The 207,773-nt window shown below is 72.2% G+C and carries 201 protein-coding genes, 1 pseudogene and 1 riboswitch; of the genes and pseudogenes, 94 read left to right on the forward strand and 108 right to left on the reverse strand.

The genetic code is table 11. The features are described 5' to 3' along the window. Positions 1-40: 40 nt before the first annotated feature. Positions 41-877, reverse strand: coding sequence for an undecaprenyl-diphosphate phosphatase (locus tag ABZ780_RS21035; protein ID WP_357001545.1), 837 nt, complete (start codon positions 875-877; stop codon positions 41-43). Continuing rightward, on the reverse strand, positions 874-1,926 hold the full coding sequence (locus ABZ780_RS21040; protein ID WP_357001548.1) for an LLM class F420-dependent oxidoreductase: 1,053 nt from the start codon (positions 1,924-1,926) through the stop codon (positions 874-876). Before ABZ780_RS21040 ends, ABZ780_RS21035 begins: the two co-directional genes overlap by 4 nt. Positions 1,927-2,114: 188 nt before the next feature. Between ABZ780_RS21040 and ABZ780_RS21045 the strand changes: the two genes are divergently transcribed. Beyond that, positions 2,115-3,086, forward strand: coding sequence for an aldo/keto reductase (locus tag ABZ780_RS21045; protein WP_357001550.1), 972 nt, complete (start codon positions 2,115-2,117; stop codon positions 3,084-3,086). Positions 3,087-3,174: 88 nt separating this feature from the next. Continuing rightward, entirely contained in the window at positions 3,175-3,366 is a 192-nt protein-coding gene (locus tag ABZ780_RS21050; RefSeq protein ID WP_053655860.1) for a DUF5703 family protein, read from the forward strand. 68 nt (positions 3,367-3,434) lie between these two features. On the opposite strand, the gene ABZ780_RS21055 is transcribed toward ABZ780_RS21050, so the two are convergent. Both ABZ780_RS21055 and ABZ780_RS21060 read right to left on the reverse strand, forming a co-directional pair. Then, entirely contained in the window at positions 3,435-4,097 is a 663-nt protein-coding gene (locus ABZ780_RS21055) for a hypothetical protein (protein ID WP_357001552.1), read from the reverse strand. A 58-nt stretch (positions 4,098-4,155) separates the two neighbouring features. Beyond that, positions 4,156-5,484: a M20/M25/M40 family metallo-hydrolase gene (locus ABZ780_RS21060; protein WP_357001555.1), complete on the reverse strand. Its 1,329-nt coding sequence runs from the start codon at positions 5,482-5,484 to the stop codon at positions 4,156-4,158. A gap of 209 nt (positions 5,485-5,693) precedes the next feature. On the opposite strand from ABZ780_RS21060, the gene ABZ780_RS21065 reads away from it, so the two are divergent. The 3 genes from ABZ780_RS21065 (at position 5,694) to ABZ780_RS21075 (ending at position 7,663) form a co-directional block, all read left to right on the forward strand. Beyond that, positions 5,694-6,302: a hemerythrin domain-containing protein gene (locus ABZ780_RS21065; RefSeq protein ID WP_357001558.1), complete on the forward strand. Its 609-nt coding sequence runs from the start codon at positions 5,694-5,696 to the stop codon at positions 6,300-6,302. Positions 6,303-6,377: 75 nt separating this feature from the next. After that, positions 6,378-7,349, forward strand: coding sequence for a LysR family transcriptional regulator (locus ABZ780_RS21070; RefSeq protein WP_357001561.1), 972 nt, complete (start codon positions 6,378-6,380; stop codon positions 7,347-7,349). Positions 7,350-7,417: 68 nt separating this feature from the next. Then, entirely contained in the window at positions 7,418-7,663 is a 246-nt protein-coding gene (locus ABZ780_RS21075) for a hypothetical protein (protein WP_357001564.1), read from the forward strand. A gap of 55 nt (positions 7,664-7,718) precedes the next feature. On the opposite strand, the gene ABZ780_RS21080 is transcribed toward ABZ780_RS21075, so the two are convergent. From ABZ780_RS21080 to ABZ780_RS21090, 3 genes are read right to left on the reverse strand one after another with little or no spacing between them, the layout of a single operon-like run. Beyond that, a complete protein-coding gene (locus tag ABZ780_RS21080; RefSeq protein ID WP_357001567.1) occupies positions 7,719-8,069 on the reverse strand; it encodes a DUF3140 domain-containing protein in 351 nt (116 codons plus the stop codon). Then, complete coding sequence (locus ABZ780_RS21085) at positions 8,069-8,272, reverse strand: hypothetical protein (RefSeq protein ID WP_357001569.1); 204 nt, start codon at positions 8,270-8,272, stop codon at positions 8,069-8,071. Before ABZ780_RS21085 ends, ABZ780_RS21080 begins: the two co-directional genes overlap by 1 nt. After that, complete coding sequence (locus tag ABZ780_RS21090; protein WP_357001571.1) at positions 8,269-10,824, reverse strand: ATP-dependent Clp protease ATP-binding subunit; 2,556 nt, start codon at positions 10,822-10,824, stop codon at positions 8,269-8,271. Before ABZ780_RS21090 ends, ABZ780_RS21085 begins: the two co-directional genes overlap by 4 nt. 140 nt (positions 10,825-10,964) lie before the next feature. Between ABZ780_RS21090 and ABZ780_RS21095 the strand changes: the two genes are divergently transcribed. From ABZ780_RS21095 to ABZ780_RS21125, 7 genes are all read left to right on the forward strand, one after another. Beyond that, on the forward strand, positions 10,965-11,357 hold the full coding sequence (locus tag ABZ780_RS21095; protein WP_357001573.1) for a hypothetical protein: 393 nt from the start codon (positions 10,965-10,967) through the stop codon (positions 11,355-11,357). A gap of 152 nt (positions 11,358-11,509) precedes the next feature. After that, positions 11,510-11,770 (forward strand): hypothetical protein, encoded by a 261-nt coding sequence (locus tag ABZ780_RS21100; RefSeq protein ID WP_130400840.1) that lies wholly within the window; start codon positions 11,510-11,512, stop codon positions 11,768-11,770. 6 nt (positions 11,771-11,776) lie between these two features. Then, the gene (locus tag ABZ780_RS21105) at positions 11,777-12,865 is read left to right on the forward strand and encodes a hypothetical protein (RefSeq protein ID WP_357001575.1); all 1,089 of its coding nucleotides are present in this window, start codon (positions 11,777-11,779) and stop codon (positions 12,863-12,865) included. Beyond that, positions 12,858-15,533 carry an FtsK/SpoIIIE domain-containing protein gene (locus tag ABZ780_RS21110; protein ID WP_357001577.1) on the forward strand — a complete coding sequence of 892 codons (2,676 nt, stop codon included), beginning with the start codon at positions 12,858-12,860 and terminating at the stop codon, positions 15,531-15,533. Before ABZ780_RS21105 ends, ABZ780_RS21110 begins: the two co-directional genes overlap by 8 nt. Next, on the forward strand, positions 15,530-16,192 hold the full coding sequence (locus ABZ780_RS21115; protein WP_357001579.1) for a hypothetical protein: 663 nt from the start codon (positions 15,530-15,532) through the stop codon (positions 16,190-16,192). The genes ABZ780_RS21110 and ABZ780_RS21115 overlap by 4 nt, the downstream gene beginning before the upstream one ends. 94 nt (positions 16,193-16,286) lie before the next feature. Further along, on the forward strand, positions 16,287-18,809 hold the full coding sequence (locus ABZ780_RS21120) for a CHAT domain-containing protein (RefSeq protein ID WP_357487104.1): 2,523 nt from the start codon (positions 16,287-16,289) through the stop codon (positions 18,807-18,809). A gap of 40 nt (positions 18,810-18,849) precedes the next feature. Then, on the forward strand, positions 18,850-19,359 hold the full coding sequence (locus ABZ780_RS21125; protein WP_357487105.1) for a trypco2 family protein: 510 nt from the start codon (positions 18,850-18,852) through the stop codon (positions 19,357-19,359). Between the two features lie 19 nt (positions 19,360-19,378). On the opposite strand, the gene ABZ780_RS21130 is transcribed toward ABZ780_RS21125, so the two are convergent. From ABZ780_RS21130 to ABZ780_RS21180, 11 genes are all read right to left on the reverse strand, one after another. Beyond that, entirely contained in the window at positions 19,379-20,653 is a 1,275-nt protein-coding gene (locus ABZ780_RS21130; protein ID WP_357487107.1) for a cupin domain-containing protein, read from the reverse strand. 10 nt (positions 20,654-20,663) lie between these two features. Then, complete coding sequence (locus ABZ780_RS21135; protein ID WP_357001589.1) at positions 20,664-20,969, reverse strand: hypothetical protein; 306 nt, start codon at positions 20,967-20,969, stop codon at positions 20,664-20,666. A gap of 187 nt (positions 20,970-21,156) precedes the next feature. Continuing rightward, on the reverse strand, positions 21,157-21,585 hold the full coding sequence (locus ABZ780_RS21140) for a DUF2267 domain-containing protein (protein WP_357001592.1): 429 nt from the start codon (positions 21,583-21,585) through the stop codon (positions 21,157-21,159). A 291-nt stretch (positions 21,586-21,876) separates the two neighbouring features. Further along, positions 21,877-22,749: a DUF72 domain-containing protein gene (locus tag ABZ780_RS21145; RefSeq protein ID WP_357001595.1), complete on the reverse strand. Its 873-nt coding sequence runs from the start codon at positions 22,747-22,749 to the stop codon at positions 21,877-21,879. A gap of 48 nt (positions 22,750-22,797) precedes the next feature. Further along, positions 22,798-23,196 carry a TraR/DksA C4-type zinc finger protein gene (locus ABZ780_RS21150; RefSeq protein ID WP_357001598.1) on the reverse strand — a complete coding sequence of 133 codons (399 nt, stop codon included), beginning with the start codon at positions 23,194-23,196 and terminating at the stop codon, positions 22,798-22,800. 164 nt (positions 23,197-23,360) lie between these two features. Further along, a complete protein-coding gene (locus ABZ780_RS21155) occupies positions 23,361-24,008 on the reverse strand; it encodes a uridine kinase (protein ID WP_357001601.1) in 648 nt (215 codons plus the stop codon). Positions 24,009-24,049: 41 nt separating this feature from the next. Further along, positions 24,050-24,655, reverse strand: coding sequence for a winged helix-turn-helix domain-containing protein (locus ABZ780_RS21160; RefSeq protein WP_357487109.1), 606 nt, complete (start codon positions 24,653-24,655; stop codon positions 24,050-24,052). 260 nt (positions 24,656-24,915) lie between these two features. Continuing rightward, positions 24,916-25,404, reverse strand: a complete 489-nt coding sequence (locus ABZ780_RS21165; protein WP_357002788.1) for a winged helix-turn-helix domain-containing protein — start codon at positions 25,402-25,404, stop codon at positions 24,916-24,918. 123 nt (positions 25,405-25,527) lie between these two features. After that, entirely contained in the window at positions 25,528-26,016 is a 489-nt protein-coding gene (locus tag ABZ780_RS21170) for a rhodanese-like domain-containing protein (protein WP_357001606.1), read from the reverse strand. A gap of 47 nt (positions 26,017-26,063) precedes the next feature. After that, on the reverse strand, positions 26,064-26,519 hold the full coding sequence (locus ABZ780_RS21175; protein ID WP_357001609.1) for a cysteine dioxygenase family protein: 456 nt from the start codon (positions 26,517-26,519) through the stop codon (positions 26,064-26,066). A gap of 113 nt (positions 26,520-26,632) precedes the next feature. After that, positions 26,633-27,010, reverse strand: coding sequence for a signal peptidase I (locus tag ABZ780_RS21180; protein WP_357001611.1), 378 nt, complete (start codon positions 27,008-27,010; stop codon positions 26,633-26,635). Between the two features lie 62 nt (positions 27,011-27,072). On the opposite strand from ABZ780_RS21180, the gene ABZ780_RS21185 reads away from it, so the two are divergent. Both ABZ780_RS21185 and ABZ780_RS21190 read left to right on the forward strand, forming a co-directional pair. After that, complete coding sequence (locus ABZ780_RS21185) at positions 27,073-27,465, forward strand: ankyrin repeat domain-containing protein (RefSeq protein ID WP_357001614.1); 393 nt, start codon at positions 27,073-27,075, stop codon at positions 27,463-27,465. Positions 27,466-27,497: 32 nt separating this feature from the next. Next, positions 27,498-28,448, forward strand: coding sequence for a DUF3500 domain-containing protein (locus ABZ780_RS21190; protein ID WP_357001616.1), 951 nt, complete (start codon positions 27,498-27,500; stop codon positions 28,446-28,448). Positions 28,449-28,869: 421 nt separating this feature from the next. On the opposite strand, the gene ABZ780_RS21195 is transcribed toward ABZ780_RS21190, so the two are convergent. The 7 genes from ABZ780_RS21195 to ABZ780_RS21225 all read right to left on the reverse strand — a co-directional run bounded on the left by ABZ780_RS21195 (position 28,870) and on the right by ABZ780_RS21225 (position 37,824). Further along, on the reverse strand, positions 28,870-29,628 hold the full coding sequence (locus ABZ780_RS21195) for a class I SAM-dependent methyltransferase (RefSeq protein ID WP_357001619.1): 759 nt from the start codon (positions 29,626-29,628) through the stop codon (positions 28,870-28,872). 269 nt (positions 29,629-29,897) lie between these two features. Then, positions 29,898-30,389, reverse strand: a complete 492-nt coding sequence (locus ABZ780_RS21200; RefSeq protein WP_357001622.1) for a DUF2231 domain-containing protein — start codon at positions 30,387-30,389, stop codon at positions 29,898-29,900. Positions 30,390-30,601: 212 nt separating this feature from the next. Further along, positions 30,602-31,342 (reverse strand): GAF and ANTAR domain-containing protein, encoded by a 741-nt coding sequence (locus ABZ780_RS21205; protein ID WP_357001624.1) that lies wholly within the window; start codon positions 31,340-31,342, stop codon positions 30,602-30,604. Between the two features lie 208 nt (positions 31,343-31,550). Then, positions 31,551-33,842, reverse strand: a complete 2,292-nt coding sequence (gene secA2 / locus ABZ780_RS21210) for an accessory Sec system translocase SecA2 (RefSeq protein WP_357001627.1) — start codon at positions 33,840-33,842, stop codon at positions 31,551-31,553. Between the two features lie 86 nt (positions 33,843-33,928). Further along, the gene (locus tag ABZ780_RS21215; protein ID WP_357487111.1) at positions 33,929-35,680 is read right to left on the reverse strand and encodes an ABC transporter ATP-binding protein; all 1,752 of its coding nucleotides are present in this window, start codon (positions 35,678-35,680) and stop codon (positions 33,929-33,931) included. 52 nt (positions 35,681-35,732) lie between these two features. Beyond that, complete coding sequence (locus tag ABZ780_RS21220; RefSeq protein WP_357487113.1) at positions 35,733-36,821, reverse strand: zinc-binding alcohol dehydrogenase; 1,089 nt, start codon at positions 36,819-36,821, stop codon at positions 35,733-35,735. Then, the gene (locus ABZ780_RS21225; protein WP_357487115.1) at positions 36,814-37,824 is read right to left on the reverse strand and encodes a Gfo/Idh/MocA family oxidoreductase; all 1,011 of its coding nucleotides are present in this window, start codon (positions 37,822-37,824) and stop codon (positions 36,814-36,816) included. The genes ABZ780_RS21220 and ABZ780_RS21225 overlap by 8 nt, the downstream gene beginning before the upstream one ends. A gap of 224 nt (positions 37,825-38,048) precedes the next feature. Here ABZ780_RS21225 and ABZ780_RS21230 point away from each other — a divergent pair, with 224 nt between their 5' ends. The 5 genes from ABZ780_RS21230 to ctaD all read left to right on the forward strand — a co-directional run bounded on the left by ABZ780_RS21230 (position 38,049) and on the right by ctaD (position 43,751). Further along, a complete protein-coding gene (locus ABZ780_RS21230) occupies positions 38,049-39,032 on the forward strand; it encodes a glucosyl-3-phosphoglycerate synthase (RefSeq protein WP_357487208.1) in 984 nt (327 codons plus the stop codon). A gap of 49 nt (positions 39,033-39,081) precedes the next feature. Next, positions 39,082-40,239 carry a glycosyltransferase gene (locus ABZ780_RS21235; RefSeq protein ID WP_357487117.1) on the forward strand — a complete coding sequence of 386 codons (1,158 nt, stop codon included), beginning with the start codon at positions 39,082-39,084 and terminating at the stop codon, positions 40,237-40,239. 95 nt (positions 40,240-40,334) lie between these two features. Further along, positions 40,335-40,781 carry a DUF4383 domain-containing protein gene (locus ABZ780_RS21240; RefSeq protein ID WP_357002792.1) on the forward strand — a complete coding sequence of 149 codons (447 nt, stop codon included), beginning with the start codon at positions 40,335-40,337 and terminating at the stop codon, positions 40,779-40,781. Between the two features lie 123 nt (positions 40,782-40,904). After that, entirely contained in the window at positions 40,905-41,633 is a 729-nt protein-coding gene (locus tag ABZ780_RS21245) for an ATP-binding protein (protein ID WP_357001641.1), read from the forward strand. A 126-nt stretch (positions 41,634-41,759) separates the two neighbouring features. Further along, positions 41,760-43,751, forward strand: coding sequence for a cytochrome c oxidase subunit I (gene ctaD, locus ABZ780_RS21250; RefSeq protein ID WP_357001644.1), 1,992 nt, complete (start codon positions 41,760-41,762; stop codon positions 43,749-43,751). A 140-nt stretch (positions 43,752-43,891) separates the two neighbouring features. On the opposite strand, the gene ABZ780_RS21255 is transcribed toward ctaD, so the two are convergent. Both ABZ780_RS21255 and ABZ780_RS21260 read right to left on the reverse strand, forming a co-directional pair. Further along, complete coding sequence (locus ABZ780_RS21255; protein ID WP_357001646.1) at positions 43,892-45,034, reverse strand: SigB/SigF/SigG family RNA polymerase sigma factor; 1,143 nt, start codon at positions 45,032-45,034, stop codon at positions 43,892-43,894. A gap of 221 nt (positions 45,035-45,255) precedes the next feature. After that, positions 45,256-46,659 (reverse strand): hypothetical protein, encoded by a 1,404-nt coding sequence (locus tag ABZ780_RS21260; protein WP_357002794.1) that lies wholly within the window; start codon positions 46,657-46,659, stop codon positions 45,256-45,258. 254 nt (positions 46,660-46,913) lie between these two features. Between ABZ780_RS21260 and ABZ780_RS21265 the strand changes: the two genes are divergently transcribed. After that, positions 46,914-47,144, forward strand: a complete 231-nt coding sequence (locus ABZ780_RS21265; RefSeq protein ID WP_357001649.1) for a CDGSH iron-sulfur domain-containing protein — start codon at positions 46,914-46,916, stop codon at positions 47,142-47,144. A 302-nt stretch (positions 47,145-47,446) separates the two neighbouring features. Here ABZ780_RS21265 and ABZ780_RS21270 read toward each other — a convergent pair whose 3' ends face one another. The 3 genes from ABZ780_RS21270 to ABZ780_RS21280 are packed head-to-tail and all read right to left on the reverse strand — an operon-like array spanning position 47,447 to position 51,614. Beyond that, positions 47,447-48,691: an iron-containing redox enzyme family protein gene (locus tag ABZ780_RS21270; protein WP_357487119.1), complete on the reverse strand. Its 1,245-nt coding sequence runs from the start codon at positions 48,689-48,691 to the stop codon at positions 47,447-47,449. A 51-nt stretch (positions 48,692-48,742) separates the two neighbouring features. Further along, positions 48,743-50,497 (reverse strand): thiamine pyrophosphate-binding protein, encoded by a 1,755-nt coding sequence (locus ABZ780_RS21275; RefSeq protein WP_357001655.1) that lies wholly within the window; start codon positions 50,495-50,497, stop codon positions 48,743-48,745. After that, positions 50,490-51,614, reverse strand: a complete 1,125-nt coding sequence (locus ABZ780_RS21280; RefSeq protein WP_357001658.1) for a Vms1/Ankzf1 family peptidyl-tRNA hydrolase — start codon at positions 51,612-51,614, stop codon at positions 50,490-50,492. Before ABZ780_RS21280 ends, ABZ780_RS21275 begins: the two co-directional genes overlap by 8 nt. Positions 51,615-51,756: 142 nt before the next feature. On the opposite strand from ABZ780_RS21280, the gene ABZ780_RS21285 reads away from it, so the two are divergent. Then, positions 51,757-52,305: a hypothetical protein gene (locus ABZ780_RS21285; RefSeq protein ID WP_357002796.1), complete on the forward strand. Its 549-nt coding sequence runs from the start codon at positions 51,757-51,759 to the stop codon at positions 52,303-52,305. Between the two features lie 52 nt (positions 52,306-52,357). Beyond that, a complete protein-coding gene (locus ABZ780_RS21290; protein WP_357001660.1) occupies positions 52,358-53,218 on the forward strand; it encodes an alpha/beta hydrolase in 861 nt (286 codons plus the stop codon). 22 nt (positions 53,219-53,240) lie between these two features. Here the strand turns inward: ABZ780_RS21290 and ABZ780_RS21295 are convergent, their stop codons facing one another. After that, positions 53,241-53,579, reverse strand: a complete 339-nt coding sequence (locus ABZ780_RS21295) for a DUF3817 domain-containing protein (protein WP_357002798.1) — start codon at positions 53,577-53,579, stop codon at positions 53,241-53,243. Between the two features lie 182 nt (positions 53,580-53,761). On the opposite strand from ABZ780_RS21295, the gene ABZ780_RS21300 reads away from it, so the two are divergent. After that, positions 53,762-55,240: a glutamate--cysteine ligase gene (locus ABZ780_RS21300; RefSeq protein ID WP_357001662.1), complete on the forward strand. Its 1,479-nt coding sequence runs from the start codon at positions 53,762-53,764 to the stop codon at positions 55,238-55,240. 907 nt (positions 55,241-56,147) lie between these two features. Here ABZ780_RS21300 and ABZ780_RS21305 read toward each other — a convergent pair. Both ABZ780_RS21305 and ABZ780_RS21310 read right to left on the reverse strand, forming a co-directional pair. Beyond that, a complete protein-coding gene (locus tag ABZ780_RS21305; protein ID WP_357001665.1) occupies positions 56,148-57,320 on the reverse strand; it encodes a zinc-dependent alcohol dehydrogenase in 1,173 nt (390 codons plus the stop codon). Between the two features lie 26 nt (positions 57,321-57,346). Continuing rightward, positions 57,347-58,300 carry an SRPBCC family protein gene (locus tag ABZ780_RS21310; protein WP_357001668.1) on the reverse strand — a complete coding sequence of 318 codons (954 nt, stop codon included), beginning with the start codon at positions 58,298-58,300 and terminating at the stop codon, positions 57,347-57,349. A gap of 266 nt (positions 58,301-58,566) precedes the next feature. On the opposite strand from ABZ780_RS21310, the gene ABZ780_RS21315 reads away from it, so the two are divergent. The 5 genes from ABZ780_RS21315 (at position 58,567) to ABZ780_RS21335 (ending at position 63,329) form a co-directional block, all read left to right on the forward strand. Further along, complete coding sequence (locus ABZ780_RS21315) at positions 58,567-58,746, forward strand: hypothetical protein (RefSeq protein ID WP_357001671.1); 180 nt, start codon at positions 58,567-58,569, stop codon at positions 58,744-58,746. A 285-nt stretch (positions 58,747-59,031) separates the two neighbouring features. Next, positions 59,032-59,577, forward strand: a complete 546-nt coding sequence (locus tag ABZ780_RS21320; protein WP_357001674.1) for a sigma-70 family RNA polymerase sigma factor — start codon at positions 59,032-59,034, stop codon at positions 59,575-59,577. Next, positions 59,564-60,772, forward strand: coding sequence for a hypothetical protein (locus ABZ780_RS21325; protein ID WP_357001676.1), 1,209 nt, complete (start codon positions 59,564-59,566; stop codon positions 60,770-60,772). The genes ABZ780_RS21320 and ABZ780_RS21325 overlap by 14 nt, the downstream gene beginning before the upstream one ends. 137 nt (positions 60,773-60,909) lie before the next feature. Then, positions 60,910-61,272, forward strand: a complete 363-nt coding sequence (locus ABZ780_RS21330) for an SCP2 sterol-binding domain-containing protein (protein WP_357001678.1) — start codon at positions 60,910-60,912, stop codon at positions 61,270-61,272. After that, a complete protein-coding gene (locus tag ABZ780_RS21335) occupies positions 61,269-63,329 on the forward strand; it encodes a glycogen debranching N-terminal domain-containing protein (protein ID WP_357001680.1) in 2,061 nt (686 codons plus the stop codon). The genes ABZ780_RS21330 and ABZ780_RS21335 overlap by 4 nt, the downstream gene beginning before the upstream one ends. On the opposite strand, the gene ABZ780_RS21340 is transcribed toward ABZ780_RS21335, so the two are convergent. After that, positions 63,321-64,271, reverse strand: a complete 951-nt coding sequence (locus ABZ780_RS21340) for a helix-turn-helix domain-containing protein (RefSeq protein ID WP_357487120.1) — start codon at positions 64,269-64,271, stop codon at positions 63,321-63,323. The two genes, ABZ780_RS21335 and ABZ780_RS21340, sit on opposite strands and share 9 nt — an antisense overlap. A gap of 95 nt (positions 64,272-64,366) precedes the next feature. Between ABZ780_RS21340 and ABZ780_RS21345 the strand changes: the two genes are divergently transcribed. Beyond that, the gene (locus tag ABZ780_RS21345; RefSeq protein ID WP_357487122.1) at positions 64,367-65,419 is read left to right on the forward strand and encodes a saccharopine dehydrogenase NADP-binding domain-containing protein; all 1,053 of its coding nucleotides are present in this window, start codon (positions 64,367-64,369) and stop codon (positions 65,417-65,419) included. A gap of 133 nt (positions 65,420-65,552) precedes the next feature. Here ABZ780_RS21345 and ABZ780_RS21350 read toward each other — a convergent pair whose 3' ends face one another. Continuing rightward, a complete protein-coding gene (locus tag ABZ780_RS21350; RefSeq protein WP_357487124.1) occupies positions 65,553-66,113 on the reverse strand; it encodes a helix-turn-helix domain-containing protein in 561 nt (186 codons plus the stop codon). A 103-nt stretch (positions 66,114-66,216) separates the two neighbouring features. On the opposite strand from ABZ780_RS21350, the gene ABZ780_RS21355 reads away from it, so the two are divergent. Then, positions 66,217-67,149, forward strand: coding sequence for an NmrA family NAD(P)-binding protein (locus ABZ780_RS21355; RefSeq protein ID WP_357487126.1), 933 nt, complete (start codon positions 66,217-66,219; stop codon positions 67,147-67,149). A gap of 414 nt (positions 67,150-67,563) precedes the next feature. Here the strand turns inward: ABZ780_RS21355 and ABZ780_RS21360 are convergent, their stop codons facing one another. The 4 genes from ABZ780_RS21360 to ABZ780_RS21375 form a co-directional block, all read right to left on the reverse strand. Next, complete coding sequence (locus tag ABZ780_RS21360; RefSeq protein ID WP_357001691.1) at positions 67,564-67,887, reverse strand: hypothetical protein; 324 nt, start codon at positions 67,885-67,887, stop codon at positions 67,564-67,566. A gap of 384 nt (positions 67,888-68,271) precedes the next feature. Further along, positions 68,272-68,895 carry a DUF6518 family protein gene (locus ABZ780_RS21365; protein ID WP_357487128.1) on the reverse strand — a complete coding sequence of 208 codons (624 nt, stop codon included), beginning with the start codon at positions 68,893-68,895 and terminating at the stop codon, positions 68,272-68,274. Between the two features lie 77 nt (positions 68,896-68,972). Continuing rightward, the gene (locus ABZ780_RS21370; protein WP_357487130.1) at positions 68,973-70,457 is read right to left on the reverse strand and encodes a hypothetical protein; all 1,485 of its coding nucleotides are present in this window, start codon (positions 70,455-70,457) and stop codon (positions 68,973-68,975) included. A gap of 226 nt (positions 70,458-70,683) precedes the next feature. Then, positions 70,684-71,682, reverse strand: a complete 999-nt coding sequence (locus ABZ780_RS21375) for an RNA polymerase subunit sigma-70 (protein WP_357001697.1) — start codon at positions 71,680-71,682, stop codon at positions 70,684-70,686. Positions 71,683-71,883: 201 nt separating this feature from the next. Here ABZ780_RS21375 and ABZ780_RS21380 point away from each other — a divergent pair, with 201 nt between their 5' ends. Both ABZ780_RS21380 and bla read left to right on the forward strand, forming a co-directional pair. After that, a complete protein-coding gene (locus ABZ780_RS21380; protein WP_357001699.1) occupies positions 71,884-72,555 on the forward strand; it encodes a hypothetical protein in 672 nt (223 codons plus the stop codon). Positions 72,556-72,661: 106 nt separating this feature from the next. Further along, on the forward strand, positions 72,662-73,576 hold the full coding sequence (gene bla / locus ABZ780_RS21385; protein ID WP_357001702.1) for a class A beta-lactamase: 915 nt from the start codon (positions 72,662-72,664) through the stop codon (positions 73,574-73,576). Positions 73,577-73,599: 23 nt separating this feature from the next. On the opposite strand, the gene ABZ780_RS21390 is transcribed toward bla, so the two are convergent. Continuing rightward, a complete protein-coding gene (locus tag ABZ780_RS21390) occupies positions 73,600-74,025 on the reverse strand; it encodes a helix-turn-helix domain-containing protein (protein WP_357001704.1) in 426 nt (141 codons plus the stop codon). A gap of 115 nt (positions 74,026-74,140) precedes the next feature. On the opposite strand from ABZ780_RS21390, the gene ABZ780_RS21395 reads away from it, so the two are divergent. Both ABZ780_RS21395 and ABZ780_RS21400 read left to right on the forward strand, forming a co-directional pair. After that, positions 74,141-74,860 (forward strand): DsbA family oxidoreductase, encoded by a 720-nt coding sequence (locus ABZ780_RS21395; protein WP_357001707.1) that lies wholly within the window; start codon positions 74,141-74,143, stop codon positions 74,858-74,860. Positions 74,861-75,014: 154 nt separating this feature from the next. Then, positions 75,015-75,254, forward strand: coding sequence for a zinc-binding dehydrogenase (locus ABZ780_RS21400; RefSeq protein ID WP_357487209.1), 240 nt, complete (start codon positions 75,015-75,017; stop codon positions 75,252-75,254). Between the two features lie 165 nt (positions 75,255-75,419). On the opposite strand, the gene ABZ780_RS21405 is transcribed toward ABZ780_RS21400, so the two are convergent. Next, the gene (locus ABZ780_RS21405; protein WP_357487132.1) at positions 75,420-75,773 is read right to left on the reverse strand and encodes a hypothetical protein; all 354 of its coding nucleotides are present in this window, start codon (positions 75,771-75,773) and stop codon (positions 75,420-75,422) included. 79 nt (positions 75,774-75,852) lie between these two features. On the opposite strand from ABZ780_RS21405, the gene ABZ780_RS21410 reads away from it, so the two are divergent. Continuing rightward, positions 75,853-76,314: an aldo/keto reductase gene (locus ABZ780_RS21410; RefSeq protein WP_357487134.1), complete on the forward strand. Its 462-nt coding sequence runs from the start codon at positions 75,853-75,855 to the stop codon at positions 76,312-76,314. A 208-nt stretch (positions 76,315-76,522) separates the two neighbouring features. Here ABZ780_RS21410 and ABZ780_RS21415 read toward each other — a convergent pair whose 3' ends face one another. Both ABZ780_RS21415 and ABZ780_RS21420 read right to left on the reverse strand, forming a co-directional pair. Beyond that, positions 76,523-77,260 (reverse strand): SMI1/KNR4 family protein, encoded by a 738-nt coding sequence (locus ABZ780_RS21415; protein ID WP_357487136.1) that lies wholly within the window; start codon positions 77,258-77,260, stop codon positions 76,523-76,525. Between the two features lie 137 nt (positions 77,261-77,397). Further along, positions 77,398-78,036: a hypothetical protein gene (locus ABZ780_RS21420; protein WP_357487137.1), complete on the reverse strand. Its 639-nt coding sequence runs from the start codon at positions 78,034-78,036 to the stop codon at positions 77,398-77,400. A gap of 504 nt (positions 78,037-78,540) precedes the next feature. Between ABZ780_RS21420 and ABZ780_RS21425 the strand changes: the two genes are divergently transcribed. Both ABZ780_RS21425 and ABZ780_RS21430 read left to right on the forward strand, forming a co-directional pair. After that, entirely contained in the window at positions 78,541-79,248 is a 708-nt protein-coding gene (locus tag ABZ780_RS21425) for a DUF4386 domain-containing protein (RefSeq protein ID WP_357001727.1), read from the forward strand. A 38-nt stretch (positions 79,249-79,286) separates the two neighbouring features. Beyond that, positions 79,287-79,913 (forward strand): VOC family protein, encoded by a 627-nt coding sequence (locus ABZ780_RS21430; protein ID WP_357001729.1) that lies wholly within the window; start codon positions 79,287-79,289, stop codon positions 79,911-79,913. Positions 79,914-80,001: 88 nt separating this feature from the next. Here the strand turns inward: ABZ780_RS21430 and ABZ780_RS21435 are convergent, their stop codons facing one another. The 3 genes from ABZ780_RS21435 to ABZ780_RS21445 all read right to left on the reverse strand — a co-directional run bounded on the left by ABZ780_RS21435 (position 80,002) and on the right by ABZ780_RS21445 (position 82,729). Continuing rightward, the gene (locus ABZ780_RS21435; RefSeq protein WP_357487139.1) at positions 80,002-81,264 is read right to left on the reverse strand and encodes a helix-turn-helix domain-containing protein; all 1,263 of its coding nucleotides are present in this window, start codon (positions 81,262-81,264) and stop codon (positions 80,002-80,004) included. Then, positions 81,251-81,412 carry a hypothetical protein gene (locus ABZ780_RS21440; protein WP_357487141.1) on the reverse strand — a complete coding sequence of 54 codons (162 nt, stop codon included), beginning with the start codon at positions 81,410-81,412 and terminating at the stop codon, positions 81,251-81,253. The genes ABZ780_RS21435 and ABZ780_RS21440 overlap by 14 nt, the downstream gene beginning before the upstream one ends. A gap of 126 nt (positions 81,413-81,538) precedes the next feature. Then, positions 81,539-82,729, reverse strand: coding sequence for a helix-turn-helix transcriptional regulator (locus tag ABZ780_RS21445; RefSeq protein WP_357487210.1), 1,191 nt, complete (start codon positions 82,727-82,729; stop codon positions 81,539-81,541). Between the two features lie 686 nt (positions 82,730-83,415). Here ABZ780_RS21445 and ABZ780_RS21450 point away from each other — a divergent pair. Together ABZ780_RS21450 and ABZ780_RS21455 are read left to right on the forward strand one after the other, a co-directional pair. Beyond that, the gene (locus ABZ780_RS21450; RefSeq protein WP_357487143.1) at positions 83,416-84,672 is read left to right on the forward strand and encodes a reverse transcriptase domain-containing protein; all 1,257 of its coding nucleotides are present in this window, start codon (positions 83,416-83,418) and stop codon (positions 84,670-84,672) included. Between the two features lie 13 nt (positions 84,673-84,685). Further along, positions 84,686-85,195: a hypothetical protein gene (locus ABZ780_RS21455; protein WP_357487145.1), complete on the forward strand. Its 510-nt coding sequence runs from the start codon at positions 84,686-84,688 to the stop codon at positions 85,193-85,195. A gap of 100 nt (positions 85,196-85,295) precedes the next feature. Here the strand turns inward: ABZ780_RS21455 and ABZ780_RS21460 are convergent, their stop codons facing one another. The 6 genes from ABZ780_RS21460 to glgX form a co-directional block, all read right to left on the reverse strand. Next, a complete protein-coding gene (locus ABZ780_RS21460; protein WP_357487147.1) occupies positions 85,296-87,041 on the reverse strand; it encodes a ThiF family adenylyltransferase in 1,746 nt (581 codons plus the stop codon). Between the two features lie 15 nt (positions 87,042-87,056). Further along, positions 87,057-88,085: a cyclic GMP-AMP synthase DncV-like nucleotidyltransferase gene (locus tag ABZ780_RS21465; RefSeq protein ID WP_357487149.1), complete on the reverse strand. Its 1,029-nt coding sequence runs from the start codon at positions 88,083-88,085 to the stop codon at positions 87,057-87,059. A gap of 88 nt (positions 88,086-88,173) precedes the next feature. Then, a complete protein-coding gene (locus ABZ780_RS21470; protein ID WP_357487151.1) occupies positions 88,174-89,340 on the reverse strand; it encodes an SAVED domain-containing protein in 1,167 nt (388 codons plus the stop codon). A 181-nt stretch (positions 89,341-89,521) separates the two neighbouring features. Continuing rightward, positions 89,522-91,246: a malto-oligosyltrehalose trehalohydrolase gene (gene treZ, locus ABZ780_RS21475; RefSeq protein ID WP_357487153.1), complete on the reverse strand. Its 1,725-nt coding sequence runs from the start codon at positions 91,244-91,246 to the stop codon at positions 89,522-89,524. After that, complete coding sequence (treY, locus tag ABZ780_RS21480) at positions 91,243-93,540, reverse strand: malto-oligosyltrehalose synthase (protein WP_357487154.1); 2,298 nt, start codon at positions 93,538-93,540, stop codon at positions 91,243-91,245. Before treY ends, treZ begins: the two co-directional genes overlap by 4 nt. 1 nt (position 93,541) lies before the next feature. Continuing rightward, entirely contained in the window at positions 93,542-95,659 is a 2,118-nt protein-coding gene (glgX, locus tag ABZ780_RS21485; RefSeq protein ID WP_357487156.1) for a glycogen debranching protein GlgX, read from the reverse strand. A gap of 336 nt (positions 95,660-95,995) precedes the next feature. Between glgX and ABZ780_RS21490 the strand changes: the two genes are divergently transcribed. The 4 genes from ABZ780_RS21490 to ABZ780_RS21505 all read left to right on the forward strand — a co-directional run bounded on the left by ABZ780_RS21490 (position 95,996) and on the right by ABZ780_RS21505 (position 99,399). Then, entirely contained in the window at positions 95,996-97,477 is a 1,482-nt protein-coding gene (locus ABZ780_RS21490; protein ID WP_357487158.1) for a glycosyltransferase family 4 protein, read from the forward strand. A gap of 635 nt (positions 97,478-98,112) precedes the next feature. Beyond that, a complete protein-coding gene (locus ABZ780_RS21495) occupies positions 98,113-98,460 on the forward strand; it encodes a metalloregulator ArsR/SmtB family transcription factor (protein ID WP_357001758.1) in 348 nt (115 codons plus the stop codon). A gap of 118 nt (positions 98,461-98,578) precedes the next feature. Further along, the gene (locus tag ABZ780_RS21500; RefSeq protein ID WP_357001761.1) at positions 98,579-99,046 is read left to right on the forward strand and encodes an SRPBCC domain-containing protein; all 468 of its coding nucleotides are present in this window, start codon (positions 98,579-98,581) and stop codon (positions 99,044-99,046) included. Then, positions 99,043-99,399 carry a nuclear transport factor 2 family protein gene (locus ABZ780_RS21505; RefSeq protein ID WP_357001763.1) on the forward strand — a complete coding sequence of 119 codons (357 nt, stop codon included), beginning with the start codon at positions 99,043-99,045 and terminating at the stop codon, positions 99,397-99,399. The genes ABZ780_RS21500 and ABZ780_RS21505 overlap by 4 nt, the downstream gene beginning before the upstream one ends. Positions 99,400-100,018: 619 nt before the next feature. On the opposite strand, the gene ABZ780_RS21510 is transcribed toward ABZ780_RS21505, so the two are convergent. The 9 genes from ABZ780_RS21510 to ABZ780_RS21550 form a co-directional block, all read right to left on the reverse strand. Further along, the gene (locus tag ABZ780_RS21510; protein WP_357001766.1) at positions 100,019-101,302 is read right to left on the reverse strand and encodes a citrate synthase; all 1,284 of its coding nucleotides are present in this window, start codon (positions 101,300-101,302) and stop codon (positions 100,019-100,021) included. A 194-nt stretch (positions 101,303-101,496) separates the two neighbouring features. Beyond that, positions 101,497-103,515, reverse strand: coding sequence for a sulfatase-like hydrolase/transferase (locus tag ABZ780_RS21515; RefSeq protein WP_357487212.1), 2,019 nt, complete (start codon positions 103,513-103,515; stop codon positions 101,497-101,499). A 97-nt stretch (positions 103,516-103,612) separates the two neighbouring features. Beyond that, complete coding sequence (locus tag ABZ780_RS21520) at positions 103,613-105,040, reverse strand: methyltransferase (RefSeq protein WP_357487160.1); 1,428 nt, start codon at positions 105,038-105,040, stop codon at positions 103,613-103,615. Between the two features lie 16 nt (positions 105,041-105,056). After that, positions 105,057-105,206: a hypothetical protein gene (locus ABZ780_RS21525; RefSeq protein WP_306271253.1), complete on the reverse strand. Its 150-nt coding sequence runs from the start codon at positions 105,204-105,206 to the stop codon at positions 105,057-105,059. A gap of 166 nt (positions 105,207-105,372) precedes the next feature. After that, positions 105,373-106,602, reverse strand: coding sequence for a glycosyltransferase (locus ABZ780_RS21530; RefSeq protein ID WP_357487162.1), 1,230 nt, complete (start codon positions 106,600-106,602; stop codon positions 105,373-105,375). After that, a complete protein-coding gene (locus ABZ780_RS21535) occupies positions 106,599-108,911 on the reverse strand; it encodes a glycosyltransferase family 39 protein (RefSeq protein WP_357487164.1) in 2,313 nt (770 codons plus the stop codon). Before ABZ780_RS21535 ends, ABZ780_RS21530 begins: the two co-directional genes overlap by 4 nt. 45 nt (positions 108,912-108,956) lie before the next feature. Continuing rightward, positions 108,957-110,462 (reverse strand): HAMP domain-containing sensor histidine kinase, encoded by a 1,506-nt coding sequence (locus ABZ780_RS21540; RefSeq protein WP_357487166.1) that lies wholly within the window; start codon positions 110,460-110,462, stop codon positions 108,957-108,959. Continuing rightward, entirely contained in the window at positions 110,440-111,186 is a 747-nt protein-coding gene (locus ABZ780_RS21545; protein ID WP_357001778.1) for a response regulator transcription factor, read from the reverse strand. Before ABZ780_RS21545 ends, ABZ780_RS21540 begins: the two co-directional genes overlap by 23 nt. A 103-nt stretch (positions 111,187-111,289) precedes the next feature. Further along, complete coding sequence (locus ABZ780_RS21550) at positions 111,290-111,520, reverse strand: hypothetical protein (RefSeq protein ID WP_357001780.1); 231 nt, start codon at positions 111,518-111,520, stop codon at positions 111,290-111,292. Between the two features lie 191 nt (positions 111,521-111,711). Between ABZ780_RS21550 and ABZ780_RS21555 the strand changes: the two genes are divergently transcribed. From ABZ780_RS21555 to ABZ780_RS21565, 3 genes are all read left to right on the forward strand, one after another. Further along, the gene (locus ABZ780_RS21555; protein ID WP_357487167.1) at positions 111,712-112,650 is read left to right on the forward strand and encodes a serine/threonine-protein kinase; all 939 of its coding nucleotides are present in this window, start codon (positions 111,712-111,714) and stop codon (positions 112,648-112,650) included. 70 nt (positions 112,651-112,720) lie between these two features. After that, on the forward strand, positions 112,721-113,146 hold the full coding sequence (locus tag ABZ780_RS21560) for an OsmC family protein (RefSeq protein WP_357001784.1): 426 nt from the start codon (positions 112,721-112,723) through the stop codon (positions 113,144-113,146). A 298-nt stretch (positions 113,147-113,444) separates the two neighbouring features. Next, entirely contained in the window at positions 113,445-114,293 is an 849-nt protein-coding gene (locus tag ABZ780_RS21565) for a hypothetical protein (RefSeq protein WP_357487168.1), read from the forward strand. A 22-nt stretch (positions 114,294-114,315) separates the two neighbouring features. Here ABZ780_RS21565 and ABZ780_RS21570 read toward each other — a convergent pair whose 3' ends face one another. The 5 genes from ABZ780_RS21570 to ABZ780_RS21590 all read right to left on the reverse strand — a co-directional run bounded on the left by ABZ780_RS21570 (position 114,316) and on the right by ABZ780_RS21590 (position 118,929). After that, positions 114,316-114,843 carry an ATPase gene (locus tag ABZ780_RS21570; protein WP_357487169.1) on the reverse strand — a complete coding sequence of 176 codons (528 nt, stop codon included), beginning with the start codon at positions 114,841-114,843 and terminating at the stop codon, positions 114,316-114,318. A gap of 264 nt (positions 114,844-115,107) precedes the next feature. Further along, positions 115,108-115,551, reverse strand: a complete 444-nt coding sequence (locus ABZ780_RS21575) for a response regulator (protein ID WP_357001791.1) — start codon at positions 115,549-115,551, stop codon at positions 115,108-115,110. A 69-nt stretch (positions 115,552-115,620) separates the two neighbouring features. After that, the gene (locus ABZ780_RS21580; protein ID WP_357001793.1) at positions 115,621-115,968 is read right to left on the reverse strand and encodes an STAS domain-containing protein; all 348 of its coding nucleotides are present in this window, start codon (positions 115,966-115,968) and stop codon (positions 115,621-115,623) included. 115 nt (positions 115,969-116,083) lie between these two features. Beyond that, positions 116,084-117,133 carry a cobalamin-dependent protein gene (locus tag ABZ780_RS21585; protein WP_357487170.1) on the reverse strand — a complete coding sequence of 350 codons (1,050 nt, stop codon included), beginning with the start codon at positions 117,131-117,133 and terminating at the stop codon, positions 116,084-116,086. Then, positions 117,130-118,929, reverse strand: a complete 1,800-nt coding sequence (locus ABZ780_RS21590; RefSeq protein WP_357487171.1) for a PP2C family protein-serine/threonine phosphatase — start codon at positions 118,927-118,929, stop codon at positions 117,130-117,132. The genes ABZ780_RS21585 and ABZ780_RS21590 overlap by 4 nt, the downstream gene beginning before the upstream one ends. A 253-nt stretch (positions 118,930-119,182) precedes the next feature. Here ABZ780_RS21590 and ABZ780_RS21595 point away from each other — a divergent pair, with 253 nt between their 5' ends. Both ABZ780_RS21595 and ABZ780_RS21600 read left to right on the forward strand, forming a co-directional pair. Next, complete coding sequence (locus ABZ780_RS21595) at positions 119,183-119,707, forward strand: STAS domain-containing protein (protein WP_357487213.1); 525 nt, start codon at positions 119,183-119,185, stop codon at positions 119,705-119,707. Beyond that, positions 119,689-120,036, forward strand: a complete 348-nt coding sequence (locus ABZ780_RS21600; RefSeq protein WP_357487173.1) for an STAS domain-containing protein — start codon at positions 119,689-119,691, stop codon at positions 120,034-120,036. The genes ABZ780_RS21595 and ABZ780_RS21600 overlap by 19 nt, the downstream gene beginning before the upstream one ends. 300 nt (positions 120,037-120,336) lie before the next feature. Here ABZ780_RS21600 and ABZ780_RS21605 read toward each other — a convergent pair whose 3' ends face one another. Beyond that, entirely contained in the window at positions 120,337-120,651 is a 315-nt protein-coding gene (locus ABZ780_RS21605) for a hypothetical protein (protein WP_357001805.1), read from the reverse strand. A gap of 199 nt (positions 120,652-120,850) precedes the next feature. On the opposite strand from ABZ780_RS21605, the gene ABZ780_RS21610 reads away from it, so the two are divergent. The 3 genes from ABZ780_RS21610 (at position 120,851) to ABZ780_RS21620 (ending at position 124,023) form a co-directional block, all read left to right on the forward strand. After that, positions 120,851-121,828, forward strand: a complete 978-nt coding sequence (locus ABZ780_RS21610) for a DUF2267 domain-containing protein (protein ID WP_357001808.1) — start codon at positions 120,851-120,853, stop codon at positions 121,826-121,828. A 99-nt stretch (positions 121,829-121,927) separates the two neighbouring features. After that, a complete protein-coding gene (locus ABZ780_RS21615; protein WP_357487175.1) occupies positions 121,928-122,752 on the forward strand; it encodes a fused MFS/spermidine synthase in 825 nt (274 codons plus the stop codon). A 131-nt stretch (positions 122,753-122,883) separates the two neighbouring features. Continuing rightward, positions 122,884-124,023 carry an AI-2E family transporter gene (locus ABZ780_RS21620; protein ID WP_357001814.1) on the forward strand — a complete coding sequence of 380 codons (1,140 nt, stop codon included), beginning with the start codon at positions 122,884-122,886 and terminating at the stop codon, positions 124,021-124,023. Positions 124,024-124,048: 25 nt separating this feature from the next. Here ABZ780_RS21620 and ABZ780_RS21625 read toward each other — a convergent pair whose 3' ends face one another. Then, on the reverse strand, positions 124,049-125,350 hold the full coding sequence (locus tag ABZ780_RS21625; RefSeq protein ID WP_357001817.1) for an NAD(P)/FAD-dependent oxidoreductase: 1,302 nt from the start codon (positions 125,348-125,350) through the stop codon (positions 124,049-124,051). A gap of 98 nt (positions 125,351-125,448) precedes the next feature. Further along, the gene (locus tag ABZ780_RS21630) at positions 125,449-125,589 is read right to left on the reverse strand and encodes a hypothetical protein (protein ID WP_357001820.1); all 141 of its coding nucleotides are present in this window, start codon (positions 125,587-125,589) and stop codon (positions 125,449-125,451) included. Positions 125,590-125,624: 35 nt separating this feature from the next. Here ABZ780_RS21630 and ABZ780_RS21635 point away from each other — a divergent pair, with 35 nt between their 5' ends. Continuing rightward, positions 125,625-126,782, forward strand: coding sequence for a M1 family metallopeptidase (locus tag ABZ780_RS21635; RefSeq protein WP_357001823.1), 1,158 nt, complete (start codon positions 125,625-125,627; stop codon positions 126,780-126,782). Positions 126,783-126,921: 139 nt separating this feature from the next. Here the strand turns inward: ABZ780_RS21635 and ABZ780_RS21640 are convergent, their stop codons facing one another. The 3 genes from ABZ780_RS21640 to ABZ780_RS21650 form a co-directional block, all read right to left on the reverse strand. Beyond that, on the reverse strand, positions 126,922-127,449 hold the full coding sequence (locus ABZ780_RS21640; protein WP_357001825.1) for a GNAT family protein: 528 nt from the start codon (positions 127,447-127,449) through the stop codon (positions 126,922-126,924). A 339-nt stretch (positions 127,450-127,788) separates the two neighbouring features. Next, entirely contained in the window at positions 127,789-128,517 is a 729-nt protein-coding gene (locus tag ABZ780_RS21645; RefSeq protein ID WP_357487176.1) for a VOC family protein, read from the reverse strand. Positions 128,518-128,738: 221 nt separating this feature from the next. Beyond that, positions 128,739-129,065 carry a hypothetical protein gene (locus tag ABZ780_RS21650; protein ID WP_357487177.1) on the reverse strand — a complete coding sequence of 109 codons (327 nt, stop codon included), beginning with the start codon at positions 129,063-129,065 and terminating at the stop codon, positions 128,739-128,741. Between the two features lie 94 nt (positions 129,066-129,159). Here ABZ780_RS21650 and ABZ780_RS21655 point away from each other — a divergent pair, with 94 nt between their 5' ends. The 3 genes from ABZ780_RS21655 to ABZ780_RS21665 all read left to right on the forward strand — a co-directional run bounded on the left by ABZ780_RS21655 (position 129,160) and on the right by ABZ780_RS21665 (position 131,388). Beyond that, complete coding sequence (locus ABZ780_RS21655; RefSeq protein ID WP_357001833.1) at positions 129,160-129,903, forward strand: DinB family protein; 744 nt, start codon at positions 129,160-129,162, stop codon at positions 129,901-129,903. 100 nt (positions 129,904-130,003) lie between these two features. Beyond that, positions 130,004-130,723, forward strand: coding sequence for a VOC family protein (locus ABZ780_RS21660; protein ID WP_357001836.1), 720 nt, complete (start codon positions 130,004-130,006; stop codon positions 130,721-130,723). A gap of 74 nt (positions 130,724-130,797) precedes the next feature. Further along, a complete protein-coding gene (locus ABZ780_RS21665; RefSeq protein ID WP_357487178.1) occupies positions 130,798-131,388 on the forward strand; it encodes a carboxymuconolactone decarboxylase family protein in 591 nt (196 codons plus the stop codon). Positions 131,389-131,420: 32 nt separating this feature from the next. On the opposite strand, the gene ABZ780_RS21670 is transcribed toward ABZ780_RS21665, so the two are convergent. The 5 genes from ABZ780_RS21670 to ABZ780_RS21690 form a co-directional block, all read right to left on the reverse strand. Next, positions 131,421-131,708 (reverse strand): DUF6510 family protein, encoded by a 288-nt coding sequence (locus ABZ780_RS21670; protein ID WP_357001840.1) that lies wholly within the window; start codon positions 131,706-131,708, stop codon positions 131,421-131,423. Positions 131,709-131,749: 41 nt separating this feature from the next. Then, positions 131,750-132,529: a ferredoxin reductase gene (locus ABZ780_RS21675; protein ID WP_357001843.1), complete on the reverse strand. Its 780-nt coding sequence runs from the start codon at positions 132,527-132,529 to the stop codon at positions 131,750-131,752. Continuing rightward, on the reverse strand, positions 132,522-133,121 hold the full coding sequence (locus ABZ780_RS21680; protein WP_357001845.1) for a sulfite oxidase-like oxidoreductase: 600 nt from the start codon (positions 133,119-133,121) through the stop codon (positions 132,522-132,524). The genes ABZ780_RS21675 and ABZ780_RS21680 overlap by 8 nt, the downstream gene beginning before the upstream one ends. Before the next feature lie 76 nt (positions 133,122-133,197). After that, positions 133,198-134,220, reverse strand: a complete 1,023-nt coding sequence (locus ABZ780_RS21685) for a TerC/Alx family metal homeostasis membrane protein (RefSeq protein ID WP_357001848.1) — start codon at positions 134,218-134,220, stop codon at positions 133,198-133,200. Between the two features lie 219 nt (positions 134,221-134,439). Then, positions 134,440-134,850 (reverse strand): DUF2267 domain-containing protein, encoded by a 411-nt coding sequence (locus ABZ780_RS21690; protein WP_357001851.1) that lies wholly within the window; start codon positions 134,848-134,850, stop codon positions 134,440-134,442. A 160-nt stretch (positions 134,851-135,010) separates the two neighbouring features. Here ABZ780_RS21690 and ABZ780_RS21695 point away from each other — a divergent pair, with 160 nt between their 5' ends. After that, complete coding sequence (locus tag ABZ780_RS21695; RefSeq protein WP_357001853.1) at positions 135,011-135,286, forward strand: DUF2795 domain-containing protein; 276 nt, start codon at positions 135,011-135,013, stop codon at positions 135,284-135,286. 33 nt (positions 135,287-135,319) lie between these two features. Then, positions 135,320-135,988, forward strand: coding sequence for a DUF1345 domain-containing protein (locus ABZ780_RS21700; protein WP_357001856.1), 669 nt, complete (start codon positions 135,320-135,322; stop codon positions 135,986-135,988). A gap of 254 nt (positions 135,989-136,242) precedes the next feature. Here ABZ780_RS21700 and ABZ780_RS21705 read toward each other — a convergent pair whose 3' ends face one another. The 5 genes from ABZ780_RS21705 to ABZ780_RS21725 form a co-directional block, all read right to left on the reverse strand. Continuing rightward, positions 136,243-136,911 carry a hypothetical protein gene (locus ABZ780_RS21705; protein WP_357001859.1) on the reverse strand — a complete coding sequence of 223 codons (669 nt, stop codon included), beginning with the start codon at positions 136,909-136,911 and terminating at the stop codon, positions 136,243-136,245. Positions 136,912-137,092: 181 nt separating this feature from the next. Continuing rightward, a complete protein-coding gene (locus ABZ780_RS21710; protein ID WP_357001861.1) occupies positions 137,093-138,067 on the reverse strand; it encodes a pirin family protein in 975 nt (324 codons plus the stop codon). 58 nt (positions 138,068-138,125) lie between these two features. Next, positions 138,126-139,076 (reverse strand): hypothetical protein, encoded by a 951-nt coding sequence (locus ABZ780_RS21715; RefSeq protein WP_357001864.1) that lies wholly within the window; start codon positions 139,074-139,076, stop codon positions 138,126-138,128. 691 nt (positions 139,077-139,767) lie between these two features. Then, the gene (locus tag ABZ780_RS21720) at positions 139,768-140,328 is read right to left on the reverse strand and encodes a hypothetical protein (protein WP_357001867.1); all 561 of its coding nucleotides are present in this window, start codon (positions 140,326-140,328) and stop codon (positions 139,768-139,770) included. A 668-nt stretch (positions 140,329-140,996) separates the two neighbouring features. After that, entirely contained in the window at positions 140,997-141,308 is a 312-nt protein-coding gene (locus ABZ780_RS21725) for a MazG-like family protein (protein ID WP_357001870.1), read from the reverse strand. 179 nt (positions 141,309-141,487) lie between these two features. Here ABZ780_RS21725 and ABZ780_RS21730 point away from each other — a divergent pair, with 179 nt between their 5' ends. Continuing rightward, positions 141,488-142,855, forward strand: a complete 1,368-nt coding sequence (locus ABZ780_RS21730) for a hypothetical protein (protein WP_357001873.1) — start codon at positions 141,488-141,490, stop codon at positions 142,853-142,855. Positions 142,856-142,924: 69 nt separating this feature from the next. Here the strand turns inward: ABZ780_RS21730 and ABZ780_RS21735 are convergent, their stop codons facing one another. The 3 genes from ABZ780_RS21735 to ABZ780_RS21745 all read right to left on the reverse strand — a co-directional run bounded on the left by ABZ780_RS21735 (position 142,925) and on the right by ABZ780_RS21745 (position 145,555). Beyond that, positions 142,925-143,638, reverse strand: a complete 714-nt coding sequence (locus ABZ780_RS21735; RefSeq protein WP_357001875.1) for a hypothetical protein — start codon at positions 143,636-143,638, stop codon at positions 142,925-142,927. Positions 143,639-143,988: 350 nt separating this feature from the next. Next, positions 143,989-145,101, reverse strand: coding sequence for a DUF3626 domain-containing protein (locus ABZ780_RS21740; RefSeq protein ID WP_357001877.1), 1,113 nt, complete (start codon positions 145,099-145,101; stop codon positions 143,989-143,991). Then, complete coding sequence (locus tag ABZ780_RS21745; RefSeq protein WP_357001880.1) at positions 145,088-145,555, reverse strand: VOC family protein; 468 nt, start codon at positions 145,553-145,555, stop codon at positions 145,088-145,090. Before ABZ780_RS21745 ends, ABZ780_RS21740 begins: the two co-directional genes overlap by 14 nt. A gap of 61 nt (positions 145,556-145,616) precedes the next feature. On the opposite strand from ABZ780_RS21745, the gene tsaA reads away from it, so the two are divergent. Continuing rightward, positions 145,617-146,039, forward strand: coding sequence for a tRNA (N6-threonylcarbamoyladenosine(37)-N6)-methyltransferase TrmO (gene tsaA, locus ABZ780_RS21750; RefSeq protein ID WP_357001883.1), 423 nt, complete (start codon positions 145,617-145,619; stop codon positions 146,037-146,039). 61 nt (positions 146,040-146,100) lie between these two features. On the opposite strand, the gene ABZ780_RS21755 is transcribed toward tsaA, so the two are convergent. Together ABZ780_RS21755 and ABZ780_RS21760 are read right to left on the reverse strand one after the other, a co-directional pair. Continuing rightward, a complete protein-coding gene (locus ABZ780_RS21755) occupies positions 146,101-146,730 on the reverse strand; it encodes an MBL fold metallo-hydrolase (protein ID WP_357001886.1) in 630 nt (209 codons plus the stop codon). Further along, positions 146,730-147,815 (reverse strand): S-(hydroxymethyl)mycothiol dehydrogenase, encoded by a 1,086-nt coding sequence (locus tag ABZ780_RS21760; RefSeq protein WP_357001888.1) that lies wholly within the window; start codon positions 147,813-147,815, stop codon positions 146,730-146,732. Before ABZ780_RS21760 ends, ABZ780_RS21755 begins: the two co-directional genes overlap by 1 nt. 185 nt (positions 147,816-148,000) lie before the next feature. On the opposite strand from ABZ780_RS21760, the gene ABZ780_RS21765 reads away from it, so the two are divergent. The 3 genes from ABZ780_RS21765 (at position 148,001) to ABZ780_RS21775 (ending at position 151,166) form a co-directional block, all read left to right on the forward strand. Further along, complete coding sequence (locus ABZ780_RS21765) at positions 148,001-148,420, forward strand: hypothetical protein (protein ID WP_357001890.1); 420 nt, start codon at positions 148,001-148,003, stop codon at positions 148,418-148,420. A 9-nt stretch (positions 148,421-148,429) separates the two neighbouring features. After that, positions 148,430-149,617 carry a low temperature requirement protein A gene (locus ABZ780_RS21770; protein ID WP_357001892.1) on the forward strand — a complete coding sequence of 396 codons (1,188 nt, stop codon included), beginning with the start codon at positions 148,430-148,432 and terminating at the stop codon, positions 149,615-149,617. Between the two features lie 88 nt (positions 149,618-149,705). After that, positions 149,706-151,166: a cryptochrome/photolyase family protein gene (locus tag ABZ780_RS21775; RefSeq protein ID WP_357487180.1), complete on the forward strand. Its 1,461-nt coding sequence runs from the start codon at positions 149,706-149,708 to the stop codon at positions 151,164-151,166. Between the two features lie 12 nt (positions 151,167-151,178). Here ABZ780_RS21775 and ABZ780_RS21780 read toward each other — a convergent pair whose 3' ends face one another. Together ABZ780_RS21780 and ABZ780_RS21785 are read right to left on the reverse strand one after the other, a co-directional pair. Next, complete coding sequence (locus ABZ780_RS21780) at positions 151,179-151,640, reverse strand: hypothetical protein (protein ID WP_357001898.1); 462 nt, start codon at positions 151,638-151,640, stop codon at positions 151,179-151,181. Further along, entirely contained in the window at positions 151,640-152,119 is a 480-nt protein-coding gene (locus tag ABZ780_RS21785) for a hypothetical protein (protein ID WP_357487182.1), read from the reverse strand. Before ABZ780_RS21785 ends, ABZ780_RS21780 begins: the two co-directional genes overlap by 1 nt. A gap of 44 nt (positions 152,120-152,163) precedes the next feature. On the opposite strand from ABZ780_RS21785, the gene ABZ780_RS21790 reads away from it, so the two are divergent. The 11 genes and pseudogenes from ABZ780_RS21790 to ABZ780_RS21840 all read left to right on the forward strand — a co-directional run bounded on the left by ABZ780_RS21790 (position 152,164) and on the right by ABZ780_RS21840 (position 163,946). Then, positions 152,164-153,156, forward strand: a complete 993-nt coding sequence (locus tag ABZ780_RS21790; protein ID WP_357001903.1) for a WYL domain-containing protein — start codon at positions 152,164-152,166, stop codon at positions 153,154-153,156. Positions 153,157-153,241: 85 nt separating this feature from the next. Beyond that, positions 153,242-153,874: an ATP-binding cassette domain-containing protein gene (locus ABZ780_RS21795; RefSeq protein WP_357487183.1), complete on the forward strand. Its 633-nt coding sequence runs from the start codon at positions 153,242-153,244 to the stop codon at positions 153,872-153,874. Continuing rightward, entirely contained in the window at positions 153,871-155,151 is a 1,281-nt protein-coding gene (locus tag ABZ780_RS21800; protein ID WP_357001909.1) for an extracellular solute-binding protein, read from the forward strand. Before ABZ780_RS21795 ends, ABZ780_RS21800 begins: the two co-directional genes overlap by 4 nt. Next, positions 155,148-156,914 carry a hypothetical protein gene (locus ABZ780_RS21805; protein WP_357487184.1) on the forward strand — a complete coding sequence of 589 codons (1,767 nt, stop codon included), beginning with the start codon at positions 155,148-155,150 and terminating at the stop codon, positions 156,912-156,914. Before ABZ780_RS21800 ends, ABZ780_RS21805 begins: the two co-directional genes overlap by 4 nt. Then, the gene (locus ABZ780_RS21810) at positions 156,911-159,286 is read left to right on the forward strand and encodes a tetratricopeptide repeat protein (RefSeq protein ID WP_357487185.1); all 2,376 of its coding nucleotides are present in this window, start codon (positions 156,911-156,913) and stop codon (positions 159,284-159,286) included. The genes ABZ780_RS21805 and ABZ780_RS21810 overlap by 4 nt, the downstream gene beginning before the upstream one ends. A gap of 73 nt (positions 159,287-159,359) precedes the next feature. After that, entirely contained in the window at positions 159,360-159,962 is a 603-nt protein-coding gene (locus ABZ780_RS21815; protein WP_357001918.1) for an ABC transporter ATP-binding protein, read from the forward strand. Positions 159,963-160,150: 188 nt separating this feature from the next. Beyond that, positions 160,151-160,612 (forward strand): annotated as a pseudogene (locus ABZ780_RS21820) (DUF6297 family protein); the annotation flags it as partial. A 37-nt stretch (positions 160,613-160,649) separates the two neighbouring features. Further along, positions 160,650-161,378 carry a DUF6297 family protein gene (locus tag ABZ780_RS21825; protein WP_357487214.1) on the forward strand — a complete coding sequence of 243 codons (729 nt, stop codon included), beginning with the start codon at positions 160,650-160,652 and terminating at the stop codon, positions 161,376-161,378. A gap of 194 nt (positions 161,379-161,572) precedes the next feature. Continuing rightward, complete coding sequence (locus ABZ780_RS21830) at positions 161,573-162,670, forward strand: DUF5919 domain-containing protein (protein WP_357487215.1); 1,098 nt, start codon at positions 161,573-161,575, stop codon at positions 162,668-162,670. Positions 162,671-162,755: 85 nt separating this feature from the next. Further along, positions 162,756-163,625: a pentapeptide repeat-containing protein gene (locus tag ABZ780_RS21835; protein ID WP_357002802.1), complete on the forward strand. Its 870-nt coding sequence runs from the start codon at positions 162,756-162,758 to the stop codon at positions 163,623-163,625. Positions 163,626-163,709: 84 nt separating this feature from the next. Beyond that, positions 163,710-163,946: a preprotein translocase YidC gene (locus ABZ780_RS21840; RefSeq protein ID WP_357001927.1), complete on the forward strand. Its 237-nt coding sequence runs from the start codon at positions 163,710-163,712 to the stop codon at positions 163,944-163,946. Positions 163,947-163,953: 7 nt separating this feature from the next. On the opposite strand, the gene rnhA is transcribed toward ABZ780_RS21840, so the two are convergent. Beyond that, entirely contained in the window at positions 163,954-164,430 is a 477-nt protein-coding gene (rnhA, locus tag ABZ780_RS21845; protein WP_357001930.1) for a ribonuclease HI, read from the reverse strand. A gap of 10 nt (positions 164,431-164,440) precedes the next feature. Next, positions 164,441-165,688, reverse strand: a complete 1,248-nt coding sequence (locus ABZ780_RS21850) for a lycopene cyclase family protein (protein WP_357487186.1) — start codon at positions 165,686-165,688, stop codon at positions 164,441-164,443. A 228-nt stretch (positions 165,689-165,916) separates the two neighbouring features. Between ABZ780_RS21850 and ABZ780_RS21855 the strand changes: the two genes are divergently transcribed. The 4 genes from ABZ780_RS21855 to ABZ780_RS21870 all read left to right on the forward strand — a co-directional run bounded on the left by ABZ780_RS21855 (position 165,917) and on the right by ABZ780_RS21870 (position 167,978). Next, positions 165,917-166,402 carry a hypothetical protein gene (locus ABZ780_RS21855; RefSeq protein ID WP_357001936.1) on the forward strand — a complete coding sequence of 162 codons (486 nt, stop codon included), beginning with the start codon at positions 165,917-165,919 and terminating at the stop codon, positions 166,400-166,402. 109 nt (positions 166,403-166,511) lie between these two features. Further along, positions 166,512-167,096, forward strand: coding sequence for a class F sortase (locus tag ABZ780_RS21860; RefSeq protein ID WP_357487187.1), 585 nt, complete (start codon positions 166,512-166,514; stop codon positions 167,094-167,096). 37 nt (positions 167,097-167,133) lie between these two features. After that, positions 167,134-167,553: a YchJ family protein gene (locus ABZ780_RS21865; RefSeq protein ID WP_357001941.1), complete on the forward strand. Its 420-nt coding sequence runs from the start codon at positions 167,134-167,136 to the stop codon at positions 167,551-167,553. A 38-nt stretch (positions 167,554-167,591) separates the two neighbouring features. Next, on the forward strand, positions 167,592-167,978 hold the full coding sequence (locus ABZ780_RS21870) for a VOC family protein (protein ID WP_357001943.1): 387 nt from the start codon (positions 167,592-167,594) through the stop codon (positions 167,976-167,978). A 19-nt stretch (positions 167,979-167,997) separates the two neighbouring features. Here ABZ780_RS21870 and ABZ780_RS21875 read toward each other — a convergent pair whose 3' ends face one another. Then, the gene (locus ABZ780_RS21875; RefSeq protein ID WP_357001946.1) at positions 167,998-169,275 is read right to left on the reverse strand and encodes an MFS transporter; all 1,278 of its coding nucleotides are present in this window, start codon (positions 169,273-169,275) and stop codon (positions 167,998-168,000) included. Positions 169,276-169,484: 209 nt separating this feature from the next. Continuing rightward, a complete protein-coding gene (locus ABZ780_RS21880; protein ID WP_357487188.1) occupies positions 169,485-170,516 on the reverse strand; it encodes a hypothetical protein in 1,032 nt (343 codons plus the stop codon). Positions 170,517-170,717: 201 nt separating this feature from the next. Here ABZ780_RS21880 and ABZ780_RS21885 point away from each other — a divergent pair, with 201 nt between their 5' ends. From ABZ780_RS21885 to ABZ780_RS21900, 4 genes are all read left to right on the forward strand, one after another. Continuing rightward, positions 170,718-171,848: an N-acetylmuramoyl-L-alanine amidase gene (locus ABZ780_RS21885; RefSeq protein ID WP_357487189.1), complete on the forward strand. Its 1,131-nt coding sequence runs from the start codon at positions 170,718-170,720 to the stop codon at positions 171,846-171,848. 130 nt (positions 171,849-171,978) lie between these two features. Then, complete coding sequence (locus ABZ780_RS21890; RefSeq protein WP_357001953.1) at positions 171,979-173,553, forward strand: FMN-binding glutamate synthase family protein; 1,575 nt, start codon at positions 171,979-171,981, stop codon at positions 173,551-173,553. Between the two features lie 424 nt (positions 173,554-173,977). Continuing rightward, positions 173,978-174,499, forward strand: coding sequence for an N-acetyltransferase (locus ABZ780_RS21895; RefSeq protein WP_357487190.1), 522 nt, complete (start codon positions 173,978-173,980; stop codon positions 174,497-174,499). Beyond that, positions 174,496-175,092 carry a GNAT family N-acetyltransferase gene (locus tag ABZ780_RS21900; RefSeq protein WP_357487191.1) on the forward strand — a complete coding sequence of 199 codons (597 nt, stop codon included), beginning with the start codon at positions 174,496-174,498 and terminating at the stop codon, positions 175,090-175,092. Before ABZ780_RS21895 ends, ABZ780_RS21900 begins: the two co-directional genes overlap by 4 nt. Here the strand turns inward: ABZ780_RS21900 and ABZ780_RS21905 are convergent. Continuing rightward, positions 174,984-175,961: a YafY family protein gene (locus ABZ780_RS21905; RefSeq protein ID WP_357487192.1), complete on the reverse strand. Its 978-nt coding sequence runs from the start codon at positions 175,959-175,961 to the stop codon at positions 174,984-174,986. The genes ABZ780_RS21900 and ABZ780_RS21905 overlap by 109 nt on opposite strands. Positions 175,962-176,055: 94 nt before the next feature. Between ABZ780_RS21905 and ABZ780_RS21910 the strand changes: the two genes are divergently transcribed. The 3 genes from ABZ780_RS21910 (at position 176,056) to ABZ780_RS21920 (ending at position 178,215) form a co-directional block, all read left to right on the forward strand. Then, complete coding sequence (locus ABZ780_RS21910; RefSeq protein WP_357002804.1) at positions 176,056-176,493, forward strand: VOC family protein; 438 nt, start codon at positions 176,056-176,058, stop codon at positions 176,491-176,493. Positions 176,494-176,550: 57 nt separating this feature from the next. Beyond that, complete coding sequence (gene dinB, locus ABZ780_RS21915; RefSeq protein ID WP_357487193.1) at positions 176,551-177,738, forward strand: DNA polymerase IV; 1,188 nt, start codon at positions 176,551-176,553, stop codon at positions 177,736-177,738. A 126-nt stretch (positions 177,739-177,864) separates the two neighbouring features. After that, positions 177,865-178,215: a hypothetical protein gene (locus tag ABZ780_RS21920; RefSeq protein ID WP_357487194.1), complete on the forward strand. Its 351-nt coding sequence runs from the start codon at positions 177,865-177,867 to the stop codon at positions 178,213-178,215. A gap of 89 nt (positions 178,216-178,304) precedes the next feature. On the opposite strand, the gene ABZ780_RS21925 is transcribed toward ABZ780_RS21920, so the two are convergent. Then, the gene (locus tag ABZ780_RS21925; RefSeq protein WP_357487195.1) at positions 178,305-178,967 is read right to left on the reverse strand and encodes a transglycosylase family protein; all 663 of its coding nucleotides are present in this window, start codon (positions 178,965-178,967) and stop codon (positions 178,305-178,307) included. 1 nt (position 178,968) lies between these two features. Further along, a riboswitch (cyclic di-AMP (ydaO/yuaA leader) is annotated at positions 178,969-179,141 on the reverse strand. A gap of 219 nt (positions 179,142-179,360) precedes the next feature. Then, positions 179,361-181,277 (reverse strand): molecular chaperone HtpG, encoded by a 1,917-nt coding sequence (gene htpG, locus ABZ780_RS21930; protein WP_357487196.1) that lies wholly within the window; start codon positions 181,275-181,277, stop codon positions 179,361-179,363. Positions 181,278-181,439: 162 nt separating this feature from the next. Here htpG and ABZ780_RS21935 point away from each other — a divergent pair, with 162 nt between their 5' ends. After that, on the forward strand, positions 181,440-182,138 hold the full coding sequence (locus ABZ780_RS21935; RefSeq protein WP_357487197.1) for an SDR family oxidoreductase: 699 nt from the start codon (positions 181,440-181,442) through the stop codon (positions 182,136-182,138). Positions 182,139-182,201: 63 nt separating this feature from the next. Here the strand turns inward: ABZ780_RS21935 and ABZ780_RS21940 are convergent, their stop codons facing one another. Beyond that, complete coding sequence (locus ABZ780_RS21940) at positions 182,202-183,956, reverse strand: M28 family peptidase (protein WP_357487198.1); 1,755 nt, start codon at positions 183,954-183,956, stop codon at positions 182,202-182,204. A gap of 302 nt (positions 183,957-184,258) precedes the next feature. Between ABZ780_RS21940 and ABZ780_RS21945 the strand changes: the two genes are divergently transcribed. Beyond that, positions 184,259-187,069 (forward strand): ATP-binding protein, encoded by a 2,811-nt coding sequence (locus ABZ780_RS21945; protein WP_357487199.1) that lies wholly within the window; start codon positions 184,259-184,261, stop codon positions 187,067-187,069. Between the two features lie 31 nt (positions 187,070-187,100). On the opposite strand, the gene ABZ780_RS21950 is transcribed toward ABZ780_RS21945, so the two are convergent. Together ABZ780_RS21950 and ABZ780_RS21955 are read right to left on the reverse strand one after the other, a co-directional pair. Next, a complete protein-coding gene (locus ABZ780_RS21950; protein ID WP_357002806.1) occupies positions 187,101-187,853 on the reverse strand; it encodes a hypothetical protein in 753 nt (250 codons plus the stop codon). Continuing rightward, positions 187,850-188,353 carry a SigE family RNA polymerase sigma factor gene (locus tag ABZ780_RS21955; protein ID WP_357001981.1) on the reverse strand — a complete coding sequence of 168 codons (504 nt, stop codon included), beginning with the start codon at positions 188,351-188,353 and terminating at the stop codon, positions 187,850-187,852. Before ABZ780_RS21955 ends, ABZ780_RS21950 begins: the two co-directional genes overlap by 4 nt. A gap of 139 nt (positions 188,354-188,492) precedes the next feature. On the opposite strand from ABZ780_RS21955, the gene ABZ780_RS21960 reads away from it, so the two are divergent. Next, entirely contained in the window at positions 188,493-189,329 is an 837-nt protein-coding gene (locus ABZ780_RS21960) for a DUF3152 domain-containing protein (protein ID WP_357001983.1), read from the forward strand. An 8-nt stretch (positions 189,330-189,337) separates the two neighbouring features. Here ABZ780_RS21960 and ABZ780_RS21965 read toward each other — a convergent pair whose 3' ends face one another. Together ABZ780_RS21965 and ABZ780_RS21970 are read right to left on the reverse strand one after the other, a co-directional pair. After that, positions 189,338-190,030 (reverse strand): hypothetical protein, encoded by a 693-nt coding sequence (locus ABZ780_RS21965; protein ID WP_357001985.1) that lies wholly within the window; start codon positions 190,028-190,030, stop codon positions 189,338-189,340. A 117-nt stretch (positions 190,031-190,147) separates the two neighbouring features. After that, the gene (locus ABZ780_RS21970; RefSeq protein ID WP_357001987.1) at positions 190,148-191,329 is read right to left on the reverse strand and encodes a snapalysin family zinc-dependent metalloprotease; all 1,182 of its coding nucleotides are present in this window, start codon (positions 191,327-191,329) and stop codon (positions 190,148-190,150) included. Positions 191,330-191,557: 228 nt separating this feature from the next. Here ABZ780_RS21970 and ABZ780_RS21975 point away from each other — a divergent pair, with 228 nt between their 5' ends. The 6 genes from ABZ780_RS21975 to ABZ780_RS22000 all read left to right on the forward strand — a co-directional run bounded on the left by ABZ780_RS21975 (position 191,558) and on the right by ABZ780_RS22000 (position 197,879). Further along, a complete protein-coding gene (locus ABZ780_RS21975; RefSeq protein WP_357001989.1) occupies positions 191,558-192,133 on the forward strand; it encodes a hypothetical protein in 576 nt (191 codons plus the stop codon). 101 nt (positions 192,134-192,234) lie between these two features. Next, positions 192,235-192,915 carry a response regulator transcription factor gene (locus tag ABZ780_RS21980; RefSeq protein ID WP_357001992.1) on the forward strand — a complete coding sequence of 227 codons (681 nt, stop codon included), beginning with the start codon at positions 192,235-192,237 and terminating at the stop codon, positions 192,913-192,915. Between the two features lie 15 nt (positions 192,916-192,930). Next, the gene (locus ABZ780_RS21985) at positions 192,931-194,388 is read left to right on the forward strand and encodes a HAMP domain-containing sensor histidine kinase (protein WP_357487200.1); all 1,458 of its coding nucleotides are present in this window, start codon (positions 192,931-192,933) and stop codon (positions 194,386-194,388) included. Continuing rightward, positions 194,385-195,287, forward strand: coding sequence for a Gmad2 immunoglobulin-like domain-containing protein (locus ABZ780_RS21990; protein ID WP_357487201.1), 903 nt, complete (start codon positions 194,385-194,387; stop codon positions 195,285-195,287). Before ABZ780_RS21985 ends, ABZ780_RS21990 begins: the two co-directional genes overlap by 4 nt. A gap of 227 nt (positions 195,288-195,514) precedes the next feature. Next, positions 195,515-197,017, forward strand: coding sequence for an MFS transporter (locus ABZ780_RS21995; protein ID WP_357487202.1), 1,503 nt, complete (start codon positions 195,515-195,517; stop codon positions 197,015-197,017). 70 nt (positions 197,018-197,087) lie between these two features. After that, a complete protein-coding gene (locus ABZ780_RS22000; protein WP_357002003.1) occupies positions 197,088-197,879 on the forward strand; it encodes a maleylpyruvate isomerase family mycothiol-dependent enzyme in 792 nt (263 codons plus the stop codon). Positions 197,880-197,920: 41 nt separating this feature from the next. Here ABZ780_RS22000 and ABZ780_RS22005 read toward each other — a convergent pair whose 3' ends face one another. From ABZ780_RS22005 to ABZ780_RS22020, 4 genes are all read right to left on the reverse strand, one after another. Further along, positions 197,921-199,120, reverse strand: a complete 1,200-nt coding sequence (locus ABZ780_RS22005; protein ID WP_357002006.1) for an RtcB family protein — start codon at positions 199,118-199,120, stop codon at positions 197,921-197,923. A gap of 385 nt (positions 199,121-199,505) precedes the next feature. Further along, the gene (locus ABZ780_RS22010) at positions 199,506-200,771 is read right to left on the reverse strand and encodes an RICIN domain-containing protein (RefSeq protein WP_357002009.1); all 1,266 of its coding nucleotides are present in this window, start codon (positions 200,769-200,771) and stop codon (positions 199,506-199,508) included. Positions 200,772-200,990: 219 nt separating this feature from the next. Next, on the reverse strand, positions 200,991-201,728 hold the full coding sequence (locus tag ABZ780_RS22015) for a M15 family metallopeptidase (RefSeq protein WP_357002808.1): 738 nt from the start codon (positions 201,726-201,728) through the stop codon (positions 200,991-200,993). 154 nt (positions 201,729-201,882) lie between these two features. Further along, positions 201,883-202,899 carry an acetylxylan esterase gene (locus tag ABZ780_RS22020; protein ID WP_357002810.1) on the reverse strand — a complete coding sequence of 339 codons (1,017 nt, stop codon included), beginning with the start codon at positions 202,897-202,899 and terminating at the stop codon, positions 201,883-201,885. A 262-nt stretch (positions 202,900-203,161) separates the two neighbouring features. On the opposite strand from ABZ780_RS22020, the gene ABZ780_RS22025 reads away from it, so the two are divergent. Next, on the forward strand, positions 203,162-204,199 hold the full coding sequence (locus ABZ780_RS22025; protein ID WP_357002011.1) for a LacI family DNA-binding transcriptional regulator: 1,038 nt from the start codon (positions 203,162-203,164) through the stop codon (positions 204,197-204,199). A 166-nt stretch (positions 204,200-204,365) separates the two neighbouring features. Here ABZ780_RS22025 and ABZ780_RS22030 read toward each other — a convergent pair whose 3' ends face one another. The 3 genes from ABZ780_RS22030 to ABZ780_RS22040 form a co-directional block, all read right to left on the reverse strand. Further along, a complete protein-coding gene (locus tag ABZ780_RS22030; protein ID WP_357487203.1) occupies positions 204,366-205,214 on the reverse strand; it encodes a peptidylprolyl isomerase in 849 nt (282 codons plus the stop codon). A 70-nt stretch (positions 205,215-205,284) separates the two neighbouring features. Beyond that, positions 205,285-206,643 (reverse strand): D-alanyl-D-alanine carboxypeptidase, encoded by a 1,359-nt coding sequence (locus ABZ780_RS22035; RefSeq protein ID WP_357487205.1) that lies wholly within the window; start codon positions 206,641-206,643, stop codon positions 205,285-205,287. Between the two features lie 185 nt (positions 206,644-206,828). Beyond that, positions 206,829-207,248, reverse strand: a complete 420-nt coding sequence (locus ABZ780_RS22040) for a protein-tyrosine phosphatase family protein (protein WP_357002019.1) — start codon at positions 207,246-207,248, stop codon at positions 206,829-206,831. Positions 207,249-207,773: the final 525 nt, after the last annotated feature.

The raw sequence follows: 207,773 nt of genomic DNA on the forward strand, positions 1-207,773 counted from the left end.
CCACAGCGCGGGGGTCGAGGGCCGGCGAGGCGCGGACGGATCAGGTGGCGCTGATCGTGCCGGTCAGCAGCAGCGCGAGGACCAGAGTGCCCAGCGCGACCCGGTACAGCACGAAGACGTACAGGGTGTGGTGGGCGACGTAGCGCAGCAGCCAGGCGATGGCCGCGTAGCCAATGCCGAAGGCGAGCACCGTCGCCACGATCATCTGCGCCACCGAGGGCGCCGACGTGCCCGGGGCGGACGGCTCGAAGACGTCCCCGAGGCTGAACACACCGGACATCACCACCGCCGGGATGGCCAGCAGGAACGAGTACCGCGCCGCCGCCTCTCGGGTCAGGTTGAGCAACAGACCGGCGGTGAGCGTGCCGCCGGAGCGGGACACCCCCGGGATCAGCGCCATGGCCTGGGCGAGACCCATCACCACGCCGTCCTTCATCCGGAAGTTCACCAACGTCCGGGTCTGCCGCCCCCAGTACTCGGCGAACGCCAGCACGAACGCGAACACGATCAGGGTGGTCGCCACCACCCACAGGTTGCGCCCGACCGTCTTGATCTGGTCCTTGAAGAGGAAACCGAACAGCCCGATCGGGATCGAGCCGACGATCACGTACCAGCCCATCCGGTAGTCGAGGCTGGAACGGACCGAGGAGTCCCTGATGCCGACCAGCCACGTCCGGGTGATCCGCCAGATGTCCTTGGCGAAATAGATCAGCACGGCCGCCTCGGTGCCGAGCTGGGTGACCGCGGTGAACGACGCCCCGGCGTCACGGTCGAAGAAGATCGCCGAGGTGATCCGCAGATGCCCCGACGAACTGACCGGCAGGAACTCGGTCAGCCCCTGGACGATGCCCAGGACGATGGCCTCGACCCAGGTCACTCGCCGACTCCCGAGAGGTCCAGTGCCTCGGCGACGGTCCGCAGGGTCTGCACGCCGCTGTCCCGGTCGGCCACGAACAGGGTCACCGACAGCGTGGTGACACCGGCCGCGGCGTAGTCGCGCATCCGCTCGGCGATGCGCTCCTTGGGGCCGAGCAGCGAGGTGCGGTCGATGAACTCCATCGGCACCGCGGCGGCCGCGTCCCGCTGTCGCTTGGCCAGGTACAGGTCCTGCACCTCGCGGGCGGCGTCGCCGTAGCCCATCCGGGTCGCGAGCTGGTTGTAGAAGTTCTGCTGGCGGCTGCCCATCCCGCCGACGTAGAGCGCGGCGTACCAGCGCACCAGCTCGGCGCAGGAGGCCACGTCGTCGCCGACCACCACCGGCACCGAGGGCACCACGTCGAAGCCGGCCAGCTCCTTGCCGACCTTGGCCCGCCCGGCGGCGACCGCGGTGAGGTGCTCGTCGGCGTACTCCGGGGCGTAGAACACGGCCAGCCAGCCGTCGGCGATCTCGCCGGCCAGCTCCAGGTTCTTCGGGCCGACCGCGGCCAGATAGATCGGGATGTGCTCGCGGGGCGGGTGGAAGCCCAGCCGCAACGCCTTGCCGGGGCCGTCGGGCAGCGGCAGCGTGTAGTGCTCGCCGTCGTATGCCACCTCCTTGCGGGCGATGGCCAGCTTGACGATGTCGACGAACTCGCGGGTCCGGCCCAGGGGCTTGGCGAAGCGCACGCCGTGCCAGCCCTCGGAGACCTGTGGGCCGGACACGCCGAGGCCGAGCCGGAACCGGCCGCCGGAGAGCGCGTCGATCGTGGCGGCGGTCATCGCGGTGGCCGCCGGCGTACGGGCCGGGATCTGCATCACCGCGGCGCCCACGTCGATCCGTTCGGTCTGACCGGCCATCCAGGCGAGCATGCTGGGCGAGTCGGAGCCGTAGGCCTCCGCCGCCCACACCACCGAGTAGCCGAGCCGGTCCGCTTCCTGGGCCAGTGCCAGGTGATCGGCCGGTGTGCTCCACGCTGTCTGGTATCCGAGGCTTAGCCCGAGTCGCACTGGTCCTCCCCCATCCGTGGCACAGGTCGCACCAGGTTACGCAATGCCGCTTACGGACCCGATCACCGGCTCACCGCCAAATGATCCCCCGCCGGTGGAGGCACCCGACGCAGGCGGAACCGACAGAACCGGCAGAGTTGACGGGAGCGAGGATATCCGTGGCGGCAGGTTCGAAATAAGGTTCACCCATGCAACAGAGACCGCTCGGCCGAAGCGGGCTGGCGGTTTCGCGGCTCGCGCTCGGCACCATGACCTGGGGTCGGGACACCGACGCCGACGATGCGGCCGCCCAACTGAAGAGTTACCTCGACGCGGGCGGCAACCTGATCGACACCGCCGACGTGTACGGCGACGGCGACGCCGAGTCGGTGATCGGGTCGCTGCTGGGCACCCTCGTGCCCCGCGACGATTTGTTGATCGCCACCAAGGCCGGGTTGCGCCCGGGCAGCGGGCGCCGCCGCGACGGCTCCCGAGGCCACCTGCTGCGCACCCTGGACGCGTCGCTGCGCCGGCTCGGCACCGACCACGTCGACCTGTTCCAGGTGCACGGGTACGACCCGGACACCCCCCTCGAGGAGACCCTGGCCGCGCTGGACCACGCGGTGGCCAGTGGCAAGGTCCGCTACGTCGGGGTGTCGAACTTCGCCGGCTGGCAGACCGCGCGGGCCGCCGCCTGGCAGACCGCCTGGCCGGGCCGCGCGCCGGTGGTCGCCGCCCAGGTGGAATATTCGCTGCTGGAGCGGGGCGTGGAGCGGGAGGTGCTGCCCGCGTGCGGCGCGCTCGGCCTCGGCGTCCTGCCCTGGTCACCGCTGGGTCGAGGGGTGCTCACCGGCAAGTACCGGCACGGCCGGCCGGCCGACTCCCGGGCCGCCTCGCCGCACTTCGAGCGGTTCGTCGCGACGTACCTGGAGCCGCGGTGCTCCAGCATCGTGGAGGCGGTGGCGACCGCGGCGGGCGGCCTGGGCGTGTCGCCGCTGGAGGTGGCGCTGGCCTGGATCCGGGACCGCCCCGGGGTGACCGCGCCGATCCTCGGCGCCCGGACGGTCGGGCAACTGCTGGGTGCCCTCCAGGTGGAGCGGATCACCCTTCCCGAGGAGATCACCACGGCGCTCGACGACGTCTCCGCCGTGCCGGTGGGCTACCCGGAGCGCGACGGCTGACCGGTCGAGCGCCGACGGGCCCGGGCAGCGGCGTCGGTCACCCCCGAGGGGGTGGCGAACAGCCGCTGGGCTGGGCAGCATGGGTGGCATGGACTACGAATACGCGCCGCTGCGGCTGCCGCCGAACGTCGACCGGTTGACCGCCGCGGCGCAGTTGGCGATCCAGGCGGAGTTCTCCGGATGGGAGTTGGCCCGGGTGCGGTTGTTCCGCGACGGGACGCGGCAGGTGGTGCTCCGCCGTCGGCGGGTCAACCAGCCGCAGCCCGGCCTGTCGTACTGACGCGGCCGGACGGGGCGACGGGGCACCGGGGTCCCACCGTGAGCGGTGAGACCCCGGGCAAGCGCGGTCTAGTGCTGGTGGCCGGCGTGGTCGTGGTCGTCGTCGAGCTCCAGGAACGGGTGCTCGTCGAGCCGGCCGACCAGCCGGTCGTCGGCGGCCGGCTGGAACGGGCCGATCGCGTCGTCGTCGTCGAACGACTCCAGGTCGACGGGGGTGCCCACCTCGCTGACCATGACCACCCCGTCGAGGGGCTCCAGCTCGGGCACGTCCAGCGCGCCGAGCGAGCCGTCGCCGCTCTGCAGCAGCTCCAGCACCGCCTCGCCGACACCCTCCACCGGCGCCGGCTCGTCGTCCTCCGGGGTGCCCTCGCGGCGGGCCGCCTCGGCAGCCCGCAGCAGCGCCGAGACGCTCGGCACCCGGTAGTCGCGGCGCTGGCGTACCGAGATCACCCGGGGGTGCGGGTCGCTGGCCTCGGCGCCCTCGCCGCCGCCGAAGCGCTCGTCGGCCTCGTCCGGGTCGATCGAGTCGACGTCCCACGGCGTCACCTCGCCGAACGCGTCGAGCAGCTGCTCGTCGTAGGCGAAGGACGCGTTGTTCAACGCCACGTACGCCTGCCAGACGTCGTCGTCGTCGACGCGGCCCTGCGCGGCGCGTACGGCGGCCAGGTGATGACGGGCCGCTTCGATCACCCGCTCGAGAGCGGCGTCCAGCTCACCGTGCTGGTCGGTCATGTGGGGCAGTCCCTTCACGATGGGGAGGTAACGCGCGGGGTGCGGTTACCGGACACGGCTAGCAGGTGCGCAGGAACCGGTCGAGAACCCGCACGCCGAACTGTAGTCCGTCGACCGGAACGCGCTCGTCGATGCCATGGAACAACGCGGAGAAGTTCAGGTCGGCGGGCAGCCGCAGCGGGGCGAACCCGAAGCAGCGGATGCCGAGCTGGGCGAACGCCTTGGCATCGGTGCCACCCGAGAGCATGTACGGCACCGGCCGGGCGCCCGGGTCCTCGGCGCGCAGCGCCGCCGACATGGCCTCGACCAGGTCGCCGTCGAAGGTGGTCTCCAACGCCGGCTGCCGCTGGATGTACTCGATCGCGATGTCCGGGCCGACCAACTCGCGCAGCTGCCGCTCCAGCAGCTCGGACTGGCCCGGCAGGCTGCGGCAGTCGATGGTGGCGGTGGCCCGGCCGGGGATGACGTTGTCCTTGTAGCCGGCGTCCAGCCGCGTCGGGTTCGCCGTGTTGCGGATGGTCGCGCCGATGATGTTGGCGATCGGGCCGAGCTTGGCGATGGCCGTCTCCGGGTCCTCCGGGTCCAGTTCGACGCCGAGCAGGTCGGAGACCTCCTCCAGGAACGCCCGCACGGTGTCGGTGACCACCACCGGGAAGCGGTGCTGGCCGATCCGGGCCACCGCCTCGGCCAGGGCGGTGACCGCGTTGTCGTCGTGCATCATCGAGCCGTGCCCGGGGCGGCCCTTGGCGTGCAGCCGCAGCCAGTCGATGCCCTTCTCGGCGGTCTCGATGAGGTAGAGCCGCTGGCTGTCGTTGACCGAGTAGGAGAAGCCGCCGACCTCGCCGATCGCCTCGGTGCAGCCGTCGAAGAGGCCCCGGTGGTTGTCCACCAGAAAGCGTGCGCCGTAGTCGCTGCCCGCCTCCTCGTCGGCCGTGTACGCCAGCACGATGTCGCGCGGGGGGCGTACGCCGGTGCGCTGCCAGTGCCGCACCACGGCGAGCACCATCGCGTCGAAGTCCTTCATGTCGATCGCGCCCCGGCCCCACAGGTAGCCGTCGCGCAGCTCACCGGAGAACGGGTCCACCGACCACTCGTCGGCGTCGGCGGGCACCACGTCCAGGTGGCCGTGCACCAGCAGCGCGCCCCGGCTCGGGTCGGTGCCGGGGATGCGGGCCACCACGTTGGCCCGGCCCGGAGCGGCCTCGTGCAGGACCGACTCGACGCCCACCTCGGCGAGCTTCTCCGCCACGTACTCGGCCGCGCGGCGCTCGCCGACGCTGGTGTCGTTGTCCCCCGTGTTGGTGGTGTCGATGCGCAGCAGGTCGCGGCAGAGGTCCACGACCTCTGCGGTGGGGTCCGGTCGTGCGGGGGCGGCGTCGCTCGTCATCGCCCCTTCATACCAGCCCGGGGCGGTCGGCGGGTCGGCGCACCGGCGCGGTGTGGCCCGGCATCCGGGCCGGCGCGGGGACGCGGTGGGGGCGGACATTCAGGTGGGCGGATCCGCGCGACGGTTTCGCGGCGCCCGCGTACGGGTACCGCCGCCCACGACCGCACATCCCCTGTCGGAGCTTCCGCCCGCCAGTCGAGGAGGGCACCATGTCCGCCGTCCCTCTCCCACCGTTGCCGCCCGCGCCCGCACCCGACGAGGGTTACCGGCCCGGTGGCCGCAGCATCGCCGACATCGTGGACCACGAGCACCGGCAACTGCTGGCGCTGCTGGACCAGCTGACCGGTCCCGACGTCACGCCGCAGGACGGGCTGGCGGTGCTCACCGCCGCGCTGTCACGGCACCTGTCGGCCGAGGAGCAGTACCTGCTGCCGGCGGTGCGGGCGGCGCTGCCGGCGCGGGCCGGGCGGGTGGACGCCGAGATCGACGGCGACGCCGGGCTGCTGGCCGCCCTCAAGGGCGTGACCGGCGAGACGCTGCCCGACATCGCCGAGCGGGTCCGCCGGCACGTCGACGGGGTGGGCGCACTCGTCACCGACCTGCGCGCGGTGGCCACCCCGGAGGAGCTGATCCGGCTGGGCAACCGGCTGGAGATCGCCGAGGAGGCGGCGCCGACCCGGCCGCACCCCGGCACCCCGGCCACGCCGCCGTGGAACCGCATCGTCGAGCCGGCGGTGGGCGTGGTGGACAAGGTCCGCGACGCGGTGACCCGCCGACCGACGTACCTGGCGGACCTGCCGGAGCCGCCGCGCGACTGACGTCGGTAGTGCATTCAATCTCACCGATTCGCCTGGACTCTTCCGCAGGCTGCGGCGTGGTCCTACCGTCACCGTATGAACCTGGAGTTGCGCCACCTGCGGGTGGTCTGCGCGATCGCGGAGACAGGGAGCGTGACCAAGGCGGCGTCGGCGCTGGGGCTCGCCCAGCCAGCGCTCACCGCCCAGCTCCAGCGGATCGAACGGACACTGGGCGGGCCGTTGTTCGACCGGGACCGGCGCGGCGCCCGACCCACCGCGCTCGGTGAGCTGGTGCTCGCCCGTGCCCGGGTGCTGCTGCCGGCGATGAAGGGCCTGCAGGACGAGGCGGCCCGCCTGGCCGGTGCCGGCGAGGCGCCACGCGGCTACCGGCTGGGTGGGGTGAACAGCCCGATCCTGGGCCGGTTGGTGCACCGGCTGGCCGCCGAGCAGCCGCCGGCCCAGATCACCACGTACGCGTCCTGGTCGGTGGACGAGCTGGCGCAGCTGGTGGCCGGTGGGCGGCTGGACTTCGCGCTCACCGGGGTGTGCGGTGACGCCACCCCGTCGGCCGAGTTCGGTTTGAGCTGGCGGGAGGTGGCCGTCGACCCGGTGCTGGTGCTGCTGCCCGAAACCCACCCGCTCGCCGAGCGCGACGAGGTGCGCCTGGCGGACCTGCGCCACGAGCAGTGGGTGGCCGCCCCCGGTGACGGCTGTTTCGCCGACTGCTTCGCGACGGCCTGCGCCCGCGCCGGCTTCACCCCCCGCAAGGTGTACGAGACCGACATCCGCGGCTGTGTCGACCTGGTGGACGCCGGTGTGGCGGTGGCCCTGTGTCAGGCGACGTTCCGTCCGGTGGCCGGTCTGGTGACCCGGCGGCTGGCCGGGGTTCCGCTGCGGTGGCGGCTGCTGCTGGGGTGGCACCCCGACTCGCTGGCCGCGCGGGACGCCGCGCTGCTGTTGGCGACGGCCAAGGCGGCGTACACCGACTCGCTGGCGTCGCACCCCACCTACCTGGACTGGCTGGTGCGCAATCCCGGGTTCGGTGTCCGGCAGCCCAGCGGGGTCTGATCCCCACCGGCCGGGTACTTGCTGGTCGGTGGCGGTGCGAACCGCCGCTGTCCGGGTATCTGGCGGGCATGACCGATCTCTACCCGCCCGCCGACGACCGGGAACTGCTCCGTCAGGCGGCCGCCGCGCACACCGCCGCCACCCGAGCGGTGGAGGCGTTCCTGCGCCGGTTGCCGGAGGTGCCCGACCCGGCCGACGTCACCGAGTACGCCAACCTGCTCACCCGGGAGGACCAGACCCGTGGCGAGCGGGACGCCGCCGCCGACGCGGCCGGTCTGACCATCGGCAGCCTGGAGTCCGACCAGGGTCAGTAGCTGGACGCGACGGTGCCGTCCCGGCTCGGGACGGCACCGTCGCGCGTGGCGTCGCTCAGCGTTCGACGAGCGGATCGTGGCCCAGGTCGAGCAGCGAGTGCCGCCACTCGTCGTCGGCGTTGCCGCGCTTGGGCTTGGCGTCCATCAGCTCGCGGATCCGCTCGACCGCCTCCCGCATCACCTCGATGTCCTCCGGGGTGAGGTCGACCTTGCGCTTGTTGAGCACCTTGAGGATCTCCCGGCCGGGTTGGGGCAGGTCTAGGGCCGGATTCGGCCCGAACGACTCCTCTCCGGACCCCCGGGTGAGCAGCCAGGTGCGCAGCTGCTCCGACGGGACGTTGACCTCGGCGTGGAAGTCCTCCCAGAGCACTTCCACCTCGGGGTCGAGCCGCGTGTCGCGTACCATCAGGTCTCCTCTCCGGGCGGCGGCCCGGACGTCTCCGGGTCGTCCTGGTCGGTCTTCGGGTGCAGACCCTCCGCCGGCACCCGCGTTCGGCGGGGGTTCGCGGTCGGCGACGCCAGGATCGGGTCGGGATGTTCCTCGTCGTCCGGAGACTCGGTGGGCGCGTGCGGCTCCTCGGGCTCCGGTCGTCGTTCCGCCGGGCTCATCGTGGATGGGAGGTCGTGGCGGCGGTGTAACCCCGCTCCCCCGCGCCCACGTCGAAGGTGAGCTGCCCGTCGCGGGCGTCCACGACGACCTTCTGGCCGGGCGAGATCGCCGACTCCAGCAGCATCCGGGACAGGTGGTTGTCGACCTCCCGCTGGATCACCCGGCGCAGCGGGCGGGCGCCGAACTCCGGCTGGTAGCCGTGCTCGGCGAGCCAGTCGATGCCGGCCGTGGCGAACTCCACCTGGATGTCCTGGGCGTGCAGCCGGCGGCGAGTGTCCTCCAGCAGCAGCCCGGTGATCTGGCGTAGCTGCTCGGCCTCCAGCCGGCGGAAGATGATGACCTCGTCGATGCGGTTGAGGAACTCCGGTCGGAAGTTCTCCTGGAGGCGGCGCATCAGCCGCTCCCGCAGCTCGTCGCTCTCCTGCTCGCTGCCGGGCGCGCCGGTGCCGAAGCCGACACTGCGCTGGCTGCCCGTGATCAGCTCGGATCCGAGGTTGCTGGTCATGATCAGTACGGTGTTCTTGAAGTTCACCGTCCGGCCCTGACTGTCGGTCAGCCGCCCGTCGTCGAGCACCTGGAGCAGGATGTTGAACACGTCCGGGTGGGCCTTCTCGATCTCGTCGAGCAGCACCACCGCGTACGGTCGGCGGCGCACCGCCTCGGTGAGCTGGCCGGCCTCCTCGTAGCCGACGTACCCGGGTGGGGCGCCGACGAGCCGGCTGACGGTGTGCCGCTCCTGGAACTCACTCATGTCCACCCGGACCATCCGGTCCGCCTCACCGAACAACGCCTCGGCCAGCGCGCGGGCCAGCTCGGTCTTGCCGACGCCGGTGGGGCCGAGGAACAGGAAACTGCCCATCGGCCGGTCCGGGTCGGCCAGCCCGGCGCGGGAGCGGCGAACCGCCTCGGCGACGGCCGTGACCGCGTCGTCCTGGCCGACCACCTTCTCGTGCAGGTGCCCCTCCAGGCGCAGCAGCCGGTCCCGCTCCTCCTCGGTGAGCTGGCTGACCGGGATGCCGGTGGCCCGGGAGACCACCTCGGCGATCTCCTGCGGCCCCACCTCGGGCACCTGCGACGAGATGCCGTCGTCGCCGTTGGCGCGGCGCATCTCCTGCTCCAGCTCGGCGATCCGGTCGCGCAACGACGAGGCCCGTTCGTACTGCTCGTCGGTGACGGCCTGTTCCTTGTCCCGGCGCACCTCGTCGAGTTCCCGTTCCAGCTCCCGCACGTCCGAGGCGGGGGTACGGGTGCGCAGCCGGACCCGGGCGCCGGCCTGGTCGATCAGGTCGATGGCCTTGTCCGGCAGGAACCGGTCGGTGACGTACCGGTCGGACAGTTCGGCGGCGGCGACGAGCGCCTCGTCGGTGAACCGCACCTGGTGGTGCGCCTCGTACCTGTCGCGCAGGCCGCGCAGGATGGCGATGGTGTCGTCCACGCCGGGTTCGGGCACCAGCACCGGCTGGAACCGGCGGGCCAGCGCGGCGTCCTTCTCGATGCTCTTGCGGTACTCGTCGAGGGTGGTCGCGCCGATCACCCGCAGCTCGCCACGGGCCAGCGCGGGCTTGAGCATGTTGGACGCGTCCATCCCGCCCTCGCTGCCGGCGCCGCCGGCCCCGACCAGGGTGTGGATCTCGTCCAGGAAGACGATCAGCTCGTCGCGGTGCGCCCGGATCTCGTCGATCACCTTCTTCAGGCGTTCCTCGAAGTCGCCCCGGTAGCGGGTGCCGGCCACGAGGCCGGCCAGGTCGAGCTGGACCACCCGCTTGCCGAGCAGGGTCTGCGGCACGTCGCCGTCGCAGATCCGCTCGGCCAGGCCCTCGACGATCGCGGTCTTGCCCACCCCGGCCTCGCCGATCAGGACGGGGTTGTTCTTGGTGCGCCGGGACAGGATCTCCACGGCCTGCTCGATCTCGTCGGCCCGCCCGATCACCGGGTCGATCTGGTCGGCGCGGGCCAGGTCGGTGAGATCCTGCCCGTACTGGTCCAGGGTGGGCGTGCCGCGATCCGGTTTCGGGCCGCTCATCGGCCCGCGCTCGGCGTTGGCGGCCTGCAACGACTCGGGCTGGATGCGACCGGCGGCCAGCATCCGCCCGGCTGGCGACTCCGGGTTGAGCGGCAGCGCCATCAGGATGTGCTCGGGGCCGATGTAGTTGGCGCCCATCGCCCGCGACAACTGGTGGGCGTCGAGCAGCGCCCGCTTGGCGGCTGGGGTCAACGACAGGTTGGGCGGCACCTCGCCGCGCGGCGCGCCGTCGCCCTTGCCACCGAGCGCGTTGAGCAGGGTGTCCGGGTCGGCGCCGGCGCGGCTCACCAGGTCCCGCAGGGGTTCGCGTTGCAGCGCCGCCCAGAGCAGGTGGTCGGTGTCCAGGTCGTTGCTCTGCCGTTGCGCGGCCCGCCGGGCCGCGTCGGCCAGCATCTCCCGCGCGTCGGCGGTCATCAGTCGGGTGATGTCGACCCGGTGCGGCGGCCGGCGCCCTCCCTCACCCCGGCCGAAGTACCGGGCCAGGAATTCGTCCCACGGGTCGGAGCCAGCGTCACCGGGTCCCATCATGTCTGTCCTCCGCAGTCGGGCGCGGCATGGTCGGCAGGGGCTACCCGGCACCCGGCCCGACAAACGCCCTCCGGCGGCGGCGCACCGGTGTTGTGGAGTGGCGTCGGTCCGACACCGGCCGGTGGTGGCAGGCTGGCGGCATGAATGAGAACCCGCTACTGATCGTGGACGGCGCCAACGTGGTGGGCTCCCGGCCGAACGGGTGGTGGCGGGACCGGGCCGGGGCCGCCGCCCGGCTGCGGGACTCGCTGGCACCGGTGGCCGCGACCGGCCTGCCCGCCCGGCTGACCGCACCGGTCGAGGTGGTGCTCGTGGTCGAGGGCGCCGCGCGGGACGTGCCCGGCATCGACGACGTCCGGGTGGTCTCGGCCCCGGGTTCGGGCGACGACGCCGTGGTCGAGCTGGTGCAGGCCGCGCCGCAGCGCCGCCGGCTGGTGGTCACCGCCGATCGGGAGCTGCGCGAGCGCGTCACCGCGCTGGGCGCCGAGGTGTACGGCCCACGGTGGCTGCGCGACGCCCCCGCCAACAGTTGAGAAATTCTCGCACTGGGACTCCCACAGAACGGACTCCCGGCACTTCAGGGCGGCAACCGGACAGCCGGGTAGGAACACCACCAGGGCGGAGGTTTTCCCACGATCGCCGATAGGCTCTAATGGAGACCTCCCCGCCCCCAGGAGGTTCCACCGTGGCGAGCGTCGCCGAGCTGAAGGCTGCCATCGATGTCGCCCTCCAACAGATCGGTGACGGGCAGACAGCCGTGCAGGCCGCCGGCGAGAAGCTGTCCGAGGCCCAGCAGACCCTCGCTGGCGCGCTGGAGGGCAGCGGGCACGAGACGGTGGAGGCCGCCCAGGCGTCGCTGACCCAGGCCAGCCAGGAGCTGGAGGAGTGTCTCGCCGCGACACTGGTCGCGGTGGAGCAGGCGCAGCTCTACGTCGCCACCCTGTAGGCCGCCATGTCCATCATCGAGGACGTCGGCGGGCAGGTCCGCGCCGCCAGCGAGGAGTTCCCGGTGGGGCTGCTCGGGCAGGCGCTGGAGAAGTTCGGCCTGGCCGCCGAGCGGCTGCGCTGGGTGCGTCAGGAGTCGGCCAACCCGATGGGAGTCCCCGAACTGTCCGCCGCCACCGAGCACGCCGAGAGCGCCAACTACGCGCTACGGGTGGCACAGGAGCAGCTCTCGGCGTACCTGGCCGCGATCGGGCTGGCCGCCGACGGCGCGCCGCCACCCCGCCCGGAGCAGCGCGCTCCGCGACACGACACGCCGCCGGAGGCCGGGCCGACCACTGTGGCGCCGGAGGCGGCCGAGCAGGTCCGGATGCGCCGCTGGTGGTCGGTGCGGGTGGCGGAGCTGACCGGCGGGCGCGACGGCGGGTCCGACGAGCCCGACGAACGACTGGACGACACCCAGGAGCTGCTGCGTCGGGTGGCGCGCGGCGTCCGCGCCGGTGACCGGGACCGGCTGCGCACCGAGCTGCGCCGGGCGCCCGCCGACGTGGGCCTGGGGATGGCCGCGCTGGCCCCGCCGCTGCTGCGCGAGCTGGCCGGTGAGCTGCTGGGGCATCCGCCGCGCGCCACCGACCTCGCGCGGCTGCGCGGTGAGCTGGACGGGCGCGTTCGCGACCTGCTTCCCGGGCTGCCACCGCCGGTGCTGGAGACACTGCTGACCCGGGTGTGCCGGATGCCTCCGCCGCGGTCGTCCGGGGAGCCCCCGCACGCCGCCGACTCCGCGGTGACCGCTGGTGTGGCCACCGGGCTGCTGCTCGCGCGGCTCGGCCGGGACCTGCCCGCCGGCCCGAAGCCGGCCACCGACGGCCCGCAGCGCGCCGCCGACCCGCAGCCCTACACCGATGGCAAGCAGCCCTACACCGCCGGCAGGCAGGCCGCCGCCGATCCACGGCCAGCGGGTGGCCACCGTCCGGGCGGTGCGCGGCAGGGTCCGGGCGCCTCCGCCGGCAGCGGAGGGCGCCAGCACGCCGCCGGGATGCCGCCGCGGGTCGGCAGCCCCTGGCGGGACGCGCCGGCCCGCCGGGGCTCCGATGGCTGACCGGCGCAGCCAGCTCGCCACCCGGGTCCGGGACACGCTGGCCGAGGCGCTGGGCGCCACCCGTACCCGGCTGTCCGCCGCGCAGGCCGACCTGACCGCCGGGCGGGAGCGGTTGGTCCGGGTCCGCCGGGCGGCCGCCGCCGTGCCGGAGCGGGTGGGCGGTCAGCGGGACCGCCGCCTCGCCGAGATCGACACCCGGTACGCCTCCCGGATCGCCGAGTTGGCCCGCCATGCCGACGACGCCGCCCGGCGGGAGGCCCCCGGCTGCGCGGGCGCCGACTGGCCGGGCTGGCAACCCACTCCCACCCGACGGGCCGAGGCGCCCGGTTCGCTGCGGATCGGCACCGTGCGGATCGACGACGTCGACCCGGTGCCGGCGCTGGTGCCGCTGCTCGACGCCGGGCACGTGCACCTCACCGGGGACGACCGCGCCGGCTGCGACGCGGTCGTGTCCGCGCTGCTGCTGCGGGCTGCCGGCCGCGCCGAGCCGGGCGCGGTCCGGCTGATCGGGTACGACCCGGAGCACCTCGGCGGTGGCCTGGCCGGGTTCGCACCCCTGGGCACGGCGGGGCTGCTCACCTTCGTCGGCCCCGGCGGGCTGGGCTCGCTGCTGGACGACCTGGTCGAGCAGATCCGCCGGATCAACGAGACGGTGCTGGCCGGTGAGCACGGCTCGCTGCGGGAGTTGGCCGCCGCGACCGGCCGCCGGCCCGAGCCGTGGCGGGTGGCGGTGCTGCTCGGCGGCGACGAGCTGAACCGGCACGAGCGCGGGCAACTCGACCGGGTGGTCCGCACCGGGGCCGCCTGCGGGGTGCACCTCGTGGTCCGCGGCGTGCCGCTGGCGGACGACCCGACGGTGAGCCGGGTGGTGGCCGACACGTCGGGCACCCGGATCGGTGGGTCGTCCGGCCTGCCGGTGCGGCTGGACCCGCCGCCACCGGCGGCGCTGGTCACCGAGACCTGCCGGGCGATCGCCGCCCAGGTCAACGCCGGGCCGCCGCCGGCCCCGTTCGACGACCTGCTGCCGCCGCCGGAGCTGATGTGGCGGGAGGACTCGGCGGGCGGCCTCACCGCGCCGATTGGTGCGGGGCCGCAGGGCCGGGCGGTCCGGCTGACGCTGGGTGACTATCCGCCGCACGCCCTCATCGGTGGGCCGTCCGGCACCGGCAAGACCAACCTGATCTTCGCGTGGATCGGCGCCCTCGCCGCCCGCTACTCCCCCGCCGAGCTGGAGTTCTATCTGCTGGACTTCAAGGAGGGGGTGTCCTTCGCCCGGTTCGCGCAGGGCCGGCGGGACCCGAGCTGGCTGCCGCACATGCGGCTGGTCGGGATCAACGTCAACACCGACCGGGAGTTCGGGCTGGCGCTGCTGCGCTTCCTCGCCGAGGAGCTGCGCCGGCGGGCCGACGCGGCCAAGAAGCACGAGGTCACCAAGCTGGCCGAGCTGCGCGAGGTCGACCCGACGGGGCACTGGCCCCGGATCGTCGCGGTGGTCGACGAGTTCCAGATGCTGCTGGCCGGCCGGGACGTGGTCGCCCGGGAGGCGGCCGACCTGCTGGAGGACCTGGCCCGGCGGGGCCGCTCCCAGGGCATCCACCTGGTGCTCGCTTCGCAGGACGTCCGGGGCATCGAGGCGCTGTGGGGCCGTCCGGCGCTGGTCGCCCAGTTCGCGCTGCGCATCGCGCTGCCCAAGGCGTTGCGGATCCTCGCCGAACGCAACGACGCGGCGCAGTCGCTGCCGCGCTGGCACGCCGTGGTCAACGCCGAGTCGGGCATGGTGGAGGGCAACGAGGTCGCCCGGATTCCGGCGGCCAGCGACTGGGACACGTGGAGCGCCCTGCAGCACCGCCTGTGGCGGATGCGCCCACCCGACGCGGCGCCGGCTCGGCTCTTCGACGGCGACGCGATCCCCCGGCTGGCCGAGGCCCCGGATTTCCGGGCGCTCGCCGGGTCACCGGACGGGGGCACGCCCCGCAACCCGGTGGCCCTGCTCGGCGAGATCATCGACGTGCAGGCCCGCTCGGCGGCGCTGCGGCTGCCACGCGCGCCGGGCCGCAACCTCGCGGTGCTGGGCACGCGGGTGGACGAGGCGTGCGCGGTGCTGGACGCGGCGGCCCGGTCACTGGCCCGCCAGCACCCGCCCGGCACCGCCCGGTTCTCCATCGCCTGCCTCGACCCGGACGCCGACCCCGTCGCCCGCGCGCTCTACGACGACCTGGCCGACGACGCCGCCTGGTACGACGAGGAGACCATCGGCGAGCTGATGGCCGAGACGGCCGACGGGCTCACCGGCCCCGGCAGCCCGCACTACCTGCTGCTGTTCGCGGTCGACGCGGCGGCCGGCGCGCTGGCGGCGCGGGCCGGTCGGCGCACCGGCCTGGAGCAGTTGCGCCGGATCCTGCACGACGGGCCGGAGCGGCGGACCCACGTGCTGGCCTGGTGGCGGGGAGTGGCCCGGATGCGCGTCGACCTGGGCGGCCCCGCGGCCCGCACCGACCAGATCGGCGCCTGGGTGGCGCTCGACGCGCACGGCGGCGAGTTGGGGTCGTCGCTCTATCCGGGCACCGGCGGCCCGGACTGGTATCCCCGCCCGTGGCGCGGCCTCTTCTTCGACCGGGCGGTGCACCGCACCGGACAGGTGATCATCCCTTATGGTCCGTCCCGATGAACCAACCGGTGACCAGTGAGACGTACGCGGCGCAGCTACGGCGGTTGGCGGAGCTGACCGCACGGGTACGCGAACAGCGCGCCGAGGCGCACACCTGGTACGAGCGGCAGTGCGCGGCGGCCGAACGCGCCGTCGCCGACGCCGAGGAGCAGGTGCGCCGCGCCGAGGAGGAGCTGGTCGCCGCCCGCGAGGAGCAGGAACGCGTCGACGCCGAGGTGGCGCACCTGTGGCAGCAGGTGCGGGTCCGGCTGGGCGCCCGCCGGCACGCCGGACCACCCGCGCCGGCCAACGGCAGCGGGGCCACCGACCCGGTGCTGCTGCTCCGCCGCGCCCGGGACCTGCTGGACCGGGCGGGTCAGCCGGGTGAGCTTCCCGGTTCGGTCAACCCGCTGCTGGCCCTCTGCGGCGTGGCCGGCGCCGTGCTGGCGTACGCGCTGGGCGCTGGCGCGCGGGCGCTCGGCGTCGGGTACGGCGGTGATCTGGCGGTCGGAATGCCGGTGTTGGCGCTGGTGGTGACCCTGTGCGGGCCGCTGATCGGCCTGGTGCCGGCGCGGGTGCTGGCCGATCGCCGGCACGCGGTGCTCGGGCCCCGCCCGATCATCGTGGTGCTCGGCGCCGGCCTGCTCACCACTGCGGTGCTGCTGGTGCTCGGCCGCTGACGACGATTCAGGCCGAGATCGTCCACATCGGGGTGTCGAATAGCCGACCGCCGCGAAGGCCAGCCGGGACCGGAACTCCGATACGGTACGGGCGATGGTCGGCTTCTTCCTCAGCTGTCACCGCGACGACGACAGCTTCGTGGCGCGGTTGATCGACGACGCGCTGACCGCCCGATTCGGCAGCGCGAGCGTCTTTCACCCCGAGGCCGAGGCCGAGGCCGACGCCGGCCGCTTGCGCCGCCTGGCGAAGTCCACGGCGATGATCGCCGTGATCGGATCGCGGTGGCGTGCCAGCGTGGACGGGCCGGCGGGTGATCCCTCGGACGCCGTCGGCCAGGAGGTGGAGACCGCCTTCGCGCTGGACGTCCCGGTCGTTGGCGTGCTGGTGGACGACGCGGAGCAGCCGACCGAGGCAGACCTGCCCCCCGCCCTGCGGCCACTCGGCGACGCGCGGTTCTGGCGGGTCCGCCTGCCGAGCGCCTATTCGGACAACCGTCGGCTCGTCGACGACCTCGCCACCATCTTGGTGACGGACACCGCCGCCGCCGGCCGGTCGGTGCCGGTGCTGCTCGACGATGCGCCGGTGCGGCTGGCCATGCCGCCGCCCGCACCCGGGGCGGCAGTCGTCTACTCGACCCGTACGGGCGATTTGGAGGTCGCCGAGGCTGCCACGCCGAGGCTGTGGTCACCCGGCGACGTCGCCAGGTATTCGACGCGGTACGAGGTGGACACCGACGAACACCGCGTCGTTCTCCACGTCCCGCTGCCGTCGAGGGACTTCGGGCGCCACTTCCGGGCGTCGATCGCCGCCGTGTTCCGGGTGACCGACCCGGCGCAGGTCGTCCGGCGTGCGGTGTCGGACGCGGTGCCCCCGGTCCGCGCCTTCCTGCTGGACACCTGCCGACCGATCACCCGGCAGTTCGGCGTCAGCGAGATCGGCGACGCCGCAGCCGCCGTCCGGGAACTGCTCGACTCCGACCTGCTCGCACCTGGCGGAATCACTCTCCGATCGGCGCGCACGCGGCTGGAGCCCGGCACCGGGGACACGGACAGGGGGGCCCGGTGGGAGCGAGCGAGTGTGGGCGCGTTCAGCCGGAGGGTGCATCGCTATCGCGGGCCGGGAGCCGGCCGGAGGCCCTCGACGGGCGCCTGGTCACGACCTGGGTCGGGTGTGGGCGTTCGGCCGCAGCCCACGCGGCTGCTGGTGGCACGCGCACCCAGTCAGGTGCCAGTGGGCCAGGACCTGAGTGTCGACGTCCGGCTCGTCACCAAGGGCCGGCGGGTGGGCCCGGGCGCCGTGACCGCCCAACTGACGAACCTCGTCGTCGCGGACGCCGGCACGCCGGTCACCGTGACCGTGCACGCGCCCGCCGGCCTGCACGCCGAAGGGCCGCTGCAACAGACCGTGCTGGTGCGGCCGGGCGAGGACCCGGCGCCGGTCCGGTTCGGCTTCGGCGCGCGTACCCCCGGGTTGCATCGCGTCGACGTGACGGCCTGGGCCGGCGGCACCTTCCTCGCCGAGGTGTCCGTCGAGGTCTCGGTAGCGACCGGCGGGCCGTTCCGGGACGGGCTGCCGAGGCGGGCGTCGTTGCCGGCCCCGCGGGCGCGGCCGGGCGAGGTCACCATGGAGGTACGGTTCGACGGCACCCGGTACACGTTCCAGCTGCGGTCCGACGCGGGGGCGCTGTTCGCCCCGGTCGTCGAGTCGGTCACGAACACGCCGAACGCGGCGGTGGAGAACGCCATCCGGGAGTTGCAGCAACTGGCCCGGGGTGGCTCCCGCTACAGCGCGGCGATGACCCGCCAGCTCATCCGGTCCGCCGGCATCCAACTGTGGTCGGAGCTGGTGCCCGGCGAGATCCAGGACCAGTTCTGGCAGGTCGGCGCCACCATGAGCGCCTTCACGATCGCCACCGACTACGACGTGGTGCCGTGGGAGTTGCTCTATCCGCTCAGCGCCGAACGGGACGCCGGTTTCCTCGTCGAGCAGGTCCCGGTGGTACGCCGCACCTATGGGCAGCACGCGACCTCGAAGATCGGCCTGGGCAACCCACGCTTCGTGGTCCCGGCGAAGGCTCCCACCGGGGCGCACGAGGAGGTCGCGGCCATCCGGGCGATCCTCGGCGCGGCTGACGGCGATCCGATCACCAGGGCGGACGAGCTGCTCGACCTGATCAATTCCGGGTCGCTGGGGGCGACCCACTTCGCCTGCCACAACACGTTCTCGGCGGACGGTTCGTCCATCGACCTGGACGGCGGGCCGTTCCGGCCGGCCCTGCTCGCCGAGGCGAGCATCCGCAAACCGCTGCGGGGCGCCGTTCCGCTGGTCTTCATCAACGCGTGCCGCAGTGCGGGCGTGGCACCGACGTACACCCGGATGCTCGGCTGGGCGCAGCAGTTCATGGCCTCCGGTGCCGGCGCGTTCGTCGGCACGCTCTGGGCGGTGCGCTCGGAGAGCTCGGCCCGCTTCGCGACCGCGTTCTACCAGTCCCTCGCCGAGGGCGCGACGCTCGGCGCGGCGGCCCTCGCCGCGCGGACCGAGCAGCAGGACGACCCCCTCGATCCGACGTGGCTGGCCTACGCCGTCTACGGCGACCCGTTCGCGACCGCCGCCTGACCGGCCGGCGACCCCACTCACGCAACAGGCAGGTGCGGCAATGGACGTGATCGACTACAGCGTGCCCGTCGAGGAACTGGTGTCGGCGGTGAAGAACGCGGTGAAACAGGCCGGCATCTCCACCACCGACGCGGACCGGGACCTGCGGGTCGCGTCGGTCCAACTGGTCCTGAGCGCCGTCGCCACCACGAAGCTGGGCGGTGGCCTGGACTTCCGCGTGCCGGTCATCGGCTGGAAGGTCAAGGTCGGCGGCAGCCGCTCCCGGCAGAGGACTCACACGATCGACATCACCCTCGTCGCCGAGGACCTCCACGGCCGGCACGAGCTGCGTGACACCACCGTCGAGGAGACCCTCGTCGAGGCGATCACCACGGTCCGTGCGGCGGTCACCGCCGGCACCGACGGTGACGACCCGCTGGTGCTCAAGACCGGCACGGTGGAACTCGTCTTCGGCGTCACCGACCAGGGCACGATCTCGGTCGGCGCGGAGGGCGAACTGACCGACGAGGTCACCAACACCCTGCGGATCGAGCTCGTCCCGGGGTCCTGACGCCGACGACTCCGCGTGCTCAGGCCGGGACCAGGACCGCCTCGCGGAGCAGCCGGCGCGCCAGGGTGACCCGGTCGGCGTCATCGGGCAGCCCCGGCAGGTCACCGACCCGGGTGACCGTTGCGGTGAGCAGGGCCCGTGCCGCCGGCTCGCAGTCGACGGGCAGCGTGATGGTGCGGTCGAACAGGCGAAGCGCCACGCTGTCCTGCCCGTGCGGCACGAGCTGCCAGCGCAGACCCGGGCGCGGGACGAGCCGGGAGTCGGCGTCCAGCGCGTCCAGCGCGGCGGCCTGAGCGAGCGGGCGGATCGGCGCCGGCCGGGCGGCCGGCCAGGCGCGCTGGCGGAGCCGCGCCGCGACGGCCCCGGGGTCAGCGCGTAGCAGCCAGTCGCGCAGCGCCTCCACCGTCTCGGTCAGCTCCGGCTCGATGGCTTCCGGGTCGGCGACGTCGGTGCCGAACGGCAGACTCGCCCGCAGCCGCTGGTCCTCGGCGGCCAGCGCGAGCAGCTCCTCGACCAGGGCGTAACGGGTGAGCGCGCGGACGCCCACGGTCAGGTGCAGCGAGCTGGCCTCCTGCGCCTGGGCGCTGTGCAGCCACCCGCGCGGCAGGTAGAGGGCGTCGCCGGGGGCGAGCACCACGTCCAGCGCGGCGGCGCCCTGCGCGGTGGCGCCGACCTCGTCGGCACGGCCACCCCAGGGCTGCTTCTCCAGCGGGTCGGTCAGCACCGGGGGGTGGATCCGCCAGTGCTTGCGGCCGTCGACCTGGAGCACGAACACGTCATGGGTGTCGTAGTGGGTGGCGAAACCCTGACTGCCCGCCGGCGTGAGGTAGGCGTTGATCTGTAGTGGCTGGTTCAGCGCGAGGCCCAGATCACGGGCGAAGTCGACGAGCGGCGGCCAGATCCGGTGCAGACCCTGCAACACCAGGGTGGCGCCGGAGGCGTACTGCTCAAGGACCCGCTCGTCGAGCACCTGGTCGCCGATCTCGGCGCCGGCGCCGCCGCCGCCGGTGAAGCGGGCCGCCGCGACGAGCTGGCCGTCCTTGGCGACGCGCAGGAAAGGGGCACGCAGACCGCGCCGGCTGAGCAGCTCGTCGGCGTCGGCGGGGCTGAGCAGGTCGGTGAAGCCCGCCGGGTCGGGCAGCTCGGCGGCGCGGGACAGCAGCGGAGTATGGCCCCAGTGGGCGGCGGCGAACTTCGCCGGCTCCACCGAGACGCAACGCGCCAGCGCCGCGGCGGCGCTGGCGGACGAAACCGCCGGGCGGCTGTGGCCGCCCGGCGGGTCGAGGTGTGTCACGACGGCACCGTTACCGGGCGCTGCCGTCAGCGCCACCGTCCTGCTGGCCAGGGGTCGCGCCACCGTCAGCGGGGCCCTCGGCGCTGCCGTCGGCCCCACCGTCGTGCTGACCGGGCGTCGCTCCACCGTCGGCCGGGCCCTCCGCGCTGCCGTCGGCGCCACCATCGTGCTGACCGGGCGTCGCTCCACCGTCAGCGGGGCCCTCGGCGCTGCCGTCGGCGCCACCATCGTGCTGACCGGGCGTCGCCCCACCGTCGGCCGGGCCCTCCGCGCCGCCGCCACCGGTGGTCTGCATGTCGTCATCGTTGAGTGCCATGGGAACTCCCTCGGATGTGCCGCCCCGCCATACGCCGGGGTTCGTCGTGCAGCGGGTGGTACCCCACACGCGATCTTCTCTAACCCACACCGTAGACGCCGAACCGGCACGACACGGGCGGTTCGGCGACGGTGGGGAGGCGGACACGGCTGAGTCCGCCCGACGGTCGTCGGGCGGACTCCCGGTGTCACGGCAGCATCATCGCGAGGTCCTTGGGCATGGTGTCCTTCACGTCCTGCCATTCGCCCTGGGTGACGTGCCGGCGCAGGGTGTCCAGCACCACCTGCGTCACCCGCTCGGCGCCGCCCTGGACGTCGTACGGGAAGCCCTGGCGGACCTCGTAGAGGAAGTCGTCCCGGTTGAGCTTGATCGGGACGTCCGACGGGTTCCAGCCGTCGAAGTAGATGCCCCGCACCAGCACCGGCAACTGCTGGGCGAACTCGACGCTCTCGTTCACCGGCAGCCGGTCCCGCAGCAGGTGCAGCACCGTGCGCAGCGCCGCGTACGACTGGTTGCGCCGCTCCTTGGGCCACCCGTAGGCGGACTCGATGTCCTTGAGGATCAGGTTCGTCTTGTCCAGCGAGGACTCGAACGCCGAGATCATCGTGTCAGCCATCGGTCGTCCCCCGTTCCGTAATGTCCCACCGTCGGTCGTCGGCGCGGCGCGGCGGCCCCGCCGGGCCACGGCGGGCCCGCACCGGGCTGCCCTGCGGGGCGCGCCGGGGTTTGTCGGCCGTGCCGACCACGTGCAGGACGGCGCCACGCCGTCGATCCGTCACCACTCGAACCGTCATCCCGTCACCTCCGTGTCGTCCGGCGTCGGCCGCCACCGGCGACCCCACGCACGCGTCCACCGTGCCGGTCGAGCGGGTGAGCCCGCCCCACCCGGATCGGGTGAGTTGGGCGCTCAGGCGGTGTCGAGGAGCCCGGCGAGGGTCTTCGCGTTGGTCTGCGCGTAGTCGCGGTAGCAGTTATTGAGGAGCACGTGGGTCTGCCCGGCCTCGTCGGCCAACTCCCGCAGCTTCGGCGCCCAGTCGGCCAACTCCCGTTTCGAGTAGTGGTAGCCGAACTTCTCGTGGATGTCCTTGCTGGTCCACTTGTCGCTGTGGCCGTGAAAGCGCATCACCGCGAGGTCACCGGTCACCGCCAGCACCGGGGGCACCGACGACCGGTGGCCCTGCGGCATGTCCACGCACACGTACGGCAGTCGGTGCTCACGCAGGAAGGCCAGCGTCTCGTCGGCGTTGTCGCCGTCGAACCAGGAGGCGTGCCGGAACTCGTAGACCGGCCGCAGCGGCGCGCAGCGCCTCGCCACCTCCAGCAGGTACTGCTTGTTGGCCCGCTTGATGGTGAACCAGGGCGGGAACTGGAACAGCAGCGCGCCCAGTTTGGCCGCCTCGACCAGCGGGTCCAGCGCGGACAGAAAGCGCGTCCACACCTCCTCGTACGACTGCGCGGGCAGGTCGTCGGGGTAGACGTTGCGCTTGTCGGTGTCCGGCCGCAGGTCCTTGTAGAGCGCGCTGACCCGGGTGGGGTGCCCGGTGAGCAGGCTGAACGCCTTGATGTTGAACGTGAAGCCGGCCGGGGTGCGCTCGGCCCACAGCCGCGCGGTCGCCTCGGCGGGCGGCGAGTAGTAGGTGGCGTCCACTTCGACCAGCGGGAACTGCCGGGCGTAGTAGACCAGCCGCTTCTCCGGGGTGTCCGCGGTCTGCGGGTACCAGCCGGAGTCCAGCAGGGTGCGGTCGGTCCAGGACGCGGTGCCCACGAGGATGTCACCCATGGGTTGAGTCCACCGCGTCGCGGACCGACCGGCAACCGCTGGCGTCGCTCAGGCCGCCCTCCGCTCGCGGGTCTGCTTGCACGTCACGCAGGTGGTGGCGGACGGGAAGATCTCCAGCCGTTCCACCGGGATCGCCGCCGAGCAGCCCTCACACCAGCCGTACGTGCCCTCGGCGAGTCGACCGAGCGCGTGCTCGTACTGGGCACGTCGGTCCAGGATGGTCCGCAGCAAGGACTGGGCGGTGTCCCGCTCGGCCGTCTTGGTGCCGCTGTCGGCCTGGTCGTCGCCAGCGGTGTCACCGACCTCCACCAGCCGCAGCACCTGACTCTGGAGCACGGCCTGCTCGTACTCCGCGGTCAGTTCGTCGTGGCGTGCCTGCAGGGAGAGCCGGATCTGGTCGATCTCCGTCTGGGAACGGCCCGTACCGACCGTGTCGTGGACGAGCATCGCTGCCTGCCTTTCCTGGGCCTGGTGGCTCAAGGTGAACCGGGTGCCGGCGGCGTCGGGCCCCGGTTACGGTCGCATCTGGTGCGCGGGTGGTCACCCGCGCGCTGTGAGCCGGGCGAGTACCCGCCTGACGTGTCGCGCAAACCGGCGAATTCGCGCCCTGTTCAGCCGTCGGTGCCGGAATCCACGAGGGCGGGGTGCCGGGGGTCGTCGGCCCGTACCACCACGTCGGCGAAGCTGGCGGGGACAACCTCCTCGGCGTACCGGTCGAAGGCCGGCAGGGTCCACTCCTGGGCCTGTTCGGTGCGTCGGCGCAGCGCCGCCGGCGACAGCTGAAGGTGGACGGTCACGTCGAAGGGCAGGCCACCACCGAGCAGCAGCGCGCCGCTGACCAGGACCACCCCGCCGGGCGGCAGGTCGACGTAGTGGGCGCGGCTGGCCCGGTCGGCGTCGGCGTCCCACAGCGACGGGAGCAGCCGACCGTCGCCGCCGGGGCCGGCCGGGTCGAGCACTTCCCGGCGCAGACCCGCCTCGTCGACCCAGCCTTCGTAGTAGGCGTCCGGGTTGGTCCGGCCGAGTTCGAATCGCAGCGAGGCAGGCCGGAGGAAGTCGGTGGCGCGGACGCGCAGCACCGGGCGACCCCGGGCGCGCAGCGGGTCCACGAGAGCGGCGGCCAGCTCGTCCGGCCCGGCGGCGGGTGCGCCGTCGACCGCCACGCGCAGCCGGGCGGGCTCGACGGCGGTCGCGGCGTCGGCGAGGCGGTCGGTCAGCTCGGTGACGAGCAGGTCGGGCGAGATGGGGCGGATGCGCACCGGACCATCCTGCCCCGCGCGGCGGGGGCGGGTGGCGGCGGTCAGCCGGCGCGGTCGATGGTGACCCGGGCGTCGTCGGCCAGCCGGTAGCCCACGCCGTAGACGGTGGTGACCAGGGGGACGTCCACGCCGACATTGCCGCGCAGCCGGCGAACGTGCACGTCGACGGTGCGGACGCCGGCGTGCTCGTAGCCCCAGACGGCGTTGAGCAGTTGCAGCCGGGTGAAGACCCGCCGGGGGTGGGCGACCAGGTGCAGCAGGAGGTCGAACTCGAGCCGGGTCAGCGGCAGTGGTTCGTCATCGCGCAGCACCGAGCGGGACGAGGCGAGGATGTGCAGGGCGGGCATGGTCGGGGTGAGCGCTCGGGCCGGCGCCCGGTTGGCGGGCACCGCGTCGGCGCGGCGCTCCGCCGGGACGGCGCCGATGATCACGCCCTCGCCCTGCTCCAGCATCTCGCGGGCCGCCTCGAGCAGTCGCCGGGCCGGTGGTGTCAGCGACTCCTCGCTGGCCAGCGGGATGGACAGCGTCACGGTGAGCATGGGCACGGCGGTGTTCGCCGGGCGGCGCTGGCCGCCGGGGGGTCGACCGGGCACCGCGGGTTGGGACGTATGCCATCCGGCGCGCGACGAGGCGGGGCTGACCGACATGGTCCTCCTTGGGCTGGTCCGGGTATCTCCCCACGGCCCGGGACGCCGCTTCATCGATGCTTCCCGGCGCCTGGGCGAGGGTCAAGAGGCGGCTGCGTTGCAGGAATGTGACAATTGACGAACACATCGCAGCCAGACGCTCGCTCTGCGTGCGAAGCACGATGATTACAGCAGAGCCACCGAGATGCCCCGATACGGGGGTCCCCGTCCTGTTCAGCGGGCCCTGTCAGCCGCCGTCCGGGAGACCGTCCGACCGCTGGTCAACGGCTGTGGTCCACGCTGATCCGCGCCTCGTCGGTCAGCCGGTAGCCCACCCCGTAGACGGTGGTGACCACCTCCGAGCCGTCCAGCTTGGCGCGCAGGCGGCGCACGTGCACGTCCACCGTCCGGACGACCGCGTGCTCGTAACCCCAGACGTTCGACAGCAACTGCAGGCGGGTGAAGACCCGGCGCGGGTGTTCGGCCAGGAACAGCAGCAGGTCGTACTCGATGCGGGTCAGCGCGACCATCCGGTCGCCGCGGCGGACCGCCCGCGAGCCGGCCAGGATGTACACGTGGTCCGCGTCGGTGGCAGCAGCGGCGGGCGGCTCGGCGACCGCGGGTCGCGGCCCCGGCACGACGACGGCCGCGGCGTCGTCGGCGGCGCTCAGCTGCCCCTCGCCGGACTCGGCCAGCTCACCGAGCAACTGCACCAGCCGGGCCAGCCGGGGGCTCAGCGGCCCGGGGGCGAGGTCGAGGGTGATGGTCAGGGTCGGGCCGGTGCGCTGGCGGCTCGGGCGGGCCACCGGGTGGGGACGCGTGGGGATGGCGACGACGGACATGGTGCCTCCTGAGATGGCGGTACGCCCGCCACGCCCGGTGCGGCGTGACGGTCAGCGGCGCGCCCAACCGGCGGTGACCGGGGACGCGAGGGGGGATGCGCGGTGCAGCGGGGTCGGGCCGAGGGCCGGCAGGCCGGCGATCCGCCAGGCGGCGAAGCCACCGTCGACGTCGGTGGCGCGGTGCAGGCCGATGTCCTGCAACGCGGCGGCGGCCAGCGACGAGGTGTAGCCCTCCTGACAGATGATCACCACGGGCACGTCGTAGTCGACGGCCTCGGGCAGTCGGGCCGGGCAGCGCGGGTCGAAGCGCCACTCCAGCACGTTGCGTTCAACCACGAGCGAGCCCGGCACGACGCCGTGCGCGGCCCGCTGGGCGGCCGGCCGGATGTCGACCAGCAGCGCGCCGGCCCGGTACGCCAGGTGCGCCCGCTCCGGGTCGAGCCGGTCGAGCCGGGCTCGCGCGGCGGCCAGGATCTCGTCGATGCCTCGGGAGCCCGCGGGCGGCACGGGTGCCGGACAGTGCTCGGCGATGACCTGCATTATCGGTTCCTTTCCGGTGACAGGGGTGATTCGCTGCGGACGGTCGCTCACCAGGACCGGCCGGCCTCGGCGACCTCGGCGGCCCGCAGGCGCCCGTCGCGGAGGTCGTAGCGGGTCATCCGGCGCAGCGCCGGCCGGTAGACGTGCACGCTGACCGCCGGCGTGGCACCCCGGTTGGTGACGACGTGCACGTGCCGGGGGCCGAAGCGGCGACCGGAGCCGGCGGGCAGCAGGCGGGGGCGCAGACGACCCCCGCTGACCGTCTCCTCGGTGAGCGCTCCGGCGACCACTCGGAACGCGCCCGCCGAGCCGCCGTGGTCGTGCAGGTCGGTGCCCTGGCCGGGCAGCCAGCTCAGCGCCCACACCTCGTGGTCGGCGCCGGTGGCCAGCCGGGCGTACCACCGCTCGGCGGCGTCGAACCGCAGTGCGACAGGCCAACTGGTCGGGTCGGCCCAGCCTGCGGCGACGGCGAGCAGGTCATTGTGCGTACGGTCGTGGATCATCGGTGTTTCCTCGCGGGTCGTTCGGCGGGGTGCCTCCGTACTCTAGCCGTCAAACCCTATAGGTTTAGTAGGTAATTCCAGATGCCGGGACGACCTCCCCGTTGGTCGACCGATCAGCGCAGGACCGGCGGGTCCACCCGGTAGCCGGGCACCGACGGCCACCGCACGGTCAGCACCGTCGAGGCCCGCTCGGCGTACCAGGAATGATCCACTCCCCGGCCCCACACCACGTAGTCACCCGGCGCGGCCAACCGCACCGTCCGGTCCGGCAACTCCACCCGAAAACACCCCTGCACGAGTACGAGCAGCGTGGTCCGGCGCTCGCCGGTCGCCCACCGCGAGCGGGCCTCCCCCGGCCGGTGCACGCCCCACTTCACCTCGACGTCGGTGCTGTGCCGGACCTCCCCCGGCGGCGCGAAGTGCCCCAGCAGCCAGCCCGCGTTGCCGGCGCCGTCGACACCCGCGTTGCCCACGTAGACCGTCTCACCCATCGGACCCTCCCCAGCGTGCCGGCCGAGCAACCTATCAGGACGCCGACGGATAGCCTGGACCGGTGACCGACGACCTTGACGCCGAGACGCTCGCGTTCGCGCACCGCATGTTCGACCTGGCCCGGGCCGGCTCCACCGACGAGCTGGCCGCCCAGGTCGACGCCGGCCTGCCGGTCAACCTGACCAACGACAAGGGCGACACCCTGCTGATCCTGGCCGCCTACCACGCCCACCCGGACACGGTGGCCGCCCTGCTGGCCCGGGGCGCGGACCACACCCGCACCAACGACCGGGGGCAGACCGCGCTGGCCGCCGCGGTCTTCCGCAGCAGCGCCGACGCGGTCCGCGCGCTGCTCGCCGCCGGGGCCGACCCGGCGCACGGCAACCCGTCGGCGGCCGAGACCGCACAGTTCTTCGACCTGCCGGAGATGGTGGAGCTGCTGCGAGCGGGCTGACGCCGACCCCGGTGGGCCGGTATACAAAAGCGGTGGAAGGACCCCTGCCCGAACAGATGCGCGCCGCCGGCACCTCGTTGCTGGCCGCGCTCGATCCCCCGGCCCGCGCCGCCGCCAGCTACCCGTTCGACGACGAGGATGCCCGTCGCTGGCTGGAGTACCGGCCACGCCCCCGCCCCGGCGTCAGCCTCGCCGACCTGGACATCGCCGGGCGCAAGGCCGCGCACCGGCTGCTGGCCACCGCGCTCAGCCCCTCGGCGTACGCGCAGGCGATGGCGATCATCGCGCTGGAGGAGGTCCTCGACCGGGCCGAAGGGTGGCGGCGCGGGCGGCACAGCGGCGACTACTGGGTGGCCGTCTTCGGTGATCCGGCCCGCGACGACCGGTGGGCGTGGCGACTGGAGGGGCACCACCTGTCGGTGACCATGACCCTCGTGGACGACCAGGTCTCCCCCGCCCCGATCTTCTTCGGCGCCAACCCGGCCACGGTCCGCTACGCCGGGCACCCCGTCTCCCGGCCGCTCGGCGTCGAGGAGGACCTGGCCCGCGCCCTGCTCGACGCGCTCGGGCCGGCCGGTCGGGCCGCCGCGATCATCGCCGACGAGGCTCCGGCCGACATCATCAGCGCCACCCGCGCCCGGGTCGACAGCCCGATCGAGCCACTCGGCGTACCGGCCGACCGGCTCGGCCCGACCGGCCGCGCGCTGCTCGACCAGGTGGTCGCCCTCTACCTGGACCGGCTGCCGCCCGAGCTGGCCGTCCAGGAGGCGGCCCGCCTCGACACCGGCCAACTGCACTTCGCCTGGGCCGGCCCGACCCGGCCGGGCCAGCGACACTACTACCGGGTGCAGGGCGACGACCTGCTGATCGAGTACGACAACACCAGCGACGACGGCAACCACGCGCACACCGTGCTCCGTCGCCCGGCCAGCGACTTCGGCACCGACGTCCTAGCCACCCACCACCAAACCCACCACCACTAACGCCCTCCCCACCCCGCCCCACCCCCACCCCGCCCCGCCCCGCCCCGCCGCGTCGATCATGGGGTTATGGTGGGCGAACTATCCCTGTACGCGACCTTTGCGGGGCACCACAACTCCATGATCGACGAACGCGCTGCCATGATCGACTCCGTCGCGTGGCGCTTTCCCGGCACTCGGTTGCGGCCTCTCACGTATCGGGACGGGAGTGACGATCGACTCGACATCGCCGATGTGGGGGTGTCCTGGTTGCGGGATACCACGACATCGCCGATCTCGTGTTGATCTCGGCTCGCCGGTGCTGCCGCTCGCTCCGGTGGCACCCCCATGAGGCGCTGTTCCGCCCCAGTTACCGGGCCGCGCCATGACTTCGGCGTCGGGGCGCCGTGGGCACCCGCAGCGGCGGTGTCTCCGCGCTCGGGAGTCAGGGGCGGGTGGCCTCGATGAGGAAGCGTTCGGCGTGGGCCACGAAGGGGCCCTCGGTGGTGATGCGGCGGTGCAGGGCCAGCAAATCGGGGCGGTAGCCCTCGACGGTGAAGTTGGGCACCGTCCAGATCACCTTGCGCAGGAACCAGACCACCGCACCGATGTCGGAGAAGACCGCGCGCAGCGTGGCCCGGCGCAGGTCGACCACCCGCAGCCCGGCTGCCTGGGCGCCGGCTACCGCCTGCTCGGGATGCCGCCACTTCGGCGGCGGCAGCGGCCCGAGGATCGCCTCGCTCAGCTCCCGCATCGTGCCCGGCCCGATCTGCTGGGACAGGTACGTCCCGCCCGGGCGCAGCACCCGGGCCGTCTCCGCCCAGTCCGTACGCACCGGGTGCCGGCTCACCACCAGGTCGAAGGATCCGTCGCGGAACGGCAGGGCCGACTCCGGGGCGACCGCCACCACCGTCGCGCCGACCCGGCGCAGGACCCGCCGGGCGACCTCGACATTCGGCGGCCAGCCCTCGGTGGCCACCAGCACCTTCGGCGGGTGCGGAACCTCGGCGAGCACCTCGCCGCCGCCGGTGTCCACGTCCAGCGCGGCGTCGGCGCGGGCCATCAGGTCGGCGACCAGCCGCGCATACCCCCAGGGTGGACGCTCCTCAGTAGCCCGGCCGGCGAGCCAGTCGAAACCCCAGCCGTCGACCGGCACGGCGGCCGCCTCGGCGATCAGCTCGTCGACGTCGCGTTCAGCGTTCATGACGGTCAGCGTCGCCGGCAGCCGCATCGCCCGCAAGCCATTTGCCGCCGACCCGGCGGCCTTGACGCGGCCGGGTCGGGGCCGCTGGCCCGGCCTTGCGCCGCCCTCGTCGGGCGGCCAGTCGGGCGGGCCACCCGTCGAACGAGTCGGGCGGCCAGTCGGGCGGGCCACCCGTCGAACGAGTCGGGCGGCCAGTCGGGCGGGCCACCCGTCGACCGGGTCGGGCCGACCGTCTGACCCGCGCGGGGAGCTTGTTCGCGGTGATCTGGTCAGGGGCGGGGGCGGACGATCTCGACGGTGGAGCCGGCGAGCGCGTCGAAGGTGCCGGCTTCGGCCCGGCCGGCCTCGAACTGCCGCATGAGTCGTGCGCCCAGGTGCACGCCGACCCCGCCGATGGCCAGCGCGACCAGTTCGGCGATCAGGATCGGGACGGACGCGCCGCGCTGTGGGGACTGCGCCCGGACCAGGCAGGCGACCAGGAACATGCCGGCCATCGCCGCGTTCGTCAGGTTGAAGGCGATCGCGGTCCGGCGGGTACGGTCACCCGGCACGTCCCACAGGTCGACCATGCCGGCCACCACGGTCAGCGCGGCGGCGAACAGGGCGGCGACGCCCGTCCAGTAGCCGACCTCGCCGAGGAACGCCGGCCCTCCGAGGACGTCGGTGAGGTCGAAGACGGTGGCGCTGACGAAGAGCCCCAGCGGGAACGTCACCAGCATCGGTTGGATGGGGTGCCCCTGCACCCGCAGCCGGCTCTGCATCGGTCCTCCCCAGGTTGGTGCAGCTCACGAGTTCAGAGTGCTACCCGGGTCCGCTCGGGGTGAAACGATTCCGCCCGACTCGCCGCCGACGGGGAGAACAGGCACGCCTGCCGACCGTCCAGAACGGACCGACTCGACTTCCTGGAAACCGGCGTGTCCGGGTGGCCCGGACACCCCGACGTCACGGAAGCCGAGTCGATCAAACGCGACGGTCAGCTCTCGCGGGGGCGGGAAACCGTCCGGACGAGACGTTCCGCCACCTGGCGCAGCGGGATGTCCAGCGACGAGGCGGCGGCGCGCAGCACGCCGAGCGCCTCGGCCGGCGGACAGCCGCGCTGCGTCATGATCACGCCGACGGCCTGCCCCACGACCCCGTCGACCAGGAGCGTGGCATCGCGCTCGTCGGCGAGCACCTGCCGCCGGCCCCGGTCGCGTACGGCGGCCAGCAGCAGGCCGGCGTGTTCGGCGAGCAGCATCGCGGTCAGTTGGTGCTGCGGGGTGAGCACGTCCGGCGTGCCCGCGTACAGGTTGATCGCCCCGATCACCTGCTCGTCGATGTCGACCGGCGCGGAGATCACGCCACGGACCCCGAGGTCGCGGGCACGCGCCGTCCAGACCGGCCAGCGTGGCTCGCCGGCCAGGTCGACGGCGAGGATCATCTCGCGGCGCTGGATGGCGCTCATCGCCGGCGAGTCGGGCCCGTGCCGCAGGTCGTCGAGGCCGGCCAGCCGTTCGTCGGAGGCGGCCACCCCGGCCGGTTCGCCCGCGCGCAGCGCGGTGAAACCACACCAGCGGACCCCGGACACCGCGTCCCGGGTGATCCGGACCAGCGCCAGCAACGCCTCATCGAAATCGGTCAGCGCGATCAGGCCGGCGGTCAACTCCCGCAGCAGTGCGGCAGTCTCCAACACACCGAGCCGTTCGACGACCGGTTCCCGCGTGTCCAGGTTCACCGGCGCGCTGCCCTCGTGCGCCCTCGCATGCGTCCCGCCGACGTCGTCACGTGTGCCATCGTCTGCTCTCTTCCGAGTTGACCGACCCGCCCTACTACCCTCGCAAACCGGGATCGAAACGGCGAACCGGGGGTCTCCGCGACACGCGAGCGCGTGGCGGAGGCCCCCGGAGGCCGTTGTCAGGGCGTGGCAGGGACCGACCGGCGCCTCAGCGAGAGGCGCCGCTGAGCCGCCGGCCGACCGAGGCGATCAGCCGGTCCAGCTCGGAGCCGAACGGGTTGTCGTGCACCAGGTACGTCCAGGTGGCGGTCGGCCGGACCAGGGTGCTCTCCTCGGGCTCCCAATCCTCGTCGAATTCGGTCTCGTCGAAGGTGGCGAGGGTGCGGGCCTCGATCTCCGGGACGAGGTTGTTGAACGCCGGCACCGCCGCCCGGTGGAACTCGTCGAGCGGGTCGAGCCGGCCCAGCGCACGCAGGTGCACGCCCTCGCGGACCTCGGACAGCTCGGCCAGGTGCTCGGCCCAGAGCCGGTCCAGGTGGTAGAGGGCGATCGACCGGGCCGCCCGGGCGAGCAGGTCCTCGTCCATCTCGCCGGCCTTCTCGGGCATCTTGTCTAGCAGCATCAGCGCGGCGACGTCGCTGGTGAGCAGCCGCTCCCGGCGCTCGGCGAGGGCAGTGCGCTGCTGCTCGATGACCACGCTGTAGCGCCAGGTGTTGCGGTGGATCTCGTGGTTGACGCCCTCGGCGACCCGCTGGGCGTGCTCGACTGCGTACTCCACCTGATCGTCGGTGACCAGGCCGTCCGCGTTCATGCGCGGCGACGCCGGCACCGAGTCGGCGGCGTGCCGGACGACCAGGTCGTCCTCCAGGCTCACGAAGAAGACCGAGCCGCCCGGGTCGCCCTGGCGGCCGGCGCGGCCACGCAGCTGGTCGTCGACGCGGCGGCTGTCGTGCCGGCCGCTGCCGATCACGTAGAGCCCGCCCAGCTCGGCCACCCGATCCTGGTCGGCCTGGTCGCTGCCGCCGAGCCGGATGTCGACGCCCCGGCCGGCCATCTGGGTCGAGACGGTCACCGCGCCGTACGCGCCGGCCTCGGCGATGATCGTCGCTTCCTCGTCGTCGTTCTTGGCGTTCAGCACCACGCAGGGCACCCCGGCCGCGTTGAGCCCGGCGGCCAGGCCCTCGGACTCCTTGACGTCCAGCGTGCCGACCAGCACCGGCCGCCCCTTGGCGTGCCAGCGCTGAATCTCGTCGATCAGCGCCTCGTCCTTCTCGGCCCGGGTGGCGTAGATCCGGTCCGGCTCGTCCTCCCGAACGCACGGGGTGTTCGACGGGATGACCGCGACCTCCAGGCCGAAGAACTCCCGCAGCTGGTCGCCGACCAGGACCGCGGTGGCGGTCATGCCGCACACCTTGGGGTAGAGCGCGATGTACGCCTGCACGGCGATCGTGCCGAGCACCTCGCCCTCGGCGGTGGCGTCCAGGCCCTCCTTGGCCTCGACCGCCGCCTGGAGCCCGTCGGGCCAGCGGCGGCGCTGGGCCACCCGGCCGCGCATCTCGTCGATCAGCTCGACCGAGCCGTCCCGGACGATGTAGTCCACGTCCCGGTGCAGCAGGGCGTACGCGTGCAGCGCCACGTTGACCGCGGAGAGCTGCGCGACGTGCTCCTCGTCGTACAGGTCGATGCCGAGCTTGGCCTCGACGGCGGCCAGGCCGGCGGTGGTGAACGCCACGCTGCGCCCGTCCTCGGCGACCGTGTAGTGCCGGTCCCTGCGCAGGCCACGCACCAGCGCGGCGGCGGCGTGCACCGGGTCCTGTTCGCCCGGCACCGCGCCGGCGAGGACCATCGGCACCCGGGCCTCGTCGATCAGGATCGAGTCGGCCTCGTCCACGATCGCGGTGGTCAGCTTCGGCTGCACCCGGTCGGCCACGTCGGTGACCAGCTGGTCGCGCAGGTAGTCGAAGCCGGCCTCGCTGACCGAGACGTAGGTGACGTCGCAGGAGTAGGCGTCGCGCCGCTCCTGCGGGGTGGACGCCTCGTTGACCCAGCCGACCGTCAGGCCGAGCAGGGTGTAGACGGGCTCCATCCACTGGGCGTCGCGGCGGGCCAGGTAGTCGTTGACGGTGAGCACGTGCACCGGCCCGTTGCCGAGCCGAACGTGCCCGTACGCGGCGATCGCGGCGGTCAGGGTCTTGCCCTCACCGGTGGCCATCTCGGCGACCTTGCCGGACAGCAGCGCCATCGCGCCGAGCAGCTGCACGTCGTACGGCCGCTGGTCGAGGCCCCGGCGGGCGGCCTCGCGGCCGACGGCGCAGATCTCCTCGTACCCGGCGGCGGCGCCGGCGGCCTCGGTCAGCTCGGCGTCGTCCAGCGCGGCGAGGTCGTCCTCGCGCGCTGTGATCGCCGGCAGCAGCTTCTCCAGCGGAGCAAGATCCACGGTGTGGCCGGGGCGCTGAAGGAACCGCCGGAACTTGCTCTTGAACCGTTGCGACACACCCATGAGCGGCAACGGTACGCGATTCGCGTCGCCTTCTGCGCCCGGCCGGTCGGACATCTGCCGGCATGTCGACGCCGAACGCCGGTGGATCAGCCGACCAGCAGCTGGTGGGCGGCCAACTCCCGGTAGAGCGGGTCGGTGGCGGTCAGCTCGTCGTGGGTGCCCACGGCCACCACCCGGCCGCCGTCGAGGACGACGATCTGGTCGGCGTCGACCACTGTGGCGAGCCGGTGCGCCACGATCAACAGGGTCCGGCGGACGGCCACCGCGTCGATGGCGCGGCGCAGCGCTGCCTCGTTGCGCGCGTCGAGGTTGCTGGTCGGCTCGTCGAGCAGCAGCACCGGCGGGCTGGCCAGCAGCGCCCGGCCGATGGCCAGCCGCTGTCGCTCGCCCCCGGAGAGCAGCACCCCGCCCTCGCCCACCTGCACGTCCAGGCCCTGCGGCGTGCGGTGGGCCAGGTGGCTCAGGTTGACCTCGTCGAGGACCTGGTGCAGCCGGTCGTCGGTGGCGTCCGGTGTGGTGATCAGCAGGTTCTCCCGCAGCGTGCCGGCGAGCACCGGGGCCTCCTGCTCGACGTAGCCGAGCCGGGCCCGCAGCACGTCGCGCGGCAGCTCCCGCACGTCGGTGCCGTCGATCCGGACGGCCCCGGCGCTCACCTCGTAGAAGCGCTCGACCAGGGCGAGCAGCGTCGACTTGCCGGCGCCGGAGGGGCCGACCAGGGCGGTACGGGTGCCGGCGGGCACCGCGAAGCTGACGTCGTGCAGCACCGCCTCGCCGCCCGGGTAGCCGAACCCCACCCGGTCGAACTCGATCATCGGGGCGGGTCGGCGCGGGGTCGCCGTGGCGCCTCCGGCCGCCGGCCGGTCCGCCGCGCCCTCCGCGGGCACGGCCAGGATCTCCTCGATCCGTTGCAGCGCGCCGAGGCCGCTCTGCAACTGGGTGTACGCGTTCAACACCTGGGCCAGCGGCAGGGCCAGGAAGAACAGGTACATGACGAAGGCGACCAGGTCCCCCACGGTGATCGCCCCGGCGGCCACCCGCGCCCCGCCGATGCCGAGCACCAGCAGGAACGCGCCCTGCACGGTGACCGTGCCGATCGGCCCGACCACCGCCTGCACCCGGGCCACCCGCAGCCCCGCCCCGTACGCCGCCCGGGCGCTGCCGGCGACGGTCTCCGTCTCCCGGGTCTCGGCCCGGCTGGCCCGGATCGTCCGGGCCGCCGAGATGGCCCGCTCCACCGCCGAGGTCATCTCGCCGACCCGTTCCTGGGCGGCACGGGCCAGCACCCGCACCCGGCGGGCGAAGGTGGCCGCGAAGCCCAGCCCCAGCCCCACCCCGAGCAGGGTGACGCCGAACAGCAGCGGGTCGAGCAGCACCATCGCGGTGCCGGCGCCGAGCACCATCACCGCCCCGGTGACCGTCTCGAACAGCCCGGAGGTGACCACCGCCCGCAACAGGGTCGTGTCCGAGCCGACCCGGGAGAGCAGGTCGCCGGTGCGCCGGCTGTCGTACTCGGTGATGGGCAGCCGCAGCAGATGCCCGGCCAGCCGTCGGCGGGTGCTCAGCACCAGCCCTTCGGCGGTGCGTTGCAGGAGGTAGTTGCGCAGCCCGCCGATCGCCGCGCTGAGCACCACCAGCACCACCAGCACCGCGACCAGCCGGGACACCCCCAGGCCGTCGGTGACCCGATCGAGCACCGACCGGGTGAGCAGCGGCTGGGCCAGTGACGCCGCCGCGCCGGCCAGCGACAGCGCGCCCACCACGACGAGGGTGCCGCGGTGTTCCCGCAGGTACGGCAGGAGGGCGGTCAGACCGACGGGCCGCTCCTTCGGGGTGCTCATGTCGGGAACGGTAGCCGGCCCGATCACCCGTTGAACGCGCTCCGGCGTCAGGTCACGCGGCCAGCACCACCTGTAGCTCCTGGCGGCGGCGCTCGGCCAGGTCGGTGAGCAGGGTGGGCGCCTCGTCGAACGGCACCACCGCCGAGACGAGGTGCTTACCGATCGCGTCCCCGTACGCCCGCAGCAAGTCGATGGTCTCGGCCGACAGCCGCTCCCGGTCCCAGGTGGGCGCGAGCCCGCGCGGGACCCGACCGATCTGGGCGCAGCGCAGCGCCAGCCCGTTGTGGTGGAACTCCTCGCCGAGCCGGACCGCGTCCGCGCCGCCCTGGTAGAAGGCGAGGTCGATCACGGTGCCCTGCGGGCGCAGCAGCCGCAGGGCGAGCTGCAACGCCCACGCCTGCCCCCGGCACTGGAACACCACGTCGGCGCCCCGGTCACCGGCGGTGTGCGCCCAGCGGGTCTTGAGCACCACCGCCGGGTCGTCCGCCTCCGGGTCGAGGGTTTCCAGGCCGAGCGCGTCGGCGACCTGGCGGCGCTGCCCGGTGGGGTCGAGCACCACCACCGAGGCGGCGCCGTGCCGCCGGGCCAGCAGGGCGGTGAGCAGGCCCACCACGCCGGCGCCGACCACGGCGACCCGCCGGCCGCGTACGCCGTCGCCGAGCGACCGGACGTCCGGGCCGTGCAGGTCGGAGGCGGCGTGCAGGAGGCCGTTGGCGCAGATCGGGCCCATGTGCGCGGCGTAGACGCCGAGCAGCGGGTCCAGGTCGTCGGGCAGCGCCACGAACCGTTCGGCGACCGGGTCGGCGAGCCAGCCGGTGCGGTGCCCGTACGTCATGGCACCGACCCGGCCCACCGCGACCGCCGGGGTGGCGGTCTCCACCACCCGGCCCACCTGCATGTAACCGAGCCGGGTCACCGGGTACGGGGTGCTCGGCTCGCCCGCCTGGAAGAGACCGAGGTCGGCGTTCCAGGTGACGTTGAGGTACGGGTTGGTGCCTTTGACGTAGCTCAACTCGGTGCCGGCGGAGACGCCGCTGAACAGCGTCTGGACGCGGAAGGTGCCCGGGCGCAGCGGCGGCGCCTCCTGCTCGACGATCTCCACCCGGCCGGGCGCGGTGACCGTGACGACCCGCTCACGCATCGACGGTCACCCCGCTGGTGAGCAGCGCCGGCGCGTCGGGCGCGGTGAGCCGCACCGTCGTGCCGGTACGCGCCGAGTCGGCCACCGCGAGGGCCAGCCGCTGGGTGCCCAGCGCCTCGGCGTACGGGACGCGGACGTCGTCGCCGACGCCGCGCACCGCGTCGACGAAGGCGCGGTCCACCGCCACCCGGGCGGCCTCCGGGTCGGCGGGCAGGTGCCGCTCGCCGTCGGCGTCCCGGATCGTCAGGCCGTCCTCGGTGAGCGAGAGGGCCAGCCCGTCGGCGAGGATCTCCAGCCCGGCCCGGTGCTTCCACCCCAGCACACAGGCGGCGCTGAGGGTGCCGACCGCGCCGTCGGCGAAGCGCAGCGCGGCGGTGGTCACCGAGTCGATGTCGGCGCCGTCGACCGGCGGCGGCGTGCCGTTGCCGTACGCGGTGACCTCGGTGACCTCGCCGGCCAGCACCCGGATCAGGTCCAGCACGTGCGCGGCCTGCTCGACGACCGGGCCCCCGGAGCGGTCCCGCACCGGCCACCAGGACACCGGCGGGACCTTGTCCAGCCAGACGCCGCTGACCATCCGCACCGGGCGGCCGGCGAGCAGCTCGCGGGCCTGGTCGAGCACGCCCAGGTAGCGCCAGTGGTGCCCGACGGCCGTGCGCAGCCCCCGCCGGGCGACGAGGGCCGCGATGCGCTCGGCGGTGACCAGGTCGACGGCGACGGGCTTCTCCACGAACATCGGCACCCCGGCGTCGATCACCGCCTCCTCGGCGGGGCCGTGGGCGAACGGTGGCACGCAGACGTACACCGCGTCGGGGTCGGCGGCCAGCAGCGCGGCGACGTCGGCGTGGACCCGCCCGCCGTACCGCGCGACCAGCGCCGAGGCGGCCTCCGGCGCCACGTCGGTCACCCCGACCAACTCGACGTCGTCGAACCCGGACAGCACCCGGGCATGGCGCTGCGCCACTCCCCCAGCGCCGATCAGACCCACCCGGCATTTCCGCATTCGACAAACCTCTTTCGAGAACGTTTCTCCTTCGATGGGAGCAGTCCCCTGGGGTGTGCGCAATCAAACGTTCATGCCCCGGGAACGCGACAATGTCACCGCTGTGATCAAGCTGTTGCTCCGGAAACGGTTAGCGCGTGGTGGCGAGTGGGAAGAAGCACTGTCGCTATTTCCACGCACGAACAGAGGGGGTGCCCGTGCGGGATACGACCGTGTCACCGGTGGTGGAGGCGTGGGCCACGTACCGGACCAGTTCGGCGGCGGACTGGCCGGCGCGCCGCCTGCTGCGCGCCAAGGGGGCGAGCCGGGTCAGTGTGGTGCTGCCGGCGCGCAACGAGGAGGCCACGGTCGGAGCGATCGTCTCGACCATCCGCGAGCACCTGATGGACCGGGTCGCCCTGGTCGACGAACTGATCGTGGTGGATTCGCGGTCGACCGACCGCACCGCGCAGGTGGCTCGGGCCGCCGGCGCGGAGGTCGTCAGTCAGGACGCGATGACCCGAGGGCTGCCCCGGCTCACCGGCAAGGGTGACGCGCTCTGGGCAGGGCTCGCCGCCGCCGAGGGGGACGTGGTGGCGTTCGTCGACGCCGACCTGCGGGAGTTCCGGCCGCACTTCGTGAGCGGACTGCTCGGCCCGCTGCTCACCGACCCGTCGGTCGACTTCGTCAAGGGCTTCTACCACCGGCCGCTGGTGGGCACCGCGAGCATCGAGCCCGACGGCGGCGGCCGGGTGACCGAGCTGATGGCCCGCCCGCTGCTCAACCTCTTCTGGCCCGAGCTGGCCGGCTTCGTGCAGCCGCTCGCCGGCGAGTACGCGGGCCGCCGCGACGTGCTGGCCCAGGTGCCCTTCGTCTCCGGGTACGGGGTGGAGACGGCCATGCTGATCGACCTGCTGGACATGGTCGGCCTGGACGCGTTGGCGCAGGTCGACCTGGGCGAGCGCAAGCACCGCCACCAGGACACGGCGGCCCTCGGCCGGATGTCCGCCCAGATCATGCTGACCGCCTGGTCCCGGTTGCAGCGGCGCGGCTGGGCGGCGCCCGGCACGTCGCCGGAGGCCCTGCTGACCCAGTTCCGGCGCGGCGGATCGGACACGCTGCCGAACCTCGACCGGGAGATCGTGGTCAGCGACGTGTCCATCGAGGAGCGTCCGCCGCTGGCCGAGCTACGCCACCGGGTGCCCCGCCGACGGGTGGCCGCCGCGTGAGCGCCACCGCGCGTCGTTCACGCGTCGCCATACCGAAGGGCGGAAACCGATGAGCCTCACCGTGCTGATGAACGCCGGCCCGTGGCTGTCGGTGCCCCCACCGGGCTACGGCGGCATCGAGAACGTGATCGCCACGCTGGTGCCCGAGCTGCGACGACTCGGCGTACGGGTGGTGCTCGCCTCGGTGCGGACCAGCACCCTGCCGGTGGACGAGCAGGTGTCGGTCTTCGACGACGGGCAGTTCGCGGCGCTGCAACGGCCGTACAACCAGGTCTGCGGGATCGCCCAGGCGCACCTGGCGGGGGTGGTCCGGGAGCTGCACTCCCGCGACGACATCGACCTGGTGCACGACCACGTGGAGGCGGTCGGGCTGGCCACGCTCGCCGCGATGGGGCCGTCCGGGCCGCCGACCCTGCACACCCTGCACTGGGACCTGGCCAAGCACCCCGACCTCTACGGGAGCCTGGATGGCGGTGACCGGCTCCGGGTCAACGGCGTCTCCGCCTCCCAGCTGGCCCGTGCCCCCCGGGCGCTGCGCGAGCACTCGGTGGGTCACGTGCACCTGTCCACCCCGCTCGCCGTGGACGCCGACCGCCGGCCCCGCCCCGTCAAGGGCGAGCACCTGCTCATCCTGGGCCGGATCAACCCGGGCAAGGGGCAGGACGTGGGCGCCCGGCTCGCGCAGCGGGTCGGCCTTCCGCTGGTGCTGGCGGGGCCGGTCGGCCCGTACCATCGCCCGGCCGACCTGGCCGCGGCCGGCGACGAGGCCCGGCAGAACCCGGACGTGCGGTTCTTCCTCGACGAGGTGGCGCCCCACGTCGACGGCGACCTGGTCCGCTGGGTCGGCACGGTGGCCGGTCAGGAGCGCGACGACCTGCTCGCCAGCGCCCGCGCGTCGCTGTTCCCGCTGCGCTGGGAGGAGCCGGGCGGCACGGCCGTGGTCGAGTCGCTCGCCCTGGGTACGCCGGTGGTGGCGATCTCCCGGGGCTGCCTGCCGGAGCTGATCGAGCACGGCCGTACCGGGCTGCTCACGGCCGACGAGGAGGATTTGGGTGACCTCGTCCTGGCCGCCGAACTGCTCGACCCAGACGAGTGCCGCCGGGTGGCCGCGCAGCGGTTCACGCCGACGGTGATGGCCCAGCGCTACGTCGAGCTGTACCGGCGGGTCCGCGAGCTGGCCAGCGCGCCGCGGTTGCAGCCCGTCTGAGCACCTCGCACCCGGCGCGTTTGCCGTGCGCGCCACCGGGTAGCCGGCAGCGCTCACGCCCGCCGCGCAGCGAGGAGCCGGTGATGGTCGGACCGATGGCGCACTCCCGGGCCCGGGCCAACCCGGCCGACGGCAAACCGCCGGTACGCCGCGCGGCCGGCACCGTGGCGGTGCTGTTCCTGCTGATCGCCGTGCTCGGTTTCGTCCCGGGGATCACCAGCGGCACCGCCGACCTGCGGTTCGCCGGGCACGGCTCGGACGCGTACCTGTTCGGCGTCTTCCAGGTGTCGGTGCTGCACAACCTGGTGCACCTGCTGTTCGGGCTGGCCGGCCTGACCCTGGCCCGCACGATCATCGGCGCGCGGGCGTTCCTCGTCGGCGGCGGCGCCGTCTACCTGGTGCTCTGGCTGTACGGGCTGGCGGTGGACCACGACACCGGCGCGAACGTGCTGCCGGTGAACGACGCCGACGACTGGCTGCACCTGGGTCTCGGCGTCGGCATGCTCGCACTGGGTGTGCTGGCCGGCCGCGCCCGGCGATGACCCCGGGCGAGCTGCCCGGCCGATATCGCCTCCCTCTGGTCGCGTACCCGTCGGCGCGGTTTGGTCCGCCTCGACGTCGGGTAGTTCGCAGATCCCGACACACCAGCCGAAGCGAGGGCCCCCATGTCCGACCGGATCACCTGCGAGGTGCGCGAGGCGGCACCGGTGGCGGTGGTCCGGCTCAGCGGCGCGCTGGATCTCGGCACCATGCGTACGGTGCACCAGGCGCTGGACGGCGCCCTGGCCGCCCAGCCGGACGCGCTGGTGATCGACCTCACCGACGTCGCCGTACGGGACAGGCTGGCGCTGTCGGTCTTCGCGGCGACGGCCCGGCGGGCCGAGGAGTGGCCGGCCGTGCCGGTGGTGCTCTGCGCCCCGCCACCGGTCGCCGCCCGCTGGCTGGCGGAGTCGACGACGTGCCGGGTGGTGCCGGTGTCCACGGACTGCGAGGAGGCCACCCGGTTCGCCGGCGCTGCCACGTCGTTGCGGGTCCGGGCCCGGTTCGAGCCGGTGGCCGAGGCCTGCCGACGGGCGAGGGAACTGGTCGTCGACGCGTGCGCGCGGTGGAACCTGCCCGACGCGGCCGGCCCCGCCGCCCTCGTGCTCAGCGAACTGGTCGGCAACGTCGTGCGGCACGCCGGCACGCCGATGCAGGTGACGGTGACCCTGCGCCGGCCGTACCTGCACCTGGCCGTGGTGGACGGCAGCGAGGCTCCCGCCCAGCCCGCCGGGGTCGACCTGCGGGCCGAGGGTGGTCGCGGGCTGATGCTGGTCCGGGAGCTGGCGCAGCGGTGGGGCAGCGTGCCGGCCGGGCAGGGCAAGGCCGTCTGGGCGATGCTGCCCGCGACCTGAGGGTTCGGGGCACTTCCCACCGGTACCAGCGATCTGACCGAAATTACCGCTCTCGCCTGGTTACATGGTGCGAGGGTCGGGTAGGTACGCCCGTCCCTTCTGCCGTCACGACGGGGTGAGAAAGCCATGCCCAAGCGGGTAACCACGGAACCCGGTCGCGATCGGGGTCCGGCGATCCTGGCACCGGCCCGCTTCGGGGGCTTCCCCGGAGCGGTGCGCGCACCGGTCCCCGGCAACTCCCTGATCAGGTTCCTCGCCACCACCGACCACAAGCAGATCGGCCTGCTGTACCTGCTGACCTCCTTCGGGTTCTTCCTGGTGGCCGGGCTGGAGGCGATGCTGATCCGGGCCGAGCTGGCCCGCCCGGGGATGCAGATCCTCTCCTCCGAGCAGTACAACCAGCTCTTCACCTCGCACGGTGCGGTGATGCTGCTGCTGTTCGCCACCCCGGCGGCCTTCGGGTTCGCCAACTACATCGTGCCGATCCAGATCGGCGCGCCCGACGTGTCGTTCCCCCGGCTCAACGCGTTGGCCTACTGGCTGTACCTGTTCGGCGGGCTGATGGTGATCGGCGGCTTCCTCACGCCGCAGGGCACGGCGGACTTCGGCTGGACGGCGTACACCCCACTCAGCGACGCCTCGAACAGCCCCGGCGTGGGCGCGAACATGTGGGTCCTCGGCCTGGTCGTCTCCGGCCTGGGCACCATCCTCGGCGCGGTCAACCTGATCACCACGATCCTTACCCTGCGCGCACCCGGGATGACGATGTTCCGGATGCCGATCTTCACCTGGAACATGCTGTTCACCAGCCTGCTGGTGATCCTGGTCTTCCCCCTGCTGGCCGCCGCGCTGCTGGCGCTCTCGGCCGACCGGCTGCTCAACGCGCACGTCTACGACGCGGCCACCGGCGGCCCGATGCTCTGGCAACACCTGTTCTGGTTCTTCGGCCATCCCGAGGTCTACATCATCGCGCTGCCGTTCTTCGGCATCATCACCGAGATCATCCCGGTGTTCTCGCGCAAGCCGATCTTCGGCTACACCGGGCTGGTGCTGGCGACCGCCGCGATCACCGTGCTGTCCATGACGGTGTGGGCGCACCACATGTTCGCCACCGGCCAGGTGCTGCTGCCGTTCTTCAGCATCCTCAGCTATCTGATCGCGGTGCCCACCGGCGTGAAGTTCTTCAACTGGATCGGCACCATGTGGAAGGGCCAGCTCACCTTCGAGACACCGATGCTGTTCGCCGTCGGCTTCCTGGTCACGTTCCTGCTCGGCGGGCTCACCGGGGTGCTGCTGGCCAGTCCGCCGGCCGACTGGCACACCCACGACAGCTACTTCGTGGTGGCGCACTTCCACTACGTGCTCTTCGGCACCGTGGTCTTCGCGCTGTTCGGCGGCTACTACTTCTGGTGGCCGAAGATGACCGGGCGGCTGCTCGACGATCGACTCGGCAAGGCGCACTTCTGGACCATGTTCATCGGCTTCCACGGCACCTTCCTGGTGCAGCACTGGCTGGGCAACGAGGGGATGCCCCGCCGCTACGCCGACTACCTGCCCACCGACGGCTTCACCACGCTCAACACGATCTCCAGCATCTTCGCCTTCATCCTCGGCCTGTCCACCCTGTTCTTCATCTACAACGCGTGGAAGTCCTGGCGCTACGGGGCGATCGTGACGGTGGACGACCCGTGGGGGTTCGGCAACTCCCTGGAGTGGGCCACCACCTGCCCGCCGCCGCTGCGCAACTTCGACCGGATGCCCCGGATCCGCTCCGAGCGTCCGGCGTTCGACCTGAAGTACGGCCCACTCGTCGCCGACCTGGGCCGCGACCTGCCCCAGCGCACCACCAAGCCGCCGCAGGACTTCGCCGACGAGTTGCGCATGGAGCACCACGTCCCGGAGTCGCCCGCCGCCGAAGGCGCGCACGGTGCCACCGACGCAGCCGAGTACCAGCCCGCGCCGGAGTCCGGTGCCCGGCCGGTGGATGTGCCGGAGCCCGAGGACGTCCGCCGCCCGAGCTTCGAGCAGAGCGACGCGCCGCAGGACGCCGACGAGGCGCCGAAGCCGCACGAGCGGTGGCGGCACCCGCACAGCGACGGCAAGACCGACGAACGCTGACCATCGGGAGTACGCGTCAGAGGGCCGACACCACCTGCGGTGTCGGCCCTCAACGTGTGCGTACGCGCTGCCGGTCAGTCCCGGACGGGCACCCCGCCGCCTGCCGGTCAGTCCCGGGCGGGCGCCATACCGGCGGCCAGTCAGTCCCGGACGGGCGCCATGCCGGCGGCGGTGAGCGAGCGGCGTACCGCCGGCTGCACCCGGGTCAGTCGCAGCGGCACACCGGTGCGCTCCGCCGCGTCCCGACCGGCCATCAGCGCGGCGATCCCGCCGGCGTCGAACCCACCCGCGCCGACCAGGTCGACGACGACCTCGCTCGGCTGGCCGGTGACCGCCTCCAGCATCGCCCGGCGCAGCTTGTCGGCGCCGTCCCGGTCGACCTCGCCGCCGACCTCGACGACCACCCGGTCGCCGTTCTGCTTCACCGAGATGCGGGTCTTGCCCGGGTCCGGCTCGGCGGCGCCGTTCTGCCACGGCGGCGGGGAGTCGGCGAGCATCGCCTGCCGAAGCCAGGTCAACGCCCGCGACAGCAGCCGGGAGACGTGCATCTGCGAGATGCCGAACCGGGCGGCGATCTCAGCCTGGGTCTGGTTGCCGTAGAAGCGCATCGCCAGGATGCGGCGCTCCCGCCAGGGCAGCCGGTGCAGCAGACCACTGACGGTCACCCGGTCGTCGACCGATTCCAGCGCGTTGTCCGACTCGCCGACCAGGTCACCGAACTCCGCGGAGCTCTCCCCGCCCACCGGCGCGTTGAGCGACGCCGGGCTGTAGCCGGCCGCGGACTCCAGCGCGGCGAGGATCTCCGCCTCCGGCGTCTCCAACCGGGCCGACAGTTCGGCCACCGACGGCGCCCGGGACAGTTCACTGGTCAGGGCGGCGGTGGCCTGCCCCACCTCCAGGATCAGGTCGCGCAACCGGCGGGGCACGTGCACGCCCCAGGTGCGGTCCCGGAAGTGCCGTTTGATCTCGCCGACGATGGTGATCGCCGCGTACGCGGTGAACGAGCCCCGTTCCGGGTCATACCGGTCGACGGCGTTGACCAGCCCCAGGCGGGCCACCTGCTCCAGGTCCTCCAGCGGCTCTCCCCGTCCCCGGTAGCGGCGGGCCAGCCGACCGGCGAACGGCAGCGCGAAGCGGACCAGGTCGTCCCGTGCCTCCTGCCGCCGCTCCGGCGGCAGCCCCTCGATCCGGGCCGCGTACGCCAGTGCCGCCGCGTCGAGATCCTCCAGACCACGCTCGGTGGGTGGTGGTGTGGTCGTGGTCGTGCTCGTCTGTCCGAACATCCGCGCCTCCCTCAGGAAGGTCCCCCGCCCGGATCGGGAAACCGGTCGTGCGCGTGGTCGAGCCACGCACCGGGCCGGAAAGTGGGTCAGTGACTGGGATGCCAGCGGGCGACAACGCCTCTGCACAGCGCAATCAGGCCGTCGCAGTCAGCGATGTTCCCGCTCCGTAGGTACTCAATCACGGGACCCCGGGTTCGCGAGGAAGTTTCGGCGTGCTCGCCTCAGGAGACGAGTAACCCCTGGTGACCCCCGCTGTCGCGGAGCACGGCGAGGGCCTCAGCGGCCCCCAGCGGGGGCGGAACGGGCAGGTCGTACGGCTGGGCGCGCAGGACCTCGGTCGCCCGGCGGGTGGGCACCGAGGTCACCGGGTACCCCCGGGCGGAGGTCCGGTCCAGCGCACGACGCCGCCGGCCGAAGCCGGCCACCGCCAGCCACTGCGGCAGCCCGGCCAGGGCGGGCGAGCGGACCCCGGGCGGCTCGGGCAGCACGTCCACCGAGCTGAACGCCTCGCTGCCGGCCAACCACCACTCGGCCTCGTCGACGGCGCGCCGGGTGGCGTTCTCGCACCAGTACGGCACCAGCCCCGCCCGCACCACCTGCCACGGATCGAGCAACCGGCCGCACTCCACCACCAGCCGGTCACCGGTCTTGCCGGCGCCGCGCAGCCACCGCCGGTACAGGTCGGCCACCGCCGCGCTGAGCGCTGCTGGCCGTGGCACCAGCACCCGGTGCAGCGGGTGCTGGCGGCGGGCGGCCCAGTCCCGGGCGGCCAGCTCGAAGCCCGAGTCCATGCCGTGCTCGGCGTCGCCGGACGGTACGGACACCTGCGGCGGCTCCCACCGGGCGGCATCGCCGCCCGCGGAGCGCAACACCTGCCGCAGGGCGTGACTGTCCGGGTGGAAGTCCACCGGGTCCAGGCCGCTGGCCGGGCAACCGACCTGGAAGCTGTGGCCGGGGCCGCGCTCCAGCACCGGCCAGCTCCGCGCGTCGCGCACCAGCAGCACCGGGGCTCCCGCGCTCAACCGGTCCGTCAGGAACTGCGCGTACGCCGCCGGCAGCGCCCGCCACCGTGCCGCCAGCGACACCGACACCCCGGTCAGCGACCCCCGGCTGGCTGGGCAGTGCACCTGGCGCAGGTGCAGGTCCGGGTTGCCGGCGACCAGCCGGGCGGCGAGCGCACCGCCGTGCTCCAGGGCCTCCCCCGGGCGGTCCACGGCGCCGTCGTTCCACTGCGCGGTCATCTCGAAGCCGGCTGGCAACCACGGCACACCGAGGGCCACCGCGAGGTGCGCCGCCGCGCCGTGTGGCGCGCCGATGAGCACCCCGGGGTACTGCCGCCGGGGGTACTGGTCGACGAACCAGCGCGCCACCCGCCCCCCGTCGACCTCGTCGACCTGGCCGGCGGTGAGCACGACCCGCCCGGCGGCCCGGTTGACCGCCGCGCGGCGTACCGGCTCGGGGGCGCCGGGGAATCGCGACATCGGCCCGGTGTGCCCGAGGTCGGCGCAGTCCACGCCGCGCAGCGCCCGGGCGGTGGCGGCGACCAGCACCCGGGCGGCGCTGCCCAGGGCCACGATCCGGTCGCCGGCCAGACCGGCGCCATCAGCCGTGAGCCCCTTGCGCACCTTGTGCACCGGCTCCACCTTGCCTCGTTCGCTCACCACGCAGCCCGGCTTCCCGTCCCGATGGGGTTCAAACGGCACATCCCTCACCCGGCGGCACCAATCCGCAGGTCGCCGGGGTGCGCCACTCATCTGCGGCGTTCGGCGACGATCACCCCTGCCCGGCGGGAGCGGGCCGGCGGGGTCCATCGGGCCCGAGGCGTCCGGTGGACGGCCGCACGGGTTTCGGCGCGGCCGGGGCGGGCACTTCCGGGCCCATGGGCACCGACGACGCCAACGAACCACCAGCCGCCACGATCACCCCGTACCAGGATGGACCGCTGCTGGTCCGCGGCGACTTCGCCCTGGTCACCCCGGACGGCGAGCGGATCGACGCGCGCCGGGGCACGGTGGCGCTGTGCCGGTGCGGCAATTCGGCGCTCAAGCCGTTCTGCGACGGCACCCACAAGATGATCAACTTCCGGGCGGGCACCGACCGGGAACACTGACCGTCCAACCGGCTCACCGTGGTGATCCACTCCAGATCACCGATATGGCGGTATCCGGCCCGGCAGGACCCCCCGACATCGCCGACCTTGCGTTGACCATGCCGAGCCCGAGTGCCGATCAAGCACTCTCGCCGCCGACCACCGGGGGCAACCTGCGCGTCCTTTGCTCTGCTTACACCCACGCAACACTCTCGCCCCCGCCCTGGTGCGTGGGTGTAAGCAGAGCAAAGGACGTTAAGGGGTGCGGCCGGCGACCCGCGACACGCCGTGCGCGACGCGAGCGGTGGGCACGATTCGACCTGTCAGGCGGCGGCGGGCTCGGCGGGCAGTGCCAGCGGGGCGACGTCCGCCGCGGCCAGCGGGATGGACGTCGGCGCGTCCGGCGCGTCCGGCGCGGTGGATGCCGGCGCGGCCAAAGCGCCCGGCGTCGGCGCGGCCAGCCCGCCGAGCGTCGGCGCGGCCAGCCCGCCGAGCGTCGGCGCGGCCAGCCCGCCGAGCGTCGGCGCGGCCAGCGCGGCGGGCGTCGGCGCGGGTGAGCGCAGCGAACTGCGGCCGGCGGCCCAACTGTCCAGCAGGTGCGCCGCGAACAGCCGGTCCACGGCGAGCGCCGCCGCAGCGCCGAAGAGCACATCGGGGGCCAGCGCCGGTTCGACCCGGACCAGACCGCCGCACAGGTCGTGCGCGGCGATCTGCTCGTGCACCGCGTCGGCCTCCACGTGTTCGTCGTAGAAGCGGGTGGCCACCTCGTCCAGGCCGAGGCGGCGCAGCCCGTTGCCGTACCGGCGGTTCGGCAGCGACGACGTCATCTCGAAAGCCGCCAGGTGCCCGAGCAGCGCGCCGCGCAGCCGTCGGTGCAGCCCGAACAGCGACATCAGGTTGTTCGTCGCCAGGGTCACGGCGGGCACCGCGTCCAGGTGCGCGCCGTAGCCGGTGTCCATGCCCAACCGGTCGAGGGTGCGCCGGAACAGCTCGGCGTGCATCCGGTCCAGCCGGCCGTTGCCGTACTCGTCGGTCTGGATCTCAACGAGTGCGGCCTTGGCCGGCCCGCCCAGGCGGGGCAGCGCCCAACTGTGCGGGTCCGCCTCGCGCAGGTGGTACACGGAGCGGTGGGCGGCGAACTCGCGGAACTGGGCCAGATCGGCGCGCCGCTGGAGGGTACGGGCCAACGGTGGTCCGTCGTCGGCCTCGACGATCTCGGCGAGCCCGGAGGCCACCCCGTCGGGCGGCACCGGCGGGGAACCGGCCAGCCGCCGCAGCGCCGCCTCGAAGGGACGCTCGGCCCGGGCCCGCAGAGCCAGCAGAGTCGGCTGCCACTCCCAGCCCTCGTCCACCCCACGCCAGCCCCGGTAATGCAGCTCGTAGCAGAGGAACAGGGTCAGTTGCAGGTCCTCGTCGGTCAGCGCGTCGACCGGGTCGAGGTCGTCACCGAGGCCGGGCGGCAGGTCGTGCGGCGGGCGCCGCAGCGCGGTGGTCACCGCGACGGAGAGCGGACCGCGCGGCTGCGGCAGGGGCGCGGGACCGTAGCGGCGGTCGACGGGCTCCGACATGGGGGCCTCCAACATCATCAGGACCGCTACTGATGCCCTGCCGGGGTGCGCCTAAACGACATCCTGCACGGCCACGGCCTGCTCCACCTGCTCCCGGATCCGCCGGGCCGGCTCCCCCTCGGCGTACAGGCCACGCAGGTCGGCGAAGGCCGGCTCCGGCGGAGCCAGCGACACGGTGGCGTCGACCACCGCCTCCAGCACGCAGGGGCGGTCCGCGGCCAGCGCCTCGTCCCAGGCCGCACCGACCAACTCCGGCCGGTCCACCCGGACACCGTGCAACCCCAACAACCGGGCCCAGCCGGCGTACGGCACGTCGGGGCGGCGGTCGGTCGGGTCGGGTGCCACCGGCCGACCGCCGCCCATGCCGGACTGGTCACGGTTGTTGAGCACCAGCACCACGAGCCGTGGGTCGGCCCACTTCTGCCAGTGGTGCGACACCGTGATCAGCTCGGCGAGGCCGTTGAGCTGCATGGCACCGTCGCCGACCAGCGCGATCACCGGCTGGTCCGGCGCGGCGAGTTTGGCGGCCACCGCGTACGGCAGGGCGCAGCCCATCGAGCCGAGCGTGCCACAGAGCTGCGCGTTCACCCCGGGCGGCAGGACGAGGTGCCGGGCGTACCAGAAGAGAACCGAGCCGACGTCGACCGCGACCGAACCGTCCTGCGGGAGCCGGGCAGACAGCTCCTGGAGCACCAACTGCGGGTTGATCGGTTCGGCGGGCGCGGCGGCCCGGTCGGCCGCGTCGGCCCGCCAGCGGTCGACCGCGCCCTCCACCGTCGCCCGCCACTGCTGGTTGGGCCGGGCCCGCACCCGGGCCAGCAACGCCCGCAACGTCTCGGCGGCGTCGCCGACCAGCGGCACGTCCGCCGGGTACCGGCTGCCGATCCGGGTGCCGTCGATGTCGATCTGCACCGCGCGGACCTGGTCGGGCATCGGGAAGTAGTCGGTCCACGGGTCGTTCGTCCCGACCAGCAGCAGCGTGTCGCAGCCACCCATCAGCTCCGCCGCGGCCGGGGTGCCGACCTCACCGAGCACCCCGGTGTGGAAGGGCAGCCGCTCGTCGAGGACCGGCTTTCCCAGCAGCGACGTGGCCACCCCGGCGCCCAGCCGGTCGGCCAGCTCGATGATCTCCTCGGCCGCACCCCGGCCGCCCTGACCCACCAGAATGGCGGTGCGCTGACCGTTGCCGAGCAGCTGCGCGGCGGCGTCGAGGTCCACCTCGTGCGGCAGCACCCGGGCCAGTGGCTCACCCGGCGTGGCGGTGATCACCCCTGCCGCGTGCGACTGCAGGTGGGGCACCACGGCCTCCTGCAGATGCCGGGGCAGCACCACACAGGTCGGGCTGCGGGTCGCCGCCGCCGTGCGGAACGCCTGGTCCAGCAGGGCCGCCACCGATTCCGGAGAGCGACCATACTGGACGAACTGGTTGCACACGTCACCGAAGAGCCGACTCAACCCGATCTGCTGGTGGGCGCCGCCCAGCGGTCCGGTGATGTCCTCGCCGACGATCGCCACGACCGGCTTGCTGTCCAGTTTGGCGTCGTAGAGGCCGTTGAGCAGCTGCACCGCGCTCGGCCCCTGGGTGGCCAGGCAGACCCCGATGCCGCCGGTGAACTTGGCGTGCCCGGTCGCCATGAACGAGGCCGTCTCCTCGTGTCGCGCCGGAATGAACGCCGGGTCGCCCCGAGCGCCGTCCAGCGCGTCGAGCAGCGGGGCGATCGCCGCACCGGGGTAGCCGAAGACACGCGGCACCCGCCAGGCGCGAAGGCGCTCCACCACGAGGTCGGCGACCCGACGCTCAGCCATTGCCACGCCCCGGCGTGCTCGCGTCGACGTAGCGCAACACCGCGCCGACACCGTCGGTGAGGTCGGGCGCCTCGTCCGGGCCGAGCACGGTCAGCGCCGCGTCGGTGCCGACCAGTGCCCGCACCAGCGCCGCGTCGGCGCGTACCCGTTGCGGGTCGTCCACCGACATGGCGGCGAGCTGGCCCGGGTCGACGGCGATCTCGGTCGGCTCCTGGCCGATCCACAGCTCACCGTTGGCCGACGGGTCGTCCACGATCAGCATCATGTCGACCTGGTTGCGTTGCAGCGCCGAGACGACCGCGTCGAGGCCAGCGCCCACATCCTCCTGGACGCCGAACTTGTCCAGCGCGGCGGTGATCCGCTGGTCGGCGACCTCCGCGATGGTCTGCACCGTGAGGTCGTCCAGCAGGGTCTGGTCCGCCCCGCCGGCCCGCGAGCCCGCGTCGGTACGCACCATGAGGTCCTGCCAGCGCTCGGGCATCTGGGCGGCGATCATCCCGGTTGCCCGGATGTCACCGGCGACGACCACCACCTCCGCGCCGACCTTCTCGGCGAGTTCCACGGTCGCCGCCGTGACGTCGCCCGCGTTGTGGTGCCACGCCTCCATGGCGGCCCGCTGGTAGTGCGACTGGGACCAACCACCCGGGTGCACCCGACGCAGCGGGAAGGAATCCCGCCCGGCGATCTGTGCCCGCCGGGGTACCCCGCCGGCGCTGATCGCGATCGCGTCCGCGCCGGTACGGTCGGCCAGCACCCGTACCCAGGCCACCTGTTCGCCCCGCTGGGCGAGCAGTGGCATCACGTGCGGCAACGGCCCGAAACTGGCCAGGTCGCGCAGCGGTGGCGCGGAGAGGTACTCGGAGAGCACCACCCGACCGTGGCTGGCGAAGACCGCCAGGCCGTAGTCCCCGGCCAGCGGGTCGTGACCCCGGATCACCCGGTCCAACGCGGCGATGCTCGCCTCGTCCGCCCCCTGTTCGGCCAGGCGGCTCTGCAGGGCACGCCAGCGCAGGTCCAGCGCCGGGTGGGCGTCCTCCGTGTCCGCGGAGGCGTCCAGGTACACCGAGCACCACGGCCCGGGTCGGTCGTAGAGCGGGCGCAGGAAGGACAGCTGCATGCTCGACCCCTTTCCAGCTCGACCCCCCGCTTACCCGGGTCGCCCGGGATGTCACCTCGCAGCCGTGAGCCCGTGACCAGGTTTCATTCACGTCGTTCAACCGAGGATGTCGATACGATCAGTGAACACACGCGGACTCTCGGTGGTGGAAATGGACAGCGGCCTCGATACCCGTCGGATCGTGCACCCAACGGAGCGAATCGTCACCGGGCGGTTGGTCCGCCTCCTCGACGGCTACACCCGTGAGGTACGCATCGGTCAACCGGTGCTGGTCGCGGTGCTCACGGCGGCGGCGTTCGCCCGGCTTCCCGCCCTGCTGCTGCGCTCGCTCTTCTCCTTCGGCGGTGGCGGCACCCGTCGCCGCTGGAAGCAGCTGAAGCAGGGCCCGGAATACCTGGTCACCCCGGTACGGCTACGCAACACCGCGGGCCAGCTCTGCGAGGTGGAGCTGCACGGGCACCTGCCGCAGAGCGCCCTGCACCCGGCCGACCAGGTCCAGCTCACCCTGCGCCCGCAACGCGACCCCGAGCTGCCACCCCGCATCGAGCGGATCGTGAACCTCACCACCGGGCAGTTGCTCACCCCACGTACCGCGACGCTCTGGTCGCACCTGGGCCCGCCGCTGCTGTTGCAGGCCGTGGTGGGCACGCTGCTGCTCGCCGGCGTGGTGGCCTGCTCCGCCCTGACCTGACCGACCAACCCCGACGGTTTCCGGAGAGGGCGCGGCGGGCACCGACGTCGGCATGTTTCCCGGATTCACCCTCGACGAGATCGACGTCGGCCCGGTACGCCTGCGGGTGCGCCACGGCGGCTCCGGCTCGCCCGTGGTGCTGTTGCACGGGCACCCCCGTACCCATGCGACCTGGCACCGGGTGGCACCACTGCTCGCCGAGCGGCACACGGTGATCTGCCCGGACCTGCGGGGCTACGGCGGTTCGACGAAGCCGGCCAAGACCTCCGACCACGCCGCGTACTCCAAGAGGGCGATGGCCCGCGACGTGGTCGCGCTGCTCGACGCGCTCGGCCACGAGCGCGCCGCCGTGGTCGGCCACGACCGCGGCTCGTACGCGGCCATGCGCACCGCCCTGGACCACCCGGACCGGGTCAGTCGCCTCGGCGTGCTGGACGGGGTGCCGATCGGCGAAGCTCTGCGCACCTGCGATGCCCGGTTCGCCGCCCGCTGGTGGCACTGGTTCTTCCTCGCCCAGACCGACAAGCCGGCGGAACGGGTGATTAACGCCGACCCGGACGCCTGGTACGGGGGTTCCCCCGCCGAGATGGGCGAGGAGGCGTACGCGGACTATCACCGGGCGATCCACGACCCGGCGACCGTGCACGCGATGTGCGAGGACTACCGGGCGGGCCTCGGGCCGGACCGCGCCGCCGACGACGCGGACCGGGCCGCCGGACGAAGGATCGGCTGCCCCGTGCTGTTCGTGTGGTCCGAGCGCGACGACATGGTGGAGTTGCACGGCGACCCGGCGGCGATCTGGCGGGAGTGGGCCGACGACGTGCGGGTCGCGTCGGTCGACTCGGGCCACCACATGGCCGAGGAGGCGCCGGAGGCCCTCGCCGCCCTGCTCGTCGACTTCCTGACGGACTGAGCGGCCGGCGGGTCGGCCCGGCTCAGCCGACCGGGGCGGGCTCGCGGGTCGGCCGGCTGGCGGTGTCGAGCATGCCCCGGCGGCGTGCCCACCGCTCGAAGATCAGGGTGGCGAACGGCGGCACCGCGCAGGCCAACGCGACGACGGTGGACAGCAGGCTCCAGCGGTGCAGGCGGGCCACGACGAGCACCAGCAGCCCGTACGCGACGAACAGGCCGCCATGCAGCGGGCCGAAGATCTTGACGCCCAGCTCGTTGTCCGGCGGACCGTACTTGACGGCCATCCCGATCAGCAGAGCCAACCAGGAACACGCCTCGGCGATCGCCGCCGCGACGAACAACCGGGTCACCTTTTCGCGCATCCCCACGCCACCACCTCTCGGGCGGCAATGCTAGCGGTGCGGGTTGGTCACTCCCTCACGGACCACGCGGACGCGACAGGGATCACCCGGCCCGCCACTGGGTACGAAAGGTGTGTCGGGTCTTCCCCCGCCCGCCGTAGCCGTGCGAGGTTAGGGGAACCAGCGGTGACAGGGTGGTGACCATGGGCGAAGATGTCGGCGTACGGACCTTCAGTCGTGAGGACCGGGCCCGCTATCGCGAAAAGGTCCGCAACTGCCTGGACGTGTTCGCCGAGATGCTGCGCGAGTCGCGGTTCGACATCGACCGGCCGATGACCGGGCTGGAGATCGAGCTGAACCTCGTCGACCAGGATTCGAACCCGGCGATGCGCAACGCCGACGTGCTGGCGGCCATCGCCGACCCGCACTTCCAGACGGAGCTGGGCCAGTTCAACATCGAGATCAACGTGCCGCCGCGCCGGCTCACCGGCACCGGCACCGCCGATTTCGAGGAGCACGTGCGGGCCAGCCTCAACGCCGCGGAGGAGAAGGCGCGGGCGATCGGCGCGCACATGGTCATGATCGGCATTCTGCCGACGTTGCGGCCCGAGCACCTGACCGCCGAGACGCTCTCGGCCAACCCCCGCTACAAGCTGCTCAACGAGCAGATCTTCGCCGCCCGGGGCGAGGACCTGCCGATCGCCATCAGCGGGGTGGAGCGGCTGGCGGTCACCGCCGACACGATCACCCCGGAGGCGGCCTGCACCAGCACCCAGTTCCACCTCCAGGTCAGCCCGGCGCAGTTCGCCGACTACTGGAACGCCGCGCAGGCCGTCGCCGGCATCCAGGTGGCGCTCGGCGCGAACGCGCCGCTGCTCTTCGGCCGGGAGCTGTGGCGCGAGACCCGCATCCCCCTGTTCCAGCAGGCCACCGACACCCGGCCGGAAGAGATCAAAGCCCAGGGGGTACGACCCCGAGTCTGGTTCGGCGAACGTTGGATCACCAACGTGTTCGACCTGTTCGAGGAGAACGTGCGCTACTTCCCGGCGCTGCTGCCGGTCTGCGACCCACAGGACCCGGCGCAGACCCTCGCTGCCGGCGAGGTGCCCAACCTCGCCGAGCTGCGGCTGCACAACGGCACGGTCTACCGGTGGAACCGCCCGGTGTACGACGTGTCGCGCGGCCGACCGCACCTGCGGGTGGAAAACCGGGTCCTGCCCGCCGGGCCGACCGTCCTCGACACCATCGCCAACGGCGCCTTCTACTTCGGGCTGGTCCGAGCCCTGGCCGAATCGGACCGGCCGCTGTGGTCACAGATGTCGTTCAGCGCCGCCGAGGAGAACTTCACCAGCTGCGCCCGGTACGGCATCGACGCGCAGGTCTTCTGGCCGGGTCTGGGCTACCTTCCGGTCACCGAGCTGGTGCTGCGCCGACTGCTGCCGATGGCGCACCACGGCCTGGACCGCTGGGGGCTCGACCCGGTCGAGCGCGACCGACTGCTGGGCATCATCGAGCAGCGCTGCCTGACCGGTCGCAACGGAGCGAGCTGGCAGGTGGAGACACTGCACCGGCTGGAGTCCGCCGACCACCTGGACCGACCCGAGGCGCTGCGCGAGGTGGTCCGGCACTACGTGACGCTGATGCACAGCAACCGCCCGGTCCACGAGTGGCCGATCCCCTAACCCGGCATCACTCCCCCGACAGCCCCAGGCGAGCCCGGCCCAGCACGCGCAAGCCCGGCGCAGCACGCGCAAGCCCGGCGCAGCACGCGCAAGCCCGGCGCAGCACGCGCAAGCCCGGCGCAGCACGCGCGAGCCCGGCGCAGCACGCGCGAGGGTCGCGCAGGCCCGGGCGAGGGTCGCGCAGGCCCGGGCGAGGGTCGCGCAGGCCCGGGCGACGCGCGGCCCGGGCAACGCGCGGCACAGACGACGCGCGGCACGGACGACGCACGGCACGCTGCGCCGGCGCGGGCGAGGCGCGGCGGGTGTGGGCTGCTCGGCCCCTTTGGAGCTGAATCGTTTGCGTCATCAGCACCCGGCGGCGGGCACACGTGGATGCGAGCAGCGGATGGGCGCCGCAACCTCCACTGCGCGGCTCCCGGCGGCGCTGGCCAGACCGGACCCCGGCCGGAGCGGACCCCGGCCGGAGCGGACCCCGGCCGAGGCGGGCGCTGGATGGTCTGTGCGACCACGGAACGACAGTCAGACAGCCGGGCTGAATCGCTGACGACATCAGCTCCAAAGGCAGCGCACCACACCTCCCCACCCCGCAGACCCGCCGACCCAGACGGCCCGCCACACCTCCCTACGCGGCAAACCCGCGGGCTCCAGCAAGCGCACCAGCCCTGCCCCCGCGACTGCCCGCCCGCCGGCTCCAGCCAACGCGCCACCCCTGCCCACGCGACTGACCCGACCGTCCGCGAACCCAGCACGGGCGACCCGCCGCCCGCCAGCTGAGATCCACACGGGATCGGCGATATCGCGGTGTCCCATCGACCCGGATACCGCGATGTCGCCGACATGGAGTCGATCATCGCTGGCGTCCCGACAGGCGGGAAGAATTGTCCGGATGCTGGGGGGCTGCACGCACTCAGACCTTGAGCAGCACCTTCGTACAGTCGTCCTGCTTCTTCTGGAAGATCTTGTAGCCCTTCGGGGCATCGCGCAGCGGCATCCGGTGGCTGACGACGAAACTCGGGTCGATCTCGCCGCGCCGGATGCGCTCCAGCAGGGGCCGGGTGTAGCGCTGGACGTGACACTGGCCCGTACGCATGGTCAGCGACCGGTTCATGAACGCGCCCATCGGGAACTTGTCGACGACGCCCCCGTACGCGCCGATGACCGACACCACCCCGCCGGAGCGGCAGGCGAGGATCGCCTCGCGCAGCGCGAACGGCCGTTCCGTCTCGGTCCGGGTGGCCTGCTTCGCCCGGTCGTACGCGTAGATGGCGGCGTTTCCGTGGTGGCCCTCCAGGCCGACGGCGTCGATGCACGCGTCGGGCCCTCGACCGGCGGTCATCTCGTTGAGGGTGTCCAGCACGTCGGCGTTCTCGTAGTTGATCGTCTCGGCGCCGGCGTGCTGCTCGGCGAGCCGCAGCCGGTACGGGAGCCGGTCGATGACGATCACCTGTTCGGCGCCGAGCAGCCGGGCGCTGGCCGCCGCGAGCAGCCCGACCGGCCCCGCGCCCCAGACCGCGATGACCTGCCCGGGTTTGATGTCGCACATCTCGGCGCCCATGTAGCCGGTCGGGAACACGTCGGCGAGCATGACCGCCTGGTCGTCGGGGACCTCGTCGGGCACCTTGAGTGGGCCGACGTCGGCGAACGGCACGCGGGCGTACTCGGCCTGGCCTCCCGCGTACCCGCCGAGTAGGTGGGAGTAGCCGAAGATGCCGGCCGGCGAGTGGCCCATGACCTTTTCGGCGACGCCGGCGTTGGGGTTGGAGTTCTCGCAGACCGAGTAGAGGCCGCGCTGGCAGGAGGAGCAGTGGCCGCAGGCGATCGGGAAGGGCACCACCACCCGGTCGCCGGGGACGAGGTTGCGAACCTGCGGACCGACCTCGACGACCTCGCCCATGAACTCGTGGCCGAGGATGTCGCCCTTGCGCATCGCGGGTATGTAGCCGTGGTAGAGGTGCAGGTCGGAGCCGCAGATCGCGGTGGTGCTGATCTTCACGATCGCGTCCCGCGCGTTCATGATCTTCGGTTCGGGTACGTCGACGACCTTGACGCGGTCGGTGCCCATCCAGGCGGTGGCCTTCATGCGGAGTCCTCTGTGGTGGGTCGCGATCAGCGGCGGGTGTCGGGCAGCGGTTGGGCCGGGCGCTGCATGACCTGCTGGCGCACGGAGATGCCGTTGGGGCTGCCATCGGAGCGGACCACCTCGCCCGCCTCCAGCATCTGCTTGAACCGGCGCAGGTCGTCGCGGACCTGCTGCTCGGGTTCCTCGCCGAAGAGCTTGGCCACGGCGCGGCCGAGCGATCCGGCGGGCGGCGCGTAGCCGAGCTGGACGCGTACCTCGGTGCCCCGGTCGCCCGGCGCGGGCAGGAAGCGGACGCGACCGGCGTTGGGCACTCGGGCGCCGGGCAGCGACCGCCAGGCGATGGACCGGTTCGGCTGGTCGTCGACGATCTCGGCGTCCCACTCGATGTGCCGGCCGGCGGGGCCGCGGGCGATCCAGTGCGAGCGGCGCAGGTCGTCGGCGCGCACCGACTCCAGGTGCGCCATGAACCGGGGCAGATTCTCCAGATCCCGCCAGAACCGGTACGCCTCGGCGGGCGAGCGGTTGACGGTGACGCCGAGACTGATCCGGATCATGCGGTCGCGGGCTCGGCGGGCGCGGGTCGCGGCGATGGCGACGGCCAGGTCGACGGCGGTGATGCCGGCGATCACGGCGGTGGTCAGCGCGAGCCGTCGGCGGCGCTCACCGCGCCGGTCTGCCAGTGCCCGACCGAGCAGCGTCAGGTCCATGGCGTCGCCGGCCACCCGGGTCCACACCCAGCCGCCGGGGTGACGGCCGGCGAGCAGGGCGGCGCCGTGCGACAGTTCCCGCGCGCCGACGCCCCGGACGACCGCCACCGCCGTTGGGGAGTCGTCGACCCCGATGAGCCGGGCCACCGGCGCGGGCTCGACCAGCGCGCCGACGCCGAGCGCGAGGCTCAGCCCGCCCAGCGCCCGCGGCAGCGCCTTACCCGGCTCCGCCCTCTCCAGTTCCGGCAGGCGCACCCCGTCGACACGGTCCATGTCCGGTCCCTTCCGCTCGGCGGACCGCCGTCGTCGCGGCGGCTCGGGCGGTGGATCCGCCACCGTGACGCTATGCCGTAGTCCCGCCTCCGGTGTCCGTTTCTGCCCAGAACGTCTCTCGGCCCTGGCGCGGAGACGCTCTGGGCACAAACGCGGCGCACGCCTCTCGACATCACCTTGGCGACACGATCCGCACCGATCGTGTTCGGGGCGCTACGGTCGGGCTGCCGCCCCGGGCCTGTGCCGCACTCGTTCCCGTCGACCGGGTGGCGCTGACCTCGGTCCTGCTCGGCGAGGAGCAGTCCGGTCGCCATGCCGGCTGCACCGACGAGCAGGGCAGCCTGAGCGTCAACGGGGTGACGCCCGGCCGCTACCGCCTCCTGGTCCGGCCGTCCGACACTGGCCACCTACGCCCAGGTGGTGGCCTTCAACACGGTCACCGGTGACCTGGTCGGCGTGGCGGACGCTGACGCGTACACGCTGCGTCTGCTTCCGGGGCAGCGGGTGAGCTGCGGTGCGACTGCTCGTACCGGCTGCCGGAGTGGCACCGCGACACCGCCAGCTTCGACGCCGCGACCCCCGTGCCTGTCGGACGGGCCCCCGTCGTGGTCGACTTCGACCTGGGCTGATCGGAAAGATCCGGCGGCCGAGCGCGCGTCGTCATATCCTGACCGGCCACTGGAACCTTCTTCCCAGCCCGTTGGTGGGAGTGGTGGAGAAGGGAGGTGACGGTGTCGGACGGCGATCTGATCTCCGAGCTTTACGCCGGCTGTTTCCGACGGCTGGTGGTCCAGTTGTACGCGGTGACCGGTGACCTGAACGAGGCGCAGGAGGCGGTCCAGGAAGCGTTCACCCGGGCACTGGTGTCGCCACGGCGGTTCGCCGGGCTGGAGAACCCGGAGGCGTGGCTGCGCAGGGTCGCGGTGAACTGGGCCCGCAGCCGGTACCGCCGCCGCCGCGTACTCGACGGCCTGCTGCGCCGCATTGGCCCGCCGCCGGCCGTCGCCGACCACTCCCCGGACCACCTCGCCCTGCTCGCCGCCCTGCGCGTACTGCCCGAGGGGCAGCGGCACGCCCTGGCGCTGCATTACCTGGTCGACCTGCCGGTGGACGAGGTCGCCGCCACGTTGGGCGTCTCGTCCGGAACGGTGAAGTCCCGGCTGTCCCGGGGACGGAACGCCCTGGCGGCGCTGCTCGCCGAACCCGAGAGAGCCGAACCCGAGAAAACTGCCGACACCGACACCACGGAAACCGGGAGGATCGATGTCCGGTCGTGAGTTCTCCGGATTCGACGTGGACGTTGTCGCCGAGGCCGTCCGGCAGCCGCCCGTCGAAGAGCTGCGATCCGCGGCCCGGTCCCGCCGACACCGGTCGATCGCGATGGTAGCGGTCGCCCTTGTCGCGCTGTCCGGTCTCGCTGTCGTACCGCTGGTGGGCGAGCCAGACCGGGCCGCCCCAGTCGACCCGGCGAAACCGTCGCCCGCGCAGTTCAGGGAACTCACACTGACCGGGCCCGATTCCGGGGTCGACGTGCGGCAGGACGGTTGCGTCCTGCACTTCACGTACACCGGCGACGCCGGCCGGAGCTGGTCGGACTGGGACGCGGCGCGCTTCGAGGGCACGAGATGTACGGCCGGTTCCACCACCCTGACGCCGGGCAGCAGCGTTGACTTCTCCGTACTCGGTGAGCGGTCCTACCTGGTCACGGACTCAGGGCTGCCCCGCCTCTCCACCGACTACGGCCGTACCTGGCGGGACGGAAACTCCGCGATCGTCGCCGTACCCGCGTTCCCGGCGACGGCCCGACCCGTCCTCTGCGGGTTCGACTGTGGACCGTTGGCGCAGCCGCTGGCGGTGGACCCGTCGAGTGGAACGGTGTATCGGCTCACCGCCAAGGCGCCCTCCTGGCGTCCACTGTTCAGCCTCTACCCGGCAGCGGACGGCAGCATCTGGGCGATCTACCGAATGGGAGGCGCCTCGGGATCGACGGTGGCCCGCAGCGTCGACCGGGGCGCTACCTGGACCACCTGGGAGGTGGGAGACGACGCGAGCGCTGTGTCGGTGGTCGGGCTCAATGACCGGGAGGGGTACCTGCTGGTCGCCCCGCGGGAGACGACCGGTGGGGTGAAGCTCCTGAGGACCACGGACGGTGCGAAGACGTGGACGGACACCGGCGCCGACCTGCCGGCGGAGACATACTACGACCTCACTGTCGGGTCGGACGGATCCCTACTGGTGCTCACCCCGGGCGGGGGTACCGAGCCTGAACGGCGCGCGAAGCTCCTGGTCAGCCGGGACAGCGGGCGGCATTTCACGGTCGCGCGGGAGTACGGCCGGTTCGTCGGCTCGGTCAGCGTCGCGCCCGGCTACGCCTGGCTTTTCGGGCGCGACGACGGGTCGACTGGAGAGCCTGACCACGCCCTGGTCACCACCGACGGGATCACTTGGTCGCGCGTCACGCTCGCGCCGTGAGCCGTGGGCGATGCGGCCACCGCCTCGACCTGGGTCACGGACACGGCCGGCGGAGTCTTCGTCGTGAATACCCCAGGTTAGCGGCCACGCACAGCGGGTAGCCGATCTGCTCTCCTACCAGCGCCTGCGGAGGTCGGATGACGGCGACCAGTGCCTTCTTCGAGCGGTTGACGGCGGGCGGCCCCGATCCTCGATTCAACAAGGTTCGGGGCAGTGTCCGGTTCGACATCCGGGATGGTGATCGGGTGGAGCAGTGGCTGCTGACCATCGACCACGGCGATCTGCGCGTGCGGCGGGCCGCCGATCCCGCCGGAACGGTCATCCGGGTGTCCGCGCAGGTCGCCGACGGTATGGCGCGGGGTGAGGTGAACGGTCTGGCGGCGATCACCCGCGGCGAGATCCTGGTCGACGGTGACCTCGCCCTGGCGTTGCGGGTCGGCCGGCTGTTCCCGTCGGCGTCCGACCCGGGTGGCCCGCCGACGACGAAGAACACCTCGTGAGAGACGTCCCGGGCACCGTGTCGTGCCTCGACGGCAACACCTTCATCGTGTCGGACGCCAGCGGTGACGTGGAGTCGTCGAGCAGCGCGCCGGTGGGGCTGTTCGCCGCCGACACACGTTTTCTGTCCCGCTGGGTGCTCACCATCAACGGGGAACGGTTGACCGCGCTGTCGGTGGACGACAGCAAGTACTACGAGGTCACGTTCTTCGTCGTGCCGGGCGGGGCGGTCGACTACGTGCAGGCCGACGTGTCGGCGATCCGGCGGCGACGGATCGGCCCGGACCTCACCGAGTCGCTGACGATCTTCAATTACGGTGACAAGGACCTCGACCTTGATGTACGGCTTGAGGTGGCAGCCGACTTCGCCGACATCTTCGAGATCAAGTTCGACCTCCACGACAAGGTCGGCTGTCACTACACCGAGATCGAGCCGACCGAGTTGCGCCTGGGCTACCGCCGCGGCACGTTCCGCCGCGAGGTTTCCGTGACGGCGAGTGAGCCGGCCACCTTCGGCCCGCAGGGCCTGCGGTTCGCGTTGCGGCTGCGGCCCGGGGAGCAGTGGTCGACTCGGTTGCACGTGGTCATGCGGGCACTGCGCCCGGACGATGTCGATCTCCGGTTGGCCCTGCGGGCGCAGCGGCCGAGCGACTCCACCCTGCCCGAGAGCGTGCGGGAGTGGGTCGCGCAGGCCCCGGAACTGGACACCGACAGCGTCCCGCTCCAGCAGGTGTACGAGCGCAGCCTGGTGGACCTGGCGGCGCTACGTTTCGCTCCGCTCTCGCTCGGCGGCGCCACCGTACCCGCGGCCGGGCTGCCCTGGTTCATGACCCTGTTCGGCCGCGACAGCCTGCTGACCTGCCTACAGACCCTGGCCGTCACACCGTCGCTGACCCCGCCGACGCTGCGGATCCTCGCCTCGCTCCAGGGCGCCCGCAGAGACGACGTGCTGGAGGAGGATCCCGGTCGGATCCTGCACGAGCTGCGCTACGGGGAGTCGGCGGCGTTCGAGGAGCAGCCACACTCCCCCTATTACGGCACGGTGGACGCCTCACCGCTGTTCGTGGTGCTGCTCGACGAGTACGAGCGGTGGAGCGGCGACACGGCGCTGGTGGTCGAGTTGGAGCAGGAGGCCCGCGCGGCCCTGGAGTGGATCGACAGGTACGCGGACCTGACGGGGACCGGCTACATCTGGTACGAGCGGCGCAACCGCGCCACCGGCCTGGAGAACCAGTGCTGGAAGGACTCCTGGGACAGCATCTCGTACGCCGACGGGAGGCTTCCGGGCTTCCCGAGGGCCACCTGCGAAACCCAGGGGTACGCCTACGACGCCAAGATCCGAGGAGCGCGCCTCGCCCGTACCGTCTGGGGTGACCCCGACTACGCCGACCGGTTGGAACGCGAGGCGGCGGCCCTGTACGACCGCTTCAACCGGGATTTCTGGCTCGACGACCGGGGCTACTACGCACTGGCGCTCGACGGCGACGGGACTCCCGTGGACAGCCTGTCCTCGAACATCGGGCACCTCCTGTGGAGTGGCATCGTGCCGCCGGAGCGAGCACCGAGGGTCGTCGAGCACCTGATGGGTCCGGCGCTGTTCTCCGGCTGGGGGGTACGCACCCTCGCCGAGAGGCAGGGCCGCTACAACCCGCTCGGCTACCACAACGGCACGGTGTGGCCGTTCGACAACTCGTTCATCGCGTGGGGCCTGCGCCGGTACGGGTTCAGCGCCGAGGCGGGTCGCATCGCGGAGGGGATCTTCTCCGCCGCCACCTACTTTCAGGGGCGGCTGCCGGAGGCGTTCGGTGGGTACGACCGCCACACCACCCGGTACCCGGTGCGGTACCCGACGGCCGGCAGCCCGCAGGCCTGGTCCAGTGGCGCATCCATGCTGCTCATCCGCACGATGCTCGGCATCTCGCCGCACGAGGACCACCTCGCCGTGGATCCGGCGTTGCCGTCCGCCTTCGGTCGGATCGCGCTGCTGGACATCCCGGGCCGCTGGGGGCGGGTGGACGCCTTCGCCCGCCAGCGCCCCGACACTCAACGGTCAGGCTGAGGGCCCGGCGCTGCGGAAGGTGCGGCGGTAGGCGTCCGGGGGCACGCCGACGGTGCGGTGGAAGTGTCGGCGCAGCGTGGTGGCGGTGCCCATGCCGGCCGCCTCGGCGATGACGTCGATGCTGTCGTCGGTCATCTCCAGCAACTCCTGGGCGCGGCGGATCCGCTGCGTCGACAACCACCGCAACGGGGTGGTGCCGGTGGCCGACCTGAAGTGGCGGGCCAGGTTGCGGGAGCTCATGTTCGCCTCGCGGGCCAGGTCCTCGACGGTCAACGGCCGGTTCAGGCGTCGCATCACCCAGGGCAGCAGGTCGCCGAGCGGGTGGTCGTCGCGGGCGGGCACCGGGGTGGTGACGTACTGGGCCTGGCCGCCGGCACGGTGCGGAGGCACGACCAGGCGGCGGGCGACCGCGTTGGCGACGGTCGAGCCGTGGTCGCGACGGATCAGGTGCAGACACAGGTCGATCGCGGCGGCTTTGCCCGCGGAGGCGAGCACGGTGCCGTTGTCGACGTAGAGCACGTCCGGGTCGACCCGCACGCGGGGGTAGCGGGCGGCCAGCGCGTCGGTGTGGGCCCAGTGGGTGGTGGCGCGCAGCCCGTCGAGCACCCCGGCGGCGGCCAGCACGAACGCGCCGGTGCACAGCGAGACCATCCGGGCGCCGGCCTGGTGGGCCGCGCGGACGGCGTCGAGCAGGTCGGGTGGCACGTCCGCGTCGATGTCCTCCACGGCAGGGATGATCACGGTGTCGGCGCGGGCGAGCCGGTCCAGGCCACCGTCCGGCTCCATCTGGAACCGGCCGACCCGCACTGTGCTCGGGCCGCAGACCGCGAGGTCGTACCACGGGTCGGCCAGGCCGGTCGGGTCGTGGACGAAGACCTCGCAGACCATGGCCAGCTCGAAGTGCAGCATCCCGTCGGTGGCGACGAGCGCGACAGTGGTCATGTCCGAAACTGTACGGGACATGGCGTTCCCGACACTGGTTGCTGCCGGCCGCTGTTGCGAGGCTTCCCGTAGTCGATCTGTCGAGGGAGCTTCAGATGAGTCAGAACGTGGCGGTGTTCGGGGCGTACGGGCACACCGGACGGTTCGTGGTGACGGAGTTGCGCGAACGCGGGTTCACGCCGCTGCTGCTCGGCCGTGACGAGGGCAAGCTCCAGGCGCTGGCGGCGTCGGGGTTCGACCATCGGGTGGCGTCGGTCGACGATCCGACCTCGCTCGACCGGGCGTTGACGGGCGCGGCGGCGGTCATCAACTGCGCCGGCCCGTTCGCCTTCACCGCAGCCCCGCTGATCGAGGCCGCCCTGCGCGCCGGAATCCCGTACGTGGATGTGGCGGCCGAGATCGAGGCCGTCGTCGACACGTACACCAGATTCAGTGCCCGCGCGCGGACCGCGGGCGTCGCGGTGGTCCCGGCGATGGCGTTCTTCGGCGGGTTCGGCGACCTTCTGGTCACCACGGCGATGGGCGACTGGACGCGGGCCGACGAGGCGCACGTCGCGTACGGCTTGAGCAGCTGGCACCCCACGGCCGGGACCGTCGCCTCCGGGGTGGTCTCCCGCGATCGGCGCGACGGCCGCCGGGTCCGCTTCACCGGCGGCCGGCTGGAGTACCACGTCGCCGACCGTGAACTGCCGAGGATCGACTGGGACTTTCCCGCTCCGCTGGGCCGCCGCAGCGTCCTCGACGGGTTCAGCATGGCGGATGTCGTCACCGTCCCCAGTCACCTGAGCATCCCCGAGGTCCGCAGCTACATGACCACCGACGCGGCCACCGACCTGGCCGCCGCGGGCACACCGGCACCGGTCGCGGTCGACGTGCTTGGCCGGTCCGCGCAGAGGTTCGTCGTCGACGCGGTCGTCTGCTCCGGCGACAGGCGACGACGTGTCGTCGTCAGCGGCCAGGACATCTACGCGATCAGCGCACCGTTGGCCGTCGAGGCGGTCCGGCGGATTCTTGCCGGTGAGACGAGGACGAGCGGCGTCGCCTCCGCCGGCGCGATCTTCGACGCGCCGGACTTCCTCGACGCGCTGTCCGCACACATCGTGGTCGAGGCGTGCCCCACCGACCGGATGATCAGTGGGGCACCCTGACGGCGCGGGGATGATCTGCTCGGTCCATCCCCAGCGGTGAGCCGGCTCCAAGGTTGGCCCATCGGAGAACCAGCCGGAGATCAGCGTCAGAAGTCCGTCCCCGACCCGCGAACTATGGCTGGGTTCAGGCCGATCACTCCCGCAGGGGGCTGACTCCCGCTACCGCCAGGTCGAGGAGCCGGTTCGCGTCGGCGGCGGGGTCCGGGTGGTGCTCCGTGGCCAGGGCGATGCCGGTGACCAGCGCGAGCAGGTCGGTGACGGTGACACCTGGTGCCACGGCACCGGCCCGCGCGGCCCGACGTACCAGTGGATCGCCGGCCTCGGTGAGCTGCATCGAGGCGCAGTGCTCGTGCGCCTCGACGGCGCAGTCGCGGGTCAGCGCGATGGCCAGTCCCTTGATGGTGGTGACGTACCCGTTGACGGCGGTCAGCCACTCCAGCAGCGCGGCCCGCGCGTCGGCCGCGTCGGACAGGTCGCGGGCACGGGCGCACAGCGTCTCGATCACTCCGCGGAAGACCGCGTCCAGCAGGGCGTGGCGGCTGGGAAAGTGCCGGCGCACGGTGGCCGAGCCGACTCCCGCGATGCGGGCGATCTGCTCCAGGGACGCGTCGGCGCCGTGTGCGGCGATCTCCTGCTCGGCCACGGCGAGCAGTCGCGCGTAGTTGCGCCGGGCGTCCGCTCGCTGGGTGGACATGGCGGCACCTCTCGGTTGCTAAGTGGCGGGGTCCGCCGTATCTTATCGGAAGCAGAAACGGCGGGCCCCGCCGTTTAATGCTGCTCGCGACAGGAGACTCCTCATGCCCACCGATTCCGCACCCGTCCTGGTCACCGGCGCCACCGGAAACCAGGGTGGTGCCACCGTCCGCGCCCTGCTCGCGGCCGGCGTACCCGTGCGGGCACTGGTCCGCGACCCGGCAACCGACCGGGCGCGGGCAGTCGAGGCGCTCGGCGCCGAGCTGGTCACCGGCGACCTCAATGATCGCGACTCGCTGGTCACTGCCGCGCGAGGAGCCCGCGCCGTCTTCTCGGTGCAGATGCCCGCGATGAACGGAAACACGATCGACTTCGACGGCGAGTTGGCCCAGGCCGTCAACCTGATCGAGGGTGCGCTGGCCGCGCAGGTGCCGCAGTTCGTTCACACATCCGTCACCGGCGCTGGGCAGCACACCGAAACCCCCGGCTGGGCCGAGGGCCGCTGGGCAGCCCTGGAGCCCTACTACCGCACCAAGGCCGGGATCCAGGATCGGGTACGCGAGGCGGGGTTCACGCACTGGACGCTCATCAAGCCGGGCACTTTCATGGAGAACTTCCTGCCGTCGGCGGCGTACCTCATCCCTCGTGGTGTTGCCAACGGCCTGGCGACTGTCCTGAAGCCCCAGACGTCGCTCTCCCTCGTCGCGGTCGACGACATCGGCCGGGCAGCCGCTGCGGCCATCGCCGAACCCGCTCGGTTCCACGGGGTCGAGCTGGAGTTGGCGAGCGACTACCTGACGATGGCGGAGATCGCCAAGGTCCTCTCCGACGCGCTCGGCACCGAACTGATGGCCCCTGACATGACCGAGCAGGAGGCGATCGCGGCGGGAATGCCGGCGTATGCCGGCACCGCGCACGCGCACATGGACGTGGCCGGGCAACCTGCCCGCCCGGAGTACGCGCGAGCCCTCGGCATTCCCCTCACGACGTTCGAGGAGTGGGCACGCGACGCTCTGCGCTCCCCGTCGCGGCGTTGAGCCGCCCGGCGCCCACGGGGTCCACTCTCCCGACCGGGGCGACGGCGATCCGGATCCACGCGGCGCGGCGCGGAGCGGTGGGGGGTGGTGGGGTGATGGGTGGTGGGTGGTGTGCCGGTCGCTGCCTTTGGAGCTGAATCGTTTGCGACATCACCGCTCGGGCGAGGACGGTGCGCCTCCCGGACCGGAAACCCCGCCAGCGCGGCTGAATCGTCTACGACATCAGCTCCAAAGGACGCCAACCCCTCAGTCCCCCGCCCCGCGCGCCACGCCGCGTCGGCGTCAGACCATCGGTCCCTGGCCGAGGCGGCACCGTGAAAGAGCGGCACCGTGAAGGACGGGACCAGCAACGACTGACGCCGGCCGGCGTGGCCAGGTGCGCCACGACGGCCGGCGTCAGTTGAGCCACGATGGTCAGAGAATCACGCTGACCCCGGCGGCCTTGCACGCGTCGGTGATGCCCTTTCCGGCCTTCTCGAAGGCCGGGTTGTCGGCAGCTTCCGCCGGGTCCGCCGCCGCTGCGGCCTTGGACGCCTCGGCGCCGAACTGCCGCAGGGCAGCGGCCAGCTTGCTGTCACCGCCGGCCGTGGCAACCGTGGTCACCTTCTGCTCCAACTCCAGGAGGATCTTCTTAAAATCGGCCGCCGACGGCTCACCAGCCGTGGCGACCTTCACCAGCTCCGCCTTCATCTCGTCGCTGGCCTTCTTCGCCGACTCGCAGAGGTCCTTGTCGCTCATGGAGGCGGCCGCGGGCGACGAAGCCGGCGCGGAGGCGGCTGCCGACGATGGCGCGGCGGACGTGGGGGCAGGTGTCGTGGAACCGGCGGTCGACGCCGCATCTCCGTCACCACAGGCGGCGAGAGCCGTCGCGACGGCAAGAATCAACAGGGCAGAGGCAAAACGAGTCGACTTCACGGACGCGCACGTTAGCCGATGTCCCGGAGGTGATCAATTCGTCTTCCGGGGCCTGGCCAGATGACTATTCGTTCCCGGGCCGAGCGCGGGTCGCGAGGCTCCGGCCGCACTCGCGCGCCTGGCCCTCGGCGTCGGCCCTGATGCGCTCGGCCAGGTCGGTGAACTGGTCGAGGGCGGGGTTGACGCCGACGAGGGTGAGGCACTGGTCTACGAGAGGGTCGCGCCGGCCACCGCGAAGCTCACCAGGATCGCGCCGGCCAGCGGCACGGCCACCGCGACGGCGAGCGCCCGCTGACGGTGTGACCTACCGGTCAGCAGCACGATCAACAGGCCCAGCGCGAGGTCGATGGCGACGTTCCACCACGCGCCGGAGGAGTAGTTGGGGTCGTTCGCCTTGCCGGCGAACCGGGCCGCCTCCTCGAAGAACACGGCTGCCGGCAGCGCGACCCCGACGACCTGCCGCCACCCGGCGCCCCGCGCCCAGGTCCCCGCGGTGCCGAAGACCACCCCGGCGAGCACCCCGAAGAACATCCAGACCAGCGACGTCGGCGACCAGAGCACCGCGAGGTCGTCGCCCTGCAGGAGGGCCGCCGCGAGGTAGTAGCTGGGCACCGCGACGACGAGCAGGACGGTGGCACCGAGTGCGGCCCGTAGCCGCCCGGACCGCACCCACCAGCCGAAGAAGAAGGCGGCAACCGCCCAGGTCGCGGTGGAGTTGCCGAGCTCGGCGACCGGGAACGGCAGCCACTTGATCCAGCAGAAGTCGAGGAAGCCGAGCAGGAAGCCGCCCACCACGGAGGCGAGCGCCACCGTCCGATCACCAGGTCGCATGACGGCAGAGCATACCGAGTATGCCCAAGTCCACCAGGGACGGCCCTCATCGCCCGGCATGTCGCTGACAGGGTTGGCTACGCAGCCTTCAGTGCCGCGGCGAGCGCGGCGCTGAGGATCTGCTCCACTCCGTCGGGAGACTCCGTGGTTGGCTTCCCCCTGAGGTGCCCCGGCCAGCCGTAGACCGTCATCGAGCCGCCGGCGATCCCCGGCAAGTCGTGGTCGATGCCGCCGGCATACGTCGACGGTTTGCGGAGCACCTCGTCGGTGGGCACGTACGCGGGCACCTCGTTGGCGTAGCCGGCGAACAGCAACTGGCTCGACGTGCCGTATCGCTCCCGGAAGTCGACGGCGTAGCCGGACACGATCTCGCCGCCGGCCAGCAGCACCCGGAGGTCGGGGCTGCCGGTGAATCTCCAGGACTGAACGGGCAGGGGGATCGACGTCGCGAACGTGCCGGTCTCTGCCTGGGTCATCATCTGTTGCGCGTGCCGACGGTAATTGCCACGTAGGCCAGCGTTGGTCAAGCGCGTGGTGTGGGCCACCGACATCTGCCGAAGGTTGTCCTCGGTCAGTGTCACGTCCAGCGGCAGGTCCACCTCGCGGTAGTGGGTCGCCGTCGGACCGACGACCGACCGGCCCGGTCGCGTCATCGCGTCCGTGACGGCCTGTGCGATTTCACCGCCCCGCCGGCTCCGCTGGTCCCAACTCCGCGCGCCGATGGGGTCCTGGTCGCCGGCCGGCCCGAGGAGGAACTGGGCGAACGCGCCGGTTGTCTCCTCGATCCGGGAGACCGCGTAGCCCGGGTAGTCCGGATCGAACATGGTCTGGGGCCCGGCCGTCACCGGATGGCAGCCGTAGCCGAACAGCACGGCCAGGGGCTCGCCGCCCGGAGTGCGGGCGGTCAGGATGGGGACGTCCGACTCCACGTGCGACAGCCCTTCCCGGTTGTAGGAGAAGTGCTGGGCGACGACCTGGTAGTCGAGGGTGCAGGTCACCCGCGGGCCACGGAGCGTGTCGCGGACCAGTCGCACGATCTGGGCGGCCAACCGGTCGCTGTAGGCATGCACCTGTGCCTGTTGGTCGGCGTCCATCCCGTAGGCGATGAACGGATCCGGCTTGTCGCTGAGCACGGGGCCGTTGTGCGTGTGGGTGGCGGTCAGCGCGAAGTTCTCCGAGGTCAGGCCGAGGCCGAGCACCTGGCTGCGGATCGACCTGTGCAGGCCGCGCGCGAAGCCGAGGACGTCGGCGCTGACGAGGACATGCGGCTCTCCCGCGTACCACCAGATGGTGCACCGTGCGAACAGCGCGGCGGCGGCCCCGGCCGACCGGCGTGGCGCGTCCGCGACGTAACCGGCCAGGTAGGTGCCGGCCGCCGGGGTGATGTCGACCTTCCCGACCGACAGTTCGGTGCCCGCCGCCGCCGGTGCGGAGCTGCTGACGAGGCCCTGGCCCAGCAGCGACGCGGCGACGAGGGAACCGCCGGTGAGGAGGCGACGACGACTGACGGCCGGTCGCCGACCTTTCGCATCACCCGGGTTGCCGGTGGGGGACATGATCATTCGGCAACGCTTCTCCCCCGTGAGGCGCCGACGCGCGACCGTCTACCGGACGTCAGCCAGTATGCCTGAGCGGTGGCCTCCTGCCGCGTCCGCTCGGTGGCGACGAGCGGACGCCGCCCACCAGCTCAACGTGCCGGACTCGTCGGTGAGGGTCCGCGACGACCCCGGTGTCATTGGTGCTGCTCATGTCGTTCCTCCATCGTCGAGTGACTGGCGTACACCGGGGCTACTCCGTGCCGTCCGCCGGCAGGCGCTCCGGGAGCCCGAGCCGCGCGAACTGGTCGTCGTGGAAGGTGGTGATCTCGGTGATCGCCCCGCCGGTGACGCGCAGGACGTCGATCGTCAGCGGCAGGTACGCGCCCTCCCCCTCCCGCCAGTGGTAGAAGGCGACGGCGGGCTGCCGGTTCACGGCGGTGGGGACACCGCGCAGGCCCGTCATGCCCTCGAAACCGCCCTCGATCCAGTCGTTCACGACCGTGTCACGCCCGACGTACACCCCGGGGGTGGGCGGCATCGAGGACCGGACGTCCTCGCGCAGCATCGCGGCGAGCGCCGGGACGTTCGTGGCCACGCTGGCCTCGGTGTAGCGGCGTACCAGCTCGCGTGTCCTGGTGTCCTCCTCGCCGCCGGTCCAGTCCTGCCGCTCGGCGGGCAGGTGCTCCCGCATGCCGGCGCGGGCCCGCTGCAACGCGCTGTTCACCGAGTTGACGGAGTCCCCGAGCAGCTCCGCGACGTCCTTCGCCGGCCAGCCGAGCACGTCCCGCAGGATCAACACGGCCCGGGGGCGCGGCGCGAGGTGCTGGACGGCGACCAGGTACGCCAGCTCGATCGTCTCCCGCGCGACGGCGACGGCCTCCGGCTCGTCCGCGTCGCCGGCCGGCAGTTCGTCGAGCAGCCGGTCCGGGTAGGGCTGCAACCACCGCACCTCGCCGCCGGTCGCGGGCTTCGGGCGGCGCTTGGCGAGCAGGTCCAGGCAGGCGTTGGTGGCGATCCGGTACAGCCAGGCCCGGAACGTCGACCGCCCCTCGAAGGTCTCGCGCCGCCGCCAGGCCCGCAGGAACGTCTCCTGCACGGTGTCCTCGGCGTCCTCGAAGGACCCGAGCATCCGGTAGCAGTGCACGTGCAGCTCCCGCCGGTGCCGATTCGCCAGCCCTGTGAACGCCGGCTCGTCGACCTCGCCCAGATCACTCACGCCCAGTTCCGTCAGCCGTGTGTCCGCACTCATCACGTCATCCTTCCGCCTCGTCGTGTCCTGTCGGAGGTGTGACGGGTGTGGGCGCGACAACTCATCACCACGCGACCCTGCCGCGCCCCCCTGCTGTCAGCGGGTACTGGGGTGTGCATGTCGGCAATCCGTCGTTGTCCGGGCGTCGGGCTACTCCGTAGCGTCGCGGCTACCTAGCGATGCCCAGCGGAAGGAGCCCTCGTGACCGAACTCGTCGCTCCGCAGCTCGTCGTGAACAGCAGAATGCTCTACTTCGGTTGGCTGCCGGCCGACCCCGACGCGGTGGCCGCCCTGGTGCCCGACGGGCTCACGCCGGCACCGAACCACCAGGTCTTCGTGAACCAGTACGTCGTCGACGACGCCGGGCAGACCTCCGGCTTCGGCGCGTACTCCCTGACGTACATCGGGCCGGACCTCTCCGGGGTCGACGCTCCCGACGGTGTCACGCCCGGTCGTTGGTGGACCCATTACTTCAATTCCAGTCCGGTCGTCCGGGCGTATGCCACCGCCCGGGGCGTGCCGGCGACCCCGGGAAGGACCACCATCGAGGTACGCGGGCGTCGGCTGATCGCGACCACCGAGGCGGACGGCGTACCCGTGATCAGGACGACGGCCCGCGTCGGGCGCACCGGCGACGCCGTCAACCAGGGCCAACTGCGCTACCTCACCCGGCTGGACGGCAGGCTGCACAGCGGCAACTACCCGTTCGTGGCGGAGCCGGTCGACCCGTTCGAGGTCGAGTCGCTGGAATTCCTCGAACCTGACCACCCGGTGCACGCCCTGCGTCCGGCCGATCCACTGAACATCGTCTGGGGCTTCTACTCACCGCGTGCGTCGTTCGCCTACCCGGGCGGCGAGTCGGTGCTCGACTGAGCCCATTACCCGCGAACGGCCCGCCCTGGTCCACAGGTCCGGGGTCAGGGCGGTCCCATCGGCGGGTCGGGTTACGGTGCGGGTCACGCCGACGAGGGGAAGACAGATGACTGTTTCCGCACGACGTCTGCTGACCGCGGTGGCCGCGACCTCGGCCCTGGTCTCGTTGGGAGCCTGCAGCGCCGGTGACACAGCCCGGGTGCCGACGACGCCGAGCCCGCAGGTCTCCCCCACCCCGTCGCCGGCCGACCCGCGGGAGTTGCAACGGCTGGAGGAGACGTTCGACGCGCGACTGGGAATCTATGCCGTCGACACGGGCACTGGCCGCACCGTGGAGCACCGGGCCGACGAGCGGTTCGCGTACGCCTCGACCTGGAAGGCGTTGGGTGCCGCCGAGGTGCTGGACGACACCACGGATGCCGAACTGGATCGTGTGGTGCGGTATTCGACGGACGACCTGGTGACGCACTCGCCGATCACCGAGAAGCACGTCACCGAGGGCATGAGCCTGCGTGCCCTCGCCGACGCCGCCGTGCGCTACAGCGACAACACGGCCGGCAACCTGCTGCTGAAGCACCTCGGAGGGCCGCAGGGGTTCGAGAAGCAGTTGCGGGAGATCGGTGACACGGTCACCGACTCCTCCCGTTACGAGACCGACCTCAACGAGGCGAAACCGGGCGACAGGCGGGACACCAGCAGCGCGCGGGCCCTGGCGGAGGACCTCAGGGCGTACACCGTGGGGGATGCTCTGGACCCGGCGGACCGTGACGTCCTGCGCGGCTGGCTGCGGGGCAACACCACCGGTGGGGCGCTGATCCGCGCCGGGGTGCCCGACGGCTGGGTCGTCGGGGACAAGACCGGAACCGGAGGGTACGGCACCCGCAACGACATCGCCGTGATCTGGCCGCCCGATCGTGCTCCGATCATCCTCGCCGTGCTGTCCAGCCGCGACGAGAAGGACGCCACCCACGACGACGCCTTCATCGCCCAGGCCACCAGGGTTGTCGTCGCCCAACTGTGAACGGAGCGGACGGCGACGCGAGCCTAGGTGGCGTTGTCGTACTCCGTCTGATGGCGGCGGATCTCGGCGTGGTGGTCGGCCGACCAGGCGGCCAGGGCCAGGACCGTGGAGAGCAGTGACGTGCCCAGGTCGGTGAGGGCGTACTCGACGCGGGGCGGGACCTCGGGGTAGGAGGTCCGGGTGACGAGGCCGGTGCGCCGCAGGTGCTTCAGGGTCAGCGTGAGCATGCGCTGAGAGATGCCGGGGATCGCGTCGCCCAGGTTCGAGTAGCGGACGGGGCCGTCGGCGAGCGTACCGATGATCAACACGCTCCACTTGTCGCCGACGAGGTCCAGGACCTCGCGGATGAAGTCGGCGTCCTCGTCGTTCCAGTGCGCGCAGGGGCCTGGCGCGGCCCGGACGTTCGCCCGGACGTTGGTCCGCCTCCGCCGAAGATCCTCTGCACTCATCCCGGCCCCCTCTCCGCCAGCCCTCCGCTACGCACATGAATGTACCTTTTGTGGCCCTCCAATTCTCATGCATGATGTTGCTACGAACAAGTAGTGAGAATCAAGGAGAGGTGCCATGAAGATCGAGTTTTGGTCGGACATCGTCTGCCCGTACTGCGGGCTGATGGATCACCGGCTCCACCAGGCCCTGGATCGACTCCCGTACGGCGACCAGGTGCGGGTGATCCACCGGTCGTTCCAGCTACACCCCGACCTGCCGCGCGAGGGTGTCAGTCAACGGGACTTGATCAAAATGGCCGGGGCTCCCGCGACGACCGTGGATCGGGTCCTGCGGCCGATCGAGCGGGCCGCCGAGGCGGAGGGCCTGACGCCCTACCGCGCGGTCGACCGCACCCTCGGCCCGACGGATTTCGCCCACGAACTACTCGCCTACGCGACCGACCAGGGCCGCGGCAACGAGATCTGGTCGGCGATGTTCCGCGCGCACTTCGGGCAGGCCCGCAAGCTCTGGACTGCCGGGGAGGTCCTCGACTTCGCCGCCGAGGTGGGCCTGGACCGCGCTGGCGCCGCCGAGGCTCTGCGTACCCGCCGCTACCGTGCCCGCGTAGCGGCTGACCAGCGCGAGGCACAGCGCCTCGGGGCACGCGGCGCGCCGTTCCTCGTGTTCGACGGCCGCGTCGCCGTACCCGGGGCGATCGGCCTCGACGACCTGCTCGCCGTCATCACCAAGGCCTGGGACGAGAGCCATCCCACGCCGCAGCCGCTGCCGGTGATCGCCGACGCCGAGGGCGTGTGCGCTCCGGACGGGTGCGCCGTACCCGACCGCACCACGTGAGTCGCCCAGAGCCCTTGCGGGTCGATCATGGAGTTGTGGTGGTGCACAAAAGCCGCGCCTCATCTCCTAGCGGGCACCATAACTCCATGATCGACGCGGGTCATCGGGTGCGGCCCTGACGTAAGCCAGCGGGGTCGGCGTCCTGGTTAGCTGGCTGACGAGAACAGTCCACCGGCCAGCAGGAAGCTCACCAGGATCGCGCCGGCCAGCGGCCGGTTACCAGGTCATCGAGCACTCGGGCGACACCAACGTCCTGGCCACGCTGGGCGATCATGTGGAGTCAGGGGTTCTGACACTCCGCGTCGCAGCCACCTTTGCCTTCGAGGAAGTCGCGCAGGCACATGCATTCATCGAGGCGGGAGGAGTCCGGGGCCGCCCCGTCACCGTCTTCTGACCGAGCATTCCGACTGTTTCTGCGTTCTTGATTGGCGTGGCGGGCATGGCCGATTCGGCGCGGATAACGAAGCACAATGGTTGCCCGCGACCATCCGAATCAGTCACGCCCGCCGCCAACACCTCAAGTAATACGATTCACGATCGGCTCTGCCGGGTCCTGAGGTCAGACGACCTTGAAACTGTGCAGGGGCGACTGGACGTTGTGGAGATCGCCGGTCGGGACGAGGTAGGAGACGCCCGTGCAGCCGGCGCCCGAGAACACCTTCAGGGTGTCGTCGGTGAGGTTCACCCAACCCAGGAAGCCGATTGGGGTGGTGACGCACTCGGTGCTGAGCGGCACCGTGTATTCCATCGTGGCGTCGTTGAACCACTTCGACACGTGCAGACACACGGCGCCGTCGGCGTAGGTGCAACTGTCGTTGGGCTCAGCCGCGACCGCGGGCGTGGCGGTCACCGCGAGTGCCGCGGCGCTGATGGTCGCGAGCACCGCGGCTCGGGCGGACGTTGATGGGCGCATGCAATCCTCCTGTGGATACAGGTGCCGGTAAGTTGGCGCTGAAGGAACTGTCGCCCCTCACAGCCAACTGACTAAACATTTGACGCCTCAACGAAGTGAATGTCAATGCGGCCGCCGCGATCATCGCCGATATGCCGCCGCCGGCATTTTCGGCCCCTATTACAAACGCACCCCGGCCCCGATCAGTTCACGTGAACTGAATCTTTTCGTCCATCAGCGCACCGCCGTCGTCGACGCCGTACTGGCGATTGCCGAGGACCTCGGTGTGAGCGCGGCCCAGGTCTCCCTGGCCTGGCTGCGTCGCCGGGCCGCACTGGCCACCACGGCCCTGGTCCCGATCGTCGGCCCGCGCACCCTGACCCAGTTGGACGAATACCTGAAGTCTCTCGACCTCGACCTCAGCGACCAGCACTACCAGCGCTTGGACGAGGTCAGCGCCCTCCGGCCCGGAGCCCCGCACGAGGACGTCGCGGCCGCACTGGATCAGGGCACCGACGGTGACCGCACCCTGCTCGACCTGCCCCCCGTTCCCGCCATCTGAAGACGCCGCCGGGAGTTCGCCGCGGCGCTCCGCCGCCTGCCGGCATAGCGTGTGGTGATCGGGTGAGGCCGACCAGCGTCGCCAGTTGCGCCACCCCGGCCGGCGCCGGCTGCGCGCGGGCAACGTCGGCGATGACGGTACGCGCCAACGGCCAGCACCGAACCTCACCCGGCGCGACATTGTCCGCGTCCACGCAGGGGTGCCGTCATCACGGGTATGGACTGCGAGCTTGAACGTTCTGCAGCCATGCCGGACGCACCCCCCAAGAGTCCGACGGCGTGCTGCCCCATTCGCACGCTGGCCCCGCGAAGCGATCGATCTCTAGAGGAGAGTTGTCAGGATCAGCGGCGAACAGTTCCAGATCCTCGGCGTAGCGGACAAGCAGTTGCGTCCAGGACGGAGCCAGCACGTCCCACGTGGCGCATTCGACATCAACCCGAACCACCTGTCCGGGCGTTCCCCCCGGTGCCGGATCAAAGTCGAGCAGCCACTGCACGTCGCCATTCATGTCGCCCACGACCACTGCGCCCGGCGAACCGATGATCGGTCGCACCGGTCCGTTCAGGCAGAGATGTTCGCCTTGGTCGACCAGGTATGCCCAGACCTGAGGATCGTCCCATTCCGGCTCCGGATGATAGTTGTCGCGCCACATCCGGGTCATCTCGATGATCTCGTTGGTGTCGTAGAGGTAATCCAGCGGTACCGGGCTGGGCTGGAGCTGACCCGAGTCGTACCCCCACTTGGTTCCGTTGTGGATGCGCAGGCTGGCGCGGAAATCCCGCGGCAGTGGCACGGCCAACGCGGCCTCCAACGCATCGACTGCCTGTACCGGGGCCGGTGCCTTGAGCTGCCGTACGGAAGCCGGCAGGACGCGACTCAGGCCAGCCTCGATCCGCGTCCACGCCTCGGTAACGCCCTTGTCGACGCCGGCTCCAGTGTCTGTCACGACGCAGACTCTAGACATCGCCACCGCAGGCGCACCTACCTCATCTGCCGCAGGCCGTGCATCGTGAGCGCAGCCGACTGGCGAGTGGCGACGCGCGCACGTGCCGACGAGCGTGCGCAAAGGGGACCGGAGGGTCTTCAAGCCGGATTGTCATTGCGGGACGCGTCGACGACTGATGGCGGTAGCCCGTAGATGCCGGTTGCGGTCACGGTGGCGTCGTCGATCGCGCTCGGGTCGACGCTCCAGCGACCGGCCATCGCCATCACATCGGACTCCGACGGCGTCGTGTCGTACCAGGCTGTCCACTCAGCGTCGGACCAGTGTTCGCACCCAGGCTCCGCACCGCGGAGACCGACGCCCAGAGCGATTTCGTCGGCTGTCGGGGCACCGACGAACAGCGGCACCTCGCCTCGCTCGCCGTTGAAGCAGTAGGCGCGTAGCAGCTCACCGTCCAGGGCCCGAGCCCAGGCATGGTAATCCGGGACCCGTTCGTTGGCGAAGAACTGCGCTTCACCCAGCTGCTGACTCAGCATCCTGAGCCAATCGGGAAAGGGCGGCTCGGTCGCGTCGAAACCCGGCGGCATATGCAGCCGGCCGTGGGCGAAGGTCCAGCCTGGCACCGGCGCAGTCACGTACACGCCGTGCTGGTAGGCCCGGTCGGTGCCGGTGGCCCAGTCGAGGACTTCCCGGTCGCATAGGCCAAGGGCATCGGCTACCTCGTCTGGGGTCCGGTTTGGGACAGCCAGCCACGACGTCTTGTAACTGAATCCGGCCACGCCTCGCATGATCCCAGGAGCCTTGTCGTAGCTGCCCAGAGGCATCCGGATCCGCCGCATTGCGCACGCCGGTGGTCAGGCCTGTCCAGGTTAAAGATTATTGACATCGTGTCAGGACTTCTTTACCTTCGGTATGTCAAGTTTTTCGTACATGGGGGCGGGACATGTCCTCTGAGGAGAAGCACACCTGGATCTCCGCCCTGGTCGGCGTCGCCGTCCCGGTCGCCTACCTGGCGGCCGTCCTGTCCAAGGTGCCGGGTACGGACGCGGCGAGGAGCGCCTACGTGGGGCCGATGCTCACCCGGACAGGACCGACGAGCGCGATCGCAGGTATTCCGTGTGCCGCTCGACGACGTCTTCGGATACCCCGACACCCACGAGTGGACCCCACAACTTGACACGGCGCGCGAGGCAACCGCCTCGCGGTCCGGTTCCACGCACCCGAAATCAAGGAGAGATCATGCAAACCCCTCAACGCCTCACCCGGATCGAGAAGGAGCCACGATGCACGCGCTGACACGTACCGCCCGCGTCACCGGGCTGTTCTACCTCGGCAATGTCATCACCGCCGTACCCGGGCTCCTTATTGTCCGCCCGCAGCTCTTCGCAGCCGACGATCCCAATGCGACGCTGGCCAACCTGGTTACGCACGAGTCGCTCGCCCGCGCTGGCGTTGCCTTGGCGCTGGGCATGGTCGTCACCCAGACCCTTGCCGCCGCCTGGTTCTATCGCCTGTTCCGCACCGTAGACTCCTTTGCCGCGAGCGGGATCGCCGCCTTCGGCCTGGTCAGCGCGATCGTGGGCCTCGTGAGCGCGGCAATGTTGGCCACGGCGGTCGAGGTATCGGTCGACCCGGTCGGCGACGCGGCGGCCAACGTCCAGGTTCTGTACCTGGTCAGCGACGACCTGTGGGGCGTGGGAGCACTGTTCTTCGGCCTGTGGCTTATCCCCATGGGCTGGTGCGTGCTGCGCTCAGGCTGGATGCCCCGCGTCCTGGGCTGGATCCTCGTCGGCGGCGGCGTCGCGTACGTGCTCAGCGCGTTCATCAGATACCTCGCCCCCGACGCACAAGTCGTGGCCGAGGCACTTACGTATCCCGCGTCCGTAGGCGAGCTCTGGATGGTCGGCTACCTGCTCGTTCGCGGCGTGCGCCGGCAGGCACTGGACGAAGCGCCGCCAACCGTTCCCACGCCGACGCGGGTGGCGAGCTGAAGCGCATGGGCACCGTTGTCGATGTTAGGTTCGCCGGCATGACAGTGCAGATCACCGCTGGGCGTTTCCATGCGGCTGACGGTGTCGAGGACTGGCGTTGTCTCTACCACCTAGTCTCGGCTTATTTCCCGACCGGCTCGCTGTCAGCGGGCATCGCACTCGTCGATGAGATGGGTCGGCTCGCCGTCGGCAACGAACGCGAGTATCTCAACGTGGACCTGCGCCATGCCGGCGTGACCGTGTCGTTGTCCCGGCGCGACATATCACTGGCCCGACGGATTTCAGCCGCTGCCCGAGCGCTTGGCATCCCCGCCGACCCCACGGCCGTACAGCTCATCAACATCACCCTGGACGCCCTGAGCACCGACGTGCTGCCTTTCTGGCAGGCACTGCTCGGCTATCAACTGATCGGTGACGACTATCTGGCCGACCCGGCGCGACGCGGCCCCGGGTTCGGGTTGCAATCCATGGAGGCGGCGCGACCACAACGCAATCGTATGCACCTTGATATCGCCGTCCCGCACGATCAGGCCGAGGACCGCATCGCAGCCGCCCTGGCCGCTGGGGGACGTGTCATTTCCGACGCGCACGCGCCGATGTGGTGGGTTCTGGCCGACGCCGAGGGCAACGAGGCATGCATCGCCACCTGGCTCGGACGCGAGTAGCGGCTTCGCTCACAACGCGCCTGCATACCTCGGCCGACATCGCCGTGCGGGCCCTAGCGCTGCACCCCTGACGCCGCCGCAGCGCCGGTCAGCGGGTCAGGCCGACCAGCGTCGCCAGTCGCGCCACACCGGCCGGCGCCGGCTGCGCGCGGGCAACATCGGCGATGACGGTACGCGCCAACGGCCGGCACCGAACCTCACCCGGCGCGACACTGTCCGCGTCCACCAGCGCCCGCGCCGCCCCGCGCAGGTCACCCACCTGGAGGTACGCCCGCGCGACATCGATCAGGTACGCGCCCCGATACTCGGCCGGCAACCGCCGCCACCCCTCCCGCCGAACCACGATCGCGTGCCGCCGCACTGCCTCGGCGGCATCACCCCGCGAGGCAACCACCAGCACCCGAGCCAGCTCGACGGCGACCGGCCCGAAGCTGGTGCGGTACGTGTCGTCGTACCTCCGAAGGTTTGCGGCGACGCCCGCGGCCCGGTCGGTCAGCTCATCAGCGCGGCGGTGCTCGCCGCAACCGGCGGCAGCAAGCGCGGCCTGCACCAGCAACGTCCCGCCCACCGCCCTCCCCCGGTGCTCGCCCTGACCTTCGTGATCGCCCTCGCTTCCGTGATCGCCCTCGCCCTCGTGATCAAGAGGTTTGCGGGCGGTTTGATCTCCAAAAGCGCCGCAAACCTCTTGATCACCGGAGCGGGATGGGGGTGGGAGGACGCGGTTGGCTGCGGGGAGCAGCGCGGCTAGGGCCAGGCGGTCGCGGTTTTGCGCGCGGAGGGCCTGGCCCACCGAGATGGTCGCTGTCGCCGCGAGCAGCGGATCGTCGCAGGCGGCGGACATCGCGCGGTCGGCGGCCAGCCAGGCGAGGTCGGCCTCGCCGAGCTTGACCAGCAGAGACGAGGTGATCCGGTACGCCTGCACCAGCAACTCCGCCGACCGCGCGCCCTGGGCGGCGTCGAGCAGACCCGGCAGCAGCCGCACCAACTGCCCGTAGTGCGCGTGCTGGTAGGTCAACCAGGCGTGCCCGACCTGCCTTCTCAGTTCGTCCGTCGGCGGTGGAGCCTGCGAAGTGTCGTAGCGGGCGAGAGCGGCCCGGATGTCGTCCACCCCGTCCGGCGTGCTCGCCGGGGTGCCCTGCGGCTGCCCGAGCAGCACCTCCGGGTCGACGCGCAGGACGTGGGCCAGCTCCTGGATCACCGAGTACCGGTCCAGGGTGCGGGCACCCCGCTCGATCTTGTCCACCCAGCTCTTCGACCTGCGCAGCCGGTCGGCAAGCATCTGCTGCGTCATCTGCCGCCGCACCCGCCAGCGGGCAACCCGGCGACCGATCGGGAGGTCATCGCTGGTCACGCTTCCACCGCCGGTCCGGGACCGCGCGGGTCGTGTCGTCCACGGGTACGCGGTCTGCCTCGGCCTGAGCGAGGAGGCGCTGCTTGGCAGCCTCCCGCTCGGCCGCCTCACCGTTGTTCTCCGGAGCGTTGTCGTCCTGACCGCTCATCCCCGCCTCATCCGGTAAGGGCGCAGCTGGGCTCGGGATCGACCACCGCCGCGCTAGGTCATCGGGACGCGCTCACGTCCCAAACCGGACACTAGGGCAGATTGGTAATGTCGTGATTACTGGCAGTTATGCGGCCAGGTTGATGCCGATGCGGCCGGCGAGCAGGCGCAGCTCGTCGGGGATCGCTCGGCGCTGGGTGCGCTGCGCCAGAGTCACCACGGCGTCGCGGGCGAGGGGGTTGATGGCGAACGGGATCGGTGCTGCCCGCTCGGCCTGAACAAATGCGGCTAGTGCCTCAACGTCACGGCGACCGCCGTCCGCCAGCGCACGGCCGAGGTCGAGCCAGTAGGACTGTTGGCGGATCGACGCTGCGAGGACCTGCGGTCGGACCGTCCGGGACAGCTCAATGACTCGGCCAGACTCACCCTGCTCGGCCGCAATGGACATCTCCCACAGCCCGACGTTGGTTGGTCCGAACCCACAGCCGTTGAAGCCTGCGCCGTCGGCCGGATCCCCGAGGGTCGCCGCCTCGCGGGTCGCCTCCGCGAGGTGGTCGCGGGTGACATCCAGACGACCGCTCACCGCCGAGGTCAGCGCAGCGGAGAGGTGGAGCTGGCCGAGCATTTGTCGCACACGCTCGTCGGCAGCGTCGGCTTGAAGCTCGGTCAGAGACCGGTCAGCAGCGCGGGCCGCGACGGTGGCGGACTCGATCGGCAGGCTCTGCGCGTAGGCGAAACGGGATGCCGCGATCCATGCTGGGTCCCCAGCGTGCTCGGCGACCGTCCCGGAGAGCCGGGCAGCGTTGAGGGCCAGGTGGCGGTATCCGAGGTTCCGCAGGCAGGTGGAGGCTTGGTAGGCCACCTGGACGAGCACGGTGCCGCCCACGGCGGCGGCTTCGAGCAGGAGGCTGGGGAGCAAACGCGCCATTGCAGGGTAGTTGCAGGAGGTGCGGAGCTGCTCGGCGCGGGCGATTTCGGCGGCCAGTTGGTCCTTGGTGTAGCTCGACAGGCGGCGCTCGCCGTCCTCGATCTCGATTAGGGCAGACCAGATCGCCGGCACGCACTCGGCGGCGCTCTCGCGGGCCGGATCGCCGGATTCGGTGCCCTGGCCGAGCAGGTCGGCCACCGTGACCTGGAGGGCAGCAGCAAGAGCGACCAGGGTGGACCGTCGGTCAATGGTCTTTCGCCCTGACTCGACCTGCGACACGTACGACTGGGTGACACCAGCGAGCCCCGCGAGGACGGCCTGAGTCATGCCGCCACGCCGCATCCGCCAGTATCGAATCCTGGCACCGATGGTGTCCGGCCTTGTCACCATGCCTTCGCCAACTCCCAGGTAGAGGACCGGAACAGCCGCCACGCTCAGCTATCTCCGCACGTCTGGACGGTACACCGACAGAGCGTCCAAGCGATGGCGCTCCGTGCCCGGGAAGCGTCGCCCCACGCAATCGCACATGGCGCCCCGAAGCGTCGGAGCTGATTGCGGTCGCATGATGACCTGGTCGAGCCGCATGGAGGGCCTGGATGCGGCGCCTGAACAGCTTCTGGATCTGCTGAGGAGAGTGGCTCTGCGGCAGGAGTAAGAGGAGGGGACAGCTCTACCGTAATCGAGGCGATCTTTAGGGAACCGCTGGGTGGGCCGGTGGCAAAGTCCAACTCCGTGCTTCGTCGGCGACCTCACACGGATCCCGCGCTCCGAGCATCCGCTAAATCCGCGCCCCACGACCCTCACTTCCTACACCATCGGGTTGTATGCTGATTTAACAATGTGTCTACCACTAGGTGGACTCGCGCGAGACGGGAGACGCCGTGCTGCAGTGGGGTTCTGATATCCTCGAGCGAATCCATTTATCGAGCACGATCGAAAATCCGTCGTCTTATCTGCTCGAACACTTTCCTCCACTGCTAACTGACGAATGCCTCCAAGGGCAAACGGAAGGAGTGGTCAAGCATGTTGAGGCATCCCTTCGGCGAGGCCACGTTCCGAGTCACGAAATAATTCCGATGCCCCGGGGTCTAGACGGTTACAGGCCTGTCGTGTATGCAGATACCACAACTCGCATAGCCTATGCAGCACTTGTCGAGGCCGCGCTGCCGGTTCTAGATCCCCCCTCGCGGTCCGAGGCGAACCGCTGGGAGTTTCGGAACCTCGGCACCGATGAGTCAAAGCCAGGCTATGTGATCCTCTCTGATATTGCATCGTGTTATGAGTACATAGCACCAGCAATTCTTTCAGACGAGCTATTCATGCGGTCGGATGATTTCGAACTCGTAAGGCACCTTCTCGACCTACTGCAACATTTGACCACTCTAGAACGCGGCATTCCCCAGATGCTTCAGCCTAGCGATCGGCTTGCCGATCTGTACTTGAGTAGGATCGACCGATCCCTTGAGAGATCCGGGCTGCGATGGATGCGAACGGCCGACGACTACAAGGTAGTCGTGCCTTCCTGGGACGAAACTGCTGGGGCGCTTGAGTTGCTCGATAGGGAGGTTCGCAATGTGGGGTTGATACTTTCCGCCGAGAAGACTCGCATCGTGCGGGCTGGAGTAAAGGCTAAAGCCCGATCGAGCAGTTCGCCGGAGACGGACGCGGAGGTAGAGGACGAAGACGAGGAAACATCTCCAATCGAAGCTCTCATGGAATGGCACGAGTATTGGCGTGAACGCACGCGCACCGGTGTCATGAACGTTCCTGATCCTCCTCCAACTCGGGAGATACGGCGCCTCAGTTCAGCCGAGGACGTCACAGCCGACCTGTTGGCAGACCTCGTTTTCGCCTACCCGCCCCATCTCGAGTATGTCGTAGGCATACTCGCTCGGCTGGTCTCTGCCTCTGACGAAAATGACGCCCTGGCAGGAGAGGCATTTAGCAAGATTCTGGAGCAGAGCCGTCCAACCTCTTGGAATATGCTGTGGCTACTGGAAGGTGCCAGCACCTTATTGCGGACGGGCAGAATGTCGAAAAGCGTAGACGCTAAAGCAGCAGCGATAAGAGGCCTGAAGGACGACAAAGAAGTGGTGCGCGCGCAGTCCGCATGGTTTCTTGCTCGATTCCACTCCCTTCGATTGGGCAATATTCAGGACCTGCACCTACATGCAAGCTATCTAACACTTCCAGCCGTTTCTGCTGCGGCAACTCTTGCGGCTATGCGAGCTGACGGGGACGAGAGCCGGAAGCTGAAGCAGCTAGCGTCCGCCATCATCGCTAAGCAACCCCTGAGCGAGATGGCGGCAGCTTGGGCGAAAACGCATGTCTAACTGGCCTGTTCGTGTGACTGATCGGCAAGAGAGGGCGCTAGGGCGATTATTGGCGATCCGTGATGCGCTAAGCCGCGGGACGGTCTCTCCCGAGTGGGTTGTGATCAGCGTTTGCACTACGCTGGAGACCTACTGCTCAGAGATGCTTGAAGAACTCATTAAGAATCATTTGGCTAGCGCCGACAAATTCGAAGCAGAGTTGATTACTGCCCAGAAATCGGACCTGAATAAATCATGGCACAGTCGCCTCAAGTGGCTATCCGTAGGATTTTCAATGCAGCTGGATGATTCATCCCATCAGGATCTGCTCGCGTTAATAGAGCTACGCAATGCAATTGCCCACAACGGCCACTCCTTCACTTCAAGGCAGACTGCCCGATATGAAGAGTTCCTGAGGCATAGGAAGGTGCTTGAAAGCAATTTTGGCGTACTTTTCCATGGCGCTGCGTTCAAAGTTGGTCCGACGAGTGGTGACATGGCAATTCGACTGGGACGCAAGATCGCGCTGGATTTTCTAAGGTAAACGCCCCACTCTCTCATGCCGCTTATCGCTCGTGCCGACGACGGCGCGCTCACAACCCCAGTATTACCTCCACTGATGGCCACGCCTGCCCAGCGCGGCATCACACCGCTGGAATGAAGCGGCGGAAGGGGCCTGCGGGTGAGTGCGGCAGTCCGATCAGGTGGGTGCCGGACACCGGCTCGATGCTGGCGAGGTGACTGCCGAGCAAAGAGGTCAGGCTGGCGGCGACAGCGGCGATGTCGGCGGCGGAGCCGTGGAAGGTGGGGACGGAGCAGCCTCGGGTTGGGATGAGTTCGTCTTGAGCGGACACGTCCTTCCAGAGGGTATGGAAGGGCTCCAGTCCGCCGTCTGCCGTGACGGTCTTGCCGGCCTGCTGGTCGATGGTGTTCGGCCCCGAGGGGTTGTTACTAGCACTGACGGTGAGCAGCCCGAGAGTACTGGTCCCTGCATCCGTTGCGGTCTGGGCGAGTAACGGGCGGCCTGCGGCTGTGGCAAGTTCGTCGAGTAGTTGGCCGATCGCGCGGGAGATGGTGGTGTCGATGATCAGGTCGGTGTCGCCCAGGAGCGTGGCCAGGTCGTCCGGGATGACGCTGGTGTGTGCCTCCACCACGATGTCGTCGCGGATGGCCGCGAGGCGCTGGCGCAGCGCTTCGGCCTTCGATTCGCCGATGTTGTCTTCGGTGAAGTCCTGACGAACGAGGAGTCCTCCGGTAACGGTGCCGGGGTCGCAGAGGATGAGGCGTCTGGCACCCGCGCGCGCAATGAACTCGGCGATCCAGGACCCGAGGCCACCACAGCCCCAGATGTGGATCGTCTTGCCTCGGTAGGCGTTGGTGGGACGGTTGGCATCGCGTCGGGTTGTGACGCTGTCCCGTTCGTCGGACACTGTGCACCACTCCACGGGTGTCTGCTTGTCGAGCGTCTCGACGTTGATGTTAATGATGGGGTCGCGTCGGCTTCGGACGCTTCGGCGGAGCTCATCGGCTGCCGCAGCGGGCACTCGGCCTGCGAGGAGATGTGGGGGCCCACCGGTGGGGTGCGGGATCTCGAGGATGAACGCTTGAGGTGTGCTCGCGGGGTTCCGGCTCGCGGCGGCTGCGAGTGCCGTGAGGAAGGCCGCTGCTTGAGGCAGGGGTGGCGTTGTGGCGAAAGCGCCGGGCGCGATCGTGGTGTCGAGCAGCATCAGCAGGTCATGCAGTCGGGTGCCCGCTCCGAGAGGCAGCGGGTCCGATACCTGGAAGACCACGGTCCGGCGTTGGTCGGGGTGACCACCGCCGTAGAGGAGGTCTTGGCGGTGAGCCGATCGCGCAGTGAGAAAGGCAGGCTGTGCCTTTACGTGCTTGCCGGACTCGCGAACAACGATGGTGGGGGTGCCGGGTGTGTGGTGGAGGATGCCGCCGACAGCATGGAACAGGGCCGTGTCGGGGTCGAACCGGGCCGCTGCGGCGTCTGCCAGCCACTCGTGTAGCCGGTCAATCGCACTGGCGAACCCTCGCTGCGGGTTCCACTCTCGTGCGGGATCGAGGTAGGTGCACAACCGCCGTCCTTGCAGCACGTGCGGGTAGCCGAGGAACCGGTCGTGATCGACTTCGACGAGTGGTGGCGACAGGCGGTTGGGGCCGATCCACAGCAGGAACTCCTCCTGCGGTTGCAGCGGGAGACCGTGGGGCGCGCGAGCCAGGTCGCTAGTCCGTAGCCGGATGCGCGCTTGAACGAGCCCGAGGCTTACGAGCCGGGGCCGGTCGAGGAGCTGGAAGTCGTCCGGTAGGGCGGATGCGACCGCGCGAAGTTCACGGACGGCGGTCTCCTGCCAGTCCGTGAAACGGTTGCGCTTCCGCTTGGTCACCGACGGTGCAACTCGTTATCCGGCTCGACCGGCGCGACCAGACGAGGAGGTGCCGGTCGGATCGTTCCCGCCGATGACCCCGCCCGCTGCTCCGGCATCCCCGAACTTAGTGCTTGACGACGAAACCTCCGGCGCCTGGAACTTGTCGCCGAAGAGTCCTTGCCACATCTTGATGCTCTTCACTTCGTCGCTCTCGTGGTAAGCGTCGTGGATCTGGGCCGCGTGGGCGTGGATTCGGTCGCGGAAGTAGGAGTAGGTTTCCTGGCTCCAGCGGTGGTCGAAGGTGACCGACGGGTTGGACGGGTCGGCGATGGACGGCTTGATCCAGTTCTGTTGGAGCCACTGGTCAAGGTCGCTGACCATGTGCAGCAGGGCGGTGGGCAGGTCACTGTAGTAGCCCGGGTCGCTGATCTTTTTCCACTCGGAGACCCGCTCGCCGAGGAGAGTGGTGATGAGGATCGACTTGGTTCCGGTGAACGAGTTCTTGTGATCGCGCAGAAACTTCAGCAAGCGGATCACCCTGCGCAGATTGCGGTTGGCGATCTTGTCCTTGTCCTTCATCCACTTGGTGAAGCCGGACGGGTTGGTCGTCTCGAACTGCTCGTCGTCGCGGTTGATGATCACCTGGCGGCCGTCGCCGAGAACGACGTACGGAACGATGTCGACGTGCATTTGATTGTTCGCGTACTCGACGTAGACGCAGCGGCACTTGCGGTTGTGCGGCATTTTGCCGTAGATCGAGTGGTGGTGGATGACCTTGTAGACGACGTTGATGTACTCCTGCACGTCCTCTGCCCAGTCGGGTTCCTCCTTCATCTGAAGAAGGAAGTCCGCGTCGAAGGGCTTGCCGTTCTGCGGGCTGATGATCGTCTCCTGTTGCCAGGAGCCCTGCGGGATCTTCCTGACGATCCGCGGACCGAGCTCTGGGTCCGCCTTAAGGGCCGCGTAGATCGCGTCAGCCCGGTCGGAGAGCACGTCCAGGTTGAACTGGCCGAGGTTGACCGTGTTCTTCAGGAAGTTGCTGAAGTAATCCGTGTGCTTCATCGGGCATCCCCATGGCGAACGTTGGTGAAGCGGCGACCGGCATGGCTGTTTCGGCCGGGTACGGGCGGTGAGTTCGAGGCGGTGACGGTCACGTGTTGACCTGGACGACGGGCGTGTAGGTGCCGTTCTGCCGGTCGTACACCACGGTGGGTGGCTGTGCGCCGCGCATGAAGGCACGCCCCATCTCGATAGCCGGAGTCAACGGTGCAGCGGCGACGAGATGCCACTTGGTTGCTCGGGGGCAGGTTTTCTCGACCTCGGCGAGCAGTGTTCGCCAGCGATCCGCGAAGTTCCGCAGCGTGTCCGAATGCGAGAAGAGGCTGGGACCGAAGCGATCAACATCGGGCCGGATCTCAAAATACGGCAGCCCTTCCAGTGTGTCTGGGAGGCTGGCCTGCTGGATTTCGGCAGTGAGTGAGGCGGCGAGCACGACCTCCATGGCGGGCGTGGCGCCGACGGTCGCCCTAGTGGAAAAGTCGTGGATTGAGGCGGTGGCGTCCCAGCGCCAGCCCTGGTCACCGTCGCGCTGTTTCTGGTAGAGCCGGGTGTCGGTCTTGTCGTCCAGGCGAGAGCCCAGATAGACGAGCAGCGGGATCGGGGCGATGGCGAAGATCGACAGGTGCTCGACCTCGCCGCTGGCGATCGACTGCTCGATGAGGCCGAGCGTGGCATCTATCTCTTCCTGGGCCGCAAGCCAGTAGGTCGAACGGTTCGGATCACCGGCGATCTTGCACAGGAAATCGCCCTGCCATCGGCTATCGACAAGGCCAAGGTATCCGTCGGCGAGGAGCGCGTCGGCCGTCTGCCGCTGCGAGGCCAGGGCCGTGGCTCCGCGAACCAAGCCGCCGACGCGCAGCGCGGCGGTACGCCGCATCCCGCCACTCGTTGCGACTACCCGAATGCGGCCCTCGTGCTCCTTCTTCAGCGTCTGAAGCCGCTCCGTCGTGAAGTACGGCGCGTGGTCTTCGTTGTCAATCAGCCGGTGGCAAGCGTGGCAAAGCAGCAGGAGGTTCTCTTCGGCTTCCCGATCCGCGATGTCCTCGACGAGGCCGCGCGGCGAGCCCGGAGTGGCGGTGGCGCCAACGTTGTGGGCTAATTCGCCTACGAGCACGCTGTGCAGGTAGGACCGGCTGCCAAGCAGCGTCGTGGAGCACATGACACAACAACCGGCGGCCCTCGCCCAGACGGCGAGTCGGACTGTGTCCTTGATGTCTCCCCGCTTGACCGAGGTGTTCCGGACCTGCTTCGACGCCACGAGCCCGATGGTACGGAGGGGGTCTGACAGAACTGAAGCGCGCAGTGAAGCCGGCGCGAACAGGCGAGTTGCGCGTGCGGGCGCGGATAACAGCCAGACCGGGTTGCCCCTCCAGGGTCACCGACGCACGTCACAGCTTAGCCAGAAACCGACCGCAGGCCTGTGCAACGCTGCCGTTTGGCTAGAGCGCCACGATCGCCGCAGTCTCAGCCGGCAACTCGATCCGGTCACGCATTACCGTGACCCCCTCCCCCGTGGCCAGCAGCACCCGCCGCGCCACCCCAGGCAGCGACACCCCCTGCCCCCGCCCAGCGAAGTTGGCGACAACAAGCGTCTCCCCCCGCCGCATCAGCAAAAACTGGTCCCCGTGCTGCACAGACACCGCGTGCATCCGAGGGTCCGACAGGTCAGGCACCGACCGACGCAACGCAATCAACCGCTGGTAAAAAGCCAACATCGAGGCATGCTCAGGCTTGTCCAGCTCCGCCCAGTCCAACCGCGACCGCACGAACGTTTCCGGGTCCTGCGGATCAGGCACGTCCCCCTCAGCCCACCCGTGCGACGCGAACTCCCGCCGCCGCCCAAGAGCCACCGCAGTAGCCAACTCCGGCTCCGGATGCGAGGTGAAGAACTGCCAAGGCGTGGAAGCCGCCCACTCCTCCCCCATGAACAGCATCGGCGTAAACGGCGCCGTCAGCAGCAACGTAGCCCCAACGCGGAGCAGCGAAGGCGACAGAGACGCAGAGATCCGATCCCCGGTAGCCCGGTTCCCAATCTGGTCGTGGTTCTGCAAGTAAGCGACCAGCCGATGACCAGGGACACGGGAATCCAGAGGCCGCCCATGGTGACGGTTGCGGAAGCTCGACCAGGTCCCCGCGTGGAAGAACCCGCCCGTCAGCACGTCCGACAGAGTCTCCAGCGACCCGAAGTCCCCGTAATACCCCTGCCGCTCCCCCGTCAGCAGCGTGTGCAGGGCATGGTGGGCGTCGTCGTTCCACTGGGCGTGCAGCCCGAGCCCACCCGCCTCCCTGGGCGTGATGAGCCGTGGATCGTTGAGGTCCGATTCGGCGATCAGCGACAACGGCCGCCCCAGGTGCGTCGACAGCGACTCGACGGAGACGGCCAGCTCCTCCAAGAGCGGCACAGCCCGCGAGTCGGGCAGCGCGTGCACGGCGTCCAGACGCAGCCCGTCGACGTGGTAGTCGCGCAGCCACATGAGCACGCTGTCGATGATGTAGCGGCGTACCTCGTCGGAGTGCGGGCCGTCCAGGTTGATCGAGCGGCCCCAACTGTTGCTCTGCTCGGCGAGGTAGGGCCCGAACCGCGGCGCGTAGGCCCCGGAGGGCCCGAAATGGTTGTAGACAACGTCGAGGATCACCCCCAACCCGCGAGCGTGGGCGGCGTCGACGAACCGTTTCAGGCCGTCGGGGCCGCCGTAGGGCTCGTGGGGGGCATACCAGCAGACGCCGTCGTACCCCCAGTTGTGTTCGCCGTTGAAGGCGTTGACCGGGAGCAGTTCGATCAGGTCGACACCGAGGTTCACCAGGTGGTCGAGGCGGTCGATGGCCGCGTCGAAGGTGCCCTCCGGGGTGAAGGTGCCGATGTGCAGCTCGTAGAGGATGCTGCCGGGCAGTTGCCGGCCCGTCCACGAGCCGTCGGACCACTCGAACGCGGAGTGGTCGTAGCGGCGGCTCGGCCCGTGCACACCCTCAGGCTGCCACGGAGAGCGGGGGTCGGGCAGTGGGGTTTCGTCGTCGTTCAGCAGAAAGGAGTAGTCGAGGCCGGCGTCGGGCACCTCGACCCGCCACCAGCCGTCGGCGGCGGCGCGCATCTCGCGGTCGGCGGCGCCGGGCAGGTGCAGCCGGACCCGGCTGGCGTCCGGTGCCCAGACGGAGAATTCGGTCATGAAGCAGCCTCCACGGAAGCGGTGGGAGGAGCCAGCAGTGCGACGGGATAGTCGGCCAGGAGGTTGTCCAGAGGCGTCTCTCCGCCACTGTAGACCCGCCCGGTGAACAGGTCCTTCACCTCGTGAACACCAAGCGACAGGGCTGTGTCACACCACCCACCGGCACGCGCCAGGCCGAGCGGCAGCCGGGTCGCCACGGCGATCACGCCGCCCCGGTCGAACGCCACCACGTGCCGGCCCACCGGCCCGTGCGCCGGCACCGGCCGGTAGCCGGTGAACAGCTCCGGGTGCGCCCGCCGCAGGCGCAGGGTCCGCGACACGACGAGCAGCTTCGCCGCGCCGTCGGTGTCGACCGGGGGACGCCAGCCGCCGTCGAGGCGTGCCAGCATCTCTCGGCGCACGTCGAAGTCGACCGGCCGGCGATTGTCCGGGTCGACGAGGGAGTTGTCCCACAGCTCGGTGCCCTGGTAGGTGTCGGGGACGCCGGGCATGGTGAGCTGGATGAGCTTCTGCCCCAGCGAGTTGCACCAGCCGGCCGGGGCGATCGCCGCCGCGAGTTCGGTCAGCTCGTCGTGGAGGCTCGGGTCGTCGTACATCATGTCGATCACCGCGTGCAGGGCCTGCTCGAACACCGGGTCGGGGTCCGCCCAACTGGTCGAGGCCGCGGCCTCCCGGGCGGCCTTCTCGGCGTACGCGTGCAGTCGCTCCCGCTCGATCGGCCACGCGCCGACGGCGGTCTGCCACAGCAGGTGGGCGAAGGCCGGGTCGGGCAGCGGGGCGTACTCCATCCAGGCACTGACCTGCTCGGCCCAGCGGCCCGGCAGCTCGCTGAGCACGGCGAGGCGGGCGCGGACGTCCTCGCCGCGTTTGGTGTCGTGCGTGGAGACGGTCGTCATGCTGGCTGGCCAGCGGACCTGGCGGGCGGCGGCGAAGCGGTGGAACTCCGCTGGCGGCACCCCGAAGTGGGCGGGGCTGCCGCCGACCTCGTTGAGCGCCACGAACCGGGTCCAGCGGTAGAACGCGGTGTCCTCGACGCCCTTGGCCATCACCGCGCCGGTGAACTGCGGGAACCGGCGGGCCAACTCGTCGTCGGGGTCGCGCAGTCGGCGGGTGACCGCGTCCAGGGCGCCGGCCAGGTCGGGGCGACGGCGGCCGGCCTCGGAGCGGGCGGCGGCGAGATGCCGGGCGCCGTGCGGCGGGTAGCCCCGGTAGACCGCGAACGCGGCGGCCAACTCGGCGAGCGCCGCGCGTGCCTGCTCGGCCGGCACGTCGGGGGCGAGCGCGGCCAGCCGGGTCAGCTCGGCGGCGAGCAGCCGGGTGGCGGCGGTCAGCTTCGTGTCGTGGGTCAGGTCCTCCCACGAGGTGTGGTGCCCGGTCAGTCGGGTGTCCAGCGCCGTGAAGTCACCCTCGGTGTCCGTGTCGACGAACAGGCCGTTGACGGCGGCAAGCGCGTCGTAGCCGGTGGTGCCGTCCACCGGCCAGTCCGGCAGCTCCTCGCCGTACTCCAGGATCTTCTCCACCACGAGCCAGGCGTCCGGCGCGGCCTCCCGCAGCCGGGTCAGGTAGCCGGCCGGGTCGCGCAGGCCGTCGGGGTGGTCGACGCGGATGCCGTCGACCTCGCCCGCCGCCGCCCAGCGCAGGATCAGCTCGTGGGTGGCGGCGAACACCGCCGGGTCCTCCACCCGCAGACCGGCCAGGCCGGAAACGGCGAAGAACCGGCGGTACGTCAGCTCGGCGTCGCCGCGACGCCAGGACACCAGCTCGTAGTGCTGCCGGTCGTGCACCTCCCGAGCGCTGCCGTCGCCGGTGCCGTCGGCCACTGGGAAGCGGTGCTCGTGGTAGCGCAACTCCCCCTCGACCAGCTTGAGATCGTCCAGGGCGGCCGGGTCGTCGGCCAGCACCGGCAGCAGCAGCCGGCCCCGGTCCCAGTCGATGTCGAACCAGTCGGCGTACGCCGAAGCGCGCCCCCGGCGCAGCACGTCCCACCAGGCTGGGTTGGCGGGCGGCACGGCCACCCCGGCGTGGTTGGGCACGATGTCGACGACCAGGCCGAGCTGCTTGTCACGCAGTGCGCGCAGCAGCCGCTGCCGAGCGGCCTCGCCGCCCAGCTCCGGGTTGACCGCCCGGTGGTCGACCACGTCGTAGCCGTGCGCCGAACCGGGGGTGGCGGTCAGCAGCGGGGCGCTGTAGAGGTGACTGACGCCCAGGTCGGCGAGGTAGTCGAGGATCGCGGCGGTGGCGTCCAGGTCGAAGCCGGGACGGACCTGGATTCGGTACGTGGACTGCACGGCCATGTCAGATCGTCCTCTCCAACACCACCAAAGAGCGGTCCGGCACCCGGATGGTGCCGCCCGCGCTGATCACCGTGACGTCGCCGGGCTCGGGGTCGGCGGTGCTGATGACCCGTTCCCACTTCTGCCCGTACTCGCTGCCGGGCATCGTGAAGTCCAGCGGCGCGTCGTGGGCGTTGAAGCAGAGCAGGAACGAGGCGTCGTGGTGGCGCTGGCCGTACTGGCCGCGCTCCCGGATGCCCTCCCCGTTGACGAACAGCGCCACCGAGCGGCCGAAGTCGTTGCCCCAGTCCTCGCCGGTCATCTCCCGCCCGTCCGGCGTGTACCAGGCCAGGTCGGGCAGCGGCTCGTCGCTGCCGCGCCCGCCCACCGGCAGGCCGGTGAAGAACCGGCGGCGGCGGAACACCTGGTGCCGTTTGCGGAAGTCGGTGAGCGTACGGACGAACTCCAGCAACTGCTCGTCGGCGTTGTCCCAGTCGACCCAGGCCAGCTCGCTGTCCTGGCAGTACGCGTTGTTGTTGCCCCGCTGGGTGCGACCCAACTCGTCGCCGTGGCCGATCATCGGCACGCCCTGCGACAGCATCAGCGTGGCCAGGAAGTTGCGCCGCTGCTTGGCCCGCAGGGCGAGCACGCCCTCGTCGTCGGTGTCGCCCTCCACACCGCAGTTCCAGGAGCGGTTGTGGCTCTCGCCGTCCCGGTTCTCCTCACCGTTGGCCTCGTTGTGCTTGTCGTTGTACGACACCAGGTCGTTGAGGGTGAACCCGTCGTGGACGGTGACGAAGTTGATGCTGTGGAACGGCCGCCGCCCGTCGTCCTGGTAGAGGTCGGCGGAGCCGGAGATCCGCGACGCGAACTCGGCGAGGGTGGCCGGCTCGCCGCGCCAGAAGTCCCGCACCGTGTCGCGGTACTTGCCGTTCCACTCCGTCCACAACGGCGGGAAGTTGCCCACCTGGTAGCCGCCGGGGCCGACGTCCCACGGTTCGGCGATCAGCTTGACCTGGCTGACCACCGGGTCCTGCTGCACCACCTCGAAGAAGGTGGAGAGCCGGTCCACCTCGTAGAACTCCCGGGCCAGCGTGGCCGCCAGGTCGAAGCGGAAACCGTCGACGTGCATCTCGGTCACCCAGTAGCGCAACGAATCCATGATCAGTTGCAGGGAGTGCGGGCTGCGCACGTTGAGGCTGTTGCCGGTGCCCGTGTAGTCGACGAAGTACCGGCGGTCCTCCTCACTGAGCCGGTAGTAGCTGGGCGCGTCCACGCCCTTGAAGCTCAGCGTCGGCCCGAGGTGGTTGCCCTCGGCCGTGTGGTTGTAGACCACGTCGAGGATGACCTCGATGCCGGCCGCGTGCAGCGCCTTGACCATGCCCCGGAACTCCTGCACCTGCTGACCGGTCCGGCCCAGCGCCGAATAGCCGTGGTGTGGGGCGAAGAAGCCGATCGTGTTGTAACCCCAGTAGTTACGCAGCCCCAGGTCGTTCAGGCGGTGGTCGTGGATGAACTGGTGCACCGGCATCAACTCGATCGCCGTCACCCCGAGCCGGGTCAGATAGTCGATCATCGGCGGGGAGGCGATGCCCGCGTACGTGCCGCGCAACTCCTCCGGGATGTCCGGGTGGCGCATGGTCAACCCACGTACGTGCGCCTCGTAGATCACCGAGTGGTGGTAAGGGGTGCGCGGCGGCTTGTCGTTGCCCCAGTCGAAGTACGGGTTGACCACCACCGACTTCGGCATGAACGGCGCCGAGTCGGTCTCCGACATCCGCTCCGGCTCCGCCATGTCGTAGTCGTAGACCGCCGGGTCCCACGTCACGTCACCGTCGATGGCCTTCGCGTACGGGTCGAGCAGCAGCTTGTGCGGGTTACAGCGCAGCCCGTTCGCCGGGTCGTACGGGCCGTACACCCGGTAGCCGTAACGCTGCCCCGGCTCGATGCCCGGCAGGTACGCGTGCCAGACGTAGGCGTCCACCTCGCGCAGCTCGACCCGGCGCTCGGCGCCGGTGTCCCACTCGTCGAAGAGGCACAGCTCGATCCGCTCGGCCACCTCGGAGAAGATGGCGAAGTTGGTGCCCATCCCGTCGTAGGTGGCGCCCAGGGGATACCGCTCGCCCGGCCAGACCTGCATGTCGCTCCTTCACACCATGGTCGTGTGCGCGCCGCGCCACGAGCGCGCCAGCGGAGACCCCGCCCGCGCGCACGCGGTAAGTGCCCCCCGCCCTGGCGCGCCAATCCATCCTTGCAGCCGGTGACCGGATTCCACCTGTCTGATGCGCGCTACACCCTCGGGTGTCCTCCATCACCATCACGCCTTTGAAGGTGCGGTATCGCGCTCGATGCCCTTTGCTTGTCCGGGGATATACGCCCGCGCGTACCCCCACTCGGCCCTACGCCACCCCTTACACCTCTCGCTCCGCCGCCACTGACGCCGGCGCGCACCACCATGCATGGACGGAGATTGACTGTGACGACCCTGCGGGTCGACGAGCAGCTCGCTACCACCGTGGACCGGACCCACCGGCCCACCCTGACCTCCCGGCCTCAGCTCCCGACCCAGCCCGGTCTTCCCCCGCAGCCCGGCCCCGCCGCGCAGGCAGGCCCTCCCGCGCAGCCCGGCGCCACCGTGCCAACGCAGCGCGGCTCGGGGGTGCCCCCGCAGACCCGCCGCATCCTGATGCTGTCCTGGGAGTACCCGCCGGTGCTCGTCGGCGGCCTCGGCCGCCACGTCCACGCCCTGTCGGTGGCACTGGCCGCCGCCGGCCACGACGTCACAGTCGTCACCCGCCACACCGAAGGCGCACCCCTTGAGGAGTACGCCGACGGCGTCCGCATCCTGCGCGCCCCCGAGGACCCGGTGACCTTCCCCCTGGCCACCGACTCCCTGCTGGCCTGGACGATGGCGTTCAACCACACCCTCACCCGCACCGCCCTGCGCGCCACCGAGGCTGGCACCTACGACGTCATCCACGCCCACGACTGGCTCGTCGCCCACACCGCGATGACGTTGCGCGACCACCTGGACATCCCGCTGGTCACCACCATCCACGCCACCGAAGCCGGTCGGCACCAGGGTTGGCTGCCCGACGAGATGAACCGCACCATCCACGGTGTCGAGCAGTGGCTCAGCAGCGAGTCCGGCCGGGTGATCGTCTGCTCCGCGTACATGCGGGACGAGGTGAACGCGCTCTTCGGCGTACCGGCCGGACGGGTCGACGTGGTCGCCAACGGCGTGGAGCCGCACCGCTGGAAGGTGCCGGCGCGCGCGGTGGCCGCCGCACGCGCCCGGTTCGCCGGGGACGGCCCGCTGGTCACCTTCGCCGGCCGACTCGTGTACGAGAAGGGCGTACAGCACCTGATCGCCGCGCTGCCCCGGCTGCGGGACCGCCACCCCGGGCTGCGAGCCGTGATCGCCGGCGACGGCCCGTACCGCGCCGAACTGGAGGCCGAGGTGCACCGCCGCGGCCTCGGTGGCATGGTCACGATGCCGGGCTTCCTCGGCGGCACCGACCTGCCGGCCCTGATGGCCGCGTCCGACTGCTTCGCGGTGCCCAGCATCTACGAGCCGTTCGGCATGGTGGCCCTGGAGGGCGCCGCCGCAGGAGCACCCCTGGCCGTCGCCGCCACCGGGGGCCTCGCCGAAATCGTCGAGCCGGGGGTGACCGGGATGACCTTCCGCCCGCACGACCCGGACGGCCTCGCCGACGCCGTGGACGCCCTGCTGTCGGACCGCGACCGTGCCCGCGCCATGGCCCGACGCGCCCGTCGGATGGTCCACGACCAGTACGGCTGGTCCGCCATCGCCCAGCGCACCGCCGCCAGCTACGCCGCCGCCATCGCCACCGACGCCGCGTGCACCGCCCAGCGCGCCGAGCAGCGCATGTCCCAGGGCCGCGCGCTCCCGGCGCTGCCCGAGGGCAACCTGCTCGCCGCCGCCGGACTGCGGTAACCCCAGCCCCGCAGCCGGCTCCCCTCGCAGTCCACCTCCACCGCACACCGCTGACCCAGGCCCCGCCCCGCCGCTGACCCGGGTCCGCCGCCTCGCACGCTGACCCGGGCTCCGTCGCGCCGCTGGCCCGGGTCCGTCGCGCCGCGCGTTGACCGGGTCCATCGCGCCGCGCGTTGACCGACTCCATATCGCCGACATGGCGGTGTCCCCGCGCCGGGATACCGCCATGTCGGCGACATTGCGTCGCACGCTGACCCAGGCTCCCTCGCACCGCGCCGCTGACCCCGTCCGTCGCACCGCGCCGCTGACCCCGGGTCCGTCGCGCCGCACCGCTGACCCCGGGTGCGCCGCGCCGCGCCGCTGATCGACTCCATATCGCCGACATGGCGGTATCCCCGCGCCGCGATACCGCCATATCGGCGACATCGCGCCACGCGCTGGCCCAGGCCCGTCACGCCGCTGAGCCGGTCCGTCGCACCGGGCACTGACCCGGGGTCCGTCGCGCCGCGCTGATCGACTCCAGGTCGCCGATATGGCGGTGTCCCCGCGCCGGGATACCGCCATATCGGCGTCATTGCGCCACGCCTTTGCAAACAGTGGCTTGCACAAAGGGTTGTTTGCATTAGGGTGGGGCCATGTCCACCTCACTCGCGGCACCCGGCCCCGATCTCGACTCGGCCTTCGCTGCCCTCGGCGACCCCGTCCGTCGCGCTCTGGTGACGCGTCTCGCCCGGGGCGACGCCACGGTGGGCGAGCTTGCCGAACCGTTCGACCTCACTCCACAGGCGATCTCCCACCACGTCGGAGTCCTCCGCCGGTGTGGCCTGGTCGAGCAGCGACGCGAGGGCACCAGACGCCCCTGCCGACTGAGGGCCGACCAACTGTCGCTGCTCGGCGGGTGGATCGACGAGCAGCGCCGCGCATGGGACGACCGACTCGATGCCCTTGAGCGGCACCTCGGCGACGAGGGAGCGGTCCGTTGACCGCCGCGCGGAGCTGCCGGGCCACGGAGCAGTCAGCGGCCGTCCGGGCTCACGTCGAAGGCGCCCAGCGAGAAGAGGTTGACCACCGGGCAGTGCTGCCAAGCGACGGGGTGGCCCGTTGACCGCCCGCGCGGAACTCCGGGACGACGAACTGATCGCCCGGCGTCATCTCCGGGCGGCGCCCGACCGTGTCTGGACCGCGTTCACCTCACCGGGCGGCATCGCCGCGTTCTGGGGCGGCTCGCACGCCACGGTGCCCCCGGAGTCCGTGACCGTGGACCTGCGCCCCGGCGGCGAGTTCGCGCTCGACACCCGTGCGCCCAACGGTGCGTCCCGCCGGCTCCGGTTCGTCTACGTGAGCATCACCGCCCCGCACGAGCTGGTGTTCGACGAGCCGGTCACCGGCCTCCGCACGACCGTCACCGTCCAGCCCGCCGCTGACGGCACCGATCTCACCGTCCACCAGCGACGGCTTCCCCCCGAGCTGCGCAGCACCCAGGCCGCCAACGGGCTCGCCTCGATCCTCGACGCCCTCGCCACTCACCTCGAGCACGACGAGCCCACACCAGGACGGAGCACGACATGACACAGACGACCCAACGTGACCTCGTCGCGGAATACTTCGCCGGCTTTCGGACCAGCGACCACCCGCGCATCCTCGCGACCCTCACCGACGACGTCGAGTGGGTCATCCACGGTCACCGCACCACCTGCGGCAAGGCGGAGTTCGACGGCGAGATCGAGAACCCGGGGTTCACCGGCAGCCCTCAGTTGGACGTTCATCGGGTCCACGAGGACGGCCCGGTCGTCGTCACCACCGGCGAGGGTCGCGGCGTCAGCGTGGACCACGGCGCGTTCCGGTTCGCCTTCAATGACCTTTTCACGTTCCGCGACGGGCTGATCGCCCGCGTCGACTCGTACGTCGTCCCGCTGCCCTGAGAAGTCGGCGGCCGGCCTGCTCCGTCGGGCCGGCGTCGACCGGATCCCCGCGGGGTAGGGCGCGAGGCCCGCACGGACTGCCGCGCCTGCCCGGATGTGCGGATGCGTCGCAACCCGGCACGGCCCGCACCGCTTGATCGACTCCATGTCGCCGACATCGCGGTATCCCCGCCAAGGGACACCCCCACATCGGCGACATGGAGTCGATCATCGCGGAACCCGCCTCCAGACGCGGGCAGGCGCTCGGACCGGAGCAGCCGCACGCACACAGACCGGGAAAGCCACAGGCACGCGGGCCGGGAAAGCCGCACGCGCGCGGGGCCAGACAGGCCGCAGGCAACACGGGCCGGAAAGACCGCCGCACGCGGACCGGACAGGCCACAGGCTCGCGGACCGGACCGGACCGGACCGGACCGGCCACAGGCTCGCAGGCCGGGAAGACCGCCGCTCGCGGACCGGACAGGCCACAGGCTCGCGGGCCAGACAGACCGCAGGCCCCCGGACCAGACAGGCCTCAGGCTCACGGACCGGACAGGCCGCAGGCCGCCGACCCGGATGGGGTCGACGGCCTGCCGATGGTGCAAAAAGTGGTGCAACAAGTGGTGCGAGAGGCGGAGGGTCAGCGCTCGGCGAAGGGTACGTAGTTCCGCTCGGGGGCGCCCACGTAGACCTGCCGCGGACGGCCGATCTTGGTCTCCGGGTCGTTGATCATCTCGCGCCACTGGGCGATCCAGCCGGGGAGCCGGCCGAGCGCGAAGAGCACCGTGAACATCTTGGTCGGGAAGCCCATGGCCTTGTAGATCAGGCCGGTGTAGAAGTCCACGTTCGGGTAGAGCCGACGGGAGACGAAGAAGTCGTCGTCGAGCGCGATCTCCTCCAGCTCCATGGCGATGTCCAGCAGCGGGTCCGGCTTGGCCATCCGGCCCAGCACGTCCTGCGCGGCCTTCTTGACGATCGCCGCCCGCGGGTCGTAGTTCTTGTAGACCCGGTGGCCGAAGCCCATCAGCTTGACGCCGTCCTCCTTGTCCTTGACCTTGCGGACGAAGGAACGGACGTCGCCACCATCAGCGTTGATCTTCTGGAGCATCTCCAGCACCGCCTGGTTGGCGCCGCCGTGCAGCGGGCCGAACAGCGCGTTCACGCCGGCCGAGACCGAGGCGAACAGGTTGGCGTTGCTGGAGCCGACCAGCCGAACGGTCGACGTGGAGCAGTTCTGCTCGTGGTCGGCGTGCAGGACGAAGAGCATGTCCAGCACCTTCGACATCACCGGGTCGACCTCGTACGGCTCCGCCGGCACGCCGAACGTCATCCGCAGCAGGTTGTCGACGTACCCCAGCGAGTTGTCCGGGTAGAGCAGCGGCTGCCCGATGGACTTCTTGTAGGCGTACGAGGCGATGGTGGGCACCTTCGCCATCAGCCGGACCGTCGAGATCTCCACGTGCTCGGAGTCGAACGGGTCCAGGCTGTCCTGGTAGAAGGTCGACAGGGCGCTCACCGCGGACGAGAGCACTGCCATCGGGTGGGCGTCCCGGGGGAAGCCGTCGAAGAAGCGGCGCATCTCCTCGTGCAGCAGCGAGTGCCGCCGAATCCACTCGGTGAACTCGGTCAGCTGCTGCTCGGTCGGCAGCTCGCCGTAGATGAGCAGGTACGAGACCTCCAGGAAGGAGGACTTCTCGGCCAGCTGCTCGATCGGGTATCCCCGGTAACGCAGGATGCCCGCGTCGCCGTCGATGTAGGTGATCGCGGATGAGGCAGCGGCGGTGTTCACGAAACCGGGGTCGTACGTTGTCATCCCGGTTTCTTTCAAAAGCTTGCTCACCCCGACACCGGCGGGGCCCTCGACCGCAGGGTGTACCGGCATCGACAGCTGCCCACCGGGGTGATCGAGCTTGACTTCCGTCATGTGGTTCCTCGCTTCGCCGGCAGATCTACGTTGAATTGCCTTCGCTTCTACCGTAATTGCGGTCGGGGTGACACTGCCCGCCGTGGTTCGGCGGTGAGGTATGCGTCACCCGATTCCCGACCCGCCAGCCGGGAAACCCGCCATCCCGCTGTCCGGGACGCCCAGGAACGACCCGAACTGGCCGTCGACCGGTGCTAGGACAGCGCGAGGCGTCGCAGCGTGCCGTCCGCCGCGACCTGGTAGACGTCGAGCTGGTTCGCCCCGGCCCGGAACAGCCGGTCGTCGGTGAGCAGCGCGGCGAATCGGCGCCCGCCGGGGTCGGCCGGCACCACCGGGACCACCGCCCCGACGCGGCCGTTGACCGCGACCGCGAGCTGCGTGCCGTCGGGGATCGCGTCCGGCACGTCACCCCAGACCAGCGCCGGTAGGGCGCCGGTGTCCGGATCGGTGGCCCGGAACGCGGCCAGGTCGGCCACCCGGGCGCTGCCTCCGGTCGGGCCGGCCTGGACCTCGGTGCCCACCAGCGGGTGCGGTGTCGGCAGCGGCGGCGGGGCGGGCACCCCGCCGGGGAAGGTGATCGGTTCACCGGGGCGGTCGTAGAAGTGTTTCGTGGCGTCCGGGCGCGGTGCCTGCCGGGCGGAGCGGCCGTCGACGCGTCCGGGCAGTCGGATGCCGGCCTCGTCGGCGACGGTGGGCAGCAGGTCGACGTGCTCCCAGTTGCGGTCGTCCACGCGGCCGGTCTGCTGCCGGGGTTCCTTCAGGAACATCGGCACCCAGGCGACCTCGCCGGCGGCGGCCTTGATGGCGTCCATGCCGCGGCCCTGCGCGCCCGGGCGGAAGCTCACCCCGTGGTCGGCGGTGACCACGACGAGGGCCTGGTCGTAGAGGCCGCTGGCGCGCAGCGTCCGCAGTGTCTCGCCGATCAGCCGGTCGGTGTAGCCGAGCTGGGCGAGGTGCCGCTGCCGGGCCAGGTCGACCCAGCCCGCGCCGTCGTTGGGCAGGTCCTCCGGGGCGTCGTAACGGGCGCCGGACGGCAGGTACGCCCACGGTGAGTGCGGCATCAGCAGGTGCAGGAAGTGCAGGGTGGGCCGGGGCTCGGGTTTCAGCCCGGCGAGGAAGCTGGTGAACCGGGCCGGCTGGTTGTCGTCGAGGCTGTCCCAGCGGAACTTCGGGTCGTCCGGCACCGGCTCGGCGGCGTCCAGGCCGGCCTCGGCCCGGGTCTGCTCCCGGTAGGAGTCCTCCGGGTCGACCCGGGCGGGCGTCGGCCCGGCGATCTGGCGAAGCAGCGTGCCGGTCTCGCGGACCAGCACGCCCAGCCCCTGTTCGGGGGTGACCGGCTGTTCGCAGCGGCTGGGTGGGCAGAGCCGGGTGATGCTCTCCTGGGCCTGGACGTCGTAGAGGCCGCCGAAGGCGGTGAAGATGTTGTCGGGGTACTGCGTGTAGTGCGGCGCGACGGCCCGCTCCGGGTAGCGGCCGGTCAGCATGGCGGGCAGCGCGTTGGGGGTCCAGCCGCTGACCCCGGTGGCGTTGCGGTACCAGGTCGAGTCGTCGGCCAACTCGGCGAAGTGCGGGAACCGCTGCGCGTCGATCCGGCCGTCGGCGCCGAGCAGGCTGACCAGCGGCAGCTCGTCGAGGATCAGCATGACCACCGGCGGGTGCACGGCCGCGCCCTGCGCGGTGCCGGCCGCGCCGCCGTCGCCGCGCGGCAGCACCACCGCCGAGGTGGGTGAGACGAGCAGGAACAGCACCACGAAGGCCGCCGGCCCGGCGGCGGCCAGTCGCAGCACCCGGCCCGGCGCCCGCCACCGTCGGTGCGCGGCCGCGCCGGCAGCGCCGGCCAGAGCGGCGACCAGCAGCAGGGGTACGCCCCGAAGCGGCGTCGTGTGCCGGCCCACCTGCACGGCGAGGGCGGCGAGCAGCAGCCCCACCAGCACGGTGTGGGTGAGCGCGCGGGCGGTCCGGCCGGCGAGTCGACTGAGCGCGCCGAGCGCCGCCACGGGCACGGTGGGCACGACCGCCACCAGGGCGACCAGCAGCATGATCTGGCCGGGGTCGGCGCGGTGGAAGAGGAAGAAGTCGGGGCTGCGGCCGAGCACGTCCAGCAGCGGCTGGGTGACGACCAGTCCGACCAGCGCGACCACCTCCAGCAGTCGGCCCAGCTCGCCGCGCCAGCCCTGGTCCCACCGTCCCAGCGCCGACGTCTGCGCGTCCAGGTCCGGCGGCTGCGCGTCCGACGGCAGCGGCTGCGCGTCCGGGTCCGGTAGCTGCGCGTCTGGGGCCGGCTCCGCCGGTGGGGTGGCGGCGGCCGGGTCAGCCACCCATCACCGTCCGGTAGAGCGTGCGGGAGCCCGAGGGCAGTTCCAGCCGTTCGGTGATGCGGCCCCGGGCGGCGAGGAGCCGTTCGAAGGTGTCGCGCCGGTAGTCCGGGAACAGGCCCTCGGGCTTGTTGGCCAGCAGTCGGCGGGCCATCGGGTCCTCCGGGTGGACGAACTCGACCACTACCGCGCCCCCGGGTGCGGTCAGCCCGGCCAGCCAGTCGACGACCTCGGGCAGCGGCACGTTGCGCCCGATCGCCAGGTGGTGCACCAGGGCCAGGGCGAGGACGACGCCCGCCGACGCCCGGTCGGCGAAACCGGCGCGCTCGACGCCCCTCCAGCCGCCGCCGGGCGACGGGTCGGCCAGGTCCACCACCAGCGGCAGGATCCGGCGTTGCCCCTCGGAGCGCAGCGCCCGGTACAACTCGTCGACCACGGCCGGGTCCTGCTCCACGGCGACCACGTAGTCGGCGTGCCCGGCGGCCAACCGGGAGTACCGGCCGTCGTTGGCGCCCAGGTCGAGCACGAGGCGCGGGCGGGTGGCGGCCACCGCGGCGACCACGAACTGTTCCTTGGCGACCCGGTCGGACGCGGAGTAGCCGCAGGTGCTCCGGTAGTCCGTCCAGTGGCTGCCCGACGGGCGGTGCTCCAGCCGGCGCACGAGCTTCTCGATGCCGCGTACGGTGGCCGCCTGTAGTTCGCGGGAGTAGCCGGCGGCCCGCAGTTGGGCGCGGACGTCGCTGGTGCTGGCGGCGGCGTTGCGCTGCTGCATGGCACCGTGCAGGTGCACGTGGGTCAGGACGCCGGGGCGCAGCCGACGGGCCCCGCCGAAGAGCGGACGGAGCTGGTCGGCCTCGATGCCGTCGACCTGGGCGCGCAGCCAGGGCTGGAAGTCCACGCCGAGGTGGGCGGTGAGCAGCAGCGGATAGAGCGCGGTCTGACAGAACTGCCGGTAACCGGCCCACGGTTCGCCGTCGCGGACCGGCTCGAAGGAGCCGATGTCGATGAAGACCGGCTTCGCGCCACGCCACTGGAGGTTGTACGCCGAGCCGTCCTTGGTGGTGAAGCCGTCGGCGAGGGCGGTGCGCAGGATCTCCAGGTGCAGCAGCGCGGCGTCGCGCAGCATGCCGAAGGACCACTCGTACGGGTGGGAGACGAACGGGATGCGCTCGTGGCGCAGCACCGCCGCCCACGGTTTCCCGGCCGCGGCGGGCACGAGGCTCGGCGGGGCGTCCTCGGTGGCGCAGAGCTTGCCGGCGGCGACCAGGGTGGGGAAGAACGGGCTGGCCGCCAGGGTCCGCCAGTGCTCGGCGGCCTGTGCGTCCAGCCCGCGCAGCACCTCGTCTCCGACGTGGAAGACCCGGTTGGCGGGGTCGCGGAAGGAGGCCGGTTCGGGGCGTACCCCGATGGGTGAGGTCGTCATCGTCTCCCCGACCGGTTCAGCGCTGGTCGGTGGGCTGCCGGCGGAACCGGCCGACCAGCCGCCGCCAGTAGAGCTTGGCGGCGACCGCGACGCCGGCCACCCCGCCCACGACGGCCTGCACGATCAGGCTGCCGGATCCCGCGTCCAGGTAGGCCAGATGGTTCACCGACCGCTCCTTCCCCTCGCCCGTCTCGACACCGGCGTCCCGGGCGTGCAGCGGCGAGGCTTTTTCACCCAGAAAGCCGGACTTGTCTGCCACCGTACGCCGCTCATCACCGTCGTATCGGCCACATCCAGCTACTCTCAGCCTCTCTACAGGATGAGATCGGGGATCAGGTCCGCCGGTGGTGCATGCCGAGACGCAGCAGCACGAAGCGCAACACGGTGGCGGCCAGGTTCGCGGCCACCAGCACGGCCAGCTCCACCGACCGGGCGGGTACGGCCACGGCCGTGTGCAGCACCGCCAGCGCGCCGCTGGTCAGCGCCAGGCCGAGCGCGAACGCCAGCAGCCCCTGCGCGTGGTGCCGGCCGGCGTGCCGCCGGCCGGTGATGCCGAACGTCAGCCGCCGGTTCGCGGCCGTGTTCGCCACCGCGGTCACCAGCAACGCCAGCAGGTTCGCCGGCTGCGCGCCGAGCGCGCCCCGGGTGGCGACGAACAGCAGCAGGTACGCCAGCGTGCTGGCCACTCCGACGGCGGCGAACCGGACCAACTGGCGGGGCAGCCCGACCGGCACCCGCGCCGGCGGCGCGGTCAGCGGAGCCCGACCGAGCTGCGCGCGTAGCTCGGCCAGCGGCAGCGCGCCGGTCAGCAGCGCCCGCCCCAGCCGACCAATCCCCCGCAGGTCGGCCATGGCGGTGGTGACGATGTCGACGCGGCTGTCCGGGTCGTCGACCCAGTCCACCGGCACCTCGTGGATGCGCAGCCCGGCCCGCTGGGCGAGCACCAGCAACTCGGTGTCGAAGAACCACCCGGTGTCGCGCACCAGCGGGAGCAGCTCGGCGGCCACATCCGCGCGGATCGCCTTGAACCCGCACTGCGCGTCGGAGAACCGCGCGAACAGCGCCCCGCGCAGCAGCAGGTTGTAGGCCCGCGAGATGATCTCCCGCTTGGCGCCACGGACCACCCGGGAGGTCCGTGCCAGCCGCGTGCCGATGGCCAGGTCCGAGTGGCCGGAGATGAGCGGCGCGACAAGCGGCAACAGCGCCGCCAGGTCGGTGGACAGGTCCACATCCATGTACGCCAGCACCGGCGCGGACGACGCCGACCAGGCGGTGGAGAGCGCCCGGCCCCGCCCCTTGGCGTCCAGGTGCAGCACCTCGACACCGGGCAGCTCACCAGCGAGACCGTGAGCGACCTTCAGGGTGTCGTCCACACTGGCGTTGTCGGCGATGGTGATCTGGAACGGGTACGGGAAGTGCTCGCTCAGGTGCGCGTGCAACCTCCGTACGCACGGCCCGAGGTCGGTCTCCTCGTTGTAGACCGGGATCACCACGTCCAACACCGCCGCACTGGTGCTCGACCGCGTCCGAACGGCGGCACGGGGGCCGCCGAGCGCGCTCACGACGCCGCCTTACCGCTGCTCAGGTCGTAGACGGTGACCCCGTCCACGGTCTGCGCCGAGAAGCTCTCCGCGACCCACGCGGCGATCTCCTGTGAGGCGGAGCTGCCGCCGTTGGCCCGGAAGCCACTGCCACCCACGAAGTAGTGGATCTTTCCGTCGGCGACGTACCGCTGGAACTGCGCCAGCGTCGGCGACGGGTCACTGCCGTTGAACCCGCCGATCGCCATCACCGGATCGCCGGTGGCCAACTGGTAGCCGGAGGCGTTGTTGGAGCCGATGGTGGCCGCCACCCAGGTGTACGACGCGCTGTCGCGCTCCAGCAGCTCGCGCAACGCGGCGCTGGGCTCGCGGGAGTCGAGCAGCCCGCCCATCCCGCCGCCGTCCCCGCGACCCTGCCCACCACCAGGCATCTGACCACCGTTGCGCCCACCGCCCGGGAAACCGGGTGCCTGACCACCGGGGGCCTGACCGCCGGGGGCCTGACCGCCGGGGGCCTGACCACCCGGAGCCTGACCACCGGGCGCACCCGGAGCCTGGCCGCCGGGCGTACCGCCACCGGGGAAGCTCGGCACCTGGCCGCCGTTCTGGTTTTGACCGCCGGGCATCTGACCGCCGTCGGGGCGCTGCATACCGCCCGGCGGTTGCCCGCCGGGGAAGCCGCCGCGACCGAAGCCGCCCGCCACGGACGGGCCGGCGCTCGGGATCGAGCCGGTGTGCGGGGTCGCGGCGGTCTGCGCCGCGTACGCCGCCGGGCCCGCCAGAGCCGCCGCCGCGCCGACGCCCAGCACCACCGGCACCAGCCAGCGGGGCAGCCGGGCAGCCAGCAGGATTCCGGCCGCGCCGGCCAGTCCGACGACCAGCAGGGCGGTACGCAGCCACGGGTACCAGTCGGGGCTGCGGCCGAGCAGCACCCACGCCCACCAGACGGTGACCGCGAGGGTGCCGGCGAGCGTGACCGTGGCGGCCAGGGGACGCCACCGCTGCCACCGCGCCCCGGCCGCCGGTTCGTCGTCGGGCGCGGACAGCGAGCCGGACGACGGCTGCCCGGTCGGGCCCGGCCGATCGTTGCCCGGCGCGGGCAGCGGGTGGCGCTGCCGCCAGAGCAGGGTGACGCCGATGCCGACCAGCGCGCCGACGGCCGGGGCGAGCGCCACGGTGTAGTACGCGTGGAAGATCCCGGACATGAAGCTGAAGATCAGGCCGGTGACCAGCAGCCACCCGCCCCAGAGCAGCAGCCCGGCCCGGGTGCGGTCAGTCCGCCCCGCCCGCCCGGCGACCAGCAGCCCGGCGACCAGCAGGATCAGCGCGGCCGGCAGCAGCCAGGAGATCTGACCGCCGATCTCGCTGTCGAACATCCGCAGCAGGCCGGTCTGACCCGAGAACGGGCCACCACCGCCGCCGCCCATCCGGCCGCCGCCGACGCTGCCCACCTCGTCGCCGGTGATCCGGCCGAGGCCGTTGTAGCCGAGGGTCAGCTCCAGGATGCTGTTGTTCTGCGACCCGCCTATGTAGGGCCGGGCGCTGGCCGGGGTCAGCTCGACGATCGCCACCCACCAGCCGGCGGAGACCACCACCGCGAGGCCGGCCAGCAGCAGTTGCCGGACCCGCCGCCACAGCCCGGTCGGCGCGGCCAGCAGGTACACCCCGGCGAAGACCGGCACGACCAGGAACGCCTGGAGCATCTTGGTCAGGAATCCGAAACCGACCAGCGCGCCGGCCAGCATGATCCACCGGGTGCTGGCCGTCTCCAGCGCGCGGACGGTGGCGTACGCGCCGCCGACCAGCAGCAGGACGAGCAGCGCGTCGGGGTTGTTGAACCGGAACATCAGCGCCGCCACCGGAGTGAGCGCGAGGACGGTGCCGGCGATCAGGCCGGCGACCGGCCCGTACCAGCGCTTCACTGTCGCGTGGAGCACGCCGACGGAGGCGACCCCGCAGAGCGCCTGCGGGATGAGCATCGCCCAACTGTTCAGCCCGAAGACCCGTACCGACAGGGCCATCAGCCACAGCGACGCGGGCGTCTTGTCCACGGTGATCGAATTGGCCGCGTCCGAGGAGCCGTAGAAGAACGCCTTCCAGCTCACCGAGCCGGCCTGCACGGCCGCCGCGTAGAACGAGTTGGCCCAGCCGGAGGCGCTCAGACCCCAGACGTAGAGCAGGCCGGTGGCCAGGAGCAGGATCACCAGCGCGGGCCGCGTCCAGGCCGCGGGACGGCCCTCCCGCGGCGGCGGGGCCTCGTCGGCGCGGGTGGCCGTCGGCGGCGGGCCCGGCTCGGCGGGCGTGGTCGGCATGGTGTCGGATCTGTCCATGCCCACCAGCGTTGAGCGCTGGCCTGGCGTGACCCCGTGCGCCGCCTATGCGCCGGCTGTGGGATTCGGCAGGCGGACGGTGAACACGGTCCGGCCGGGTCGACTCTCGACCGACACGGCGCCGTGGTGGGCCTCCACCACGGCCGCCACGATCGCCAGGCCGAGTCCGGTGCTGCCGTGCTCGCGGGACCGGGAGCTGTCGCCACGGGCGAACCGTTCGAACATCTCCGGTCGCAGCTCCGCCGGCACCCCCGGCCCGTCGTCGGCGACGGTGAGCACGGCGCTGTCCCCCTCGACGGTCAGCGTGGTGGTGACAGTCGTGCCGGGCGGGGTGTGCACGCGGGCGTTGGCCAGCAGGTTCGCCACCACCTGGTGCAGGCGGGCGGCGTCGCCGGGGACGGTGATCTCCACCTCCGGCAGGTCGAGCTGCCAGCGGTGCTCCGGACCGGCCACGTGCGCGTCGCTGACCGCGTCGACCACCAGGACGGACAGGTCGACCGGTCCGACCGCGAGCGGCCGACCGGTGTCGAGTCGGGCCAGCAGCAGCAGGTCGTCGACGAGGGTGGTCATCCGGGTGCTCTCCGACTCGACGCGGCGCAGGGCGTGCGCCACGTCGGCGGGGACCTGGTCGCGGCCACGCCGGGCCACCTCGGCGTACCCCCGGATCGCCGCGAGGGGGGTACGCAGCTCGTGGCTGGCGTCGGCGACGAACTGGCGTACCCGGGTCTCGCTGGCCTGCCGTGCGGCCAGCGCGTCGGCGACGTGGCCGAGCATCCGGTTGAGCGCCGCGCCGACCTGGCCGACCTCGGTGCGCGGGTCGGTGTCGCCGGCCGGGACCCGGACGGCGAGCGCGACCTCGCCGCGGTCCAGCGGCAGCTCGGTGACCCGGGTGGCGGTGGCGGCCACCCGGTTCAGCGGTCGCAGCGCGGCCCGCACGATCAACGCGCCGGCGGCACCGGCGATGAGCAGCCCGACGGCGGCCACTCCGGCCTGCGCGGCGACCATCCACCAGACGGTCTCCTGGACGCCGGAGAGCGGGATGGCGACGACGCGTACCCGGCCGTCGCGGAACTGCCGGGCCACGGCCCGGTAGTCGCCCCGCTCGCCGAGGTCGACGGTGCGCGGCGCGGCGCCGACCGGCAGGTCGGCCAGCACGGCGACCTGGTCGACCGCGACGGCCTGCTCGTTGGGAAAGGGCTGCTCGGTGGAGGGGCTGTTGGTCAGGGCCGACGCGCCCGTCACCCGACCGTCGCTGATCTCGGCGACCACCGAGCCGGGCGGCGAGCCGGGCGGGACGGCCGGTCCTCGCCCCGGGAAGGTGGGGCGGCCGGGGTGGTCGTCCCGCATGGCCGTGGCGGGGACCAGTTGGGCGTCGAGCCGCTCGATCAGGAAGTGCCGCAGCGCGATCGTGGTCAGGCCGCCGATGGCGACGCTGACCAGGGCGAAGAGCGCGAGCAGGGCGAGGACCAGCCGGGTCCGCAGCGACCGGCCGGCCAGCCAGCGGCGGACGGCCCGCAGGGGCCGGCGGTCACTCGGCGGGTTTGAGGACATAGCCCGCGCCGCGCAAGGTGTGGATCATCGGCGGACGCCCGGCGTCGATCTTCTTGCGCAGGTACGAGATGTACAGCTCCACCACGTTGGCCTGACCGCCGAAGTCGTAGTTCCACACCCGGTCGAGGATCTGCGCCTTGCTGAGCACCCGACGCGGGTTGCGCATCAGATAGCGCAGCAGCTCGAACTCGGTGGCGGTGAGGGTGATCAACTGGCCGTCGCGACGGACCTCGTGGCTGTCCTCGTCGAGGCTGAGGTCGCCGACGGTCAGCACCGCCTCCTCCCGGGCGGCGACCGCGAAGCCGGAGCGGCGCAGCAGCGCACGCAGCCGGGCGATCACCTCCTCCAGGCTGAACGGCTTGGTGACGTAGTCGTCGCCGCCCACGGTCAACCCGGCGATGCGTTCCTCGACCGCGTCACGGGCGGTCAGGAAGAGCACCGGGACGGTGGGGGCGTGCTCGCGCAGCCGGCGCAGCACCTGGAAGCCGTCCAGGTCGGGCAGCATCACGTCGAGCACCACGGCGTCCGGCTGGAACTGCCGCGCCGCGCTCAGCGCCGCCATGCCGTTGCCGGCCGTACGCACCTGCCAGCCCTCGTAGCGCAGCGCCATCGACAGCAGATCCGTCAGCGTCGCCTCGTCGTCGACCACCAGCACCCGCACCGGTTCGCCGTCGGGGCGGCGCAACTCGATCCGGGTCGGCGCGACCTGCCCGTCCATGACCATGCCCCCCATCGTGGGCATGTCGCCTGTGGCACGCCCATGCCTCAGCTGTGCGCCAGCTGTGCGGCCGTACCGAGGGTGGGCCGATACCGTCACCGGCGCGTGGTCACTCGGACACCCCGAACGCGTCGGTCCGCACGTACCGCATGCTCCAGCCGCCCAGGCCGTCCGGCCGGTCGCGCTCGTAGAGGTGGTCGGGGCCGGGCTGCGTCGGGCCGGTGCCGTCCGGGTGCCGCATGATCCACCGCTGCGGCGGAGCGCCGCCCGGGTCGGCGGGCAACTGCCGGACCAGGCCGTCCCCGGGCCCGCCGACGAAGCGTACGGTGACCTCACCCATCACGCCGCCCCTTGGTGACCATGCCGGCACGCTGGGTGACGCCGGCCCCTGGCTCGCAAGCTACCGCACCTACCCACGGCCCAGGGCGGGATCGGGCGCCCGCGACTCCGTCGACGGTTTGCCCAGCTCGGACCCCGGGTACCGCAACCGGAGGCACCCGCCGCCGGCGGGACGAGGGTGAGGAGTGGTCGATGCGCACGCTGGACGGGCGGTACCAGCTCGAACAGCGCATCGGGGTGGGCGGGATGTCCGAGGTGTGGCGGGCCCACGACCGCGTGCTGGACCGGCCGGTCGCGGTGAAGCTGATCTCCCCTGGTCCGGACGGCCAGCACGACACGGTGGACCGGATCCGCACCGAGGCCCGCAACGCCGCCCGACTGGTGCACCCGAACGTGGCGAGCGTGCACGACTTCGGCACCTGCTCGACGCTGCCCGGTCACCGGCTGCCCTACATCGTGATGGAGTTGGCCGAGGGTGAGACGCTCGCCGTGCACCTGCGGTCCGGCCCGCTGGACTGGCGCATCTCGGTACGCGTCTGCGCGGAGGTCGCCGCCGCGCTGGCCGCGGCCCACACCAGCGGCATCGTGCACCGCGACGTGAAGCCGGCCAACGTCATGCTCACCCCGGCCGGCGTGAAGGTGCTCGACTTCGGCATCGCCACACCGACCGGCGCGCGGGATCCGATGCCGGACGGGATGGTGGTGGGCACCCCGGCATACCTGGCACCGGAGCAGCTCGACGGTGCGCCGGCCACCCCCGCCGCCGACATGTACGCCCTCGGCGTGCTGCTCTACTACTGCCTCACCAGTCGGCTGCCGTACCGGGCAGGCAGCCCCGTCGAGCTGCTGGGCGCGCGTCGGTCCCGGCCACCGGAGCCGCTGCCCGAGATCGACGGGCTCCCGCCGGAGGTGGCCGAGCTGTGCCGCTCCTGCCTGGCCGACGACCCGGCACGCCGCCCGACCAGCCTGGTCGCCGCGCTGCTGCTGGCCGAGGCCGTGGACGCCCGGGTGTACGTGCCGATGGCGCTGCCCACGCCACGCCGACCCGCTCCGACGTCACCGTGGACCGAGCGGGCCGCCACGGACGCCACCGAGGCGATGTCGCTGGTCGACGGGCCGGGCGAGGGCTGACGGCGCAGGTCCACGGCGTTTCGCCGACCCACGGCCGGGTAGCCGGGCGGTGAGCAACGGGAGGAACGCCATGCCGGATCCGAGTTCCTGGCTGCATGAGGCCACCGCGACCGCCGAGGGCGGCCACGTACGCACCGACGATGGCGGGCTCTCCACCGCGCTGGCCTCGCCACTGGCGGCGCACTGCACCGGGCTGCGGCCGGAGCAGTTGTTGGCCGCCGCCTTCGCGTCCTGCCTGCACCACGCGGCGGTGGAGGCGGCCGGGGAGATCACCGACGAGGCGCACACGGTCCAGGTGCGGGCGGAGGCGAAGCTGGGGCGCGACGACGACGGCCGATACCGGGCTGACGTGCACGCCTCGATCTCGTCCGCCGGCCTGAGCCGGGCGCAACTGGCCGACCTGGTCGAGTACGCCGACCGGCTCTGGCCCTTCTCCAGCGGCGACAACAGTCGGCACCGGCTGACCGTCACCCCGGCGGAGAACGGCCGGCACTGAACCGTTCGGCGTCGCGGCGGGCCGTTCCGCCGAACGGTCGGCGTCTCCGCCGCCCGTTCGGGCCGCCTGGCACCCGGCGAACGGGTGACCAGAACCGGTGGATTCGCGCCGGTACGCCGACGCGCAGCCGTGACCAGCTCGTCCCGGCGAATCGGGAATACCGTTCTCGTCTGATCGGCGATGTTGCGCCGCTTTAATGGCTTGCCGCCCGCTCTGCCCCACGAGATCGGGGCAAATTGTGGCGCATGCCACCGTAGGGGCCGATCGCATCGCGCCGCCGACTCTCTAGCCTCGGCAGGTGCATCCCGACGACCCCTCCGACCAGAAGCTGACCGTCGCGCGCCCGACCACCCGCTCAGGCGACGCCACCTCAACCGAACGGACGATCGGCCGTCACCGGGCCCCCGACCCGCCCCGCCGCGCCCTGCTCGGCTCCACCCCGATCCGGGTCGCCCTGGCCACCGGCGTCACCTGCTGCCTCGGACTCGCCGCCGTCGCCACCGCCCGCGGCGTCGAGGACACCCCCCGCCCCGTGGAGCCGCTGGCCGAGGCGGTCGCCGACCGCGCCGCCATCGCCGACGGACGCGCCTCCCGGTCGCTGGACCGCGACGTCGCCCCGGCGCGGGTCGTCCCCACCCCGACGGCGTCGCCGACGCCCACCCCCACCGCCACCCGCAAGGCGCCCAAGAAGCCCGTCAAGCCCCGCCGACCCCGACCGGTCGCCGGGCTCGACCAGGCGCAGATGGACAACGCGAAAATCATCGTGGACGTCGGGCTGGAGCTGAAGATGCCGCGCCGCGCCCTGGTGGTGGCGCTGGCGACCGCCATGCAGGAGAGCAACCTCTACAACCTGGCCAGCGACGTGCTGCCGGAATCCACGCGCTATCCGCACCAGGGCAGCGGCTCCGACCACGACTCGGTCGGCCTCTTCCAGCAGCGGCCCAGCAGCGGCTGGGGCACGGTGGCTGAGCTGATGCGCCCGTCGTACGCCGCCCGGGCCTTCTACACCGCGCTCAACGAGATCCCGGGCTGGCAGGACATGAGCGTCACCAGCGCTGCCCAGGCCGTGCAGATCTCCGCCTACCCCGACGCGTACGCCCAGCACGAGGACCGCGCCAGCGTCGTCGCGGCGGCACTCACCGCCTGAGCACCGACACGCACGCCTGCCCTCACCGGGTCGCGCGGCCGGTCGGTGGCCCCGCGTCCCGGCCGCCGGCCGCCGCCCGGGTCGCCGGTACGCCCGTGCCCGCCGCAGCGGTCGCGGTGTCGGCGGGCACCGGCTCGACGGTCACCCCGCTGAGGACCTCGTCCACCAGCGCCTCGCGTCGCCGGCGCGCGTACAGGGCCGCCTCGAAGTCGCGCCGGGCCTGCACGGCGTCCGCGTACGCCTGCTCGCGTACCCGTCGAGCCTCCTCGCGGGCCTCGTCCAGCTCGAAACGGGCCTGGGCCAGGATCTCGGCCGCCTCCTGCCGCACGGCGTCACCAGCCCGGCGAGTGGTGCCGGCGTCGTCGAGGTCCAGCCGCTGGAGCAGGCCGCTGAGCCAGGCGGCCTCCTGGCGGATCTCGTCCCACTCCCGGGTCGCGCCGGCGGCACCCTCCGCGCGGGCCGCGAGCCGGGACAACCGGATCCCCAGCTCATCCAGGCAGGAATCCACCTGCCGCTGGTCGTAACCGGTCCTCACGACGGTGAACCTCATGCTGTCGCCCCCCCAGGCATCTGCTGTCACTTCCCCCACCTGGATCCTCGACCGCGAGGGCAGCGGCCGAGGGGGTTCGGGAAAATTGTTCAGCATGCGAGCGGCGGGGGTGGGTTGATCCACTCCACATCGCCGATCTGGGGTATCCCGGTGCCGTGGATACCCCCACGTCGACGATGTGGAGTGGATCATCACCTAAGCGTCCGGTCCGACCCGGCCGAGGCATGTCGATCTGGGCGACATGCCGTGGGTTGACCGGGCGGGTCAGCCGCGCTTGGGCAGCACGACGACCCGGCCGAAGAACTCGTCGATGCGGCGCACCACGTCGTTGAAGTCGTCCAGGTCGATGGGCTTGGTGACGTACGCGTTGGCCTGCAACGTGTAGCTGCCGACGATGTCGGTGTCCGCGTTGGAGGTGGTCAGCACAACGACCGGGATCGTCCGCAGATCCTCGTCCTGCTTGACCGCGCCGAGCACCTGACGCCCGTCCATCCGGGGCATGTTCAGATCCAGCAGGATGACGTCCGGTCGGCGGGCGTCGCTGTGCCGGCCCTCGGCCCGGAGGAACTCCATCGCCTCCTCGCCGTCGCTGACCACGTCGATGACCTTGTCAACGTCGGAGTCGGCCAACGCTTCCTCGATCATCAGCACGTCACCCGGGTCGTCGTCGACGACCAGGATGCGTACCGGCTTCGGGCTGTCGCCCATCACTACCTGCCTCGGGTCGGGCGGAACGGGACCAAAACGTTCAACACGTCGGCGGGGAAATCTAGCCCATCAGGACGCGCTGCGGGAGGCCGGGTCGATGCTGTCGGGCTGGTACCGCAGCACCTCGGCCAGACCCGTGACCCGCAGCACCCGGTCGACCCGGCCGACGGCGCCGGTGAGGCGCAGCCACCCCCCGTCCGCCGCGGCCCGGTTGTCACCTCGGACGAACACGGCCATCCCGGTGGAGTCGCAGAAGGTCAGGTCGGAGAGGTCGAGCACCATCCGGCGCTCACCGGCTGCGGTCAGCCGATCGATCGCCGCGGTCAACTCGGGGGCGGTGCTCATGTCCAGCTCACCGGCGAGCCGCAGGCAGACGCTACCGCCGTCACGCCCGGCGTAGCTGACGCTGAACGTCACCGTGCTCCCCCTCGCTCCACCGCTGGTGGGACGTTTGCAGTGCGGCAAGTATACGCAGAGGAGGGCAGCCCGCCGGACGGCGCGGTGATCAACCGGATTGCCGTCGGACGGGCGGTCAACGCGCGGCTCCGGGGCCGGCGCTGGGCAGCCCGGCGCGGCTCAGGGCCAACGTGTGCGCCGCCCGGGGAAAGTCGCGCAGCACGGTGGCGTAGTGCCCCAGGGTCAGGCCCACCGCGCTGGCGGGCACTCCCCGACTGGCCAGGATCCCCACCAGCCACTGGACGAACTCGGTGAACAGCGAGGCGTCGTCGACGTACAGCGCGGCGGCCAGGGAGTCCACGATGTGCCCCAGGTCGCTCACCGTCGCGTCGAGCTGGGCGGCCGTGTACGACCGTGCCGCCGGCACCCGCTCGCGCAGGTCGGTGAGCGCGCTGTCGATCAGCTCCCCCCGACGGCGGACCAGGCTCGCGTACTCGTCGTCGGCCAGGTGCGCCAACTGTGCCGCCGGGACCCGCCGCAGCGCCCGCTCGTCGCCGATCAACTCGGACGCCGAGGGCGCGTCGGGCGCCCAGGCCGCACCGAGCCGAGCCGCCCACCGGCCGTCCACGCCGAACCCTCGCCCACCGACCACCACCGGCACGTCCGACCGCCGACACGCCTCGATCATCCGATGCGCGTGCGGCAGCCGCATCGGCAGCGCGCAGGCCAGCGCCACCGCCTGCGCGTCGTGCCGGTGCAGATACGACACCAGGTGCGCCGCCGGCACGCTGGCACCCAGGAACGTCACCTGCCAGCCGCGCAGCCGCAGCACCTCGGCCACCAGCCGGGGCGGCAACGCGTGCCACTCGCCGTCCATGCAGGCCACCACGACCCGCCCACCGGTCGGACGGGCGTTGGCGTGCGCGGCCACCGCCGCCACGACCCGCTCGCTGATGTGGGTCGCCGCGTGCTCCTGGGCCACGCTCCACTCGTTGCGCGCCCACCGCTCACCCACCTCGGACTGAGCCGGCGCCACCAGATCGAGTAGCACCCGCTCGGGCGGCAGACCCGCGTCGAGCAGGCCGAGCGCAACGTCGATCGCGGCGTGCTCGTCGGCGTCGGCGAGGCAGCCCAGATAGCCCGGGTAGGCGTCGGTCGGGTCGGTGGTGGCGGCGGGGGCGGTCACGCAGGGCTCTCCCTCTGCTCGTCGGGCCCGGCGGGCTGCTCCTCGGCACCGGCGGGCTGCTCGTCGGGCGTCGGCACCGAGTGCAGGTGCCGTGCGGCGCGCGAACTCGGGCCGACCGCGCGCAGCGCCAGGACCGCGATGTCGTCGTGGTCGCCGTGCGCCAACCAGTCACAGGTGACCTGCTCGACGCGCTCGGCCAGGGCGGGCGCCGGCATCCGCTGGCACCCGGTCACGGCGGCGGTCAGCCGCTCCGTGCCGAACTGCTCGTCGCCTCGCCGGCCACCACGGGCCTCGGTCACCCCGTCGCTGTAGAGCAGGCACGTCTCGCCCGGCGCCAGCCGGACGGTCACCTCACCGACACGGGGATCGGGCACCACCCCGATCAACATGCCGCGCAGTGGCACCGACTCGACCTCGCCGGAGCCGCGCAGCACCAGCGGCGGCAGGTGCCCACCCCCCGCCATGGTGAGGGTGATGCTCCCGTCGCGCTGCGGACGCGCCACCCCCAGCACGATGGTGGCGAAACGGCCCTGGCCGTGGGCCTGGGTCGTCTCCAGCAGCGCGTCGTTGAGCAGCCGCAACAGCCGCCCCGGATGCGACTCCACCCGGTGCAGCGCCTGCAGGCACTGACGGAGCTGACCGGTGAAGACGGCCGCCTCGACACCCTTGCCGGACACGTCGCCGAGGAAGAACACCGAACCGCCGTCGGCGAGCCGGTGCGAACCATAGAAGTCGCCGCCGATGCGCAGCCCCGCCTGCGCCGGCCGGTAGGCGGTGCCCCACTGCACGCCGGCCGTCTCGGCTGGCTCCACGGGCAGCAGGCTGGCCTGCAGGGTGTCGGCCACCTCCGCCTGGTCGCGGTAGAGCAGCGCGGTGGTCAACGCCGCGCCGGAACGGGCCGCGAACGCGCGCAGCAGGTGGACATCGTCCTCGTCATACCAACGGCTGGCTCGGCGGGCGACCAGCAGCACCCCCGCCGGGGCGTCCCGGCCGGGCACCGGAACGACCCGGGCAGCGCTGGCCACACCCGCCAGACCGGGCAACCATCCGGCGTCGACGGCCTGCTCCACCAACCAGTCGACGGCGTGCGGCTCGACCCCGGTCAACCCGTCGGCGATGGCGGTCGGCAGGTCACTCTCGGCCAACACACCGCTGTCGACCATCGGCGCCTCGTCGTCGGCCCGGGAGGCCCGCCACCAGCGGGCTCGCCCGGCGCGCGGCGCCAACACCAGCACGGACACCTCGGCCAGGGTCGGCACGGCGAGTCGTACGACCGCGGCGGCGGCCCGATCGGGGTGCAGCGGATTGCCCAGTTTGTCGCCCACCACCGCCAGGAAGGCAGAGCGGGCACGCTCGGCGAGCAGGGCGTCGGCGCGGCTGACGCTCTCGGTGACGTCCTCGACGTACCAGCAGCACCGGCCGGCGGACAGTGGCACCTGTCGGGCGCTGAGCCGGCGACCGCGATGGTGGAAGCCCTCCGCGCCCTGCTCACCCAGACCGGGTATGGCGGCCGAGGCGAGCGGCTCGCCGGGCGTCACCTCGGGCAGCAGTCGTTCGGCGACCGGGCTGACATGACGTACGACACCATCGGCGTCGCAGACGACCAGGCCCTCGCGGAAGTGCTCGACGACCTCGGACCAGGCCGGTGTGCCCTGATCGCGGTCGGGGGCCAGCGCCGGCAGCGCGGCGGTGGACCAGGACTGGGCGTCGGCGGACCACGCCTGCGGCCGTGTGGTGCTCGGCGTGGAGATCCGTCCGTCGCCCGGGTCCCAGTCCCTGACGTCGGATGCAGTCACCAGCTGAGCCTCACTCCTTGTCGTCCACCCGAACCCGTCCCGGAACCGGCGTCTGTGGTCAAATCTGTTCGGCCAACCCTACGCCGATCCGCCACCTGCGGCACCTCACGGCAGCTCGCGGGCCTCCGGTCGCGTACCGGGCGGGGCCGGTCGACCGTTGTTACGATCCCCTTCAACCGGCCGGGCCGGAGGCATCCGGAAGGGCGTGATCGTGCTATCCCCAGGGCTGCGACCCGACGCGACACCACTGCGCGTGTTCGTCGACCAGAGCGACCCCGACGTTTCCCTGATCCGGGTCGGCGGTGAGTTGGCGTACGCGACCGCCGCGCCGCTGCGCGTCGAGGTCGACCGGGTGCTCGCCGACGCGCCGCACACCGTCGTACTGGACTTCGCCGACCTGCACTTCATCGACAGCACCGGGCTCGCCGTGATCGTGCACGCCTGGCGGGCGGGGCAGCAGGCAGGCAGGCACGACGCTGCGACTGCGGGCGGTCCCCCGCTTCCTGGCGGTCATCCTGGACATCACCGGCGTGGCCGGGCTGCTCGGTCGGCCCCTGCGGGCGACCCCCCGGACCGTGACAGCTGCCCGGCCTGCTCCGGGATGCTCACTCGACCACCACGAGCGACCCGCCGCCACCGCGTGAGGTCGGGGTCGACGAGCCCGTCGGGGAGGGACCGTCCCCGCCCACGGCGACCGCGCGCCGGGCAGGGTCGCCGCCCCGGGTTGGCGTTCCGCACAAGGGCTGAGACCATGGTGGAATGTCCCACCAGCTGTTGACCATTGAGGTGACCCGGCTCGACGGCGGGCACATCCGGTTGCGGCTGAGTGGCGAGCTCGACTACGACACCGCTCCCGAGCTGGTCACCGCGGTGGCCGAGCTGCCGGGCGAGGGCCACCAGCAGTTGACCATCGACCTGACCGGGGTCAGCCTCTGCGACTCCTCCGGGCTCAGTGCCCTGCTGATGGCACACCGCGCCGCCGGGTCGGTACGACTGACCGGGGTCAGTGCGCAGGTCCAGCAGATGCTAGACCGCACCGGTCTCACCGAGCTGCTCGCCGTGCAGACCAGCGCCGCCGACGGGGACAACCTCCGCGCCATCGGCTGACAGCCACGCGTCAAGGGCTATGCGGCCACGCCGCGCCAGCGACAACGCGACGCGACGGATCGCGACGCGCCACGCGCGGGATAGCGACGCGCGACGACCACCACAGCACGCGCGAGACTGCCGCGCGTGGCACTGCCGCGTCACGTCGCGGAGACTGCCGCGCGTGGCACTGCCGCGTCACGTCGCGGAGACTGCCGCGCGTGGCACTGCCGCGTCACGTCGCTCCGGCTGGCGACGACGAGCGGGAAAAGGGGGGTGGCCCCCGACCCTGGGACCTGGGGTCGGGGGCCGGAGGAAGGTCTAGGGCGCGGTCACCGGCTGGAGCCGGGGGCCGCTGTCGCGAAGCTCGCCGGTGGGCGGGGGTTCGACGTCCTCGGGTTGTCCCGAATCGGGCGTGTGATACAGATAGCGGACGAACTCCCCACCCATCTCGTTGTCGTCCCCACCGGGCCACTGGCCGATGCAGTCCATGCCGACCACTTCCCGGCCGGTGCCGTCGGCCTCCTCCAGCAGCGCCCACAGGCTCACCGGATAGCAGCGGGTGGCGTCGGGCGTGAGCTGCCAGCGGGCGTACCAGCCGGGTCGGGCGGGGACGATCTCGACGATCCGTTTCATGACGACCTTCCTTCCGCGTGCCTCGGAAGAACTGCGGTCCTGAGCTGATCCTGGCGGACGCGTGGGTGAGCACCCCTCACCCGCGCCGGATGAAGCCCGGCCGCGCCCGGTCCTACCCGGCCGGCGGCGTCCGTTTCGGCTCCCGGGGCGGCGGGAAGGCGACGGGCGCAGGATCGATCCCCAGCGGAAGGGGTGTCACATGCGCAAGCAGATGGAGGGCGACAACCAACGCCGCCGGGCACTGGCCCGGCAGGCCCGCGAGCAGGGCAGCCAGCCCAGTCAGTTCGGCGCCAGCCTGAGCGCCTCCAAGCAGCTCACCAGCCTTGACCAGGGTAAGCGAGCCGGCCCACAGCCGGCCGGACGGCACAAGTCGGACAGCACGCGCGGTGGACCGGCTCCGCCGCCCGTCGGTACCCCGGACAATCCACGTCCGCAACCGCCCCCAGGGTCCGGTGCGGCCGAGGTGACCAGTCTGGGCTACCACGACCTGGTCGACGACGTCCGGCGTCGGGCCGGCGTCGACTTCAAGACGGCCAAGGTGGGTGCCGAGGCGACCGTCCTGGTCCTGGCCTTCGCCCTGGGCGCCGCCGAACGGCAGCGGCTGCTCGCGGCGGTGCCGAACTCACTGCACGACGTCGTACCCGTCGACGGCATCGAGCGGCACCAGGACCTGCCCGGCTTCCTGGCCGAGGTGGGCCGGATCAGCGGGCGTACGCCCGAGCAGGCCCGCTATCAGGCGGAGGCGACGCTCGCCGCGCTCGCCGACCACGACGGCGACCTGGTCGAGTCGCTGCACGTACCCGATGGCCTGCGGGAACTGCTGAACGCGCCGGCTGCCGGCGGCGGCATCGTCGGCGCCTCCACGACCACGCCCACGCTGGACGACGCCCAACTGCGGGCGGCGCTGGACAACCTGCCCTACTGGGCGGGCGACAGCGACGGCCTGTACCGCGTGGTCGCGCTGCCGCCGGACAACCTGGACCGGGTGCTCGACCGGCTCGACCGACTGCGCCGGGAGACCGGGCGCGGCCCGAGCATCGGACGCCCCGGCGGCACGGCAGCCGTGCTGACCGTGCGTACCACCCAGGCCGGCGGGGTGACCGCCCTCGACGTGGACCTCGCCCACTCGATCGACGACGCGATCGACGAGGTGGGCGCCGGGATGGCCGGCGGTTGACCGGTAGCACCGGCGCACGCGGGCCGGCGGACGCGGGGTACGCCCCGCGCCGCCGGCCCGTCGGCCGTGTCCGGGGGTGGCTCGGTTAGCGTGCCGGACATGAATCGCGCTGCCGACCGGTTGGAGTTGGTCGCCGATCCGGTCCGCCGGACCGGACGTACGCTGCTCTCCGCCGGTGTCGAGCAGTCGTACGTGGACGTCGAGGATCCACTGCACCTGCATTTCGAGTACGTCCGGCGGATCGCCTCGGCGGTGGAGCTGGCCGCCCCGGCGGGCGTCCCGCTGGACGTGCTGCACCTCGGCGGCGGGGCGTTGACCCTGCCACGCTGGCTGGCCGCCACCCGGCCGGGCTCCCGACAGCGGGTCGTCGAACGCGACCGGGCGGTCGTCGACCTGGTCGCCCGGGAGCTGCCACCGCTGCCCGAGGAGGTGCGGGTGGAGGTCGCCGACGCCCGGGACGCGCTCACCGACACCCCGGCCGGCAGCTGCGACCTGGTGATCGCCGACATCTACCGGGCGGCTCAGATGCCCCGACACGTACGCACCGTGGAGTTCGCGGCCAAGGTGGCCCGGACCCTGCGCCCCGACGGCCTGTACCTGGTCAACGTCACCGACCTGCCGCCGCTGGTCGGCACCCGGGTCCAGGTGGCGACGCTGCGGGCGGTCTTCGGGGACGTCTGCGTGTTCGGCGACCGGCGGATGCTGCGCGGGCGGCGCTACGGCAACCTGGTGCTCGCCGCGACGGCCCGACCAGGCGGGTTACCGGTCGGCCGGCTGGCCGTCGCCGCCCTGCGCGACCCGGGTGCCCGGTGGGCTGCTGCACGCCGCCGCGCTCGACACGTTCGTCGCCGGCGCCCAGCCCCGCACCGACGACACCGCCGGCTGACCGCCGCACGCCACCCCGGCGCAGACAGGCGCCCGTGACCCGCCGCACGCCACCCCGGCGCCGACGCAACCGCCACCCGGCACCGGGCGAAGCGGCAGCTCGACCCGGAAGGGCCGGTCCCGGCCGGGATGCCGGGTTTCCGACGCCGAGCGCGGGGAAGGCGCGACGGGTGAGCAACGCCGACGATCGGGCGACCGCCCGCCGCGCCCTGATCGTGATCGGCCTGGTGCTGGCGACCGCACTCGCGCTGGCCTTCGTGTACGCGACCCACCGGGTGCTGATCTGGATCGTGGTGGCCGCCTTCTTCGCGATCGCGCTCAAACCGGCCGTGGACCGGCTGCAGAGCCGCTTCGTCCGGCGGCGAGCGGTCGCCACGCTGCTGGTGTTCCTCGCCGCGTTCGTGGTCCTGGCCGTCGTGGCCACGGTCATCCTGGTGCCGCTGCTGGACGACCTGGCCCGGTTCGCCGATCGGGCGCCGGAGATGCTGCGCGACGCCCGCGCCGGGCGCGGCCCACTGGGGCACCTGCTGGAACGCACCGGCGCCCGACGCTTCCTCGCCGACCACTCCGGGGAGCTGCGTGACGTCGGCACCGGGCTGCGGCAACCGGCTGTGGTCGTGCTGCGCGGCATCGTGGAGACGGTCGCGGGGCTGGTCACGGTCGTCGTGTTGGCGTACCTCATGGTGTTGGAAGCGCCACGGATCACCGCCAGCGTGCTCGCGGCGGCCGGGGACGGTCAGCGTGCGCGGTTACGCCGCGTGGGCCGGCAGGTGTCGCGGACCGTTACCGGTTACCTCACCGGCAACCTGTTGATCAGTGTGATCTGTGGGGCGTTGACCTTCGTGGTGCTGACCCTCACCGGGGTGCCGTTCGCCGGTGTCATCGCCCTGCTGGTGGCGGTGACCGACCTGATACCGCTGGTCGGCGCGACGCTCGGCGCGGTGATCGCCATCGGTGCCGGTTTCCTGCACTCCCCCACCGCCGGGGTGATCGTGATCGTCTTCTTCGTCGTCTACCAGCAGGTGGAGAACCATCTGCTCCAGCCGCTCATCCTGTCCCGCGCGGTCCGGCTCAACCCGCTGACCGTGCTGGTCAGCGTGCTGCTCGCGGTGCAGTTGGCCGGGCTGCTCGGCGCGTTGCTGGCCATCCCGGCGGCCGGCATCGTGCAGACCCTGCTGCGCGAGTACGGCCCGAGCCGGTTCCGCCCCGCTCCCCCCGCCGATCCGGCCGAGCCCAGCGAGCCGGCTGATTCCGCCGAGCCCTCCAAGGAGCCACGACGCGGACCGGCCGGTCCGGCCCCGCAGGGCTGAGACCGGCCGGGTCGTCGAGTCCGGCTCAGCGGCTGCGGGCCGCGACCTCGGGCGAGGTGCTCTCCAACGGCACCGCGTTCGCCGGGACCAGACCCAGCTGGACCGCCGGCCGGGTCAACGCGGCGTCCAACGCCCAGTCGGCCCCGACGCGCGTGCGGTTTCCCGGCATCGCCATCAGGTGGTACGCCCGGGTGACCGCCTTCGCCGGCAACCCCGCCAACGGCACCTGCAACGGGTTCGCCGCCGCGTCCTTGCCACCCAGGTCGACCACCCAACCCAGGTCGTGGTGCTTGTACGGCTTACGCCGGCCGAAGCCGTACGACGCGGCAATGTTGTGCGCCGCGAGCTTGCCCTGCCGCTGGGCGTGCTGGGCGGTCATCGTGCAGATCTCCCCCGGCCGGGCCAGGTCGGGCACGGCGGAGGCGTCGCCGCAGGCGTACACCTCGGGGTAGCCGGGGACGTTGAGGAACTCGTCGACCACCAGCCGGCCCCTCTCGGTGCGCAGGCCCAGCTCGCTGACGAACGGGTCGGGGCGCACCCCCACACACCAGACCAACGAGCAGGTGGGCACGTACTCGCCGTCGGTGAGCTTCACCCCGTCGGCGGTCGCCTCGGCCACCGAGGTGCCCATCCGGACGTCCACGCCACGCCGGTCGAGCACCCGGTGGGCGGTCTGCGACATCCGCTTGTCCAACTCGGGCAGCACCCGGGGCGCGACGTCGAGCAGCATCCACCGGGGGCGGACGGTGAGCCGGGGTCGCTGGGCGTGCAGCCGGTCGGTGAACAACTGCCCGTGCGCGGCGACCTCGGTGCCGGTGTAACCCGCGCCGACCACCACGAAGGTGGCCCTGGCCTGCTGCTCTGCCGGGTCCTCGGCCTGCTCGGCCAGCTCGATCTGTCGGACGACGTGATCGTGCAGGTACACGGCCTCGGGCAGGCCGCGGAAGCCGTGCGCGTACTCGGTGACACCCGGGATGGGCAGCAGCTTGTTGACGCTGCCCACGGCGAGAACCAGGCGGTCGTACGCCAGCCGGTTCTTGTCGCCCTCGGCCTGGGTGAAGCCGACCCAGCGGTTCTGCAGGTCGACGTGGTCCGCCTCGCCGATGACCACCCGGACGCCCTTGAGCGTCCCGGTCAGCGGCACCGCGATCCGCTTGGGCTCGACCACCCCGGCGGCCACCTCCGGCAGCAGCGGCAGGTAGAGGAAGTAGTCGGTGGAGTTCAGCACCACGATCTCGGCCCGGTCCCGGGCGATCCGGCTCAACGTCTTCGCCGCGTGGTAACCGGCGAACCCGGCCCCCACGATCACCACACGAGGTTTCGTCATTGCGGGCCGTTTCCCGTCGGAGCCCCGGACAAACGTGCAACCCGCACCCTGGAGGCGGGTGGGGTCGATGGGACGCGGGCGGGTGGAGTTCAGGGAATTCACAAGATCACCGTGCTCGCCGGTTGCACGGCCGGCCCACCGGCGGCGTCAGCGCCCTCGTCGGCCAGCCCTTCCGCGTCCACTCCCGCTGTCCCCACGCTGTCCGGCCAGTACGCGACGTGGAAGGCGGGACTCTCCACGCCGGTACCTGCGGCCCACCCGGGACGCGCCCTCGGTGAGCCTGGACTTCAAGCCGTACACCATCGACACGGTGACCGTCGACGGCCGGAAGGCCAAAGGCGCGGTGACCCGCGAGAAGCTGGTGGTAGACACCCCGGTCCGCGCGGACGTCCCGATCACGCTGGTCGTCGCCTACCACGGCAAGCCGTCGACGACCCCGATGCCGTCCAAGCGGGGTGACGCCCACCCGCTCGGGCTGACCGTGGACAGCGCCGGCGGCGTCTGGACGATGCAGGAGCCGTTCGGGGCCTTCACCTGGTACCCGGCCAACGACCACCCCTCCGACGAGGCCCTCTACGACATCGCCGTGACGGCGCCGAAGGGCTGGACGGGCGTCGCCAGCGGCACCCCGGTCGGGCAGAGCGGCAACACGTTCCGCTACCGCAGCACCGCGCCCGTGGCGTCGTACGCGACGACGCTCGCCGTCGGCAGGTACAAGAAGCTGACCGCCACCGGGCCGGGCGGTGTCCCGGTCACCACCTGGTACCGGGCCGAGGACGCGCGGTACCTGTCGACGCTCAAGCGGTCACCGCAGCTCCTGAGGTGGCTCGAGGAGCGGTTCGGCACGTACCCGTTCGACTCCGCCGGCCTCGTCATGGTCGAGTCGGGCTCGGCGATGGAGACCCAGCAGATGGTCACCCTCGGTGAGGCCCACCTGATGCGCGGCGACCAGATGTTCGACCTCACCACCCTGCACGAGTACGCCCACCAGTGGTTCGGCGACGCCGTCACGCTCACCGACTGGCGCGACATGTGGCTCAACGAAGGCTGGGCGCTGTACGCGCAGAAGCTCTACGAGAAGGACAAGTACGGGCTCAACACCGCCGAACTGATCCAGTCCAATCGGCAACGCGACGGGGGACTGCGCAAGGAGTACGGCCCGCCGAGCAAGCCGGACGCCGCCGAGTTCGGTGCCACGAACGTCTACACCTGCGCCGCCGGGATGCTCCGCCAACTGCACCAGGCCCTGGGCGACAAGCGCTTCTTCGACCTGGCGCGCGGTTGGGCGAAGGAGAACACGCACACCCAGCAGACCCGGGCGTCGTTCACCGCGTACGTCAACGCCAAGACCGGCCACGACTTCACCGCGCTGATCGACGCGTGGCTGGACTCGCCCACCACGCCCCCGGAGACCGGCCCGCTCCCCCAGTGATCCCGTAGCACCGGCTGCCAAGATCCGCGCAACGTCGGGGAAAGTGCTGCCTCACCCGCTCGTGAGGCAGCACTTTCCCCGATCTTGCGCGGATCTTGGGGGGCGTTACGCCTTGGGGGCGGCGCGGGCGGGCCGACGATCAGGCGGGGGTCGGCGCGGTGATCGCCCACCGCTCGTGGTCGCGCCACGCGCCGTCGATGAACAGGTAGTCCGGGGAGAAACCCTCCAGCCGGAAACCCAGCTTGCGGGCCACCCGCCGCGACGGCTCGTTGTCCGGCTGGATATTGGCCTCCAACCGGTGCAACCCGCCCGCGGTGAACGCGTGGTCGATCACCAGCGCGACGCCCGCCGAGGCGTGCCCGGTCCCGCTGTACGGCTGGAACGCCGCGTACCCCAGGTAGCCGCCGCGCAGCGCGCCCAGCACGATGCCGCTGATGGTGGCGTAGCCCGCGATGTCGCCATTGGCCCGGTCACAGATCAGGTAACCGGAGCCGTCCCGGCGGCGGATCTTGCGTAGGTACCGGTCGTACTCCTCGGGGCTGCTCGGCGCGACAAGCCACGGGTGGTGCAGGTCCCGACTACGCCGCGCGGCCGCCACGAACTCGTCGACGTCGGTGGGCCGGGGCCGCCGGATCGCGACAGGACCACCGGTACGCAGGTATCTCACGGCGGACCACTCTGACCGACCAGCACGCCCGTTGTCCAACCGCCCTCGGCGCACCCGGTCACGATCGCGTCGACCCGCCACCTGTTCGCAACCGCGTGCTCGATCGCGACCGCCTGCTTGCATGATCCCGCTCGTCTGCATCCTTGATCGTGCTCGATCAAGGATGCAGTGGTATCCGGCTGCTTGGGTGACCACTACATCCTTGATCGAGCACGATCATGCGGGGCGCGGGCGCGATCATGCGGGCACGGCGCACAGGCACGCGCGCACGGGCATGGGGCGCACGGCGCGGGCGTGGCACACGGCGCGTGGGCGTCGCGTGCGGGGCTGGCTGGCGTGTTACCGGGGTGTCAGCACGCAGAACTCGGTGCCGTCGGGGTCGGCCATCGTCACCCGGCCGGCCGCATCCTGGCTCGTGCTGATTCGCGTTGCGCCGAGGGACAGCAGGCGGTCGATCTCCGCCTGCTGATCACCGTCGGGGGTGAGGTCGTAACGCACCCGGTCCCGGCCGCCGTTCGGCGCCAGCGGTGGACCACCCCAGGTGATCTTCGGGCCACCGCGCGACGACTGGATCGCGGTCTCCTGGTCCTGGTCCCAGACCAAGGGCCACCCGAGCGCCTCGCTCCAGAAGTACCCGACGGCCTGTGTCCCATCGCAGGACACCGCGCCGACGAACCCGCAACCGGCGAGGAAGTTGTTGCCCGCCTCGACGACGCAGAACTCGTTGCCCTCGGGGTCGGCGAGCACCACATGGCCCTCTTCCGGGCGCTGGCCGACGTCGATGTGTCGCGCGCCGAGTGCCAACGCTCTGGCCACCGTCTCCTGCTGGGCCTCAGCGGATGCGCTCGTCAGATCGAAATGCATCCGATTCTGGACGACCTTCGGCTCGGACGTCGGAACAAATCGGAGTCGGAACCCGATGTCGTCATCGGGCAGGACCAGGACGCCGTCACGTGGATCGTCGACCATCTCCCGACCGAGGAGCGCGGACCAGAACTGTGCGACCCGAACGGGTTGGCTCGCGTCGAAGCACACCGCGAAGAATTGGCTGGTCATCGCACTACCCATCTCCGATCCGCTGACCGAGGGACTCCACCCCGAGGCGCCCGGTCTGCTCTTGGAGCGAAAGCCTAGGGGTGAGACGCATCTCCCGCAGCCGAGTATTCGGCGGCGGGCCGCCGGCCAGGAGGACTGGCCGGCGGCCCGGCCAGGCAAGCTGCCGGCCCGGCAGTCGGGAGCCACCAGCCAGGCAAGGCCACCAGCCAGGCAGGGCCACCGCGGCCGTACGGTCATGACACCGGCAAGGCGACTCTTCGTCCCATGCCGAACTCTGGTGCCGCCTCGTCGGTGACCATGGCGAACGCGCCGGTCGGCACCCCGTCGAGAGTCGCGACCCGGGACGCGGCGGCCAGCAGGCCGGCCTCGTCCGCACCGCTGATGAAGAAGATGTACGCGTCACCGTGTTCCTCGCCGTCGTCGTACACCTCGACCGCGCCCTCGTCCTCCAACTCGACGAGGAAATCCTCAACCCGGTCGATCCAGGGGTACGCGTAGGCGCCTGGCGCACCGTCCGGAGCCGCTGTCAGTGGAATGTGGATCTCGACGATGCCGGTCATGCCGCCATGATCTGCCAAACCCGCTGACGGCGTTGCCCTCGGACTGTCGGTCCGGGCCCCTAGCATCGGCCTGACAGTCAACGGGGAGGGCACGATGGCCGAGGACGACTACGCGACGTTCGTCGACAGGGACCTGCGGGGTGCGAGATTCAACAGGTCGACGTTGGCCGGGGCGGTGATGCGCGGCGTCGACGTACGAGGGCTCGACATCGACGCACCGTGGCTGGCTGACGGCGCACTCCTGGTCAACGGTGTCGATGTCGTGCCCCTCGTGGAGGCTGAGCTGAACCGGCGGTTCCCGGGGCGCGAGTTGAAGCAGGCGACGCAACCAGCCGCCCTACGCACGGCGTGGGCGGCGATCGAGCAGGCCTGGGCGGCGGCGACCGACCGGGTCACGTCCATGCCCGAGAGCGCTGTCCACGTGTCGATCGACGGCGAGTGGTCGTTCGCGCAGACGCTGCGGCACCTCGCCTTCGCCACCGACGCCTGGCTGGGCAGGGCGATCCTGCGCCTGCCGCAGCCGTTCCACCCGCTCGGCCAGCCACACGTCGAGTACGAAACCGACGGCTTCGACACGTCGGTGTTCGTCGCCGAGCAGCCAGCCTTCGCCGAGGTCCTCCAGTTGCGCGGCGAGCGGCAGGCCATGGTGCGGGACTTCCTCGCCACCGTCACGCCCGACCTGCTCGCCGAGCCTCGGCCCACCCCATGGTCACCCGACCATCAGGAACCGGTCCTGCACTGCCTTCACGTGATCTTCGACGAGGAGTGGGAGCATCTCCGCTTCGCGGTGCGTGACATCGACAAGCAGAGCGACGAGCCGATCTCCGCCCATCCGTGATCGACAGTGACGGCAACCGATCGGCCGATCGGATGGCCGGGGAGGGCTGATCGGCTGTTTCCATGTGCGGTGGGCGCTGCGCGACGCCTACAACTGAGGCATGGCCAACGAGGTGACTGTCCCCCTGCTCCCGTGCGCGTCCATCGACGACATCGTGTCGTTCTACGAGGTTCTCGGCTTCGGCACGACGTACAAGCAGCGCAAACCCAACCCGTATGTGGCATTGCAGCGAGAGGACCTGAATCTGCACTTCTTCGAGATCGCCGGGTTCGACCCGGAGCAGTCCTACGGCTCGTGCCTCGTCCTCACCTCGGACCTCGAGGGACTGCACCGGTCGTTCGCCGCCGGCATGCGCGCCGCCTACGGCAAGGTGCTGATCTCCGGTACGCCTCGGATGACCCGGCCCCGGGCTCGCAAGAACCAGGACGGGTTGGGTGGGTTCAGCGTCATCGACCCGGGCGGCAACTGGATCCGCGTCGTTCACAACGCCGCCGCCGCTCCCCTGCCAGCGACGGCGCCTGCCGGCCGACTGGCCAAGGCCCTGTCGAACGCGGTCGTGCAGGCCGATTCCAGGGGTGACATCCGACAGGCCGTGCGGATCCTCGACAGCGCATTGGCCCGCCCGGAGGCCGACGACGACCCGGTGGCGCAGGTGGAGGCCCTGGCCTACCGCGCCGAGTTGGCGATGGTGCTGCACGACCAGGAGACCGCAGCCGAGATGCTGGCCCGCGTCGACCGTGTCGTGCTGACCGGGGATGAGGCCGAGCGGGCGGCACCCGCGTTCGAGAACGCCGCCGACATCGCCGCCGCGCTGCGATGACCCCCAGCCGCCGCGCTGTCACAGGTCGACCCCCGCCGGTGTCTCAATGCCGAGACCACCGACGAGGAGGAGCCATGACCGGCGACACCAGGATTCCCCCGGCCGAGATCACCGGCCTCTACGGCGCCGTCCTGAAGAGGTTCAGCAGGAAGATGCTCGGCCGGGTGCCGGACGGGCTCGGCGTGATGTGGCACAACCGGCCGGTACTGAAGTTCAACCTCGGCCTCGGTCGCCGAGCCAGCAAGTGGAACGAGTGCGACAAGAACCTGAAGTCGTACGCCCACATGGCGGTGGCATCGCTGATCGGCTGTTCGTTCTGCCTGGACCTGGGCTACTTCCAGGCGCACAACGAGGGCCTCAACATCACCAAGGCCCGCGAGGTGCCACGCTGGCGCGAGTCGGACGTCTTCACGCCGCTGGAGCGCGACGTCCTGGAGTACGCCGAGGCGATGACGCAGACGCCGCCGACCGTCACCGACGAATTGTCCGCCCGGTTACTCACACAGCTCGGGGCGCCGGCGCTGGTGGAGCTGACCGCGTGGGTGGCCCTGACCAACCAGTTCGCGCGATTCAACGTCGCGTTCGGCATTGAGGCCGAGGGGCTCGCCGCGTCGTGTGGTCTGGCGCCGCTGGCGCAGCCGAGCGGCACAGCCGCGCGGGCGTAGCCGACGGACGCTTCGCCCGCACCGCTCGACGTTCACGCCGGGCGCGGCTGCTCCATCGGCATCGGGACCTGGAGGAAGGTGGTGCCGCGCATGTCCAGCCAGGCCCGGTCGGGCCCTCGGACCAGCCGCAGCATCACCTCCTCGCAGGACGGGCAGCGGGCGACCAGGCCCGGGGCGTTGGAGAAGACGTGCAGGCTGGCCATCGAGCCGGTCATCCCGCAGTTCTCGCAGCGGCCCGTCGTGGTGCTCAGGTCGACGGTGAACAGCTCGCGCAGCGGGCCGTCGAGCATGTTGCCGTCCAGGTACGACATCTCGGTCATCGGGTCTCCTCGACGATGCGGCGGGGCGGGAAAAGGGGCGGTCAACCGGTCGGGCCGAAGCGTTCGGTCTTGACCCGCCGCGCCGGGTGGCCCAACCCCACCAGCAGGTCGGCCACGGTCTCCACGAACCCGGTCGGGCCGCAGACGTAGGTGAGCGGTTCCAGATCCGGCGGCCAGCCGTGGGTGTTGACGTCGGCCAACCCGATCCGGTGTGGTTCGCCGCGCCATCCCTCGGGCGCTTCGCGGGTGTAGACGTACGCCACGTCGAGCCCGAAGTCGTCGCGGGCCCGGCGGCGCAGTTCGTCGCCGTAGATCAGATCCCCGGGTGTACGCACCGAGTACAGCAGCCGGAACGGCACCTTGCTGCCCGCCGCCCGCCGGGCGCGGATCATCGCCATCAACGGCACCACACCGGAGCCGCCGCCGAGCAACTGCACCGGCGCGGTCTCCTCCGGCCGCCAGATGAACCAGCCGCCGAGCGGTCCGCGCACCTCCACCGGGTCGCCCGTCCCAAAGACATCGATGAGGTACGGCGACACCTCGCCGTCGGGCACCCGCTGCACAGTCACCTCGATGCGCGGCCCGCCGGGGCCGTCCACCGGCGGCCCGGCGATCGAGTACGACCGGGCGGCCTGGTAGCCGTCCGGCGCGGTCAGCCGCAGGTCGACGTGCTGCCCGGGCAGGTGCCCCGGCCAGTCCGGCACCTCCAGCACCAGGGTCTGCGCGGTCCGCGTCTCCACCCGGCGCTCCACCAGCCGGCCGACCTGCCACCGGTTCGGCGCCGGGCGTTCGGTGCCCGTCGCGACCGCGCGCTCAGTCACCCTGGTACCGCTGTTCGCGCCAGGGGTCGCCGTAGTCGTGGTAGCCGGCGGTCTCCCAGAAGCCCGGCTGGTCCATGGTCTTGAGTCGGATGCCGCGCACCCACTTGGCGGACTTCCAGAAGTACAGGTGTGGCACCAGCAGCCGCGCCGGCCCGCCGTGCTCGGGTGGCAGCGGCGCGCCGTCGAAGGTGTGCGCCACCCAGGCCCGGCCGCCGCGCAGGTCGTCCAGCGGCAGGTTGGTGGTGTAGCCGCCGTACGAGTGTGCCAGCGCGAAGTGCGCGCCAGTGTCCACACCGTCGAGCAGGGTGTCCAGTGAGACGCCCTGCCAGGTGGTGCCGAGCTTCGACCAGCGGGTGACGCAGTGGATGTCCACCGTCGGCGTCTCCTGCGGCAGCGCCATCAACTCCTGCCACGACCACCGGCGCTCGGTGCCGTTCTCGGCGGAGATGACGAACTCCCAGGTGTCCAGTGACACCCGGGGCGTCGGGCCGGCGGAGAGCACCGGGAAGTCCTCGGTCAGGTACTGCCCAGGTGGCAGGGTCGGCTCCTGTGATCGGGGCCGACCCTGGAAGCCCGGTGAGACGATTCCCATTGCACAGTCGTACCACCCGCGTTGGCCGGGGCGGGAGCTTTCCCGCGTACCCCCTCGTCGCCCCGGCGTGCCGGGGTCAGTGCCGCTCGGAGACGACCTCGCGCCGGTCGGGTTGTTGGCCCCGGGTGGCGCGCAGGCTGGTCAGGGTGACCACCACCAACACACCGATGATCACGCCGAGCGAGGCCAGGGTGGGGATCTCCGGAACGCCGTCCCAGATGCCGTGCGCCCAGTGCAGGCCCAGCTTGAGACCGATGAACGCCAGGATGATCGCCAGGCCGTAGCTGAGGTGGACGAGCCGGCTCAACGCGGCGTGCAGGACGAAGTAGAGCGCCCGCAGGCCGAGCAGGGCGAAGGCGTTGGTGGCGAAGACCAGGTACGGGTCCTCGGTGATGCCGTAGACCGCCGGCACCGAGTCGACTGCGAAGACGATGTCGGTGGCCAGCACCGCCACCACCACCAGGGCGAATGGGGTGAGGGCCCGCCGCGCGCCCTGCCGGACGGTCATCTTGGTGCCGTGGTACTCCTTGACCACCGGCATGATCTTGCGCAGCAGCCTCACCGAGCGCATCTTGTTGATGTCGACTTCCTGCTGGTGCCCGGAGAGGGCGTCACGCAGCAGCTTCGCGGCGGTGGCGATGAGGATGATCGCGAAGAGCAGGAACGCGAAGTCGAGGGTCTGCAGCGCCGCCGCGCCCAGGGCGATGAAGACACCCCGCAGGACCAGCGCACCGGCGATGCCGTAGAGCAGCACCCGCTGGGCGAGCACGGACGGCACCGCGAACGCGGCCAGCAGCAACATGAAGACGAAGAGGTTGTCGACCGAGAGGGACTTCTCGACCAGGTAACCGGTCAGGTACTCCACGCCCTGCTGGGAGCCGTAGCGGGCCCAGACCCAGCCGCCGAACGCGAGCGGCAGCGCGATGTAGAACGCCGACCAGCCGATCGCCTCCCGCATGGACACCTCGTGCGGGCGGCGGGTCACCAGGAAGTCCAGGACGAGCAGCACCAGTACGCCGACGATCGTCACCGCCCAGAGGGTGGGCGTGCCCACCGACGACAGCGAACTCGCGGCGGACAGGGGTGACAATTCGGTCATGAGGTCTCCTCGAACACCGTGTCATGTTCGAGGTCTCCTTCACCCATCGGAGATGGGCAACCACCCGAGGCACGCCGGGCGCGCCGTACTGACCGGTATGGTTCGTAGGAAGTACTCCCCTCGCGCCACCAGGTTAGGCCAGCCTGAATCGTCGCGCCAAGCGGGACACCGATGGTTGCCCTGACCAACCGCTGTACATACATGGTCGCGGGGTCATTCTCAGGCGCGGCGCAACGTCGCGCCCGGGGCCATCGCCTGCTCAACGAGGTCGCGATAGTCACGGGGAAGCTGCGTCGCCACGTCGTCGAACTCTCCTCCGGTGATCGCCTCGCGCAGCGTGGTGAAAACCGCCCGGACGGCATCGCGGGCGGCTGGCTCCCGCACATCCGCACGCAACGCCACCCGGGCGACGAACTCGGCCGCCCCGAACCGGTCAGCCTGCTCGGTGTTCGGGCTCGGCTTCACCACCACCTGCAACGGCTTCGGCAACTGCGCGGCCAGATCCAGCACCTCGCCGCCGGTCAGCCGCTCGGCGAACGTCTCCAGCACCGCACGGGTCAGCTCGACCGCCTGCTCGGACGACGTCCGGGTGCGCTGGGAAACCTGGTCGATGAAGGTGTCGTAGTTCATCGCGTACCCCCTCGGGCTTGTCGACGGCGCGCCTGCGGGTACCCGCGGCGGCGCGATGGAAACGGCACCGGATTTTCCTTCGCCGACCCGGCGTGAGCGGGTGTCGGGCGGGTAACCGCCGCCGGTCGTGACCACATCGATGCCCCGAGGAGCCGCTGCCATGGCGAGCTACGCCGACGTCCTGCAGTACCTGTCGAGCCTGGACTACCCGGCCGAGAAGGACGACGTGGTCCGCGAGGCCGAGCGGGAGGGCGCACCGCCAGACGTGTTGAAGGCGCTGCGCGCCCTACCGCCGGCGGTGGACTACGCCAACGGCAACGAGGTGGCCCGTTCGGCCGGCATCGACGCCGCACCCGAGGTGGGCCCGGCACAGCGGGCCGCACAGGCCCGGGACAAGACGCACAACCGGGTGTCGCAACATCTGCGCGGCATCTGACCCGGCGGTGACAGATCCGGCCGGGCCGCGCGGATGACCGGCAGACATCCGCTGTCCCGCAGCCCGGACGGACACACCCCGGCCTCGGTGCAGCTCGTCGTGGTGGCCGTCGTCGGGATCGTCGCCGGCGGCGTCTTCGCCGTCGCGCTGTCGCCGTCGCTCGCCCCGCTGGCCGGCTGGGATGCCGCCGCGCTCAGCTGGTTGGTGGTGGTGTGGCGCAAGATCTGGCCGCTGGACGCCACCCGGACCGCCCGGCTCGCCGTCTACGAGGATCCCAACCGGGCCATCCGCGACGTGGTCCTGCTGATCGCCTGCCTGGCCAGTCTGCTCGCCGTGGGACTGGTCGTGGCCAGCGCGCACGCGGCGCCACCCGGCCTGGTCCGCGACCTGTACGGCGGGTTGGGCGTGCTCAGCGTGCTGCTCTCTTGGCTGGTCGTGCACACCGTGTTCGCCGCCCGCTACGCCCGGATCTACTACACCGGCCCGGACGGCGGGGTGAACTTCAACCAGGCCGAACCGCCCCGCTACTCGGACTTCGCGTACGTGGCGTTCACCATTGGGACGACGTTCCAGGTCTCCGACACCAACCTCACCAGCAACGAGATGCGTCGGACCGTGCTGCGGCACTCGATGCTGTCGTACCTGTTCGGCGCGTTCATCATCGCCGTCACGGTTAACCTGCTGGCCGGCCTGGCCCGGTGAGGATGCGGGGCGCTCGACCGAGCCCGCGTCACCGCGGGTCGGGAGCGCCGGGACAGGCGGGCGCCCCGAGGCCACGAACCGCGACCAGGGGCGCCACGCAAACCTGCCCAGGCGGTGAATCGCGCCCGAACCGGTTCGCGTCCACCCGGCGGTGGAGGCCTGCTCGAACCGAGCGGCCAGCACTGCCGGGTCCAACCATACGACAGACCATCCTCCGTACGGTCAGTTTTCGCCGAACTGTGGGCCAACGCACGTCAGGGACGGCCGGTCACCTCCGCGTACCGGTGCTCCAGATCAACCCGGGCCAGCGCCCCCACCAGCCACGCGAGCCGCTCCGACTCGCCGCTCGCCAGGCCGGCCAGGTCGTCCGTCGACCGGCCCAACCCGAGCCGGCGGGCCGCCGCCAAGGCCCGTCGGTCGGCCACCGGAGCCACCTCCCGCCACAACGCCTGCGCCTCGCGCAGAAACAAGTCGACCACCTGGTCGTCCACGCCGGGCAACTCCGCCAGGAGACGCCGCTCCCGGGTCGGGTCGTGGTGCGCGAGAGCACGCAACCGGCGCAGGTCACCCCTGTACCGGTCGACGACCGTGCGGGCCAGGTCACCGAGCACGTCGGCCAGCGCGTCGACGTCGCCACGCTGACCGCTGTCGCGCAGCACCCGCACCCGGTCCTCGTGCAGTGAACGGGCCAGCCGGGCCGCGCTGTCCCACCCCTCGTCGCGCAACGCCCGCGCGCCGTCCACCGCCCGACGGAAGTCACCACGCCGGGCCAGCAGCACCGCCAGGTAGAGCACCTGGAACAGGCTCGCCGGGTTGTTGGTGACCCGGAAGCCGTACTGCTCGGCGAAGCCCCGCCCACTGCCGGCGAGCCGGCGGGCCAGGCGCTTCCGGTCCTCCACGGGTGTGATCAGAGTGGTCGCCATGCCGGCGACTACCCGCGCCGTCGTCGGTCACACGCCGCGCCGCGGGCGCACGCCGTCGTCAGTCGCGCGCCGTCGTCAGTCGCACGCCGTCGTCAGTCGCACGCCGTTGTCCGGCGCCGGGCGTTTCGGCGTTCGGGCGTCGGGCCGTTGTCCGGTGCCGGGCGTCGGGCGTCCGGCCGGGTCAGCCGTGCAGGCTGCCGGTGCGGTCGCGGGCCTTGAGTCGGGTGGTGGGCAGGGCGGGCGCCGGCAGCGGCGGCGCCGGATCGTCGGCCACCACGCCGAAGCGCTGGTCCCCGGCCATCCAGGCCTCCCGAGCGGCGGCGACCTCCTCGTGCGAGCGGCCCACGAAGTTCCACCACATCACCAGCGGCTCCTCGAACGGCGCACCGCCCAGCAGCAGCAACCGCGCCCCCGACCCGCCGCGAACGGTCAGCTCCGCACGGCCCGTACCCAGGTAGAGCAGCGCCCCCGGCTCGAACCCGACCCCGGCCGCCTCGGCGGACCCGGACATCGCCAGCACGGCGTACTCGAAATCGGGCCGCAACGACAGCGTCGTCGGCGCCGTACCGCTCAGCTCCAGTTGCACGCCCACCAGCGGGGTGTGCACCACGGCCGGGGACTGCCGCCCGTCGAAGTCGCCGACCAGCAGGGTGAAGTCCACCTCGCCGTCGCGCCAGCGCGGCAGGTCCGCGTGGTGGGCGAAATCCGCGGCACCCGCCCGCGCCGGATCCGGCAGCGCCACCCACAACTGCACGCCGTGCATGACCGGCGGGTGCGTGACCGGCGACCGCTCGGAATGGGAGATGCCGTGCCCGGAGGTCATCACATTCAGCTGACCCGGCCGGATCGGCTGGACGTTACCGAGGCTGTCCCGGTGGATGATCTCGCCGTCGAGCAGCCAGGTCACCGTCTGCAGGCCGGTGTGCGGGTGCGGCGGCACCTCCATGCCGGGCCGCTGCTCCACGTCGTCCGGGCCGAAATGATCCACGAAACACCAGGCGCCGACCATCCGGCGGGGACGCTGCGGCAACAGCCGACGGACCGTCGTGTAACGGCCCAGCGGCACGTCGTGGCCAGGCAGCAACACACTGCCCGGATCGACGTCGGCCACGCCAGGCGGTCGGGTCTCTGCCAGCATCGATTCAGTACGCTCCACCGCCCGACTGTACGCTCCCACCTGACGCGCTTCCCCCGTCAACCGCGAGCCCGGACGGTCACCGCGCGGCGTTCACCGTGACGATGTTGGCGCCCGCCACCAGGTCCAGGAAGAGCCGCTCCGTCGACCGGTCCCACCCCGGCGTACTCAACAACGCTCCAGCGGCCACCCCGGCCCAGCGCTCGTCGAACACCGCGACGGAACCGGCACCTACTCTCGCCCGTACCCGCACCGGCGGCCCACCCGGCACCCGGACGTCGAGCTGACTGGTCCCACCGGTCAACCGCACGGTCATCGTGCCGCCGCGCACCGGCGGCAGGATGAGCTCGCTGCGAGCCGACCCGCCCTCGAGTTCCACGCCCAGCAGCCGGGCCCGGGCCAGATCCAGCACCTGCTCGCTCACCCCACCGACGAGGTGCAGACGCCAGGCGACCCGCTCGTTGAGCAGTACCCGCGCGGCCCGCTCCCCGGACGCGCCGCTATCCGCCAGGCCCAGCCGGACGGTCTCACCCTGCACCGCCGGCCGCACGGCGACACTCGACCCGGCCGGGCTGCTGATCCGGTAGAGGTCGTCACCCAGGTCAGCCACGCGCAGATCGAAAGAGGCCAGGCCGTCCACGAGCACGAAGGTTGCCTCCGTACGCCCCGCCACCGGCGCCGTCACCGCCTGCTCGGCAACCGCCGACGCGCCCTCGCCGCCCGGCCGAGTGCCGTCGGGGCGAGTGCCGTCGTTCTGGCCGCCGTCGTTCTGTCTGCCGTCGTTCTGTCTGCCGTCGTTCTGTCTGCCGTCGTTCTGGCTGCTGTCGGGCGTGCTGGAGTAGGTCATGCCGAGGTGATACGGATCAGCGATGATCACGACCACGGCGGCGGCCCCCAGGACCAGCACGACGGTCGTGGCCGCCAACAGCAGGCGAGCACCGACGGACCACCTCTGCCGCCGCCCGCCCTCACCCGGCGGCTCCGGATCCGACTCCACCTGACGGTCTGTTCCGTTCCCCACTGCGGTCATGTCTGCGTCCCTCCGCCGGTCCCCGGCAGTGGATACGTACCCACCGGCAGATCGGATCACTCCGCGCCGACCATGCCACTCCCCTCTGTCGCCGGCCGCCGCCTATCGGACAAGGTCGTTGGCCGACAGTCACTCGCCGCGCGACCGGCGCTCGGGTGACCGGACCCCAATCTCCGGGGCCAGGTGTTCCGCTGCCGGCACCAATGACGTCGGGGCTCCCGGTCAGCCGTTGGGCACACAGACAGCGCCGCCCCTGACCGGGTGGGTCGGGGGCGGCGCTGGTGTCGGTGTGCAGGTCGCCTCTCGGCGAGTGGCGCGACGCGGCTCCAGCCTGACGGTATTCCGCGACGGCGATATTAGGTGAGGCCCGGGGACACTGAGTCACACCGACACCGGTCACAACCAGCCAGCGCCCCACCTTGTTCCCCACCCCGCCTACCGCACCGTGCTGCTGCCCCTCATCGCCCAAGCCCCGCGTCGCCGCGTCGCCGCGTCGCCACGTCGCCACGTCGCCACGTCGCCACGTCGCCACGAGAGGCAAGGCCATCCACCTACCTCGCACCAGCCAGCGACGCGTCGCGCGCCAACCCGACCCACACCAAGCCGACGCCCTGGCCTCCAGACCCCGGACATGCCGCTGGCCGGCACCCCGTGGTGGGGGTGCCGGCCAGCGGTCGGTGTCATACGGGGGTCAGCTGTTCCAGTACTGGCCGACCAGATCAGCGGCCTGCTGCTCCCACTGGGCGTAGGCGTCCGGGTACGCCGAGACCTGCACGGTCTGCGCGGCGTCGGTCAACGGCATGTCCTGCCAACCATCAACCTGCTTGAGGCCCTTGAGGAAGGCGGTGGTGGAGTAGTCGGGGTCGGTGATCTGCTCCGGCGTACCCCAACCACTGGACGGGCGCTGCTGGAACAGGCCCAGCGAGTCGTGGTCGTTACGGTCACCGAGGTGGCCCAGGTTCTCCAGCTTCGACTCCTGCAGGCTCGTCGCGATCGAGATCACCGCGGCGCGCTCGGGCAGGCCGGCCTTCTTCGTCGCGGCGATGATCGCCTTCACGTTCGAGGTCTGCTCATCGTTCAGGGGAATCCGGGACTGCTCGCCCTGCGGCTTGACCGACTGCACGGCCACGGCGACAGGCTTGGCATCCACAGCCGGCGCGGCGGCGTGGGCGGCGATCGGACCGGCGAACACACCACCGGCGAACGCGAGACCAGCAACAGACAGCACACTCTTACGAATAATCGTGTTCATGAGGGTTAGCTCCTTCGGGGGTAAGGACACCCACCCACCAGGGGACGGTGGCGCGGGTGTGAGCACCTCGTCCGGCGCTGCACATACAAGGGGGAAAGTCTTGGGGTTCGGCGGCCTACGGGCGGGGGCTCGTGGCGCCGGGTCCATGTGTAACGACCGGCGGGCCGGGGTCATTCCGGGGGCGGCCCATCCACACGTCGAACCTCGATCGTGGGGGATGCAACGACCCGAGGGCCGAAGTCATTCCGGGGCCCGTCGAGCCAGTGCGGTCGGTCGTGGGGGTTGTAACGACCGGGCCGGGCCTGGCATTCCAACCCCGGGTGGGGGGCGGGCCGGCGGCCGGTGGTACTGCGATCGTCAGGATATGTAACCCGTCCGGGGCCGCCACCATTCCGGCCCCAGGATGCCGCCGGTCACACCCAGAAACCACCCACGAGCGACATTTCACCCAGGCTGGCATGGCTCGACCGACCAGACCGGCCGCTCGGAGATGATCCACTCGACATCGCCGATATCGGGGTATCAACGGCACTGGGATCCGCGATATCGGCGATGTCGAGTCGATCAACCCACCTTGCCGCCGCTGGCCGCCCCGGAGTCTCCATGAACCGCACAAAAGCCCCAAATGACCCGGGGCGGCCCGTACCCGTCGCCCATCCGGGCACGGGTTAGGCGGTTAGGCGGGAGCGGACCTTTGTGGCGCAGTTGTCCAGCACCGTCTGCGCGTCCAGGCCCAGGCTCTCGATGGCCACCAGGGCCGTGAAGGCGACGTCGGCCAGCTCCGCCGCCACGTCCTCGCGGGTGTGGGTGACGCCCTTGCGAGGGTTCTGCCCGAGAAGGCCGATCCAGGCGGCCGACGCCTCGCCCGCCTCCTCGGTCAGTTTGAGGATGCGACACGTCAGTTCCGTCTGACCGGTGCCGTTCGCCGCGTCCAACCATCTGCGCGAGGCGCGCGCCGCATCCCAGATCGACTCGTTCACGTCGACCAGTCAACCCGACCGCCCCCGCGGCCCTCGCGACCGGGCCGGTCCCTGATCGGGCGGTCAGTAGCGCCATTGACAGTGATCGAAGGCGGTTCTAGGTTCAGGGCGCTACCGGCCGGTAGGCAACCGTCCCGCCTGGTCGCCCCCGGGCGACATCCGTCCGATGGGGAGCATCGATGCTGTCCGTACCCGTTCGCACCCTGCGCCGTCTGCTCGCGGCCACCGCGGCGCTGACCCTGGCGGTCGGTCTCGCTGGCGCCGCGCCGGCCAGCGCCGCCGACCGCGACCCCCGGGGCGGCCAGCCGCTGCCGGGCTACACGGTCGAGAATCCTCCGCTGGCGCCGCTGGTGGTGGCCGGCAAACCGACGACGGTACGCCAGGGCGTGCACCGTCATGCCGCGTACATCATCGAGGTTCCCGCCCGGTGGAACGGTGACCTGGTGCTGTGGGCGCACGGCTACCGGGGCCAGGGCACGGTGCTGTCGCCGGAGCCGCCGAGCTACGACCTGCGTCAGCGGGTGCTGGCGCAGGGGTACGCGTGGGCGTCGTCGTCGTACGACCGCAACGGCTTCGACATCCGCTCCGGTGTGCTGAGCACGAAGGCTCTCGCCGACCACTTCGGACGGACGGTGCGCAAACCGCACCGCACCTACCTCGCCGGGGTGTCGATGGGCGGGTACGTCATCGGTCGCTCGCTGGAGCAGTACCCCGGCTTCTACGACGGCGGGCTGCCGATGTGCGGGGTGCTCGGCGACCAGACGCTGCTCGACTTCTTCCTCGACTACAACCTGGTCGCGCAGGCTCTCGCCGGGGTGCCGGCCTATCCCACGCCGGCCGACTACCTGACCAACGCCGTGCCCCGCATCCAGGTGGCGCTCGGCCTGGCGGGGCTCACCCCCACCGGGCCGGACACCACCAGTGAGCGGGGCAAGCAGTTGCGGGCCATCACGGTGAACCGCTCGGGCGGGCCACGCCCCGGCGCTGATGCCGCCTTCGCGGTCTGGAAGGACTTCCTCTTCTCGATCTCGGTGACCGAGGGCGGCACCTCCCCCGCCCAGCGGCCCGGTCAGATCTCCACCAACCTGCTGACCCGCTACAGCCCGAACAGTCCCGTCGACGTCAACTCGGCGGTGCGGCGGGTCGCCCCGGAGAACGTCGTGCAGCGGCTCCTGCCGACGTTGACCGAGGTGCCGCGGATCGCCGGCCGCCCGACCGCGCCGGTGGTCAGCCTGCACGGCCTGGGTGACCTGTTCGTGCCGTTCAGCATGGAGCAGGCGTACGCCACCGATGTGGCGCGGCACGGTCGCAGCCGGCTGGTGGTGCAGCGTGCCATCCGGACCACGCAGCACTGCGAGTTCAGCCCGGCCGAGGCCGGCGCCGCGTGGGACGACCTGGTGTCCTGGGTACGCACCGGCAAGCGACCGGCCGGCGACACGGTGGTCGACCCGGCGGTGGTGGCCCGCGCCGACTACGGCTGCCGGTTCAGTGACCGGGCTGCGTACGCCGCCGGTGTCGGCACCCGCCGCCTCTACCCCGCCTGCTGAGCGGTACGCGGACACGACGACGCCGGCCGGCCCCCGTATCGGGGCCGGCCGGCGTGTGCGTGCGGTGTGTTACGAGAGCTGCTGGACGAGGTCCGCCGCCTGCTCCTCCCACTGCGCGTACGCGTACGGGTAGGCGGAGACCTGGACGGTCTGCGCCGCGGTGGTCAGCGGCAGGTCCTGCCAGCCGCCCACGTTCTTCAGGGCGGTGAAGAACGCCGTGGCGGAGTACTCCGGGTCGGTGATCTGCTCGGGCGTGCCCCAACCCGACGACGGGCGCTGCTGGAACAGGCCCTGCGAGTCGTGGTCGTTGTACGCGCCGAGGTGGCCGAGGTTGTACAGCTTCGACTCCTGCAACGAGGTGGCGATGCCGATCACCGCGCCCCGGTCGCCGACGCCGGTCTTGTTGGCCACGTCGATGATCGCCCGCGCGTTGTCGATCTGCGCGTCGTCGAGCGGGACGCGCGACTGTGCGCCCTCGACGCCGTGCGGGATCAACTCGTCGCGGCTGGGCTTGCCGGCTGGCGGCTTGCTGGTCGGGGAGCCGGTGGTCAGCCCCGACTCGACGGGCTGGTCGTCCTGGCGCGCCGACGTGGCGGCCTTGCCGGTGGCGAGGTCGATGGCGGCGACCGCACCCTCGTGCGGCCCGGAGGTGACCGGGGCGGCGACGGCGGTCGGCCCGAATGCGAGGCCGCCCAGTGCGGCCACGCCGAGAACACTCAGCGCGGTCTTGCGGTACGAGTCCTTAGCGATGGCCGGGAGCCATCGAGTGAAGTCGGCCTTCACGATGGTTGCCCTTTCGATCGTGCGGAGCGCTCCGGGGTGAACACTCCTCGGGAGATGACCGCGGGACGGGTTTTAGCTCCGGCGGTACGGGGGACACAACCAGGCTGACCTGTCGGTCATTCCGGATATGCCGAGCCTGGGACGAGGTGCGGTCCCGGTCACCTCCGGGAATCGGACAGTCGACTCAGCCGCGCCCTCGGGTCGACGAGTTTCGCGGGCGGACGGGCGTGACCCACACCAGGCCGGCGATCTGGGGTGTCCCGGCATTCCGATGCCCCCATGTCGGGGATATGGAGTGGATCACGCCCGGCCCGTCGAGCCGGAACTGGACAATCGGCGGCAATCTGCCCTCAGGTGGCAGCTGGTGTGCCGTACCGGACGAGGACGTGCCAGAGCTGCTTGAGGTGCTGCAGGGTTTCCACGGCCGATCCCCGGTCCGCCCAGCGGGCCGGCTCGGTGACCACCGACACCGCGCCCCGACCGATCAGGGCGGCGTCCACCGGATCGCCCGGCCGGGCGAACTCCCGGTGCAGACGCTCCGCCAGCACCGGGATCGCTGGGCCGCGGAAATCCGGGTCGACCCGGTCGACGGCCAGCGTGAAGCCGGGGTGCCACCGCAGCGGGAGGCCGTAGCGCCGAGCGAGCGACACCAGCGTCGCGCCGGTCTCGGTGCCGGCGAAGGACGGGTCGGCCACCAGTTCCTCGACGTCCTGGGCCAGGTCGAGGACGCCGTGGATCTGGGCCTCCACGTAGTCGTCCAGCGCGCGACCGACGGTGGGCGCGGTGCTCGGCCCGTCGAGCAGTGTCCGGACCAGCGCCGCGACGTCCGTGCCGGTGCGGCCCAGGCACTCACCGGTGGCGGCGGTGCCGGTCACGAGCCCGGCGAGCACCGCCTCGAAGGCATCGGCGGTGCCCGCCGTACGCGGGCCAAGGTGGCTGTCGCCGAGGCAGAAGGTCGCCCGGGTCAGCACCGCCGGGCGTAGCCGCAGGTGGCAGGAGCCGAAGCGGGGGCAGGCGCCGTCCGCGTGGTCGAGCAGGTTGAGGCCGCCGTAGGTGGGCCGCTGCTCCGGGGTCACCCCGGGCCGGTGGTACGCGCCGTCGAACATCCGCCGCTCCCAGCGGTCCCGATCACCGCCGGGGTACGCGGTGAGCCCGCCGTTGGAGATCCCGGTGACGAACTGGCTGCGGTACACCCCGTCCTCGGCCAGTGCGGTGGCGACGGCCCGCCCGTCGGCGCACAGCCGATCCGGATGGAAGTTGACGGTGAGCCGGCCAACGGAGTCGACCGCGGCGAGCAGCCGCTGCGGCCCGTGCCCGATGCCGGCGGCGGCGAGATCCCGGGCGAGGGCGGCCAGCGCGGCGGGGCGCTCGGCGCCAGCGGTGCCGCGGACGTACGCCAGCGCCGCGGCCTGCGCCACGGTGAGCGTCCCGGCGGTGGGCCCGGCCGACTCAGTCGTCGTCACGTCCGGTCCCGAAGCCGTCCAGCCCGGCGCGCTCCTCCGGCGTACGCAGTTCCTCGAAGACGGTGATCTGCAGGTCGGCGGGCGCGTCGAGGCGGGAGTTCAGCGACTGCCACGGGGTGAGCGTGGGCGGCGCGATCTCGTTCGCCCCGGCGGCGACCAGTCGGGCGGTGGTCGTTCTGGCGTCGTCCACCTCGAAGGCCACCCGGATGCGGGGCGCGACCTGCCGGCCCACCTCGACCTCGTCGATCATGCGCTTCTGCGCCGGATTGGCGATCTCCAGCGTGGCCCGGCCGGCGTCCAGGATCACCACGCGGGCGTCCCCGTCGCCGCTGAACGCCGCCTCCTCCGGCAGGCCGAGCGCGTCCCGGAAGAACGCGACAGCGGCCTCGTGGTCCTCTGCCTCCACCACGAGGCGAAGCTGACGGACGACGGGCGTGGGCTGTTCGGCGGTCATGACCGCAGATCGTAACGTCGGTCAGCGGCGGTAGATTCGGGCAGTCCGGAAGGGGACGAGGATGGCCGACACAGACGACACGTACGCGCTGCGCCCGGTCGGCCGGGTCGTGTCACCGTTGACCGACGCGGCGAGCGCGCCCCGGCAGGGCGACGAGGGCGCGCCAGCAGCGTGGCTGGTCTTCGACCCACAGGTCGAGCGGGCCGTACGCGACCTGTCGGTCGGCGCGGAGCTGCTGGTGCTGACCTGGTTGGACCGCGCCCGGCGCGACGTGCTGGCGGTGCACCCGCGCGGCGACGAGACCCGACCGGAGACCGGCGTGTTCAGCACCCGCTCCCCGCACCGTCCCAACCCGATCGGCCTGCACCGCGTACGGGTGCTGGCCGTGGACGGGCTGCGCCTGCGGGTCGCCGACCTGGAGGCTCTGGACGGCACACCTGTGCTGGACGTCAAGCCGGTGTTGGGCGCGGCCGACGAGCGTTGAACCGCCGGACAGCCGGCGGCTCGCCGACCGGCCCACCCACCGGGCCGACGAACCAGCGATCTCAGTGGCCTCGGGCGATCCACTCCTGTAGGTGGGGTGTCTCCGCGCCGATGGTGGTGTCGTCGCCGTGCCCGGTGTGCACGATCGTCTCCGCCGGCAGGGTGAGCAGGCGGGTGCGGATCGACTGGACGATGGTGTCGAAGTCGCTGTAGGAGCGACCGGTGGCACCCGGCCCGCCGGCGAAGAGCGTGTCGCCGGTGAACACCGCACCCAGGTCCGGGGCGTGGAAGCTGCACGCGCCGGGGCTGTGCCCGGGGGTGTGCAGCACCCGCAGCGTGGTGCCGGCCACCTCGATGTCCTGCCCGTCGTGCAGTTCGCCGTGCGGCGGCAGGTGGGGGTGGACCAGGTCCCAGAGGACCCGGTCGGCGGCATGCAGCAGCACCGGAGCGCCGGTGGCCTCGGCCAGCTCGGGCGCCACCCGGACGTGGTCGTCGTGGGCGTGGGTGGCGAGGATCGCCCGGACCCGCCGGTCGCCGACCAGCGCGAGGATCGCCGGCACGTCGTGTGGCGCGTCGAGGATCACGCACTCGCTGTCGTCGCCGATGACCCAGACGTTGTTGTCGACGTCGAACGTCTGCCCGTCGAGGGAGAACGTGCCGGCGGTGATCGCGTGGTCGACCCGGGCGGTCATCAGAACACCACCACCGAACGGAGCACATCGCCGTGGTGCATCCGCTCGAACGCGTTCTCGACCTGGTCGAGCGCGATTTCCTCGGTGACGAAGGCGTCCAGGTCGAGGCGGCCCTGCAGGTACAGCTCGGTGAGCATCGGGAAGTCGCGGCTGGGCAGGCAGTCGCCGTACCAGCTGGACTTGAGGGCACCACCGCGCCCGAAGACGTCCAGCAGCGGCAGCTCGATCTGCATCTGCGGGGTCGGCACGCCGACCAGCACGACGGTGCCGGCCAGGTCCCGGGCGTAGAAGGCCTGCTTCCACGTCTCCGGACGGCCCACCGCGTCGATCACCACGTCGGCGCCGAACCCGCCGGTGGCGGCGCGGATCGCCTCGGTCGGGTCGGTCTCGGAGGCGTTCACGGTGTGCGTGGCGCCGAACTTGCGGGCCCAGTCCAGCTTGCGGGTGTCGGTGTCCACCGCGATGATCGTCGTCGCGCCGGCCAGCGCCGCGCCGGCCACCGCCGCGTCGCCGACGCCGCCGCAGCCGATCACCGCGACCGAGTCGCCCCGGGTGACGTTGCCGGTGTTCATGGCCGCGCCCAGCCCGGCCATCACCCCGCAGCCGAGCAGGCCCACCGCGGCGGGTCGGGCGGCCGGGTCGACCTTCGTGCACTGGCCGGCATGCACCAGCGTCTTCTCGGCGAACGCGCCGATGCCCAGCGCCGGGGCCAGTTCGGTGCCGTCGGTGAGGGTCATCCGCTGCGTGGCGTTGTGGGTGTTGAAGCAGTACCACGGCCGGCCCCGGCGACAGGCCCGGCAGTCCCCGCAGACCGCCCGCCAGTTGAGCACCACGAAGTCACCCGGAGCGACGTCGGTGACGCCCTCCCCCACCTGCTCGACGATGCCGGCGGCCTCGTGGCCGAGCAGGAACGGGTACTCGTCGTTGATGCCGCCCTCGCGGTAATGCAGGTCGGTGTGACAGACCCCGCAGGACTGGATCCGGACGATCGCCTCACCGGGGCCCGGATCGGGCACCACGATCGTGGTGACCTCGACCGGTGCTCCCTTGCTGCGGGAGATGACTCCCCGGACTTGCTGGCTCACTTCGCCTCCTGCTGGTGGTCTGCGGCGGGGACCGGATGCCGGCAGGTGTGAACCGGGCTCGGCGGTGGGCCCCTGCCGAACCTACCGCGCCCACCACGGCCGGCCCAGTCGGCCGGGCGGCGGGTTATCGCGGGTCACGTGGGGTACGCGGGCCACAATTCCGACCACGGCCACCAGGAGTGATCATGAAGCTCGCGCATCTGCCGCTGCGGGTCAGCATCGGCGCGTACGTCCTCAACTCTGGTCTGGGCAAGCGGAACCTGGAGGGCGGCGCCGCGGAGGCCATGCACGGGATGGCGGTGGCGGCGATGCCACAGGTCAAGCAGTTCGAGCCGGCGCGGTTCGCCAAGCTGCTGTCGTACTCGGAGATAGCGCTGGGGGCCGCGCTGCTCGCGCCGTTCGTCCCGGCGCCGCTGGCCGGGTTGGGCCTGACGGCGTTCGGCGCGGGTCTGGTGCAGCTGTACCTGAAGACACCGGGGATGCGGGAGCCAGGCAGCGTCCGGCCGACACAGCAGGGCACCGGGCTGGCCAAGGACGTCTGGTTGGTCGGCGCCGGGCTGACCCTGGTGTTGGAGGGGCTGACCCACGGGCGGCGGCGCCACTGACCTCGGGCGGTGACCCGTTCGCGTTCGGTGCGGCCGTTCTACCGACCGATGCGGCCCCACCGCCGCGACGAGCCCCACCGCGCGGCCACCCCGCTGGAACTCCTCTTCGACCTGTGTTTCGTGGTGGCCGTGGCACAGGCCGCCGGCAGCCTGCACCACGACGTCGCCGAAGGTCACCTCGGCCACGCGGTGACCAGCTACGCGATGGTGTTCTTCGCGATCTGGTGGTCGTGGATGAACTTCACCTGGTTCGCCTCGGCGTACGACACCGACGACGACGTCTACCGGATCACCACGCTCGTGCAGATCTCCGGCGCGTTGATCCTGGCCGCCGGGGTGCCCCGCGCCTTCGCCGACGGCGACTTCGCCGTCATCACCTACGGGTACGTGGTGATGCGGCTGGCCGCCGTCACGCAGTGGACCCGGGCCGCCGCCGGGGACCCGGCGCACCGTGCGGCGGCACGCCGGTACGCGATCGGCGTGACCGTGGTGCAGCTCGGCTGGTTGCTGCGGCTGGCGCTGCCCGACGAGTGGGGCATCGCGACGTTCGTGGTGTTGGGGCTGGCCGACCTGCTGGTGCCGGCGGTGGCCGAGCGTCCCGGCATGACACCGTGGCACCCCGGGCACATCAGCGAGCGGTACGGACTGTTCACCCTGATCGTGCTCGGCGAGGCGGTGCTGGCGATCTCGGTGGCGATCCAGACCGGCCTCGACGCCGGCCACCATGGGCTCTGGTCGCTCGCGGCGGCCGGAGCGGTCATCGTCTTCGCGCTCTGGTGGCTCTACTTCGACCGGCCGGTCGAGGCTCCGAGCCGGCTGCCGTACTCACTGATCTGGGGCTACGGCCACTATCTGATCTTCGCGGCGATCGCCGCCGTGGGGGCCGGGCTGGCCGTGGTGGTGGACCACGAGCGGCACCTCGCGCACGTCTCCGGCACCACCGCCGGCTACGCGGTGGCCATCCCGATCGCTGTCTTCCTGCTGACCGTGTGGGTGCTGCACGTCCGCCGCCAGCAGCACGGCGCGGTGGTCGTGGCCTACCCGGTCGTCGCCGGGCTGGCGCTGCTCGCGCCGCTGGGGCCGGCCCGGGTGCAGGTGCTCGCGCTGCTGCTGGTCACCCTGGCGGCGCTCACCGTCCTGCTGCGTCGGCGTGACGACGGTGCCGCGCCGACGCGAGCCGAGGCGGACCGGGCCTGACCTCCGCGCGGGCATAGTGCGGCGATAGGACCCGAATATGCGGCCCGCCGTTTGGGCGTGGCGGGCCGGAAGTCGGCAGAATTGCGGCATGCTTCGCCGCCGATGGCTGTTGGCCGACCAACTCGGGCCGCACTTCCTCGACGACCCCGACCAGCCGGTGCTGCTGGTGGAGATCCAGGAGTTGTTCCGCCGTCGACCGATGCATCGGCAGAAGGCACACCTGATCCTCTCGGCCGTGCGGCACCGCGCCGCCGAGTTGGGTGATCGGGCGCTGCTGCTGCGCACCGGCACGTTCCGCGAGGCGCTGGCACAGGTCGCCGAGCCGGTCGAGGTGAGCCATCCACACTCCTGGGCGGCCCTGCGCTTCGCCCGCTCGGTGCCCGGGTTGATGGTGCTGCCGGCACGCGGCTTCATCACCGACCAGGCCGACTTCGCCGCCTGGGCGGACCGCAGCCGGCGCGGCCCGCTGCGGATGGCCGACCACTACCGCCACATCCGCCGTCGGCACATCGTGCTGACCGGGCCGGTAAGCGCCGCCGGGCCGGCACGCCGACCGCGCGCGGAGGGCCAGACCGTGCCGGCGACACCACCGCCACCGCCGCCGATCGTCGAGGACGACATCGACGCGCAGGTCCGCCGCGACCTGGACCGGTGGGCGGCCGACGGGGTGCGGTTCGTCGGCCGGGACGGCCCCCGGCAGCACCCCGCCACGCACGCCGAGGCGCAGGCCCGGCTGGAGCACTTCCTGACCCATCGGCTGCCCGAGTACGGCCGCTATGCCGACGTGATGAGCGCCGACGACCCGCTGTTCGCGCACTCCGCGCTCTCGTCCTCCTTCAACCTCGGGCTGCTGCACCCGGAGCCGGCCGTGCGCGCCGCCGAGCAGGCGTGGCGGGCCGGCACGGCCCCGCGTACCGCGGTCGAGCCGTTCATCCGCGGGCTGCTCGGCTGGCGGGAGTTCCTCTGGCAGCTGTACTGGTATTTCGAGCCCCGGTTCCGGGGCACGAACTGGCTGGCCGCCACCGAACCGATCCCGGACTGGTTCGCCGACCTGGACGCCGACGCGGTGGAGGCGCGCTGCCTGGCGGACGTGCTCGCCGCCGTCCGGGACCGGGCGTGGACGCACCAGACGCCTCGGCTGCTGGTGCTGGGCAACTACGCGTTGCAGCGTGGCTGGCGTCCGGCCGAGGTGGCGGACTGGTTCGAGCGCTGCTTCGTCGACGGCACCGACTGGGTGATGAACGCGACGGTGATCGGCATGAGCCAGTACGCCGATCTGTCCAGGGTGGACACCCGCCCGTACGCGGTGGACGGCACCGACATCGACGAGATCAGCGACTACTGCGGCGGCTGCCGGTACGTGCCGGAGCGGGCGCTGGGCGATCTGGCCTGCCCGTACACCGGGGGTTTCGAGAGTTTCCTGCACCGCAACCGGGAGCGGCTGGTGACCGACCCGCGGCTCGCCGCGGAACTGGCCCGCCGCGACGAGCCGGAGCACCGCGAGGCGGTGGTGGCGCAGGAGGAGAAGCGGGGCGGCACCGCCCCGTGACGGGCCGCCCAGTCACCGGCCGGATGCCCGGCTGAAGGTCATGATCCAGTTGGTCTCCCAGGTGCGCTCGCCGTCGGTGGAGAACGCCTGCTCCCAGCGGGCCGTGGTCGCGCTGATGTCCGACCAGATGAACCGGCACCGGACCGGCCGTCCCTCGTGCTGGTCGTCGGCGTAGAAGCGACCCACCCCGTCGACGAAGCGGCCCACCATCGGCGGCTGCTCCAGCACACCGCCGCCGCTGCTCATCCAGTAGATCGACCACTGTTCGGTCGCCGGGTCGAAGATCCGCAGGGTCGCGCCGGAGGAACCCTTGGTCGGGAACGTGATCTCGTCGAAGTGGCCGCCGCCGGCGAAGAAGCCGTGCGCGACCGACACCCCGGGAAACTCCTCCCACTCGTCGGAGCCCACCAGCCGCTCGCGCAGCCGCCGGTTCACGACGTTCCAGGTGCCCACGAAGAAGTCGAAGTCGCCCATCAGCGGCCCACCGGCCCTTCCGCTCGCGTGTCCCGCAGGTAGCCGGTCAGGTCGGGGCTCGCTGGCGCGAGCATGTGCCGGACCCAGGCGGCCCGCTCGTGCTCCAGCACCGCCATCTCCCACACACAGCCCACGGCGGGGCGGCGCAGCTCGACGAAGCGTGCGGGGTCCTGGTCCGGGCAGTTCAGCGCGGGCTGCCCCGCCACCGCGACGCGAACCTCCAGCGCGTTGTCCCACACCCAGGTGTACGCCAGCAGGTAGGCGCCGGTGTCCGCGCCCCGGTGCAGCACCACCCACCCGGCGGCCGGAGTGCCGTCGCGGGGGACGTCGGCCAGGAGCGCCGGCAGCAGGTCGTAGGCGGCCTTCTCCACCTCCGGTTCGATCGGCCGCTCCGGCTGGTCGATGTGGTAGCGCTTGAGCTGGCGACCGTCCACCATGACCGGTCCCGGCGTTGTCAGATCCTTGTCGCGAAAAGCCATGCCGGGACGGTACGACCGCTCCCCTGACAGCTAGTGTCAGTGAAGTGCGGGCCAGTCGACTTCTCTCCGTCCTGCTGCTGCTCCAGTCGCACGGTCGGCTGACCGCGGCCCAGCTCGCCGAGCGGCTGGCCGTCTCCCCGCGCACCATCTACCGGGACGTGGAGTCGCTGCACGCCGCCGGCATCCCGCTGTACGGGGAGGCCGGGCACGCCGGCGGCTACCAACTCGTCGACGGTTGGCGCACCCGGCTGACCGGCCTGACCGCCGAGGAGGCCGACCGGCTCTTCCTGGCCGGGCTGCCCGGCCCCGCCGACGAGCTGGGTTACGGCGACGTGGTGGCCGCGCTGCAACTCAAGCTGCACGCCGCGCTGCCGGAGCCGCTGCGCGACCGGGCCGCCCAGCTCCAGCAGCGCTTCCACCTGGACACCCCCGGCTGGTACGCCGACGGCGACGCGTCCCCGGAGCTGGCCCGCACCGCCGAGGCGGTCTGGCGGCAGCACCGCGTCGAGGTGCGCTACCGCGGCTGGAAGGGCGAGGTGACCCGGGTGCTGGAGCCGTACGGGCTGGTGCTCAAGGGCGGCCGGTGGTACGTGGTGGCCACCCAGCCCGGCCGAGGTGAACCGGCGACCTACCGGGTCAACCAGATCCTCGCCCTGACCCCGCTGGCGCAGTCGTTCGAGCGGCCGGCCGACTTCGACCTGCCGACCTGGTGGCGGGCGCACGTGGTGGGGTTCCGGGCCCGGCTGCACCGCGACGAGGCCACCGTCCGGCTCTCCCCCGCCGGCCGGGAGCGGCTGCGGGAAATCGGCAGCGATCCGGTGGTGGCCGCCGTGGACGCCAGCGCCGGGCCACCCGACGCGCGGGGGTGGGTGACCGCCGTGCTGCCGATCGAGTCGCTCACCCACGCCCATGGTGACCTGCTGCGCCTCGGTGCCGACGTGGAGGTGCTGACCCCGCTCGCGCTGCGCGAACGCCTGGCCGCCACGGCGGCCGGACTGGCCGCCCTCTACGCCACCACCGACCAGTCGGCCCGATAGCCGCTCTTCCACAGTGGAGGGCCGGCGGGACATCGACTGTCGGCAGGATGTGCCACCCTGGGACGGTCACCAGCGGTCACCGGAGGTGAGAGCCACGCTACGGCTAGTCGCACTGGTCGCCGTCCCTGGCACCGGCCCGGTGACCCTCGACGTCCCCGCCGGCACGACAGCGGCCCTGGTGGTGCCGCCGGGGGTCGGCACGGCCGTGGCCCGGGTGCTGGTCGGGCTCGCCGCCCCGGTCACCGGGCGAATCATGGTCGGCGTTCGGGACGTCACGGCCCTGCCTCCCGCGCGTCGGCAGATCGGCTACGTGCCCGCCGGCGGCGCGCTGCTGCCACAACTCACCGTGCGCCGCAACATCGAGTACGGCCAGCGCAAACGCGAGCGGGTGCACGAGGTGGCCGACGACTGGACGTCCACGGTGGTGGACCGGCTGGAGTTGGCCCCGACGCTGGGTCTGCTGCCGCACCTGCTCTCCGACGCCCAACGGTTCCGGGTGGCGCTGGCCCGGGCGGCGGTCTGCCTGCCCGAGGTGCTCGTGGTCGACCTGCCCGCCGACCCGGCCGGCGGCAGCCGCCTCGCTGACCTGCTGCCCCGACTGTCCCCGCCGGCCGCGCCCGGGGTGGCCGTGCTGGTGTGCACCGCGGACCCGGCCACCCTGGCCGAAATCCCCCGCCGGCACGAGCTGGTCACCGAGCCCGACGGAGCGCTGCCGTGACGCCGGGTGGGCGGGCCACCCGACGTACCCTGCTGCGCGCCGCCGCGGCCGGCGCGGCGGCGACCGTCGCCGGCTGCACCGGCGGGAGCCGTTCGGTGCAGGTGGCGGTGGTGTGGAGCGGCAGCGAGTTGGACCGCTTCCGGCAGGTCGTGGCCGGCTACGGCCCTTCCGTGCACGTGGTCAGCGCCGGTAACGACATCGACGCGTTCCTGCGTGCCCGGCACCTCGCCGGCACCGCACCGGACGTGGCGATCCTGTCGCGTCCCAGCCTGGTCACCGAGTACGCCGCGCGGGGCTGGCTGAACCCGGTGCGCCCGTCCAGCGAGTACGCGGTGCCCACCGGGCTGAGCGACCTGCTGATGACCGGCGGGCAGCACTACGGCGTGTGGGTGAAGGCGGCGCACAAATCGCTCGTCTGGCACCTGCCCTCGGTGCTGCCCGAGCCGCCGGCCAGTTGGGACGAGCTGGTCACGCTGACCCGCCACCTCGGCGCGCTCGCCCGGCGCCGGGCCGGCCCGGCGCCACTGGCGATCGGCGCGGCGGACGGCTGGGTGCTCACCGACTGGTTCGAGAACGTGCTGGCCGACCTGGCGCCCGCCGCGTACGACGCCCTGGCCGGGCCGGACGCCGACTGGCAGAGCCGACCGGTGCGCGACACCCTGGACCGGCTCGCCGAGCTGTGGAGCATCGACGGCGCGTTCCCCGGCGGTGGCCGTCGCGCCCTGCTCACCCAGTACGAGGAGTCGGTGATCCAGGTGGTGCGCTCCCGACGGGCGGTGATGGTCTTCGAGGCCGACTTCACCGCCGAGGTGGTCGGCAGGTTCCGCAGTGGCACCGAGGCGCCGGTCACCTTCCGGTTCCCCAGCGCGGGCACGGGCGGCGGTCCGCTGATCGTCGGCGGGGACGCGGCGGTCGTGTTCGCCGACGCCCGGGGCGGTGTCGAGCTGGTCGAGTGGCTGACCAGGGCGGACTCGTTCCGGCCCTGGTTGCACGCCGGCGGCTACCTGTCCCCGAACACGACGATCCCGCTGACCGACTACGTCGACCCGGTCCGCCGCCGGCTGGCAGGCGAGATGCGCGGCCCGGGCACCACCCTGCGCTTCGACCTCTCCGACCAGTTGCCCGGGGCGTTCACCGGCTCCGACGGTGTGGGCATCTGGCGGATCATGCAGGACTTCTTCGCCGACGTCACCGGCGGTGTCTCCGCCGCCGAGGCGGTCCGCCGGGCCACCGGGCAACTCGCCGAGGCGGCCCGCAGCGCGGGCGGTGGCCGATGAGCGAAACCCGGGTGCTCGGCGAGTTGGCGGTGCTCGACGACGTCGGCCCGCCCCGCCGTGGCCGCGCCTACCCGGCGGCCGGGGCGACGTCCGCGCTGCTGCTGCCCGCCGCGGTGCTGCTCGGCGGGCTGGTGCTGTGGCCGGTGCTGCGTACCCTGCACGCCAGCGTCACCACCGACGGCCGCTGGGTCGGCGCGGAGCACTTCCGCACCGCCCTCGCCGCCCCGGGCACCGGCGCCGTGGTCGGCCGGACGGTGCTGTGGGCGCTGCTGGTGCCGGCGGTGGTGACGGCGCTGGGTTACCTGCTCGCCGTCGCGTCGCGCCGTTCCCAGGAGGGTGGTCTCGTCCGCCTGATCCTGCTGGTGCCCGTGGCGCTGCCGCTGGTCGTCACCGGCGTGACCTTCCGGCTGATGTACGACCCCGATCCGAGCCGTGGCCTGGCCACCCTGGTCGCGGCGCGACTGACCGGCCGGTCCGCCGAGGACGCCCCGCAGTTGCTCGGGCCGGGCCTGGTCACGGTGGCGCTGATGTCGGCGTTCGTCTGGGCGTGGGTGGGGTTGGCCGTGCTGGTCTTCCGGGCCGCGCTGGACCGGGTGCCGCCGAGCCTGGCCGACGCGGTACGCGCCTACGGCGGCGGTCGCCGGCACGTCCTGTGGGACGCGCAGTGGCGGCCGCTGCTGCTGCGTACCGTCGCGGTGGTCTTCGCGCTGGTGGCGCTCGGCACCAGCCGGACCTTCGACCTGATCCTGGTCATGACGCCCGGGTCGGTGCGCGACGACGCGGCGGTGCTGGCGCTGCGGGTCTGGCAGACCTCGGGCGGCACCACCACCGGGCCGGGTGCCGCGCTCGGTGTCGTCTGGCTGGTGGCGGTGGTCGCCGGCATGTTGGTGGCCGCGCTCTTCGTCCGCCAGGCGTGGCCGCCTCCGCGCGCCGAGGCCGGTTCGAAGCCCACCCCGCCGGCACCGCCACGACGCCTGTTCCGGCTGCTCGCCGCGGCTGCCGCGGTGGCCTGGCTGATACCGCTCGTGGTGCTCGTCGCCACGTCGGCGCACGGGCAGGTGGACGCGGCCGCACGCGGCTGGTGGTCCGCCCCGCCCGGGGCCGGCTCCTACCGGGCCCTGCTGACCGGCGGGGAGCTGTGGCGGGCGCTGGGCTTCACCCTCCTGCTGGCCACCGTGGTGACCGCCACGGTGCTCGTCATCGCGCTGCTGGCCGCGTACCCGCTGGCCTGGCTGACCGGGCCGGCCGCGCAGGCGACCGGCCTGCTGCTGATGGCCGCCACCATCGTCCCGGTGCAGGTGATCGCCGGGCCAGTCAACGAGGTGCTGGGCGTGGTGCTCTCCTCCGGCACCGCCCGAGGGCTGGCCCTGGTGCACGTGGCGCTGGGTGTGCCGTTCGCGGTGCTGGTGCTGCGCAACGCGTTCGCCGACCTGCCCGCCGAGCAGGTGCGCGGCGCGCGGCTGGGCGGGCGCCGCTGGTGGGGCACGCTGCGCCGGCTGGGCCGGCACAACCTGCCCGCCGTGGTCGCGGTCTCCGTGCTGGAGTTCGTCCAGGTGTGGAACGACCTGGTGGTGGGCCTGCTGTTCAGCGGGCCGGAGGCGACGCCGCTCGGGCTGTTCCTGGCCGGGCAGAGCCGGGGCTTCGTGTCCAACAGCGGGGTCCTGGCCGCCGGGTCGGTGCTCGCCTCGGTGCTACCGGTGGTGCTGATCGTGCTCGCCCGGCGGCAGCTCGTCGCCGGTCTGGTCGCCGGAGGTGTCCGGTGACCAGCCCCACCGGCACCGGCCGGGGGCCACGCTGGCCGGTGCTCATCGCGGTCGGCACGCTGGTCAGCGGGGTCCTCGGCAACCTGGCCAGCAACCTGCTCTCCGAGCTGGCGGCCAGTGTGCTCGGCCCGGCGAGCATCGCGCTGGCGGTCAGTGGCGCCATCGGCTTCGTGGTGTTCGAGATGCGCCGACGCCGGGCCGTCCGCGGGGCCGGCGCGGAGCCCACCGACGTCGTCACCACACCGGTCACCGACGTGCCGACGCTGCCGTACACCGCCGGGTTCACCGGTCGCGACGAGCACGTCCAGGCGGTGCTCGACCTGCTCGCTCGCGAGCACGCGGTGGCGGTGCTGGGTCGGCGGGCGGTGGGCACCTCCGCCTGCGCCGTCCACGTGGCGAACCTGTGCCGGGACGACTACCCGGACGGGCAGTACCATCTCGACCTGCGCCGAGGCGGTCGCCCCCGCTCCGCCCGGCAGGTGCTCACCGCCCTGGCAGGTGTCCTGGGCACCGCACCGCCCACCTCGGGCCGACCGGACGCCCTCGCGACCGCCGCCGCCGCGCTGCGCCGCAAGCTCGACGGCCGCAAGGTCCTGCTGGTGCTGGACAACGTCGACCGTCCCGAGCAGGTCCGGCCGCTGCTGCCGCCCACCGCCCGCACCTGCCGGCTTCTGTTGGCCGGGGGCCCCGCGCTCAGCGGGCTCAACGGGGTGGTGACGCACTGGATCTCCGAGCCCGGCCCCGACGAGGCGGTCGAACTGTTCGCGGCGGCGGGCGGCGCGGCACCCGCCGCCCGGGTCCGCCGCGCCGACCCTCGCACCGACCCGGCGGTACGCGAGATCGCCGACCTGTGCGGTCGGCAGCCCCGCACGGTCCGGGCGCTCGGCTACCGCACCGCCCAGCACGGCTGGCGGCACGCCGACGTGCTGGACGCGCTGCGCCGCGCCGTGCACACCCCACCGCACCAGCGCGTCGCCCTCTCGCCCGCGGCCCGGCTGGTCACCGAGCGGGACACCGCGTACCGGGCGTTGACCCGCGAGGCCCGCCGGCTCTACCGGCTGATGTCCCTGACCCCCGCACCGGTGGACCGGCCGACAATCGCCGCGCTGGCCGCGCGGCACCCCGAGCGGGTGACCGCGCTGCTCGACCAGCTGGCCGCCGCCGCGTTCGTGGTCGGCGCACCCGGCGACCGGTACGAGATCCGGCCGCTACTCGCCGCGAACGCCCGCCTGCACCTGCGCGACGCCGAGCCCGCCCGAACCCGGGTCGCCGCGCAGGCCCGGCTGACCCGGCACCTGGCCCGCCGCGCCGAACGGCACGCGACCAACCTGGCCGTGCTCGGCTCCCCACCGGACCGGGAGTGGTCGCTGCCGCTGGACGACGACCCGTACGGCTGGTTCGACCTGCACCAGGAGCTGCTGCTGGCGGTGGTCCGGGTGCCGGCCGGGGCGGCCGAGACGCTGCCCCGACGGGTACGCCGGTGGTGGTTCCGGCTGGCCGTGGCGCTGTGCGGGTGGCTCGCGCACGTGGAGCGGCTCGACGAGTGGGAGCAGGTCTGCCGCACCGTGCTGGCCACCCCGACCGCCGACGACCGGCCAGAGATCGCCGGGTGGGCGCACAACGAGCTGGGCGTGCTGCGCCGACGCCGACACGACCCGCAGGGCGCCGCCGCCGCGCTCACCCTCGCGGTGGCCGAACGCGGCCGGCGCGGCACCGCCCAGGCCCGGATGAACCTCGGCCTGGCCCTGCTCGACCTGGGGCAGCTCGACGACGCCGTGGAGCACCTGGAGCTGTCCCGCCGGCACCGCTCCGCGGCGGACCGGGCCGGGCTCGCCCTCACCGACCTGGGTCTCGGCGCGGCCCAGCTGGCCCGGGGTGAGCTGGACACCGCACACCATCACCTGGTGCGGGCGGCGAACACGTTCCGGTCGGTGGGTGACGCGCGCGGCTACGCGGCGGCGCTGACCAACCTGGTGCTGGTGCACGCCACCCTCGGCGAGCACCTCGACGCCGCGCAGGCGTGGCGGGCCGCGCTGCGCGAGTACGAGTCGGTCAACGACCCGACCAGCCGGGCGGCGGCGCTGCTCAACGCCGGCGCGACGCTGTTGACCAGCGCCCCGGGGCAGGCGCGAGCGGCCTACGAGCTGCTGGCCGAGAGCCGGCGGCTGCGCGAGGAGACCCGGGCCACCCCGGGGCTGGCCCGCACCCTGCTCTACCTGGGCGACGCCGCCGCCGCGCTGGGCGACCGGGCCGACGCGCGGCGGCACTGGGCGGACGCGGCGTCGGTGGCGGAGGAGGTCGACGACGCCCCGGTGCTGGCAGCCGCCGACGACCGGCTGGACGACTCCGCTGTGTCGCCGGGCGACAAGTGACCCGTACGCGACCGGCGGGCTGCCAACCGCTGGTGAGCGTCTGCGAGAGTGTGTGACCGTGGATGCGCTCTCGGTGCGGGGACTCAGTCGCAACTTCGGCAACCTGGTCGTGCTCGACGACGTGAGCTTCACGCTCGCGGCGGGCCGGATCGCGGTGGTGCTCGGCCCCAACGGCAGCGGCAAGACCACCCTGCTGCGCTGCGTAGTCGGCGCCGACCGGCCGGACGCGGGTGAGGTGTTCGTGCAGGGCCGCCGGGCCGACGAGACCGATCCCCAGGTACGGGCGCTGGTGGCCGCCGCCCTGGACGACATCGACTTCTTTCCCGACCTGTCCGTGGTCGAGCACCTGGAGCTGGTCGCGTACGCCCACGGGGGCACCGCCGACCCGGTCGAGGAGGTCCTCGCCGAGTTGGGCCTGGAGCCGGCCCGTGACCAACTGCCGGTGACCCTGTCCAGCGGTCAGCGCCGCAGGCTGGCGCTGGCGTCCTGCTTCGTACGCCCTCGCCGGGTGCTGATCCTGGACGAGCCGGAGCAGCGGCTGGATGTGCGTGGCCGGCAGTGGCTGGCCGACCGGCTGCGCCGGGAGCGGGACGCCGGCACCGCCGTGCTGCTGGCCTCGCACGACCCGGAGTTGATCGACGCGGTGGTCGACGAGCGGATCGAGATCGGCCGGTGACCGCCCCACCGGCCACGATCGCTGACGCGCCGGCCGGGCTGCCCACCGCCCGGCAGGTGCGGACGCGCCTGCGCCAGGCCCGCCGCCGCCACCACGAGCACTCCCTCGGAGACGTGCTGGGCGACGCGTACGTCATGGTCCTTTTCGTGGGCATGTACGGCTGGTTCGCGATCAGCGCCAGCCGCGACATGTTGGCCTCCCCGACCATCGGCCGCGCCGACCCGGGGGTGCGATGGTGGCTGGCGGTGGCGGCGCTGCTGGCCGGCGCCGGGCTCGCCTGGCGGGGCCTGCGGGCACTCGGCCCGTTGCTTGTCACCCCGGCCACGCAGAGCTGGGTGACCAGCGCGCCGGTCGACCGGCGGGCCTGGCTGGCGCCACGCCTCGGTGTCCTGCTGACGGGCGCGGCGGCCGGCACGGCGCTGCTCGGCGTGGCCGTGGCGGTGCTGGGCGGCGTCACCGACATGGGTGCCCTGGGCTGGGCGGCGGGCGCCGGCGCCGGGTGGGGCGCCGCCGCGCTGGCGCTGAGCGTCGTCGCGCAGGGCAGCCGGACGGGCCGGCGGTGGCCGACGCTGGTCGGTGCGGTGCCGATGGTGACGGCCGGCGTCGTCACGGCCGTGGTGGTGCTCGCCGGTCGACTCGGGGACGGGCTGCCCCGGCCGGCGGCGCTGCCGACGACCGCTGGTCGCCGTGGGGGTGCCGCTCGCGGTCGTCGGCACGGTCTTCGCGGTCCGCGCGCTGCCCCGGGTGGACCGGGCCACGCTGACCACCGGCGCGCAGTTCGCCAACGCGGCCGCCACGGCGACGATCCTGCTCGACCCGAGCCTGCTCACCAGCCTGGTGGAGAGCAGGCGGTGGCGCCGCATCGGCCGGGTCCGCAGCAGCCGGATCCTGCCCGGGCCGAACTGGTGGGCGCTGTTGCAGGCCGACGTACGCCGGCTGCGCCGCCACCCCAGCGCCCTGCTGATCTGGGCGGCGCTCATCGGTGTCCAGTACGCTGCCGCGCTCGCCCTGCCCGGGCTGGCGGGCGCCGCGCAGGTCGTGTTCGCCTACCTCGCCACCGACCGGCTCACCGGCGGCCTGCGGTCGATCAGCCGGTCACCGGGGTTGCGCCGGGCGCTCGGCGGCAGCGACAACCTGCTGCGCGGGATCCACGTGGTGGTGCCGGCGATCGGCGCGGGCCTGTGGTGGCTGCTGACCCTGCCCACCGTCGAGCTCGGGCCGCCCTGGCTGGCGCCGACGCTGGCGCTCGGGGTGGTGGCCGCCGCCTGGCGGGCCGGCACCCGTCCGCCGATCAACTACGGCGGCGCGACGGTCAACACACCGTTCGGGATGGTCCCGGTCGACCTGCTGCGCCAGGGCTCGCGCGGGCCCGCGCTGCTGGCCGTGCTGGTGCTCGTCCAACTGTTCCTGGGCTGACCGGGGTCGACCGCCCGGCTGCGGCGCAGCCCGCCCACCACAGAACACGCCGCCCGACACGCTCCGCAGTCGCCCGGGACCGTTACCGTCACCTCAGGAGGAAACCGACGGTCGCGAACGGGACAGCGAGCGGCAAAGCCGGCACGTATCCTCCGCATTCCGGTGATCGGTGGGCCACGACGGAGGGGGACCGGATGCCCGGCTGGGCGGAGCGGGGCGGCCGGCAACGACGTGCCTTCGTCGTCGGCGGGACGCTGCTGGGAATCGCCGCCGTGATGCTGCTCGCCGCCTGGCGCAGCACCGGCTTCCTCAGCGACCTGCTGCTCAACCTCGGCTCCAGTGTGGTGCTCGCGGCCATCTCGTACGTCATCTTCGACCCCCTGTTCGAAGAGGCCCGCAGGGCGCGGGTGCAGGAACACCTGAGCTTCGACCAGCGCGCGTTCGTGACGCGGCTGCACCGATCCGGCCGCCGGGTGCGGATCCTCGACACCTGGACGATCCTGCTGGAACGCACGCACCGCGAGGAGACCCTGGGGGCGGTCCGTGCCGCGCTCGGCAACGGCGCGCAGGTGCAGTTGCTGCTGCTCGACCCGGACTGCACCGCCGCGCAGCAGCGCTCCGAGGAGTTGGAGCGGCAGCGGGTGGACGTGCCACGGCAGATCCGCACCAACCTGCGCCACCTGACGGCCTTCCAGAACGCCCTCGACCCCGCGCTGCGGCACCGGCTTCAGGTCCGGCTCTACGACGCGTCGCCGTCGATCCAGCTCTACCAGTGGGACGGGCGTGCGCTGATCTCGTTCTTCCCGATCGGGAAGCTGTCGTTCAACGTGCCCCAACTCGAGGTGGACATGGACAGCCCGTGGGGTGGGTTCGTGCACGCCCGGTTCGAGGAGCTGTGGGAGCACGAGCAGGCCACCGTGAACCTGGAGCGCTACTGGTCGGTCACCGTCACGCTGCGCCACGACGACTCCGACGTGGTCGAGGTGCAGGTGCCCTACGTGACCGTGGAGGGGCAGCACTACGTCGACTGCCAGGGGTTCCGGGTGACCGGGCCGCTGACCGTGCGGGCCGTGCTGCCGCCCCGCGCGCCGGGCGCGGCCCCGGGGGTGTTCGGGCTGGCCGAGCCCACCGACACCGACCGTACGCCGGCCGCCACCGTGAAACGGCACTTCGACCAGAAGTACGGGCACGGCGACGGGCAGCGGGCGATCCGTCGGCTGGTGCCAACGCCGGGCGGCCCGCGTACCCCGGCACCCCGTTCCGCGGCGGCCGGCGACGCGCACGGACGGTGACCCCCGGCCGGTCCGGTGGGGCGAGGCGCGGGACAATGGTGGCCTCGGCGCGCCGCCGCACCCGATCACCCGGAGGGCCGTTCCCCTGTCGCCCGACCCCGCACCGCCGCCCGGCTCGGCGCAGTTGCGCGCCGACTGCGGGCGCTGCTTCGGGCTGTGCTGCGTGGTGCCCGCCTTCGCCGCGTCGGCGGACTTCGCGATCGACAAGCCGGCCGGGCGGCCCTGCCCCAACCTGCGCCCGGACCACCGCTGCGGGATCCATACGCAGCTCCGCGAGCGGGGGTTCCCGGGCTGCACGGTGTTCGACTGCTTCGGCGCCGGGCAGCAGGTCGCCCAGGTCGCCTTCGGCGGGCGGGACTGGCGGGACGCGCCGGAGACGCTGCCGGCGATGGCCGAGGCGTTCACCGTGCTGCGTCCCCTGCACGAGCTGCTCTGGTATCTCACCGAGGCGCTGGCGCTGCGCCCGCCGGCCGGGCTGCGCGCCGAGCTGGAGCGTGCCCGCGCCGACACGGCGGCGCTCACCGCGGCCGACCCGGCGCGGCTGCGCACGGTGGACGTCGCCGCGCACCGCGACCGCGTCAACCCGCTGCTGTCCCGGGCCGGCGACGCGGCGCGGTCTCCAGGGGGCGCCGATCATCGCGGTGCCCGGCTGCTCGGGGCGGACCTACGCCGGGTGGACCTGCGGCGGGCCAACCTGCGCGGGGCGCTGCTCATCGGCGCCGACCTGCGCGGCGTCGACCTGGGCCGGGCCGACGTCACCGGCGCGGACCTGCGCGGGGCCGACCTGCGCGGCGCGGACCTGCGCGGCACCCTCTTCCTGCACCAGGCCCAACTGGACGCCGCCCGGGGTGACGCGCGCACCGGACTGCCGGCGACGCTGACCCGGCCGGCGCACTGGACGGCCCTGCCGCTCACCCCGGTACCTGCCACCGCGCGTCGGGGTCGACGCCGCTGACGGTCGCGGCCGGCCCAGGTTTCGGCCGCGACGACCCGGGTAGCCAACCGCCGACGCGCAACGGCACCGACGGGGGGCAACGGCGTGGGTTTCCGAAAGCGTGACGGTGAGCTGCCGGGCGACCCGCAGCACAGCGAGGACGAGGCCGGTCAGGTGCCGTTGGTGCAGGTCGAGGCGGACACCGAGGTCCCACCCCCGGACGACACCGACGTACGCCCGGACATCGTGACCGAGGACAACAGCTCAGGCATGACGGGCGGGTCGTCCGGCAGCAGTGGCGGCGGGTCGAGCATGCCCGGCCATCCGGACGCGGCTCGCTGACGCCCGGTCAGCGGCTGGTCAGCGCGGCCTCCCGCGCCTCGGTCATGCCCTTGTTGGCGAGCCCGTCGGCCCGCTCGTTCTCCGGATGCCCGTTGTGCCCCTTGACCCACAGCCAGGTCACCTGGTGCCGCTCGCAGGCCGCCTCCAGCCGCTGCCACAGGTCGGCGTTCTTCACCGGCTGCTTCGCGGCGGTCAGCCAACCGTTGCGCTTCCACGACGCCAGCCAACTGGTGATGCCGTTGCGCACGTAGGTGCTGTCGGTGTGCAACTCCACGGTGACCGGCCGGTTCAGGCTCTCCAACGCCTGGATGGCGGCCATCAGCTCCATCCGGTTGTTGGTGGTCGGGGTGGCCTCGCCGCCGCAGAGCTCCCGCTCGTGGTCGCCGTAGCGCAGCAGCGCACCCCACCCGCCCGGCCCGGGGTTGCCACTGCACGCCCCGTCGGTCCAGATCTGCACGCCCCTGCCGGCCGCCGCGTCCACCATGCCCGGCAACCTACCCGGCGGCGACATCGTCCGGCGCGGCACCCACCACGGCCGCCGGGATGGACGGCGCGGGCCGGGCGGGCCGCAGCCGGTCTCGGACGCGCTGCGCCGCGTCGCCGACGGTGGCGGCGATCATCGGCAGCAACCGGGTGGAATTCATGATCGCGATCTCCTCGGCGGGAGTGGTCACGCCGTCGAGGAAGCGCAGCACCCGCTCGGCCGGGTTGCGGTCGAAGAGCCGGTCGAAGAAGTCGGGGCCGCCGACCCCGCCCCGATCCAGGGCCCGCAGCGCCACCGCGTCCATCCAGCGGTGCCGGCGGGGGTAGGCCGGGGCGGGCACCGGCGCACGGCCGGCGGCGAGCGCGCGGGCCACCTGGTCGGCCTGGCGGTACATAGCCGAGAAGGTGAAGCCGGTGGAGGGACGGGTGGCGCCGCCGGCCGTTCCGAGGCGTACGACGCGGCGTGTCGGTCGGGCCGGGAACGGCGCGTCGGTCATCGGGATCACCCCGTTCTCCACCTCGCGCACCCGCAGCCCGGCCGCGTCCAGCCCGAGCAGGTCCCGGTACGCGGCCAGCGCCGTGTCGTACCCGGTGTCGGTGAGCAGGTCCGGCGAGAACTCGGTGTACTCGACCAGGGCGTAGCGGTCGCTCACCGGCAGCACGTACCCGAAGGAGACGCCCCGGGGCGGCTGCGGGGTGCGGAAGTCCATGAGCACCGCCCGCCGCGGGTCGAACACCGGCCGGTCGGCCTCCAGCCACCAACCGCGGAAGTGCTGCAACCAGGTGGTCCGCCCGGGTCTCGCCGGTGGGCGGGGGCGGGAGTCGAGCACCCAGCCGGCGCGGACGGTCTGCCCGCCGCCGGTACGCACCAGCACACCCGTGCCGTCGTCGGTCACCGTCTCGGCGGGAGCGACGATCCGGGTGGCGTCCAGGCGGCGCTCGGCCTCGGCAGCGGCGTCGTAGACCGGGCCGGAGCGCAGCATCGCGTACCGCAGGGGGGCCAGGTCAAGGACGCGACGCCGCGCCGGGGTGGCGACCTCGACCTGCTGCCAGCTCGCGCTGAGCATCGGGTCCAGGTCGCTGTCGGGGTGACCCCAGAACGCCCAGGTGCGGTCCTGGCCGCGTCGGCGCACCGGGTCGACGATGGCGATCCGCAGGTCGCGCACGCCGTGCCGGTCCAGTGCGGCGAGCAGCAGGGACGCGGCGCCGCCGCCGCCGAGCAGGGCGAGGTCGACGTCGAGCGGCGCGGAATCGGTCACCGCCCCACGCTGCCACACCGTCCCGCCCGGTCGCGCGTCGCCATCCGGCGCTCAGGGCACCGGTGCGGGTGGTTTCGGGTGGACACGTGACGGCAACGAAGAATTCTCATTTTCACCGGATCGAGGACCCAACCCACCTAGGGTTGGGCACACCGGTGCTCGTCACGGAGTTGGCCACCCGAACGACGTCCCACGCAGTCAGCGGACGAAAAGTGAGGGAAGACGCGTATGAAGGTCTCAACAGCACTCTGTTCGGCGGCGCTCGGCGTGGGCCTCGGCACGCTTCTGCTGCCGGGCGCCGCACTGGCCGACACTGTCGTGTCACCGGCCACCACCCCGGTCGGGGGGACTGTCGTGCTCACCGCGACGACCTGCAACCCGAAGTCGGGTGACGCCATCTTCCGCGTCACCGGGCCCAACCGCGACCAGAACGTCCGATCCACCACGGCCGCCGCCGGCGGCGGGCTGAGCGCCGAACTCTTCACCGCCGGATTCACCCTGGGCACCTACACGGTGGCCGCGACCTGTGGCGACGGCAGCTCGGCGGGCAGCGCGACGTTCACCGTCACCCCGATCGGCGGCGCTCCGGCCGGCTCCGGCGGCGACAGCCGCGACACCGGCGCCCTGGCCGCCGGAGGCACGCTGCTCGGCGCCGCCGCTGGCGGGGCGCTGATCCTGTACCGCCGGCGCCGCCCGGTGCCCACTGTCGCCTGACCGGCGGCCCGCTCCATCCCTGAGACGGGTGCCCGTGCCGGTGACACCGGCACGGGCACCCCGACGATCCGGAGGTCAGCACGTGTGGTGGCGGCGGACCCTACCGGCTGTGGTCGCCGTGGTCGGCCTGTCCGGCGTGGGACTGGTCACCGTCGGTCTCACCGGCGGCCCGGCACGGCCACCGCGACCGTCGGCCGACGCGCCGAGGCGCACCCACCCCGCACCGGACCTGGCGCCACTGAACCGCGCCGCGCCGGTACGGGTGCGGATCCCCGCCATCGACGTCCAGGCCGAGATCGTCCCGGTCGGCGTGGACGCCGCCGGGGTGCTGGAGGTGCCGCCACTGGACCGGCCCACCGTCGCCGGCTGGTACCGGCACGGGGCCAGCCCCGGCGAGACCGGCAACGCCGTCCTGGTGGGACACGTCGACTCCCCGGCCGGTCCGGCGGTCTTCTTCGACCTCGGCCTGCTCCGCGCCGGCCAGGAGATCCAGGTCACCCGGGCCGACGCCCGGGTCACCACGTTCACCGTGGACGGCGTCCAGGCGTACCCCAAGGACCGCTTTCCCAGCGGCCTGGTCTACGGCCCGGCGGACGCCGCCGGGCTGCGCCTGATCACCTGCGGTGGCCGGTTCGATGCCACGACCGGCAACTATGTGGACAACGTCGTCGTCTTCGCCACCCGCACGGCCTGACCAGCGCCTGCGGTCGGAGGTGCGGCAGGATGGCGGTGTGGGCAAGGGTGCGGGGCGCCGCCGGGCGGGCGCGACAGTGGGACAGGGGTGTCCGTGCGGATCTGGCCGGGCGTACGCCGATTGTTGTTCGCCGGTGCACGGCGGCGGCGCGCAGGCGCCCACCGCCGAGGCGCTGATGCGCTCCCGGTTCAGCGCCTTCGCCCTCGGTGACAGCGGCTACCTGCTGCGCAGCTGGCACTCCTCGACCCGGCCGGCCCGGCTGGAACTGGACCCGGGGCAGCGGTGGACCCGGCTGGAGATCGTCGAGACCGAGCGGGGCGGCCTGCTCGACGCCACCGGCACGGTGACGTTCCACGCTCACTACCGGGCCGCCGGCCAGCCCGGCACGATGATCGAACGCAGCCGGTTCGTCCGCGAAGACGGCCGTTGGGTCTACCTCGACGGCGATCAGCCCTGACGCTGGAAGGCACCACTGGAGTCGAACGGAGACCACCGATGACCCTGACGTTCATCAACCTGCCGGTGCGCGAACTGACCACCGCCGCCGAGTTCTACCGGGCGCTCGGTTTCAGCAGCGACCAGGCCGGGCCGGAGGGGGACAGCATGGCGCTCACCGTCACCGACAGCACCCGGCTGATGCTGCACGTCCGGTCGGCCTTCGAGAGGTACACGGGGGTCGCGGCCACGGACACGGAGAGCAGCCGGGAGGTCGTCGTGGGGATCTCCGTCGCGAGCCGGGAACGGGTCGACGAACTGGTTGACCGGGCGGTGGTGGCCGGCGGCGAGCCGCTCGGCTCGGGGACGGACAGCGGGCCGATGTACATGCGCGGCTTCCGGGACCTCGACGGCCACCAGTGGTCGTTCCTGCACCTGGCGAGCTGAGCGAACGTCGCCCGACCGGTCAGTCCGGGCCGCGCGCCCCGGCCGCGACGACGCCGGTGGGCACGGCCGCTCGGCGGCGGCGGCGAACCAGCACCAGAGCCATCACGAGGTACGCCCCAGCCACCACCGCGAACGCCACCGCGTTACCGGCCGCCGTGGCGACGAGGCCGTAACCGGCGTACGTCACGATGATCAGCACGTCGGTGGCCATCCCGGCCAGCGAGGTGACCGTGGCCCGACTGCTGCCGGTGATGCTGGCCTGCAATCGCGCGTCGGCGAGCACGGTGGCCAGTTGCGCGGCCCCGAACGCCACCGCGAGCAGCACGAACCCGGCCGGGTGCCCGGTCAGGGCGCCGCCGGCCAACGTGACGCCGACCAGGCCGAGCAGCGCGGCGTAGCCCCGGACGCCCAGCCGCTCCCCCGCCGGGGCGAGCAGCCCGCCGATGGTCACCCCGGCCCAGAGCAGCAGGAGCAACAGCGGCACGGTCGGCGCCCCGACGCCGGTGTCCAGTGCCAGCAACGGGGTGTACTCGTCCAGCGCACCCCAGTCGGCGGCCACCACGGCGACCAGCAGCACGGCGGCCCGCACCGGTGGACGTGTGCGGACCTGCGTCACGCCCGCCCGCACCGTGCCCCACCAACCCAGGTCGCCCTCGTCGCAGTCCGGGGTGGACGGCGACAGGCCGGACGGCGACGGGCCGGACGGGTGCGGGCGGTGCTCGGGAAACCGTAGGGCGACCGCGCTGGCGAGCAGACAGGCGAGCACGCTGGCCGCGCCGACCGCCGGGTAGCCGCCAGCGGCGAGCACCGGGCCGGCGAGCACCCCGGTCACCACCACGCCCAGCACGCCGGCCGTCCGCGCCCGACCGAGCACCCGGGCGTACCGGCCGGCCGCGCCGAGCCGGTCCAACTCGGTGAAGACCAGCGCCTCCAGGGCGCCGGAGACCAGCGCCGCCCCGGCGCCCCAGAGCAGGAACCCGACCGCGAACGCCGGGTACGACGGGACCAGCACCCAGAGCGCGTACCCGGCGGCGGTGACCAGCGGGGCGAGACACAGCAGCAGCCGGCGGGACACCACGTCGGCCCAGGCGCCCGACGGCACCTCGAACACGATGCCGGCGGCCGACCAGATGACGAAGAGCGACGAGACCTGCCCCACCGACAGGCCGGTGTCGGCGAAGAGCACCACGTACAGCGGGTAGAGCAGGACGAGGTCACTGAGGAACGCGTACCCGTAGAGGGTGACCGTCAGGCGGCGGACCGCCGGGTCGGGCACGCGCGAGGCGAGGTGAGTCATGGGGCCTTCCCGTGGGAGTGGACACGGACACCGGACGTGCGGTGCCCGTGGCGGCCCACGGGATCGGCCTACGGCACTGGATCAATGTCGCCAGGTCATGTCGGCGATGCTAGACCGGCCGGGCCACGCCGGCCAGCGCTTTCGGCATGCCGGAGGCGACGAGAAGGGGCGGGATCCGCACGGATCCCGCCCCGCCGTCCGGCTGCCGGTCAGCGTCGCTTCGGGTCCACCGGCGGGAGAACCGTGGTGGTCTCGGCGTCGTCACTGGTGCGCTGCCCGGGCACCGCGCCGCTGACGACCTGGGTCGTGTCGCCGTCGGTGGACGGGCGCACCACCTGGGTCGTGTCGGCGTCCGTCGATGGGCGCACCACCTGTGTGGCGTCCGGGTCGGTCGGCCGGGCGACCACCTGGGTCGCTTCCGGGTCGGTCGGCCGGGTCACGATCTGGGTGGACTCCGGGTCGGCCGGGAGGGTCACCACCTGGGTGGACTCCGGGTCGGAGGCGGCGGCCCTCGGCCGTGCCAACTCGGCCTCGGCGTCACGGCGACCGGCCCGGTAGGCACGGGCGTGCGCGGCGATCTGCTGCGACTCCTGCTCGGCGCGGGTCAGCCAGGACTCCCAGCGGCCCTGCATCGGCCGGATCAGCCCACCGCCGACCCCGACGACGAGGATGCCGCCCACCGTGGCCAGCACGGCGATCAGTACGGGCGTGGTGACCGCGGTCGCCACACCGATCTGGTTCAGCGCGGCGATGACGCCCAGGCCGAGGATGAACACCGACGCGATGGTGGCCAGCACCCGACCGTACGACAGGCCGCCGAGCGCGCCGCCGATGAGATCCTTGACGGCGTTGGCGATGGCTGCCGCGACCACCACGATGACGATCGCGACGAATGCCCGGGGCAGCCAGGAGATGACGCCGGCGATCAGGTCGGAGACCGGGTTCGGTCCCCAGATGCCGAAGGCGATCTGGAGGGTGACCAGCAGCAGCCCGTAGTAGACGAGCTTGGCGACGAGGTCGCTGGCGTCGTACCGGGAGCGGCTCAGCGCCCGGCGGATGCCGCCGCGCTCGACGGCGCGGTCGAAGCCCACCCGCTCCAGGACCTTGTCCACGATCTTGCGCACGGCCTTGGCGATCAGCCATCCGGCCACCAGGATCGCCACGAAGGCGACGGCCTTGGGCAGGAAAAGCATCACCGAGCGCAGGGCGTCACCCACCGCATCGCTGACGTTGTCTCTCATCGGGTCTCCTCCACGCGTGGCAGCCGGACGGTCGGCCCCCGACCTACCCCCACCGTCACATTCGGAAACGCCACCACCCAGCGATGTGATCGAGGAGTGCGCGGGCTCTAGCGCACGGCCACGCCTTGGCAATATCCTCCGTGGCGAGTGCGGCCACTGGAGCTAGTTTTCATCCCCGCCGCAGCCGCAGGAGGAGATGTCATGCACGTCGACCATTCCGAAGTGGACCGCCGGACGCTACTGCGGGCCGGTCTCGGCGCCGCCACGGTCGCCGTGGTCGGGAGCGAACTCGCGTTCCCGAGCGCCGCGCAGGCCAGCCCCGGCGCCGACCTGGACTGGATCATCAGCTGCGACGAGTGGGACGCCCGCCCGCCGAAGGACCCGCTGTCGGTCAGCGCCATCGCCACCAACAAGATCATCGTGCACCACATGGCATTTCCGAATGTCACCGACTACTCCCGCGAGCAGGCCGTGAAGCTGGCACACGACTGCCAGGACCTGCACATGGACGGCAACGGATGGTCGGACACCGGCCAACACTTCACGGTCAGCCGGGGCGGTTACGTACTGGAGGGCCGCCGGGGCAGCCTGGAACGCCTCGAGGCCGGCGACCGGCAGATGATCTCGGCGCACTGCCCGGGCGAGAACGGTCGGGCTATCGGGATCGAGAACGAGGGCACCTACGTCACCGAGACTCCGCCGCAGGCCCTGACCGACTCACTGGTCAAGCTCTGCGTCGCCGTCTGCCGGCAGTACGGTCTGCACGCGCACGACATCTTCGGCCACTGGGACTTCCGCACCACCGAGTGCCCGGGAGCCGCCTTCTACCGGGAGTTCCCGGCGCTGCGCCGACGGGTGTTCGCCGCCCTCGGCACTCGGCTGGGGGACGTGCCGGCACGCCGCTGGCCGGACCTGTGGCGCTTCGTCAACTCCCCGTCGGTCCGCGTGGTGCAACACCTGCTCGCGTTCCGCGGCTACCCGGTGACGGTCAGCGGCACGTTCGACGCCGCGACCGTGGCCGCCGTGCAGGACTGGCAGGCCCGCAACGGCCTCCCGGTGGACGTCGACGCCACCCTCACCGCGCCCACCTGGGAGACCCTGGTGCCGGAGCTGGACCAGCACGCCGCCGGCCCGCCGGTCACCGCCGTGCAGGAAATCCTCGCCACCAAGGGGTACGCGGTCACCGTCACCGGGGCGTACGACCACGCCACCCGCCGTGCCGTGCAGGACCTCCAGGGGCTGCACGGGCTGCCCCGCAACGGCAAGCTCAGCACCAGCACGTGGTGCACGGTCGTCGGCGGGACGGTCCGCCAGTCGTTCCAGCACCGCTGATCCGCGCGAGGGCGGCGCGAACCCGCGCCGCCCTCGGCCTCGGCCTCGGCCGAGCGTGTCAGCGGCCTGAGCAGGGCGCTCTCGCCGTCGCGCCGGTTTGGCCGGAGGCGCAGACGGAAAGAGTGCCGGCATGAGATGGGCCCGTCGAGCCGTACCTGTCGTCACCGCCGCCGTCGCCGCGCTCGCCGCACGCGACCTGATCCAGCGCGACCACGCGCTGCTGCGCAACTTCCCGGTGCTCGGCCGCGCCCGGTACCTGCTGGAGGCGATCGGGCCGGAACTTCGGCAGTACATCGTGGCCGGCAACAACGAGGAGCGGCCGTTCACCCGCGACCAGCGCCGCTGGGTGTACGCGTCGGCGAAACAGCAGAACAACTACTTCGGCTTCGGCACGGACAACGACATCGAGTACACCCCCGGCTACCCGATCATCAAGCACCGCACGTTCGGCCGGGCCGTGCCACCGTCCACTCCCACCGCCGGGCACGACGTGCGGCTGCCCTGCGCCAAGGTGCTCGGCGCGGCCCGGGGACGCGCCCGCGCGTTCCGGCCGGAGTCGGTGGTCAACATCTCCGGGATGAGCTTCGGCTCGCTCTCCGGCAACGCCATCGCCGCGTTGAACAAGGGTGCGGCGCTCGCCGGATGCCTCCAGAACACCGGCGAGGGCGGCCTGTCGCCGTACCACCGCAACGGCGGCGACCTGGTCTTCCAGCTCGGCACGGCGTACTTCGGCTGCCGCGACGAGCACGGCCGCTTCAGCCTCGACCGGCTGAAGGACCTGGTCGTCGGCGCTCCGGTCAAGGCGTTGGAGATCAAGCTGAGCCAGGGCGCTAAGCCCAGCCTCGGCGGGCTGCTGCCTGGTGCGAAGGTGTCCGCCGAGATCGCCGCCACCCGGGGCATCCCGGCCAGGCAGGACTGCGTCAGCCCGTCCCGGCACGCCGAGTTCTCCGACTGCGACAGCCTGCTCGACTGGGTGGAACTGCTGGCCGCCGAGACGGGCCTGCCGGTCGGCATCAAGTCGGCGGTCGGCGACCTGGGCTTCTGGGAGCAACTGGCCACCCTGATGCGGGACACCGGCCGGGGCGTCGACTTCGTGACGATCGACGGCGGCGAGGGCGGCACCGGCGCCGCACCGCTGATCTTCACCGACTCGGTGTCGCTGCCGTTCCAGCAGGGCTTCTCCCGGGTCTACAAGGTCTTCGCCGAGCACGACCTGCACGAGCGGGTGGTGTTCGTCGGCGGCGGCAAGCTCGGCCTGCCGGACAACGCGATCGTGGCGTTCGCGCTCGGCTGCGACCTGGTCAACGTCGGCCGGGAGGCGATGCTGTCGATCGGCTGCATCCAGGCGCAGAAGTGCCACACCGACACCTGCCCCACCGGCGTAGCGACGCAGAACGCATGGCTGGCCCGGGGCCTGGACCCGGCGTCGAAGTCGCACCGGGCGGCCAACTACCTGCGGACGCTGCGCCGGGACCTGACGACGGTCGCCGAGGCGTGCGGTGTGGAACACCCCGGCCTGATCGGTACGGACGCCGTGGAGATCCTGGACGGCCGCACCGGCTCCACCCCACTGCACGAGGTGTACGGCTACCAGCCGGACTGGGGCCTGCCCTCCCCCGCCGATCAGGCGGAGATCATCCGGCTGATGGTCCCGGAGGCGCCCCAGGGCGGTAGTGCCCCGCCGTCAGCCACCGCCGTCGGCTGAGGTCCCGGGCTGGCCTCCCCTGGCGCAGCCCCAGCCTGACCTCACTCGATGCCCGGAGCCGAAGCCGTGGGCCTGGCCGTAGGCGCGGGCCTGGCGCGCGAAGTTTCTCCCACCCGGACCGGCCCCTCGTGGTGCTGATCGGCGACCGTGGGCGCGGGCGAAGCCGTGGCCGAGGGCGCGGCCGAAGGCGTAGGCGTGGCCGGGGCCGGGGCCGGGGGTGAGGCCGGGAGCGGGGGCGGGGTTCCCCCCGTGAGCTTGATGTCTCTGAGACATTTTGATGCCTCAGAGACATCAGCCGTTTTAGCGGTACCTCCCCCACCCAGCCGGGCTCGGCTCCAGGCAGCCGCCCGGGTGCACGGCCGCCCACACGATGACGCCCGATAAACACGTGGAGCCGTCGACACAGGGTGCCTATGGTGGCGCGGTGCTGATCAGACGCGAGACACCCGCCGACGTCGACGCCATTCGGGCGGTGCACTCCGCTGCCTTCGCCAAGGCCGACGGTGACGGGGTACCGGTCGAGGCGACGCTGGTCGACGCGCTGCGCGCCGACGAGGGCTGGCTGCCCGCGTACTCCCTGGTGGCGACCGATTCGGACGGCCAGGTGGTGGGGCACGTGGTGGCCACCCGGGGTCGGGTGGCCGGCCAGCCGGTGGCGCTCGGGCTGGGACCGGTCGGTGTGCTGCCCGGGTGGCAGCGGCGCGGGGTCGGTAGCGCGTTGATGCACGCGGTGCTCGGCGCGGCCGACGCGCGGGACGAGCCGCTGGTGGTGCTGCTCGGGCACCCCGACTACTACCCGCGTTTCGGGTTCCGACCCGCCGTCGAGTTGGGCGTCACCCCACCGCAGCCGTGGGGGCCGCAGTACTTCATGGCTCGACCGCTGCACGCGTGGAACGAGTCGATCCGGGGCGAGTTCCGTTACGCCAGCCCGTTCGACGACCTGTGAACCCACCGCGCATCCGGCGGCGGCGCGCCACCGACCTGGACGGCTGCGTCGCGGCGCTCGCCGAGGTTCACCGGGTCGACAGGTACCCGCTGAACTGGCCCGCCGACCCGCACCGCTGGCTCCGCGAGCCGCACCCGGCGCGGGCCTGGGTCGCCGTCGATGATGACGCTGCCGTCGTGGGCCACATCGCCGTGCATCGGGTGCCCGACCCGGCGGGCGGGCCGCTGGCCCAGCCGACGGCCGAGGTGGCTCGTCTCTTCGTAGTGCCAAAAGCCCGGGGGTTGGCGCTGGGCAGCGCGCTGCTGGACCGGGCCCGCCAGTGGGCGGACAAACGCGCAACGGACCTGGTGCTGGAGGTGGCCTCCGGTGACACCGCGGCCGCTGCGCTGTACGAGCGCGCAGGATGGCGGTGTGTCAGCACCAGCACGGCACCATGGACCGCTCCTGACGGCGGCCCGGTGTCGCTGCGCCACTACACGCTGCGTCACCGCGCGCCGGGCTCCGACGTCGGACTGGCCAGCGCCGCGAGGCGACGGGCGAGCAGCCCCGCGGCCTCGCGCAGCTCGGGAGGCTCCAGCACCTCGACCTCGTAGTTCAGGCGGGCGACGTGCGCGGCGATCCAGTCCAGGCTCTCCCCGCCGACGACCAGCACACACCACCCGTCGCGGTCGTCCTCGACGCGGCCCACCTGGGGCGGCACCAACTCCCGCACCCGGTCGGGCGGGGCGTGCACCCGGAGCCGGGCGAGATACCGGTACGGCGCCTCGGTCACCGACCGTTGCACGAAGGCGACCGGGTCCGGATGCTCGCCCGCCCGGAAGCGCCAGGTCGTCGCCACCGCGGTCCGCATCCGATCCAGGCGGAACGTGCGCCAGTCGTCGCGGTCGACGTCCCGGGCCATCAGGTACCAGCGGCGGCCGGTCGTGACCATCCGGATCGGCTCGACCGTGCGTTCCCGCTCCCCACCGGCCCGTCCGGCGTAGGTGAACCGCACCCGCACGGCGTCGCGACAGGCTCGCGCGAGCGTCACCAGCAGTTCCGCGTCGATCTCGGGCACCGGGCCGATGAGCGTCTCCGTGGAGTTGTGCACCGCCCGCACCTCGGCCCGCAGCCGCGACGGCATCACCTGGTCGAGCTTCGCCAGTGCCCGTAGGGCTGCCTCACCCGCCCCGGCCACCGTGCCGCCCGAGGCGAGCCGCAGGGAGACCGCCGTCGCGATCGCCTCCTCGTCGTCGAGGAGCAGCGGCGGCAGCCGGGTGCCCGCGCCGAGCTGATAGCCGCCGCCGACACCGGGGGCCGCGTGCACGGGATAGCCGAGCGCCCGCAGTCGCTGCACGTCGCGGCGTACGCAGCGGCCGGTGACCCCCAGCTCGGTGGCGAGCTCGGCGGCCGTCCAGGACAGCCGCCGCTGCAGCAGCCCCAGCAACCGCAGCACCCGCTCGGTCGTCCCCTCGACGGTCACCCGCCGATGGTTGCACACATTGCGGAACGATCCTGTCCGCGATCCGGGGGAGGCTGGGATCATGACCGACCAGACCAGGAAACAGGGAGCTGCCATGGCCCGCGACATGCAGATCACGTTCGACTGCGCCGACCCGGCCGGCTTGGCGACATTCTGGACCGAGGCGCTCGGCTACCAGGTGCAGGGCCCGCCCGGAGACTTCGCGTCATGGGAGCAGGCGCTGGAGGCGATGGGAGTGCCCCCGGAGAACCGTAACGACGCCTCGGCGGTGGTCGATCCCGACGGCTCGGGGCCGCGTCTGTTCTTCCAACGGGTTCCGGAGCACAAGCAGGTGAAGAACCGCGTCCACATCGACGTGCGGGCTGCTCCCGGGCTTGAGGGTGACGAGCGGATGGGGGCCCTGGAGGCGGAGGCCGAGCGACTCGTCTCGCACGGCGCCACACGGCTCAGTCGCCACGAACCCGCTCCCCCGCTGGGCGCCGGCCACATCATCATGGCCGACCCCGAGGGCAACGAATTCTGCCTCGACTGACCGGGCGTTCGCCCAGCTCACTGCCATGACGGCCGGACGCCATGCGAACATATGTACGTGTCACCCGGGGCCAGCATCCTGCACGCCGACCTGGACGCCTTCTACGCGTCCGTCGAGCAGCGTGACGACCCACGCCTGCGCGGGCGGCCGGTGATCGTCGGCGGCGGCGTGGTGCTCGCGGCCAGCTACGAGGCGAAGGCACGGGGCGTCCGCAGCGCGATGGGCGGCCAGCAGGCGCGTCGTCTGTGCCCGGACGCGATAGTGGTGCCGCCCCGGATGTCGGCGTACACGCGGGCCAGCCGGGCGGTGTTCGAGATCTTCCGGCAGACCACACCGCTGGTCGAGGGGCTCTCCATCGACGAGGCGTTCCTCGATGTGGGCGGCCTGCGCCGGCTGGCCGGGGCGCCGGCCGACATCGCCGAGCGGCTGCGCCGGGAGGTCCGCGACCAGGTCCACCTGCCGATCACGGTGGGTGTGGCCCGGACGAAGTTCCTGGCGAAGGTGGCCAGCGGGGTGGCGAAGCCGGACGGGCTGCTGGTCGTCGCGCCGGACGCCGAGTTGGCGTTCCTGCACCCGCTGCCGGTGGAACGGCTCTGGGGCGTCGGCCCGGTCACCGCCGCCAAGTTGCGCGAGCGGCGGATCCGTACCGTCGGGGAGGTGGCCCGCCTCGGCGAGGCGGCGCTGGTGTCCCTGCTCGGCGCGGGCGCCGGCCGGCACCTGCACGCCCTGGCCCACAATCGCGACCCGCGGGCGGTGCAGGTCGGCCGACGGCGCGGCTCGATGGGCGCGCAGCACGCGTTGAGTCGTACCCCGCACGCGCCCGCGGAGTTGGACGCCATCCTGGCGGGCCTGGTGGACCGGGTCACCCGGCGGATGCGGGCGGCCGGTCGATCCGGGCGCACGGTGATGCTGCGGCTGCGCTTCGGTGACTACACCCGGGCCACCCGCTCGCACACCCTGGGCAAGGCGACCGCGGACACGACACCCCTGCTGGCCGCCGCGCGGGCGCTGCTGCGGACGGCGCTGCCGGAGGTCGGCCGGCGGGGCGTCACGCTGATCGGCGTGTCGGTGGGCAACCTCGACGACAACCCTGTTCAACCGGAGCTGCCGTTCGACGCCACCCCCGGAGCCGACCTGGACGCCGCGGTCGACGCGGTCCGTGACCGGTTCGGGTCGACGGCGCTCACCCGCGCGGTGCTGCTCGGCCGGGACCCGGGCGTCGAGATGCCGCGGCTGCCAGATTGACCGGTCCGCGTGCTTTTCCACCTGCTCAAGCTGCGATCGGAGACACATCACAGCAGGTCGGCGGTTTAGCCAGCGGCTGACAGGTGACCCTTGGGGGGTACAGCCTGACAAGGGGGGACCCACACGATGTCCGACGACACCAGCAACCGACCGAGCCGTCGCACCGAACGCCCGCACGACGTGACCGACCCTCTGCTCTGGCAGTTGGCGGTGGATGTGCTCAGCGCCCACGAGCCGGACGACGAGGGTCTCTGCCGCAACCTCCAGTGCGCCGGGCAGTCCTGGCCGTGCGCGGCCCGCAACGGCGCCGAGCAGTCGCTGCGCCTGTCCCGTAGCAACCACGACTCGGCCGAGGCTCCCATCGACGGCGGCGCGGACCGTCCCGGGGAGACCGCCGTGCCCGCCCCCCGCTGGGGCTGGAACGCCGGCCCGGCGGCGTCGCAGCGAGGGCCGAAGGCGTCCGTCTCGGCGGCGTGACGGCGGCCCGCACGGGCATCCGGGCTGACAGCACGACACACACGAACGCTCGGCCGGTGACCCGGCCGAGCGTTCGTGTGTGTCAACCGTCAGAGGCTGAGCCGCTGACCCGGGAAGATCAGACCCGGGTCGGCACCGACCAGCTGCCGATTGCGCTCGTACAGGGCCTGCCAGCCGCCGGCCTGCCGGTGGCTCTGCGCGATCTCGGACAGCGTGTCGCCCGGCTTCACCACGTACGTGTCGCCACTGGCCGCCGGGGTGGTGCGCTCGTGGTTGCGGGTCGCCGGCTGCTCGCCGCGCGACGACCGCTCCTTTGGCTTGGTGGTCTTGTCGGACTTCGACGACTTCGAGGTGGACTTCGTCGACTTCGTGGCGGAGCCGCTCGACGAGCCGCCCTTCTTGCCGCAGGTCGGCCACGCGCCGATGCCCTGCCCCTTGAGCACCTTCTCGGCGATGGCGATCTGCTCGCCGCGGCTGGCCAGGTCGGCGCGGGCGGCGTACTTCTTGCCGCCGTAACCGGCCCAGGTGCTCTGCGCGAACTGCAGACCGCCGTAGTAGCCGTTACCGGTGTTGATCTTCCAGTTGCCACCGGACTCGCACTTGGCGATCGCGTCCCAGTTGACCGCGGCCTGCGCCGGGGCCGCCGGCCCGAAGAGCGCGACGGCGCCGGTGACCGCGCCGACGGCCAGGGTGCCGACGGCGAGGCGGCGGGTGGTGACCCGTCGATGACGGGGGGTGTAGACAGACGTCATGGTGAGCTTCCTCCACGCCGGCGAGGTGAGCTGTCGGGTTCGGGCCGAGGAGCCCGGCCGCGCGGTGGCGGCTTCACCCCGAGGTGACGATGCACCGAGGAACGTTGGGTCCCCCGCTCCTGCCCGGGTGACTGGGTTCCGACGACCGGGGGCAGGATTTGGCGTTGCCGGCCGTGGTGTCCGCTGTGGCGAACCCGACCGACGTTAGGCACGGTCGATGACGATCGCCCAACCGCTGTGAAGTTCTTCACCGGGCCACGCTGAGCGGCCCGCTCAGCGGTTGCGAACCCCGCTGACCTGTGAAGTGACCACGATGGACCGTTTCCGATCAGGTCGACTGAAGCGGCCGGCGGCGCCCGACTGTTCGGGCGGCCGCCGGCCGGGGAAAACGGTCTACAGGGTACGGGCCAGCCGATCGGCGAGCGTCCGGGTGAAGCGGGCCGGGTCGGCCAGGTCGCCGCCCTCGGCGAGCACCGCCAGGCCGTACAGCAGCTCGGCGGTTTCGGTGAGGGTTTCGGCGGAATCGCCCTGCTCGTGGGCCTTACGGAGCGCGGCGACCAGAGGATGACCGGGATTGATCTCCAGGATGCGCTTCGTCGATGGGATCTCGTGCCCCATCGCCCGGTACATCTTCTCCAGGGTCGGCGTGAGGTCGTGCGCGTCACCCACCACACAGGCCGGTGAGGTGGTGAGCCGCGACGACAGGCGGACCTCCCGGACGCTGTCGGCCAGGGTGGTGCCCAGCCAGTCCACCAGCGCCGCGAACTCCTGCCGCTGCTGCTCGCGCTCGGCCTCGGCCTGCTGCTTCTCCTCGTCGGTGTCCAGGTCGACCTCACCCTTGGCGATCGACCGCAACGGCCGGCCGTCGTACGCGCCGACCCGCTCGACCCACACCTCGTCGACCTGATCGGTGAGCAGCAGCACCTCGTGGCCCTTGGCCCGGAACGCCTCCAGGTGCGGGGAGTTCTCGATGGTGGCCCGGGAGTCGCCGGTGGCGTACCAGATGTCGCTCTGGCCGTCCTTCATCCGGGACACGTAACCGGCCAGGTCGGTGGGCTCCGCCGGGTCGTGGGTGGAGGCCACCGACAGGATGTCCAGCAGGGTGTCGCGGTTGTCGGTGTCGTCGATCAGGCCTTCCTTGACCACCGCGCCGAACTCGGTCCAGAAGGTCCGGTAGCGCTCGGCGTGGTTGGCCTTGAGGTCCTTGACCGCGGCGAGGACCTTCTTCACCAGGCGGCGGCGGACGATCTGGATCTGCCGGTCCTGCTGGAGGATCTCCCGGGAGATGTTCAGCGACAGGTCGTGCGCGTCGACCACACCCTTGACGAAGCGCAGGTAGGTCGGGACGAGCGCCTCGCAGTCGTCCATGATGAACACGCGCTTGACGTAGAGCTGGACGCCTCGGCGGCCCTGCGGGGAGAACAGGTCCAGTGGGGCGTGGCTGGGCAGGAACAGCAGCGCCTCGTACTCGAAGGTGCCCTCGCCCTTCATGTGCACGACCTCGAGCGGGTCGGCCCAGTCGTGGCTGACGTGCTTGTAGAACTCGTTGTACTCGGCGGCGTCGACCTCGTCGCGGGGCCGCGCCCAGAGCGCCTTCATCGAGTTGAGGGTCTGCACCTCGCTGGTGGCGTCCGCGCCGTCGGCGCCGGGGCGCTCGACGGTCATCCGGATCGGCCAGGCGATGAAGTCGGAGTATCGCTTGACGATCTCCCGGATGGTCCACTCGGCGGTGTAGTCGTGCAGGTTGTCCTCGGTGTCGGCCGGCTTGAGGTGCAGCGTCACCGTGGTGCCCTGCGGCGCCTCGTCGACCGTCTCGATCGAGTACGTCCCCTCGCCGGTGGACTCCCAGCGGGTGCCGCCGGTCTCGCCGGCCTTGCGGGTCAGCAGGGTGACCCGGTCGGCGACCATGAACGCGGCGTAGAAGCCGACGCCGAACTGCCCGATCAGGTCCTGCGAGGCGCGAGCGTCGGCGGACTCCCGCAGTTGGCGCAGCAACTCGGCGGTGCCGGACTTGGCGATCGTGCCGATCAGCTGGACGACCTCGTCGCGGGTCATCCCGATGCCGTTGTCCCGGACGGTCAGGGTGCGGGCGTCCCGGTCGACCTCGATGGTCACGTGCAGGTCGTCGGTGTCGGCGACGAGGTCCTTGTCGACCATCGTGGCCAGTCGCAGTTTGTCCAGTGCGTCGGACGCGTTCGAGATGAGTTCCCGCAGGAAGACGTCCTTGTTCGAATAGATCGAGTGGACCACCAACTGCAGGAGCTGACGCGCCTCGGCCTGGAACTCCAACGTCTCGGCCTGGTTGCTCACACCGTCTCCCTTCTCGGCTCGTGCGGAGGTTCGCGCACAGGATACGAGTCGTCACCGGTTGGGTCGTGCCCGCGTCCGGGTCATATTCCCGATCCAGGAGGGCGACTCTCGTGACCTACCTGACTTTGCCCAACAGAAGTCAGGTCGGCTAGCGTGACGCCCATGAAAATCGCTGGAAGCACCGCCCTCGTCACCGGCGCCAACCGCGGCTTCGGCCGGCACCTGGCCGCCGAACTCGTCGCCCGCGGCGCGACCGTCTACGCCGGCGCCCGCAACCCGGACACCGTCGACCTGCCCGGCGTGACGCCGGTGCGCCTCGACATCACCGACCCCGCCTCGGTCACCGCCGCCGCCCAGCTCGCCGGCGACGTGAACCTCCTGATCAACAACGCCGGCATCGACTCCGGAACCAACCTGCTCGACGGCGACCTGGACCTCGTCCGACTCGAACTGGAGACCCACTACCTGGGCACCCTGTCGATGATCCGGACGTTCGAGCCGGTCATCGTCGGCAACGGCGGCGGGACGATCCTCAACGTGCTCTCGGTGCTGTCCTGGGTGAATTTCCCAAGGCACGCGGCCTACGGCGCCGCGAAGTCGGCCGAGTGGGCGATGACCAACGCGCTGCGCGCCCAGCTCGCCGAGCGGGGCGTCCGGGTCGCCGGCCTGCACGTCGGTTACATGGACACCGACATGGCCGCCGCCGTCACCCAGCCGAAGTCCGACCCGGCGGTCATCGCCCGGATCGGGGTGGACGGCATCGAGTCCGACGCGTACGAGATCGTCGCCGACGACATCAGTCGGCAGGTCCAGGCCGGGCTCGCCGGCGGGGTGGGCGCGCTCTACCCGCAACTGCCCTGACCCGTGACGGCGACGGGCCGCCGCCGGGAACACCGGCGACGGCCCGTTTGACGGGGTACGCGGTCAGCTCGCCTGCAGCGTCACGTCGTCGATCACGAAGCTGGTCTGCAGGGACGAGTCCTCGGTGCCGGTGAACGTCAGCGTCACCGTCTGCCCAGCGTACGCGGCCACGTTGAGCGTGCGCTGGACGTAACTGCTGGAGGCGTTGAGGTTCGAGTACGTCGCCAGCGTGGTCGAGCCCATCCGCACGGTCAGCTTGTCGTACGCCGTGGAGCTGGTGGTCTCGGCGGTGTCGATGCGCGTCCAGAACGACAGCGTGTAGCTGGCGCACCCGGCCGGCACGGTCACCGACTGGGACAGGGTCTCGGTGCGGGTGCTGCCGTACCCGTTGAGCCACGCCTTGTACGACCCGGTCCGGGCCGGCTTGCTACTGGAGTTGGTGATCACCCCGGAGGACGCGGTCCACGGCGTGGTGCCACTCTCGAAGCCGCCGTTGCCGATCACCTGACCACCGGCGCAGCCGCCGGTGCCGGTCACCGTCAGGGTGAGGCTGGCGGTGCGGGTGACCGAGCCGGTGCCGGTGACCGTGATGGTGAAGGTGCCGGTCGCCGCGCTGGCCGACGCGGTCAGGGTCATCGTCGACGAGCCGCCGGAGGTCACCGAGGACGGGCTGAAGGAGACGCTCACCCCGCTGGGCGCCCCGGAGGCGGACAGGCTCACCGACTGCGCCGACCCGGAGGTCGTGGCGGTGGTCACCGTGGCGGTGGTGCTGGCGCCCCGGGCCACGGTACGGGTGGTGGGGCTGACCGCGACGGAGAAGTCGTTGGTCGGCGTGCCCCCGCCCACAGCCAGCTCCCACAGCGCGTACGCGACGCCGTCGGCCGCCCGGTTCAGCACCGTGGCGCTGACGTTCGCGGTGGTGTCACAGGCACGGTGGTAGCAGGGGTCGTACGCGGAGTTGGCGGTGCCACCCCACTTGGCCGCCTGGGCGCTGGTCTTGCGGGCGCTGGCGCCCGCCGCGTAGCCCGAGGTGGGGATGCCGGCCTGCTGGAAGTAGTAGTCGTCGGAGCGGCCCTGGCCCTCGACGTTCTCCTCCGGCTGCAACCCCAGCGAGTCCCAGTACGCCTTCAGCGGCGCGGCCGTGGTGGACGTGACCCGGTTGATGAAGTAGCCGCCGTTGGTCGACCCGACCATGTCGAAGTTGTAGTAGCCCTTGATGTAGCCGCGCTGGGTGGTGTTGAGCGAGTTGACGTAGAACCGGGAGCCGTTGAGCCCCTGCTCCTCGTCGGTCCACCAGGCGAACCGGACCTTCTTCGTCATGGTCGGGTTCTGCGCGGCCAGGACCAGGGCGTTCTCCAGCAGGGCGGACGAGCCGGTGGCGTTGTCGTTGATGCCCGGGCCGGCCGAGACGCCGTCCAGGTGGGCGCCGAACATGACCACCTGGTCGGTCGGGCCGCCGGGCCACTCCGCGATGAGGTTGTTCGAGGGGTACGTGCAGCTGGAGCAGTACTGCTCGGTGACGGTGTAGCCGGCCGTCTGGAGCTTGTTCTTCACATAGTTGAGCGAGGCCGTGTAGCCGGCCGAGCCGGCCCGCCGGTGGCCGCCGTTGCTGCTGGCGATGGAGCCGAACTGGGTCAGGTGCGCCTGGACGTTGGTGATGGAGATGTCCGGCGCTGCCAGGACGGCTGCTGACGCGGCGATCGGCCGGGCCGCTGCCGTTCCGGTGGTGGGTGACGCGGTTGCCGGCTGGGCGGCCAGCGTCACCGTCCCGGCGAACACGGTGAGCGCGATTGCCGCGCTCAGCGTTCTGCCTCTCATAGGGGCTCCTCGGGGGTTGGAGAGATACCGAGACAATTACAGATATCTATTCCGTAGGCATCGGTCGTTCGTCCCAACCCCACCGGCTCGACGCCGGACATACCACCACGCAGCCGCCCGCCGGTATCACCAACTCGCGCCTCCTCCCCCGGGCCGAGCACCCGCGAGCCCACACCCGCCCGGCAGTGGGACAGGCGGGTGCCGACGTCGGCACAGGTGAGGGGAGGTGCCAGGATGGGTACGTACCACCAGCAGGGGTCATCAGGCCCGGAACGGGGGCTTGCGATGAGGCCGGGTCGAGCGTGAAACGACCCAGCAGGGACCTGTTCACCGACGGTGGTGACACCGGCCGGCTCATGGCGGAGCTGGACTGGGCCGCCACCCCGCTGGGCCCGGTGGCCGGCTGGTCGCAGAGCCTGCGGGCCGCCGTCCGGATGGTGCTCTCCTCCCGCTACCCCATGCTGCTGCTCTGGGGTGAAAGCTTCACCGAGCTCTACAACGACGCGTACGCGGCGCTGATCGGCGACAAGCACCCCGCCGCGCTCGGCGACGACGTTCGGGTGACCCTCGCCGAGGGCTGGGACGTCCTCGGCCCACTGGTCCACCAGGCCATGGCGACCGGGGTGGCGAGCTGGGTGCCCGCCCTGCGGGTGCTGCTGGAACGCGCCGGCTACCGCGAGGAGGCGCACTTCAGCGTCTCGCACGCCCCGGCCCGCGACGACGACGGCCGTACGGTCGGCGTGCTGACCGTGTGCAGCGAGGTCACCGAGCAGGTCGTCGGCGAACGGCGGCTGCGCCTGCTGCGCGACCTGTCCCTGGGCGGCGACGGGCGCACCGTCGACGTGGACGCCACCTGCGCCCGGCTGATCGACGCGATCGGCGGCCACCCACTGGACGTGCCGTTCGCCGCGATCTACCTGCGCGACGGGGCGGTGCTGCGACGGATCGCCTGCGTCGGCGGCGAGCCGGGTCACTCCACGGTGCCGAAGGTGCTGCCGGACGCCGTGGAGCTTGCCGACCCCGGCCCGGCCGTCCGCGTCTGGGGCCTGCCGGACGCCGCCAGAGGTCGGCCTACCGAGGTGGCCGGAATCGCGGACCGCCTGCCCCTGCCCGCCGGCCCGTGGGGCGACCCGGTCCGCACCGCGCTGGCGCTGCCGCTGCCCTCAGCCGCCGAGGGCGAGCCGCTCGGCGTCCTGCTCGCCGGCGTCAGCCCCAACCGCAAGCTGGACGAGGCGTACCGCTCCTTCTACCAACTGCTGGCCCAGCAGGTCTCGGTGGCGGTGCGCAACGCGCGGGAGTACGAGCAGGAGCGACGTCGGGCCGAGGCGCTGGCCGAACTGGACCGGGTGAAGACGGATTTCTTCACCAACGTCAGCCACGAGTTCCGTACCCCGCTGACCCTCATGCTCGGCCCCCTCGCCGACGCCCTCAGCGACTCCGCCGCGCCGCTGGCCCCCGTGCAGCGGGAGCGGGTGGAGACCGCATGGCGCAACGCCACCCGGCTGTTGACACTGGTCAACAGCCTGCTCACCTTCTCCAGCCTGGAGGCCGGACGGGCACGCAGCGAGGCCCGCATGGTCGATCTCGCCGCGCTCACCGCCGAGCTGGCCGGCGTGTTCCGGGCGGCCGTGGAGCGGGCCGGCCTGACGCTCGACGTCGACTGCCCGCCGCTGCCCCGGCCGGTGACGGTGGACCCGGTCAACTGGGAGCGCATCGTCACCAACCTGCTGTCCAACGCCCTGAAGTACACGTTCATCGGGCGGATCCGGGTCGCCGTGGACGCCGACGACGACGAGGTACGCCTCACCGTCGCCGACAGCGGCATCGGGATCGCCGACCACGACCTACCGAAGCTCTTCGAGCGCTTCCGCCGGGTGCAGGGCGCCCGCTCGCGCAGCTACGAGGGCACCGGCATCGGCCTGGCCCTGGTCCAGGAGCTGGCCCGGTTGGAGGGCGGCGAGATCCGGGTGACCAGCCGGGTGGGTGTCGGCACCACCTTCACCGTCGCCCTGCCCTGGGCGGCGGCACGGCCCACGGCCATGACCGGGCCGGCGCCCAACGGGCAGGGCGCCGCGGCACACGCCGCCGTCCACGACGCGACGAGCTGGCTCACCGACCCGGACGGCGGCGTCGCGGAACCCGCCGCGGTGTCCGGGCCGGAGACCGACGAACTGGCCGGGGCGCGGATTCTGGTGGCCGACGACAACAGCGACATGCGGGCGTACCTGAGTCGGCTGCTCACCGGCCAGGGCTGGCGGGTGCGGTCGGTCACCGACGGGCAGCAGGCCCTCGACGCGATCCACCGCGAGCCGCCCGACCTGGTGCTCACCGACGTGATGATGCCGGTGCTGGACGGCTTCGACCTGGTCCGCCGGCTGCGCGCGGACGAGGCGACCAGGGCGCTGCCGGTGCTGGTGCTCTCGGCGCGGGCCGGCGAGGAGGCCAGCGCGGCGGGTCTGAACCTCGGCGCCGACGACTACCTGGTGAAGCCGTTCGCCGCGGCGGAGCTGATCGCCCGGGTCCGGGCCGCCATCCGACGCGCCCGCGCCCACCGCGACCCGGCCGGCGGCCCGGCATCGGCGCCACTCGGGGACGCCCCCGTCGCGCCGGCACCGGCGCTCGCGGAGCCCACCCCGACCGCACCGGCTGCCAACCCGGCCGGCGTCGCCGCCGGTGGGCTGAACGACGCCGCGTCCGTGGTCCCGGAGGCCGACCGGTCCGGGCTCGGTGGCACGGTCGACGTCCGGTGGGCGTACCCGTCGGCGCCCACCTCGGCGTCGGCGATGCGCCGTGACGTCCGGCAGGTGTTGGGTGACCTGGACGTCGACCCGGACGTGCTCGCGGACCTGCTGCTCGCCGCGTCGGAGGCGATGAACAACGCCGTCGAGCACGCGCAGCGGCCCAGCCGCCCCGAGGTGCGGGTCCGGCTCCGGGTGGGCGACGGCCTGGTCCGCATCTCGGTACGCGACTTCGGCACCTGGCGGGACCGCCGCCCGGCCATGGACCGGGGCCGCGGCGCGCTGCTGATGAACGCCTACGGCGACGTGCGGATGGTCTCCACCGGCGAGGGCACGACGGTGACGATCGAGCGCCGGCTGGATGCCCAGGCCTGAGGGCCGGGTCCACCGCTCGACGGTCGGCGCGTCACAGCCGCCGGTTCTTGGCGTCGCGGGCGATGATGCCGTCCAGCCGGTCCCCCGGTGTCAGCTCCGCCGGGTCGAACCAGAAGATCACCACCTGCTTGTCGACGCTCCAGTGGGCCAGCCGGGCGCTGACCTGCCGGCCGTCCACGGTGCCGACGACGTGGTGCGCCGGGCCGACGAAGTAGCCGAAGGTGGGCACCGGCGCGTCCGCGCCGCGCTCGTCGTACCCGATCTGGTGGAACCCGGGGCGACGGTCGTCGCCCTCGACGTCGTTGACCAGGATGTCCGTGGTCACTGTGCCGTCCGGAGCGCGCCGGCCGGCGGCCAGCCCGATGCTCACCCGGGGCTGGCCGGGCACGCTCACCGTGACGACGTAGTAGACCCGCTGCTCGGTGCCGTGTCGGATCCCGCTGTCGACGAGGAGTCCCAGCGGCTTCGGGGTGTCGCTGGCCATCGTCGTCGGCGGCGGTGGCTCGGGCGAGGTCGACACGGTCGGCGAGACGCCGACCGGCAGCGGAGCGACCGCGACCGGCGGCGGTCGCTCGACCGTCGGCGGGTCGCCCGGCCGGATGCCGACCGCCACCGCGGCGATCACGGCGACCAGCCCGGCCGCCAGCGTCGCCGCCCCGGCTCCGGCGACCCGGCGGCGGGTCCGCAACCGCCGTCCCTCGCGCATGATGACCGTCAGGTCGAGGTGGGCGTCGGGGCGCTCGGTCGCCCGCATGGCGTCGCGCAGCCGGTCGACCTCGCTCATCGGCACGCCGTCTCGTTGTCGGCCGCCCGCGACTGGGTCGCGCGCAGCTTCTCCAGGGCCCGTGAACTGGTGCTCTTCACCGTGCCCACCGAGATGTCCAGTTCCTGGGCCACCTGCGCCTCCGGAAGGTCGAAGTAGTAGCGCAGCACGATGATCGCCCGCTCCCGGGGGCTGAGCGCGCCGAGGATGGCCGTCAGCCAGCGCCGGGTCGCCACCTCGTCGGCCACGTCGGCCCGCCGCTGCTCGGGGACCTCCTCGGTCGGGTACTCCCGCAGGGGACGCCGCCACCCGTCCACCAGATGGTTGAGCAGGGTGCGGCGGGCGTACCCGTAGGCGTCGTCGGCGCGGATCCGCGACCAGGACGCGTACGTGCGGACGAGCGCGGTCTGCGCGGCGTCCTCGGCCTGGTGGTGGTCGCCGGTCAGCAGGAACGCGGCGTGCACCAGCCGCGCGGACGCCGCTCGCGCGAACTCGACGAACTCCGCGTCACCCCGGGCCACGCCGACCCCTCCCCCGTGCCACACCGTTACCGACGGACGGGGCCGGCAAAAAGTTGCGTCTGCGCGAGATCAACTTTTCGAGGGGGTCCACTCGTCTTATCTCCCGCGTGACGCCAGAGCGGCGTGCGAGGGGAGAGACATGTCGACGAAGGCTACCCGCCGGGTGCGGGCCGCCTCAGCGGTGGCGCTGCTGGTCGTGGCGTTGCTGACCGGCTGTGGACTGCCGGCGGCCGGGCAGCCCGCGGCCGAACCGGCCGGGACCGCGCCGACCATCGGTGGCCCGCCGCCGGCCGGGCAGGGCACGACCGGCCGGCCACCGGTCGCCGCCGCGAGCGCCAGTGCCGCGCCCGTCGCCATCAGCTATCCCGCCACCGGCCGGGGCGGTTGGTCGGTGGCGGCGGCCGAATCCACCACCGGGCACGGCACCAGCGGGCGGTTGCTGCGCTACCGGGTCGCCGTCGAGCGCGACATCCGCGGCCTGCCGGTGGCCGACGTCGCCACGGCGATCTCCGCGACGTTGAACGACCCGCGTGGGTGGACGGCCGGCGGCACGTGGCGGTTGCGCCGGGTGGGCGCCGACGCCACGGCTGACTTCACCATCTATCTGGCGACCCCCGGCACCCGCGACGACCTGTGCCAGGACGTCCCGGACGGCTACACCTCGTGCCGCAACGGCGGTCGCGTGGTGCTCAACGTGGCGCGCTGGGTCGAGGCGGTGCCGGGCTACGGCGCGAGCCTGGCCACCTACCGCCAGTACATGGTCAATCACGAGGTCGGGCACCGGCTCGGCCTGGGCCACGAGCGCTGCCCGGGGCGGGCACGGCCGGCGCCGGTGATGCAGCAGCAGACGCTGGGGCTGCACGGCTGCACGGCCAACGCCTGGCCGTACCCGGATGGCCCGGACCGCTACGCCGGGCCGGTCGGGGCGTACCGCGACGAGATTCCGCCGCGCGAGGGCGCACGGCCGGCGCACTGAGCGGGCGCTCACGATTTCGAGCGGCGCTCCTGTTCGAGTCGCTCGTCGAGCCGGCCCAGTTCGTAGATGGCGTTGAGGTTGGTCGGCAGGCGACTCACGTTGTCCGGCACCGGGCCGGAATCCGGATCCGGATCCAGGGCAGGGGCAGGGGCAGGGGCCGGAGCCGTCGCGGGAGCCGAGCCAGCCACCCGGGCGGACCGGGTGCGGCGCACAAGCAGCAGCGCCAGCAGCGCGAGCACACCCGCGACCGGCAGGTAGTAACCGGGGCGCAGTGGCCAGCCGCTGCGTTCCGGGGCGCCGAGCGCCGGCGAGTCGAGCGAGTCCGAGGCATCACCGTGCGGCACGGGCTCGACCCCGTCGCGGGCGCCCTGCCCCGGGCCGGCGGGGTTCAGCGTGCCCGGAGCCACGGCTGGCGGGGGCGGTGACGCCGAGCCGGACCCGGCGGGCGGGGCGGCGGAGGCACCCGGTGGTGGGACCACCGCCGGTGGCGGGCTCGGTGCGGAGCCGTCGGTCGGGGTCGGACTGGGCGCCACGGGTGAGCCGGAGGCGCTGCCGCCGCCGAGCAGGCCGTCGACGATCTGACCGACGCCGCCCAGCAGGCCACCGACCAGGCCCGACGTGGCCGACGGCGACGGGGTGGGAGTGGGAGCAGGAGCGGGCGTCAGCGCGAGGACCAGCGAGAGCGCGACGATGGCAGGCATGGGTCCACCTCGGATGCGTCGATGTGCCAGGCACCGTACCGCAGCTCGGCGGCCCGAGTGAACAGGCAACACCGGGCGGGGACGCGCGTGGCGCCCCCGCCCGGCACATCGACGAGATCAGGCGGGCAGACCGCCGACCTGGGTGGAGATCCAGGAACGGATCGACGGCAGGTCCACGTAGATGGACGGGCCGGTGGCGCAGGTGGAGTTGTTGTTGCCGGCCCGACTGGTCGCGCCGATCAGGTTCCACACACCGTTGACCCGACGCACCTGCGGGCCGCCCGAGTCGCCGTAGCAGGCGCCGGAGTTGCCGTTGGTGTTGTTGGTGCAGATCTCGTACGGGCCGTTGATGCCGGAGCACCGGCTGTCGGCCACGATGGACGTGTCCAGCTCGTTGGCGACCGTGGGGGCGGAACCGCAGCCCCGGGGCGCGCAGGTCTGGCCCCAGCCGATGATCCGGGTGGCGGTGCCGACCGCGCCGGAGGTGCTCGGGATCGGCGCCGGGGCGTACGTGACCGAGCTTGCCAGTTGCAGCAGCTTGACGTCGACGCTCGGGTGGTTGACCGCGCGGGTCACCCGGACCACGGTGCCACCGCTGCTGCGGTTGACGCTGCCGACCCGCACCGACGACGGCGTCGAGCAGTGCTTGGCGGTGACCGCCCAGTTGGCCTTGATCAGGGTGCCGGTGCAGCCGGAGACGTACACCATGAACGGGTAGCTCTCGGTGGCCGGCCGGCCGCCGACCACCAGCGGGCTGATGTCCGAGTCGCCGTTCCAGGTGTACGTCGTGCTGGCCGGCGCGGCCAGGCTGCCGGCGAAGAGCGAGTTCACCCGTGACGCCTCGGCCGAGCTGGGGTTCGCGTTGCGACAGGAGACCGGGGCGCTGCTGCCGGACATCAGGTCGGTGCAGAGGCCGGTGCGCCGGTCCGGCAGACCGAGGATGTGGCCGAGTTCGTGGGCGGCGATCCGGTTACGGTCGTACCCCTGGTTGACGGCGGTGCGGCCCATCCAGATCCGTCCCGAGCCGAGCCCGGTCGGCTGCGCCCGGGGCCAGCCGTCGTCGACGGTGATGGTGATGCTGGCCGGGGTGCCGGCCAGGAGTCGGACGTTGCTGACCCGGCTGTTCCAGATCTGCGCCGCCTGGTCGAAGTTGGTGCGGAACTCGCCGGTCCGGCTCGCGTCGTAGTAGACGGTCCGCACGGCCGCGGCCGGTGCGCCGGTGGCGAGCTGCACCCCGGCGGCCGCCAGCACGGCCACCAGCGCGACCTGCACCGCACGTCTCAATTGTCGTCGGAACATCACGCACTCCCCTGGTCGCCGGCGACCATCAGTCGCCGATCATTGATGTACGTAAATATTAAGTGACAGCGACCGCCGCTCGACATAGCGGAAGTGTCATACCGCGGCTGTTACCCAGCGGTTACGCCGCAGCGAACTGACCGTGCCCCGGCAGGACGACGGTCAGCGCAGAGGGTCACCGGCACCGCCGCCGCGACGTGACCCCGAACATCGGACGGAGGCACCACGATGAGGATCAGGAGCGCACTGACGGCGCTGGCGGTCGTCCTCGCCGGGCTGGTCGCCGGCGCGGGCAGCAGCGCCACGGCGGGCACCACGGCGACGACCGGGTCGGCGTACTGCGGGATCACCTGGGGCAGCACGGAGAAGACGGCCGGCACGCTCAGCGACGCCCCGCTGGTCGACGTACGCACCGGTCGACACGACTGCTACGACCGGGTGGTGTTCGAGTTCGCCGGCCCGGTCGACGGTTACGCGGTCGGCTACGGCGAGACGTGGACCGAGGGCGAGGGGCTGGCGCTGTCGCCGTACACCGCCGGAGGCGCGCTGCTGCGGGTCTCGCTGCGGGCACCCGCGTACGACGCCGCCCACTCCGGCACGGTCCCGTACGCCGTCGGCGAGCACACCGCGAACCTGCTGCGCTACTCGACGCTGCGCGACGTCGTCTTCGGCGGCAGCTTCGAGGGCTACAGCACCTTCGCGGTCGGCGTACGGGCTCGGTTGCCGTTCCGCGTGCTCGTGCTGGCCGGCCCCGGCACGCACAGCCGAGTGGTGCTCGACGTGGCCCACCAGTGGCAGGAGTGACGGGGCGACGCTGGGCAGGCCCGGCCGGCGAGCCGGCCGGGCCGCCGACACCGACCGTTTCGCCAGGTCGCGCACCGTGCGGGCGGGTCTACCCTCAGGTGATGGAGGGCCGCGTGCTGGTGGTCGAGGACGACGCCTCCATCCGGGAGGTCACCGCCCTCGGTCTGCGCCGCGCCGGCTTCCGGGTCGACACCGCCGTCGACGGGCGGCAGGCCCTGGTGGCGTGGCGGGCCCACCCGGTCGACGTGATCGTGCTCGACGTCATGCTGCCCGGCCTGGACGGCCTGGAGGTCTGCCGGGAGATCCGGCGGACCAGCCAGGTGCCGATCCTGATGCTGACCGCCCGCACCGACACGCTCGACGTGGTGGTCGGCCTGGAGTGCGGCGCGGACGACTACCTGCGTAAACCCTTCGACCTGCCCGAGTTGGTGGCCCGGGTCCGCTCGGTGCTGCGCCGGGCCAGCGCTCCGGTGGCGTCGAGCACCATCGAGGTCGGCGGTCTGGAGATCGACCCGGGCAGCTTCGTGGTACGCCGGGACGGCCGGGAGGTCGCCCTGACCGCCACGGAGTTCCGCCTCCTGCTGGAGTTGGCCCGCCGCCCCGGCCAGGTCTTCACCCGGGAACTGCTGCTGGACCTGGTCTGGAACCACAGCTTCCTCGGTGACTCGCGCCTGGTCGACGTGGCGGTGCAGCGGCTGCGCGCCAAGGTCGAGGACGACCCGGCGCACCCACGGCTGGTCCGCACCGTGCGCGGCGCCGGCTACAAGTTGTCCACGGGCTGAGACGGAGGGTCGGCGATGGCCGGTCGCGCGGTGGCACCGGGCCGCCTGCGGCGCCGGCTGACGATCGCGTTCGTGCTGGTCGCCGGAGTGTCCGCCGGTCTGCTGGCCGGCGGCACCGGGCTGCTGCTGCGGCAGTCCTGGTTGGACGCCTCGCTGCACCAGGCCGCCGCCGACGCCCGCTACCAACTCGTCCTCGCCGGGCAGTTCCTGCCGCTGACCGAGCAGCGCGGCACCGATCTGCTCACCAGCTTCGAGGGCAGCGGCCGGCACGTGGTGCTCGTCGACGGACCGGCCCGACCCTCGCACCCGGCGTACGCCCCGACGCTCGGCGGTCGGCTGCGGGCCACCGTGGCCGAGGGACAGCTCGGCTACCAGCGGTCCGCGCCGGGGATGCGCCCTCGACTCCTGGTGGTCGGCGGGCGCATCCCCGGCTCGTCCGCCGAGCTGTACGTGATCACCGAGGAGGACGGCATCGCGGCCGACGTGGATCAACTGCGCAACGCGCTGCTGGCCGGCTGGGTGCTCGTGGTGCTGCTCGCCGCCGGGGTGGGGCACGCGTTGGCCCGCCGCACGCTGGAGCCGGTGGGCCGGGCCAGCCGGGCCGCCCGGGCGCTGACCGAAGGGCTGCTCGCCACCCGGCTGCCGGTGCGCGGACGCGACGAGTTCAGCGACTGGGCGGCGTCGTTCAACGAGATGGCCGAGGCGTTGGAGTCGAAGATCGCCGCGCTCTCGGCGGCGCAGGCCCGGGAACGGCGGTTCACCGCCGACGTCGCGCACGAGCTGCGTACCCCGGTGACCGCCCTGGTCGCCGCGGCCTCGCTGCTGCGCGAGCACCTCGACCAGCTGCCCGACGACGCCCGGCCGGCCGCGCGGCTGCTGGTCGGCGACGTGGTCCGGCTGCGCCGGCTGGTCGAGGACCTGATGGAGATCTCCCGGCTGGACACCGGGCGGGAGCGCCCGAGCATTGAGCTGGTGGACACGTCGGCGCTGCTGCACAGGATCGTCGCGGCGCGCGGCTGGTCGGCACGGGTGGTGATCAGTGGCGAACCGGTGGCGCTGCGCACGGACCCACGCCGGCTGGAGCGGGTGCTGGCCAACCTGGTGACCAACGCGGTCGAGCACGGCGGCGGCGAGATCCGGGCGACCGTGGCCGGGGTGGGTCCGCTTGTCGTCGTCGAGGTCACCGACCAGGGGCCGGGCATCCCGGCCGAGCACCTGCCCCGCCTGTTCGACAGGTTCTACAAGGTCGACCCGGCGCGCTCCGCTTCCGGCAGCGGCCTGGGGTTGGCCATCGCCCGGGAACACGCCGCTCTGCTCGGCGGGGTGCTGAGCGTCCGCAGCGACCCGGGCGCCGGCACCCGGTTCCGGCTGGAACTGCCCGCGCACGGTCCCGACGGGCCGCCCGGCGGCGTGCCACGCCCGGCCGGGCACGTCGACGTGGACACCACCAGCCCAACCGGTGGTGCGGGATGAACCGGCGCGGCGGGCGGTCCGCGACGGGCGTCGCGGTGCTTGTCGCCGTGCTTATCCTCGGCGGCTGCGCCACCCCGCGCTCCGGTGCCCTCGGCCCGGCGCCGACCACGTCGCCGTCGAGCGCCGCACCCACCGAACGCCCCACCCCCACCCCGCCGGCCGCGCCGACACCGTCACCGTCGGCCAGCGGCACTCCGCCGCGTCCGCCGACGCCGGCCACCACCGGCCCGCGCCAGCAGGCGACGGTGACCATCGAGCTGTGGTACGTCCGGTCCGGGCAGCTCGTACCGACCCGGCGGACCCGGCCGGCGACCATCGCGACGTCCCGGCTGGCGCTTACCGAACTGGCCGCCGGGCCCACCCCGGCGGAGGCCGCCACCGGGCTGACCACCCTGCTCCCGGCCGGCGTCGAGGTCACCCGGATCACCGACGGCGTGGCGACGTTGCGGCCCCTTCCGTCCGCCGACGACCCGGCGCGCCGGCGGCTGCGCGAGGCACAGGTGGTGTGGACGCTCACCCAGTTCCCCACCGTGCGGCAGGTCCGCTTCGGCGACGGCTCCCCGGTCGACCGGACCGACTATCCGGGGCTGCTGCCGCCGATCGTGGTCACCGGCCCGAGCGTCGGTGAGCGGGTCACCGCCCCGCTCACCGTCACCGGCACCGCCGACGCGTTCGAGGCCACGGTCAGCGTCCGGGTCCTGGACGCCGCCGGCCGGGAGGTGGCCACCGGCTTCGGTACCGCCAGCTGCGGCAGCGGCTGCCGGGGCGCGTACCGCGTGGTGGTCGGCTGGCGCACGACCCGGGAGCAGCGCGGCACCATCGAGGTGTACGAGGTGTCCCCGCACGACGGCGCGCGGATCAACACGGTGGCCGTGCCGGTGCTCCTCGCGCCCGCCTGAGCGCGGAGGGCGGGAAGGTAGCCGCCCTCCCGACCGAATGCGACGTAATTCGCAAAGAGACCCACGATCATCTGACCGCGACCTACCGTCAGTACGACCTCGTTCGGGAGGTCGGAACGCTCGGCGGTCAGCGGGTGGGCCCGGGTTGCGGGGTTCCGGCCGCCCGGTGCACCGCTGCCGGACCCAGCGCCTGATCCATCGTCGCTCGCCACCCGAAAGGCTGCACCATGCCCGGAACCGCCTCGACCGCACCCGGCGCACCTGGCGCACCTGGCGCCGGGGCGTCGACCGGCACGCCGTACCCGCGGCGTTGGCTCGCGCTGGTGGTCATCGCCCTCGCGCAGCTGATGGTGGTCCTGGACGCCACCATCGTGAACATCGCGCTCCCCCAGGCCCAGGCGGACCTGGGGATCAACGACGCGAACCGACAGTGGGTGGTCACCGCCTACACGCTGGCCTTCGGTGGCCTGCTGCTGCTCGGCGGCCGGATCGCCGACTACTGGGGTCGCAAGCGCGCGTTCATCGTCGGCATGATCGGCTTCGCGCTGGCCTCCGCGCTGGGCGGTCTGGCGACCACCGGCGAGATGCTCTTCGCCGCCCGGGCGTTGCAGGGCGTCTTCGGCGCGCTGCTCGCCCCGGCCGCGCTGGCCCTGCTCACCGTCCTGTTCACCGAGACGACCGAGCGCGCCAAGGCGTTCGCCGTGTACGGCGGCATCGCCGGCGGCGGGTCGGCGGTCGGCCTGCTGCTCGGTGGGGTGCTCACCGAGTACGCCAACTGGCGCTGGTGCCTGCTGGTCAACATCCCCGTCGCCGCCGTGGCGATCGCCCTCGCCCTCCCGCTGGTGCCGGAGAGCCGGGCGCACGGGAACACCCGCTACGACGTACCGGGAGCGGTCGTCGTCACCGCCGGCCTGGTCTCCCTCGTGTACGGCTTCACCAAGGCCGCCGAGGACGGCTGGGAGGCCGCCGCGACGCTCGGGTTCATCGCCGCCGGTGTGGTGCTGCTCGCCGTCTTCGTGGTGATCGAGCTGCGCTCCAACCACCCGCTGCTGCCGCTGCGGATCATCCTGGACCGCAACCGGGGCGCGGCGTACCTCACCTCGACGCTGATCGGCGCCGGCCTGTTCGGCGCGTTCCTCTTCCTGACCTTCTACTTCCAGGTGGTGCTTCAGTACACGCCGCTCGAAGCCGGGCTCGCGTCGCTGCCGGTCACCGCGGGCGTGCTGATCGCCGCCGCCGGCGCCAGCCAACTGTTGCCCCGGCTGGGTGCCAAGCCGCTGATGGTCGGCGGCGCCGCGCTCGCCGCCGTCGGTATGCTGCTGCTCACCCAGATCGACGTGGACACCTCGTTCCTCACCCTCCTGCTGCCCGCCCAGGTCATCCTCGGCCTGGGCCTCGGTTTCACCTTCGTGCCGCTGTCCAGCCTGGCGCTGTTCGGGGTGCCGGAGCACGACGCCGGCGCGGCCAGCGCGACGCTCAACGCCACCCAGCAGATTGGCGGCTCGTTGGGCACCGCCCTGCTGAACACCATGTACACCAGCGCGGTCACCGCGTACCTGGTGGGCCGGGCACCGAGCCCGGCCACCCAGGTCAAGGCGCTGGTGCACGGCTACAGCGTGGCGTTCGCCTGGGGCGCGGCCCTGATCGTGCTCGCCGGCCTGATCACCCTGTTCCTGATCAAGGTGCGTAAGGGGGACATCCGGACCGGCGGCCCCGTGCACATGGGTTGAGCGGACCGACGGACGCCGGCCGGCGTCGGATAGCGTTCTGGGCAGCGTCGACAACCCGTTGAGGAGACACATGCCCACCCCTGCCGATGAGATCATCGCCGCTCTGCGCGCGGGCCACGAGGAGCTGGCCGCACTCGTCCGGGACCTCAAGGAGGACGACCTGGTCCGACCGTCGGGGGCCAGCGAGTGGCAGGTGTCCCAGGTGCTCAGCCACCTGGGCAGCGGCGCCGAGATCGGCCTCGCCACCCTGACCGCCGCCCGCACCGGCGCTCCCGGCTTGGACGGCGACTTCAACCGCGGCGTCTGGAAGCGCTGGGACGCGATGTCCCCGGCCGAGCACGCCGCCGGGTTCCTGGCCGCCAACGAAGAGCTGGTCGAGGCGTACGAGGCGCTCGACGCCGACACCCGCGCCACGCTGCGCATCGACATGGGTTTCCTGCCCGAGCCGGTGAACGTCGCCACCGCGGGCCGGTTCCGGCTCAGCGAGTTCGCCCTGCACCAGTGGGACGTCGAGGTGGCGTTCAACCCGTTCGCGTCGGTGACGCCGCAGGCGGTGACGCTGCTGCTCGACCACGTCGGCGGCATGCTGGGCTGGACCAGCCGGCCACAGGAGCTGGCCGGCCGGGAGGCCACCCTGCTGCTGCGGCTGCACCAGCCGGAGCGGACGTACGGGCTGCGGCTGGGCGAGAAGATCGAGCTGGTCGACGCGCCGGAACAGCCCGACGGCGAGCTGACCGCTCCGGCCGAGGCGTGGCTGCGACTCGCCGTCGGCCGGCTCGGGCCCACGCACACCCCCGACGGGGTGCGGGTGACCGGCCCAGTGACCCTGGACGACCTGCGCCGGGTCTTCGTCGGCTTCTGACGCGTACCGCGCGGGCCGGTCCTCCCGGCCCGCGCGGCTCGTCACCCCTTCACGCAGACCACCTGCTTGAGGTGCGCCACCACCTCCACCAGGTCCTCCTGCTGGGCCATCACCTCGGTGATGTCCTTGTAGGCGCCGGGGATCTCGTCGACCACCCCGGCGTCCTTGCGGCACTCGACCCCGGCGGTCTGCGCGGCCAGGTCGTCCGTGCTGAAGGTCCGCTTGGCCTGCGCCCGCGACATCCGCCGCCCGGCCCCGTGCGAGGCCGAGCAGTACGCGTGCGGGTTGCCCCGACCCCGCACGATGTACGACCCGGTGCCCATCGACCCGGGAATGATGCCCAGGTCGCCCCGCCCGGCCCGGATCGCGCCCTTACGGGTGACCAGCACGTCCACCCCGTCGTAGCTCTCCTCGGCGACGTAGTTGTGGTGACACGAGATCGGCTCGTCGAAGCCCACCTGCGGGAAGTGCTCCCGCACCACGCCGCAGAGCAGCGCCAGCATGACCGCCCGGTTGCGCCGCGCGTACTCCTGCGCCCACCACAGGTCCCGCCGGTAGGCGTCCATCTCCGGCGTGCCGGCGAGGAACACCGCCAGGTCCCGGTCGGGCAGGTCGACGTTGTGCGGCAGCCCGCGGGCCACCCCGATGTGCCGCTCGGCCAACTCCTTGCCGATGTTGCGGGACCCGGAGTGCAGCATCACCCACACCCGGCCCTCGTCGGCGCCACCCTGCTCCAGGCAGACCTCGATGAAGTGGTTGCCGCCGCCGAGCGTGCCGAGCTGCCGCTGAGCCCGGGTCTCCAGCTGCGCCACCCGACGGTCCAGCCCGGCGAACCGGCCCCAGAAGTCGTCCCACCCGGCCTGCTCCAGGCCCCGAACCCGGCGCGGGTCGACGGCCCGGTCCCGCTGGGCGAAGCCGACCGGGATGGTGGCCTCGATCGCGGACCGCAGGCCGGCCAGGTCGTCCGGCAGGTCAGCGGCGGTCAGCGAGGTACGCACCGCCGACATGCCGCAGCCGATGTCGACGCCGACGGCGGCGGGCGAGACGGCCTGCCGCATGGCGATCACCGACCCGACCGTGGCGCCCTTGCCGAAGTGCACGTCCGGCATCACGGCGACGCCCTGCACCCAGGGCAGCGCGCCGATGTTGCGCAGCTGCCGGGCGGCCTGCGGCTCGATGGCGTACGGGTCGGTCCAGACCCGGACCGGCGCCCGGGTACCGGCGAGGGGCGTGAATCCCATCGTGGTCTCCTTGTGTCGTACCGGCACCATCGTCGCAGGGGTGACCGGAAATGATCGCGCCAACGGATCGGCCGGGCGCGGAGAGGCTGGTCGGATACGAAAGGCCGCCCGACCCTCAGCGGGGTGGGCGGCGCCGGACGCGCTGTCGTCAGCGGTGGCGTCGCCCCGAGTGCCGGGTCTGTTCGGGCTGGCCGAGACACCGGCACCCCGCGCCGGACGGCAACGCGGCACCGGCACCTGGCGTGCGCCAGGTGGCGTCGGTGGGTTGGCGTTGCGACACGGCGTACTCCCGGGGTCTGCGCGGTTGACCTTGCTCCAGTGACGCTAGGCGGGCCGAGCCGCGTCCGCAATGGATATTGCGAGCGGCCCGGCCGCGCCGGCTCGGTTACGGCTGCGGCACCAGCCGGAAGGACTGCGCCGCGGTGCCGTTGCAGGTGTACTGGATGAGCTGGACGCTGTTCGCCGTGGACGCCCCCGGCACGTCGAGACACTTGCCGCTGAGACGGTTGACCAGGCGGTAGTAGCCACCACCCTCCGACTCGGCCCGCCACTGCTGGTTGGTGCCGCCGCTGTAGGACCAGAGTTGGATCGGCGCCGAGTCGGCGGTCGACACGTTCGTCACGTCGAGCACCTGGGCGCTGTTGGTGCGGTTGTTGACCCGCAGGTAGCCGCCGCTGGTCGGCGCGAACTGGTACTGCTGGGCGGCGCTGTTGTTGCAGGTGTACTGCTGGATGGCGGTGCCGTTGGCGCTGGCGGCGGCCCGCGCGTCCACGCACTTGCCGCTGCCCCGGTTGACCACGGTGTGCCAGGCGGTCGGCGAGATCGGGCCGGTCGGCGTGGGCGTCGGGGTGGGCCCGGTGGCGACGCCCGCGAGCCAGTGCAGCCCGTCGATCAGCAGCCGGTTCTGCGGCTCGCTGTCGAAGGTGGAGGACAGCCCGGTGTTGGTGCTGTAGTTCATCGCGTTGTGGCCGAAGTTGGCGTACAGCATCTTGTAGTTCCTGTTGCTCCACACCAGCGGGTAGTAGCCGCTGTACCAGGTCTGGGTGGGGTCGGTGCCGACCGGGAAGCTGGACGGGTCGATCGAGGCCAGGATGTCGATGTTGGGGTTCTGCCGCAGGTCGTTGCTCCAGGAGTACCACTCGCTGATCGACGAGGAGAACGTCGCCGGGAGGTTCCGGGTGGCCGCGTGGGTGCGGTTGTCGGCGCGCAGCGTGACCCGGGTCGGCCCCCAGGTGTTCGACTGGAACGCGCCGGTGCCGAGGAAGGTGTTGTAGTACCAACTCCAGCTCGACGGGTTGTCGGTCCACGCGCTGACGTGGAAGCCCAGCCAGCCACCGCCGTTCTGCATGTACTGCTGGAACGCGGCGCGCTGCGCGGTGGGCGGGGCGTCGTCGAGGAACATGATGACCTTGTACTGGGCCAGGTTCGCGGTGTTCAGCAGGCTCCAGTTGGTGGTCGCCTCCCAGGAGAAGCCGTACTGTGCCGCGGCCCGCGGGAACCAGGCGCGGGCGTCACGGACGAAGTCGATGTGCGCGGCGTCCCAGGTGCCGTTGTAGAAGGCCAGGACCTTGAACGTCGGCGCGGCCTGCGCGCCCCGCGAGGCGCCGCCCACGAGGCCGGCGCTCACCGCGACGAGGAGCGCGACGAACACCGACAAGATCCTTCTGGTACGGGTGGAGAGCTGTGTGATCACGTGATCGCCCCTTCGGTGTGGCCCGGGACGCGCGCCGCCGCGTCAGCGTGAACTATCAGTTCACAACCTTTACAGATAGACGAAGATTATGCGCCCCACCGCGAGGGCGTCAATCGCGCCGGCCCATCACCTCGGTGGCCACCAGGTCGACGAGGCGACCGTCGAGGTCAGCCGAGGTCAGCCGACCGAGGACCGGGCCACCGGCAGGGCGAAGTAGGTGTCCGGGTAGGGCTCGTCGCGATAGCGGTAGTGCCACCACTCGCGGTCGTAGTTGACGAAGCCGGCGTCGGTCATCAGCCGCCGCAGCAACTGCCGGTTCTCCCGGGCCGTGCCGGTGATGCGGGGGTCCGCGGTGTGCGCCCGGGCGTCGAAGCAATCGAAGCCGGTGCCCATGTCGATGCTGTTGTCGGCGAACCGTTGGCCGACCGGGGCCGTGCAGGCGACAAGCGGCTGCCCCGGCACGAACGGGGGTTGGGTGGCGGCGGGCTCGTCGACCAGCGTCAGGTCAAGCGTGCTGCCCCGACTGTGCGCGGTGGGGGCGCCGATGTAGCCGTCGGCGAAGAGCCGGTCCTTGGCCAGATCCGGATAGAACTCGGCCTTGGTCTGCTGTTCGAGCGGGCTCTTCGACCAGGCGACGAAGTCGTCCACCGCGGGCTGCGGGCGGTAGCAGTCGTACACCTTGAGGCTGTGTCCGCCGGCCAGCGCGGCGTCCTGCACCCGGCGCAGCGCCTCGGCCGCCTGTCGGGTGAGCAGGCACAGGGGCTCGCGGTAGGCGGTGACCGGCCGGCCGACGAAGTTGTGCGCCGTGGCGTACCGGATGTCGGAGTGGATGCGCGGATCGACGTCGGACAGCACCACGAACCCCGGCAACCGGCCCGTGGCGGAGGGCTCAGCGCTCGCCGGCCCCGGGCTCACCGACGTCGTCGCCGGGACCGACGGCTGCTGGCCGGCGGGCGGGTGCGAGCAGCCACCGAGCACCGCGACGACCGCGAGCACGGCGGCGTTGCCCACCCGGCCTGACCTGCGCACCCGTCCTGTCTATCAGCCTGGGCGAGGGGTCCGCGCCGGATCAACCCGCGGCGCCCGGATCTTCCCCCGCCGCCGGCCGCACCGAGTCGGTGTCGTCGACCAGGTGCCCGCGCAGGAACCGCAGCGCCGCCTCGTCGTCGTCGATCCCGCCGCCCTCGTGGCCGTTGTAGCGCCACACCGCCAACTCGGTCGGCCCCGCGTGGGCGTTCACAGCCGCGTAGACCCCCGACGGCGGCACGATGTCGTCCATCAGCGCCACCGAGTACCGGGCGGGCCGGCGGCAGCGCCGCGCGAAGTTGACCCCGTCGACGTACGACAGGGTCGTCAGCACCCGCTCCTCGGCGTCCCGGTGGATCGCCAGGTAGTCGCGGATCTCCCGGTACGGGCGGGCGTCGGTGACCACCACCGCGCGCGGGATGTCGCAGAGGAACGGCACGAGGGCGACCACCGCCCGCACACCGGGTGCCAGCGCGCCGGCCGCGAGGGCCAGCCCGCCGCCCTGGCTGTGCCCGAGCACCGCCACCCGGGTCGGGTCGACCATCGGCAGGGTGCGGACGGCATCCACCGCCCGGACCGCGTCGGTGATCAGCCGCCGGTAGTAGTACGTCCGGGGGTCGGCGATGCCCCGGGTCGCCACGCCCGGCGCCTCCGGACCGGACGTGCCCGGATCCGGGGTGACACCCCGACTCCAGCCCGAGCCCTGCCCTCGGGTGTCCATCTGCAGGTGGGCGAACCCGGCCGACGCCCACAGCAGGTTCTCCAGCGGGTGCCCCCGCCCGCCGCCGTAGCCGACGTACTGCACGAGGGTCGGCAGCGCCGCGTCGGCCCCGCGGGGCACCCGCAGCCAGGCCCGTACGGGCTGACCGGCGAAGCCCGCGAACGTCACGTCGAACACGTCGATGCTGGTCAGAGCGGTCGCCACCGGCTCGACCCGGATCGGCCATCCGGCGGCCCGGGCCTCGGCCAGCGTGCCGTCCCAGAACTCGTCGAAGTCCGCGGGGTCGGTCACCACGCCGCGGTGGTCGCGTAGCTGCTCCTCGGACAGGTCGGTGTACATGGCGTCCTCGGTCCGTCGGATTGACACTGATGCAGGGGGCGGTCGCCGGGGGCGACGGCGCGGGCGTCGGGCAGCACACCGGAAGGTGTCCGATAAGTTACCGGAACCTTTCCGCAACTGTGCCGAACGCTAGAACCGACCTGCCATGTCGTCAACCCCCGTCCGTGGGGCAAGATGACGCGGAGGAGCGGGAATGCCGTTCCGGGACAATGGCATGGCGACGGCTTGCGGTCGCTCTTGCGGACCGGTGAAGGAGACGCGGATGGGCGCGGACGACGGACGCAGGGTGACCATCACCGCGATCGCGCGGGAGGCCGGGGTTTCGGTGCCGACCGTGTCGCGGGTGCTCAACGGTCGGTCCGATGTGGCCCCCGACACCCGGGAACGGGTCGAGGAACTGCTGCGCCACCACGGCTACCGGCGCCGCAGCAGCCGCAGCGTGCGACGTGCCGGCCTCGTCGACCTGGTCTTCAACGACCTGGACAGCCCGTGGGCCGTGGAAATCATCCGCGGTGTGGAGGACGTCGGGCACGGCGCCGGCGTCGGCACCGTGGTCTCCGCGATCCACCGCCAGCCCACGGCCGCCCGGCAGTGGTTGCAGAACCTGCGTACCCGGGCCACCGACGGCGTCATCTTCGTGACGTCGCACCTGAGCCCACCCCTGCACGCGCAGCTCCGCCGCCTCAACGTGCCGGTGGTCGTCGTCGACCCGGCCGGCGTGCCGGCGATGGACGTGCCGACGATCGGCGCCACCAACTGGGCCGGCGGGCTCGCCGCGACCGAGCACCTGCTGGCGGTCGGGCACCGGCGGATCGGGTTCGTGGCCGGGCCGACGCACCTGCTGTGCAGCCGCGCCCGCCTCGACGGCTACCGGGCCGGGCTGGAGGCCGCCGGCGTCCCGGTGGACGACGCGCTGATCTACCCGGGCGACTTCTACCACGCCTCCGGCTTCGCTGGCGGCACGGCGCTGCTCGAACTGGACGACCCGCCGACCGGCATCTTCGCGGCCAGCGACCAGATGGCCTTCGGTGTCTACGAGGCCATCCGGCGCCGCGGGCTGCGAGTCCCCGACGACGTCAGCGTGGTGGGTTTCGACGACCTGCCCGAGGCGCGCTGGGCCTCACCGCCACTGACCACCGTGCGTCAGCCGCTGGTCGAGATGGGCCGGCTCGCGGCGCGGACAGTGCTGCGGCTGGCCCAGGGCGAGAGCATCGACTCGCCCCGGGTGGAACTCGCCACCGAGCTGGTCGTACGGGACAGCACCACCGCGCCGCCGAACGGGTCAGCGCACTCGTCGTGAGGGTCCGAGCCGTTCCGGAAGCGGGTCCGCCCGTTCCGGTCCGGCAGCCGAAATTTCCGGTTCGACCCGGTCCCGCCGCAGGTCGGGCGACGGCCGGCACGTCCAGCGGCGGCCGTCGACGTGCCGGCGCGGTGAGCGACCCGAGCCGCTCACCGCGCCGTACGCGTCAGTGGTGGTGGTGTGCGCGGACAGCCCGACGGATGCTGACCGGCAGCGCGGGCGCGCCGTCGACCGGTGCCGGATCCTCGGCGGTCGGCGCCACTCCCCCGGCGGCAATCCGGTCCAGGGTGGCAAGGCCAGCGGGGTCGACCTCGCCGAAGATCGTGTAGTTGGGGCGCAGCGCCGAGTTGGCGTACACCAGGAAGAACTGACTGCCGTTGGTGTCCGGCCCGGCGTTCGCCATGGCCAGCACGCCCCGTGCGTAGAGCCGGCGCTCCCCGGTCGGGTCGGTCGGCGCCGGCGGCAGATCGGTCGGCAACTCGTCGCGGTACCGGTAGCCCGGGCCGCCCTCGCCGGTGCCGGACGGGTCACCGCACTGCAGGACGCTCAGCGTGGGGTAGGCGGTGAGGCGGTGGCACGAGGTGCGGTCGTAGAAGCGCTTGCCGACCAGGTGCAGGAAGCTCTGCACCGTGCACGGCGCGGCCTCCCGGTCCAGGGTCAGCCCGATCGGCCCATGGTTGGTGGAGAGCGTCACCCGGACGCTGCCCCGGCCCGGGGTCCGGCGGGGGTCCGGCGGCAGCGGCACCGGGCGGGCGGCCGGCTCGTCAGGCGTCTCGGTGTACGCGCACGGGCCGTGCGTGGTGCGCGGCGGCCGGACAGCGGCAGCGGCGGCGACAGACGACGCGGCGGACGCGGTGACCGCGTCGACGGACCCGCCCGGCGTGGCCACGGCGGCGGCGGACGCGCCGACGACCAGCGCCCCGGCGAGCGCCGTCACGCCCGCGAGGCGGGTGAGCACGCGCACCGGCCGGCGGGGTGCCGCCGCGCCGGAGGGCGGTTCGAGTTCACTCGACACAGGGATCCTCCTGGACTCGTGGTACTGAAACGACCGGAGTCTATGGATCCCAGAGCCGGTTGTCGATCCGTCAGGGCAGTTGGCGGCGACGCCACAGCAGCCCGCCCAGCAGCACCAGCACCGCCGCAGCGCTCACCGCGGTCACCAGCCACAGCCATCCCGAGCCGGGGTGCGGGCCACTGGCCGCGGCCGGTCTGGGCGCACCGGGTGCGGCCAGCGCGGACGGCAGGGCCGACGGCGTGGCGGTCAACTCGCCCGGCTCGACCAACCGGCCCACGGCGGCGTCGCGGGGCACCGAGAAACCCCAGTCCAGCAGGGCCGCGCCCTGCTCCCAGCCGCGCATCGGCGCCGGCTCGGCACCCAGCAGCGTCGCCACGAGCCGCCGCCCGTCGCGCTCCGCAGCACCCACGTACGTGTGCCGGGCCAGGTCGGTGAAGCCGGTCTTGCCGCCCAGCGCACCCGGGAACCGGTAGATGAGCTGGTTCTCGTTCTGGATCTGGAAACCCTTGGTGCGCTGCGCCGGCTGGGCCGGGATGGTCGCCTGGTCGGTGAGCGCGTACCGCCGGAAGGTCGGCTGCGCGAAGCAGGCCCGGGCGATCAGCGCCAGGTCGTACGCGCTGGTGAACTGGCCCTTGCCGTCCAGGCCGGACGGGGTGACCGCGTGCGTCTGGAGCGCTCCGAGCCGGTGTGCCTGCTCGTTCATGGCGCGGACGCCGCCGGCCGCCCCGTCGGACCCGCCGCCCAGCCGGGCCAGCGCGTTCGCCGCCTCGTTGCCCGAGTTGAGCAGCAGCCCCAGCCAGATGGTCTCGATGGTGTACCGGCCGCCCTCGACCAGGCCGACGGCGGAGGAACCCGGCTCGATGTTCATGTCCGCCGCGGTGACGGTGACCATCTGCTTCGGGTCGAGCCGGGGCATCATGGTCGCCGCCAGCAGCAGCTTCTGCACGCTGGCCGGGGTGCCGTACTCGTGCGGGCCGCAGCCCCCGAGCACCTGCCCGGTGTCCAGGTCGGCGACCAGCCACGACGTGGCCGTGATCGCCGGCGGGGCGCCCACGCCGGCCGGCACGACCAGGCCGCTGGTGGCCAGCCCGGCGCCGCCGACGGTCCGCTGCTCGGGCACGTCGGGCGGGGGCGTGGGCCGGGGCGGCCGGGACACCGCCGGCGCCGGCACCCGCGGGCACCGCACGGCGGCGGTCTCCGTGGCGGCAGCGGCCACCGGCGCGGCCGATGCGGCCCGCGTTGCCGGCGCGGCCCGCGTTGCCGGCGCGGCCTGCGTTGCCGGCGCGGCCTGCGTTGCCGGCGCGGCCTGCGTTGCCGGCGCGGCCTGCGTTGCCGGCGCGGTCGATGCGGGCGCGGCCGATGCGACGGTGACCGGCGCGGGAGCGAGCAGGACGACGGTCGCCGTGGCCGCCAACAGCGCAGCTCTCATGTGCCCGACCCTAGTCAACAAGATCGCCCGGCGGGACCGGATGCCGCCGCACGATGGCGGCGGTGACGGGTGCCGACGCACGACGGCGGTGGCCCGGGGACGCGGGCCGGCGCACGACGGCGTCGGGTGGTGGTGGCGGCACGACGGCTTTAGCGCGGCGGTCCGGCGCGTTTGGCGGCTGTGGGTCAGGTGACGCGGCGCAGCCAGCGCCGCTGCCAGGGGGCCTCCACGGCCTTCGGGTGGTAGCCCGCCCGGACCCACGGCACCACCCGCTCGGCCGGCAGGCCGTCAAGGATCGCCAAGGCGGCCAATGCCGTACCGGTGCGGCCCACCCCACCCCGACAGGCCACCTCGACGCGCTCACCGTCGTGCGCCCGCCGCAGGACGTCCCGCAGGGCGTCGAGCGCGTCCGCCCGGTCGAGCGGTATCCAGAAGTCCGGCCATCGGATCCGCCGGTGCGGCCAGGCCGGCTCCGGGCCGGGCGCCAACAACAGGGCGAAGTCGGCGGGCGAGGCGGTCGCGGCGATGCGGCGTCCGCGCACCGGCGCCCCGCTGGGCAGTACGAGCACACCTGGCTGCTCAGACCAGGGCTGAGCGACAGTCACCCGAGCATTGTGCCGCAAACAGGGCCAGGCGTCGTGCCGCTATCAACTCCGACCACCGTGCCGCACTGACTCCCCGGCGTCATGCCGCTATCGGCTCCCGGCCACCGTGCTGCCGTGGGCTCCCGGGGCGTCGTGGCGCCGCCACGGGGCACAGACAGCGCCGCCCCCGACCGGAGTGGGTCGGGGGCGGCGCCGGTGTCGGTGTGCAGGTCGCCACGCCGCCACGCCGCCACGCCGCCACGCCGCCACGCCGCCACGCCGATCTTGGACAGTTTCCGTTAGCTGGGCCCGCCCTGCTAAACGGAACTGTCCAAGATCTCGTGGCCAGCACCAGACGCGGCAAGGCCAACCACCTACCCCGCGCCAGCCAACGACGCGTCGCGCGCCAACCCGACCCACACCAAGCCGACGCCCTGGCCTCCAGACCCCGGACATGCCGCTGGCCGGCCCCCCGCGTTCGGGGTGCCGGCCAGCGGTTCTCTCGTGGTGCCGGGGGTCAGCTGTTCCAGTACTGGCCGACGAGGT

Source organism: Micromonospora sp. NPDC047467, assembly GCF_040643095.1.
Taxonomy (GTDB): domain Bacteria; phylum Actinomycetota; class Actinomycetes; order Mycobacteriales; family Micromonosporaceae; genus Micromonospora.

Excerpts from the sequence above, each read along its gene's own strand:
- ABZ780_RS21045 (WP_357001550.1), top strand. The coding sequence starts at position 2,115 with ATGCAACAGAGACCGCTCGGCCGAAGCGGGCTGGCGGTTTCGCGGCTC.
- ABZ780_RS21050 (WP_053655860.1), top strand. The coding sequence starts at position 3,175 with ATGGACTACGAATACGCGCCGCTGCGGCTGCCGCCGAACGTCGACCGG.
- ABZ780_RS21055 (WP_357001552.1), bottom strand. The coding sequence starts at position 4,097 with ATGACCGACCAGCACGGTGAGCTGGACGCCGCTCTCGAGCGGGTGATC.
- ABZ780_RS21060 (WP_357001555.1), bottom strand. The coding sequence starts at position 5,484 with ATGACGAGCGACGCCGCCCCCGCACGACCGGACCCCACCGCAGAGGTC.
- ABZ780_RS21065 (WP_357001558.1), top strand. The coding sequence starts at position 5,694 with ATGTCCGCCGTCCCTCTCCCACCGTTGCCGCCCGCGCCCGCACCCGAC.
- ABZ780_RS21070 (WP_357001561.1), top strand. The coding sequence starts at position 6,378 with ATGAACCTGGAGTTGCGCCACCTGCGGGTGGTCTGCGCGATCGCGGAG.
- ABZ780_RS21075 (WP_357001564.1), top strand. The coding sequence starts at position 7,418 with ATGACCGATCTCTACCCGCCCGCCGACGACCGGGAACTGCTCCGTCAG.
- ABZ780_RS21080 (WP_357001567.1), bottom strand. The coding sequence starts at position 8,069 with ATGGTACGCGACACGCGGCTCGACCCCGAGGTGGAAGTGCTCTGGGAG.
- ABZ780_RS21085 (WP_357001569.1), bottom strand. The coding sequence starts at position 8,272 with ATGAGCCCGGCGGAACGACGACCGGAGCCCGAGGAGCCGCACGCGCCC.
- ABZ780_RS21090 (WP_357001571.1), bottom strand. The coding sequence starts at position 10,824 with ATGATGGGACCCGGTGACGCTGGCTCCGACCCGTGGGACGAATTCCTG.
- ABZ780_RS21095 (WP_357001573.1), top strand. The coding sequence starts at position 10,965 with ATGAATGAGAACCCGCTACTGATCGTGGACGGCGCCAACGTGGTGGGC.
- ABZ780_RS21105 (WP_357001575.1), top strand. The coding sequence starts at position 11,777 with ATGTCCATCATCGAGGACGTCGGCGGGCAGGTCCGCGCCGCCAGCGAG.
- ABZ780_RS21110 (WP_357001577.1), top strand. The coding sequence starts at position 12,858 with ATGGCTGACCGGCGCAGCCAGCTCGCCACCCGGGTCCGGGACACGCTG.
- ABZ780_RS21115 (WP_357001579.1), top strand. The coding sequence starts at position 15,530 with ATGAACCAACCGGTGACCAGTGAGACGTACGCGGCGCAGCTACGGCGG.
- ABZ780_RS21120 (WP_357487104.1), top strand. The coding sequence starts at position 16,287 with ATGGTCGGCTTCTTCCTCAGCTGTCACCGCGACGACGACAGCTTCGTG.
- ABZ780_RS21125 (WP_357487105.1), top strand. The coding sequence starts at position 18,850 with ATGGACGTGATCGACTACAGCGTGCCCGTCGAGGAACTGGTGTCGGCG.
- ABZ780_RS21135 (WP_357001589.1), bottom strand. The coding sequence starts at position 20,969 with ATGGCACTCAACGATGACGACATGCAGACCACCGGTGGCGGCGGCGCG.
- ABZ780_RS21140 (WP_357001592.1), bottom strand. The coding sequence starts at position 21,585 with ATGGCTGACACGATGATCTCGGCGTTCGAGTCCTCGCTGGACAAGACG.
- ABZ780_RS21145 (WP_357001595.1), bottom strand. The coding sequence starts at position 22,749 with ATGGGTGACATCCTCGTGGGCACCGCGTCCTGGACCGACCGCACCCTG.
- ABZ780_RS21150 (WP_357001598.1), bottom strand. The coding sequence starts at position 23,196 with ATGCTCGTCCACGACACGGTCGGTACGGGCCGTTCCCAGACGGAGATC.
- ABZ780_RS21160 (WP_357487109.1), bottom strand. The coding sequence starts at position 24,655 with ATGTCGGTCAGCCCCGCCTCGTCGCGCGCCGGATGGCATACGTCCCAA.
- ABZ780_RS21170 (WP_357001606.1), bottom strand. The coding sequence starts at position 26,016 with ATGCAGGTCATCGCCGAGCACTGTCCGGCACCCGTGCCGCCCGCGGGC.
- ABZ780_RS21175 (WP_357001609.1), bottom strand. The coding sequence starts at position 26,519 with ATGATCCACGACCGTACGCACAATGACCTGCTCGCCGTCGCCGCAGGC.
- ABZ780_RS21180 (WP_357001611.1), bottom strand. The coding sequence starts at position 27,010 with ATGGGTGAGACGGTCTACGTGGGCAACGCGGGTGTCGACGGCGCCGGC.
- ABZ780_RS21195 (WP_357001619.1), bottom strand. The coding sequence starts at position 29,628 with ATGAACGCTGAACGCGACGTCGACGAGCTGATCGCCGAGGCGGCCGCC.
- ABZ780_RS21200 (WP_357001622.1), bottom strand. The coding sequence starts at position 30,389 with ATGCAGAGCCGGCTGCGGGTGCAGGGGCACCCCATCCAACCGATGCTG.
- secA2 (WP_357001627.1), bottom strand. The coding sequence starts at position 33,842 with ATGGGTGTGTCGCAACGGTTCAAGAGCAAGTTCCGGCGGTTCCTTCAG.
- ABZ780_RS21215 (WP_357487111.1), bottom strand. The coding sequence starts at position 35,680 with ATGAGCACCCCGAAGGAGCGGCCCGTCGGTCTGACCGCCCTCCTGCCG.
- ABZ780_RS21220 (WP_357487113.1), bottom strand. The coding sequence starts at position 36,821 with ATGCGTGAGCGGGTCGTCACGGTCACCGCGCCCGGCCGGGTGGAGATC.
- ABZ780_RS21225 (WP_357487115.1), bottom strand. The coding sequence starts at position 37,824 with ATGCGGAAATGCCGGGTGGGTCTGATCGGCGCTGGGGGAGTGGCGCAG.
- ABZ780_RS21235 (WP_357487117.1), top strand. The coding sequence starts at position 39,082 with ATGAGCCTCACCGTGCTGATGAACGCCGGCCCGTGGCTGTCGGTGCCC.
- ABZ780_RS21240 (WP_357002792.1), top strand. The coding sequence starts at position 40,335 with ATGGCGCACTCCCGGGCCCGGGCCAACCCGGCCGACGGCAAACCGCCG.
- ABZ780_RS21245 (WP_357001641.1), top strand. The coding sequence starts at position 40,905 with ATGTCCGACCGGATCACCTGCGAGGTGCGCGAGGCGGCACCGGTGGCG.
- ctaD (WP_357001644.1), top strand. The coding sequence starts at position 41,760 with ATGCCCAAGCGGGTAACCACGGAACCCGGTCGCGATCGGGGTCCGGCG.
- ABZ780_RS21255 (WP_357001646.1), bottom strand. The coding sequence starts at position 45,034 with ATGTTCGGACAGACGAGCACGACCACGACCACACCACCACCCACCGAG.
- ABZ780_RS21265 (WP_357001649.1), top strand. The coding sequence starts at position 46,914 with ATGGGCACCGACGACGCCAACGAACCACCAGCCGCCACGATCACCCCG.
- ABZ780_RS21270 (WP_357487119.1), bottom strand. The coding sequence starts at position 48,691 with ATGTCGGAGCCCGTCGACCGCCGCTACGGTCCCGCGCCCCTGCCGCAG.
- ABZ780_RS21275 (WP_357001655.1), bottom strand. The coding sequence starts at position 50,497 with ATGGCTGAGCGTCGGGTCGCCGACCTCGTGGTGGAGCGCCTTCGCGCC.
- ABZ780_RS21280 (WP_357001658.1), bottom strand. The coding sequence starts at position 51,614 with ATGCAGCTGTCCTTCCTGCGCCCGCTCTACGACCGACCCGGGCCGTGG.
- ABZ780_RS21290 (WP_357001660.1), top strand. The coding sequence starts at position 52,358 with ATGTTTCCCGGATTCACCCTCGACGAGATCGACGTCGGCCCGGTACGC.
- ABZ780_RS21295 (WP_357002798.1), bottom strand. The coding sequence starts at position 53,579 with ATGCGCGAAAAGGTGACCCGGTTGTTCGTCGCGGCGGCGATCGCCGAG.
- ABZ780_RS21300 (WP_357001662.1), top strand. The coding sequence starts at position 53,762 with ATGGGCGAAGATGTCGGCGTACGGACCTTCAGTCGTGAGGACCGGGCC.
- ABZ780_RS21305 (WP_357001665.1), bottom strand. The coding sequence starts at position 57,320 with ATGAAGGCCACCGCCTGGATGGGCACCGACCGCGTCAAGGTCGTCGAC.
- ABZ780_RS21310 (WP_357001668.1), bottom strand. The coding sequence starts at position 58,300 with ATGGACCGTGTCGACGGGGTGCGCCTGCCGGAACTGGAGAGGGCGGAG.
- ABZ780_RS21325 (WP_357001676.1), top strand. The coding sequence starts at position 59,564 with ATGTCCGGTCGTGAGTTCTCCGGATTCGACGTGGACGTTGTCGCCGAG.
- ABZ780_RS21330 (WP_357001678.1), top strand. The coding sequence starts at position 60,910 with ATGACGGCGACCAGTGCCTTCTTCGAGCGGTTGACGGCGGGCGGCCCC.
- ABZ780_RS21340 (WP_357487120.1), bottom strand. The coding sequence starts at position 64,271 with ATGACCACTGTCGCGCTCGTCGCCACCGACGGGATGCTGCACTTCGAG.
- ABZ780_RS21345 (WP_357487122.1), top strand. The coding sequence starts at position 64,367 with ATGAGTCAGAACGTGGCGGTGTTCGGGGCGTACGGGCACACCGGACGG.
- ABZ780_RS21350 (WP_357487124.1), bottom strand. The coding sequence starts at position 66,113 with ATGTCCACCCAGCGAGCGGACGCCCGGCGCAACTACGCGCGACTGCTC.
- ABZ780_RS21355 (WP_357487126.1), top strand. The coding sequence starts at position 66,217 with ATGCCCACCGATTCCGCACCCGTCCTGGTCACCGGCGCCACCGGAAAC.
- ABZ780_RS21360 (WP_357001691.1), bottom strand. The coding sequence starts at position 67,887 with ATGAGCGACAAGGACCTCTGCGAGTCGGCGAAGAAGGCCAGCGACGAG.
- ABZ780_RS21365 (WP_357487128.1), bottom strand. The coding sequence starts at position 68,895 with ATGCGACCTGGTGATCGGACGGTGGCGCTCGCCTCCGTGGTGGGCGGC.
- ABZ780_RS21370 (WP_357487130.1), bottom strand. The coding sequence starts at position 70,457 with ATGATCATGTCCCCCACCGGCAACCCGGGTGATGCGAAAGGTCGGCGA.
- ABZ780_RS21375 (WP_357001697.1), bottom strand. The coding sequence starts at position 71,682 with ATGAGTGCGGACACACGGCTGACGGAACTGGGCGTGAGTGATCTGGGC.
- bla (WP_357001702.1), top strand. The coding sequence starts at position 72,662 with ATGACTGTTTCCGCACGACGTCTGCTGACCGCGGTGGCCGCGACCTCG.
- ABZ780_RS21390 (WP_357001704.1), bottom strand. The coding sequence starts at position 74,025 with ATGAGTGCAGAGGATCTTCGGCGGAGGCGGACCAACGTCCGGGCGAAC.
- ABZ780_RS21395 (WP_357001707.1), top strand. The coding sequence starts at position 74,141 with ATGAAGATCGAGTTTTGGTCGGACATCGTCTGCCCGTACTGCGGGCTG.
- ABZ780_RS21405 (WP_357487132.1), bottom strand. The coding sequence starts at position 75,773 with ATGCGCCCATCAACGTCCGCCCGAGCCGCGGTGCTCGCGACCATCAGC.
- ABZ780_RS21425 (WP_357001727.1), top strand. The coding sequence starts at position 78,541 with ATGCACGCGCTGACACGTACCGCCCGCGTCACCGGGCTGTTCTACCTC.
- ABZ780_RS21430 (WP_357001729.1), top strand. The coding sequence starts at position 79,287 with ATGACAGTGCAGATCACCGCTGGGCGTTTCCATGCGGCTGACGGTGTC.
- ABZ780_RS21440 (WP_357487141.1), bottom strand. The coding sequence starts at position 81,412 with ATGAGCGGTCAGGACGACAACGCTCCGGAGAACAACGGTGAGGCGGCC.
- ABZ780_RS21445 (WP_357487210.1), bottom strand. The coding sequence starts at position 82,729 with ATGGTGACAAGGCCGGACACCATCGGTGCCAGGATTCGATACTGGCGG.
- ABZ780_RS21450 (WP_357487143.1), top strand. The coding sequence starts at position 83,416 with ATGCCCCGGGGTCTAGACGGTTACAGGCCTGTCGTGTATGCAGATACC.
- ABZ780_RS21465 (WP_357487149.1), bottom strand. The coding sequence starts at position 88,085 with ATGAAGCACACGGATTACTTCAGCAACTTCCTGAAGAACACGGTCAAC.
- treZ (WP_357487153.1), bottom strand. The coding sequence starts at position 91,246 with ATGACCGAATTCTCCGTCTGGGCACCGGACGCCAGCCGGGTCCGGCTG.
- treY (WP_357487154.1), bottom strand. The coding sequence starts at position 93,540 with ATGGCCGTGCAGTCCACGTACCGAATCCAGGTCCGTCCCGGCTTCGAC.
- glgX (WP_357487156.1), bottom strand. The coding sequence starts at position 95,659 with ATGCAGGTCTGGCCGGGCGAGCGGTATCCCCTGGGCGCCACCTACGAC.
- ABZ780_RS21495 (WP_357001758.1), top strand. The coding sequence starts at position 98,113 with ATGTCCACCTCACTCGCGGCACCCGGCCCCGATCTCGACTCGGCCTTC.
- ABZ780_RS21505 (WP_357001763.1), top strand. The coding sequence starts at position 99,043 with ATGACACAGACGACCCAACGTGACCTCGTCGCGGAATACTTCGCCGGC.
- ABZ780_RS21510 (WP_357001766.1), bottom strand. The coding sequence starts at position 101,302 with ATGACGGAAGTCAAGCTCGATCACCCCGGTGGGCAGCTGTCGATGCCG.
- ABZ780_RS21520 (WP_357487160.1), bottom strand. The coding sequence starts at position 105,040 with ATGACGACCTCACCCATCGGGGTACGCCCCGAACCGGCCTCCTTCCGC.
- ABZ780_RS21535 (WP_357487164.1), bottom strand. The coding sequence starts at position 108,911 with ATGGACAGATCCGACACCATGCCGACCACGCCCGCCGAGCCGGGCCCG.
- ABZ780_RS21540 (WP_357487166.1), bottom strand. The coding sequence starts at position 110,462 with ATGTCCTCAAACCCGCCGAGTGACCGCCGGCCCCTGCGGGCCGTCCGC.
- ABZ780_RS21545 (WP_357001778.1), bottom strand. The coding sequence starts at position 111,186 with ATGGTCATGGACGGGCAGGTCGCGCCGACCCGGATCGAGTTGCGCCGC.
- ABZ780_RS21550 (WP_357001780.1), bottom strand. The coding sequence starts at position 111,520 with ATGGGTGAGGTCACCGTACGCTTCGTCGGCGGGCCCGGGGACGGCCTG.
- ABZ780_RS21555 (WP_357487167.1), top strand. The coding sequence starts at position 111,712 with ATGCGCACGCTGGACGGGCGGTACCAGCTCGAACAGCGCATCGGGGTG.
- ABZ780_RS21560 (WP_357001784.1), top strand. The coding sequence starts at position 112,721 with ATGCCGGATCCGAGTTCCTGGCTGCATGAGGCCACCGCGACCGCCGAG.
- ABZ780_RS21570 (WP_357487169.1), bottom strand. The coding sequence starts at position 114,843 with ATGAGGTTCACCGTCGTGAGGACCGGTTACGACCAGCGGCAGGTGGAT.
- ABZ780_RS21575 (WP_357001791.1), bottom strand. The coding sequence starts at position 115,551 with ATGGGCGACAGCCCGAAGCCGGTACGCATCCTGGTCGTCGACGACGAC.
- ABZ780_RS21600 (WP_357487173.1), top strand. The coding sequence starts at position 119,689 with ATGTCCCACCAGCTGTTGACCATTGAGGTGACCCGGCTCGACGGCGGG.
- ABZ780_RS21605 (WP_357001805.1), bottom strand. The coding sequence starts at position 120,651 with ATGAAACGGATCGTCGAGATCGTCCCCGCCCGACCCGGCTGGTACGCC.
- ABZ780_RS21610 (WP_357001808.1), top strand. The coding sequence starts at position 120,851 with ATGCGCAAGCAGATGGAGGGCGACAACCAACGCCGCCGGGCACTGGCC.
- ABZ780_RS21615 (WP_357487175.1), top strand. The coding sequence starts at position 121,928 with ATGAATCGCGCTGCCGACCGGTTGGAGTTGGTCGCCGATCCGGTCCGC.
- ABZ780_RS21625 (WP_357001817.1), bottom strand. The coding sequence starts at position 125,350 with ATGACGAAACCTCGTGTGGTGATCGTGGGGGCCGGGTTCGCCGGTTAC.
- ABZ780_RS21645 (WP_357487176.1), bottom strand. The coding sequence starts at position 128,517 with ATGGGTAGTGCGATGACCAGCCAATTCTTCGCGGTGTGCTTCGACGCG.
- ABZ780_RS21650 (WP_357487177.1), bottom strand. The coding sequence starts at position 129,065 with ATGACCGGCATCGTCGAGATCCACATTCCACTGACAGCGGCTCCGGAC.
- ABZ780_RS21655 (WP_357001833.1), top strand. The coding sequence starts at position 129,160 with ATGGCCGAGGACGACTACGCGACGTTCGTCGACAGGGACCTGCGGGGT.
- ABZ780_RS21660 (WP_357001836.1), top strand. The coding sequence starts at position 130,004 with ATGGCCAACGAGGTGACTGTCCCCCTGCTCCCGTGCGCGTCCATCGAC.
- ABZ780_RS21665 (WP_357487178.1), top strand. The coding sequence starts at position 130,798 with ATGACCGGCGACACCAGGATTCCCCCGGCCGAGATCACCGGCCTCTAC.
- ABZ780_RS21670 (WP_357001840.1), bottom strand. The coding sequence starts at position 131,708 with ATGACCGAGATGTCGTACCTGGACGGCAACATGCTCGACGGCCCGCTG.
- ABZ780_RS21680 (WP_357001845.1), bottom strand. The coding sequence starts at position 133,121 with ATGGGAATCGTCTCACCGGGCTTCCAGGGTCGGCCCCGATCACAGGAG.
- ABZ780_RS21685 (WP_357001848.1), bottom strand. The coding sequence starts at position 134,220 with ATGACCGAATTGTCACCCCTGTCCGCCGCGAGTTCGCTGTCGTCGGTG.
- ABZ780_RS21690 (WP_357001851.1), bottom strand. The coding sequence starts at position 134,850 with ATGAACTACGACACCTTCATCGACCAGGTTTCCCAGCGCACCCGGACG.
- ABZ780_RS21695 (WP_357001853.1), top strand. The coding sequence starts at position 135,011 with ATGGCGAGCTACGCCGACGTCCTGCAGTACCTGTCGAGCCTGGACTAC.
- ABZ780_RS21700 (WP_357001856.1), top strand. The coding sequence starts at position 135,320 with ATGACCGGCAGACATCCGCTGTCCCGCAGCCCGGACGGACACACCCCG.
- ABZ780_RS21705 (WP_357001859.1), bottom strand. The coding sequence starts at position 136,911 with ATGGCGACCACTCTGATCACACCCGTGGAGGACCGGAAGCGCCTGGCC.
- ABZ780_RS21715 (WP_357001864.1), bottom strand. The coding sequence starts at position 139,076 with ATGACCGCAGTGGGGAACGGAACAGACCGTCAGGTGGAGTCGGATCCG.
- ABZ780_RS21720 (WP_357001867.1), bottom strand. The coding sequence starts at position 140,328 with ATGAACACGATTATTCGTAAGAGTGTGCTGTCTGTTGCTGGTCTCGCG.
- ABZ780_RS21730 (WP_357001873.1), top strand. The coding sequence starts at position 141,488 with ATGCTGTCCGTACCCGTTCGCACCCTGCGCCGTCTGCTCGCGGCCACC.
- ABZ780_RS21745 (WP_357001880.1), bottom strand. The coding sequence starts at position 145,555 with ATGACCGCCGAACAGCCCACGCCCGTCGTCCGTCAGCTTCGCCTCGTG.
- tsaA (WP_357001883.1), top strand. The coding sequence starts at position 145,617 with ATGGCCGACACAGACGACACGTACGCGCTGCGCCCGGTCGGCCGGGTC.
- ABZ780_RS21755 (WP_357001886.1), bottom strand. The coding sequence starts at position 146,730 with ATGACCGCCCGGGTCGACCACGCGATCACCGCCGGCACGTTCTCCCTC.
- ABZ780_RS21765 (WP_357001890.1), top strand. The coding sequence starts at position 148,001 with ATGAAGCTCGCGCATCTGCCGCTGCGGGTCAGCATCGGCGCGTACGTC.
- ABZ780_RS21775 (WP_357487180.1), top strand. The coding sequence starts at position 149,706 with ATGCTTCGCCGCCGATGGCTGTTGGCCGACCAACTCGGGCCGCACTTC.
- ABZ780_RS21780 (WP_357001898.1), bottom strand. The coding sequence starts at position 151,640 with ATGGGCGACTTCGACTTCTTCGTGGGCACCTGGAACGTCGTGAACCGG.
- ABZ780_RS21785 (WP_357487182.1), bottom strand. The coding sequence starts at position 152,119 with ATGGCTTTTCGCGACAAGGATCTGACAACGCCGGGACCGGTCATGGTG.
- ABZ780_RS21805 (WP_357487184.1), top strand. The coding sequence starts at position 155,148 with ATGAGCGAAACCCGGGTGCTCGGCGAGTTGGCGGTGCTCGACGACGTC.
- ABZ780_RS21830 (WP_357487215.1), top strand. The coding sequence starts at position 161,573 with ATGCCCGGCTGGGCGGAGCGGGGCGGCCGGCAACGACGTGCCTTCGTC.
- rnhA (WP_357001930.1), bottom strand. The coding sequence starts at position 164,430 with ATGGTGGACGCGGCGGCCGGCAGGGGCGTGCAGATCTGGACCGACGGG.
- ABZ780_RS21855 (WP_357001936.1), top strand. The coding sequence starts at position 165,917 with ATGAAGGTCTCAACAGCACTCTGTTCGGCGGCGCTCGGCGTGGGCCTC.
- ABZ780_RS21870 (WP_357001943.1), top strand. The coding sequence starts at position 167,592 with ATGACCCTGACGTTCATCAACCTGCCGGTGCGCGAACTGACCACCGCC.
- ABZ780_RS21875 (WP_357001946.1), bottom strand. The coding sequence starts at position 169,275 with ATGACTCACCTCGCCTCGCGCGTGCCCGACCCGGCGGTCCGCCGCCTG.
- ABZ780_RS21880 (WP_357487188.1), bottom strand. The coding sequence starts at position 170,516 with ATGAGAGACAACGTCAGCGATGCGGTGGGTGACGCCCTGCGCTCGGTG.
- ABZ780_RS21885 (WP_357487189.1), top strand. The coding sequence starts at position 170,718 with ATGCACGTCGACCATTCCGAAGTGGACCGCCGGACGCTACTGCGGGCC.
- ABZ780_RS21890 (WP_357001953.1), top strand. The coding sequence starts at position 171,979 with ATGAGATGGGCCCGTCGAGCCGTACCTGTCGTCACCGCCGCCGTCGCC.
- ABZ780_RS21910 (WP_357002804.1), top strand. The coding sequence starts at position 176,056 with ATGGCCCGCGACATGCAGATCACGTTCGACTGCGCCGACCCGGCCGGC.
- ABZ780_RS21920 (WP_357487194.1), top strand. The coding sequence starts at position 177,865 with ATGTCCGACGACACCAGCAACCGACCGAGCCGTCGCACCGAACGCCCG.
- ABZ780_RS21925 (WP_357487195.1), bottom strand. The coding sequence starts at position 178,967 with ATGACGTCTGTCTACACCCCCCGTCATCGACGGGTCACCACCCGCCGC.
- ABZ780_RS21935 (WP_357487197.1), top strand. The coding sequence starts at position 181,440 with ATGAAAATCGCTGGAAGCACCGCCCTCGTCACCGGCGCCAACCGCGGC.
- ABZ780_RS21940 (WP_357487198.1), bottom strand. The coding sequence starts at position 183,956 with ATGAGAGGCAGAACGCTGAGCGCGGCAATCGCGCTCACCGTGTTCGCC.
- ABZ780_RS21950 (WP_357002806.1), bottom strand. The coding sequence starts at position 187,853 with ATGAGCGAGGTCGACCGGCTGCGCGACGCCATGCGGGCGACCGAGCGC.
- ABZ780_RS21960 (WP_357001983.1), top strand. The coding sequence starts at position 188,493 with ATGTCGACGAAGGCTACCCGCCGGGTGCGGGCCGCCTCAGCGGTGGCG.
- ABZ780_RS21965 (WP_357001985.1), bottom strand. The coding sequence starts at position 190,030 with ATGCCTGCCATCGTCGCGCTCTCGCTGGTCCTCGCGCTGACGCCCGCT.
- ABZ780_RS21970 (WP_357001987.1), bottom strand. The coding sequence starts at position 191,329 with ATGTTCCGACGACAATTGAGACGTGCGGTGCAGGTCGCGCTGGTGGCC.
- ABZ780_RS21975 (WP_357001989.1), top strand. The coding sequence starts at position 191,558 with ATGAGGATCAGGAGCGCACTGACGGCGCTGGCGGTCGTCCTCGCCGGG.
- ABZ780_RS21980 (WP_357001992.1), top strand. The coding sequence starts at position 192,235 with ATGGAGGGCCGCGTGCTGGTGGTCGAGGACGACGCCTCCATCCGGGAG.
- ABZ780_RS21985 (WP_357487200.1), top strand. The coding sequence starts at position 192,931 with ATGGCCGGTCGCGCGGTGGCACCGGGCCGCCTGCGGCGCCGGCTGACG.
- ABZ780_RS21990 (WP_357487201.1), top strand. The coding sequence starts at position 194,385 with ATGAACCGGCGCGGCGGGCGGTCCGCGACGGGCGTCGCGGTGCTTGTC.
- ABZ780_RS21995 (WP_357487202.1), top strand. The coding sequence starts at position 195,515 with ATGCCCGGAACCGCCTCGACCGCACCCGGCGCACCTGGCGCACCTGGC.
- ABZ780_RS22000 (WP_357002003.1), top strand. The coding sequence starts at position 197,088 with ATGCCCACCCCTGCCGATGAGATCATCGCCGCTCTGCGCGCGGGCCAC.
- ABZ780_RS22005 (WP_357002006.1), bottom strand. The coding sequence starts at position 199,120 with ATGGGATTCACGCCCCTCGCCGGTACCCGGGCGCCGGTCCGGGTCTGG.
- ABZ780_RS22020 (WP_357002810.1), bottom strand. The coding sequence starts at position 202,899 with ATGTACACCGACCTGTCCGAGGAGCAGCTACGCGACCACCGCGGCGTG.
- ABZ780_RS22025 (WP_357002011.1), top strand. The coding sequence starts at position 203,162 with ATGGGCGCGGACGACGGACGCAGGGTGACCATCACCGCGATCGCGCGG.
- ABZ780_RS22035 (WP_357487205.1), bottom strand. The coding sequence starts at position 206,643 with ATGAGAGCTGCGCTGTTGGCGGCCACGGCGACCGTCGTCCTGCTCGCT.